Source organism: Zavarzinella sp., from assembly GCA_041399155.1.
Lineage (GTDB): Bacteria > Planctomycetota > Planctomycetia > Gemmatales > Gemmataceae > JAWKTI01.
Genome location: JAWKTI010000002.1, coordinates 576,716 through 807,401 on the forward strand (window position 1 = coordinate 576,716; position 230,686 = coordinate 807,401).

A 230,686-nucleotide genomic window follows, 5' to 3' on the forward strand; every position below is an offset into this window, starting at 1 on the left:
CCAGTATTGGCATGTTTATTATTGAAGTGCTGGAAAAGGCACCAGTTCTCAGTCTCTCACCTGCGATGGCGATTTCTGCAGGGATGGTCTTCGTTTTCAAAGCGGGCATCTTATCTGGTCGGTTTTATGTTACGGCAATCACCATGTTTGCCACAGCTGCTGTCATGCCGCTGTTTCCCAACTTTAACATTCTCCTGTTTGGAATTTCCACTGCACTCTGTTTTCTGATTCCCGGTCTGAAGTATTATCGCATTCAGCGTAACTTACCCAAACTTACCCTGAGGTCCGGCTAAATCGGAATCTCACATGAATGAATAGTAAAATTTTTCCTCATTTTGCCGTCACATCCACAAAACAGCCTTGCGTTATTCCTTGTAATCGGTTAACTAGCCCCCCAGCACATCCCACTGGGGGATTCTGTACGTTCCCGTGCAGGATAAAGTGGCATGTGCCAGGGAAGCGTTAGAGGGATTACCTTTTTTCGCGACCAATCATCGAGGGGGTAAATTCTTATGTTGCGCTGGAAAGTTATGCGCTGGAAAAAACTGGTGCTGGTAGCGTTGGGCGTGGTTGTACCGTCCAGCGGTTGTGTTCGGCCCCTGTTTATGACACCGGAAACACAACACCTGGCACTTTCGACTCCACTGCCGGAAAATTTGGCAACAGATCCCCAGGTAGCCACTGCGCCTGATGTTTCTGGTCACTTACCACCGCCGACGGTGCTGGATGCCAAAGCGACTCCCAGACCAATTACTCTGGCAGAAGCATTCGCAATCGGCGTCGAGCAAGGCAGCACTGGTTCCCAGGGTAGTAGCACACTAGCCGGGCTTGGCACTGGTACCGCACGCTTCGGTCAACTGTTCTCCGACGAACTGGTAACATTCAATGGTCGAGGTGTGGGTGGGGATGATGCTATCCGCGCCTTTGCCCTGGACCCTGCAATCGCTGCGGCAGACATTGAAGGTGCACTGGCGAAGTTTGATACCCAGTTTTTTGCCAGTATGAACTGGCAGAAGCGGGATCAACTGGTTGCGAATATTTTCAATAACTTCAATAACGGTGATCTGGCTCAGTTTACCAGCGGGTTGTACAAACCGTTGCCCACGGGTGGTATGGCAGGGATTACCTTCAATACCAATTACACGCGGATTGCCACGGTACCGCAAGGATTCGCGGTTATTAATCCGTCGTATCAGCCAGAACTGCTGGTTCGATTCGAACAGCCTTTACTGCGCAACTTCGGTGTGGATATTAACCAATTGCTGCCCCAGCATCCAGGCAGTGTTTCTTTCCCACAATCCAGACCTTCGGGTGGGCGGGCAGAAGGGATTCTGATCACCCGGATGCGGACGGATCAGTCGAAAGCTCAGTTCGAGCGTTCGCTGAACTTTATGCTGCTGAATATTGAAAACGCTTACTGGCAGTTGTACTCCGCATATTTCGCCAAATACGCTGCGGAAATTGGTCTGTATCAGGCAGGGATTACACTGGATCTTTTCGGCAAACGGAAGGATGCTGGTTTTGCAGCCCGACAGGATGTGGCACAGACCCAGGCTCAGTTCGAAAATTTCCGTGGGCAGTACGTCAATGCACTGCAACAGGTACTCGCGACCGAACGACAACTGCGAGGTCTTTTGGGTATGCCATTAACTGATGGCACCCGGCTGATTCCTGCGGATAGCCCGAACATCACCCCGTTTAAGCCTGATTGGAGTTCGGCACTCGCAGAAGCGATGAACTTACGACCAGAGTTGGCGATGGCCCGCAATGAGTTAAAGATCCAACAACTCAGTGTGCTGGTTCAGGAAAATGCCACCCGGCCTGACCTGCGGTTCTTTGCCAACTATGGCATCAATGGTAACGGTCCAAGCCTTGACGGTCCTGCATTCCTGAATGTGGCTAATCCGTTACCAGGTGGATCACCGATTGCTCCCAACAACGCATTCGGGAACATGTTTCAGAACCGTTTCCAGAACTGGGAACTGGGTTTGCGATTTGAACAGGCAATTGGAGCACGTGATGCCCACGCTGCTTTGATGGCAACGAAGCTGAATTTAGCCCGCAGTCACATTGTCCTGCGGAACCAGGAACGGAAAGCAGAATTCCAACTTGGCGGGGTGCTGCAGGAACTCACCCAGTCTTATGAACAGATTAAAATCCAACGTGCACGGCGGAAAGCACTGCAGGAACAGTTGCAGGCTCAAACCGAGCGGATTGAAATTGGTCGTGAATCGCTGATTGTACTGTTACAAAACCAAATTGATTTTGTGAATGCGATTCAGCAGGAACACCAGGCGATTGCCAACTACAATATTGCACTGGCGGGGTGGCAATATTCGAAGGGAACCATCCAGCAATTTAACAACATTACGATTGCGGAAGGTGCCCTGCCCAGTGCTGTAGCGGAACGTGCCGCAGACCATTTTGCAGCACAGGCAGCGGGGATCAAATTACGGGAAAGACAAGGTGGCTTACCCAGTCCTGAGTCTTTTGTCGCACCCAGCGTGGCTGGGTTGGCTGACCAACCTGTGTTACCCGATCTGATGAATGGCGGGATGGTACCTCCAGACAAACTGCCGATGGCACCCGGATCCACCGATTTGATTCCGCCCGCACCCGGTGTGCCGAAGGACCCCAAGCCAATGGAGAAGAAAACTTCTCCATTGCTGATGCAGCCACGCGAATCGAACATGAGCGGGACGGTACCTTTGCCACCACCGCCAGCGTACGTGCCAGCGATTCCAAACCAGAACTTTCCTGTGACCACCAATCCCGGACGATAAGTAATGAAAGTGTTCGTTTATGAACACATTACTGCCAGCATTTCTTTCCAGCCAAATCAGGCAGAATCGTCTCTCTATCGTGAAGGCATGATCATGCGGGACACGTTAGTGGGACTTATCCAGCAACTTGGCTACACAGTCCGCATTGCCTACCATTCAGAAGATTTTCTTACTGCCTGTCAGTGGGCAGATCTTACCCTGGTGATTGCACCTGAAACAGATGGTATCCTTGGCAACTTCTGCGAAACAGCCCGCCAGCATTGTCCAATCCTGCTGAATTGTGGTGCAACAGCGATATCGCTTTCTACCGATAAGTGGGCAATGTACCAGCATTGGCTGCACCAGCAGGTGCCCACGCCCCGAACCTGGCTGGGTTCCCAGTGGCAGCCACAGCCTGGTACATTCATCCATAAACCACGTGATGGTGCGGGCTCGCAGGATACTTTTCTTGTGGGGACAGAGCAGGAAAAGCAATTCACTTCTGCGGATCTGATTCAGGAATTCCATCCGGGAGTCCCTGCCAGCGTCACTTTTCTAGCAGGGCCAAGTGGAAAATTTGCACTTTTGGCGGGTAAGCAATTGATTGAACCTGAGACTTTTGCTTACCTGGGTGGCGAGATGCCGCTTGGGGGAAAGCTCGGTGAACGTGCCACAAAGATTGCACAGCGTGCAATTGAAAGTGTCCCTGGTTTGCTTGGACTGATTGGTGTTGACGTGATATTAGGTGAAGATGGTGAGGATGTGGTCATTGAAATCAATCCCCGCCTGACAACATCCATTGTGGGGCTGGCTGCACTTTCGGAAACCAATCTTTTCGCACAAATATTGGCGGTTGCCCGTGGTCAGGATACCCAGTTTTCATGGAAATCTCAAAAATTGCGATTTTCACCTACTGGGAAATGCGAATTCTTTATCTGATTTGCAGTGATCAAGGCTGATCATCTAAGAGATTTGGAAAAGGCATAACGGTCCTGAATTAGATTAGAAACGCCATTCCACACCCACGGAAAAAGTTGCCAGCCAGAGACTGTTCGCAATCAGCTCATCTGGTCGAGCCATCTCGCTGTAGTATTGAAAATTGATTCCCAAGGAGCATCGAACACCATCGCCCAGCCCATAGCTGGTGCGGAAACCAACTTCTGGGATGTAAATCAATCCTGAATCGGTAACCCGAACGCCATTTGTTGTCCAGGACCGGTCGTTATGCCCCACACCCACTTTGAAGAGAAATCCCGCACCATACGGGCCAAAATTCCAATCAGTCAGAATACCCATTTCGCCTGCATAAATGATGTTTAATGCTTTGCGCTGGGTATAACTGGCAGCTGCTGTGGTTTTCGCCGATTCGGTAATCCAGCCAAATCGCCCACCAATCAGACCGTAAACTCGTGTGCGATCCAACGTACCTAACTGAGTCAAATACTGCGGATCTGCTGTAACTACGGTGAGTGGGGAGCTGACAAAACCGATTCCAGGTATCAACGCCTCTTCGATATTGCGAACACCTGTCAATGTCAGTAGCAACCCCTCACTACGATCTGGTCCCAGCCAATACCCAATATCTGTGGTGCCACCCAGCAGTTGATCGCGATCGATCCCGTTTCCAAGCCCTTCCGCGAAACCATAAATAAACCGTAACGATCCCCACAGCCCGGTAGTGGGCTGACAATTTGATTTTTGCCAATGCACAGCATTATCTGCAGGTTCACCCACAACCGGTGCATCCACCCACGTTGGTGTCGGTGGGGCATTCTCCAGCGGCACTACAGGCATGGTGGTACCCGGCTGAAAAATTGGTACCCGAGGTGGGTATTCATTCATCGGCTGTGGCTGGCCGAGTGTAGGCGGGGGTAATTGCCCCGTCCCGATTTGTGCAACTAGTGACTGGCCGGAGAGCACCAGGAACGTTGCAAGGATAGCGAAATTTTGCATAGTTCGTGCCCCACTGAATCGAATAAAAGGATTTTGCTGGTTGCCCACAGAACTTTCTTCGGAAAATTCACAAGAAAACTCTAGCCGATTTCATTGTGATCCGAATTGAAATTGGTTAGTCTGTACGTGAGGTGTGAGTTGCCAAAAACATTAGAAATGCTTCATGTTTTCTGCTAAAATGGCTCTACACAATGGGGTGATTAGATGAAAAGGGCAATCCTGGTTGTTTCTTCCTTATTGGTACTTGGTGCAATCCCACTGTTTCTGGCATATGCCCCATTTCGCCACTTGTTTGTGGGAGATCCTCAGGCGACCGGTGCTGCGGACAAAGACATTCAAAAGATCGACCGCAATAATTTGCCCCCGGAAAATACAGCAGTCGATTTTGAAGATTTGTGCCGCACGAAGCCATTGGCAGCGGTGCAGGAATCGCTGGCGACTTACGAACGGACCGTTCAAACTTTTCGGTGTAACTTTGTAAAACAGGAATTCCTGAATAACACGCTTCGCCCCACCGAGAAAATTCGGTGCGAATTTCGTGAAGAACCATTTTCTGTCACGATGACATGGCTGGAAAATCCCGGACGTGCCGCCCACATGATCTTTGTACATGGCGAAAATGAGGACCAGTTACTTGCAGTGCCAGCCAGCAAAACCCAGCGGTTTCTGACCGGTGGTTTTGTGAAACGCTCTCCTTACGACAAAGAAGTGATGCAGGCTGCCCGGAACCCAGTGACCAAATTTGGTATTCGTGGCATGACCCGCGGTTTGCTGGAACAGTGGGACGCTACAAATGGTAATTATGAACTGAATTACATGGGTTTAGCCGAAATTCCTGAACTTCCAGGTCGAAAAGTACATGCCTTTCACTATCGCCCTGGGGTGCCTGAAGGTGAAGAACAGATTACCGAAAAGAAGATCTATTTTGATTCTGAATGGAAAATTCTCGTGGGGCTGGTGCTGCACTCCAACGAACAGTTGATTGCACGCTACTTCTATCAGGAACTGGAAATCAACCCAATGTTGCCGGAAGATACGTTCCAAATCAAAAGATTCAAATAGATATACGATAGTTAATGCAGGCAATCGTTTGAATCATCTGTGTGGTTGACGTTTTCTCTATCATATCCCAATTCGAAATCTACCAGAGGTGTGCGTGGCAACCCTGTCACGAATATTGTTTGTTTCGTCCAATCCGAGTTCCATGTTGGAGCAGGATCTGGCAGCCAATGGGTTTCAGGTTGATTTGAAATCCCCCACTGGCATCCATCCGGATTCTCTCCCCGCCTATCAGTGTGTGGTGTTTGATGCGGTGCGTGGCAATCTGGCCACAGTGCAGGCGTTATCTCGTCGCTGGCGGATTGAATTGGGCGATCACTATCTGCCGATTATTGTGGTGCTGGATTCCGGTTTGGCCCCCACCACAGTCCTGGAATCCGGTGCAGATGCTGTTGTACCTGCGGGCAGTTCTACGATCGACCTGATTGCCCAGATCAATGCACTCTCTCGCGTGGGCTATCTCTGCCAGCGTTTGGCATTGAAAGCGAACGAGGCTACCCAACTCAATCAGAAACTCCATAACACGTACCAGCGTGTTGAAAGTAACCTGATGTTGGAACGTCGGGTGCACCGAGAAGTGCTGTCGGTTGATGAATGGGAAAACGATGCCGTCAGCTGTGCAAGCTTTCAACGGCTACGCTCGCGTCATGGGGGCGACTTTTTTTCGATTCAACAGGTGGCACCCGACCAGGTTTGCTTCTTAATTGGCGATTCCATGGGCCGCACGAATCCTTCAGGTTACCTGATTAATCTGCTGGTGGTGGCAATATTCCGAAAAATACTGGAAACTAAGAAGTTTCAACAGCCACTGGAACCCACAGATCTGAAAGAGATTCTTCAGGCGATTAATCGGGACATCGTCGGTTTGCAATCACCAGAGCCAGTGATCCTGTCCATGCTTGCCCTGACGCTGGATGTTGCTTCTCGGCGGTTGGTTCTCATTCGTGCTGGTCATCCCCATCCATTTCTGGTAACTGCTTCAGGCACGACAGAATACTGGAATAGTGGTGGCAGTTTTCTAGGGATATTCGAAGCTCGCTTCGATATCAGCGAAAAAAAGGTGGCACCCGGAGATCGGATTTTTTTGTTTACGGACGGATTTCTGAACAAACCAGAAGACGGAAAGCAGGATCGCTTGCCAGTAATTGCCAGCGATACTCAACATGAAACCATTGTGCAATCCGTACAATCGATTGGCAAACAGTTTGTAGAGCATTGTCGACCTTACGAAGATTTCACGTTGGTGGGCATCGAAGTGAAGAGGTAACTTTTCCTGATAGGGTCTTGCGAAACTGGCAACAATAAGCATCAAATCAAAAACCGAAGTTCCGATTTACTTCAACTTTTCTGCCAGTTCCTGCAACTGTTTCACAATGACGGGTGAGGCACCTGTTTCAAGGTAGCTGGACCGGGCACGCCAGGTTTCGTATCCACCCAACTCATGCTGGGCTGGTGTGGGAAGGTAACCGTTGTAGCCATTCGCAAGTTCAATGGTAAAGACCCGCTTTGCAGGCAAAGTGCGTTTCAATTCCAGACCAATTTCCACAAAAACTTCACAAGGGATCGCCGCAATCATTTGATCGCCCAGCTTCAGCACCTGGACTTTGACAGGAACCTGGTTTGGGTATTTGTCCAACAATTGCGACTCACGTGCATAAATCGCATCCATTCCCGCTAATTTTTTGGGATCTTTCTGCAGTGCCAGTACTTCCTTCGCACGTGCAAGGCCGTTGGCATCGGCTTTTCGCACACCTAACTGTAGATCGGCAGTGGCCGCACTTAATCTAATTGAATCAATGAATTCCGCTTTTTTCCATGCCTGCAGAACATTGTTTGTGATATCTTCTGCCACAATCCGGATTTGCTCACCTGGGGCTCTTTTGATCGGTTCGCCGGCGAAATTAATGTTGTTAATATCCCCACTGGTGCCATTGGACATCATGGCCACAAAGCGATCTGATTTGGGTGCCAGTCGAGATTGTACCATTTCAGCAAAAGCACCAAAGTAATCTGCAGAAATTCCTGGATTGCCACCCACATAGTGCAACGAATAATTAGCCAATAACGCCAACGGATTACCTTTTAAGGTTTTTACAGCGACTATGGCGATTTCAGGATCAATTGGCCCCGCTGGTTTAAGCAGGCCTTTGGCCTGGTAGCCCGGGTTCATCTGTACCTTGTCGGTGGTACCACCAAACGGGTCGGTGCGGATGGTGCCCATTTCCTTGAACCACCTCCGGTTGAATACCTGTTTCGAATTACTTGCAGAAATAAAGCCAATCTGGGCAGGTTCTCGTCGCTTCCAGGCAGTTTCAATTGCTGCGGCAATTTTAATTGTTAAAAATTTCACATAATCCATGTCAGGATCGCTTTGAAACACACCTGTACTGGTGGGGGCACTGTGCGTGTGCGTCGCAGAAATGAGAATATTCTCCACTGGGATTTTCGTGGCTTTCGATGCCAGTTGCTTCGCGTTTTCCACTAATTCCCGTGGCAGCATGCAGCTATCGACCACCACAATAGCGATGCCTGAGGTGCCATCATCAAGCACCAAAGCACGGGCATGCAGATGATCGCTGATCTTGTCAATCAACCGGTCGCTCATCCCACCATTCAGTGAAATTGGCAATTTTTCCGGCGTAATTCGCTGGGCGAAAGCCCCCGCCTTCAATTGATCTGCCATTGAAAAAGAAAAGGAAATCAGCAAACAAAGGGCAGTCGTCAGATAACGCATGTGGTGTTCCCATGGTGTGATTGAACTACTATGACCGTTTTGCGAATGAATTGCAATTACGAAGTAGGTTGGTGGGCCAGATTTGACGGACAACCAACGTTTGGAAACCCGCATCAAACAAAGTAGAACTGGTTTGATGATACTCTGAAAACTACCTGCCGCACCACAAGGTGAGGTTTCTGCTACTCTTCAGCACACTTGTATGAATTTTGTACACTATATTTTACCATTCCTACTTCGGAGTGATAGCAATTTTTCAAAAATTCACAAAAAAGTTTCTGTCGTCGCAAATCATTTAATCACATGAACTTATGTCGATTTTTAATTGCAAAATTTGATCCCGACGAGAAAAAAATTGCCAGTTTTGAATACGTTGTGGATATATTAATATAGAGTGGAAATAATTCCATGCTCTGTATGTCCGCGACACAAGAATTCGCCCCAAGCCAGGATTGGAGATGGCGGCAAAAGATTGGATTTGACCAGTGCAGGCAAGTTCCCGTGCCAATCCCTGCAACGTAAAACGTGTCCGTGCGATTGGAGCTGGAAATGAGAATCTGCCCACAGCTACTTGCAAGCGGGGGTATTTTGGCTGTAATGTAACATGAAACTATTTTGGTAGTGTGATATGGCGACATCGTTTTTGATCAGTTGTCCGGAATGCGACAAACAAATGAAGGTGATGGACCAGCACGTGGGCAAAAAAGTCCGCTGTAAGTCATGCGAAAATGTGTTTGTGGTGAAGCAGCCCAAGGCAACGGCCCAACCACCCACACCTCCGAAAAAAGCCAGTCCGCCACCTGCCAAGGCCGTGGAAGTGGAAAAACCGAAAGCCTCTTCGCCGCATCTTGATGATGACGACGATGATTCGAATCCCTATCAGATGATTGTTGAAAAGGAGGAACTTCCACGCTGCCCGTTTTGTGCGGTGGAATTAGTTTCAGCAGATGCCGTGATCTGTCGCGAGTGTGGCTACAACATGAAGACCCGCCAACGCCCTGAAGTGAAGGTGTTGTTGGAGCACACATTTGCAGATAAGCTCAACTGGTATGGCTTGGCTATTTTTTACACATTTATGTTAATTGTGTTTATTGTCTGGGATGCAATATTCTTTGTGAAAATTGAAGGTTGGCTGGTGGACAGCGTCTTTATTGAAGAAGACGGTGGTGGGTATGTTGGTGGTTTGCGTCCCGGTTTCTGGAAACTGTTGATGACCGCCCCACTGGTAGTGCTGGCTGTGCCGATGGTTCGTTACTCTTATCGTCGGTTCTTTGTCCAGACGATTCCAGATAAAAAACTAGAGAATGAAGGCTTTTAACTCGCGGTGCCATACCGCGGGATGTAACATCCGATTTGGTTCAAGCCCTCATTTCGTATAAAATTCAGATCATTACCGCAGAATCTACAACGGGATTGAAAATGCGATTGTTTGGAACGTTATGTCTGTTGGTGGTAGTCGCTGGGTTAATGCCGCATACGCATGCGCAGAACAAAACGATTACGCCCGAATCGATCAACCAGAACATCAGCACATATCAGCAGGAGCGTGCGGAAGCATTACAGAAAAAATTTCCTGAAGCTGCACTTGCAAAATCGGACCAGCTTGTGGAAGCTGCTCAACAGACAATCAAATCCGGAAGTCTGGATAAGGCTGCAAAGCTGGTGCGAGACGCACGCTGGCTGGTGCCATATGTGCCAAAGAACCTGCCAGCAAATGTGGAGCGAGTACTGGGCGTATCCCGTTTTCGCCATGGTGGTGCAGTAAACGCACTGGCATACTCATCAAATGGAGCCAGACTTGCTACAGCATCCAGCGATGGCACGGTAAGAATCTGGGATCTTGGCAATGGGCGCGAGCTACTTTCATATCGTGGTGGTAGTTTGCCCGTCTTATCTCTCTCCTGGACTCGGGATGACAAGTGGATAGCATCCACCGTGGGAAATGAAATCCATATCTGGGAAGCGGAAACGGGCAAAAAAGTGCACACGCTGACCGGACATGAAGGTGAAATCACTTCAGTTGCATTTCAGCCAGATAACAACAATCGTTTAGTTTCTGGCAGTAAAGATACTTCGGTGCGATACTGGGATGTTGAAAATGAAAAATTGATCGCCAATCTGAATGATGACTTCGCCAAACCAGCAAAATCAGAAATTTATTCAGTAACCTTCAGTCCCAACAGTAAACTGATTGCCTCGCTGAACAAAAACGGCCAGATGCACATCTGGAATCCATCACTTCCAGCTGCAAAACGATTTCTGAGTGGCTTTGAGGCCCACGCACGCTATGCAGCAAATCAGGTCGTATTTGGCAAAGATACTTCCACGATCTTTTCGATTGGTGATGACAAAAAGGTGAAGAAATTCATCGGGTTAGGGCCAGATGGCGAACATATTCAAGGACATGGCCGTCCCACGGTGATGGAAGGGCATACCGAAGGTGGGAAGGGGATTGCTATCAGTCCGGATGCCAATCTATTACTGAGTGCCAGTAAAGATTACACAATTCGCCTGTGGAATGTCGGTACTGGGAAACAAATTCGTGTTTACAATGGTCACACCGATGCCGTGAATGCGGTGGCAATTTCCCCCGACGGCAGCCAGTTTGCTTCTGGTTCTGAAGATGGCAGCATTCGTCTCTGGGATCTTCGAGTGGAAGACCCAGCAGATATCTACAAGGAGCATCAGGGGTATGTCTGGTCGGCAGCCATCAGCAACGATGGACTGATTGCTTCTGTGGGTGCAGACAAAGCGGTTTATGTGCGTTCGAAAGAAGGCAAAGTACTGCACCGCTTTACGGATCATACTTCGCCTGTGATGTGCCTTGCCTTTCGGAATGATGGCAAACAACTTGCGACCGCTGGTGGCGATAAAGTCATTCGCCTGTGGGATCTGACAACTGGGAAAGCAGCCAAGGTAATTGCAGCCCACAGTGGGCCGATTACTTCGCTGAGTTACAGCGAAGATGGGCAACTGATGCTCTCTGGGTCCACCGATAAAACTGCTAAATTGTGGGATCTGGCAAAAGATGCCCCACTGGTGGTATTTCCTGCAATGAAGGCACCGATTAGTGCGGTAGCACTGCGTCCCGATGCGAAACAATGTGCAATTTCGACTGCGAATGGTGAGTTGCGCATTTATGCCATCAATGGAACGATGATTCAGGAAACAGATAAGTCGACACCCCACCTGCCGGATGTGGGTGGGATTGCCTATAGCCACAATGGTAAGTTCTTTGCAACGTGCGGTGGGGATGGAGTTGTTAAATACTATGTTGTTAATGCCACCAATTTTTCACTGCTTCAGGAATTTAAAGAACATCAGAAACAGGTTAGCAGTATTGCGTTCAGCAAAGACGACCGCTTTCTGGTTTCTGCCGGAGCCGACCTGGTGATCCGAGTCTGGGATCTGACGAAGCGTATCGAAATCCGTTCGCTGCGTGGGCACACCGATTGGGTCAGCACGGTCGATTTTGGTCCCAACGATCAATCGATTATTTCCGCCAGCGTCGACCGTACGATGCGAGTGTGGGAACTTTCCGGTACCGAAACGGCAAAACCGATTGGCCATTCCAAAGCAATTACCACCGTGGTAATGAGTGCGGATGGACGCTGGGTGGCTAGTGGATCAGAAGATAAATCGATCAAAATCTGGGACGCACTGGCCGGGGTGGAAACAGCTACCTTGCCTGGTGGGCACAGCGACAGTGTTTATACGCTGGGATTCGCACCTGATGGCAAAACCCTGGTATCTGGGGGTGGTGATCAATCGTTGATTATCTGGGATCTGGAAAACAGATCGGTAAAATATCGAATTGCTGTGGGTGACAATTTGAACTTTTTAACCTACGGCACCGGCGGAAAGAAATTCGTGGTCTGGCAAACATTTTCACGTGGTCAGAACGACGACATCAATAACTTACAGTTGTACGATGTGGATGGGAAAAAACTGGAAGTTCTGGTCGAAAAAAATACTCTGGTGCAGTGCGTGGCATTTTCTCCCGATGCAGAACTGGCCGTGATGGGCTTCCCTAATGGCACCGTTCGTGCGTGGAACATTGCAAAAAATGAACGCTTAGGTAGTGATTGGCCCGCGTTCAAAGAAACACTGGTTGATGTGGGGATCAGCCCGGACAAAAATATCATCATGGCAGCAGACCTGAATTGTAATATCAAGGTCTACGATCTGGCGAAAAAGGCAGAATTGCACTCGTTCAAGGGGCACGAAGCACCAATGCGTGCATTGGTTGTGGGACCGGATGGCAATCGCTTTATTACCATTGATTCCACCGGGGAAATCAAATTGTGGGATACCAAGACCGGCAAAGAGTTACGCCAGTGGAAGTTACCCACCCCCGTGAATACCGCAGCATTTTCTGCCAATGGCAAGAAAATCATTACCGCGAACACCGATTCTACCCTGTATGTGCTGACCAATCCGTAATAAAGTTTGCCCTAAGTCCTTTCGCTGATCAATCAATATCTGACGTGTCATCTATTCGCCGATTTCTGGCTGATTGTTGATATGTCAGGTAATTTCGTTCCTAAAATGACTCAATTACTGCTAAATGGAGTCATTTCAATGTACGCACTGTTTTTAACCCTTGCTGTCGGTGCCGATCCTGTCGATTGGGCAAAGCAGGAAAGCACTTACCTGCAGAATATTCGCCAACTGACCTCGGAATACGTCCGTGCTGGCGAAGGTTATTTTTCACCCGATGGTAAACAGATTGTCTTTCAGGCGGAAGAAAAAGATACGGGCAATCCCTTTTACCAAATTTTTGTGCAGGATCTGGCGACTGGCAAGGCACGTCGGGTCAGCCCAGGTGTGGGCCGCACCACGTGTGCGTATTTTTCGCCTGACGGTAAAAAACTGTTGTTTGCTTCCAGCCACCTGGACCCGGACGCCAAAAAGCACCAGGAAGCGGAATACCGCCAACGTGCGGACGATGCTAAAAAAGGGATCCGTAGACGCTATGCGTGGGATTTCGACACTTTTATGGACATTTTTGAATACGATCTGGCGACCCAGAAACTCGTCAATCTGACCAACTCTCCGGGATACGATGCAGAAGGTGCCTACTCCCACGATGGGAAGAAGATTGTCTTCGCATCGAAACGCAGTGGACATATGGAACTGTATGTAATGAATTCCGATGGCAAGAATGTCAAGAAAATCACCAATACCCCAGACTGCTACAATGGGGGCCCGTTCTTATCTCCCAACGGTAAACTGGTGGTTTTTCGCAGCGACCGCAAAGAAAAGGACCGCCTGCAGTTATATGTGATTGACCTGGATGGCAAAAATGAGAAGCCGCTCACTAATGACGACCAATGGGTCTACTGGGCACCGTATTGGTATCAGGATAACCAGCACATTATCTACACCGCAGCAGATCACAGTAACCCGGCGGCCCGTCCCAACTACGATTTGTACTGGATGGACATCACCAAAAAATCACCTGTTCGGATCACATTTGCACCTGGGCAGGATGTGCTGCCCGTTTTCAGCCCGGATTATAAGAAGGTCATGTGGACATCCAGTCGCGATGGGCGTTCGCCCACGCAGTTGTATCTGGCAGATTTCGTAAAACCGGAATAACCGCTTCAAGATCCCCAGCCTTTCATTTTGTGAAGAATTCTTCAAGTAATCAGTTGCCTATTTTCACCAGATTGCCATTTTTGCTGTCAATTCCGCGGGTGGGTCTCAATTTACCCAGAATTTGCGTCGATCTGAAAAGGGAAGTAATTTCGAACAGTCTAGGTAAATTGCAAAAGCCACTACTTCAAAATACCGAAATTAACCATCAGCAACGATTCTGATCGTGGGTAATGGAAGCCCACATGCAGAATGGAACACCAAACGAGGGTAAACATGTTACAAGGAAGTTTGTTAGGGTTAATGATGACCGTTGGTCAGGCAGGAGAAGTGGCACCTCCTCCAGTGACCATCCCTGCCGTGCCAGCCACTCAATTGCGAAGCATGCCGGTTGCACCGCCTTCAGCACGCCCAGGCCGCACTGTAATTGATCTGGAAGCCCCTGTGAATCCCGTTACAGTGACGGGTATTCCCGTTTCGATGCAACAGCCACCCATGATGCCACCTGTTGCCCCAGCTCCCATGATGCCTTCTGTGCCTGCCGCACCGATGGGCACCATGCCAGCAACGCTGCCAGAAGGCACTGCCACCGCGGGCAATTGCGAAACCTGTGAAAAGGAAGAAGAACCAGAAGCCAAAGGCCACTTGATGAGCTTTCTGGAAGGCACCCACATTGGTAACGTGCTGGATGAGAAGCGAATCTCCATCAGCGGCTGGACTCAATTGTCCTACACCCACTCTAATCGGAATGGTACCGCTCTTCCAGTGACCTGGAACGATCGTCCCGATGTATTCCAGATGCAACAGACCTGGTTGTCTCTGGGTCGTGATGTGGACACCGAAAGTGGCTGCAGCGATTGGGGTTTCCACGTTGATGCTATCTTCGGTACCGACTACCGATTTTTGCTGCCACGTGGCTTCTTCAATGGTCAGTTGCAGAACGCCAACGGCAACCAGAACTGGTACGGCTTCGATGCTCCTCAGTTCTACGCCAGCTACTACACTCCCGATCTGTTTGAAGGCACTGAAGTCCGAGTTGGTCGCATGCTGACCCCATTCGGTTATGAAAGCGTCAAAGGTGCAGACAGCCCATTCCTGTCTCGTTCTTACGCCTTCAACTGGGCCCCTCCGTTCAGCCATATGGGGATCATGTTTCTGCCCAAGTTTAACGACCAATGGAGCGGTGTGTTCATGTTGGCCAACGGGAACGATGTGTTCATCGATCCTTCTCAGGAAATCCGCTTTGTCGGTGCCTTGACCTGGGCTGACGAAACCGATTCGGTTACCTTTGGTACCAGCGTCGGTCGTGGTAAGTTCAATGCTGGCCGTCCTTTTGCACCCACCACCCTGGGTCTAATGACTGAACCGGCTGGCCGTAACAACATCAACGTTTTTGATCTGTTGTGGACCCACGCAATCAGCGACAAGATGGGATATGCATTCGAAGTGATCTACGGTTACCAGACCAACGTTCCTGCGAACGTCCCCGGTGGTATCATTGATCCTTCTGTAGTATCCGGTACCGCACACTGGTACTCCTTTGTGAACTACCTGACCTACTCATTCAGCGATTGCCTGGGTGGTATCCTGCGATTGGAAGCATTCAACGACGTGAAAGGTCAGCGTACCGGTTTCGAAGGCTGGTATCTCTCTGCAACTGCTGGTGTGCAGGTTCAGTTGACCGATTCGATCTGGTTGCGTCCTGAACTGCGTTACGACTGCAACGATTACTCGAATCCGTTTGCTGGCGGCCGTAACAACATCTTCCTGGCAGCAGCTGACCTGATTATCCGTTGGTAATCAATTCTAGGCTGACCTGAAAAATCACTTCTTTCTCACTGATCCTGTCAACTCTCCTGCATGATCATCGCCCACAGTTTCTTTGCTCTGTAGCCCACAGTTTTTCTGAAAATGAATCGAAAACGAGTTGGCGTATTGGTGTGCAGATTTCATTTCTTCATTACTGGAAGGGATTACGTCAGAATTTTATTTGCCGATTGACCCAGTAAATCGCACGTGAACAAAATGAATGTGTTATGGGAAAACCCTTGAACTACAGGCACTGAAGCGGAATTGTGCAAAGGTCCATGTTTCTGATCGATTATATTACTTCCCATAAAAAATATGAAAACTATTTTTTAACAGCAGATTTCTCTCGTTTAAAAATGTATAAAGGTGCATCCTTGGTGCCCCGAAAACTCATTGGCCTTTCAGAACTACCAGGTTCACCTAATCGCAGTTTCATCGTATCTCCCTCCACTTCAATAATTCCCAATTGGTGCGAAGTACGTGATGGCACTTTCTTCCCAGTGCTACGCAGTGTTACTAATATGCAAGCATCAAATTGAAAAGGCGTTTTTTTATAGTCGATGGAAAATTCATAATCGCTACTTGGTGAACTGTCAGCACATACGGAGTAGAAAATATTCTTGTCAAATACGAAAAATGTATCAGATCCATGCATTGGCTTTTCAATTCCTTCGATCGTTGTGAGTTTCCATGTGCCATCTAGCTGAAGTTCTTTCGGTTCTTTTTTCTTGGGAATTGGTGCTCCCAGAACAAGTGTTAAACCAATTGTAAGCGATGTGAGCATTAGAAACCCCTGAAGTACATTTTTCAACAGCTGAATTTCATTATCAACAAACTTCTGCCAAAATTTACCTTGTTTGATTCTACAGCGACTTCGTGACAACAGCAAAATTTTTAACTGTTCACGGGCAAGAAAATTGTTCTTAGGAAGTGGTACATTTCCAGATCAGTGCGGATTTCTTCTGGCAGGCGGGCGATTGCTTCCTTCTGATCAATCACTTTCACTACGTGGGGGTGGACTTTTTCCAATATTTTCACTTTTTTCTCATTTTTATACGTCAATACCACGTTCGGCCCATCACGGTGGACATTCCCTAACTGCCAGCGTGCAGCCAGCAGACGGATTTCTGTTACTTTCATCAACCATTCCGTGGGTTCGGGGATCGGGCCGTAACGATCCCGCAATTCCTGGCGGAAATCTTCCAGCTTGTCTGGATCGCGAAGGCGGGTCAGTCGACGATACACTTCCATCCGTAATTTCTGGGCAGGCACGTAATCTTTGGGCAGAAAGGCAGGCCAGGGCAGGTCGATGTTGACTTCCAGTGGGGTCTTCTGGGGCATTTTCTTCATGTCCCGAACCGCATTTTCCAGCAGGTGACAGTACATTTCGTAGCCCACTGCGGCAATGTGGCCACTTTGCTGTGTGCCCAGAATGTTACCTGCACCACGGATTTCCAGATCCCGCATCGCAATGCGAAAACCAGCCCCCAGGTCGGTGAATTCTTCAATTGCTTTCAGGCGTTTGGCGGCGTCTCCGGTGACATTTTTATCCGCATCCAGCAGCAGATAGGCGTAGGCTCGATTGCGTTGCCGCCCCACCCGTCCCCGAAGCTGGTGCAGGTCGGCAAGACCATAACGCTCCGCTTCGTGGATAAATATGGTATTGGCGTTGGGTATATCCACCCCACTTTCAATGATGGTGGTGGCCAGCAGGATTTCGGCTTTTTTCTGAATGAAATCGACCATCGCATGTTCCAGTTCTTCCGGGGTCATCTGGCCGTGGGCCACGCGAATGCGTGCTTCGGGAACAATTGCCTGTATTTTTTCAGCCACCGATTCGATATCGTGCACACGGTTATGCACGAAATAGACCTGGCCATCCCGCTGAAACTCGCGTTTCATCGCGTGGCGAATCAGTTGATCGTCCCACCGGATCACGCGGGTTTCTACTGGGAGCCGTTCTGGAGGTGGGGTTTCCAGGTTACTGATCTCACGAATTCCCAACAATGACAGGTGTAATGTCCGTGGGATTGGTGTTGCGGTCATCGTCAGCACATCCACCAAGGAGCGTAGCTGTTTCAGCCGTTCCTTGTGCTGCACGCCAAAGCGCTGTTCTTCATCAATAATCACCAGACCCAGTTCTTTGAAAACAACATCCTGCGACAGCAAGCGGTGGGTGCCAATCACCACATCAACGGAGCCTTCTTTCACCCCACGTAAGACTTCGCGGGTTTCTGCGGCAGACCGCATCCGGCTAAGCGCACGAATAATAAAAGGATATTCGGCCATCCGCTGGCTGAAGGTGCGGTAATGCTGTTCTGCCAGAATCGTCGTGGGAACCAGGATTGCCACTTGCTTACCGTTATCAATCGCTTTGAAGGCGGCACGCACGGCCATTTCGGTTTTGCCGTAGCCCACATCCCCGCACAGCAGTCGATCCATCGGTCGGGTGCTCATCATATCGGCCTTGATTTCGGCCACGGCGGTCAACTGGTCGGGCGTCTCCTGATAGGGAAAACTCCCTTCAAATTCGTTTTGCCAGGCACTATCTTCCGGAAAAGCGTACCCCACCATCGCTTCCCGCATCGCCTGTACGTGGATCATGTCGCTGGCCAGATCGCGAACGGCCTCTTCCACCTTGCCAATTTTTTTCGCCCAGGCGGAGCCGCCCAGCTTGGAGAGTTGTGGTTCACTTTTAGCCCCACCGACATATTTCTGCACCAGGTCGATCTGGGAAATGGGCACAAATAACTTGCTACCTTCGCGAAATTCGAGCAGCAGATTTTCTTCGTAAATGTCCCGAGTGCCCAGTGCGTGGTCCTGCTTGCGGGTGAGCAGTTCCATCCCCAGAAAGCGGGCAATCCCATGAATCACGTGCACCACATAATCGCCAGGCTGCAAATCGAGAAAACTGTCAATCGCCCGCGATTCAATCCGCCTGCGTGGGAGTTTTGCCTTCTGCCCCACAGGTACCTGTTCCCGATGAAACAGTTCGTGACTGCCCAGCACCACGATTTTTTCATCAATCAGGCGAAAACCGGCGGCAATCGACCCTGGGATCAGCCGTAACCGATCGGTGGTCGCCAGTTTGCCGGCAGCAAGCACTTCCGACAGGCGGGCAATCTCCGATTCGTTGTGGCAGGCGATGATTACCTGTTCTTCCTGGGCAATCCCGTCCAATTCATCGCGAATCCGCTGCACATTACCACTGAACCGTTCCACCGATTCCACACGCAGGTGAAAATGGGCCTCCACTCCGGGACGTGGGAATTCAGACAGTACAACATTAGGAAATCTTAATAATTGGGCAAAGCAGGCATCCACCGGGAACAATTTTTCCACGGTGCGGACGCTTTCCAGAAAATGCCGACCCTGCAATTTCAATTCTTCTGGTTCGGCAAGCACTACCCAGCTACCAGTGGGAAGGTAATCCACCAGGTGTGATTGCCCCACGTGGGCTTCCAACTGGCGCGACTGCACCGTGACCGTTGTAAGAACATCCGCACTTAATTGCGAATCAGCATAAAAGGTTCGTATCGATTCGATTTCATCGCCAAAGAATTCCAGCCGAACTGGTAGCTCCGCATCGATCGAAAACAGATCACAGATCCCACCGCGTTGGGAGAATTCACCCGGAATTTCAACTGCATCGACCCGTTTATAGCCCTGTCCGACAAGCCATTCGGCCAATTCGTGCATGTCCAGTAGTTGGCCCACCTGCAAGGAGCGGGCATGGTCTACCCATAGGTGGGGGTCGATCACGGGTTGCATCAGTGCCGCGAGAAAACTCACCAGCACTTTTTGCTGAGAATTCTTTAATGATTGCAGTAGTTTAATCCGATTTCGAGACGTGGGATCGTGTGGGATCAATTCTCTGGGCCAGCTTTCGAATGCCGGAAACTGCTTCACTTCTTTACCGGTGAACGTTTCCAGATCGGTTGCCCATGGTTCCATATCCTTCTGGTGGGCCAATACCACAAGAATCGACGCAGGTGCCTGTCTTGCCATCGCAGCTACAGCTAATGGTGCAGAGCTTCCCCACGTGCCATCAATGGTGCCGGCATTCCCGAGTTTCAATGATTGTACCAGTTGCTGAAATTCTCGATTTTGAGAAAATAAAGCAACGAAATCATGAAAATTGTTTAATGTTACGTCCTGCGGCATCGGTTCCAACCGGAAGGGATTACCCACCTGTGTGGTGACAAAGATAACAGGTAATTTATATTGCTGGAATTATTGGTACAATAGGGCCAGTTTTACTTTTTTGACGGATTGACCATGTTGCAAGCGATTGTTGGTGGTATCCGAGACCTGATCTTTCCTTCGCTCTGTGCGTGGTGCCGCGAACCATGTGCCGATGATGTTTCATTTTGTCCGAAATGCACCACCGAAATCCTGACTGATGGCCATTATACCTGTCCGAAATGCCTGACGAATGTATCCCCGTTGGCCCACGTGGCAGATGGGTGCAGTATGTGCGAAAAAGACACCTTTCATTACGACCACGCCAGCAGACTGAATTATTACGATGGCACCATCCGCGATATTATCCTGCAGATGAAGCAGCAGCAAGGGTTGGTGCTGGCATATTCCCTGGGTGTGTTGTGGGGAAGGCATTTTCAGGAGCGTTTTGCCCAGTATCAATTCGATGCAATCGTGCCCGTTCCGTTACATTGGACCCGACGTTGGGTGCGGCTCTACAATCAGTCGGCTGAACTGGCAGGTGGAATCGCGCAAGTGCTTAACTTGCCAGTACTTAACAATGCCTTGCTGCGTGTAAAACGAACCCCGCGGCAGACACAGAGCAGTCCCACCGCACGGCGGGAGAATATGAGAGGTGCTTTTCGTGCATCCCGCAGGGTAAATCTGGACGGGAAACGGATTTTGCTGGTAGATGATGTGCTGACCACAGGCAGCACGGCCAGTGAAGCAGCCAAAGCACTGCGTCAGGTGGGGGCATCATTCATTCATGTGGCAGTGGTGGCCCACAGATAACGGGTTGTGTTTATCTTGCTGAAGATACCGATTGTGATTTTTTTAAGGATCGGTTTTCTATAAAGATTTTCCAGTTTGTGCATTTTCTCCCGTTTATTGCAGTTACAATGGAATTGGCTGGTAATCGAATTGCGTCGATTACTTCACCAACGCAGATGACGGATTTTCCTTTGGTGCGGGATCTAAGTTCTCAGATTCCAATCAGCCACATTTATCACCGGTTCAGTCCAAGTTCGGGATCGCCTTTGTACCGATTACTTTTTGGTCAAAGGAATGATAAGGGTCCCAAAGGTAGGGGAGATTATGCTACGATCGTTGTTTGTCTGTTTGAGTGTGGTAACAGTAATTTCACATGCCTCTGCTGGTAGTGCAGACACGTTTTTTGACGAAAAAGTGAAAAACTTTGGCCGCGTTGGATATGGACCAATCCTGGAACATGATTTCCGCCTGACCAACACCACCAACCAAACCATCAGCATTTCTTCAGCAGCGGTGTCCTGTGGGTGCGTCTCTGCAACCATTCCTGTAAACTCTTTGCGGCCTGGCGAATCCACGTATGTGCACGCTACGATGGATACCAAACGGTTTATCGGCTTCAAAGAAGTTTCGATCTACGTTCGATTTGGCAACCCACGTGCAGAAGTAACCTTGAAAGTTCAGGCCACCCGTGATGATACGGTGCTGCTGGAACAAAAAGCAGTTCAGGCGGGAGAAACGTTACAATTTGGTGTGGTACATTATGGCGAAGAAGCGAAAGGCACGCTGGATATTGCGATTCCTGCAAACAATGGTTTGAAAATTCTTGATGTGGACAGCGAAACATCATTCGTTTCCGCAACAGCATCAGTTGCGGGTGTGCGAGATGGTAAAGCAATTATCTCAGTTCAGGCGAAAATGACCCGTGGTTTAGATACTGGTACCTGGGGCACCAAACTGCGTGTGAAAACGAACCACCCGCAATATGCTGAAATTGTGATCCCTGCCCAAGTGGAAATTATCTCAAGCATCACCGCTGTTCCATCCAGTGTGCGATTTCCTGATACCCGTGTGGGACAACAACAGGAACGGCTGATTATTGTGAAAGGCACCGAACCGTTCAAGATTATGGGGGTGCGTAACGGCAATGTCAGTATTGTGGCACAGGCAGATACTACTCAGTCCAAAGAACGACACTTGGTCCGGCTGATTTACAATCCGAAGGAAGCTGGTTCGCTGAATCAGGCAATTGAACTGGTAACGGATCAAAAAGATACCAGCATTACCATTCCAGTTTCCGGCACGGCAACCAAAGAATAATTGCCATGCAAACATGGCCTGTGGGCAAAGCCAATATTCTGTGGCTGGTTCTGGATAGTTTACGATTCGACGTTGCCCAGCATACATTTCAAGCAGGCCAGACACCTCATTTTGCTGAACATTTTCCAGGCGGGTGGGAAAAACGTCATTCCCCTGGAAGTTTTACTTTTGCCGCGCATGCAGCCTTCTTTGCAGGTTTTTTGCCCACGCCAGCAGTGCCGGGTAAGCACGCCCGCCCAATCGCACTGGAGTTTCCAGGTAGCGAAACCTGTACCAGCAGCACGGTGGTGCTGCCCACAGATAACGTGGTGACTGGGTTTCGGGCGATTGGTTACCACACAATATGTGTCGGCGGGGTGGGGTTTTTCAACAAACGTTCTCCGCTTGGCTCGGTTTTCACCACTCACTTTCACGAAAGTTATTGGTCAGAGGAAACCGGCGTGACATCGCCCACTTGTACTGAAAAAAGTGTCCAGGCAGCGTTAGAAATGCTCTCCCGCGTACCAGTGGGGCAATATAAGTACCTGTTCATCAATATTGCGGCAATTCATCAGCCCAATGCCCACTATCTGCCCGGATGCGGTACTGATTGTCTGGAAAGTCATGCCGCTGCACTGGTGCATGTCGATCGTGCCCTGGCCCCACTGTGGGCAGGATTGCAAGCGACTTCCCCATGGCATTGCGTCGTATTTTCCGATCATGGCACCGCTTATGGTGAAGATGGATACAATGGACACCGATTAGCACATTCTGTCGTTTGGGATGTACCCTATGCCGAGTTTGCCATCGACCCAACATCCTGAAATGACCGATCTATTTGTAAATCCTTACGCAGGATATAGTTACGCATATCCACACAAATTGGCTTATCGGGATTTTGCCCTACCTGTTCCGTTAAATGATCTCTGGGCGGAAGAATCGAAAACGAATCTTTTTCTTTATTTGCATATCCCATTTTGCCACTATCGGTGCGGTTTCTGTAACCTCTTTACCGCTGCTCAGCCACAGGAAACGATGGTGGAACATTACCTGGACGCCTGCCAACGACAGTTTCAGGTGGTGCAGCGCGAAATCCAGCCAGAATCGATCAGCCAGTTCGCTGTCGGTGGGGGAACGCCCAGCATTCTCAGCAATGCCCAGTTACGGGATTGCATGCATGCAATTCAGGAAGTGTTTCGATTTTCGATCCCACAGATTGCTGCGTCAATTGAAGTGTCGCCAGACACGATTGATCGCGATAAATGCCTGCTGATCAAGGAGTTAGGGTTTTCGCGTGTCAGCATCGGGGTGCAGTCATTCGACCCCACTGATGCCTCCGCATGTGGGAGACCGCAAAACCAGAAACAGGTGCTTGATTCGCTTTCAATTCTGGCATCAACTGGCTTTCCCACGTTCAATATTGATCTGATTTACGGCATGAACAGCCAGACAGAGGCATCCTGGCTCGCATCACTGAACCAAGCGTTAGAATATTCGCCCAATGAGCTGTTTTTGTACCCACTTTACGTGCGAGAATTAACCGGCTTGGGGAAAACCGGCAAACATGCCAGTGATACCCGCCTGCGGTTGTACGAAATGGGACGCGATTTTTTGCTGGAACAGGGATTTACCCAACAATCGATGCGGCAATTTGTGAAGAAGTACAATACTCAAACGAATGACAGATCTTATTGCTGCCAGGTGGATGGGATGATCGGCCTGGGTTGTGGGGCAAGATCATACACCACGAAGATGCACTATTCGCACGATTTTGCCGTTTCACAAGGGAAGACAAAAGAGATAATCAGACAATTTGTCTTGTCTGCGGATTCCGATTTCGCACAGGTGGGACATGGCTTCCGGTTAAATGCGGATGAGCAGCACCGAAGGTATGTGATTCAGTCAATTTTGAACACCACTGGTTTAGACGTAACTGCATACCAGAGAAGATTTTCCAGCGATTGCTGCGATGATTTGCCGGAACTGTTCCCACTGTTACGTGCAGGATATTTGGAATATCATCAGAATGTGATCAAGCCCACAGCACGTGGGCTCCAGTGGTCGGATGCGATTGGTCCCAGCCTGTATTCTCCTTCCGTACAGCGATTGATGGAGGAAAGCACCATCCAATGACAGCACTTTCGATCCTTTATCGCGGCCCACTTTCCAGTTGCAATTACGGGTGCGAGTATTGCCCCTTTGCCAAACATCGAGAAACGGAGGCGGAACTTGCCCACGATCGGGAGTGCCTGGAACGCTTTGTGCTTTGGTGTGAATCGAATACTGAACGCCCGCTGCGGATTTTTTTTACCCCCTGGGGCGAGGCACTGATTCGCCAATGGTACCGCACGGCAATGGTGTGGCTATCCCAGATGAGGCATGTCCAAAAAGTTGCCTGCCAGACCAACCTCAGTTATTCGTTGGACTGGTTGAAAGCGATAAATCGTGAAACAACTGCGTTGTGGTGTACTTACCACCCTGGGGAAACCAAACGGGAGAAATTTGTAGAAAAGATTAATAAACTTTCATCTTTTGGCATCGCCCATAGTGTTGGCATTGTGGGGTTGAAAGAACATATGCAGGAGGCGACATTGCTTCGAACTGCTTTGCCAACAAGCACTTACGTCTGGGTGAATGCGTACAAGCGTGTGGCCAATTATTATTCCACTGAAGAACGTGCGTTCTGGACTGCGATTGACCCTCATTTTGAAACGAACAACCAATACCACACCAGTTTTGGGGAAGAGTGCACCACCGGATCGGAAGTGATTTCAGTCGATGGTACTGGAAACGTACAACGATGCCACTTTGTGAAAGAAACGTTGGGGAATCTCTACCAGAACAAACTGAGTGAGATACTTCGCATCACTCTCTGCCCCAACGAAAAGTGCGGGTGTTACATCGGATACGTTCATTTGGAAAAGCTGGATTTAGCAGCGGTGTACGGCGAACGAATCCTGGAAAGGATCCCTCTGCAACTGATTCCAGAAAAAGTTCAGATATTGCCAGCTACTGTGGGAAATAATTTCTAACATCCATCATCAGTTTTCGCTGAACGGCTGGTCGTAATTTCCCCGGTTGGGTGTTCGTAGATTATCCATTGTCTGTTGAAAAACTTCCAGAAAGAACCGGATTCGATCTTCCGCACCATCCATTTCCAGCAGAATTTGTTTTGACTGGAATGGCAACGGTAACTGCGAAGCGAGCAGTTCCATCACCAAAGTCAGATTTTCATTCTGAAACAGCTTTTTCAGCTTTGCTTGCGTTTGCGTTTCAGGAAAGTAGGGTAGTATCGTTTGTTGAAACGTATCTCGTAATTGCCTTGCAATTGGTTCAGACAAATCCTCGATCGTGGGCAATATTTCTACTTTCGCAGTGCGGTATAACCGATCGGTGGGGAGTTCTTCAAGAATCCGCACGCGGTGGGTGCCTTCAAAGAGCAGATTATATCGCCCATCATCCAACAATTCACTCCGAACGATGTTGCCCAGACAGCCCACAGGATGAATTGGAGGTGCCAGATCGTAATTTCTATCCCATCCTTCCTGCAGCAACACTAACGTGATCCGCTGATCATCGGCCAGAGCATCAGCCGTCATCTGGCGATAGCGCTGCTCAAAAATGTGCAGACCTTGAAAAATCCCTGGGAATTGCACAAGACCGGGCAACGGAAACAAACGAGTTGTTCCGTCGAATGGTATCGCGGGTTTGTGCGAATCACTATTCATGAAAAAGTTCAGTTGACCCATCATCCTTACGCAAGTTAATGCAGGGCTTACTACCTGTAACCAGCGGCCCGATGGTTGCACCGGTTAACAGTGGTTGGCAGTACTGCGTTAATAAGTCGCATAGCAGATAATGATCGATGCCTCGATACGGATTGCTATACTGGCGTAGATAGGCAATACCACTGTGGTAGAGTTTGTTTGCGCCTGCAGCATTCTCTCTTGTAGCATGATAGATGCAGATGGCACAATGAATCAAACCTTTGTAGAAGTTGCGGTCAAATGCAGAACAAACGTGCCACATCTCTTCCCAACAATCGTGCGCTTCGTGGTATCTGCCAGCGTTAAACAGCTCCACACCTTCATAAAACAGGGTGGGATCTGGTTCATTGTTCTCCATAAAATTCTGTTCCGGAAATAACATTATGGCCACACAATATTCTTATGCCGCACTCGCCGATTGGTGCCGTGTTTTGGGCAAATCGTTACAAGCTGGCCTCAGTTGGGAGAAATCGCTTGCAATGCTGGTGCGTTCTGGCCCACCGGAATTACGACTGGTCAGTGAAGAAATCCAGAACGACCTGAAGATGGGCAAAAGTTTTCACGATTCTCTCATTTTTCGGGCACCAGAGTTACCTCCCATGCTGCATGGCCTGGTGCAGGCGGGAGAACAATCTGGCCGTTTAGATCAAGTGCTTACCCAACTGGCTGACTATTATTCTCGAATCCGGGATATGCGTCGGCGAACTTTGACCCGCCTTGCCAGACCCGGTATTCAGATGGTGGGGGCTATTTTTGTTGTCGTTGTGGCGATGATCGTTTCTGGACTGATGACTCCCCCAGAAAACAATCAGGTCAACGTTTTTGGAGCGTCCGGCATCTTTGGTGCGTTACTGGTTCTGTCTCTGGTCATCAGCGTCATCCTGATTGCAATCGGTGCGTGGTTTATTCTGCGAAAAAACGCCTCCAGTGCCGCACTGACCAAAAAGTTGATGTCCATTCCAATCCTCGGTAGTGTGATCACGAATCGGACGATGTGGAATTTTACCACTGCACTCCATTATTCTGCCGACAGCACCATGAATGTGGAAGAGATGGTGGTTCTCAGCTTTGAAAGCACCGGAAATAGTTACTTTAAGTCCTTTCAGGATAGTTGTTTGCGCTTGGTGAAGCAAGGGAAAACGCTTCAGCAGGCGTTGGGCAAAAACCCGGTGTTCAGCGATCGCTTTTTAGGTATGCTGACGATTGGCGAAACCACGGGTCAGGTGAGTGAATCCATGGGGCGGGAGGCACGCTATTATGAAGAACAGTTCGAAGAAAGTCTGAAACGTCTCAGCAACGCGATCATCTGGGGTGTTTACGGCTTCAGCGGGCTGATTATCATTGTGCTGATTTTCCGCTTCGCGATGATTTACATCAACGCAATTGGTGGGTAGGCTGTCCAAACTGTTTAGCAGTTGTCGCCTTTGTGAAACTGGCATCGTAAACGGCGGGAATTAATGTCCAGCATGCCTAAAATGCGTTTAACTGTTGGCATGTCTCGCTGGAATTGACTCGCCCAGGCAATGATTCCCAGGTTTTCCCCACCCAGTTTGATTTGGTCAATGATATCCTGCAGCAGATCACGTGGGACATCCAGATCGCGGTGAATCAGTCCAAAATCGTTTTTGTCTAACTCCTGCCAGAATCGAATCCCTTCCAGATGTTCGACCCAGCGGGAACGAAGAAATCCCCTCCAGTGATAATGAATCCAGTCTTGAATGGCACGTTCCCCCTGATCAGATTTCGCTTCCTGACTGCGAATCCAACGGTAACTATTGGCCTGATTAAAGGCTTCTTCGTGGATACTCATTTCGACAATGCCTGTCGTTGTAGACGGAAAACCCATGGAGAGGACTCCCTAACAGCTTTTGCCATTAGTGTGGAATACTAGAGGTATAAACATTATACATTTGGAGAAGATGAAACTTGCAAGTAAATTACAGAAAATTTGCAAGTTTTTTACACGAATGTGGATTACAAAATGAGATTTTATTCATCTTCGAGGGTGGGTATCTCCCCACCGGACCGTGTGAAGTATGGGTAAAACTTTTTTCGGATCGTGCATTTTGAAAGGAAAAAATGCACCGATCCATCGCCAAGCAACGATAAAAATCCAGTATCGTATGGCTTTTGCAGGTGCTGCACTGGATTGGCGGGATCGATGACCAGATCACCTGGTTTCGTCCAGATCACTGCTTTTTTGGGGTCTGCTTCCACCAAGATCACTGTATTGGATGTGCCATCGTGAAAGTCTGTAAATTTCTGGCCACGATACTTGAACTTCCCGGTGGGCTTGCGATTTTTGTCCAGTATTTCTTCCTTAATGATCTCCCCTGCCAATCCTTTACCCGTGGGCATCAAATAATTAGTCTGTCGAATTTGATCCCGCCCAAGACTTTTAGGTGAAAATACTTTCACAACTACTTCACTTAAACGAATATTGTGTTCGCTATCCCATGGTTCATTCAGGCGAAATTGCCGATAAAGTACTTCCTGTTCGATGTAAGGCAGGATTGCTACCCGCCAGGAGAGGAGCGGCTTGCCATTTTCATCACAAATGTCGCACGGAAAGTGGCCATGCGTATCTGCATAATTGTGTATCGCCAGCCCGATTTGTTTCATATTATTCGCACTGACGGTGCGGGTTGCAGGCTGGGTTTTCAGAAAATCCACCACTAGAGGGATCGCTGCATCAAACGAAATTATTGCACTGATGCGGGCATCCTTGACTTCGACCTTTGTTTTTGTGACGAACAGTTGAATATATTTGGCCAACCATGCACGCATCGGTTCATCGCCAGCACCCACAAGTTTGCTCACTTCCAGATCGGAAAGCCATTTCAGCATTTCCATAGCGCCTTTGTTATCCTCACACTGAATCTGGCAGGTGGCTGTGGATCGTTTCCCAACGTTTAGGGATAGTCCGATTGATTGCAGATTTTTTGTGAACAATTCGATCTTTCCCCCGCCAATTTCTGTGGGGATTTCTGGCACGGAATCCTGAATGATGTCTCGTGCCACCTGGGGTAGCGAAACCACCACACTCACCTGGCCTTCGGGGAGTGCCTCAAAGGCAGAGGTTAAATCCGAGCGTGCGGCAGATTTGATCGACTTGGTGGCATCTAGTGCTGTTGGATTTCCAATTAAGGCAACGCCATTGTGGATATCAATTTTCTGTGCCCAGTCGCGGAAGGGGTTAGCCCCTTCGGATAGTCTTTCCAGCATTTTGGTATCAAACGGTGTGCCATTCCCTGTGATCAGAATCACCGGATTATTGGGGAAATCGGTGGTGCGGTATAAAAGCCAGACATCTTTGCCACCTGCTTTGGTAAAGGCCGCCTGCATTTCTTTCCAGGACTTGCTGACATCTTTTGCTTCATTGCTGACTGTTTTGTCAGTTTCAATAACCAGATCAATAATCGGTTGCATATCGAGGGATGCGGGCTGAATTCGCCCCACAAGCACCGTATTGGCATCTATAAATTTTGCCACTTCAGGTGGGATCGTAGCGGCATGACCACACCATGCAACGATGAGAAGGTACGCACTGCTGAAGAATGATATTTTTTTCATGTTTTTATTCCTGTTTACTTGCGAATGTTTACTCGATAAGTCCAACCGTTCCAGGCATTTTGGGGCTGGGCATCTGGTGGCGTGACTTTCAGTTGAAATCTGTTCTCGGTGGGCAGATAGTCAAAGTATTTTCCATTAATTGGATCTTTTGGCACAGTCACCACTTTCACTTCATCCAGATTTGCAGGGATCTTGCCAGTTGAATCGATGTGAAGCCGAATCGCTTCGATCGCCCGCAGCGATTCAATATGTCGCACCATTCTTCCGTTCGACGCACTGACTCTTTCCAAAGAGGGAAGCAGTAAGCGAACAAAAATTGCGGAAAGGTCCAAGTCACCAGAAGTATTCCGCACTTCGGCATCAATTTTTCGCAACTGTAGTTGGGCTTCCGATGTTGGTAGTTTTGCTGCTGCAAAGTAACGGTCCAGAATATCTCTCTGGTTCAGCATGGAATGTACCAGCACTACCTGGGCAGGGGGCATTTTCTCCAGAATTTTGGGATCATAACCTTTCTTCAGTAATGAATTCTTCGACTTGTCCAGGTTTACGATGACCATACCAGCCTGCATCAGCCGAGCGGCTGCCGGAGACATTTTCATGTATTCATTGTTGGTACCCATGGTCTGGGAGAACTCTTTCCAATACTGATCCAGTCGATCAGTTGCCTGTTGCTTTGTCAGCAGTACTTCAATGGTATCCTGAAATTTTGGCATTGCTGCATCAATCCACAATCTCTCAGCATCAAAAGCTTGTGAAATAGGGATAAACGGCGAAGGCATGTCTGCTAGAGCCCAATACAAATTAGGACAATCGGGGTGCTGCATCACCACCAGCAGTTCTTCGAGGAACATGGAAGTAACTGCAATGCCCACCAGATGTTGAATCAGAACGCCATGTTTCCCTGTGTGCCTGCCCAAAGCGAATCCGGTACGAATATCTTTTAACGCTCCGGGAATATTGCCTTCGATCACTTGAATACGTGCATGGATGCGAAGCTTGTTTGCCAGATCGCGCATATACTGCACTTCCTGCAATAAGAGATTAATGCCATCTGTTTTGGCACGCTCCATCAGGCCCCAATCTGCATCGGTGCATTCTGCTGCAAACTCTAATTCCCGAAGGATGTTGGAGATATTTCCCAGGTAATCTTTGAGTAATTTCAGATCATCCTTACTGGCAACAGTGGTGCCCATAATATCAAACACCCTATCCTGATCTGCCAGCCATTCCTTTGTGGGATTAAAATGGCGTGGCAAAAAGGCACTGGCACGATGCAGATACAATGCTGCGTTACCCGGATGTTGCTTCAACACGCTGGGGTACAGTTCATACTTTAATGCTGGGTAACTGCTTTTATTGGGAGATAATGTTACCTCCTTGATTCGTTCCGGCGGGCTGTTCGCCTGACCAAATAGCTGTGTGCTGAACCCGATCAGCACCATACTGCAACTCAACCATTTCATCGTTCATTCTCCTGCTCTTGTTTGTCGTTCAATCGTGGGAAAGTAAAGAATCCGGGTGGTGCTTCAGCATCTATGCTAGAAACACCAGAATCAGAAACCCTTGATGATGGGAAGTAATCGATCCCCCACCTCAAAATGGCATCACGTGCCTGCAAGTTAGGTGCAATCCCCGGTGGGAGTCGCCATTCGGACAGATCCAGATTTGCAGCCACCACTTCGGTACCACTCTGCGATGGCGCAGGTTGGTGGGGTTCAGGTACTGTGGGGGGTAATGGAACAGCAGGTCGTTCTATTTCACGCACCACTTCCACGGTGATCACTTGTGGTGACTGCTGCCAGTACAATCCTGCAAAAACAATCGATGCAACGGTTGCCGCAAGCGACCAATACATCCAGAGATTCCGGCCACGTGCACCCACATTCCAGCCCGCCAGGTAGGCAACTTCGGCAGCATCAATTGCAGGTGGTTGTGGCTGAAGCCGTTGCAGTAATTGTTCCACCTTTCGGTCGCCTGGCGATTCTAATCGTTCTGGGTTTTGCATGGCTCACCTAACTGTTCTCTGATTAACTGAATCGCTTCCTGATACCGTCTCCAGCACGTGGGCGCTGAAATACCAATCAACGGGGCGATTCTGTCGAAGGAAAGCCCGCCCCACAGGTGGGCAACGACAACTTCCCGCAATTCCTGTGGCAGCCTCTGTAAGGCAACCTGTACCTGCTGCAACTCTTCATCATGTTCTGCACTGGTTACAAACCATTCTGGCCGAGTCTGCGCTACCTGCAAATGTCGTCGCTGGCGTCTGCCATCAGATCTCGCACATGAAACCGCTTTGTTCCGCACCACGCGAAACAGCCAGGGCAGGGGATCTTCCAGTTCTTTACGCGCTGCCGCCAGTTCAATAAAGGCTTCCTGCACCACATCGTCGGCATGTGGGGTGAATTGCCGTGCGTACAGCACCAGTGCTGCCGCATGTCTTTCGATTAACGTGGATAGCACTTTCCCTGTCATCATCCCAATTTCGCCACCGCGGCAATTTCATTTCAAAATATTTTCGAATTTTTCCAGCCCTACATAATATGTGCATGGAAACAGATCAAACAGTCGTCGAACGCTGGGACTATCTGGGCGATCGGGCAATTATGGCCTATTGTTCCAGCGAAGCAGCATGTGCCAGATTTGCACGAAGCGTCCAGCAGCAAAACTTTCCATGGTTGCTGGATGTTGTTCCATCCTACTTCACTGTGGGTGTTTTCTACGATCTGGCGGCGATTTCACCATTTGAGGCATTGAAATTGCTTCAGCAAATTACTGTGCAATCAGATGATCACCTTTCTGCCACACGGCACACGATCCCTTGTTGTTACGAGATGGCACTGGATGCGGAGCGAGTATGTCAGCACACAAGATTATCATTTCCTGAAGTAGTGCGTTTGCACAGTGGGACAATCTATCAGGTGTATGCGATCGGATTTTGCCCAGGCTTCCCATATCTGGGGTATTTGCCTGCAGAACTAGCTGGCATTCCACGTCTGGAAAGCCCACGTCTGGCGTTACCTGCAGGCAGTGTGGGTCTAACGGGTAGGCAAACAGGAATCTACCCACTTCCCAGGCCAGGTGGTTGGAATATCATTGGCCAGACACCGCTTTGTCTTGTTGATGTGGAAGACAATTATTTCCCACTTTCCGTGGGAGATCAGGTTCAGTTTCAGCCGATTGATCGGGATACTTACGAACAACTTCTCGGGCAGCGGTTGGCAATTCAACAGGTGGTATAAATGTAGATCCTGTTAGAAGCCCACACCCAATTTCAGATCGATTGGAAACTTCTTAGATTCCATCTTGGTGAAGTGGGTGATTTTGATTGTTAATTTTTCTGCTTCCGATTTCACATTGTAGTCCAGTGTGTAAGTGTACTTTTTGTTGAAACCAAAAAAGCCGCGATTCCCACCTTCTGATTTTACTTCTTTGCCATCCGCACCCCAGAAGGTAACTTCTTTAATGTTAGGTGCATCCGATTGAAATGAAATGTATTTACCATCTGGAAAACCCTTGTTAACAAACATTTTCAGTTCGCCCACTTTGATGGGGTCGCGTTGTTTCGGAATGACCATTGATACACCTGCATGTTCATCGGTCTTAGGTTCAGAACCGCAATGTACCGCTAAAGTTCCCTGGATGGTAATCGATTTGGCACCGCTTGCAGGAATATTGTTGGATGACAACGTAAAACTGGCTGCATCACCCGCTTTGTTTGGGCGAAAACTGTAACCTTCCAGCCACTTTCTTGGGAAGGAAGATTTCTTCAGAGGCTTACTGAGGTCGGTTCCCACATCATCCGTGAATGTGGTCAGTTTGCTGTTCTCTTCATCAAAGCCAATCATGATCGTATTCGGTGCCTGTAATACAGCATTCACCGTAATGCCAGGCTCTCCCAGAAACGACAGTTTTGCAATCTCCGGATCTACCTGACGGATTATTTGCAACGACAATGGCGTAATCTTTTCCTGAGCAGTAACACTGCCTATCAATGACAGACTGCATGCAACACAAATCCAAATCGAGTTCATCGAACCACTCCTACTTTTTGTCCTTATCTACAGAAGGCACCCAGATCATCGGCAGTTTTCGCTTACCTGCCATGTCGTTAATTGCCTTCAAATCGGTCTCAATTAATGTCTGATACTCATGGATTAGTGTATCCAACTCTATTTGAAAATCAGCCAGGGAAGACTGCATTGCTTCCGTGGGTGGACCATCGCCATCATCTGCAAGATAGTACAGATATCCCAGTTGTGAATAGAGTTTTGCACCACCTTTCTGTGCCAGAATATCGTAGTTCACTTTGGCATTAGGGTTGTGTAACTTTTCGTCTAATTCCTTTAGTTTTTTATCCAAAGCCTGCTCTAATTTCAGGAAAGGCTGCATTTTGGCATCCTTACCCAGTAGTTTTTCGTGCAGCTCGAATTGCTCGCGAATACTCGATATCTGATTCACGGTTTTCGAGAGCCTTGCGACCTCATCCCGAATCTTTAGACAGAATGCTTCCTGGGATTTGGCTTCTTCTGATAACAGATCGCGTGCGGTGCGGCGTTCCACTTTACCTGCTTTGGCATCAATCTCTTTCGCCTGTTCCAGGGTAATTACCCGTGGGGCAATATCGATGGTTTGATATTTGATCCCACCCAGTGATACTGCCTGAGGCACCTGCAGACGCGGGTCCATCTGGACCACCGCATTCGTGGTCAGTTTTTCTCCATTAATTGTAAAGACGCACTTGTAAACCCCAGGTGCCACACGTGGGCCGGAAGTGGGCCCACCCATATCCAGATAAGATTTTGGAATCAGCTTCGCACCATCGTGGCGGAAGTTCCAGACAAACTCATTCAAGCCTGCATCTAACGGTATTTCCGGTGGGGTATCTTCAAATTCCTCATCCACTTCATCTGCTTCACTATCCACCAGGTAGATCCGTTTTCCAGTGGAATCAAATACTTCAAACTTCGCCGGTTTTGTTGATTTTGATTTTAAGTAGTACCGAAACACTACCCCCACTGGTGGGTTGTCTGCGGAATTCAGTTCCTGATGATTGGTGACAGTATTGCCCAGGTTCCAGCGCACGCCAGGCAGCGTGGGAAACAGGTGGCTGGGCTTATTTTTTATTGCAATAGTCATGTTGCGAACAGCGGTCAGGTCGTCCAGGATCCAAATGGAACGTCCTTGAGTGCCTACAACCAGATCGTCATTTTTTACCACAAGATCACTTACGGGGACGGCAGGCATATTCAGCCGCATTGGTTTCCAACTGGTCCCGCTATTGGTGGAAAAGAAAACTCCATGTTCTGTGCCTAAGTAAAGCAGGCCCTTTTTCTTTGGGTCTTCACGAATCACGCGGGCATAGCTTGTTTTGGGTAAATTGCTACTGATCTTCTTCCACGTTTCTCCCGCATCGGTGGTTTTCCAGACATGAGGCTGGTAATTATCCAGGCGGTGGGCATCCACGACCAGATAAGCCGTGTCTGCATCAAATGGCGAGGCTTCAATACAGGACACAGTTCCCCAATCCGGCAGATCAGGAATATTCTTGGTAACGTTGTACCAGGTGTATGCATTGTCTTTCGATATGTGGACCAGTCCATCATCAGTACCTACCCACAGAATTCGCTTATCCTTGGGCGATTCTGCCAGAGCAAAAATAGTGTTATACACTTCTACTCCGGTGTTATCGCCTGTAATTGGCCCACCTGCCCATTGTTGCTTGAACTTATCGTTGCGGGTGAGATCCAGACTGACTTTCTCCCAGGAATGCCCGCCATTTGTGGTGCGGAACAGCACATTCGCTGCATGGTAAACGACCTTGGGATCGTGCTGGGAAATCATAATCGGCGAAGTCCATTGAAAGCGGAATTTCAACGATTCTGCACCATGGCCAGACTGGCTGTAAGGATAGGCACCCACGTAGCGGGATTGCCCGGTGCGTCGATCGAAGCGGGAAATGTAGCCACTGTATTCCCCAGCATAAATGACGTTCGGATCCTGAGGATCGGGGACTGCAAAGCCCGCTTCACCACCACCAACGTTGAACCAGTCGCCAAGCAGAATACCTCCATTCGACAGAGAGTTACTTGGCCCACTGCAAGAGCCCATGTCCTGCATGCACCCGATAACGCGGTACGGCACCGAACTGTCGCACGCAACGTGGTAGAACTGTCCAATCGGCAGTGGGGGACTGCGCCAGGTATTGCCACCATCCAGGCTGATATCCACACCACCATCATTGGCATCGATCATCCGCATCGGGTTTTTGGGATCAATCCAAAGATCGTGGTGATCCATGTGGGAGAAACCATTGATTTTCTTGAAGGTGCTGCCAGCATCAATGCTTTTCTGCATGTACACCTGCGGGCACCATAGCACATCGGCATTTTTTGGATCAACAGTGATTGTGGAAAAATACCACGCGCGCTGGCGTAGTTTTCGATCGTCCGTGGCTAATTCCCACGATTCACCGGCATCATTGGAAATGAACAAGCCACCTTCTTCAGCCTCGATCAGTGCGTAAACGCGATCATGATTGCTGGGTGCCACGGCCAGGCCAATTTTGCCGTAAGGGCCTTTGGGCAGGCCACTGTCATCGTTTTTCGGGCCAAGTTTTGTCCAGGTATCGCCACCATCCGTCGATTTCCAAAGCCCGCTGCCAGGCCCACCACTGATCAAATCCCACGGCTTCCGGCGTGCCTGCCACATTCCAGCATAAAGTACTCTGGGGTTTTTGGGATCGAAACAGACATCGGAAGCACCAGTGTCTTCATTCACAAACAGCACGCGTTCCCAGGTTTTGCCACCGTCCTTGGTGCGATACACTCCACGTTCGGCATTGGGCCCAAAAGCATGGCCCAGTACTGCGGCAAAAGCAACATCACAGTTGGAGGGATGCACTGCCATTTTGCCAATGTGGCCGATCTGTTTCCAGACATGCTTCCAGGTTTTGCCGGCATCGGTGGAACGAAAAACACCTACTCCAGCAGCGACGTTGCCACGAATGTTCGCTTCGCCTGTACCCACGTAAACTACATTAGGATCGCTATCCGCAACGGCAATCGAGCCGATTGATTGAGTCGGCTGATCATCGAAAATGGGCTGAAAAGTCACCCCACCATCATTGGATTTCCAAACGCCGCCCGAGGCCGCAGCAACATAATAGGTCAGTGGGTCTCCAGGGACACCGCACACTCGCGTGGTGCGTCCTCCCGCAGCAGGCCCAATGTTGCGATACTCCAGGCCTTTCAATTCCACAGGCGAACGAGCCTGTCCTAAAACAATTGTTGTTCCAAGAAACAACATCAAGGTTGTCAATGCGTGGTGCTTCATCATTACCTGCCGGGGTATCAGTTGTATGCACGCTATTTTAAGCGCCATCATCTTATTTTGCCTATTTTTCCTATTTATACACGCACCAAGAAGCGAACGAACGGATCTGTTTCTGCAAGGAAGTACGATTTGTCCGATCGTAACGATTAGTTTGGTGCTATTGTGGCGATGAAACTACCATAATTTCATCCACAATAAACATAAATACACTATAACAACGGTCCAGCAGGAAATTCGTTTGCAAGAAACTGGAGAAATGTTTAACAAAATTGTTGGAGGTTTTCTAAGTTCTGTGAAAATAAGAAGTTAGAACGATTGGAAATGCCGGCTACGTGCCCAGCTTATTTGGGCATTTGAAACGAGGCGGGCATAATTTCGGGTTCTTTGCCACGGTGCCCGGTAATTTGCTGATAGCGATGATCAAAGCACATATCGATAACAAGTTGGTTATTTGATCTTTTGACCACTGCATACCACGAACTGGCTTTTTTATGATCGCCAATCAACGTGTCGTATTGTGCGTCAAATTGAAATACCCAGCTATCTGGCCCCGCCTTTACTCCCGGTGGGGTCTGATTCGTTTCCTGCACATTCTGCAGTGTTACGTTGCTCCAACCTGATTGTTCGAAATGAGAACTGAGACTGGAAGCCACCTGCTCGGTCGTGGGTTTGGCATTAACTGCATCTTCTTTGGAAATAGACACTTCCGGCGAATCACTGCATCCTGCCAGCAGAACGAGACAACCCACCAACATGACGCACTTTTTCATGGCTCCATCCCTGAAAGACGCAATCTGATTTTGCTACCCACCTCTAGTAATCGGGATGCGCCAATCTGTCAAGATGGGTTATTCCGGGTTCAGAAGCTGCAGTGGGAGGTGCACGAGGTCAAGCAACCTGGTAAGGTGCGGTTGGAATATCAGTAGCGACTTCACTGACCAACTGACTGATCAGTTTGCCAGTAGCTGGAGCCATCGACAGCCCCAACATGTTGTGGCCTGCGGCCAGATAGACATTCTCCAGCTTTGGCAGCCTGCAAATCATTGGCCTGCTGGTGGGGGTCATCGGACGCCAGCCATACCACTGTTCGGTTTCTGGAACTGCCACTGGTTCACGCAGGTAATGTGCGGCGGAGTTCTTCAAAAACTGAATGCGTTTCGGTGCGATTGATTCATCATAGCCCACGAATTCCATCATGGAGCCAATACGGTAGCCACTGGCAAATGGTGTCACCGCCACATGATGCTCTTCGAAGATCATCGGAATCGCTGGGCAGATCGAAGGTCGAGCCATCGTTACAGAATAGCCTTTCCCTGGTTGGATCGGAATCTGAGTTCGCAACAACTTCGCCAGTTGTGGGGTCCAGGCGCCGGTCGCAATCACCACCGCATCGGCGGTAATTTCACCCTGCGGAGTATTAATCAGATGTACTTTGCTGCCATGTGTCTGCCATTGTTCCAGTGGGGTATTTTCAACGATCTTAACCCCACGTGCCTGCAGACTGCTTTGCCAGGCGGACAATAGTCGATCTGGCCGCATGTGGGCATCACCTGCATAATGCCAGCCGCCCGCACTGCCAGGTTTTAAGGAAGGCTCTAGCACGGTTAATTGCTCTCCTGCGTAAGGCGTGGCGGACACACCGAACTCGCGAGTCAGCAATTCGTTGGTTTCTGCATAGTGTTCCATCGCCTTCTGGGATGCGAAAACGAACAACAGGCCGCGCGTTTGCCAGTCGCTGGCTTGACCCAGGTCATTCATTAATTCGGTGTAGAGCGTGCGAGACCACTGCAACAACGGATTGATTGCCTTTGCGGATTCCATCATATCCCGCTGGTTGCACCTTCTGGCAAAGCGAAACATCCATTTCCAGAACTGCCAATTGAGCCTGAATTTGATTCGAAAAGCGGAATCGCGTTGCAAAGCCATTTTCATGGTGCGCTGGATGGCACCTGGCATCGCCAGTGGCAACACATGGCTGGGGCAGACATAACCACAGTTGGCATATGAGCAGGCCCGGCCAAACTGGCCTTTTTCCAGAATGGTAACACGGTGACCACTCTCTACCAGATAATGGGCACAAGCGGTGCCGATGATCCCACTGCCAACAACGACAACATTTTTACTCATACAGTGAAGCCATATCCCAGAGGATCATTGGATGAAATCATCAAGTAACTATGGGCAGTGATGTGGGCTCTCCCACGGATGGTGGGGATCAGTTGATTATCACGCAGAGTGACTTCACCTTCAAAAACACTGCCGATGATACTTTCCTGCCGCCAGATCATCCCGGGTTTCAGTTTGCCATCGGCATACAGACATGCCAGTTTGGCACTGGTTCCTGTACCACAAGGAGAACGATCAAATACTTTTCCAGGACACAGCACAAAGTTTTTGCTGTTGTTCTCTGGATACACCGGTGGGCAAAAAAGCTCTACGTGATCGATATAGCCGCCATTTTCTCCAGTAATTTCCTGACTTGCCAGTGCATCCCGAACCGCAATGCAATAGTCAGTCAACTGTTCTGCATCTTGCGGGTGCAATTCCTGGCCATGATTGGCGATCAGGAAAAACCAGTTCCCACCCCAGGCAATATCTCCAGTGACGTTGCCAATTTTGGGCACATCCACCACGACACTTGCTCGATAGCGATATGAGGGCACGTTATCCAGTTGAACCACGCCATCTTCGGTACGTGAAAACGGCACCACTCCCACAGGTGTTTCTAATTGATAGGTGCCAGTGGTAATTCTGCCCAGGTGGTGCAGCGTTTCTGCCACACCAATGGTGCCGTGGCCGCACATATTCAGGTAGCCAACGTTATTGAAGAAGATCACCCCTGCAACGCAATCCGATCGTGTGGGAGGCACCAACAACGCACCGACGATTACTTCGGAACCACGTGGTTCCAGAATGATCGCACTGCGATAGTGGTCGAAATGGGTGGCGAAGTTCTCCTTCATTGCTGCCAGAGATTCCCCCACTAGTGGAGGTCCACCCGCAATCACGGTGCGTGTGGGTTCCCCACCTGTGTGGGAGTCAATAATTTCGATCGTCTGATAGTTTTTGCGTATTGACCCAGGTTCAGTCATCATTTACTTCTTTGCACGATGTGCGGTTGACTGAACTTACGATACTTTCGGACGATTGGCGATTGCGGTATTGATAATATCCATTACCCACTCACGCTCGGTACCTGTAACAGGATAGCGTGGGGCACGGGTGACTTCGCTGCCCATGCCCGTGGCTGCGTTGGCCATTTTGATGTACTGCACCAGCTTCGGCAGAGTGTCCAGGTGAAGCAGGGGGGTATACCAACGGTAAACTTCGACTGCTTCAGCGTATTTGCCAGCCATTGCCAGATCCCACAGCAAACGGTTTTCTGCTGGGAAAGCATTCACCAGACCAGAAACCCAACCCGTTGCCCCCAGCATGACACTTTCGAGTGCAAGATCATCGACACCACAGAACAGTTCGTAGCGATTGCCGCAAGCATTGCGAATATCAGTAATGCGTCGCACGTTTTCGCTGGATTCTTTGATGGCAACAAACTTGGGTTCATCAGCCATCTGCACAAACATCTCCGGTGTGATATCGACAGCGTATGCGATGGGATTGTTGTAAATCATGATCGGCAGGTCGCTGGCTTTGGCAACCGCACGGAAATGTTGGATCGCTTCTTCGCCAGATGCCTTGTAAACCATGCCCGGCAGCACCATCAGTCCGTCGAGGCCTGCTTTTTCGGCAGCCTTGGCAAACTCACATGCCTGACGAGTGGTGGTTTCTGCCACCCCACTGAGTAGCGGGACGCGACCTGCAACCGCATCTTTGCTGGCACGCAGCACATCCAGTTTCTCGGCAGGAGTCAGAGAACAATTTTCACCCACGGTGCCCAGCACGATCATGCCATGCACGCCCGCCTGGATCATCTGGTCAATATGTTTTGCGGTGGCTTCAAAGTTGATTGATTCATCCGCATTAAATTCAGTGGTAGCGGCAGGAAATACTCCATACCATTTGGTAGTCATTGTTGTTCCTATGGTTTCTTTTTCTGGTTTTTCAGATATTCGTTGTATTCCCGTTCCATGGCTTCTGGCCAACGAAAACGGGGAGCTTTTGATTTATCAAACCCTTGCAAATGGGCCAATTCTTTCCTTTTCGAAGGTTTTACATAAAGCCAGTTGTTATCGGGAAAAGCTTCTTCCAGCAATTTCACCACGCGGGGATCGTATTTTTTCAGTTGCTCCCGCGAATTAATGTCGTTGTGCTGGGCATCGTTGGTGCGATTACAATGGAACCACGACTGAACAGCTTCCGCCCAGTATTCAGCGGGGTTGGAGATAGCATAAGTGCCTTTCCATAAACCACCTTCCTTGGCAGCGTCGTAACAAGCCTGAAGTTTCTCCTGAAACTTTCGATCCACTTTTGCCAGCCCCTGCTGGTGTACCACATGGGCAAATTCGTGCACCATGATCGATTCGGTGTGATACGGATCACCGGGATAATCAAGCAGGTTTTCTTCCCCGCAACTTACCGCAGGCCGTACGCGCGTGGCACCCAGGCCGCGGGCACGCCGATTCCAGTATTCTTTGGGCTTCAGGTCAGAATGTTCAGGAATATCCAGCGTAAATTCATTCACGGACATAATTGCCAGTCGCACGCGGGAAGCAACGATCGATTTGCGAACATCATCCCGCCCCTTCAGCATCGAGTCAATCACATAATGAGCTTCCAGCAAGGCAAAGTCAGAGACTTTGTCACTGCTCAGGATTGGTAATCCATCGCTGAGGATGCATTTCTGATAGTAATCAGAAAGTTTCCATTCTTTTTTCAGTGCCTCCGGAACGGGCCCCACCTTGTCTGCGGCATGCACGTGGCTGCCACTCAGGAGAATCAGGATTGGTAATACCAGGTAACAGTAGTGGATCATCAGCAGGTTCTCCATAATTACCCATCCAGGAATGAGCGTAATTTTTCATCGGGTGCTGGGGCATAGGAATCCGGTTCCATCGTGGGGCTGGCTCGTCCCTGGGTCACGCTGCGAATTTCATCCGCATAGGCGAACATTGTTTCCAGTGGCACGCGGGCTTCAATAAAGCTGGTTTTCCCGTTCGATTCCTGATTATCAATTTCCCCACGTCGGGAAATAATGTAGGAGATCACATTACCCATCACTTCATCAGGTACGTTGACGGTCAGCCGCATAATCGGTTCCAGAAGCTGCATGTTTTCTCTACTGAACGCCTTCTGCAGTGCGTCCGATATCGCAGCCTCATAAGCGGCATCGGTGGAGCGTTCGGGATCGAAAGTGGCATCCACAATCGTGGCATGCACATCCAGCACCGGAAAACCCAGCCCGCCTGACTGGATTGCTACCTTGAGTGATTTTGTTAAAGCATCTTTGATGTTGTCTGGAACGATGCCAGGCTTCAGTTTGTTGACCACGCTGGTAGGATGTTCCGCTTTTTTTACTTCGAAATCAATCGTTACGTTTGCGAAGACTGATTTGCCACCCAACATGCGATCGCACTCACCCACAATCCGGCAACTTTCCTTCAGCGTTTCGCGATAGCTCACCTGGGGCTTACCCACGCGGATTTTCAGCCGAAAATCCCGTTCCAGACGATTTCGCTTCACTTCCAGGTGCAACGTGCCCATCCCACTCATCAGCATCTGGCCGGTATCTTTATCGACACGAATATGCAGCGTGGGGTCCTCCCTCTCCAGTTTCGACAGGGCACCAATCAATTTATCTTTATCTGCACTCGATTCTGGCTCGATCCGCTGGCTGACCACCGTTTCAGCAAAAGTAATCTGCTCAAGCAGAATGGGGTGTTGGGTGTCGCATAATGTATCGCCAGTAACGCAGTCTTTCAGCCCAATCACGGCCACAATATCCCCCGCATAGGTGTGGGGCAAATCGTCGCGCTGGGTGGGATCGGCATGAATGTGGTACAGTTTGCCAATGACTTCCTTGCTGTCCCGCCCTGGATTGTAGACGCGTGAGTTGAACTTCAGTGTGCCCGAATAGATGCGAAGAAAAAACAGGTCGCCAGAATCCTGGGCAATCACCTTGAAAACCAGTGCGCAGAAATAATCTTTGGGGTCTGGTTTGCGAACTTCTTCCTTATTATTTTTCTTGGGATTCACACCCACAACCGGTGGGACATCCAACGGACTAGGCATGTAATAGCAGATCGCATCCAGTAATGGCTGAATCCCTGCGTGTTCCCGGCCACTTCCACACAATACGGGGTGAATTTGCCCACGGACTGCCTGTTTACGAATTAACTGCCGCACATCGTCCAGTGGGATCTCTTCACCTTCCAGATACCGCGTAGTAATCATGTCCTCATCATCGTGTTCCGTGATGACATTAAACAGATTCTCGCGATAACTTTGGGCTTCCGCCAGCAATTCTTCTGGAATCGCCTCGGTGCGAATGGTTTTGCCAAAATCAGCACTTTCAAAATAGAGAGCCTCCATTTTCAGCAGATCAACGATGCCAATGAAGGGTGTATTTGTTTCCTTGCTCGATCCCGAACCAATTGGTATGAACAAGGGCAGGGGCCTGCCTTCCAAAACTTCGCGGATTTCTTCCACTGCAGCCGGAAAATTGGCTCCCACGATATCCATTTTGTTAATGAACACCAACCGTGGGACGTTGTACTTGTTGGCTTGGCGCCACACCGTTTCCGACTGTGCTTCCACCCCTTTCTGGGCATCGAAAACACAGATGCAGCCATCCAGCACGCGGAGTGAACGTTCTACTTCTGCGGTGAAGTCCACGTGGCCGGGGGTGTCAATCAAATTGACATCGTGGTTCAGCCATTTCAGCGGAACGCACGCCGAATAAATGGTGATACCACGTTGTTGTTCTTCGGGATCAAAATCGGTTTCGGTGGTGCCATGATCTACCCCACCCAGTTTGTGTTTGGCACCAGCGTAATACAACAGGTGTTCGCTGGTCGTGGTTTTTCCTGCATCGATGTGGGCAATCACCCCCACGTTGCGAATTTTGGAAATTTCTATCTCTGATTCACCACTGTCTTTTGCCATGATCCACCTGTCTGCAACAATTAACTGTTAGAGTATGGGACTGACCTCCGAAATGCCCCACGTGGGCGACTTTTTACCAGTTCCGGAATTGCTCAAATCCATTGCAGCGATCCAAAATCAAAAAAGTAAACTTTAGTTCACTTATATATAATATATCCACGTACATTAATGTTGGGGAGATTTTTTCTCGAAAAAGTTCCGAAAATCTGAAAAAGTGCTGCCCTAACTGCTGACATCACAAGTGTTTACAGAGTTTTCAACTTTCTTCAACTTTTTTGCAAAATAGCGATCACCCTTCTGGCTGACCTGTACACAGAGTGGGACGATTTCCCAATTTTCACCCACCACGAGTTAGCATGGATTTCAACATGTTTAAACGGTTCGTGCAGGTCCGATTGCACCAATTGTGCAAAATTCACCTTTTTTTCTCAAGTTTCCAAAAGAAGTACTTGAACCCCACAGTGGGGTAAAGTATAGTTTCAGTGGTAGCAAATGGGGCAAAGTGGGGCCAAGTGGGAGACAAATGCTTCTAACTGGGACTCACCCCCGGACTTTAGATGATAAAAATCGCCTGACGCTGCCAAAACGGGTACGTGAGGTGATGGGCGAGCCCACGATTTTGTACGTAACTCCCGGCCCTGACAAGAGTTTATGGATATTTACTGAGGCCGAACTGGAGAAGTTGTCGCAGAAATTGGATGAGTTGCCTGCCACCAACGCAGAAGCGAAACTCTTTCGTCGGTTGTACTTTGCCCAGACAGAAACGGTGGACGTGGATAAAACGGGACGCATTCTGGTCCCAGAACGATTGAACAAATTTGCAGATTTGGGCAAGGAAGTTGTCTTGATTGGTGTTCGCGATCACCTGGAACTATGGCATGCCGGTAGATGGCAGGCATTTAACGACGAGAATCTGGATACGTTTGACCAGGCAGCGGAACAGGCGTTTAACGCCCGGAACAGCAGAATTTGAGCCAGAAGGTCGGATAAATCACGTTGCAAGCAGGCACCGTGGTGGTCCTTCCCAGAGGATCTGACCTCCGGTTCAACCTCTCGCCCCATGGATGCACCCATCCATGGGGCTTTTTTACGCCCCTACGAAGGTGAAAAATTATTCAAATATTTTTGTTGATATCAGATTGCTTATCCTGTAACTTTCAGTCAAATTCTCTTTCCATGAGGTTTACAACATGTTTCGTTTCATTTTCTGCCTTGTTTTGGGTTTGAGTGCCAGTGTTGCCTATGCAGAAACTGCTACCATCAGCGTCAGCAACCTGCCTGCAAAAACTTCTGTTAGAATTTACATTGGTGATGGCAAAACGTATTCGATGACGGTCACATCTGACGAAAAAGGAAATGCGTCTGCAACTTTCACTGTGTCCGAAATTCCGGAGAACGGTTCAGCCAAATGGACCGCCCACGCGGAATATGGCAAGACACCCACCAGAAAATCGAACAGTCGCTGGTCTGTTCAAGGCAAAAAGGCTTCCACTTCAATCAAGTTTTAAGCCCACTAATTCAAAGCAGTTTCACTTATTCCATTCCGGTGATAGTGTTTCTGGATCAGCCAAGCTATCAAGGGCTTTTTCAAGATTCTCATTGAGTTTCTGTTTGCCAGGGGATATTCTTGTTGATCAGGAGCTTCCAATGATGTTTCGCATTTTTGTTCTGCTGTGTCTGCCAATGCCTGTCCTGGCGGCTGATTTCCCCAAACCAACTGTGCCAGACGAGCCTGTAAGGAAAGCATATTCCGCTGAACGAGCGGCAAATTACCTGGATGGGGCCAGTTTGGAGTGGACGGAACGATATCAGTGTGCTACTTGTCACACCAATGTGCCTTACATGTTGGCCCGACCACATATTCGTGGTGGTGATGCTCAACCGATGAAAGAAATTCGTTCTTTTCTGGAAGAATCGGTCGATAGCTGGGATACCAAACCACCGCGGGCAGATTACAATGTGCTGGCTACGGCGTTTGCGCTGGCGGGCAATGATGCTGCCACCACAGGAAAATTACACCCCAAAACACGCAAGGCACTGGATCGGATCTGGACATTGCAAAAAGCAGATGGTTCCTGGAAATGGCCCGACTGTGATTGGCCCCCACTGGAGCATGACCAGTTCTATGGAGTAGCATTTGTTGCGGTGGCGGTCGCAATTGCACCGGAAGAATACTGGAAAAGCCCCAAGGCCAAAGAAGGTTTAAAGAAGATCCGTATCTATTTAACGAATAATCCCCCGCCTGACCTGCACCACCAGACCACGCTGTTGTGGGCGAGCACGGTGGTGCCTGATCTGCTTACCAAAGACCAGCAGCTGGCGACGATCAATTCATTAAGAAAACTTCAGAAGGCTGATGGTAGCTGGTGCCTGCCCTCATTGGGAACTTACCACCGTAAAGACGCTGAAAAAACTCTTAATGATCCCACCGGGCCTGGGGACGGTTATGCCACCGGCTTCGTGATGTATGTACTTTTACAGCATGGAGTTAAGCCAGATGATCCTCAGATTGTCAAAGCACTCCAGTGGCTGAAAAGCAACCAGCGTGAATCAGGCAGGTGGTTTACCAGATCGCTCAAAGTGGACAAGCGACATTTCATCACCAACGCAGGAAGTGCTTTTGCTGTGTTGGCTTTGCATGCTGCGGGTGAGAAACTGGATGCGGGCACGCCACAAAAATGAGGACGACCGTCGCGGCCGAAGGAAGAGAAACGACTACTACTAAACTGATCAGTCAACAACGCAATTTTGTATGAATGCCTGTTTCGGGGGAAAATGAATACTTGAATTATATCAATTTATACCCATTTATACACGAAACGAGATATAAATGCCCAAAGTGCTGTATAAGTGGCTATAAATTGCTATAAATCGGAAATATTAATGAATATTTGTTCATTAAATCGGCCCAAAATGCACCTCACGAGCCGTGACTGTGGGAATGGCCCCCACTTCCACCCGCATCTTCAATCTGAGCTGTTGCCACGACTAGGTGGGAAAGGTGAATACCTTTGAGGCCACCCAGCTTCTGTGAAAGGGTGCGCAGTTCATCGGCTGGCCCACGTAAAGCGATTGATTCCATGCACAGATCGTGGGTGATATGCACATGCATTGTGGCCACCACATAATCACCGTGCTGGTGTTGCAGTTCGATCATTTTTTCTGCCAGATGGCTCCGATGATGGTCGTAAACAACCGTTAAATTGGCCGCAACCAGCGAATGATCGTGCTGCCAGGTCTGGGTGGTGAGTTTTTCCCGCAATAAGTGCCGGATGGCTTCGCTTCGGGTGGGGAGTTGATTGTCCTTGCAATACTGATCGAATTCCTGCAGCAAATCCTCTTCCAAAGAAACTGAAAATCGTACTAAATCGGACATCGCTGCCTCAAGTGCAGGGCGTTAATGGTCGGAGTGTTCGTAGCGAAGGTGCAGGTAAATATACAGGTTCGCAACAATATAGTACCCCAATGCTGGTCCAAATGCAAATGCATAGAGGCTGGTATCGAACGCCTGAGTGAAAATCGGGAAGAAAGTACTTAACGCTGATTCGTTTCTGGGCATAGATGGGCCAAACGACATCGTGAGGTAAATCGGAATGATGGTGGGGATCGCTGCCACCAGGGAGGTCATGATTGCACCTGCCTGGTAAATTAACGCCCGTTGGCGATGTACCTTCAGCAGTTGAATCCAATCGCTGATGATCTGCTTAGGGTTCGCCTGTTCTACCACACGAATGGGGATTGCGAACGTACCCAGTAACATGATCAGTACCACGACAATCGAGATGATTTTCAGCACAATCACCAGAAGGGTGGTGACAATACTTGCAAGGTTATCGCTGAGGTTGCTGACCAGCTTGCTGATCTGTTCAGGTGCCAGATTCAGCAGATACAGCACCAGAAAACCACCTCCATAGATAGCCAGCATAATCAGTAGTACTTGGACAAATTCAGGGACAATGCCACGAATTGCCTGCATCGGACTGACTCGTTTTGCCGTTGTCGCCTCTTCATGGGCTTGTTTCGAAATCAGGGTGAATAAACCAGCCGCGGCGGCGAGACTCACTGAGTAAGTTATCAATTTCGTCAGCCAGATTGCTTCCGTAATGCGGAAGGCGAAATAACCCAGAATGACGATTGTAAATGCCACTACCGCACACCAAAGTGCAGAAGTCAGCAATTTGTGGGATTTCAGAGCTGCATCAAATGCGGTTAATAGCTCATCGACCAACCCACGCACCCCCACAGATTGCAGCCGTAGTGGGTCGTGCATTCCCGTCGATGTGGTGGTATTGCTGGATGAAGAACCGCTGCGATGTAATGGTGGTGGGGTGGCATGATGCGGCTTCGCTTCTTCCGAAGTGATCGATTCTTCTTCCGCTTCAAACTCTTTCGGCAACGGGCGGGGTTCCGGAGCAATCAATCGTGGCCCACCGTGGATCAGATCAGCAAATTCGGCAATCCATTCCAGTTCCCGCCATTCATCTTCTGGTGATCGCCTGGCCATGCTGTTTTTTGGGATAACACCATGTTCCATGTGTCGTCTAACAGCAGCGGTACTTTTGGCAGAGATCGTGCGGCCATCAGGCAGCCGGACAAGCCAGGGATCATAATGTTCTTTCATCGAATTTTCATATTTTGGGATTTGCCTTTAGTGGAAGAATAGCAGATTTGTAGTACCACGGCGTTGGATTCAACCAGCCAGTTGGGATTGGTTTGCACTGCAAAGTCGCTATATTCATCCTAACCGATACAACCAGAGGAATTTGGTAATGGTTTCTGCCAGGCAGGCACATCTGTTGTTTTTTTTCGTCTTGATCGGCATCTTTATCTACACTGGTATTCGGTATACCAAGAAAGTGTTGACGCCTCGGCGGGATGGATATACCCAATCGGCAATTCTGCGCTGGTCGAAACAAATTCAAGCGATGGAAGACGGCGAGAATATCCACGAGACTAACAATTACCCCAACCCACCGATTATGGCACAACTTTTGTGGCCTTTCTCGGAAATTGCCACGGGGAATGCGTTTGGCAAATACAGCCCCGCCGTGGCTGCGTTATTATGGTTCTTTTTGAAAATTGGCATGGCCTGGTTGTGCATCGACTGGGCCTTCAAAATGGTGGAAGATCCCGAACATCCCATGCCCGTGTGGGCGAAATTTCTGGCGATCGGGCTGAGTTTGCGCCCAATTATGGGTGACCTGACCCATGGAAACATCAATATCTTCATCCTTTTTCTGGTGATGGCCACTTTAATGGCCTATCGGAAAGGGTGGCACATCACTGCAGGGGTGGTGCTGGGGTTAGCAATTGCAGCCAAGGTTACTCCGGCGTTGTTTGTTGTGTACTTTGCCTGGAAACGGCAGTTATTACTTTTGCTCAGTTGTCTGGTGGGGTTGGTGCTGTTCTTTTTTTCTGATCCCCACGGGGTTGTTTGCAATTCGTGAGAATAGTCTCATTTCTGGCTGGCACGCCAACTGGGACGCACTGACAGGTTGGGTGCGTGGGATGTTGTGCCGTATCTGGTAGAAAATATTGTCACGCCAGAGCACCAGAATCAATCTTTGCCAGGTTTACTGACAAGGTTGCTATCGCACGCACCGTCGTTCAGCACATACGACCAAAATAACGTTTACATTCCATTGGCGTACCACAATTTTGTCACGTGGGACGCATTGACCATTAAACGAATTGTTCAGGTTTGTCAGTTTCTATTTGTGGCATTGTTAATCTGGACCTCACCGTGGGGCTGGCGTCGCCCCATGCCCGTATTGCCAAACTGGCGGATTGCGGCTGAATTTTTCTCTTATTATGCTTGGGATGCTAATTTTCAGTGAACGCACCTGGAAACACCATTGTGTGATTTTGTTGCTGCCCATTACCACGATTTGCTATGGCATAGCACGCACCGATTTTCCGAAATCGACCCGGCGTTGGTTGGGCATTCTCCTCGCTCTTTCATTTTTCTTCATCATGTCCACCAGTACGGGTGTGTGGCCAGAATCTGAAGACATCACAAAGCAAATCGGCAAACTTACCCAAGCGTACGGTGCGTACACCTGGGCATTTTTCTGCCAGCTCGGTGCGATCGTGATCATGCTGCGAACAAACGTTGCAAAGTTAAATGTTTAGCTATATAATAAGATGATTATATAATCTCATTGCAACGTCGATTTTCTTTGGTTCATGGTCAATGTTATCTAAGTCGATAAGCTTAGTAGTGATTGAATTAATCAGGAAATCAAGACCAGTATAGTAAACATGCGAATACTAATTCTAGCAATCGTTGTCGCTTACCTGGCTTTTGCCTGTTGGTGGGTGATCGATGCTGGCATGATTCGCACAGGTGGCGATACCGAGTTGCTGCACGTTTCCTTTGATCCCACCAGAGACATGTGGCGCGATATTAATGCTGAATTCATTCGTGACTATCGACAAAAAACTGGCAAACCACTGCGGATTCGGCAGTCCCATGGTGGGTCGAGCAGCCAGGCACGTTCTGTGATTGATGGCTTGGATGCGGATGTTGTGACACTGGCACTGTTTTCCGATACCGATGCGATTCGCAAAGCGGGCCGTTTGCAGGATGGCTGGCAGGAACGTCTGCCAAATCGCTCGCTGCCCTACACTTCCACAATTGTAATGGTGGTACGGCAGGGAAATCCGAAACAGATTCACGAGTGGAAAGATCTGGAACGCACCGATGTGCAGGTGATCTGCCCCAACCCGAAGACTTCTGGTAACGGCAAGTGGGCATTTCTGGCCATGTGGGGTTCTGTAATCACGAATGGGGGATCGGAAGAGGATGCACGACAGTTTATGCACAAAGTGTATCAGCGGATTCCCGTTTTCGATGCTTCTGCACGTGGTTCAACAATGACTTTTTCGCAAAAGCAGCTTGGCGATGTCCATTTGACATGGGAAAATGAAGCCCACCTGGAAGTACAGGAAGCAAAGGGAAAACTGGAAATTGTTTACCCGCAAGTCAGTATTATTGCCGAACCCCACGTCGCGTTGGTGGATGCTGTCGTGGATGCGAAAGGGACGCGCGAAATCAGCCAGGCCTATCTGGAATTTCTATACACTCCCACGGCACAACAGTTGATTGCAAACCATTATTTCCGCCCCACATCCGCAGAGGTGCTGGCCAAAAATCGCCATCGTTTCCCAGAAATGAGGCTTTTCTCATTTGATCAACTGGCCCCCACGTGGGATGAATTGAACGCACAGTTCTTTGCCGATGGTGGTCTGGTCGATCAACTTGTCCGGAGCCGTCCATGACTCCAGCGACACGTCGCGTGTTGCCCGGTTTCGGCCTCGGGTTGAGCACCACCGTGCTTTACCTGGCAGTTCTGGTGCTGATCCCGCTGTTGGCAGCGTTGTGGCAGGCAACCCGCTTAAGCTGGGGGGAATTTACTGCTGCAGTATGGAGTGAACGGGCTATTGCCGCCTACCGCCTGACCCTGACAGCATCATTTGCCGCTGGGTTGATCAATGTTGTGCTTGGCCTGATCGTCGCCTGGACGTTAGTACGTTACGAATTTCCCGGCAAAAGGATTCTGGATGCATTGGTGGATGTGCCGTTTGCACTTCCTACCGCGGTTGCTGGCCTGGTTTACGCCAGTCTGTATGTTCCGAACGGTTGGTTAGGTCAATGGTTAGTACCGTTAGGGATCGAAGGTGCCTACACCCGGACTGGAATTATTCTGGTGCTGACATTTACTGGTTTTCCGTTTGTAATCCGCACCGTACAACCCGTGCTGGAAGATATCGATCGCGAAACAGAACAGGCTGCTGAAACCCTGGGTGCAAATCGCTGGCAAGTGTTCCGGCACGTTCTTTTACCCGTACTGGTGCCACCTGCAATTACCGGATTTACCCTGGCCTTTGCACGGGCGATTGGGGAATACGGTTCTGTCATTTTCATGAGCAGTAATATGCCATTCATGACGGAAATTGCCCCGGTATTGATAGTTTCTCGGCTGGAAGAATTTGCGTACCGCGAAGCTTCGGCGATTGCGATGGTGTTACTGGCGATGTCTTTCGTGTTACTGATTGTGATCAATTTGCTGGAACGCTGGAGTCAGCCCGGTTCCGCACCACGCTCCGTTCGAAGGGTGGGGCACCTGCTTGTACAAGGAATTAGTTGGCCTTTTGCAAAAATTCTAGCGCAAGTCATTACAGAAAAAGAAGTTAGCAACGAAGTTGTTTTGCGGCCAATCCCCACCCGACCGTGGGTACGTTGGGCATTAATCGGCACGACGGCATTCATTATCATTTGGTTGGTGGCAATCCCACTGGCGAATGTATTTGTGGAAGCATTCCGCACCGGGTTCTGGAAATACTGGACCTATCTGGTTTCGGATAAAGATACCCGACATGCAATTTATTTGACGCTAATCGTTGCGCCACTGGCAGTTGCGCTCAATACGGTCTTTGGAGTGGCTGCCGCTTATACCATCGCCCGCTTTCGCTTTCCTGGCCGCACACTGTTGACATCGCTGATCGATATCCCGTTCAGTGTTTCGCCTGTTGTGGTGGGATTGGCATTTGTCTTATTGTTTGGTCTGCATTCTCCATTAGGATTGTGGCTGAAGACCCATGGTTACCAGATTATTTTTGCCCCACCTGCACTGGTATTGGCCACCGCGTTTGTAACGGTGCCATTTGTTGCCAGAGAACTGCTGCCGATGATGGAGGCCCAGGGTGCTGAAGAGGAAATTGCTGCCCGCAGCCTGGGTGCAAACGCCTGGCAGATGTTCTGGTATGTGACACTCCCCAACATTCGCTGGGGCCTGCTATACGGCATTATTCTTTGCAACGCACGGGCAATGGGGGAATTTGGTGCCATTTACGTCGTCAGTGGGCGAATCAGTGGCAAAACAGACACGATGCCACTTCGCGTTGAGAAACTGTTTCAGGAATACCAGCAACCAGCCGCATTTGCAGTTGCTTCAATTCTGACAATGCTGGCTCTGGCAACATTATTGCTGAAAGTGGTTGTAGAACAACGGTTAAAGCAGGAAAAACATGCCCCACCTGAATGATCAATTACGAGTAAGTCGATGAGTATTCATGTCCAAAATGTTTCGAAACGCTTTGGAAACTTTCAGGCACTCGATCGTGTGTCGCTGAATGTTCCCGAAGGTGCCTTGTTGGCACTGCTGGGCCCGTCTGGCTCTGGGAAAACTACCTTACTGCGGGTGATTGCTGGCCTGGAGCAGGCCGATGAAGGGACCGTCTATCAATCGGAAGTGGATGTCACCCGGAGGTCGGTGCGGCACCGTAACTTTGGCTTTGTTTTCCAGCACTATGCCTTGTTCAAACATATGACTGTGTTTGAAAATGTGGCTTTTGGGTTACGAATCCGCAAATGGAAAGAAGCAGACATTCGCCAACGGGTACAGGAATTACTGCACCTGATTCGTCTCGACAATGTGGGGGAACGCTATCCCGCGCAATTATCTGGCGGACAACGTCAACGGATTGCACTGGCACGTGCACTGGCTGCCCGGCCTGCCGTGATGCTGCTGGATGAACCGTTTGGTGCATTGGATGCGAAAGTGCGAGTGGAATTACGACAATGGCTGCGAAAATTGCACGATGAAGTGCCGGTTACGACGATTTTTGTGACCCACGATCAGGAAGAGGCGTTTGAGGTTGCCGACAAAGTTGTGGTGATGAACAGTGGGCGAATTGAACAACAAGGCACACCACAGGAAGTGTTTGACCACCCCGCTAATGAATTTGTGATGGACTTTCTGGGCCATGTGAACGTCTTCCACGGTCGGGTGCATGAAGGAAAGGCAATTGTAGGCGATCTGGAATTTGACCTTCCCTATTCTCAGGTGAATGGCCCCACGAAAGTGTTCATTCGGCCGCACGATCTGGATCTGGATGTGCAGACAAATGGCACTGCTTGCCTTCAGGCGACCGTACGTCATGTCACGCCTTCGGGTTCTGTCACCCGTGTTACTGTGGTGGTGGTCAGTACCGGCATGGAACTGCATGTCGACCTGCCACCGGCACGCTATGCGGAATTGCAGATCAAAAAGGGCGACACGGTCTATGCGATGCCTAAAAAGATTCGGGTATTTGAACCAGAATATTCGATTTAATGCCATCCTCAGTTACACATATCAGTGCGATTGAGTAATCAAATTCATCTTTAACTTTCGAAAAGACAAACTTACTCGACCAGCGGTTATGTCCGGTTCAGCTTGAATTGCATGCTGCCAGTGCTCCTGTAATTCCGCAGACATATGGAAAAGTGATCCTGGCTGGAGTATCAGTTGGTGCTGTTCTGACCGGTTCACATTATTGCGAAAAACCATTGTTCTGGGAGAGCCAAGCGACATAATAATGATTCCAGTTCCAGGCTCTAACTCTTCGATGGAGTCAGAATGAAATCCCATCGTTGATTCTCCGGTGGGATAAAAATTTGCCAGACAATTGTTTGGTAAGTACTGCACTTTTTCAGCAAGCATCACAAAAAGTTCTTGTAAAAATGAAGGAACTGGTGAAGCGGGCCATACTGTACCAGAATAGTTGTATGGCATGCCGAAACTGGCAACTTTGCGGGCTCGAATACGTTCATCCCACTTAATGCCTGTTGCGAACAATTTGTACAGATTTTCGTGATTCTGAAGGAATTCGGGGGTTAAAACCGCCAATCCCAGCTCAATTGGTGAAGGCAATTAATATTTCCTCAAATTAAGGCTTTTCGACAGGTCTAGATGCCTGTTCGAGTACGTGTAAAACTGCAACAGGATCACAACCATATATTCCCGATCCCCAGGCAGCGTTTAACTCAACTACTGCCCAGCCACGCTCAGCAATCACCCCCACATCAAGGACAATTGCTGGGGGTAATTCAATTCTCGTATCAGCACAAATGGACTGAATAAACGCTTCAGCTTCTGCAATTTCAACGTCTGCTGCAGAATATTCCTGGTCTTTTTGTGATTGCCCATCCCGAAGATAAACAGACAGTGCCTGTGGCTCTCGGTTCAGGAGAAAACAGCGGAATTCTTTTTCCCACGAAACGATTTCAGCTACCAATATCGATTCATTTTCTCCGATGTCGGTGGGTAACGCCGCTCCACTCTGGTAGATTCCTGCAGGAAAACTTTTGTCATTGGGTGGTTTGAAAAAGGCAGCGTGGTTAATCTGGCGAGCAGCTAGTGCAGGGAGCAACTCAATATTTCGCTTTCGGAATTCCGCTGGTAGTGAGGGTAGCCAATTCGCCGGTGGCAGAGGTAAAATACGCCCGAATTGTTCTGCGATGGTGCTGGCAAAAAGTCCTTCCAGATAAAAAACAGGATCTGCTGTATTGGCGATTGATTCTGGGACATGCCAGTTGGTCAATCGTTCCACCTTCCAACCAAGCTTTCCGGCTGCACGCCAGAGTGCTTGCGAATCTTCCGAAAACCGTGGTGACAGAATGAGTGTTGGCATCAAAAAAATCAACTTCAGAATTTTCTCTTCAAGATTGGTATAGAGGTCAAGTGGTGTTATGAGTCTTGCAACAACAGGACGACATCGGGCTCAGATTCAACAGTTATGAGGACCGAATCGCTAGTTGATAGATGCTGAAAAACGGTACCACGTTTGGGTGAGATTCATACATTGACCAGTTGAATGTGTCCTGTTGGTTTTGCACCTGGTGGTAACGGATGATTGGTAAATTTTTCTCCCGACTGAAGAAAGGCCTCAGCAAGACCCGCGATGCCTTTTCCAGCGTCATCGACCTGATTCGTGGGCGGGGCAAGGTCGACAAAGCCTTTCTTGATGAACTGGAACGTCGGCTTTTCCTGGCTGATGTGGGTGTCAAATCTACAGGAATCATCGTCGAGCGGGTACGGCAAGCTTTTCAGGACAAGGAAGTAACCGATGACGTGCAGGCTTTTGTGCAGGCACAGTTGCGGGAAATGCTCAATGATCCATCCCCAGGGATCCATTTTCAACCTACTGGGCCGACGGTGGTGATGATTGTGGGTGTGAACGGTTCCGGTAAGACCACCACCATTGCCAAATTAGCCAACCGCTTAAAAGAAGATGGCAAAAAAGTAGTCGTTGCAGCCTGCGATACCTTTCGGGCGGCTGCAGTCGAACAATTGACCATCTGGTGCGAGCGGATTGGTTGCGACATTGTGAAAAACAATCAGGGGAGCGACCCTGCCAGCGTGGCCCACGATGCCTGCGAAAAAGCCAAAGCACGTGGCTTCGATGTTCTGATTGTCGATACCGCAGGTCGCCTACACACGCAGACCCACCTGATGCGGGAATTAGAAAAAATTCATAAAGTGATCCAGCGACAGATCGGTGGGGCTCCTCATGAAACTTTAATGGTTCTGGATGCCACCACTGGGCAGAATGCGGTCACTCAGGCCCAGATGTTCAGCAAATCGGTGCAGTGTACAGGAATTATTCTCACGAAACTGGATGGCAGTGCGAAAGGTGGCTCCATTTTTGCCATTAAAGAAGCTGTCGGCCTACCAGTAAAGTACGTGGGTGTGGGCGAAGCCCTGGAAGACCTCGATCTGTTCCACCCTGACGATTTTGTGAATGCCCTGTTTCAATAACACTCCAGGTATTTTTCCAGAATGCATCATTCCACGATATCACCGGAACGTCTGCAGATCATGGAAATCCTCTGGTTTCGCTTTTTTGAGCGTCTTGGGGTGCGTGGGACTGACAGTTATCCGGTTTTCGACCAACTGGTTGCGGCTTACACAGGTCCCACCCGTTACTACCACAACTTGCAGCACATTAATGAGATGTTAAAAATAGCTGGAAAGTTGTCTTCCGTGGCGAATAATCTGACCGCCGTTCAACTGGCGATTTGGTTTCATGATTCGGTGTACGACCCCAAGTCGAACGAAAATGAACAAAAGTCCGCGAATCTTGCCTCAGAAGTGTTGCACCGCTTTGGCTTGGATAATGAACTGGTTATGAAGGTGCACCAACTGATTCTGGCAACAGCATCCCCCACAATGCTAGTTATTGATCCGGATGTTGCCGTGCTGCTGGATGCTGACCTGGCCATCCTGGGTGCGGAAGAAGCCCGTTACCGCACCTATGCTGCGGCAATTCGGCAGGAGTATTCGTGGGTGCCAGAGGCCGATTTTGCCCAGGGTCGGCTGAAAATTCTGCAACAATTTTTGGCCTCGCCTCAAATTTATCGCACGGCCATAATGCGGGAGCTGGGTGAAGCACCTGCACGCACGAACCTTATGTGGGAATGCGAACAATTAATTCATTAATGGAAGCAGTAGTCACTTGCTGATGGTGCTGGAAATCACCATTTCACGATCAGGTTGGCACCCACAAAGGCCCCACTGCCTATATCGAGGCGGTCGCGCATGTTTGAAAACAGGTTCTGTCCCTGTCCAAAGTAACGATCAAAGGCATAACCACCGTTGAGATCAAGAACCGCGTGGGGACAGAGATCCCACCGGATGCCAGTAATTAACCTTTTCTCAAATACCAGAAATCGATCTCGACGTTCCGATCGATCCGCTAAAAAATAGGCTTCGTTCAACCATTCAAAGCCACCATAAAGTTCAAAGCCATCTCGCACTCGATAATTGGCTCTGGCATTGATGTTAATGACTGGCAAATAGGAAAAAGTCAGGGTCAGATCTTCAATGGGGGTCCACTTGATGGAAAAAGGAATCCCAATGCTCATATTGAACTGTTCTGATGGTTTCCAGAGATAGGCAATCCCAGGGATCGGAAAAGTCAGGTTGCCCATGGGTGAATAGAAGATCGAAAAAATCCAATAATCGGTATCGTTACTCACCTGAGTCTGCAGAAAGCCGAAGAAATTCAGATTAATTTCATCCATGCTGTCATAGGGCTTATCGCTGGCCGAACCGAGCGAGGCTCGAACGGCACCTGACCAGCCATTGTCAAACTTGTGAATGTACATGATGCCTGTATCGATGGCCCATAATTCATCTGGGAAAGGTTTGCGGGAATCTGGCAGGATTGCTGACGTAGAAAACTGGGTATTCCGGACTCCCGCCATCAGTAAAACAGTGTCATTTTCTTCCCGCCAGATGGGATAACCTGCGGAGATTCCCTGCCGGAAGAGGCTCATTTCGGCTGGCGACTGAGTGATCGGTTGGGATGGATACCACGTGGCACGATAGCCGGGCTTCCCCATTCCTGGCCCATCGAAGCCAGCGCTTTCCAGGGGATTGCCCTGTGACCTGCCTCTGCCTGCAGGTGGGGAATCGGGGCCAGACGCAATGGCCTGTGGTGGTGCCTGACCAGCAGCACTTCCGATCATCAGGAAGGCAGCACAAAACAATCCAAAGAGTGATTGCATGACAGATCGGTGGAAGCTCTCCATTCGCTGGGCGATACCCGATTTCCGCATTTCATGCAACGCCATTTCTTCGCAGAAAATCGGTCAATCAGTGAAAATCAGTCCTTTTCACCCGGCAAGTTGGCGATAATCGCGCTGACGATTTCTTCAGGGGTCATGCCTGAGATATGCAAGTGATCGTTTGCAAGGGACTCATAAATGGGCCGTCTGCGCGCGAGAATTGTTTCGATTTCTTCACGCCCGCCACCTGCCAGGTTGGGCCGGTTTTCGGTGGTCTGGGTATCAGCCTGAATTCGCTGCCACAATTGCACTGGTGGCAGATCCAGAAAGACAACCCACGCATTCTGGCGTAATCTGGCACAGTTTTCTGGCTGAATAATGATCCCGCCCCCGGTAGCAATCACTAATTGCTCGTGCTCCAGAATGTATTCGAGGCACACTTTCTCATATTCTCGAAAAGTCGCTTCACCATCCTCTTCGAAGATCTGGCGAATTGATTTCTGTGCAGTTTCCACGACCATTTCATCCGTGTCAACCGAATCCCAACCGAGGTTGGCTGCCAGCAATTTTGCAACAGTCGATTTCCCAGACCCCCGGTAGCCAATCAAGGCAATGTTATTCATTTTCATGGTCCTCCCCAGTAACCAGCCACCCGGTATTTCCTGGCTGGTGATAGTATTGCGCTCGGCAGGTGGGGCAATCCTGCAGCCGTTGTTCCAATAACTTTTTTTGTCGGGCAGATTTTAATCGACGTGATTGCAGTGCCCTAGGCTCAAATTCCTCAAAATAAAACTGCTGCCAAGCCTGCAGGCGGGCCACGATGCCACTCGGGTCGTTGTCGGTAGTCAGTACCTCATCGCCGATTTTGACATCGTACTGTTTGCGAAAAATAGATACACGGTGCCAGGAAATCTCTTCATCAATGCGGGTAATCAGTGCGTCCCCAAAACGGATTCCTGTTTCACAGAGCAAAATCGGCTGACCTTGAAAGCCATCGACTCCCACCGCATCGTAGAGAAGTAAATCGGGGTGGCGTTCCAACAGTGACTGCGATAATGCCTGATAGCGGGCAAGATCGAACACCGAAGTGGCAGCGGCAACAGCATGCCATAGTCGTTTCGGGCGAAGCTGCCACAACAGCCATAGGCGGGCAAGCCCTTCCCGATGGGTGCTGGCGATTATTTGCCCGAACGTGGGATACAACTTACCCAATTGAAAAAAATCGCCTGGTTCGAGCCCTTCCTGAAATGCCTCGGCAAGCAACAGGATTCGCAGTCGCAGTCGAAGGGCTGGTGAGTGGTAATAGGACAGTGCTTTATCCCAAAGTGGCTGGGCCTGATCGAAGGTTACCTTCCCTGCAAAGCAGTAACCCAGGTGCAGTGCCAGATCCTGCAGTGGGTCACCGCCGGAAAGTTCCTGATCTCGAATATACAACAGTGCCAGTTCTACCCACTCCCTTTCGAGTGGTGGGGTGGTTTCCGATTCTTCCAACAGTTCCAGCAGGTGCTGTTTTCGTGCTCGTGGATTCCCAAGATCGTGGCTGCATCTGGCCAGTGATGCCAGAAATTCCCGATCTGCCAACAGCAGGCGACGCTGCAACAGATTCCCCACCTGATATTTCCATGCCAGGTCGATGATATCTGATGAATTACTCACATTTGTGGTGCCAGTGACCATGCTCAGAAAGCAGAGGATTAATAACCCAGCGGTTATCAAAGTGGGCACTAACACCAGATCAGTTGGTAAAATGGCTGCAAAAAGAAGCAACAGAACAGTGCCAAGACAAACCAACAGGAATAAAGCACCATTCCATTTGGGTGGCTGATCTGCGGGTTCAATGAAAACAGCACGATTTCGAACTGTGACCTGCCAATGTCTGGAAAAGATGCCCCCACGCTGATCAATTTTGTACGCTGAGCTGAAATCGAGGTAATCATTGCCCACCACCGTAATGGGAAGTGGGTTTTCGGGATGCACAATAGTCAAACGACAATTAGGGCATTGGCCTTCATTGACCGGCAGAGGTGGGCGTTGTTCTGCCAGTGCCTGCCAGCGCCGTTCGACTTCGTTCCACCCACCCACTGGGTCCTGCGTGCGGGCGACTTCAAAAATTGCATCCAGGTGAGTAGACTTGCTGGACTCCGTCAAATCGGCCAATTGTTCCTGAATCCACTGCCAGCCGTCCAGGATTTTGCCATCTTCATAAAGCAGTTGGTGCCGTTGCCACAAGTGGACGGAAATCTGAGAGGATTGTAATTTTTCGTCGCACCGTGGGCAGCGGATTTCGTATTGCTTTAATAATTCTTTAATTATTCTGCTGCCATGCACCGACATGTTGATTTTGGGTGCCAATCCCAGCAGGGTAATTGCCCACAGTGAGCGTGGGATTGATTCCAGGTACCGATAAACAATTTCTTCCGTTTGTTCCGCTCTGGTACAGGAATTGATCAAGCGGATGACCAGGCGGGAGCGCATTTTTCGACGTCGGCCACTCCCACGCAGGTAGGGGAGGAGTAAGTCGATCAACTCCTGATTAAGCGGCACCGACCACTGGCCGAACAATTCGTATACAAAGCGACGATCTGCAGCTATTTTTGGTGATAATTTTTTCAGAAATGGTAAAGTCAGCTCGGACTGCTCTAAATGTTCCTGGAATTGCCGTAACCAGCGAGCCCGTTCCTTTTTGGTGGGTGCTGAGGCGATCGCCTGTAATAGTTCGGTGGTTCGTTGGTGAGTGGAGGCATGATCTGCCATGGCAGAGTCTTCAGTCCGGAACAGAAATTCGGATCGTTTCCGGCAATAAACAAACGCCCGCATCCCCACTTTGGCAAGCCTGCACTTCCAGCCGCAGGTTTGCCTCGCTGAGTTTCACTGGAGAACTTATTTCAAGTTCGACTATTTCCTGATAAACCAGTGCTGCTTTCGGATCAAGTGGTTTCAACGGTTTCCCTGCGGGGTATTTAATCTGAACCTTTGATTTATCATCGACTGCCAACACCCGGACCGCAGTGGGTTTGCCAATCGCTTCGCCCGCACCAGAGTCGTTGGCATATAGGTACCAGCCAGGCTGGATCGTCAGTTTGATACGATACTGAAATGAGTCGGCGATCTTCTTCACAGTCACCACTACTGCCACCACCTCGGAGGATTTGGTGGGAGAATTGTTTTTGGGCAGCGGTTGCTTCGGAACTTCTGGTGCTGCGGCACCTTGCGTCAAATAATCATCCAAAGCCAATGCCAGGGTGGGAACACCTGTAGGTCGGATTTTCAGTACCCCCGCAAACTGCTTAATTGTGCCTTCTGCGGCAGTCGTGTATTGCTTTTGCTTGGTCTGCCGACCCATTTTCAACAGTAATTGTGCCAGCACACCGTTTGAAGAGGGAGTTACCCCATCGCTGTAATCTTTCGTGCGTGCAAACAGTTCCTCATGGTCGGATGATGTGTAGTAAAACCCACCCCGTTGTTCTTCACCGAACCATTTCAAAGCGGATTTCGTGATCCCTTCACTTGCTTCAAGCCACTTTGCCTCGTTGGTTACTTGATGGAGCTCGAACAGGGCGTCCGCAAACAAGGCATAATCGTCCAGATAGGCATTGAAGCGCGAAGTGACTTTCTGTTCTGAATCAATACTGGTGGATCGTTTCAGCCGAAAATCTTTCGTGGTGGCGTGTTGCAATAAAAAATCGGCGGCTTTAGCTGCCATGGCGGTATAAGTTGGTTCCTTGAAGGTCACACCAGCCTGCACCAGAGCCCGGATCATCATGCCATTCCAGGCAGTCAGGATCTTGGTATCCAGAAACGGCCGTTCCCGTTTGGCACGTGCCGCAAAGAGCTTTGCTTTCAGGTCAGTCACTTTCGACTGATAAGCGTCCAGGGTGAGTTTTTGCTCTTTGGCAATGTCATCTGCGGAGCGAATCGTTTGCAGCACATATGCCCGGTTTTCGAAGTTGGCATTGCCCGTAATGGAGTAAACAGCCCGGATAAACAGGGCATCATCTTTTGAATTTAATGCCGTTTCGATCTGGGCCGGTGTCCAGATGTAGAATTCACCCTCTTCACCTTCGGAGTCAGCATCCAGTGCGGAATAGAACCCACCTGGAGGTGCGGTCAATTCGCGTGCCACAAAAGCAATCGTTTCCTGCACCACTTGCTTGTAAAGTTGGTTTGGATTGTACTCGTAGGCTTCGGAATACAGTTCGATCAACTGGGCATTGTCGTACAACATTTTTTCAAAGTGGGGCACGGTCCAGGTGCGGTCGGTACTGTAGCGATGGAACCCACCTCCTAGCTGATCGTATATTCCACCTTGGGCCATTTTTGTCAGCGTTTTGTTGACCAGTTTCTGCAAATCGGCATTTTTGGTGCGATAAGCTTCTCGCAAAAGATATCTCAACGTGGGGGGCATCGGAAATTTTGTCCCACGGAAACCATTATTGGGGTTCCCAATCCCACCAAATTCCGGATCGATCGCTTCCTGTAACAGCAAAGCGCCTTCAGCGGCTAATTCGCGGTTTAATTCTACCAGCGGATTCGCACGGTGGGCATTCGTCAGTGTTTCCACCGTCAGTTTGGCCACCTCATCGGCTTGTTCCAGCAATTCTTTTCGTTTTTCAATGTTCAATTTCTGAATTTCTTCCAGTATCCCTTTGAAGCCGCGGATGGTACCCCCATCGACCTTTTTGTCTTCCGGTGGAAAGTACGTTCCGCCCACAATCGGCTTGCCACTATCCGTGATAAACATCGACAACGGCCACCCACCCCGACTGCCGAACACCTGCAACGCAGTCATGTAAAGTTCGTCGATATCAGGCCGTTCTTCTCGGTCGACTTTGATGCATACAAAATGCTTATTCAGAATGTCTGCTATGACCTTGTTGGAAAAGCTCTCTTTTTCCATTACATGGCACCAGTGGCAGGAACTATACCCGATCGACAAAAAGATCAGTTTCCCTTCTTTTTTCGCTTTGGCAAATGCTTCCGGTCCCCATGGATACCAGTCCACGGGATTGTAGGCGTGCTGCAGCAGGTATGGGCTGCTTTCTTTCGCCAGTCGGTTAGGTGGGCCTTTTTTTGCAGGTTCCATGCTACTGACCGTATTCGTAATAACAAGCAGCCCCAGCAGGCGAACAAAATAATTCATGATGAGATTCCTCTGGCAGTGTTGCTATTGTAGAGAATGTGCCTACCTAGCGTGTGGAAGCCCAGTGCAAGACCTTACTTTCTTGAAATGACCGCCGTGGGGGGTTATTGTTGATTGCCGCACGAAAGATGGTAGACTGTTTGCGATGAACTTTTGATGAGACCTCTCTGGAGCAAGATGATGAAATCTGTTTTTCGCTGGGTGGTGCTGTTCGCCAGCGTTATCGGCTGTTCGGCAGGAAGGCCACTGTTTGCTGGTGAACCTGCCAAAAAACCACTGAATATTCTGTTTATTTTCAGTGATGATCATGCCTACCAGGCAATCAGTGCGTACGGCCACCAGGGAAAGCTACTGGACACGCCGAATATTGATCGACTGGCAAAGGAAGGAATGCGGTTTGATCGCTGTCTCACTACCAATTCGATCTGTGGGCCGTCGCGGGCGGTAATTCTGACTGGCAAATACAGCCACCTGAATGGTTTTCATGCAAACCAGCGCACCCCCTTTGATGGTTCGCAACAAACGTTTCCCAAAATCTTTCAGAAACAGGGCTATCAGACCGCAATTGTGGGCAAATGGCACCTGATGAGCAACCCAACGGGATTCGATTACTGGCATATCCTGCCGGGTCAGGGAGCGTATTACAATCCGCCGATGAATGATAACGGCAAACAGGTGAAACACACCGGATATACCACGGACATCATTACTGATCTGTCATTAGACTGGTTGAAAAATCGCGATAAATCGAAGCCATTTATGCTGATGTGCCAGCACAAAGCACCCCACCGGAACTGGCAGCCGGCTCTGCGGCACCTGGGGCACGATAACGACCGCAAATATCCCGAACCGGAAACTCTCTTCGATGATTATTCCGGCCGTGGAATTGCCGAAAAGACCCAGGATATGACCATTGAAAAAACGATGGATCGGAACGATTTGAAATTGAATACCCCAGGTAACCTGACTACAGAACAGCGGGCTGCGTGGGATGCCTATTATCAGCCACGTAACCAAGCCTTTGAAAAAGCGAAACTGGAAGGGAAAGAACTGGTTCGCTGGAAATACAACCGCTATATGCACGATTATCTGGCTTGCATCAAGGCAGTTGATGAGAATGTGGGCCGAATGCTCAAGTGGCTGGACGATGAGGGGCTGGCAGAAAATACCCTGGTGGTATACTCTTCCGATCAAGGTTTTTATCTTGGTGAACATGGCTGGTTCGATAAACGCTGGATTTATGAAGAATCACTGCGTACCCCACTGCTGGTGCGGTGGCCTGGTGTGACCAAACCTGGTTCTACGAACAACAAAATTGTCAGCAATCTTGACTTCCCCGAAACCTTTCTGGATGCGGTGGGGGCACCAATTCCTGCCGATATGCAGGGAAAAAGCCTGATACCACTCCTGAAAGGTGAAACACCTGCCGACTGGCGAAAGAGCTTTTACTATCACTATTACGAATTCCCGGGTGCCCACTCGGTGCGCAGGCACTACGGGGTAGTCACCGACCAGCATAAACTGTTCCATTTTTACGAACCGCAAATTAATTACTGGGAACTGATTGACAACAAGAAAGATCCGCAGGAAATGAAAAGTGTATATGGAGATCCGGCGTATGCGGAAGTTCAGAAAGAACTACATGCGGAATTGGAACGTCTGGAGAAAAGAGTTGAAGGTGCCTGCCGAAGACTGGAAAGACGCACCTCCGAAAAAGAAAAATCCACCCAAAAGAAAACCCCGGCCAAGCAATAGTGGGCCAAAAGATTAGGTTATTCTCATTTTCTTGGTTGCAATTCGATATTTTTGTTACCACCTTTTCTGAATTGTGGTACAATTTCGCAACTTATGGTGGTTTGATACCTCCAAACTTGTGGCAATGGAAACAAACAAAACACCACTACCATCGATTGTGCGTGCGACAGCCCGGTTGCTTGGCAAGTGGTCGGCACGTTTTCATTATGCCCGCACCGTGGAACCGTTCTGGATTGATACCGTCCGGTTGGAAATGCCCGTTGCCAACCTGCCACCCGAGTTGGATGGTACAAAAATCGTACAATTATCAGACTTTCACTGTGGGGAACATTTACCCGATGCCCACCTGAAGTCGGTAATTCAGGCGGTAGAACAGGAATCGCCGCAAGTACTTGTGTTAACAGGTGATTACGTCGATCACTGTGGTAGCCAGGCGAAGTGGATTCGAGATTTTTTTGGAAATTTCAAAGCACCCATGGGTACTTACTGTGTGCTGGGGAACCACGATTTTTCCGTGCATACCGCTGCGGGAAAGCGTCGCGATCCCGATCGACCGCAGATTATTCATGATGCCCTGGTGGATGTGGGGCTAACCGTCTTAAGAAATGAGGTCGCCTGGCTTGGCGAACCAGGAAATGGACTGGCAATTGCTGGTCTGGACGATCTCTGGTCACAGGAGTGCGATGTCGACCTGGCGTTGGGGGGAATCGGACCAGAAGTCCCTCGGCTACTGCTGGCCCACAATCCTCTAACGGTAGAACAACTGTCAAGCCATCGGTGCGATGTGATGTTCAGTGGCCACACCCACGGTGGGCAGGTTCTGCTGGAAAAATGGGGGCGGATTTTTATCGGCAAACGCTCCAGGCACCTTGCAGCTGGATTGTGCTACCACAATGATGTGCCCGTTTACGTGAATCGTGGGATTGGGTTTGGCTGGCAATTCCGTTACCGCGTGCGGCCAGAAATCACTTCCATCGTGCTGAGAACCAAAAATCCCGCCTGACTTTCATTCTGTCCGTAATTCTTCTGTGGCGTATAAATTACCTAACCGACTTGCGCCTCCGTTCCAATATTTCTGGTGATCCTATCCATGGCAACGAACTTTCATCTGCCATTAACGATTTTGCAGCAACACCTGAATAATGGAATGTATCTAACGGAAGCCCTGATGGTGCCGTCATTTACGCGTATTACTGCCACGTCGCGTGCTGGGATTGCCTCCATTGAAAAGATGGTCAGATCGTATGTCCGCGATCTCCCACGTGGGGAGTTACGCACCCTGATGCTGCCAAAATCGACCCACAGTTACTATGTTAAGGTGCGTCAGCAACCACCCAAACGGGACGATAGCTGGCAGGAACCAGTTGACCTCCGATTTTCTATAACTACCTGGGAATATAACGATGAGCTGATATTTGTGCGGGTGCCTGCACTTGAACTGGAATTATCCACCACGAAGGATGGAAAGTGGAAACAGGTGATTCAGAAGGAAATCCAGAATCAGTTACAGCGTTTGCAGCACAGTGCCAACTTGCGCAATTTGTCCCAGATCCAGATCAGCAACAAATACCGAACATTCAAACGTAAGCTTGAATTTCTACTGCCTGATCTGAAATCCATTGCACAGCAAGAGTTTGCGAAAGAAAATCAGGTAGAAAAGAAAACCACTTTGAAGCAGGTGGCCACGGAATTAACGCCCAAATTGCTCGATTCCAGTTACGAACAGGAAAACTACCTGAAGATTCTGGAGGATCTGTTTCGGCAGAAAGCCCCCCAGGGGGTTCTGCTGATTGGCCCCAGTGGCGTGGGGAAAACCGCACTGTTTCGCCAATTGGTCAAACAATCAAAAGAATATCAGTTAGATGAATTCCAGTTTTACTCCACCAGTGGCTCACGAATCGTGGCTGGTCAGACAGGTTTTGGCATGTGGCAGGATCGGTGCACCAAGCTGATCCGGGAACTGGCACAGGAAAAATCGATCATCCACCTGGGCAACCTGGCAGAACTGATTGATGTGGGCAAAAGCGAACATAACCAACTGGGGATTGCTACCTTTCTGCGGCCTGCCATCGCTCGTGGGGAAATTCTGTGCGTCGCAGAATGCACGCCGGAACAAGTGCCGATGATTGAACGTGAAGACCCTCAGTTAATGGAGGCATTTATTGCCGTTCGTCTGGAAGAGCCCGACAACAAACGGTCCATGTCAATCCTCAGTGCGGTGGCAGCAAAACATCCCCAGGTGAAACGGGCAATAGCCCCACCTGCACTGGAAAGATTAGAGCGTCTTCATCGTCGCTATGCCACCTATTCTGCGTCGCCTGGTCGCCCACTGCAATTCTTGTTGCGGTTAAACATCGGCGACAAAATTACCCCTATCGACGAACAGGAAGTGCTGCAGCAATTTGCCCGCGAAACCGGTCTACCAGCAGTGCTGCTCGATCCGGAACAGCGTCTGGATGTCCCTCGGATGAAGCAGTGGTTCTGCGAGCGGGTAATTGGTCAGCAGGAAGCTGTCGACATTGTGGCCGATTTGATTACCACCGTGAAAACCGATTTGATGCGACCAGAACGGCCAATCGCCTCCCTGATCTTCATCGGCCCCACCGGTGTGGGGAAAACCGAAATGGCGAAAGCACTTGCGGAATTTCTCTACGGCTCCCGTGATCGTCTGACGCGTTTCGATATGTCGGAATATTCGGACGTCATCTCTGCTCGTCGGCTGGTGGGTACAGCGTATGGTGTGGAAGGCTTACTGACGGCGAAAGTGCGCGAGCAGCCATTCAGTGTGATTCTGTTCGATGAATTTGAAAAGGCCCACGAATCGTGCTTTGACTTTTTCCTGCAGATGTTTGGCGAAGCCCGCCTGACTGATGCTGGTGGACGTCTGGCCGATTTCCGCAACTGTGTGCTGATTCTGACCTCCAACCTGGGTGCAGAATCTTTTCAGGCGGGCGCGGCAGGTTTCCGACCTGCGGGCGACCGTGCCACCCACGCCCATGAACATTTTACAAGGGCTTTAGAACGCTTTCTACGTCCGGAATTGATGAATCGAATTGATCGCGTAGTGCCATTTGGAACTTTATCACCCGAAATGATTCGCAATATTGCCCGCCGCGAATGGCAGAAAGTGCGGGAAAGGGATGGTTTACAGTTTCGGCAGGTGGAACTGTCATACTCAGACGAAGTGCTGAACCGGATATCGGAACAGGGGTTCGATGCCCGCTATGGTGCCCGTCCGTTGAAACGCAGTATGGAACGGGAAATGCTGGCCCCAATTGCTCATCAGTTGAATATGCACTTGCCCCATGTCCCACTGAAGGCAGAAATCCAATACGGCGATACGGGAATTACAACCAAGGTCTCGATTAATCACGCTCATCAGGTGAATGATGCGGTGTTGCAGAACCGGAAGTCTTTCCTGCGAAGAATGGTGTCGTTACGTCAGCGTTTGCAGCAATTGCAGAAAGGCACCGCTTGTCAGGATCTGCATAACGAGCAGTTTCAACTGGAACGAATTGAAACCCACATCCAGAAAAACTACAGAAAGCAGCCTATTCATTGACACAACAGGAAACAGAAGCATTTAGCCGTTTGGGCAAATTACGTGCCACAATTCAACGGATTGAGCTGTTCTGGAAAGATACTACCGCATTGGAAGACGATCTTCGCCTGCACATTCATGTAGATAAACAGTTGGAATTCGAACTGGATAAGGAAGTCCCGCAGATTGAACAACGCTGGCGTGAATTACTGTTTGAATTGTACGAATATTCCCAGCCAGGGAATATTGATACCGCAACACTGATGATCTTCAGCAGAGACCAACTCTGGCTGCAAACCTTGACAGAGGCGTATCTGCTGGGTTGTCCCGCCGGCGTTCAGGTTCACAACAGTGCGTTACTAGAACTGGTGACTAATCCAATTGATGCTTTTCTGCAAATGCTCAAAACAGGTAGCGGTTTATCGGAAGGTGTGGAACAGGTCTGGGTAGAGAATTATCTGTTAGAAGGGAAAAAACCAGCAAACCTCGATATACCAGTGAAGCGAGTGGAGTATCATCCACAGGAGCTGATGTCGAAAATCACCGACTCCACAGCGGGGGTGATGTTGCAATTTGGTGGTCGGGGCACTTATCCACACTACTACGGTGAGGTTGGGCTGCACAATTGCCGTTTTCTGCAGCAAAGTGGTAGTCAAGTGGCGTTTGTCACTGTCGCAAGGGAAGATCTTGTCAGCGCCATCCCCCCACTGGGTGTGGTGCACCAGCGAAACTGGATTGATCGCACGATCCGTACCTACGATTTCAAAATTTACCAGGCACACGACCACATTCTGGAATCCCGGCTGTCCTTCGCCAATCATCTTGAAAAAGCTCAACAGCAGTTTCTGATGCTGCATGCCGAACAGGTACTGGAGGGAATCGTCCTGCAATGAACTTTCAAATCCCCATTTTTGTGCAGGAAATCCATGGCAAGAATTACCTTGCCCGGCCATTGTTTTCGGAAGCACCTGCACGCACTGGTGGGCAGTTGAATAAACTGTATCAGCGGTTGTCGCTTGATATTGTCCGCTTTCTGGAATCTCAAAGTAAAGAAGCCCGCCATGATCATATTGCCCGCCTGTCATTTGCACCTGTGATACAGCAGCATCGCGTAAAAATGAAGCTGGTACTTCGCACAGGTACAGTCGATTATCAGCAGTTTTTTGTCAGTTTTGAGCATCTGGGACGTAAACTGGTTTTCTCACCTAATTTTCAGGAACGTTGGTACGAAATCCCTCGCCAGCAGACACTGGAAAATGTGGTGACGGAGGCGATGCAGAAATATTGGCAATCGGTGGCACGGGAAGATGAGGATTTTTCTAACCAGGAAGTAACCCAGACGGCCATCATCGGCAAAGCGTGGGTGCATATTCTGGAAATTAATGCCAACATCCGCCAGACAATCCCCAAAGAAAAAACCAGCAACATGTTTATGCTGGGTGATGAAGCGCCCGTTGATGGGAATGAGGAATTACAACGGGTGGGGCATTGCCTGGAAGATTTATACCCGGATGAATTACTGCGTGCGGTGCAGCAGGATAGCCTGGTGGAGGAGCTGGTCGGTCGCCTGCAGGCCAGGCCTTTTTCTCCGGTGTTGCTGGTCGGCCCACGGATGGTGGGGAAAACCACCTTGATTCATGAGGCAGTTTTTCAGCGAAACAAGGGTCTGCAACGGCGAACAAGACAGGGCAATCTGTGGCATATTTCGCCACAGCGATTGATTTCCGGAATGTCCTATCTTGGTCAGTGGGAATCTCGCCTGCACGCGATTATGAAGGTGGCTCAGAAGCGGCAATTAATCTTGTATTTCGACGATCTGGTAGGGCTGTTTCTGGCAGGCCGTACCAGCAATTCCACGTTGAATGTGGCCCAATTGCTGAAACCAGCGATGGAACGCCAGGAAATCCGCGTGCTGGCTGAGATTACGCCAGAGCAACTGCGTGTTTTACGCGAAATGGATCGTTCTTTTGCTGATCTTTTTCAAATATTACCAGTAGCGGAACCCACGGATGAACAGAACTGGCGGATTCTGTTAAGTCTGCAGCGCCACATGGAAGGCAAGTTTTCCTGTACCTTCGATCTGGATGTCCTGCCAACGATTATTGATATCCAGAAACGCTATGAACGCACCGCCAGCTTCCCTGGAAAGGTGGCCCGTGTCATCAATCGTCTGGCTGTGCGAGCAGAATCGTCGCATACAAGTACAACCAATCAGGATAAAGCCCCAACTGGTCGGGTGGTGATCGGTCGCGAACAGGTTCTGGACGATTTTCAGCAACAGTCGGGCTTGTCGCTGAAATTGTTCGATACCACCACCAAATTGCCACGTCAGGCGATCTGGGAAGCACTGAAAAGCCAGATTATTCAACAGGATGAAGCCCTGCTGGCACTGGTAGACACGTTGGGGATAGTGAAAGCCCGGCTGAACGACCCGGATCGCCCTCTGGCATCGATGTTGTTTCTTGGCCCCACTGGCGTGGGGAAAACGGAAACCGCCAAAGCGCTGACCCGCTATCTCTTTGAAGACGAAAAAAAAATGCTTCGTTTCGACATGAACGAATATGTTCATGAGGGTGCAGCCGCCAAACTGGTGGGCACCGTGGATTCACCAGAAGGATTGTTAACAGCAGCAATCCGCCGACAACCCTTTGCAGTGGTGCTGCTGGATGAAATCGAAAAAGCCCATCCTGAGGTGTTTGATCTGCTGCTGCAGGTACTTGGTGAAGGCCGTCTGACCGATTCGTTGGGCCGCACCGCAGATTTCACGAACTGCATCATCATTCTGACCTCAAATCTGGGTGTTACCGAAGCGGAAGCCCAGGTGGGATTCACACGCACCCGCGAACAGGCACGTGGCACCTATTTACGTTCCGCAGAACGGTTCTTCCGTCCGGAATTTTTCAATCGCCTCGACCGAATTATCCCGTTCGAGCGTCTCAGTCGGTCCAGTCTGGCAGAAATTGCCCGCAAATTAATGCTTAACGTCTTCGCCCGTCCGGGGTTACAGCAGCGTCAGTGTGTGATGGATGTTTCTGAAAATGCCCTGAATGTGGTGATTGAAAAAGGCTTCGACCCAGTTCTTGGTGCCCGGGCGATGAAACGTGCGGTCGAAAAACTGCTTACTCAGCCTGCTGCAACCCAGCTTGCTGCACAGCCACTTGAACATGTCTGTCTTGTGGCTGTTGATCAGCGGGTGGACAATACCGCCGAATTAGATGTGAACATCCTGCCCATCCTTCCCGTTGCCCCACTGCCGATGGTGGGAGACCACAGTACCTGGAAACAGGCCACTTGGGAGAATCACCTCGACAATTTGCTGGAACAGGCGGATTTGTACCTGCAAAGTCTCCGCCCACGTGGGGCAATTTCCGCTACGGATGTGGCACCGGAAATCGAAAAGTATTTGCTGCTGAAAGAACTGATTGATGATGTGGAAGGGCGGTTTGGTGAATTGACAGATCACGATGAAATCCTGGACCGTGTAGAAATTTCATCGATGACGATCAAAACCCCAACTGGCAAAAGGATTTCTCGTGATTTTGCGATCCGACTCAGTCAACCGATGAGTGCCTATTTTGCTGCCGAAGATATGCAACGTGCCATCGAAGAAATCCAACAGGAAAAAGAGAAACCGCACGGAAACACCCTTCAATATCAGGAACTGGTGCGGCGACTTTCCTTGTACGAATGGATTCGTGGTGCTGATCTGGAAAATGTTCCCTGTACTCTGATTCTTCAACCTTTCCCACGTGGGATCGATTCGGTTTACATGAATCGATTTGCGAATATTCTGTCTGCCACGCTGCAGGAATTATTGCTGGAGGTGAAAATTCGCGCTGCATCAAATAATTCGCTCGCACTGGTGCTGCAAATTCGTGGCTTTCACGCCACCAAAACTGCCGCACTGGAAGAAGGGATCCACATCTGGAGTGATCGATCGAAGAATATTTTCCCAATTCTGGTTAGATTACTCCCACGTGGGGTGGAATGGAATGCAGAAAATGAGAATATTTTCACAAGGACACTCCCCAAACCACTGCCACCAGTCGTGCGAACCTACACCGATTCTGGCTTGATCTGCGATATCCGTACCGGAATGGTACTTTCGACCAAACTGGATTCGCCCAGCCTAGCCGATTTTCTACTCATTAACATTGAGCGAATGACAAATATAGTCCCCACGTTGCCTGCCGAACCACCACCAGAGAATCTGCAATAACCCACGAGCACCGATCATGCCATCCCGCAAGCACCACGTACTGATGATCGAAGATTCTGCCGGACAGTTTACCGCACTGTCATTGGAAGAAAATCCGCTGGCTGGGTACGGTGCCACTTATCGTGAAGCCCGCAAGGATCTGGAAAAGTATCTCGGCTGGCGACAATCACATTATCCTTGGATGGCGTTGCCAAACTTCCACAACCCAGAGTTGCAACGCTTTAAAATTGAGGTTCGGCCTGAATTTCGTGACCACAGGCGGGTTTATCCATGTCTTGCGGCGCTGCCAATCCACATTTTGTGCGTCACCGGCAAAGATGAATCTGGTCAGCAGATTGGCATTCTGCCCTTGCTGCAAACCTCGTTTACATTCCATAAACCTGGAGAAATCAAGAAGTTAGCAATTCGCTACAGCATGCAAAAACTGGCAGGCTTGCCACCTGCCGACCTGCAGAAATTTCTGTTGCCACAAAAATATGAAATCGACCAGGTTCAGGTGCGGTACAAAGAACTCGATATGCGGCACTTCCTGGCCCCACAACACCCCACACTGGATGCAATTGCCGACCCACTGGGTGAAAAATCCCGCCGTCGCATGCTGGCACGCGCGTGGGAACGCGACTTAGAATTAAAGTCCCTTACCAACAAGATATTAAAGGAAAAAGCCAGCATTCTGTTAGTGGGAGAATCGGGTGTGGGCAAGACCGCCTTGATTGCTCAGGCAGTTCAAGTCTGCGAAAACTTTTTCGCCAGCGAAGCGAAAGCTCAGGGAATGGCAAAATCGGGCCACCGATTCTGGCAGACTTCCGCAGGCCGGATTATTTCCGGGATGCGTTATCTGGGGCAGTGGGAAGCCCGCGTCGAACAATTAATCGCTGAATTGAGTGAAATCCAAGGTGTGCTGTGTGTGGAAAAGTTGCTGGAACTGGTCCGCACTGGTGGTACCGGGCCCACCGACAGCGTTGCAGCTTTTCTGATGCCATATATGGCACGTGGTGAACTACGTTTAATCGGGGAGGCCAGCCCCACCGAACTGGATGCCTGTCGTCGGCTGCTGCCGGGGTTTGCCGACATGATGCAAATCGTCAATCTGGCACCATTTCAGGCTGCCACTGCAGAACGAGTGCTGGATCAGCAGTTCACCACCGCCCAAACCAGCAACCATTTTGAACTGGATTCTGGTGTCAGCAGGCGGATAGTCCAACTGCACCAGCGATTCATGCCTTACCACGTTCTTCCGGGTGCCGCAACCCGCTTTGCCCGCGAACTGATCGACACCACTATTCAGCAATCTCGCACCAACATCAATGTGGCCAACGTGGTGGAGCGTTTTCAACAACGCACAGGATTGCCAGAGATTTTTCTGCGGGAAGACCTCACGTTAAAGGAACAATCGGTGGTGGATTATTTTGAATCGCGGGTACTGGCACAGCCCCAGGCAGTGCGGGAAGCAGCCAAAGTGATCACCACCTTCAAAGCTGGTCTCAATGACCCCCAAAGACCACTGGGGGTACTACTGTTTGTTGGTCCCACGGGTGTGGGCAAAACAGCACTGGCAGAATCGATTTCGCAATATCTGTTTGGGGCAAGGACCGATCAGCCTGCCGACCGCAAACAATCCCGCCTGATCCGACTGGATATGAGTGAATTTGGTGGTTATGATGCTGCTACCCGCCTGCTTGGCTCCCCATATGGTGAACCAGGAACACTGATCCGGCAAATTCGCCAGCAGCCATTTATGGTGGTACTGCTGGATGAAATTGAAAAAGCGTCTTCAGACATTTTTGATATTCTGCTGAGTCTCTTTGATGAAGGCCGGTTAACCGACCGCTTTGGACGGGTGACTGAATTTCGTAGTTCACTGATTATCATGACTTCCAACATTGGCGCAGACCAGTCCCGCGGTTTTGGTTTTGCCGATGTAGACGGTTTGCCGGAATCGCACTTTCGCGATCAGGTCATGCGCTATTTTCGACCAGAGTTTTACAATCGTCTTGATTCCGTGATCAGTTTTCAGCCATTACAGCCCGAAAGTATTGTGAAAATTACCCAGAGGGAACTTGGATTTGTCGAAAAGCGGGAAGGAATTGCCCAGCGGGGGTTGAAGATTAATTGGCACCCAGATGTTGTAGCGATGCTGGCAAAAAATGGGTTTGATATCCGCTATGGTGCCCGCCCCCTGCAACGGGCAATTGAAAGGGAAGTCATTTCGCCATTGGCACAATGGCTCCTGGATCACGAACATGTTTCCCAGCGAACTGTTGAGGCATTGCTGCTGAACAACCGGATTGTATTTCAATAGTGCAGACGATTAATTGAAATCGGCGACCGAATTGGATGTCAATCATAATTCGACGTTGTATTGAAGAAAGAATTCGAACGGTTGCAATTGTTGTCGAGAGAATTGAAAATAATCCTCCACAAGCATCTTACGGTTCGCAGACTATACGAAATCCGACATCAGAACGACCCATGTAGTTTATGAATGCCCGACGATCGTTGTATGTAGTGAACTGAGAGTGGTAACACCCCCCACGATAAACTCGCAGTTTTGCTTGCCGATTTGCCGTACCTGCAGGATCAACATGCACACCAGGCGGATATTCGCCGAAATAATCGGCACACCATTCTGCAACATTTCCCAGGCAATCGAATAAGCCCCACGCATTTGGTTGCAATTGCCCAGTAGGGTGGGGGTGCATGTTTGAATTTTTCGTCAGCCAGGCAATATTCAGCCATCGCTCCGGATGACTTTGGACTTCTGGCGGAAACCTGGACGCCACACCCGCCCGTGCAGCCCATTCCCACTCCGCTTCGGTGGGCAGGCGATAGGTTCGTTGTTCCACTTTCGAAAGCCAATTGCAAAACAACAACGCTTCCGAATGAGTTATGTGGACAACTGGATCATCCAGACTGGCAGGAGTGTAGCCTGGATTATCACAGTGAATCCCAGGCACAACTACCTGCTTCTCAATTGTGCTGTTTCCGGAAGTTTCTGTTCGATACCACACGCCTTTATTGATATTTTCCATGTATGTTGTTCGTTTTTCCGCCTGAATGAACTGTTGAAATTGTCTGCGTGTAATCTCACGTGTACCAATCAAGTATGGTTTTGAAATAACCACTTCCGACATCGTTTCTGGTCCAATCAGATAGCGTCCAGGTGGGATGATCACCATCTCAATACCGAATCTGTTTGTCATAGTCGGTTGAATCTGAACGTATTCTGCCCACTTTGTTTGCAATTGCTTCGCTTCATCACGAGTCATCGGCAGCACACCTGCTCCGGGTGCAGGGTGGTAAATCGAAGGCATCGGCCCACGTTCGATAGGAATAATTTCTGGATCCTGGTTTACTGAGACAACAGGTTCCTGAATTGGCCTCAATTTGCGAAATACAGCTTCTGAAGCCAGCCAGATGATCATTAATGCGACAAAACCACCCACCCAAAGTGAGGTCATTCGCATCCTATTTGGTTTTCTATTCCCAATTCGATCAATCGCTTTGATCACCTGACTGGCATCTGAAAAACGATCTTCTGGACTGTTGGCAAGCAAACTTACCAGTAGACCACGTACTTGTTCAGGAATAGAGTAAGTGCGACAGTGATGATCGAAATTAAATGCGGTATTTCTTGGATATACTTTGCCCGTTAACAGATACCAGCAGGTACAACCCAAACTGAACAGATCGGCACGCGCATCCACCGCATGGGGATTATCGCACTGTTCCGGTGCCATGTATGATTGGGTTCCCAATTGCTGATTCACCCGCGTAATTGAATCTTCCGATGTTGTACAAGGCGCTTCCGTAGCAGTGTGGTCATTAGTTGGGTCTGGTATGCCATGAATCGTTGCCAGCCCTAAATCAAGTATCTTTACCACCCCACTGGAAGTGAGCATGACATTGGATGGCTTAATATCACGATGCACCAAACCCGCTTCATGTGCATCATGCAGGCCACTGGCAATCTGACGAGCGATTTCTAATACTTTGCCTGCAGCAAATGGACCGTGTTTCTGCACCATGTCTTTCAATGTGCTGCCTACAATCAGTTCCATCGCCAGATAATACATGCCATCACATTCACCTGCATCATAAGCAGTGATTAAATTGATGTGGCGACATTTCCCTGCGGCTTGCATCTCCCTTAGAAATCTGATGGCGCATTCCGGGTGATGCATCTGACTGGGGGCAATTACTTTTACGGCACAGTGATTGGCAAGACGCAGGTGGATCGCACGATACACGACTCCCATCCCGCCTGAGCCGATCTTTTCCTGAATTTCATAATCGCGAATACGGGTTCCGCGTGGTAACTCAAATTCCGGCTTTGGGACATTCTGCCACGTAGCGAGAAGCGGGAACATCTGTTGACGCACGCCAGAAACTGTCTGAAAATCGGTTGGTAGCGGAAGCAGGAGTTGTTGAAGCAGGTGATCTTGTTGCCCGTTGAAACTGTGTAACTTCTGCACACTGGAGGCAAGTATCCAAATGACCTTCGATGAACACTATCTCGGCATCGTGCACCAATCCGCAAGAGTACTGCCGAAGAACCTCATCTTCGGGACAGGTGGTTGTCTGCATGGAATTTTTCTCATCTCTGGCAGCAATCTAGCAATGAATCCACAATCTGCATGTGCTGTTCGCTTCAATTCTACAGTATCCAGCCCATCTGAATGTCAGTTTTTATTGAAGAAAAAGAAATAAATTTCGCGTAAGATAGTTTCGTTTAAGTAGGTGTGAATCAGTTTGCACTCTCCGAATAATGCAATGATTCCGCTCAATTCTTTCAATGGAGTTATCAGATGAAAGGTATTTTATTGTTGTCTCGTTCGATGATTGTTATTTTCGCATTTGCATGCTTATTTGCAGGGGAATCCGCTGTACAAGCTCAGCCCAAGGTGCCAGTTGTTGAGCGATTCGCAGGTAAGGTACCAAAATCAACAACAACACACTGACTGTTCAAGTGGATAATGGTACCAAGACAGTCAATCTCAATGAATTTGATGAAATCACATATATTAAGCGTGGTCGTGAAGTTCCGTTTAATATTAATGATGCAGAACTCCGAAAGCTGAAAATTACCATTGAGAGGACGGTAGAAGAAGATAAAAATGGCAAAAAGAAGCGAAAACTCAAGATTACAATTTCAACCTGATCAATGAATTACTGAGATAAGATTGTCGATTTTTTGAATTAAGCAAGTTCTTCACGTAGTCTTCGCAATACCCGTGATTTGGCCTGGTAGACAGCATTGGCATTCATTCCCAGTTCTGCACCTGCATCAGCAGCACTGATCCCATCAATGGTGGTCCGCCAGAATGCTTTCCAGGTTGCCTCATTAAAATCTTCCCGAATCATTTCCAGGGTGCGGTGAATGATACCCTGATCTACTGCCTCGTTCTCCTCTTCGGGTTCTGTTTCCGGCAGCAATTGGTTCAGGTTCAGAACATGTTCTGTCAAGGCAATCTCGTGCTGATTTGCTTTTTTACGACAGTGGTCAATAATCCGGTTGCGAGTGATCGTCCAAAGCCAGGCTCGAAAACTGCCTGATTCCGTGGTGCGTTCAAAAGAGCCGATTTTTTTCCATACCGCTTGCCAAACCTCCTGCACAATGTCCTGTATACTGCTCGATTCGATGCGGGCACGCTGACCCCAATGGAAAAGTAGTGGGCTGTAAATCAGCACGATACGGTGCCACGCATTTTGATCTGCTGCCCTGACTTTTTCGATCAATGTCAATGATGTGGCATTTGATGACTGTTCGAGATTGTTCAATTTACCCCTCCCAAGTCAACCAGCACAGGAAATTTCCCGATATTCAACATACTGAAATGATAGTGCGGATAAATATGAATAATTCATCATCTTATCTTGGAGTGGAAGATTTTTTAGATGAAAATAAACTCGTTTCTGGCTGAAAATGCCAAAAAGGAGATTCCTGGTGGATTATCCCTTCTTATACACTTCTTTGGGATCGAAGATCGGTGTGCCTAGTACAACGAGTTCGTTGTCATTTAGCTGGCGATAGAAGCAACTCTGGAAGCCATCGTGGCAGGCCGCACCACCTACCTGGGTCACTTTCAACAGACTTGTGTCGGCATCGCAATCGATTAAAATCTCATGCACGTGCTGCACATTGCCACTTTCTTCGCCCTTACGCCATAAGCGGTTACGGCTACGACTAAAGTAGCACGCTCTTTGCGTGCGTACAGTTTCATCAAAGGCTTCCTGGTTCATCCAGGCCAGCATCAGCACCACACCCGTGGCCTGATCCTGGGCAATCACCGGCACTAAGCCGCCGGACTTCTGAAAATCGATCATCAGCTACTCAAATCTGTTGTTTCTACCCCACCGTGGGGAGAAAGTGAAATTATTTTAACATTTTCAGCATCGTGGCTGCCACAAACTTGTTCCCTTCGCCATTCAGGTGCACACGGTCGCTGGTCAGCACACCACGTTCTTTGTTGCCCTTATTGTTGGTTTTCAGGTGGTCGAGAAATGCCTGCCGGAGGTCGCACATGCTGGATTTGGTTTCGGTGGCCACTTTTCGGCTGATAGCAGAATATTCGTCTAGTTTGCTGTCCAGATTGTTGGTGCCATCGGTTTTTTCACCAATCACGCTGGGAGTGCAGAGAATCACTTTTGCTCCACCTTGCTGTACTTTGGCAATAATTTCTTTCAGGCCGGCTTCAAAATTCTCTTTCGACGTACCACGTGCGGGGTCTTTTTCTCCGTGCCATACATCGTTAATGCCTATGTAAATGAACACAATCGTGGGCTTTTTGCTCAAAACATCGCGTTCGAGTCGTTTTTGCAGGTCGGGCACTTTGTTGCCACTGATCCCAGCACCGATCACTTCTATTCCCAGATCGGCACGCTTTTCCTTCATTTCGGTGCGGATGATATCCACATAACCATCCTTACGGTTGCCAGCCTGGGTGATGGAATCGCCCAAAAAGACGATCCGGTCGCCTTTTTTCAGTTCCAGTGGCTCATTGCCACCCACAGGTGCCAGATTGGAAAGAGCACCGATCAATGCCAGCACCGATAATGAGAAAACTTTCATGGAGAAGTCCTGAATCTGCCAGGTGGGAACATGGCAACGGGGTTAAGACCAGACATTCAACCGCCTGGTTCGCTGAAAATTCTATGAAATGGATCGGCAAATGGGTAACAATCCCTTTGCCAGATGGGATTCCATTGAATGGCTTAATCTTAACGGATCGCCTGGTTCAATGGGCAGTTGGTGCCTGAGTTTCCCCTACCGAACGGTGTTTCACTAACCAGAACACCAGACCGATCAATCCAGCATTCACCGCGAAAAAGAACAGAAAAATGAACAAACCACCTTTATCGTAAGCTTCCCTGTGCAGCGGGTACAGTTTCTCCATCGTTGCACTGCCCAGTGCGTGCATGCGGATTGCTTCGCGGCAGACGGTCATCCCCACAAGGGTCAATGTCAGGCCAGCAGTTACAAGCGACAGGTTACTGATTCGAAGTTGTTTGCAGTTACTGATCCAGAACCAGCCAGCAAGTTGCAGAATGGTGCCAGCTACCGACAGGCCAAAATAAAGTTTTGCCAGTGGGGAAACAAACGCCATCCGTGTGGCTTCATCGGTCTTCATGTAATACCACGCCGCAGCACATGCCACCAGAAACAGGCTTGCCAATGCCCGCCTTGCCAGCTTTTCTGCGGTACCGCTCGAACGATACCAGTGTTGCCACCCCAGAACCAGAAACATCGTTGGAAAAGCCCCGACACCCCAGATCAGCAAGCGAGGCAGCAATTGAGAATCAGTATAAAGTTGTGATTTGCTGGCATAGAATTCGCCCCAATAAGCCGGGGTACGAATGCTCAACAGGTGATTTTCAGTCCAACTGTAACCGGTGAACGCGATGGTCAACACAGGGATTGACGCTACCAGTGCGGCCAATTTCCAGGATCGCTTCGCAAGCCAGCGTGATTTCAGCAGATACATGCTGTAGAAACCCGCAATTAGAACCGGCAGAATGGCCATCCAGCGATTGAACAACAATAGATTGGCGGTGTAATAATTCTGCTTGTAAAGAATCTGCAGAAACAGCAGTGGTGCCACACCCGCCGTAATCGCACCGGAAAGCATGAAAGGCAGCCATTCCTTCAAAATGGTGCTGCTGGCCCCCTTCCCTCGATCAGTGGGACGCAGATAGCCCACCAGAAGTACGATGGTGCCTGCCAGAACATAATTCATGAAAACCACGTGAATGCCCAAAGTCAACACGTAGAAGATTTCATAAAAAGCGGTGGGCCAGGGGAGGTCAAAAGGAAAGACGTTGTCCATGATTATCGATCCCCCTTGTTACGAATGCTATAAGCAGGCTGGGTGCCAGCTTCTTCTAACCATTTTTTAATTTCTGCCAACGTGGCTGGGTAATCGGCAGCTTGCCGCACCTCCGGCCAGGTTGTGGGCTTTTCTGCCTGCAACCACTCCACATAGTGCACCAGCGATTCCAGTTCTTGTGGCGTGCCCGCAAACGGAGGCATGAACGGTTTCAATTGTTGCAATTTGGCTATGTTTTGCCTTTTCATGTTGCGATCCCACGATTTGGTGAGTTCAGGCAGCGAATTCACGCCGTTTGTGGTGTGGCAGATGCTGCACTGTTGGCGGAAAACCAACGCACCCTGAATCAGATCGGGGTGGGGCTTGCCATTCTGCTGCGGCAACTGATCGGCATTTCGTAATGGAAACGGGTCGATTTCTGTCAAGCCACGTTGCCGTAATTCAGTAATCTGGTCGGGGCGAATTGCGTTGGAATAGAGCAGTTCCCGCATCGTGTACGGCTTGCGGACACCTTCGCGAACAAATTCCCCACCAGCGGTAGCGGCTAGTGCCAGCACGCAGAGGATCGTTGCGGTGGCACCGTTGACGTAGAGTTTTTGCCGAATGAGCCCGACAAGTGCGTAACCTCCGACGAGTGTCGAGGCAGCAATCGCCAGATTGAGCATTAAGGTCATCGCGATCGATCCACCCATAATCCACGATCGACTGTCGGGTGGCATGGCCGCCAGAAACCAGATCCCCAGCAATGGCATCAGCACCATGGGCGACATCAGCCAGGCTGCATGGTGCACCAGTTCTTGCCGCTGTTCGCGGGTGAAACCGGGTGCCAGATTGATCAGTACCATCGCCACCAGGGCAGCAATCACCAGTGCGGCGATGGTGCGATAGAGCAACGACGGCAAAAAGGTGGGATTAAAGAACGCATCCCACATCGAGTGGGTCTGCAGCCAGTCCCCAGGGGTTAGTTGAAACGACAGGATGCCGTTGATCCAGAACAGGCTCATCCAGGCGGCAAAGGAATACAGTACCAGCAGGGTCATGCGGGCAGAATCGGTCATTTTGTGGCCATATTTGAACGCGGCATAGCCAGCGACCACTTCCAGGCAGAAAAAGGTCCACTCAACGGCCCACAACCAGTGAAATTCATCAATCATCAGTCCAATGGTGACCGGGCTGACCTGAATACTGGTAAACCACATTCCCACGCCCGTAAGAGCACCTGCCACAAAGCTGATCAGCACGAGATAGCGGAAGTACCCATCAAGGAACACGCGGGCAGTTTTGGATCTTCCGGTCATGGCCAGCCACTGAAAAAAGCAGAGGAGCATTCCCCCACCGATGGCAAAGTGGGCCATAAAGACGTGAAAAATCCCTAGCCCACCGATGCTCAGGCCTTTCATCAGTGGGCCAAAATCATTAACAGGATACATGACCGCATCCATAGATCACTCCGGTATGTCTTTGTTGATTTTCTTATGTGTTGATGTGCCGAAGTGGCAACAAAGTGATGATTTGATGAATTCTCAGATTTAAGAAATAGATAAAAACATACAAAAATCAACATTTGCAGCAGAGATAACTGCCTACTGCTGTACACAAATGGACAGAATCACCAACAGGAAATACATTAGTTCAGTGTTTCTGTCACCCATTTGCCCCAGTGAGTGATGTCGGTGGCACCTTGCTGTTTGAGGATTGCGCCAACCTGACGCCAGTCGCTCTCGCCACCGTGTGTAAATACAGCAACAACAGTACCACCTGCTTGAAGAACTTCATTAGCTCGTTGAAAAATTGCCATATCGTCGAACAGATATTCTTCCAGCCCACGAACAAAACGAACCCACAGACCATGATGCTTGCCATCCAGGTCCAGAACTTCTGCACCTTCTTTCCCAGAAAAGATTTCAATTCGGTCCTCTGCAAAGCCTGCTTTCTGAAGCTCACTCAACAGGGCTTGCAGGTCAAAGTCAGGTTGAAAGTTACCTGTGACGCTTTTCAATGGAAGGTAAGCATAGCCGCCTTTGTGTGGGTCTTGATTAAACCGGATCATCTTCTGCCTCGCCTGTAAATTTTGCCCAACGCTACAATCAAATGATTGATCTGGGGAATTTTGTTAATTGTTTCTGAAATTACATGCACGTACCACATAGAAGGCACTGAATATCATTTCTGCGTGATTTCGTTGGTTTGTTTAGCTTTGTCTAGCCAAAAATACAAGTTGTGAGTGAAGTAATTAGAAAAATCTAATCGATTAATCAACATTTTTCAACATTAATATACTCGAGATATTTTGTAACTGCCCATTGCTGACCAGAAATGGACAGAAACGCATGAAGGAATGACGGCCATGTTGAAAGAACAGTGTAACATATCCGCGATCGGGTAAAGATTTGCGATCATTTTTCCACTTACCAGCCTTTCTCTCTTTCCAACTCCCGATTGATGCCTGATTCGATAGGCGGTACTATTGAATATTGTTTTCAGAATAGAATTGTTCTGCAGATTTGTCGTTGATAGATCGGAGTTTGTTTTTCATTGCTGACAAGAATTCGCGATCTCTGGGAAGTTCCAAGTCTGCAAAGAGTATCTCGATTGGCGAATCAGTAGCAGGGGAAAAATCTTTCACCATTGACCTGTCGCAGGCAAGTGACTTCAAAGGCATCCCACGGATTACAGAAATATCCTTTATATTCGTGCGCTGAATCATCAGATCTCTCAAAGGCATCCCTTTTAGAGCATTAAGATCTTCTACTTTGCTACAATTCAAACAAAGAAAATCGAGTTTCATTCCTTCAAGTGGGGAAACATCTGAAATCTGAGTTTCTCCCAGATTCAAGTAGGTCAGCGGCATGCCACGCAGCGGTTCCAGGCTGGTTACTGGGGAAGACCATAAGCTGAGAAACTCCAGAGGCATCCCCCGCAACTGTTCCAACGATTGGAGTTTTTGACCGTGCAATGTCAGTTGTTTCAAATTTTTCATCTGCTGAATGGGCTGTAAATCATCGACATTACCACCCTGAAGGATAAGAACTTCCAGCGGGATCTCTTGCAATGGTGACAGATCATGCACTCTGCTTGCCCAGATGGCCAGATGTTTCACATTTAACCCACGGAAACTATCCAGATTGGTAAATCCACAGAAATCATCTTTTGATGGTTCAATGGTCAATCGTTCTAACTCGGGGAATCCCTGGAGTGGGGATGCGTCATATAATTTTGACGACCGGATGTGAACTTCGACTACTTTTGCAAAACGCCCCGTTCCTTTCGTGACGATTTTCATGTGTGCAGGGCTTTTGGGATGCATCCCTGGGTTAAAATCTTCCAGTCGTTTATATACACATTCAATCTGGTCCCAAACATGATATTTGTGCACACGCGATTTCCATGCCTGAAACTCCCTCTTCCAGTAAGTATCGTGTTCTTGAAGTGCTGGAAATGGCTTCACATTACCTGTGTCTGAAATCTTATCTGGAAAATCATTGGGATCGGGAGATTCATCCTGCTTTGGTGTTTCGACAATTTGTGCAGATAATGCTGGTTGTACATCGCCCACTTGAAATGCAATCACAATTGACAACAGAACGATGATGATACAGCATGGAATCAAGTACCATAGCGACGCTTTGCTGCTTAAAGCAAATTTCGTTCGCGATGTCAACTGCAATGATTTCAAGGCATCCAGCACATCATTCGCTGTCTGAAATCTGTTTTGAGGGTCTTTTTCGTGGAGGCGCTCAACAAGTCTGACAATAAAAGTTGGTAAATCAGGATTGACTTCGCCGATACATCGAGGTCGATCTTCTGCAACACGTTTTAATATGGCTAACTGGGTGGATGCCCTGAAGGGCGGTCGACCCGAAAACAACGTGTAGAGCACGCTGCCCAGGCTGAACAGATCTGATCGATGGTCAACAGGATCTCCATTTGCCTGTTCGGGCGACATGTACATCGGTGTGCCTACCACTGCTCCGCTTTGAGTCAAACTGGCATCGTCAACTGTGCGTGCGACACCAAAATCGGTGATTTTGATTCTTTGGGTGCCTTTTTCGATCAGAATGTTTGCCGGTTTGATATCACGATGAATCAGGTCGTACTGGTGAGCCGCGTCCAGACCCGCAGCAATCTGTTGCCCAATTTCTATTCCACTGCAGATATCCAAAGGGCCTTCACGATCCAGTTTATCCTGTAATGTCTCTCCTTCGATGTACTCCATAACCATGTAAGGAGTTGGAGAATCTTCTACCGCAAAAATCTGAACGACGTTCGGATGAGACAATTTTGCTGCGCACCTGGCTTCCCGCAGGAAATATTTACGCGGGGCTGAGGTAACTGCAAGTCTGGGATCGAGCATTTTAATTGCTACCAGACGATCCAGTTTCAAATCTCTGGCCAGAACTACTGTGCCAAAGCCCCCTCTACCAATTACTCTGATGATTTGAAAGTGGGACAACTGTCCCATGCAGCCTGGTGAACCTGGCTGCAAATATCGACGAAATGGTACAAGTTCATCTGATTGTGATTGGTGCGATGAATTATCAACCGCCATCCCTACCAGCTTTGTTCGCTTATCGTCGTTTTCTTCAAACATCGTGCGAATTCCCTGCTTTCTCAGTTATGAACATTGAAACCTAGTTCAGACTTTTGTGCTGCCACAAAGAAAGTTCATGAGAAAAATCAAATTTTGTTGAGGAATGGCAGTGATCTTTCGCTGTGGCCTGAAATTTGGTGGCAAGACCATTGTTGCCATCGAACAAACGGAGTTTTGTACTCGTGTGGATCCGTATGCAATCGTTTATCTTTGCAGATGCGGTCGCGAAAACTGCTGAATGATCATTTCGAATGCGTGGTATCTTTTATCACGTAGTGAATTGATTCGTATCGCAAGATGCTGCCATTCTGGCAGTTTCACACATTTTCCACTGCCATTATCGGTAAATAAGTACACTAATTTCAGTGCAAAGAATCGCTGGTTGATACTGATTGTAACAGTAGCATCGAATAATATAGCAGAAAAACCTGCTTTGAATCGATTGGCACGATGTTTGCTAGTTTGTCATTTGTACGGTGGGTTTTGCCTGTTTCCATGGTAAGCTGCACCGGATGACAAGTTGTTTCTGTGGTACTGCCATGTGACCAGCTTGCCAAATGTCTTGTGAGAGTTTGGCGAAAATTTGCCAGTCGTATAAGATAGTATAAGGTCGATTGTTGTTGAAGCTGCTTTGCAAAGCAGGCTCGGAAGAGTCCGATCGAGCCAGTTCTCATCAACCGGTCCGCCCCACACATGCTTTTGTCGGAGTAGTCAACAATGTATGAACGTTTTACAGATCGTGCACGCAAGGTCATGCAACTGGCTAACCAGGAAGCACAGCGGTTCAATCACGAGTATATTGGAACCGAGCATATCTTGCTGGGATTGGTAAAGGAAGGTTCCGGCGTGGCCGCGAACGTCCTGAAGAACCTGGATGTCGACCTTCGAAAGATTCGCATGGAAGTGGAGAAGATTGTCCAGACTGGCCCCGGTGGGGATCAGTTGGTGCTGGGCAAGCTACCGCACACCCCACGTGCGAAGAAAGTGATCGAGTATTCCGTTGAGGAAGCTCGCACGCTGAATCACAATTACGTGGGCACCGAACATTTATTGCTGGGTTTGTTACGCGAGCAGGAAGGAGTTGCTGCTCAGGTATTGATGAATCTCGGACTCAAACTGGAAGATGTCCGGGAAGAAGTACTTAACTTGCTGGGACACAGTATGCCAGAATCGAGCGAACCAACCGGGGGTGAAGGTGGCGGCACCCGCGAACGTTCTTCACGGAACAAATCGAAAACGCCAGCCCTGGACAGCTTTGGTCGCGATCTGACCGAACTGGCACGCCAGGGGAAACTCGATCCGGTGATCGGCCGAGCCAACGAAATCGAGCGGGTGATCCAGATTCTGTCCCGTCGGCAGAAAAACAATCCTGTGTTGCTGGGCGAAGCGGGCGTGGGCAAAACAGCTATCGTCGAAGGCCTGGCACAGTTAGTGATCGATGGTGATGTGCCCGAATTGCTGCGTGACAAACGCCTGGTAATTCTGGACCTGGCCATGATGGTCGCTGGCACCAAGTACCGTGGACAGTTCGAAGAACGCATCAAAGCGGTAATGAACGAAGTTCGTCGTGCCAAAAACACGATTCTCTTCATTGACGAACTGCACACCCTTGTTGGTGCAGGTGGTGCGGAAGGGGCCATTGATGCCTCGAACGTATTGAAGCCCGCACTGGCACGTGGGGAAATCCAGTGTATTGGTGCCACCACGCTGGATGAATATCGCAAGTACATTGAAAAAGATAAAGCACTGGCACGCCGCTTCCAGGATATCATCGTCAATCCGCCATCGAAGGTTGAAGCGGTGGAAATTCTGAAGGGTCTGCGTGATCGTTACGAATCGCACCACCGCGTCCGGATTACCGATGAGGCACTGGAACATGCGGTTGAGCTTTCCGATCGGTATATCACAGGGCACTGTCTGCCAGACAAAGCGATTGATGTGATCGACGAAGCGGGTGCCCGCGTGCGTCTGAAATCGATGACCCGCCCACCGAACCTGAAAGAGATTGACGAGCAGATCGAAAAGCTCAATCAGGAAAAGGAAGAAGCGGTTTCGCAGCAGGATTTTGAAAAAGCAGCCGCACTGCGCGATCAGGCAGAACGCCACAAGAAGAAAAAAGAACAGATGACCAAGGAATGGCGCGATAAATCGCGTGAGACCGACGGCGTGGTGGATGAAGAGATCATTGCAGAAGTGGTCAGCAAGATGACCGGTGTACCGCTGAAGCGGTTGGGGGATGATGAAATCCAACGACTGTTGAAGATGGAAGACGAACTGCACACCAGCGTGGTCAGCCAGCACGAAGCGATTCAGGCACTGGCCAAGTCGGTGCGGAAGAGCCGGGCAGGGTTGAAAGATCCCAAGCGACCGATGGGGTGCTTCATTTTCGCAGGCCCCACTGGTGTTGGTAAAACCTTGCTTGCCAAAAAACTGGCCCAGTTCATGTTCGGTAACGAAGATGCCCTGGTGCAATTGGATATGAGCGAATACCAGGAGAAGCACAACGTCAGCCGACTGTGGGGTGCACCTCCAGGCTACGTGGGCTACGAAGAAGGCGGCCAGTTGACTGAGAAGATCCGTCGTCGGCCTTACTCTGTGGTGCTGCTGGACGAAATTGAAAAAGCCCACCCCGATGTATGGAACTCACTGCTGCAGATCATGGAAGAAGGTCGGTTGACTGATAGCTTTGGTCGGCACATCGACTTCAAGAACGCCATCATCATCATGACCACCAACGTGGGTGCAGATACGGTGATTGCCCAGAAGAGCCCCGGCTTTGATCGCTATGTGAAGAGCGATGCTGAGGGCGATTACAACGACATGAAGAAGAAACTGAAAGCCGAAATGGAAAAAGTATTCCGGCCAGAGTTTCTGAATCGTCTGGACGATGTGATTGTGTTCCGCAGCCTGAACAAGGAAGACCTGAAACAGATTGTGGATATGGAACTGTCGAAGGTTGCGAAACGGTTGGCAGACAAGGGCCTGACATTGAAAGTGGAAGAATCTGCCCGCGACTACCTGATTGAACGTGGCACCAACACCGAATATGGTGCGAGACCATTACGCCGTTCGATTGAGTACTATCTGGAAGACCCACTGGCAGAAGATTTGCTGCGTGGCAAGTTCCATGGCATGGATACTGTTACGGTTCGTGCTACTGGTGAAGGTGATGATGCCATCATTCTTATTGAAGGTATCAAAACTGCGGAAACCCCACCTGCGGAATCGGAAGCGGTTGCCAGCAGTTCTTCGTGATTTGAACAATTCCACGTGACAGTGGCATCCTGCCGCTGAGTTTTAGCCACCGGCTGGAACCAAGTGCCACCTTGCATCAAGCATTTGTTGTGTCCGAATTTATGACCGTTTGGTCAAAGAATTCTCAAAAGAAAATGTTTTCAAAGATGTTTTTTCAATTCCACCTGGCTCAGAATTTTCTGAAATCATAGCTAATCAGATTAATAACTCAACAATCATTCTCATCATTATAGGACCTTCCTGGTACACTGTTAGAGACGAAAAGGGGTAATTGTTGCTGACAAAACGAAAATGACTACGTTCGAGTTGAGGTTGAGCATGCCTTACATGCTTCAGCAATTGTAATACCGGTATTAACAAGTAATGTTACGATGCCTACAGAAGAGCAACTACCTGTTACACTTCATCCATTGCGGCGAAAGAACAGAGTGTCAGGACCCGGATTTTGGATCGGTTGATTACGGAGTTGCAACCTATAGGTGGCAAACCAATTTTTTGGCATGCTGATCCTCGTCGCACTTGTAGTATTACTTGTAGGCTTTGGTTGCTACCTTATGGTGAAGCTTTTCGATTCTACTGAAACTATCGATAACTTTCTGGCGGGTGAAGTTCGAATATTTTCGATCCACCCGAAGTTGAAGATGAAGTTCTGCTGGATACCGGCGGGGGAGGCGATGTTGGGTTCGCCGGAGAGCGAGAAGGAACGACATGAAAATGAGAAGGAACACCGTTTTACAACGAAAGGTTTCTGGCTTGGTAAGTATGAGGTAATGCAGGGGGAGTGGGAAGGAGTGATGGGGAATAATCCCAGTCGCTTCAGTAAGATTGGTAACGGTAAATCAACGGTTGCCGGTCTGAACACAAGTCGTTTTCCAGTAGAGAACGTGAGTTGGAATGACTGTCAAGAGTTTTTGAAAAAATGCAATTTACAGGGTTACGCGATCCGATTGCCGCATGAGGATGAGTGGGAGTATGCGTATCGTGGCGGGAAAGGTAACAAGCAGGCGTTTTACTGGGGAAACGAATTGAAAGGAGATAAAGCGAACTCTATTGGTGAAATTCCTTACGGAACGGAGGATACTGGGGCCTTTTTGCAACGACCAAGCGATGTGGGGAGTTATGAGACGGTTGCACCGCATCCATGGGGGTTGTGCGATATGAGCGGGAACGTCTGGGAATGGTGCGACAACTTTTACGAAGATGGTGCAGTTCTGGTTATGCGCGGTGGGTGCTGGCGCAACATCGGCGGGGACTGTCGTGGTGCGAGACGGCACAGTCAATCATCCGATAACCGGGGCCACGGCCTGGGCTTTCGTGTTGCCTTAATTCCGTTAAGCAAGTAACGCAACGGAGTGAGGCAAGGAGCAAGCGAAGCCACCGCAAATGTTCGAAATATTTCAAAAATTGCTTCGATCCGCTTTAAAGCCAGTTGTAAAATAGACATTAACATGCTTTCAATGAGTCCATAAATGAGTGAGTTACCCATCTCGATTGAACTTGAACAGGAAGTTGACGGCCGTTGGATTGCCGAAGTTCCATTATTGCCTGGTGTCGTTGTGTATGGAAAGACAATTGTAGAAGCGGAAGCTGCAGTGCGTGCCTTGGCTCTACGGGTACTAGCAGATCGTGTCGAACATGGGGAGCCAGTGCCAGATTCCGTTGCTGAACTGTTTGCCGTTCAGTCATGAGCTGGTCTTCGACAAAGGCTCGTCTGGTTTTAGCCGCACTATTGCGTATTGGCTGGCGTATAAAAAGACAATCAGGCTCACATCGTACATTAGCCCGAGTTGGATGGCCAGATTATGTGTTTGCATTTCACGATAATGAAGAAATCGGGCCCAGAATGTTGTCTAAGATAGGTAAAAAGACTGGCTTAACTCCCGGGGATTTGTGATCCTTGCAACAAGTGGGCGTTGGGTGCAACTGGGTTAATATTAACAAGCCATTCAGGAATATTTCGGGAATCGACCATGAAGACCCGCCTGGCGCCTTCACCAACAGGGGCCCAACATATGGGAAACGCACGCACCTATCTGATCAACTGGTTGTTTGCGCGCCAGCAACACGCAGAAGTGTGCCTGCGGATCGAAGATATCGACTCCCCACGGGTGAAGCAGGGTGCGGCGGCAGGCATTCTGGAAGATTTCCAGTGGTTGGGGCTGGATTGGGATGGCACCCCCACCATCCAATCGCAACGAATAGAGCTTTATCAGGACTATTTTCGGCAATTACAGCAGAAAGAACTGGTTTATCCCTGCACCTGCAGTCGAACCGATATTGCTCAGGCGGCCAGTGCCCCGCACCTGGAAAATGAAGGGCCTGTCTATCCGGGAACCTGTCAGCACCGCACGGTGGCGGATGCCAAAAACCTGCAGCAGCCGTTTGCGTGGCGATTTCGTGTCGCCCACTCTCCCGTGGTGCACGATCGCTTTGTGGGCGATTACCCCTCCAACATCTCCCAGGTGGGGGGCGATTTCGTTGTCTGGAAGGCCGATGGCACCCCTGCCTACCAGCTGGCGGTGGTGGTCGACGACATCACGATGAACATCACTGATGTCGTCCGTGGTGATGACCTACTGATTTCCACGGGCAGGCAACTGCTGCTGTACGAGGCATTTCAATCCCCACCTCCCAGGTGGTATCATGTGCCACTGGTCATCGGGCCGGATGGCAGGCGACTGGCAAAACGGCATGGCGATACCCGACTTTCCGCACTACGTGCTGCCCAAGTATCAGTAGAAAAATTTCTCGGTTACCTCGCCTGGAGCTGTGGCTGGCTACCAGAAATTAATGGGATTTCATTAATTGATTTGCTCCCACGTTTTTCCTGGCACACGATTCCCAGGATGGCATGGATCTGCCAGCCAGATGATCTTGCCAAAATTGGTTATTCCGCGGGAGTATCGTAAAATAAGAAGATGCGAATTCTCTTACTCTCTGATATTCACGCCAACTGGGCGGCGTTACGCACGATCCAGGAACCATACGACATCTGCCTGTTTTTAGGCGATCTGGTGGAGTATGGCCTGAATCCCGTGCCCTGTATCGACTGGGCCATGAAAAACGCCCACTATGCGGTGCGTGGTAACCACGATCATGGCTGTGCCCAGGCGGTGGAATTCACTGCGAATGCAGGTTTTCGCTATTTGACGACGCTCACCCGTCCGTTAAATGCCCAGCAACTTACCGAAAAACACCGCCGTTACCTGGCAACTCTTCCCACCACAAGGTGGGTAACGATTGCGGGCAAAACCTTCCTGCTGGTACATGCGAACCCCCACGATCCGATGGACGAGTACGCACCCGCAGATGTGGATTTCTGGAAAAAACGGCTGGAAGGGATTGATGCCGACTATGTTTGTGTGGGGCACACCCACATGCAGTACACGTTGCGGGTAGGCCGCACCACCATTGTCAATCCGGGCAGTGTCGGCTTGCCACGTGATGGAGACCCACGTGGGGGTTATGCCATCATGACACCCGATGAAATTATCCATCGTCGCTTTGAATATCCCATTGAAGAAGCGATTGCGTGTGTTGAACAGTCCAGCCTGAACCCCACCGCGAAGCAGATGCTTTCAGATGTTTACCGCACTGGCCGGTTGGTGCGGCGGATTGAAAGTGCCAACGGAACGCCCGATTCGCATATCACAGGTGCCGAACATGAGTGAACCACGATTTCTGGAAGAAGTGGAACTGCATGGCCACATTCTGGATTCCCTGATCCTGCCGAAGGTGCTGGATACCATCCTCACCCGTGGTGGCAGTTACATCATCAAAGATATCCGAATCGGCCAGCGTGGGGCCGATCCCAGCCATTGCACGATTGAAGTTTCCGCCCACAGTCAGGCACGGCTGGAAGAAATCCTGGATATGATCCATGATCACGGTGCGATTCCAGTGCATCCGGCCGATTGTGAATACAAGCCCGCCGATCTGGATGGTTGCTTTCCAGAAGATTTTTACTGTACGTCCAACTTCCGCACGCAGGTCCGCATTGCTCGCCAGTGGGTGGAAGTGCAGCAGCAAGAAATGGATTGTGGCCTGGTGCTCGACCCCACGCACCTGACGGCACGGTGCATCGCCATGACTGATGTGAAAAAAGGCGACCTGATTGCTGTGGGCTGGCGTGGGATTCGCGTTTTTCCTGAACAACTGGAAGAACGGAAGGAATTGTTTGAATTCATGTCGTCGGCGGTATCCAGCGAGAAGCCCAAAGGTGCTACCGTCCGTGAAATCGCTGCCACCTTAAAGCGGGCGAAACAGGCAAATGAGAAAATTCTCACTGTTTTGGGCCCCGCAGTGGTGCACACGGGTGGTAGTGAATGGATTAGCTGGCTCATTCGAGAAGGTTACCTGCAGGTGATGTTTGCCGGGAACGCCCTGGCCACCCACGATATGGAACAGGCGTTTTATGGCACCAGCCTGGGGGTATCACTGGAAGAAGGTTTACCCGCGGAAGAAGGGCACGAGCACCACCTGCGGACGATTAATCGCATTCGCCGATATGGTGGAATACGCCAGGTGGTGGAAGCGGGCATCCTGAAAAGTGGCATCATGTACGAATGCATTCAGCACCAGATTCCGTTTGTGCTGGCGGGCAGTATCCGCGACGATGGCCCTCTGCCGGAAGTGATTACCGATGTGCTTGCTGCCCAGCGGGCAATGCGAGAATTACTGCCCGGGGTGGGTGTTTGCTTGATGATTGCCAGCACGCTGCATTCGATTGCAGTGGGCAATCTGCTGCCCGCCTGGGTGAAAGTAGCGTGTGTCGACATTAACCCATCTACCGTTACCAAGTTGATGGATCGGGGCAGTCGCCAGACGATCGGCATTGTCAGCGATGCGGAACCTTTCCTCCGTGGGCTGGTAGATGAATTGAAGAAGTGAAATCACCCGATTTTTGATTCTGTTCCACTGCTGAACCATGGCCAAATTGCAATTATCAGAACCTTTCTCCGTACCACGATATCTAAAAAGTTGTTTCTCAATGTTTTGTAGCGGGAGGACGCTGTGGCTAGCACATTGCGGTTTTCGACCAATCTGAACTGTCAGAAGTGCGTTGCATCGGTAACTCCCCACCTGGATGGTGCACCGGAAATCGAACGTTGGGAAGTGGATACATCGACACCACAGAAAATCCTGACGGTGCATGGCACCCACGTGGGGCAGGGGAAAGTCGAAGAACTGGTCGCTAAAGCTGGCTTTCGTGTGCTGGAACAACTCGATCCGGATCCAACGCAACTGCCTGCAGGTCAGCAGGTTACGACCGAACTCCCCAAAAAATCGCTGAAGGTCTACTACCCACTGATTCTCGTGGCGATCTATCTGATCATTGCCACCGTGGGCTATGAAATTTCTACTGCCACGTGGGACAGCATGCGTGCCATGCGCCACTTTATGGCAGGATTCTTCATAGTATTCTCATTTTTTAAGCTGTTGAATCTTCGTTCGTTCGTAGATTCCTACCAGGGATACGATCTGCTTGCCAAACAAAGCCGTGCCTATGGTTACCTGTATCCGTTTTTGGAACTGGGATTGGGAATCGCCTATCTGACGAATGTGGCACCAATCGCTACTAATGTGATCACTTTAGTAGTGATGTTGTTAGGCATGGTGGGTATTGTTCAGGTTCTGCGCCACCGGCAAACGATCCAGTGTGCCTGCCTGGGCACCGTTTTTCAACTGCCCATGTCCACAGTAACGCTGGTAGAAAACGGCCTGATGGTGCTGATGGCCGCCGGGATGTTGCTGAGTTTCGTGAGTTTCTCTCAATTTTGATTCGATTCGAATAATTAGAAGGCATCGTTCACAAACTTCTTGAACGTTAAACCAAAATCAGATTGAAAATCGGTGTTTACAGATTTGGTGAGTTATGTTAAGCTGGTCAGAATGTTCAACCTAGGCAAGTCGACCAACCTTTGGAGATCAAGGATGATCCGACCGAACATTACTAAATGGAATCAAACCACCGATGATTTGCGTCGCCTGGCTCTGGAATCCGAGCATCCTCGTACTCGGGAGCGGTTTATGGCTTTGTACCAAATTGCTCTTGGTCACACTAACGCGACTGCTTATGCCGCAGAAATTGGACGTTGCGACGATATGTTGTTGAACTGGGTTCATAAATATAACAACCATGGACCTGACGCCTTGATTTATCGGGTACTGGCGGCCGTGTCCCCCTTTTGTCCAGTCGCAGATAGAGCAGATCGTTGATGCCGTTCTGAAAAGCGATCCGGTAGATCACCAATTGCCAGGCCACGGATGGACGATCAGGAAGTTGTGCAATTGGATCGGTTGTCAATTCCAGCGGTATGTATCTCGGAATACCGTGCGGCGGATCCTGCACTTAGCGGGATTGAGCTGGAAGAAATGCAAGAAACTGTTCGGCAAAGGGGACCCTGAAAAGCGGGCCGAATACCTGAAACAGTTCGCGGACATGTACCAGCAAATGTGTCGCGGTGATATCGTGATCATTTATATTGATGAATCCCATTTTCATCGTGATATGGACTTGGGCTATACTTGGTGGCGCAAGGGAGAATCGGCTTGGCAAGTGAGTGATTGCCCTCCGCTGTCCGATCGCATCAACTGGTATGGTGCTTACAATTTCAGTGCCGGTGCATGTTTGATCTGGAACGAAGGCAAATGCAACAAGGAAAACACGGCTGAATTTTTGCACCGAGTGAACGATTGGGTAGAAAGACAAGGTCGACGTGTTGTGGTAATTTGGGATGGAGCACCTTGGCACAAGGCGAAGTTCGTTCGAACCAAAGCCAGCGAGTTGGACATCGAAATAGTAGTTTTGCCCAGTTATAGTCCCGATTTCAATCCCATTGAAGGGTTATGGAAATGGATGCGTGAAGAGGTCACGCAACATTGTTGTTTTGCAACCTTGCGTGACTTGTTCGACGCTTGCAAAGGATTCATCGATACATTGAATGAAACTCCGGATGAAATAATTAAAAGACTGTGGCCAAGATTTGAAGTCGATCCTCAAGCGGAAAAACTCCGATTTTCAATCTGATTTTGGTTTAGTTACTCCATTTTGATGATTTCTTGATATCCATTCCAGATAACGTGGAGAATTTCGAGTTCGACGATCACAACAGATTTGGGATCTACATTCTTGAGCATTATGACTCCTTCCTTATTACCAAGTTGTACGATGATTTTTTCAGTCGGGTCTGGTAATAGGTCGCCTGAAGCGTTGAGATATCGAAGCTCTGCATACAAAGCTTGCAGGGTATGATTCTGCAGATTGACTTTATGTTTAAGTAAACGGACAAGAATTTCTTCGAGGTCTTCATGAAGTTCGTCTATTTTCCAGCTAAGGTTCAACGCAATTGCACCTTTCTTGGTAGTTGATTTTGTAAGATCAAAACTGATCGGCATCGGGTGCCCACCGATGAATGTAGTTTGATCATCACCTTGATACACGGTTCCCATTGGTGGAGTTTCTTTCAATGGTGCAATCAATTTCGGCTTTTGCCAGATGATTGATTCAAGCTTCACCTTACCAGCAATTGGCATGCCTTTACCTGCAAATGCAGCGATTTGCTGTTTATCCTCGAAGATAATTTTTCCAGACACACTTTCTTTTGATACGTTCACAGTCGTGTAGTACCAGACTTCACCCTTGTCCGTGGTATATTCCAGTAAAAGATTGATCGATTGAATATGTTCTTCATCGAGTTCGGGCCTTTTCATTTGAAGCTGTTGCCAAATCGCTTCATTAAATTCTTCTTCCGTGCCTGTTTTTATCCACTCAACCGAAACAACGTAAAAGTCACCATCCAATTCGCCATGAACATCCTCTATTTGGATGGGGCCGAATTTCATCGGAAGAAAATCCGGAGTTACTGCGACTATTTTTGTATTCGAATCACGAAATGCTTTGATCCTTAAGCCTGCAGGTGATTTTGCTGGAACCGCTCCACACTGGAATCCACCACACCCAAGCATTCCAGCTGTCAAAACAAGAAACAGCAAAGAATTGAACTTTTGGAGCTGATTTCGCTTTTCTGTAGTTTCACTTTTGTTACGACGCATGGGAAACTCTTCTGCAGAATGATCCTGCAATTGTTACATGCCACGAACGGTCTCAGTAGCTTCAAGATTCTGTGATCTATCATCCACTGGAACAATAACAGAAATTTATTTTAGCCATAAAGCTGGATTGATACTACTTCAAAGTTTCTATTCTCAAATTGCAAACAACAACTGACTAATCACCCAGGTGCTGGATTTTGCCCAAGCCACCTTCAATCAGGTGATGCAGCGGACTGGTGGGGCTGATGGTACGTTCCGACTGGCAGAACACGATGAGAATGAAGGTTTTGCCCACCAGTTTGCGGATCTGGATGACCTCATTCAGCGAGAAGTCGTCGCCGTCTGTTAACAGGACCAGCAAATCGGGGCGAAAGATGAACCCTGCCTGCACACCCGCCAGGTGGTTGCTGCTCCCTTCTGGTTCTTTCTGTGCTAATTCAAGACACAAGTTATGGATCTGCAAGTGGTTAGGGGAAATCAGGCTATTGCCCCAGCGGGTTGCCGTTTTACCGTAGGTAACCACTTGAAAACGACTTTCCCCACCCAACTGGTTCAGTGAAGTGCGCATCGAAGCAATCGCACGTGGGTAGGCACGGTTCAATGCCATACTAGATGATGAGTCTAATATATATACAACTGTTTTTCCGTTTTTCAGCTTGGGATGCACCGCAGGTGCGTCTGTTGGTGCACCTGGACTGGGGTTTTCTTTGGGTGCGGGCTCCACTTCATTAGGAATGTTTGGGATTTCGACCCCAGGAAGTTGGTTAAGCGGCACCATTTGTGAGGGAATTTTCACAATTTCCTGGTGGTGCACAGGTTTGATTTGTGTCTTGGGTTCAACCTGAACCGTATTCTGTACCTGGTAAACATCAACTTCCAGCACATTTGGGTTGTTTTCTGTGAAATTGCTGCCGAACGACTCTGTGGATTTCCCCCAGGGAAGCAACCAGCCTGAAAATGTGAAGATTGCATGAAGGAAAAGTGAGCCGAAAATCGCCAGTAGCAGATGTTTTCGCCGCACTGGACACCACTGGTACATGAGTTTGTCTCCCACGATGGGTGCAATACTCGATACCAGCAATTTTGACAAGTGCGGTTCGAAAAGCCTGAAAACTAATTTCGAAAGGTTGAATTCCCTGTTTTTCGCAGATATCGCAAGCCCTGGTAGAACTCCATCCGGGTATTCCAGTAAATTTCCTGTGCCCACGCGGGCCGTTTTTCATTCTGAAACCAAGCCAGATGGGCTAATGCATAGCCATACATCGATTCGGTCATGTATTCTGGCTTTTTCGCATTGGTGTCCGGCCAGTATGTGGCAATGCTTTCCACACTTCTGGGGACATTTGCCAGAAAAATACCCAATCCCAGAAATACCACTGTCAGATCGGTCAGAAGTTCATTGTCGTAAGCATCACCATCATAGCGGCCTTCACCCAACAACCGCACGTGGGCTAATTCGTGGGCAATGGTGCCCACCATAACCATGGGATTTTCCAGTTGTTGCACATCAAGCCGAATTTGGAACTGATCATCCCCTTCTGAATAACTACCAACCATCGCTGGGAGATAATCACCTGAATCATTCACGAGATAAACGTGGTTGGTAGTATCAAAAAAATCCAGTTCGATCAGTTCAGGCTGCACATCCATGTAGCCGCACACCTGAAGAAATAGTTTTTCTGCACCACGTTTGGTCTTTTCAATCGGTACAGGAAAAAACTCTTTTGTAGGTAATATCAACTTGCGACCGTTGAAGATATTGTCATCAAATTCACCCCACAGCCAGTGCAGCCGATCTTCCAGCCAGTCTTTTTCGTGTGGCGTGCACGGACATCTTGGTGGGAACAACCAATCAAACATGAAAAACCTCTTTGATCACTCAGCTAATATTGGAAGCTCGAATCGCCATAATTTCTCAAGAATCGTACGCCATTAAACAGTTCGATACGCGCATTCCAATAAAGTGTCTGTGCCCACGTGGGCTGCGTTTCATTTTGAAACCAGGCAAGATGGGCCAATGCATAGCCAAACATGGAATCAGTCATGTGTTCGGTTTTTAAGACCCTGGTACCAGGCCAGCAGGTAGGTGTCCCGGCCCAGGGTCTGGTGACATTTGCCAGCGGAATACCCACACCCAGAAAGACTACCGTCAGGTCGGCCAGCATTTCATAGTCGAACCTATCAGCATCACAGCGGCCATCTCCCAGTAACCGCACATTGGCTAATTCGCGAGCCATTGAGCCCACCATTTCCATCGGATTATCCAGTTGTTTCAGATCAAGGCGGATTTGATATCTTCCATTCACATCTGAAAAACTGCCTGTCACCGCGGGGAGATCTTGGCCATTGTCATTTACAAAGTAAACGTAATTGCTGGTATCAACAAAATCCAGATCAATTAATTCAGGTTGAACATCCATGTAACCGCACACCTGTTGAAAGAGCTTTTCCGCACCACGTTCCGTTCGTTCAATCGGGTCTGGAAAAAACTCCATTGTGGGTAGAATCAACGTCCGGCCGTTGAAAATATTATCATCAAACTCATCGCACAGCCAATTCAGACGGTCTTCCACCCACATTTTCTGGAACGGATTGCACGGGCATTTTGATGGGAGTAGCCAATTAAACAGTGGCAACATCGGTGATCTCTGGGCAAGGAATCATTTTCTGTATTCTACTCCCGACATCGGTAACGGCTATTGATGAATCCAGATCAAAAATTCGTGATATCACTGCATTTGGTTTATCCACGCTGACGGGTGATTCCAGCCAGTTTCTGAATCGAACAGATATTCACGGTGCCTTCATCCTAAACTGGGCAAAATTTCTACAATAACGCACGATAGGTACAAGTGCGTTGACCTGCACGTGGTGTTGATGTCGGAAGAAAGCACATTATCAGAATCGGCCCCCACAGAAATGGTGCAGCTCGCTCGCACTGTGGGGCAGGTGCTTGTCGGTCAGACCCACCTGGTGCAGCGATTGCTGGTGGCACTGTTAACGCAGGGGCACTTACTTCTGGAAGGTGTCCCAGGTCTGGCAAAAACCCTTGCTGTTCGCACGCTTGCACAGGCGTTAGATCTTCGGTTCCAACGGATTCAGTTTACGCCCGACCTGCTACCCGCCGATATTGTGGGCACGAATATCTATCAGCCGAAAACGGGCGAATTCACCATTAAACGGGGGCCTGTTTTTGCCAATATTATTCTGGCAGATGAAATTAATCGTGCTCCCGCAAAAGTCCAAAGTGCATTGCTGGAAGCAATGCAGGAACGCCAGGTGACGATCGGCGACCAGACTTTTCCGCTGCCAGACCCCTTTCTTGTACTTGCCACGCAGAATCCGATTGAACAGGAAGGGACCTACCCACTGCCGGAAGCCCAGATCGATCGATTTATGATGAAAATTCATCTGGATTACCCCAGCCGTGCCGAAGAAATGCAGATTGTGCAGCGATTGGGCAGCATTCAATCCCCACCTCGGGTGGCAGCGGTACTGAATGCAACGCAGATCCTTGAAAACCAGAATAAGGTCGATGGCATTTTCGTTGATCCCAAAATTGAGCAGTACATCGTGGATATTGTTCAGCACACGAGACCGCACCAGTCAGAGATGGTGCGTAACCTGATTCAATTTGGTGCTTCCCCACGTGCGTCGCTTGCATTGGTGCGTGCCAGTAAAGCGATGGCTTTTCTGCAAGGCAGGAAATATGTCATTCCCCAGGATGTAAAAGATTGTGCTGCCGATGTGCTCCGCCATCGTCTGGTTCTTACGTACGAAGCCCAGGCGGAAGAGCAGACTGCGGACCAGTTGCTGCAAAAAATATTAGATTTTCTGCCGATTCCCTGACGAGTAACCCATGCAACAAGTACTGTTTTATATACCCATTTTCAAAGATTCGTTCCCACCAAATGGAATCCCGATTAACGGCTACGGCTTTATGATGCTGATGGCCTTTCTGGGCACCATCTGGTTGCTTGGCAAATGGTCGAAAGTGACCAAAGATGGCCTCCCCAGCTCTTTTGTCCAGAACCTGATCATCATCATGATGATTTCCGGCTTTGTGGGTGGTCGGATTACCTATTGCCTGCAGTTTGGGGTGCCACTGACTGATATCTACAAGGTCTGGAATGGTGGTCTGGTGCTGTTAGGAGGGGTACTGCTTTCCATTCTTGTCTTTATTGCCCTGTACCAGCTTTACCTGCGGCGACTGGGAGTAAAATTCTGGCGTTTAGCGGATACCGCCGGACCTGTGCTTGCTCTGGGTATTGCCCTGGGAAGGTTGGGCTGCCTGCTGAACGGGTGCTGTTACGGACATGTCGCACCAGACACCTGTCCTGCTATTCAATTTCCGATGTTAAATGCCCCCGCCCGCGATACACTGGTAGAAAAACTGGGCTATCAGACGGTGCTTGGCTTTACGGTCTATCCAGAAGCCCCCAACGAGCCACGATTGATTGTAAAGCACGTGGAACCACTTTCTGAAGCAGGCAAAGCTGGCCTGCAGCCCCGCGACCGGATTGTGAAGATTAATGATGAGGATTTGTCGTTAACAGAGTTTTCTCCCGTGGGCAGACTGGATCAGATTGTGCTGAACTGGCCACGTGGCAAGAAAGAAATGACGCTCGTTGTGGAACGGGATCAGAAAGAGACCACACTGCCGACGTTTATCCCACGGTCGATCCGATTGCATCCCACCCAGTTGTACGAAACGATCAGCATGTTGTTGTTGATGACTTTTTTAATGCTATTTGATCGGTATCGCCGTCACGACGGCCAGGTGTTTACGCTGTTTTTGCTGGGTTACGGTATCCATCGCTTTTTGAATGAAATCCTGCGAAACGATACCCCTGTGGAAGGTTTTTCGATGACTCTTTCACAGAATATTTCTGTGGGGCTGATTCTGCTGGCGATTTCTTTTGAAATTGGCCTGCGAATCATCCACGGGCGAGGTCAGGCAGTGTCTGCTGCAATCCCACCCAATCCCGCGACCAATGCACCCAGTTAATGCGGATTCAGGTACGTTCGTAAAAATTGCCAGGTCGGCGACGCACCAGCCGTAACATTTCCATCGAAAACAGGAGTCTGGTGAGATCTCCCGCAGAGAGTGACAATTCTCTGGAAAGCAGATCGACATGTTTCGGCTCTGTCAAAGTGTCCCAGATCGTTCGATGTTCTGCAGACATTTCCGGAGGTGCTGTACAGACTGGCGTGGGGTTTTCTGAAAACAGTTCCTGCTGTGTGGGGGAGGGGGAATGTTCTGGGAGCGACGCTTTCAGCCCTTGTAAATCCTCAAGCAGATCATCAATTCCGCGGATTAAGCGAGCCCCATCCCGAATCAGTTGCAAAGAACCTTCGTTCTGTGGAATATCCACATTTCCCGGAATTACAAAAACATCTTTGTTCTGTTCCAGTGCGTGGCGTGCGGTAATCAACGCCCCACTGCGTGCGTTACATTCCACGACAACCGTGGCCAGCGATAATCCAGAAATAATGCGGTTACGGGCGTGAAACATCCCCCGCTGTGGGGCAATTGCCATGGGGGTTTCGGAAACCAACGCCCCACTTTGGGCAACTTTTTCTGCCAGATCTTTATGTTCAGGTGGATAGATGCTGGATAAGCCACCTGCCAATACCGCCAGGGTACGTCCATTGGCTTCCAGTGCCCCACGGTGGGCGGCACCATCAATGCCCAAAGCCAGGCCACTCACGACTGTAAATCCCGCTCGAACGAGGCCACTGGCTAATCGGGTGGCCATTCGCACGCCGTATCCCGTGCAGTTACGCGATCCGACAATTGCAATCGCTTTAGAGTCAGTTTCAAGCAATTGCCCACGGTGATACAGGATGCGTGTCGGATCAGGAATCACCCGCAGGGGACTGGGAAAGCCCGCATCGTGCCACCCCACCACGGCAATACCATGTTTGGCCACCAGTGCCAGCTCATCTTCTACTTTCTTTAGCGTGGTATCGCTGCGAATTGCCTTGGCGACCTTCGTTCCCACAAGGGGCACCTGGCACAATTCCGCTTCGGAAGCGTTGAAAATATCTGCGGCGGTACCGAAATGAGCCAGTAAGTTCTCAGTCAACTTCGGCCCCACCCCGGAAACCAGATGGAGACGAAGTTCTGCAACAAATCGTGGGTCAGAGATGTTCAATGTAACAAAATTTATTGAAGAAAGTTAAGTTGTAATGATAGTGGAAAGTTGCGATTCAAGTACCAAGAAGTTGGATTGCGGCCACTTCTATCTTCTGTTTGTCTCTGGTAATTGTTGTTGTCGCCAGAAACTGCTTCGTTCTTTCCGAGTTTGAATCATCGCTGAGTTTTTCTCGTTTAACTGTAATCATTTCATTTTCAGCAGTTTTGCATTCTTCTTCTGATCGAAAATACGTGATGAACAGAATATTTACCTGGCTTTCCAGAATTTTCGAATCGCGGATGCAATAGACTGGCTTGGCCTTCGTCAAAGGTTCTCCAAAACAATTGTCGGCAGCATTGCTACCCAGATCAATCTCATACGCATCGCCGTATTTAACATTTCGAATTGCTTCTGTTAATTCCTCGCTGATTGGATTTTTTTTGTTACCATCCAGTAATTCTTTCATTAGTGCTTCGTCATTGGTCGCAATAGCCAGTCCATTTTTCGGGCAAAAGATAAACGCATCTTTGGAATCAATTTTGTAGTAGACATGTTGCTGATAAGTTATTTTCTGTGCCTGGAGTTGCTCGTATAGAGCACTACTGATTTTGGAACTGCCAAGGATGATGTAGATTTGCCTGGCCGACTTTGTATATATTTCTACTGTTCATACATTTCTTCAACGGGAATCAACAGGTGTGCCGGTGGTCTTGTACCAGTGGGTGGTTTCTTGGAAAGAAAAGAGTTTTCGCGTATTTTGCGGAGATCAGCATATTTGAACTCCACAGTATCCCCGGGTATCCAGTCGAACAGCTGTTCTATTGTGGTAACTGTTGGCTGGGTAGCTACAGGCTGATCTGTTTTCCTATTGTAAATGATGGCTGTTGCAACCACGGCAGCAACCACGACAAGGCCAGTAACAGAAATTAATATTCTTCGAGGGTTCATACTTTAAAAATCCTGCTCTTCATTCATAGAGTTTGATTTGGCAAATCGCTTTTATGGAAGTCGGTAACAACTCACGGATAAAGCAATGCTTTCACAGGCATGAACATCCTGGTGGTAATTGTCTTGTTGCTACTTGTAACATTCGCAGCTTCCAAAAATTGTTGAATCTGCTTTCGTTCCAACTCAGAGATCTTTGAATCAGCCAACATCTCTTTAGCTGGCTGTAATACTTGTTCGAGTCCCTTTTCTGCAGCGGAGAGCATCTCTTTGGCATCATCTTCAGAATCAAAAGTGCTGATTCGTACCATCATGCAAATCTTATCTCCAATGAGAGTACCTTTTAAGGAAGTAGTCAGAGAAAATTCGTTCGCTTTTGGGTCAAGAAATCTCTTTGCACTCAGACCTGTGGACAGCTCAAAAATATCAAACGGCAGTGCGTGAGCAAGTCCAGCCTTCACAACATCAGAAATGGTGGATTTGTTGGGGTTATCGAGTAATTGTTGCATTGTATTCTCGTTTACAGCAAGCACGACTGTACCGTCCGCAGGAAAATGTGCAAATCCAGCATCATTTTTCAACTGGTAGTACATAAAAAAGCCATACTTCACTTCTTTTGGTTGCTGTTTCTTGCAGGATTCTGCATTGATGGCTTTATCGCCCTGAATAATCGTAACATGCCCCACATCACCAGACGATTTTGCTTTCAGCAAACTGTGGGCATTTTCGATGGAAATACCCAACTCCATAGGGATCAGTGCTTGATATTTCTCTAGGAGGACTTTCAGATCCTTGTTTTCGGCGATTCTTTTCAGGCTTGTGTAAAATACTTCACATGTTTCCGTTGGCATCCAGTGGGTAACATCAATCTCGCCCGGGAGTAGTTTTTTTTCTTCGCTGTAAGCAGGAATGTTTGAGCAGATTACAAAAAATATTGTGGCAGAAACGATTTTCAAAGTAGTAGTAAGAAATCCTTTCACTGGAAACTCCGCTCCGCTGGAATTCTTGTAATGTTCTTAACTCACTGTTGGTAAGTCAAGTCAGGTAAATGCTCCACCACAAATGACAGCCCTATCGGAATATACCCAATGCTGGGCTATCGTACGGGATGCTTACTGAGAAAGTAACTGTGGTGCCACTCCTGGAAATCGAGGCACTCTCCGCCATTTCACGTTTTTGTTTGTCGGGCTCGCCTGCTCCAAGTCCTTTCTTTTCTTTTTCCATATTTTCTTCACCTTCTTTTACAGCAGCAGAAGCTTCTTCGGTTGTTGTAAAATTCGTGATAAACTTGAGTTTTGCCGAACTGCTCGAAAATTCGATTGCCATAATGTTAAACGTAGTGTTTCTTGTCCCTTTCATAGGACTTAATACCTTTGCATAATGGCCAACTGCTATTTGATAACTGTCACAGCCACTAATCTCATCAAATGCTTCTTTTAAGTCTTCCGGGATTGTCACTTCGGATCCTTTATCCATTAATTGTTTCAGTGTGCCTTCATTAGAAGCAACTACGCCAAATCCAGTTTTCGGGAAGTAAGCATAACCACCACCTGCATTTAATCGAAAGTATGTAAGGTCATTGTGCTTTATTTCAGTAGCCTTATCTTTTTTGCAAGCTTCCCCACTGAGATTACTGCTTCCCTTTAGAATCACTAACTTGCCAACACTATTCCTACAACCTACTTCATAAACTTCATCAATATCTTCTTCTTTCACGCCAAGACCTGGCGGCAAATCTTCAAACTTCTCCTTGTTTTTTATTGCATCAATGCCGCGGATTTTCTTTAAGTTCGTGTAGTTAACGCTTTCTGTTTCCAATGGCATCCAGCGGGTGATTTCGCTGCCGGGGCCGCCACCGGAGAAGAACAGATAATAGGCCAGAAAAGCCATTCCGCCCAGTAGCAGTACTCCACCCACTGCACCACCAATCAGGACGAGCGGGTTCAGGCCGCCTTTTTTTCTTGTTTTGGATTTATTCTTTGATTTTCCACGTGGGCGGTCATCATCTTCAAAGTCGTCGTCATCGTCGTACGCTGCCCGCCCTTTTTTTCCACGTGGGCGGTCATCATCTTCAAAGTCGTCGTCATCGTCGTACGCTGCCCGCCCTTTTTTCTTTCGTGGGCGATCATCCTCATCATCTTCATCTGCTGCCGCGCGACTTGATTTCTTCCGCCGTGGGCGGTCGTCTTCATCATCTTCGTCTTCATCCCGCGAACGCTTTTTGCTGGGCCGATCATCATCCGACTTGCTGCCGAAATTGAACTGCGATGCTGCCTCAGAAGGTTTTTTCTTCTTTTTGGGTGCAGGCTCATCGTCGTCGATTAATTCAGGCTCCATGATCTCGTCGTCGTCCACCATTTCCGGTTCGAAAACATCTTCTTCCACGGGTTTTCGTGGCTTCGGTGCTGGTGCTGGTTTTGTTTGTGCAGCCAATTCCTCTTCCGAGGGAGAATCGTGTTCCGTCACAATAATCGTTTTGCAGGCTGGGCAGGTAATTCGCCTGCCTGCGGGCACAACCGCGTTCGATTTTAACTTTGCGGAACAATTTGGACAAACGACAACGTATGGCATGATTTCTCCCCCAAGGCAGTTGCGAGAACAAGCGGTTATTATGAGGTGTTTCGCTCGAAAATGCAAATCATTCCAGTACTCGTCAAATTCTCATTTAATTTTCATACTTATCATCGCAACACTTTTCGTGGGTGGCACTTCGTATCTTAAATTGCACTGGATTCAGGAGTGCTGGGCAATGTTACATTTTGCGGAAGGATCGTCGGAAACCGTTATTGATCAGGAACTTACAGAAAATTTACTCCAACAGATGCTGGGGAATCTGCAACGCAGCAAACCCTTGAAGCGTGTGCTGTTGATCCCACCTGATATTACCCGGTGGCATTCCGGTGCCGGCCCACTGACGGTGCGGTTATTTGAATTATTGCACGGTAGTGCAGATGTTTTTGTGTTGCCAGCACTCGGCACTCATGAAGAAATGAACGAGGAAGAGCGGCACCGCATGTTCCCTGGGATTCCCGACGATCGATTCCGTGTGCACCACTGGCGGAACAATGTGGATCCACTCGGTGAAATCCCACCGGAGCGGGTGCGGGAACTTTCGGAAAACAAACTGCATTTTTCTGCGCAAGTCCTTCTCAGTAAAGTAATTACGCAAGAACCGTGGGATGCCATTATTTCCATTGGACAACTGGTGCCCCACGAAGTGATCGGCATCGCCAACCACAATAAGAACATTTTTGTGGGATGTGGTGGAAAAGACCTGATCAACAAATCCCACTGGTTGGGTGCGGTCTATGGCATGGAACGGATCATGGGGCGAGCACGCACGCCGGTGCGGGATATGCTGAACGATGCTTCCCGCCGATTTGCGACCAATCTGCCTATCCATTATCTGCTGACGGTGCGAGGACGTGATGTACTGGGCAAGATTGTTACTCGCGGGTTATTCGCTGGCGACGATGAAGAATGCTACCTCCGCGGTGCGGAATTGGCACGCGAAGTGAACATCAATTATCTGGAGCGAGAGCCCCACAAAGTGGTGGTTTATCTGGAACCGGAAGAGTTTAAATCGACCTGGCTGGGGAATAAGGCTGTCTATCGCACGCGGATGGCAATTGCAGATGAGGGAGAGCTCATTATTCTGGCACCCGGTGTGCGGATGTTTGGTGAAGATGCGGAAATTGATCGTCTGATTCGGCAGTTTGGCTACCGTGGCACCTCCACCACATTGGAAGCAGTGGAATCGCATCCGGAATTGGCAGAAAATTTGTCTGCCGCCGCCCACCTGATTCATGGTTCCAGCGAAGGGCGATTCCGTGTTACCTACTGTCCTGGATATCTAACAGAAGATGAAATACGTGGCGTGGGGTTCAATTATCTGGATCTGGCCACAGCGATGGCACAATATCCCCCCACGGAGTTGAAGGATGGTTGGAACAGCTGGCGGGGAGAGGAAATTTTCTTTGTTTCTAACCCAGGCCTCGGTTTGTGGGGCACCAAAGCCCGTTTTGGTGCCTAACAATCTGTTTTATATCACATTATTTATATTTTAAATAGATTATATTACAATTTGATTGTGTCGTTCGGCACAATCCGTTCGATTGTATCGCCCCACTGACTAGAAAAATCCAAAGTTCTTTCCTTTTTTGCCTTAATTACCCAGCTTCGCCAATGTAAACTAGGAAAATCACTCTCATTAGAACTGTAACATCATGAGTCGTAACCAAAATACCAGCGTGCGGTTTCGCCTGCTGATGCTGCTGATCACTGCACTGACTGCCAATATTCTGATCCTGATCTTTTCGTGGTATTTTTCACTGCGTTTTCGTGTCAGCGGTCCCATTTCACAGGACAGTGAAGCAGCCCGAAAATTACTGGCAGATTCACAGCCAACTTCTCTGTACATTTCAGAAGCGTACATTCTGATCAGTGAAATGGAATTAGCCACCGACCAAAGCTTTGTGCGTAAGGAAATCGAAAAATTAAAAGATTATGAGGCAGCGTACACGGAAGCACGCAATTACTGGCTGCAGGCTATCCCAGACAGCCCCAAGCGGGAAATCATCAAGAAAGAACTGCACGAACCTGCAAAAGAATTTTTCAGGTTGGCACGTGAAGAATATGTCCCACTGGTATTGAAAGGTGGGGAGGATCGAGCCAAGGCCACGACATTGTTTCGTGAAAAGATGCGGCCCGAATTTGTTGCACATCGCGTTGCAGTAGATGAGATGGTGCGTCAAGCAACTGCAACTGCTGAAGAACTAAAGGAAAACGCTGCTGATAATAGCACCAACTGGCTGATTGCAATGGCGATTGTAAATGCTGCTGTGATTATTGCCATTCTATATGCAGGTATGGTGACAACTCGTCGCATTGTTCAACCGATTACACAACTGATCAATGCTGTCAACACAATGGCCCGAGGTGATGCCGATCTGACGGCACGCGTCGAAGTCAAATCGAATGATGAAATCGGCCAGTTGGGCACTGCGATCAATGACTTGATTATGAAAATACAGGGGATCGTTGTCAGCATTCGTGAATCGTGCGTGAAATTGTTGTCGACTTCGTCCCAGATCAATTCCACTGCTAAAAAGCAGGAATCAACGGTCCATCAACTGGGCAGTTCCACCACCCAGATCGCCGCAGCGGTGCGGGAAATTTCCGCCACCTCAATAGATCTGTCTGGCACGATGGATGATGTTTCAGACCGAGCGAATCATGCTGCGATGCTGGCAAATACCGGCAGAAATCAGTTGGGCACTATGGAGCGAACGATGCACCAACTAGTGGACTCGACTTCCACAATTTCTTCCAAATTGTCATTGATTCGGGAAAAAGCCGACAACATTAATGTGGTAGTCACCACCATCACCAAAGTGGCAGACCAGACGAACCTGCTGTCGATTAACGCTGCAATTGAAGCGGAAAAAGCGGGGGATTACGGACGAGGTTTTCTGGTAGTGGCACGTGAAATCCGTCGCCTGGCAGATCAGACAGCCGTGGCTACCTTGGATATCGAAAATATAGTCCGCCACATGCAGGATGCCGTATCTGCTGGTGTGATGCAGATGGATCAGTTCAGCGACGAAGTTCAAAGTGGCGTCGGTAAGGTGGGCCAGATTAACCAGCAAACCACCGAAATTATTGATGAAGTTCGCGTGCTGTCCGAACGGTTCAAAACGATTACCGAGGGGATGAAAAACCAGACGATCGGTGCTCAGCAGATCAGTGAGGCAATGGTCACCGTCTCTGGTGGGGCGAAAGATACCTCCCACTCACTGGTTCAGTTTCAGCAATCGACGGAAGAATTGCGACACGCCATTGAGATGCTTAATCAGGAAATTGGCCAATTCAAGGTCTAAGTAGGATCAGCCATGCTGGTGGTAACTTTTCAAATCGGCGAGCATCGAATTGCCATGGACATTCGTCAGATTGTTCAGGTAATCCCGTGTATTCCCGTACGACCGGTCGCTTTTTCCGCCACGTGGCAGACAGGTGTGATTATTTTTCGAGGCAATGTCATTCCCATTGTCGATCTGGCACTGGTTTTTGGCGTGGAAAGTTGCCCTTCACGACTGTCGACTCGAATTATTCTCGTGGAAACAGACCACCTGGGCCGTTCTATGATCGTGGGCCTGTTGGCGGCACAGGTTTCTGATGTCACATCGATGGAAGAAAGCCATGCGAAGCATTTTAAGGAGTTGCCAACCGATGCTGGTACGCAGCCCAGTCTTGGGAAGGTCATTCTGGATGATGTGGGGATTCTCAATCTTGCCCATGTGAACCAACTGCTGTCCACCGCAATGCGGGATCAACTGTCTCGCTTTCAGGAGGTCGCATGAGCAGCACCAACAACAGCATTCATGAATTATTAATCAATCGACTGGGACTGAATCCCGAAGCACTTGGTGAGCACGCCATCACCCAACGGGTGGGGGAATTGCTGCAGCAATATCAGGTTGAAGACGAGCCCCAGTTGGTGCGTCACTTTCGTGAGCATCCCAACGAATTCATGAGATTTGTGGATAGCATTCTGGTCCCTGAATCGTGGTTTTTTCGGCAGAAAGCTGTTTTCGACCATTTTGCCCAATTTGTCACCAAAAAGATACACGAATTACATCCTGCCCGCCCGTATCGAATTCTTTCCGCAGGTTGCAGCAGTGGGGAAGAACCCTACTCCATTGCCATCAGTCTCTTGCGTGCAGGGATCACGGGAGATCACTTCCAGGTCTTAGGCATCGATCTGAGTGCGTCCAGTATCCTTACTGCTCAGCGTGCCACCTACGGTGATTTTGCTTTTCGGGAAACCACCCCTGATGTCAAGGACATGTATTTTACGCAATTGGATAGCCACCATTGGCAATTGCGACCTGCCGTGCAGAAATTGGTGCATTTCCGCCAGACCAGCCTACTCGACCCGTTGTTTCTGGGCGATGAATCTCATTTTGATGCGATTTTCTGTCGAAATGTGCTTATCTATCTTACTCAGAAAGCACGTCGTGAAGCAGCAAAACACCTGTATGACCATTTGAAAGACGGTGGCCTCCTGATCGTTGGTCAGGCGGAATCGAATGAACTGAAGACCTTTTCGTGGGCACCCAGCGATGGCAATCGATTAGGAATTTTTCAGAAATCGGGTTCAAGCACTTCATCATCCACAGTCAAACCTGTGGAATCAGCGCAAGTGCCTGCTGAAGAGGCATTTCGGTCAACAAAGCCCTCATCCTACGGTAGTAGTCAGGCAGTGCGACGTTCGGCAATCCAGCGCAGGCTGAGTTCCAGATCTTTGGAAGTGCTGGAGAACCACGATCCCACGGATGCACCCAGTGATTGCTGGAACTCGATTGGCGTGTGGGGAAATCAGCAATGCCCCCGCCTGGTGCAGGAAATTCACTGCCAGAATTGTTCCGTATATGTGAAGGCGGGCCGCACCTTTCTGTCTGGCAGACCACCTGCAGGCTATTTGCAGGAATGGTCGGAACGACTTTCCCAACCAGCCACTGAAGAAACTGAAGCACTGGAAAGCATTCTCATTTTTCGGCTGAGAAGCGAATGGTTGGGCTGGCCGGTACGCAGTCTGGTGGAAATTACTACGCCGAAGCCATTCCACCGCATTCCACACCGTGGGGGGATTTTAGAAGGCTTGCTGAATATTCGCGGGGAATTGCACCTGACCGTGCGTATGGAAGAATTACTGGGATTGGCTGGTAACTCGAGAGAAACCCACATTACAGGCAGTAGTCGATTGATTGTTACTGGCCGAAAACCGGAAGAATACTGGGCTTTTCTGGCTGATGAAATTGATCGGGTGTGGCGATTTCCAAAATCAGTCCTGAGTTCCCTTCCACTGACTGTTGGTCAGCGTGGAGCCAGATTTACCAAAGGTGTCTTGCATTGGGATCAACGAAGTGCCGGGCTACTCGATGAGGACAGAGTTTTTGAAGCTCTGAGTACAGCAATCCAATGAGTGCAGAAAATCCATTGCTGGAGTTATTTCGCGAAGAGTTGCAGGCAGCATCACAGGTGCTGCTCGACGGAATTGATACGCCACCCGAGCGGCAGGATACCACTTTTCAGAATCAGGTTGATCAAGCACTTGCCACGATTATTGGTGGGTCAAAGATTGTCGGTTTCCATGCAATTGCTGATAGTTGCCGACTGATCCAGTCTCACGTGGGAAACTGGCAGCAATTATTCCGCATGCCAGAACAACAATCACTTCTGTATGAAGTGCTGAATACCCTGCGTGGGCTTGCAGATCGCGACGATGATGGCCTCCAGATCTGGCACGATCAGGCGGGGGATTGGTTGCGTGAAATAGAAAATCGTTTCCAGGTGCTGAAAAGCACGCCTGTAGAACCAATACCACCCATTAGCGAAACACAAACCAGTAAACCAGTACCCGAAATAGTAGCCGAAGTTTCACCCGCGGTGCAGATTCCAACTCATGCACCCAGCGATTTTGTACCGGATACAATCGACTGCCAGTCCAACCTGTTTCACATTTTTCAGGATGAAGTGGCTCTCCACACTAATCAGTTGGCTGATGGTATTTTGCTGCTGGAAAATGAACCAGACAATGGAAAACTGATCGAACCGCTGATGCGGGCTGCCCACTCTTTAAAGGGTGCGGCTCGAATCGTGAATCTCAGTCTGGCTGTTGACCTGTCCCACCATATGGAAGATTTGCTGGTGGCTGCTGGTGCCCGCAAGGTGCGACTGGATTCCAATGCCATTGATTCGTTGTTGGAAGCGACCGATCTATTGTCCAGCATGGCAACGATCACGCCCACATCTGCGGTTGGCTGGCAAATGGAATCTGTTGCGAAAGTTCGCCAACTGGAAGCGGATTTTGCCGCCAGGATCGCTGGAAAACCTCTCCCAGTTCCCACAGCCCCTGAATCTTCTGCTCCAAATTCTGCGGAAATTATTCCCCAGCAGGAAGTTGCGCTCAGCCCACCGGTGGTTGCGCCATCATCAGTTTCCCCACCGCATGTGGGAGAGATTCGACCCACAGAAAATGAAAAACAGGCACCAAAAGTGCACATTCCGGAAGCAGCAATTCGCATTTCTTCTGCCAGTTTGAGCCGGCTGATGTCCCTGGCAGGGGAATCATTGGTGCATGCACGCTGGCTGCAGCCGTTTTCTTCAGCACTAAACAAACTTCGCTTGCAGCAGGAAATTCTTTCGAACCAGCTGGACGAATTTTTCCACCGGTTTTCCAGTGGGGAACAAAGCTTGCAGTTGCAGGTTCTGGGGCAGGAATGTCGGAACGAACTGGCAAGAAATCGCATGAATCTGGGTTTGAGGATCAGGGAGTTCGAAGATCATGCATCTGCTGCAGATGATCTCAATAGTCGCCTGTATCGGGAAGTAATTTCGAGCCGGATGCGACCATTTGGTGATGGTGTCCACGCTTTCCCACGTCTGGTGCGGGACATGTGCAAAAAGCTGGGTAAACTGGTCGATCTGGAAATCCGTGGGCATGCAACGCCGGTGGATCGTGATATTCTGGAACAACTGGAAGCCCCACTGACGCACATGTTGCGGAATGCGATGGATCACGGGATGGAAACGCCCGATGTGCGGGAAGAAAAAGGGAAATCGCCCCGAGGCCGGATCCTGCTTGATGCCCACCACCGTGCAGGTTTGCTGCAAATTACCCTTGCAGATGATGGGCCAGGAATCGATACCCGCAAAGTTTCTGAGAAAATTGTCCGGCAGGGGATGGTAACTCAGCAGATGGCAGCGGAGATGACTGAACAGGAACTACTGGAGTTCCTGTTTCTGCCAGGTTTTTCCACCGCCAGTGCCGTTTCCGAATATTCCGGACGTGGTGTGGGGCTGGATGTTGTCCGCGATATGGTGCGGAAAGTGGGCGGCACCCTGCGACTATCCAGCAATGTGGGCCGTGGGACTACTTTTCACCTGCAACTGCCAATTACCTTGTCCGTGGTTCGAGCGGTGCTGGTGATTATTGCCGGTGAGCCGTACGCATTCCCGCACAATCGGATTGATCGTTTGGTCAGATTGCCGATCAGCGAAGTGCGGGTTGTAGAGGGGGCACAATATGCAGTCATTGATGGTAAAAATATCGGGTTGATACCTGCGGCACAAATTCTGGCCCTTTCAACACCCCCACGTTACCCGGAATTGTTGTCTGTGGTCTTGATCAGCGACTTATCAGGTCAATACGGCCTGGTGGTGGACGCCTTTACCGGCGAACAGGACTTAGTGGTGCGTCCACTCGACTCCCGACTGGGCAGGGTCCCCAACATCAATTCCGCAGCGATTCTGGACGATGGTTCCCCTATTTTAATCGCAGACATAGAAGATATGATTCGTTCCGCGCAAGAAGCCCTGAACTCTGCAACAACTGCGTCCGTCAACATACCCATTAACTCTCACAGGTCCAATGTGGGCAGAACGCGGGTTCTGGTGATTGAAGATTCCGTGACCGTGCGTGAAGTGGAAAAACAAATGCTGCAGGAACTGGACCTGGATGTCAGTCTGGCGGTGGATGGGCAGGACGGCTGGAATCGATTGCAATCCAGCGACTATGATTTAGTAATCTCTGACGTGGATATGCCACGAATGAACGGCTTCGAAGTGGTTCAGTTAATGCGTAATGACCCACGCCTGAAAAAAATGCCGGTAATTATGGTTTCCTACAAAGACCGCCCGGAAGATCGCCAGCGTGGGGCCGATCTCGACGTAGATTATTACCTCACCAAAAGTAGTTTTCATGATAAATCGTTCATTAATGCAGTTCGAGACATTTTGCGTCGATAAATCTGTAAACTTTTTAGACCAGCACTTCCTGTAGCAGCTGCTTCCCTCTCGCATATGCTTCTGGTGTAAAATGAATGGATCGCCTGTGTTTGGAAGAGTAGTATTTCTGTATGCGTGTTGCGATTGTTGACGATTTATCGCTCGGCCGCGATGTCCTGAAGCGGGCCGTTTCCAGTATGAATGGGTGCTCGCTTGCATGGATGGCAAGCGATGGAAACACCGCTATGCGCATGCTCCAAACCGATCCGCCTGATGTTATTCTGCTGGAACTGATGCTGGCGGGTGTCGATGGCATCGAGTTAGTGAAAAAAATCAAGCTTCAATCCCACGCGATTGTGCTGATCGTCACGTCCAGTTTATCCAGTAATTTCCAGAAAGTGACCGAAGCACTTGCGGCAGGTGCTCAGGATGCCGTCAACCGCCCTCGTTTGTCGCCCACCGGCGAACTTGTTGATACCGATGGCTTGAAACAACGATTGCAGAAGATAGCAATTACTGGAAAGCCTGCTGAAACGGTGCTGTTGACCAACACGCCACCTTTCGGAAATGCATTCGGAAAGCGGTTTCCAGGGCATCCACCCTTGTTGGCAATCGGTGCATCGACGGGTGGGCCACAGGCTCTGCAGACAATTCTGCGAAATCTTCCCCCACTGCTGGGGATGCCGGTGGTAGTGGCACTGCATATTGCTCCCGATTTTGTGCACAGCCTTGTGGAAACCCTGCGATCTGTTTCTGTACTGCCGGTAACTCTTGCAGAAAGTGGAAAACCCGTAGAACCTAATGTAGTGTATGTTGCTCATTCAGATGAACACCTGAATGTTGATGCCAACGGGCGATTTTATTATTCCCCACAGCCCAAAGATTACGCCTATCGGCCGTCGATCAACGAGTTATTTACCAGTCTGGCAACCAATTGGACCGGGCTGGGGATTGGTGTGCTGCTGACAGGTATGGGGCGAGATGGTGCAGATGGCTTGTTGAAACTCCGTAAAGCGGGCTGGCATACGATCACGCAGGATAAAACGTCCAGTGTGGTATATGGAATGCCCCAGGCGGCAGCAGAAATTCAGGCAGCACGTGAAATTTTGGCCTTGAACGATATTCCACTGGCAATCCAATCGGCACGCACCCGGCTTATTCCGGCTTCCAACTCTTCACAAGGGTAATTTCATTACCTTTGCTGTTGTAGCGTGCATCATCCATGAAGGCCCGCATCAGCAGAATCCCACGTCCACTGCATTTTTCCAGATTACTTGGATCGGTGGGGTCGGGCAGTTTGCTGACATCAAAACCTGGCCCTTCATCCCGAATGATGAACGTGGCTGATTTTCGCGATACGCGTGCAGTAATAAAAATCCTTCTATCTTTGTACGGGGCGGTTCGCATCCGCCTGGCACCTTCTTCCCGCCATGCAGTACCGTCACCTTCCCGCAATTCCGATTTGAGCTCTAAGTTCCCATGGTGTAAGGCGTTATCGAGACATTCTGTTAACGCAATTCCCATTCGTGTAATCGTTTTATCATCGGTGAAACGTAAACCAGCAAGTAAATCACCAACATAACTTATAAATGCAGGGATCAAGTGGGTTTCGTTGCCAATGACAAAAAGGTTTTCGTACTGCTGGCAGCACGCCATTAGTTGCTGGTGGCGTCGATCGAGTCGACTGGAACCCACAATCGACTGAATAGTGGGGGGTAAATCGATATCCAGCCGGCGTTTGGGAATATAGCTGACTGCACCCTTCCGCAGGGCATCGACGGCAATATCTTCATTCCCCTGACTTGTCATTAGAATGGGTGGTAATTTGGGATATTGCCGCGAAACTTCCTCAATCAGATCCATCCCACTGATACCGGGAAGGTTCATGTCGGTAAGCAACAGATCAGGCAGCTCTTTCGCAAGCAGTTCCAGGCCGATTTCTGCAGTTTCTGCAAGTCTGACCGTGTGGCCCAATGTTTCTAACTGCTGCTGTATGCTGGCTGCCTGCGTGGGGCTGTCTTCCACAACGAGAATGTTGGCCATCCGATTCACCGTTCCCAAATAGATGATATATCGACAGTTGATCAATCAAAATATTATACGTGAGTTTTTCACCAGGCGTTCATTTATTTGCCAGGAATCTGCCATTGTTCATTCATCAGGCCGTTCAACAAAACTTCCCCACCAGTGGCATCATTTGCAGTGGGTTTTGGAAAAAATACGGCATAATCACCCAACCTTGGGTAAAGCAGGGCGTTCGTGCCTTTAAAATCAGCCTCGTGGAATGTATGCCCACTGTTGAGAACAATGTAACTGCTTTTCGTTTCCGGATTAGGATAGATCATCATTGGTAAGTGACTACTATCGAAGGACTTACCAGCAATTTTGATGCCTTTTTCATCCCACTGGAGCTGGGGGTTGGCAAATTTTCTAATCCAGCTGTTGGAACCCGGATCGCCAAACAAAATCAAGTTCGGTTGCTGTTCTAATAATTTCTCCGTCAGTTCGTTATCCTTGACTACCGGAAGTTCGCCCCGCATCCATTTTTTCCATTCTTTCTGGAATCGATCCAATTGCGCCATCGCCGCACGGTGGGCCGTTTCGTTGAGTGGTTTGCCGGTACCAATCACGCACAGAAACTTGCTGGTGAAGGCATCGTCAATCGGGCCCTGCAATCCTGCCCTTTTACCAGTGGGTAATTTCTGCACCTGTTGCCACTTCTCACCAGTTTTCTGGAAACAAAGTAACCCCGGTTCGATTTGCAGTTTCTGACCATTAATTGCAAGGTTTACCACCCCCACCTTGGTGGGGAAATTCAGCATAAATGCGGCGACATTCTGCACTTGTACGTTGATCTGGTTTTCTGTCAATTCAGCATCCACTTGAGCTTTCTGGTAATGTTTTTCCAACCGCATCAGCGTGATCCACTCGGCGTGGGGATATTTCAGCGTGTAGGTAACAAACTGGACCTTCTTAGGCAGTAGTTCGCGTCCTTTAGAGATAAATGGTGCCATTTCCGTGCGTGCTTTTGCCACCCATTCCGGTGGAAACTTATGCTCTAACCCAGGCCCAATAAGGTGCGTCATGCCCGGGATCTTCTTTTTCGTCAGAATTTCTTCAATATTCACTGCCGCCTGACGCTGCTTGTCGATTTCCCCACTGTAGGCAACGATTGGGATCAGCCGCACATTTTCGGCGTAGTTTACCGCATCATAGATTCGCAGCGTTTCTTCCTGTGGATATGGCAACTCGGCGGGCAAATTGCCAATGTAGCCGTGCGTCGAAGTAAAGCCCGCGCCCGGCTGCATCACACAGAATTTGCTGGGGTGATGCAAGCCAAGGTGCCACGTTCCTGCACCGCCCATTGAAAACCCTTTGATGACGGTTTTCTTGCGATTGATCACCCTGCGTTGCGATAACGCTTCCGTGGCTAGAAAATGCTCAAATGCTTCAAAAACATCGGTTTCACCAGCCCACCGAAAGGCATTGTTGCCACGTCCATGGATGTGCAGCTCGATATAGTCTTGATTCGCAGGTGCGGGTTTGTTCCCGATATGATTGAACAACGTTTTCGTTTCGGTGATACTGCCATCGCGGCCATGCAGAAAAATTTCTACATGCCACTCTTTTTTGGCAGTGGGGTAACCTTTCGGATAGGTCACTCCATATGGCTGCACCGATTTATCGATCTGCGACGTGTACCCACGGGCAACTTTCTCACCTTTGGGAATCAGCCACGCTGCCGAAGATGTCTTTCCGTATTCCTCACAACGCTGAATTCCCGCATCCAGCACGGCCAGAAGTTGTTTACCCGCATCTTTGACCAAAAATTCTTTGTAAGTAGTTTGCCATTCACTGGCTTTGGCAAAAATTTCCAGATCAGCCAGTAAAACTTCAGGCACGGTGGGGCGAAGTTTGTCGATCTGATCACGCAGAATTTTGGTTTTTTGGGCAATCTGAGCAAGTTGGGCAGCATCAGGTGGGGCAATCGGCCCTTTTTTCGCCTGTGCGAATAACGAAATTTGAACCAGGAACAGGGTTACCAACGCCAGGATTCGCATAAGAAGAGGTTCCTTCACTCCACTGGTAGTGTGAGTAGTTGTTTCATTCCCTACAATATGCCAAATATGAAAACCTTCCAAGGAGAGAAGAATGAACTTTCAATTGAAGTTGGCTACCTTCCTGTTATTCATCGGAGTTTCAATGGCTGAAGCAGCAAATCCCGTGGTGGTTCTGGAAACCAACAAAGGGACGATCAAAGTAGAATTGTTTGAGGATAAAGCACCGGTTTCGGTGAAGAACTTCCTCGCTTATGTGGATAGCAAGCACTACGACGGCCTGATTTTCCACCGCGTGGTGCCTGATTTCGTGATTCAGGCTGGCGGCTTTGATGATGCAGGGAAAGAAAAGAAAACCGAAAAGCCGATCAAAAACGAAGCCTCAAATGGTCTTTCCAACGTGCGTGGCACCCTGGCAATGGCTCGCACCAGCGACCCCGATAGTGCCACTTCGCAGTTTTACATCAATCTGAAGGACAACAAAGGCCTGGATAAAGCCAATGAACCTTCCGGCCACGGGTACTGCGTTTTTGGACGTGTAATCGAAGGCATGGATGTGGTGGATGCGATTGCCAAAGTGAAACTGCAAAACAAGGGTGGTGCACTTGCACAATGCCCCGCAGACAATGTTGTCATCAAGACTGCTAAAGTACACAAGTAATCGCACTTCGTTGCATCAGTTTCATTTTCAGGCCAATAATGTTTTATAGCTATTGTGCTATATAACCGTTTTGATTTGTAATTTTTGCATTTATTTCAGGCTTTAACTTTCTTCTTGGTCATTCGGCCCAAAACAAGACGTCTTTAAAGTGCTTATCGTTCCCACCATTTCCAGCTTTTTTCCACCATTTTTTCATTTTGTTCAAAATAATTGAGCAACTGATACTGTAAAAAGATATATTAATTGTAGTGGATAGAACGTACGTGGGGGCAGCGAAATTCCCAATTCCAGGTGGGATTGGGTTCAACTAAAGATTATTTCCGCTCCCACGATACAATGGGCATTAAATTCTCTCCGGTGGGTATTCCATGGACTTGCTTGCAAACATTTTCTTCGACATCGATCCCAAAAGCGAACGAGTGCTGTTGAAGGCAATGCCCGTGATGGTTGGTGTGCTGTGCATTCTGGCTATTGCGTATCGCTATTACAGTGCTTTTCTTGCTGCCCGCGTGGCCGTGCTGGACGATACCAGAACAACGCCTGCCGAACGATTGAACGATGGTAAGAATTATCACCCCACCAGCAAGTGGGTGCTGTTTGGTCACCACTTTGCAGCCATCTCGGGTGCCGGCCCACTGATTGGTCCGGTGCTGGCGATGCAATATGGTTATGCACCCGGTCTGATCTGGTTGCTTATTGGTGTGTGCCTGGCAGGTGCCGTGCAGGATATGCTGGTAATGGCTGCTTCCGTGCGGCACAACGGCAAATCGCTGGCGGAAATTGCCAAACGTCAACTTGGTGATTCTGCCTCACTGGTTGCCTCGATGGCCATCCTCTTAATTGTTATTGTGGCATTGGCAGGTCTGGCGATTGTCGTCGTGAAAGCACTTGGTGGCGAAACTGCCAAGTTACCGGCAGGTATGACGATTCAACCACCGTCACTCGAGGCTGTTGAATACGAAACAACGAAAGACGGTGCCACACTGATGAAACTTCCTAAGGAATGTGTGGTGAAATATGCCCCCACCAGTGAACCGAGCGTGCGTCCCGAAACGTTTGTGGTGCAGTTTCCTGCGAAGGTTGATCCCAAAACAACCATCGTCGATCAGAAATTTGTGCTGCCCGAAAAATGCCAACAGATTATCCCAGGAAGTAGCTGGGGCACATTTACCATTCTGTGCACCATACCGATTGCACTCTTCGTTGGGCTCTGGATGTATCGCATTCGCCCAGGCAGAATGACAGAAGCCTCCATTATCGGTGGCGTGCTGACCCTGGGGGCAGTATTTTTAGGTGGCTACATCCCCGGTTCTTCGATGGAGCAATATTTCAGCTTTACCAAGCACCAGACAATTCTGGGCTTGTGTATCTACGGCTTTATTGCAGCAGTGCTGCCTGTGTGGCTGCTGCTGACACCAAGAGATTATCTTTCCAGCTTTATGAAAATTGGTACGTTGGCCTTACTGGTTGTGGGCGTGATTGTAGCCAATCCCGTGCTAAGTCACCCACCGATCAACCATACATTCAAAGATGGCGGCCCCACCTTTGCAGGTGGGATCTTTCCTTTCGTGTTCATCTGCATTATGTGTGGGGCAATTTCCGGCTTCCATTCGCTGGTCTCTTCTGGAACCACTCCCAAGATGATCAGCAAAGAAAGCCACATCCGCACCATTGGTTACGGTGCCATGTTGACCGAAGGGTTAGTGGGCCTGGTTGCTCTGATTGCTGCTGCTGCCTTACCACTCAACCTGTATTACTCCATTAACGTTGATGTGGAAAAGGTGCCGCAGTACCAGGAAAGGCTGGATAAGATGTATGCGGAACTGGAAGGCAGCAAATCCGCCACTGATCCCATGCAGAAAGTAGGGGTGCGTGATGTGCACTCGCTCGACTTAGGCGAAGTAGAAGCCAGCGTGGGAGGTGAATCGCTGCGTGGGCGAACAGGTGGAGCCGTGACACTTGCAGTCAGTATGGCAATGATACTGACCGATGCCTTTTCCTGGGTGGATGATCGTTTATCGTCGCTGATGAAATACTGGTATCACTTTGCCATTATGTTCGAAGCATTGTTCATTTTAACCACCATTGATGCCGGGACACGGATCGCACGGTATCTGTTTCAGGAATTTGCGGGGAAAGTTTACAAGCCGTTAGGTTCTGTTGACTCCACTATCGGTGCCATCGTGGCTTCCGCACTGGTGACCTTCTGTTGGGGTGCCCTGATCTGGGAAGGAGGGATTTCAACAATCTGGCCAATGTTTGGTATTGCCAACCAATTACTCGCGGTGCTGGCGTTGTCTCTGGTTACCACCTGGATTGTCAGGTCGGGCAGATCCCGCTATGCACTGGTAACGATTCTGCCAATGTTGTTCGTGATCAGCACCACCTTGTCTGCGGGCAGTTTAATGATTTACGACAAGCGATTAAACACGCTTACTTTGTTATTAGTGCTGTTTATTATGATCACCGTCTTTACCGTTGCCGTGATGGCTGTCATCACCTGGGTGCGATTCTGGAAAACTGGCGACGGGAGTTCATCCCAGACACCTTCAATCAATGGGGGTGAAAATCAGTAGCCCAGTTCGTTTGTGTGCCCGTTCCAATCGACTGTTTGCAGATTCATTGATTGGCAATTTGTAACAACTTTGCGACTTGCACTTGACAGCCTCCTACATTTTGTAGTACTATCTACTACATCTTGTAGGAGACGGCATGCCTGTTTTACCACCGATCAGTGAATCGGAACGCCTGTTACTGAAAGCCCTGTGGGAACTGGGGCCAGTGACCGTGCGTGAAGTTTTGGACCACGTTGCCAAGCAGGGGGTCGACTGGGCCTATACCACTGTGCAGACGATGTTAAACCGTCTGGTGACCAAGGAATACGTTGCCATTTCCCGTGGTACGGCACATCTGTATCAGGCAACCTATTCGCGTGATCAATTATTGCAGCAGCAACTAACCGATCTGGCGGATACCTACTGTGAAGGCACAACCTCGCCATTGATGCTGGCACTGGTGGAAGGCAAACAGTTTTCTGCGGAAGAAATCGCGAGCTTTCGAGAATTACTGGATCGCCTGGAAGGTCAACAGCACCCGGAGGAGAACAATTCATGATCGAATGGTTCACTTCCAATCTGCTTACTGCGGCAGCACTGGCGTTATTGGTGTGGGTACTCACGAAGATTTTCAAGCCAGCACCATCGATTGTGCATCTGTTCTGGCTGATTGTCATGTTGAAGCTGATCGCCCCACCGTTAGTGGCGTTCAACATCTTCCAGGTGGAAACGCCATTGCCCGAGCCACCAGAAACAGTTGAAATCGCAGCAACAGCCACAGTCAATACAGAGCAGTTCAGCGAGCCTGCGATCATCTGGCTGGAAGATGAGGCTGCGATCTTTGAAGGTCAGATGGTAGTTGAGGATTTAGTGACTGAGAATGTGGCAGTGGAACATACAGAACCCCTGCCAGCTTCATCGCCACCCATCGTTGAATCCAGACTGCAGAAAGATCTGCTTCTTTGGGTGGGTGCCATCTGGGTGATCGGCAGCATTGTCGTCGTATGGAAGCTGGGGCGTGGGGTCCGTCAGTTTGCCCGCATTGCTGCGAAAGGTACCCCACCTGGGGATGATCTGATCCGGGAAGTAGCTGTGGTAGCAAATCGCATGAAGATTCGCATGCCACTGGTAAAGGAATTAACGTGCATTACATCGCCCCTCGTGTGGTGCTGCTGGCGGCCCACGCTATTGTGGCCAGCAGGATTGGAGAAAACATTACCCCGTGATGGTTTGCATGCAGTGATAGTGCACGAACTGGCCCACTTAAAACGTCGCGATCATTGGGTGCGTGTTCTGGAAATGATTGCCACCGTTGTGCATTGGTGGAATCCACTGTTTTGGATGGTGCGACAGCGTGTTCGCCTGGCAGCAGAGTTTGCCTGCGATCATCTGGCAGCCAAATTGACTAACAGGCGGAGTTTTGCAGAAGCTCTGCTACAAGTATGTTCTTTTCAACCCCAGAAGCGACCAGCGCCCGCTGTGGGGATTGCAAGTAACCAACGGCGCGAATTTGAGGAGCGATTATCCATGATTATGTCAACACCGTTTCAGTCTCGTCTGGCATTTGGTTTGAAGTTGTTTACCGTGGGTGCCTTCATGGCAGCCATCCCCACCTGGACCGTGGGTCAGGTGAAGCCATCTACAAAAGATGTCAAAGTTGCAGTCGTAGAACAGGCACCTTCGAAAGAAGAACTAGAACTTGCAAAGCAGATTGCCGAAATGCAGGCAAAATTGAAAGCAATCCAGGCAGCAAAACAGAAGAAAGCGCTTTCCGATAAGCCCACCAAATCGGACACAGTCAAAGTCCCTGCTGTGCAAACTGGTAAGGAAATCCAACTCAGTGTAATCGTAATGCCGGATGGCACATACAAAATTGCTGGTTTGAATACTGGCACAGACAAACCTGCAACTGCGGACAGCAAACAAACAGAAGCATTGAAACTCGCTTGGCTGGCACAGAATTCCGGCAAAGTAGTGCCTGGTGGTGCAGAAAAGAAAGAAATTCGGATGCGAATGATGGTGATGCCAGATGGTTCCTACAAAGTGGTCGGGGATGATGCACCACCTGCTGGTACCAAAGTGGAAGAGAAGAGAATTGTGATTGCTGTTGATGCGTCTGGCGCGGGCAAAGAAGGCCAACCGAAAGTTGTGCAGGTCAAACCGATCGTGATTCAAGGTGAGAAAGTTGTTAAACCGGAAGCAGGTGCCCCACAAGCACTATCGCGAGCCACTTACAAACTGACGAAAGAACAATTGGCTAGCCTGGATGCTTTGTTGAAATCGTCCAAAGGGATCACGATGGAAGTAAAAGCGGAGAAAGATGGCATTACCGTGACCACCACACCCGCAGCACAAGCAACCATCAATTCGTTTATCAAAATGCTGAACGGTGAAGCGAACCATGCAATCTACTTTTTTGATAGCTCGAAAACGACTGAATTGAAAGGTGCATTACCTGCGGTATCTGGTAGTTGGTTACCAGCGAATTCAACTCCCGCCAAAACCATTACGATTATCCCCAAACCTGAGAAGTAATCGCTGGAATATTTGGGAACTTATCCAAAGTAGAGCTTGTCGAACCGTTTCTCGTTGGCAATCTGATCCAGCTCTTTCCGAACGCGGTTCAGCCCGTACGCACACATTTCAAACGATTCACTGAGATGGTGCAGTAGTTCCGCATCGCCCTGATCTTCCTGTTCACTCAGACTGGCCAGATGGTAACTTTGTTTGCCTTGCAGCGTCATGCTGATGAAACTATCGCCCAGACGTTTTCTTTCCTGTTCAACCGATTCAGGAAATACCCCTGTGCGGAATAATGCATAATCGCCAATGTGCCGCAGATATTCCCGCTTGGTGCGGCCTTCAGCAGGCAAAGAAGCGGCCTGCAGGAACATCATGGCAACATCGGTAATCGGTGTGCCATCCGCACCTCGTAGGCGGTGCAGTTCATCACTGTGGATAAAACGTGCTAATAACTCAGACAAATAATCAACAATCGAGGGCTCTGCAACACCCAATTCAGAAATAAATGCCTGTTCGGTAACACCCGAAAACAATTTTCGCAGCGGGTGTTGGGGAGGAATGGACCAGATCATAACTGTCCTCCTTTCAAATCATGGTTAGGAACCTGTGAGGAGAATCGGATTCATCTCCTCAAAAAGTAATTCGTTGTGAACCATAAACACTTGCGCCAGAATGGTCAAATATTTTTTCGGGGAAAGTAACCTTCGAAGTAAAATTTCTTACCGGTTAAAAGTTAGATGCCTAAACAGTGGGCAATGGATGCAAGAATTATTGGCATTTTTCCTGATTTTGGCGGCCATTAGTACACCATGTGTGGTTTCAGGAAGCAGGCCGGAGAATATCATGAACCCATCGTTTCGAGACAAACAGAATGAAAATCCATTTGCTTTCTGGTGGGAATGGCTGGCATGTTCAGGATTTGCAGCGAGCCGCACACTACCTGGGTCTGGAATTGGAAACGGTGCTGTTTCAGGAACTGCAGGCACAGTTACCTGATGTTGGTTCCCACAGAGATTCCCGCTGGCTGGTGCGAACGATGCCTATCGGTTCGCTGGAGCAGGTTATTTTTCGCATGAATGCATTGCACCATGTGGCAGAGCAAGGTGGGTATGTCTGGAACAGTCCTCGGTCTCTGGAGATTTGCATTGATAAATACCTGTGCCTGGAAAAACTGGCTCAGGCTGGGTTGCCTGTCCCACCCACGGTGGTGTGCCAGGATCTCGATACCGCGATGACAACTTTCCAGCAGTGGCAAGGCGATGTCGTGGTGAAACCAATTTTTGGTTCGGAAGGCCGTGGCTTGATTCGCTTACAGGATTCAGAAATCGCCTGGCGTGTATTTCAGGCAATATTGCGCGTGGAGGGGGTGATTTATCTGCAACAATTTCTTGATGCAGGTGGCAGCGATTTGCGGATCTTTGTGTTGAACAATCGCGTCCTGGGCGGGATGAAACGCACCCACAATTCTGATTGGCGGGCCAATGTTGCCCAGGGTGGTGTGCCGGCGAAAGCGGAGGTAACCCAAGAACAGGCCCAGTTGGCAGTTGCAGCAGCCCGCACGGTAGGGATTTCGTATGGCGGCATTGATCTGATTCAGGATCGATCTGGCAATTCCTATCTTCTGGAAGTCAACGGCGTGCCTGGCTGGAAGGCGTTTTCCCAGGTGCATCAATGCGATGTTGCTGCACAGGTGCTGCAGGCACTTGCAGACAATACACCACACAATCAACAGGATATTCAAGCGGATCTTCTGTTGGCGTGTCAGTGGGATGTTCTTTGCCACAAACTTGGAAATGTATCGATTCAACGTTCGTTTGCCGATTTACATGCGGGACATTTTCTTGCTAGTGCTGCAGCTTGCTGTGGGGTATTGGCAAATGCCCCACGCCTGACGTTGGGCCAAACCATTCTGCAGGCGATCCAGGCAACGCAGTCTGTCGCAGGCACCAACACCAATCTTGGCATTGTCCTGTTGCTGGCACCACTGGCGAAAGCAACCATCTACGATGACTGGCAGTGGGGCCTTCAGCAAGTTCTGCTGCGGGCTACGGTAGCGGATACCCAGGCCGTGTTTGAAGCAATCCGACTGGCAAACCCCGGTGGTATGGGGGAAAGCCAGGAGCAGGATATCCGCGAGATTCCCACGTTGCCTTTGGTCGAAGTGATGCGATTTGCAGAAGAAAAGGATCTGATTGCCAGACAATACACAACCCACTTCGAGGAGTTGTTTTCGTGGGCTGTACCATGCCTGTTGCGGTGGGTTGAAAAATTGGGCAGGTTAGAACCAGCAATTCAACAAACGCAACTGGAACTGCTGGCAAAGTACCCCGATAGCCTGATTTCCAGAAAGTATGGGCTGCAAACGGCAACTCAGGTTTCTGAACGTGGTGGGCAGATTCTACAATCTGGTGGAATTAACACGATCGTTGGTAAAACCGCTTGGGAGCAATTCGATTCTGACTTGCGACAGCCCGACAGGCGGTTGAATCCTGGAACCACTGCGGATCTGCTGGTCGCTTGCCTGTTCATCGCCCTGAGAACAAATAAACTAAGCAAATTGATTGAATTGCGCTAACATTCCACCCTAGACGACTTTTCCATGTCAGAACGCTTTACAGTGCGGGTTACAAAAGATTACCTGGTCTTCTGTTCGGGGCATTTTATTACCTACGAAGGATCAGAATGTGAACGACTGCACGGCCATAACTACCGCGTTGCTGTGGAAGTAACTGGTCCGCTGGATACCAACCGCTATGTCTTTGATTTCATCGCGTTAAAGAACATTATGCGGCAGTTAACGGATGAACTGGACCACAGGATGCTCATTGCCACAGAAAGCAAACTAATTCGTTTTGAACAGCGAGATCAGGAAGTTCACCTGCAATTCAAGAATAAACGCTGGATGTTTCCGTTGGAAGACTGCTGTCTGTTGCCCATTGAAAATACCACTGCGGAACTGTTAGCGAGATATCTGGCACAGCGGTTGCTCGATGTGTTTCGTGAAAAAGGCTGGCCATTACCCCACCATGTGCGGATGGATGTGGAAGAGAGTTTCGGCCAGGTGGCACAGTACGATTTGAATCTGATGTAACTCCGGCCAAATTCAACGGCTATAGTTCCACGATACCGCCTGGCCATTTTCATAGGGCATCACCCCATGGAATGGGCGTGGGTCTTCATCAAAGACCAGAGGCAGAAAATAGCGATCTCCCGGCCACATTGGCAGTTCCGGCAAACATTCCACGGGAATCCAATGCAGAGTCCCTTCATGGGTGGCCTCCAGCAACTGGCCACGGAACCTGGTAATCAGAAAGATAAATCCCAGCCAGTCTTCGCCGTTTTTTCCAAATCCGGGCCAACTGATGGTACCGCGTAATTGCAGTTCTTCGGCAATCAGGCCACTTTCTTCCTGAATTTCGCGTATCATGCCACCCATCACATCTTCGGTGGGTTCCAGTTTCCCGCCCAGGCCGTTGTATTTTCCCTGGTGGAAATCGTCTGGTCGCTGGTTGCGGTGAAGCATCAACACGTGGGTTCGATCGCTGGAAAGTACATAACCAAGAGTGCCGACAATAGGTGTGTAAGGCATGAGATTTTTTTTCACGAATCAGAAATGTGAAAAACAATTAATGAATATTATTTTAGTTCTTTGATGCGGATATTCTTGTATCGCACAAAGTTTTTGGTCCAGTCACCCCCACCGTGGACCTGTAAGGCCACGTGGCCTGCGTCCGGGCGGCGTTTTTCGGTATCCTGATATTCCATAAACTTCACCCCGTTAATCCAAGTGGTAATTTTTGGTGGGTTGTTTTCGATGCGGGCGTGCAGTTCATTCCATTGACCATGTTTCCACAATTCTGGCCACTTCTTGGGATCAATCGGCAACTTAAATGGTGCATCCTGGGGTTTGATTTCTGTCACTTCTTTGCCAAAGTTGAAATTGCGGATGTGCGGTTTTCCACCCATCCCTTCACCGTAAATGCCCATCAAATTTCCATTGGCATGGTAGTCGATCATGCACTGATAGCACTTACCATCGTCGCTGCTCCGCAGAAACAGGCCACTATCCGGTCCGAAATCGTTGTTCATTTCCAGCTTGATTTCAAAGTTGCTATATAACTTATTGGTAATGATGATGCCGCCATTTCCAGGAACATCCTGGGAGCCTACGATGGCACCATTTTCAACGACCCATTTGCCGCCTGATTTATTCTTGGAGGTGCGGCTGTGGCCAGTTTTCGCACTGATTGTCCAACCTTCGAGGGTTTTCCCATCGAAAATGGTCACAAAACCATCATCGGCACCCAATGTTACGGTGGTGCCCACGCACAGTGCGACAAAACTCGAAAATAATTTCTTCAACATCGAACATTACTCCTGGAAGAGGATTAGGATTCCTTCATCTTTCTCGGCCCACCTGCGGGGCTGACAAAGGGATGATTCTCAAAAAGAGTTAATTTTTTTGAATTTTCTTTGATCGTTTTCTGGTATTTCTTTGTGCCATTCCGCTGATCAAACTGTGCAGCAATTTCCTGCAACTGGCTGATGCACCAATCGGTCAATTCTTTTGTGGAAACTTTTCCTTTGACGGATGGCACTGGTAACGAATCTGGCAGGCGAATTGACAACTGCTGGTGGTTTTCCTGTGTCTGTACCAGCAGATAAACATGCACTCCGCAGAGAAAATAGAATCGGGATTCCAGTGCGAACGCATCCATCGCGGTGGGCAGGTGTTTTTCGATGATGCGGGTTGCAGCGACCAGATTATTTGTCAGAGCTAAAAACCGAATGTGGTGCCCCAGGGTCACCAGCAGATTTCCACGCCCACGAACCAGCGGGTAGCCGCGTCGATGGCAGATGATTGCTTCTTCAATGTTGCCCAATTGAAAATGGCTCATCATCGCCCACCCCAGCGTGGTATGTGGGACAGTGGAGCAGGACATATGATCCTCCAGAATCGGTTTCACCTGTTCAAGAGCACTGTCGTATTTCGATTTGTTGTACAGTGTGGCACCCACGGAGTTGATTTCACAGGCATTACAATTACTGAGTATATCTCTTGGCAATTCGGCCATTTTTTTTGATGCTGTATCGGCTTCTTTTGTGCGATCAAGCGAACGCATCACCGATGCATAACTGGACCAGTAACCGTGCATGCCTGCGCCGTACGATTCATAGCGTGTTTTCATATCCGCAAGCAGCTCCAGAATTTTTTCAGCCGATATCGTGGGAAAGTCGCAAATATCGGTGACCACCCATTTGTATTTCCAAAGCAGGCTGTAGTAGTTGTAGGATTCCGGATCGGCATCGTAGGTTGCCAGGCACCACGGAAAATGAACCACCATTAGTTCGGGCTTGCCAGCCAATACTGCCGAATCGATCAGATACATTCGCACATCATATGCCAGGGGGACATCTCCCAGTTCATCAGCAAGCTGCACTGCCTGTTCGAGCAATGCCACCTTGGTTTCCCCATCGGGCATCATGTAGGATAGATCCATTAACTTGTCGATCGTTGCCCGTTTATCAAGTCCGGATGATTCCATGGGATTACTCAGTTGATGTGGTATAACCTGAACATCAAAGTAGTTGCAGATGCTTTTTCAACAATTCTTCAAAGTAATTGTTTCCATTCCGTTTGTCAAACAGTTCCGTAAGTTGGTGGGACTGATTCAGTAGGTAAGTACTCAACTCTGCAGAGGTATTGCCTGACAGTCCTAATTGTTCAGCTACTTTGTGTGGGATTTCTGCAATTCCTGCGTTGATGAGGGCTGGACCAAGGATACAGGCTCTCAGAAAGTAGATCAGCTTGGCATAAAATCGCACTGACTGGCTGGCAATGGATGTCCAGTGTGCGCCAATTTCAAGTGCCTCATCAAACTGTTTCGTTAACGCCAGATAGGCGATATGTTCGCCAATGCGGTCTACCTGGCGTTCTTCCTGACGGTTGCATTCATAGCCAATGATGTGCATTTCCTGTGCAAGTTCCAAATTACCTGCCTGCCATGTCTGGATCAACAATTGGCTGCATACCTCGCCACGAGAGTGGGCGGTGCCTCGACGGCCTTTCAGGATCGGCTGGGCTTTTTTCAAGGCCGCTTCGTACTGACCCATGCGGGAGAGGTGGTTGATTGTAAAATCGAGTTCAGAATCCTTGCCATCGGAAAACTCATCATTGGGCAAGGTGGGCCAGATCTGATAGGCACTATCTGCCGCAGCCAAATCCCCCAGGACCGGGAAAACATTCATTTCCAGCACATAACAGGGGCGTAATGACAGCCCTGCATTTTCGTAGCGAACTTTCATATCGGATAACAACTGGGTTACCTGGGCAACAGGAATATCCTGAAAGCCACCCAATTCATTGATTACCCAGCGGTACGCCCAGAGAAAGTGGTGGGAATACTGTTCGGGATTGCGGTCGTATCGTTCAATGCACCAGGCAAACGCCAGTGAAAGGAGGTCGCCACGGCCCGCTTCAAGTCCCACTTCCATGAGCGTGGAATGCAGGGCAAATTGAAATTGTTCCGATTCGTCGATGGCGGCGATTCGAATCGCTTTCTGAAGGAGTTCTAATTTTTCTTCCCCAATTGGTAGTGAAAGTGATTGTTCGTAAAGGTCTACGGCTCTGTCCATGGGGAACAACCTTTTGCAAGAAGGATGTTATATTAACAGTCGATTATATAAATGATCGATTAATATCCGCCACGTGGGGCACGATCGGCACGCACATGCACCTTTCTGCCTTTAATGCGGGCACCATCCATTACTTCAATCACATAACCAGCCAGTTCCTGGGGTACTTCGACCAGAGCAAAGCGATCGGTCAGATCGATTGTGCCCAGATCTTTCCCAGCGATGCCAGTTTCGTTGGCAATGGCACCGACCAGATCACCAGGGCCAACGCGTGCGTCACGGCCAATGCCAAAATAGAGCTTGGACATACCCTTGGCACTGGGACGACCACCTGCTTTTTTCCGTTCGTAAGTTCCCCCACCTGCACTGGGGCTGCCACCTCGCATTGGTCGGTCGTTTACCGGGCCACTGCGATAGGCATTTGGGATATCAGCGGTTTCTTCTTTCACCACAGGTTCTGCCAGCAAAGTCAACGCCGCATGCAGCAATTGCTGTGCGGTGTATTCATTTGCCAAATCACCCAACAGGCGGGCTAATTCCCCACTTTCGGCAGGTGATTTCAGCGCTTCCTGTAGTTTTTCGCGGGTGCGTTGCTGGCGGGCTTCCTGCAACTGCTTGTTCGTGGGAACAGATTCGATGGTCAGGTTGGTTTTCAGCAGTCGTTCGATCTGCTTCAACAACCCCTGTTCCCGTGGAGTGGCTAGGGTAATCGCAACACCTGCACGTCCGGCTCGACCCACCCGACCGGTGCGGTGGACGTAGGCTTCCGCCTGTTGTGGCACATCAAAATTAATCACGTGCGATAAATGAGAAATATCTAATCCGCGAGCGGCAATATCGGTGGCAATCAACAGGTCGGCATTTTCGCTACGAAAACGCTTCATCACGCGGTCACGTTGTTCCTGCGACATCCCACCGTGCAGTGCAAGGGGTTGGAAATTGCGTTGATGCAGCATTTCAGTCAATTCATCTGCTGCAGAGCGGGTCTGGCAGAAAATAATTGCCGAAGTGGGGCGTTCCACATCTAAAACGCGTGCCAAAGCGGCCAACTTGTGTTCACGCTTCACCATGTAAACAACCTGGCGGACGCGGGCTTCTTCACCAGGGGCAGTTTGCTCACGGGCCACCTGCACGCGGATCGGATTTTTGAGGTGGCGTTGGGCCATCTGTTCGATCCGTGGGGGCATGGTTGCCGAAAAGAGCATTGTCTGGCGTTCAGCGGGTGTTTCAGCCAGAATGGCGTCAATATCTTCTGCGAAGCCCATGTCGAGCATTTCGTCAGCTTCATCCAGCACCACAGCACGCACAGTGTTCAGGGCCAGTTTTCCTTGACGCACCAGGTCGAGTGCACGGCCGGGGGTGGCAACAATAATTTGTGCCCCACGTCGGATCGCTTTGATCTGGTCTGCGTAGCTGGAACCGCCGTAGACAGCCAGCACTTCCAGATTGGCTTTCGAGCTGTACTTGGCGAAAGATTTTGCTACCTGGATTGCTAATTCCCGAGTGGGGATCAGCACCAGAACAGAGACACTTTTGCGGGCAGTGCTGTCATTGAGCAGGCGATGAATAATGGGCAGTGCAAAGGCGGCTGTTTTGCCGGTTCCTGTACCTGCTAATCCTACTAAGTCCTTGCCCAGCAAGAGGCTGGGGATTGCTTCGCGTTGGATTGGGCTGGGGATCGTGTAGTCGAGCGCAGCCAGGACGCGTGCATCCAGCGCCATTTCTGCGAAACCGTTTTGTGGTTGTTCTGAGTTGTTGCTGATCTGATCGTTCAAGCCTAGGTCCGCGCTGTTTTCAATAGTCGTTTCGATGGGTAACATTCCGTATTGTTAAGTCAAACAAGATTACTGCCAAACTGTTGGCGCAATCGCTTCGAGATCGTCTATACATTGATGGGTTGTCACACCAAGTGGCCACATCTCTGTTCCCACCAATCAAACGAATCATTTATCCTATAGGACAACCACCTGTTTACGAGGGTGATCGATATTTTTCCAATTTTTGTTATTTTCCCTTTCCGTGGGAAAGATCAACTCAGCCAGAAATTGGTGCAATTTCACCTAAGTAACATATCTGGAAGGGGTTACGGTGCAAGAATACCCGCACGTGCAACTCCCTTCCATTGTGGTATTGGATGGATACCCTACAATAATGGATTCACTAATTTGGACCAGGAGTGATCATCCAGGATGGCAACCAGTCGCGTCTCACCCACTTTTGATCCGTTGAATCCGCTTGTCGTCCAGCCAGATCGTACCATTCTGGTGGAAACATACAGCCCCAAGTATGATGATGCCCGCGATGCAATTGCTCCGTTTGCGGAATTGCAGAAAAGTCCGGAACATATCCATACTTATGCAATCAGCAATCTTTCATTATGGAATGCTGCCGCTGCGGGGATGACCGCCCAGGAAATGATCCTGGTGCTGGAAAAGTTCACGAAATTCCCACTACCGGCGAATATTCCCAGTGATATTATTGAGACCGTGTCTCGATATGGCCGGATTCGCCTCGAACGATTGGATGATCAATCTCTGTCGATGATCTGCGAAGATTTAGCACTTCTGGAAGAAATTTCGCGCCAGCCCAAGGTAAAAGAGTATCTGGCAGAAAAATTGAGTGCCACCAGTTACCGGATCCATGCTGGCCACCGTGGGGTGTTGAAACTGGCACTGATTCTGGTGGGGTATCCCGCAGAAGATCTGGCTGGTTACGTTGATGGTGCCCCACTGCCATGTGCGTTGCGACAACACACGCGCGCTGGGCTGCCATTCCATGTGCGGGATTATCAGTTAGAATCTGCCAACATCTTTCATGCATCTGGCAACGTCCGTGGTGGCAGTGGCGTCATTGTGCTGCCGTGCGGAGCGGGCAAAACGGTTGTGGGCATCGTCGCGATGACGATGGTCCAGCGTTCGACGCTGGTTCTTACCACCAGTGTGACTGCGGTTAAGCAATGGCGACGTGAAATTCTGGATAAAACCGATCTGCGTGATGAAGACGTCGCAGAGTATACAGGTGAATCGAAAGAGATTGCCCAGGTAACGGTTGCCACCTACCAGATTATCACCTATCGACCGGATAAAAATGAGAATTTCCCCCACTTCAAGCTGTTTGAAGAACGGGACTGGGGCCTGATCATTTATGACGAAGTCCACTTGTTGCCCGCACCGGTTTTTCGGGTGACTGCTCAGATTCAAGCCCGCCGACGATTGGGTCTGACTGCCACTCTGGTGCGGGAAGATGGTCGCGAAGGGGATGTTTTTAGTCTGATCGGTCCAAAAAAGTACGATGTACCATGGCGGGATCTGGAATCGCAGGGGTGGATCGCTTCCGCCGTCTGTGCTGAAATTCGCGTCAGTTTGCCCCACGAACTGCGAATGGAATACGCACTGGCCGAGTTACGCAATAAATATCGGATTGCCAGTGACAATGAAAGCAAAGACGAGGTCATTGCCCGGCTGCTCGAAAAACACGCCCACGAACGGGTGCTGATTATCGGGCAGTATCTCAGTCAGCTTCGTAGAGTCGCAAAGCGTTTTGATGTGCCGTTGATTACCGGATCTACCCCAAACTCGGAACGCGAAATACTTTATGGCGATTTTCGTCTGGGGAAAGTCAAGCACCTGGTCCTGTCCAAGGTGGGCAATTTCGCTATCGATCTGCCCGATGCCAATGTGCTGATCCAGATTTCGGGCACATTTGGTTCCAGACAGGAAGAAGCCCAGCGATTAGGTCGGGTGCTGCGTCCCAAAACAGGTGGGGAAGGTGCCTACTTCTATACTTTGGTCACACGCGACTCCCGCGAGCAGGAGTTTGCACAACACCGTCAGATGTTTTTGACGGAACAGGGCTATAGCTACCGAATTATGGATGAACTGGATGCCGCCCAGCAGGAATCATTAAAGAAAAATGAGAAGCTGAGTTGATGTTTTACTCCACGTGAGAACGATTTTCATTTTCATCCCAGAAGCGATCCGCATTTCTCATAGCCTGCTCCATATTTTTGGCACCAACTGAATTTTTGGAATGAACTGCCCAGACAATTCTTGGCATTGCCCCATGAAAAGCTTGTTCTTCGATCCACCTGGCAACATCCATTCCAGTGCCCGCAGATGGTGGTCCCAGATCATGATCCAAAGAAATGGATTCGATGTTTCCCTGTTGTAGGTAATGGATTGCCATTGTGGCCGTTTTCACCCAGATTTCATCGCCTTCTGCCCCAAACCAATCCTGGATGCTGGGGTCTTTTGGGTCCCGCTCATCGTCCAACCAGAGTTTCATCTTCAAATTTCCTGGAAATAAAGATTCACAGCGAGTGCAGATCGACTTTTACAACTATATCCAGAATAGTATTGGAAGATCGGATTCTACTTAAAAACCTTTCTAAAAACATGCCTTTGCAATTTTTCCCCGATCGGGTATCCCCAAGTTTCGATTGAATTGAACTACGGCGATGTTAAATCTGTTGGATTTATTGGGAATTGGCCTGTTCGGAGTCAGCGGGTGCATCAGTGCGGCCCGCAAAAACTTCGATCTGGTGGGTGTTTGCGTCGTCGCATTGGTCACCGCGGTCGGTGGCGGTACCCTTCGCGATCTGTTATTAGATCGCCATCCAATCCTCTGGATCCGCAACCCAGTTTATCTGTATGTCATCTTTTCTGCCATCCCACTGACCTGGATTTATACCCGATACCGGAGTACCCCGAATCAGTTGTTACTGGTCGCGGATGCTATTGGGCTTTCTGTTTACAGCATCCTTGGTGTGCAGGCAGCCCAATCAATGGGGCATGCGGGGCTGGTAGCCATTATTATGGGTGTGATGACAGGCACGGCTGGTGGGGTCATTCGGGATGTTATCTGCAATGATGTGCCGATTCTGTTTCAAGGTGGGTACCTGTATGCCACCGCTTCATTTGCCGGCTGCCTGGTATACATCATCAGCGTTCACCTGGAATTGCCTAAACAGGTTTCCGTTGCCAGTGGGATGCTGTTAATTCTGATGCTAAGAACAATTTCGATTGTTTATCGCTGGAATCTGCCCGCCTTTCAGATCATTATTCCAACCAAAACCAACAACAAGGGGATCTAATGAATACTTCGTTTCGCATCAGTTTATTGGCGGTTTGCCTGGCGTACGTGCCAGCGTTACCTGCAACCGAACCAGACCTGTCTACGCCCACTGCCACCGTACAATCGTTTTTTGCAGCCACCAAAGCCAATGATCTGGAACAGGCAAAAGCTTGCTGGATGATCAATGATCATAACGAATCAGGCATTCTGGAAGTGGCAATCGGGATGTCGATTACCTCCAGAAAATTAACGGAAATTGTGGGGAAACAGTTTGGTGCGGAAGGTGGAAAGTTGCTTGGCCGTTGGCGCAGAGCGCATTGCAGCGATTTGGCCATCAACTACTCTCTGGAACGACTGGCATTGGCAAAAACCGATATTACCAGTGAAAATGCCCGCGTGATTATCCCATGGCAGGATGGCGATGGGGAAAAAAATCCCGCATTCTTCATGGTGCGTGCACCACTGTTTCTGCGACAGGTGGAAGGAAAATGGAAGCTCGATGCCAATATTTTTCTCGGCACAGAAAAGCCAGAATCATTATTTCAGGGTGATGCAACGCCCTGGAAAGTCTGGCGAGATGAACGAATGGTGATGGAATCTCTGATCAGCCAGCTCGAGGCAGGTTCACTGCGAACTGTGACAGATTTTGAGAAGGAATTACAAGCAAAGGTAACTGCGTTAAAAGCAAAATACGCCAGCAAATAAGTTGCTATCGTGTAATGCGCTTGAAAATTGAAGCATTTCTACTGCAATTCCCGTGGTTTGGCACGTTTCTCCCGATATTAAGGCTGTTGTCAGGTTTTTGGGATCGAAGTTGCTCATCTTGGATGATTTTCGCAATTGGCCCACCTGAAAGTGGGTCGCCGCCTGCCATTTTCTGTGGTGCACGTAAAATAGCTTTTTGTCCAGAGCTCTGTTCACCCGGAAGGTTTTTTCATGAATTCACCACTGCGTGTTGCAATTATTGGTGGCGGGACCGTTGGTGGTGGAGTTGTCAAAATCCTGCAACAACACCCCGAACGTTTGCAGCAGCGGTGCGGCAAAGCAATTCAACTTCAACAGGTGGTTGTCCGCGATCTGGAAAAAGAACGGCCCGATATTCCACGTGAATTCCTGACCGATCAGATATCCCCCACGATTCAACGATCTGATGTTGATTTGATTGTTGAATTAATTGGTGGTACCACCATTGCGAAACAGGTGGTGCTGCAGGCTTTGCAGGCTGGAAAAGATGTGGTGACAGCCAATAAGGCCTTGCTTGCTGAACATGGGCCGGAATTATTTGAAACCGCACGTCGCATGGGCCGCACCATCGCTTTTGAAGCCAGCGTTGCCGGTGGGGTGCCAATTATTGCCACGTTAGGCCAGTCGTTGGGCGCCAATCAGATTACCGCGATTCAGGGAATCCTGAACGGTACCAGCAACTTTATTCTCAGCAATATGTCGGAATGTGGCAGTTCCTACGCAGACACTTTGAAACTTGCCCAACAGTTAGGATATGCGGAAGCAGACCCCACCCTGGATGTGGATGGGTCCGATGCTGCCCATAAACTGGCGATTCTGGTACAACTGGCCTTTGGCGTTACCGTACGGCTGGGCGATATCGAGCGGCAGGGAATTTCCGATCTGAACGCGATGGATTTACGTTTTGCCGCCGAACTGGGCTACACCATCAAATTGCTGGCAGAAGCCTGGTCGGACGGCAATCAGGTGGCTGTACATGTCGCACCCGTGTTGTTGCGTCGCACCGACATGCTGGCTCAGGTGCGTGGTGCCCAGAATGCCATTCAACTGGTGGGTGATGCAGTCGGTGAAGTGATGTTGCAGGGGCAGGGTGCGGGAGCCATGCCCACCGCAAGTGCCGTAGTGGCAGATATTCTCGATCTGGCAATCGGAAGAGCTCAGGCCACTTTTCAGGCACAGAATCTGTGGTCGAAGCAGGACCGGGGTTATTTTCTTTGCCCATCGGATAATGTGCGAAGCCGCTTTTATCTGCGGGTGCTGGTACACGATCAGCCTGGCCGACTTGCTGATGTTGCGAGAGCCCTGGCCGATCACCAGATCAGCATTGCATCGCTCATTCAGCATGAGGCACTGGAAGAGCATCAGGGTAGTGTGGTGCCATTGGTGATTATGACCCACTACGCAGAAACGAAAAGATTCCTGAAAGCATTAGCAAAAATTAATACTTTGCCTGGTGTGGTACCGCCTGGGGTCTACTTTTCCGTAGATGATTGATTTTGGCCAAATTCTGGCCACACTTGGTCATTAATTGGCCAAGTTTGCCCCACTTATTGTTGGGAATTCACCTTTTTGTGCGTGGTATCATATTTGCACTACCACCAGTAGTGAGCAACTTTGTTGGAACAACGGGAGAAAATGTGAAAAAATTCATTCTTGTAAAGCTGACCTGCCTGTTACTGGCGTTGGGGGCAAGTGCCGCACCGAAACCGGAAGAGATCAAGGCGTCCGTGACGAAAGCTTACGACTTTTTTAAATCGGTCCAGAAGGAAAATGGCTCTTTTGAGCCCCAACGGGCCGGACCTGGCGTTACTGCGATTATTGTCGCAGGGTTAATTCGCAATGGCTATCCGGTTGACGATCCGGTCGTAGCCAAAGGAATGAAATACCTGGAAAGCCAGATTCAGGAAGATGGTGGAATTTACAACCGGTTTCTGGCCAATTACACCACCTGTATTGCACTGGTTACTTTTCAGGAAGCCAACAAAAATGGAAAGTACGATAAAGTGATTGCCAGCGCCAACAAGTTCATCAAAACCCTACAGCAGGGTGGGCCGGAAGAAAACCTCCCCTTCGGTGGATTTGGGTATGATGCAAAAAGCCGACCAGATGTGTCAAATACTCACTTCGCGGTGGAAGCTCTGATTGCTGCAGGTGTGCCAAAAGATGATCCCGCCATTCAAAATGCGATTCGTTTTTTAAGCAAGTGCCAGAATCTGCCCAGCGAAGCCAATAAAGAAGCTTATGCCAAGAAAGCCAGCGAACAGGATAAAGGCGGTTTTGTTTACAACCCCAGCGAAGCTGGCAACGCCAAAAGCCCCAAAGTGACGCCGGAAGGTGGTTTGCGGTCGGAAGGTGCCATGACCTACGCTGGCCTGAAAAGCTTCCTGTATGCCGGCGTGGGAAAAACCGATCCCCGCGTAGTGGCTGCGCTCGGCTGGATCAGGAAAAACTACACATTGGAAGAAAACCCGGGCCAGGGCGAAGCCGGTCTGTATTACTATTACACCACTTTTGCCAAAGCGATGTCGGTGCTGGGTGAAGACAATTTTGAAGATGCAGCAGGCAAAAAGCACGACTGGAAGATGGAATTGTTTACCACATTAAAGACAAAACAGTCCGAGAAAGGCAGTTGGACAAACAAGAATGGTGCCTTTCTGGAAAGTTCGCCAGAACTAGCCACCGCTTTCGCAGTGTTGGCGTTAAGCTACTGCAAATAATGACGTAAACTTATGTAAATGATCGAGTTCAGGTCAATTTTTCTCGGCTCCCAGCTATATCATTCGCCCTGATTCACTGCAATGCCATCCTGGTAATACTCTTTCTGCGATGCACTTGTTTTCAAGCGAAAAATGTCCGAACCTGGAGCCGTTGCCTGACCAACACCAGTTCCTTCGTTGTACCGTGGGTGCAATCGCATAAAATAAACGAAAGATCACTTACGGGAGCAACTCATGCCAGGGAAATTCTGTGTTTCATTGACCCATGCCAAAGACAATGCTGACAAAGCCACAGTGGCATTTGCCGTCGCCAATGCCGCAGTCTCCTCAAAGCGGGAAACAGTGGTCTTTCTTAGCGTGGAAGGTGTTCGGCTGGCCCAGGCAGGCTATAGTGAGGGTATTCATGAAGAGGGCTTTCCCACGCTGAAAGAGTTAATTGAAACTTTCACAGCGGCAGGTGGGAAGATCCTGGTCTGTACACCCTGTCTGAAAAAGCGTGGGTTGGACGACAGTAACCTGATTGCGGGTGCCAGATTAGCAAGCGGGATAGAACTGGTGGAGTTTATGGCAGAAGGTTGTGCCACCGTCTCGTACTAAAGAGAAGTTTCAGCGTACTGGTGCCAGTCGGAGTAACAGAAAGCGAATCGCGTTATCGCTCAGGGTTTTGACAGTTTCTATACGAATTACGGGGCTGGTGACCGTGCCAGAAACTTCCAGGTGGACCGCAAAGTTAGCCAGCACCCCAAAGACATTGGAAAGACCTTCCGCAGTGAAAGGTTCGTTAACTGTTCTGGTGGAAAGTCGTTGGATGCGGGCTGATTGCAACAGATTCAACCGGGCCTGACCTGTGCTGCCAGCGATTTCTGCACGAATATTACCATTCAGCGATACTTCTCCAGTGGCGTAAATATCCAGCGATGAACCGGTCAGGGTTACCTCGTCGAACTTCCAGACGCTTTTATGAAGACGTGCGGAAACCTCCCCACCTTCCACCAGGGTGGTGGTATCGCGTCCAAAGCCAAGAAACGGCACCAGCGACGATAACAAGGGCAACCCAAATGGTCGCGAGCGGCCGATCGTCCCATCAAATTTTGCGTCCAGATCATTCACGGTATCCAATGATCTGCTTGTCAATTCCAGTTTCCCGCTGACGACCGCTGAATATTGCTGTGCGGAAGCAAACGCTTTGCCGATATCGATATTTTTTCCTTCCAGATTCAGCTTCAAGGTGGGATGCAGATTGGGTGGGAAACGCAGCTCGCCTTTGCCAGAAATTCTTCCACCGGAAGTACTTCCGTTTGCATCGCGAAAATGTAATTCCCCACGGTTGCTGACGAGAGAGTAGGTAAAATCAAGTGGCAACCGCAAATCGGTTACCGGAACGCCATAAATCGTGCCACCACGGGCAAAAAGTACCCCATTGCCACGAATTTCGCTGCCCACGCTGAGGTTGATTCGCCCATCAACGGTGGTGCGAATGTTCTTCTCCAGGCTGGGCACCATCACCAGTGCTTTTTCCGTGGAGCATTTGGTCAGGTTCAACGTCATCCGACTGGCATCAAATCGATCCAGATTAATAACACCAGATGCACGGATCGAACCACGACCGACAGGTAAGTTGATTTTATCAATGAATATTTCATCTTCCGTCAGTTTCACTAACGCCGTACCTGAGCTGGAAATCGTCTGGTTCTGCCAATGTAGGCGGTCAATCCGTAATGCAGCTTCGCCAACATAACGTTCTTCGGTTTTCTTGACAACCGTTCCATCCTTCTGAGGGATCTCAATTTCCAATTTGACAATTTCCCGTATCGTCAATTCGCCAGAAATCTCGGCATCGAGCTTGGTGACGCCGCCAATTTTATTAGAGATTTTTAATAATTCTGACAGGTTGATACCACGCAACTTCAGGCGAAGTGGGTCTTTCAGCTTCGTATTTTGCGAATTTGTTTGCACCTGCTGAATTGGAAGAGCATAGGGAAAGCCCGGCACAGCCATCAGTTGAGGTGGGGCCTGTTGCGGTTGCTGTGGTTCGGAATTGGGATCCAGCCGACCGTTCAGCTCAACTTCCCCACCGAATGCCTTCAGAATCACTTTGTAATCTGCCACACCGTTCGCAATCACCGCATTGGCACGCACTTTATCGGCAGGCAGGCCCTGAATGGTCAATTTCGGTCCATCAAATTGCAGATCAACCTGATATCCACGCACCTGGGGTGGGACAACTTTGGGTACCCGAATGGTGATTGTGCCATCAGAAACGCCCGCCATGGTGATTTTTGCCAGTGTGTTCGTTACCAGCGATAATTTGCCCAAATCCATCTGCTTGATCTGCAGCACCCCTTTCCCTTCTGCAGCGGGAGATAATGGAATCGTTGTTTCGCCGGAAACTGTTCCACCAAAAGCTTTTAGGGCGATTTCCTGCAGGTTGATCTGCTCGAGATCACTTTTCCATTTCAAGCGGATATCATCGATCGGAACCACCAGCTTCACCCGGACCTTCGAACAGGTTGCCTCTCCTTCAGTGAAGAAAGTACCTGCCGCCATACTCCCATGGAGGCGGGCGGAAATATCCCATTCGCCACTGAGGCTGATCGGTAGCTCACCCACCATGGACAGTTTTTCCAACTGCGAGATCGACAGTCGATTGACCTGCAATTTCACTTCGAAAAGTTGCTCATCCACCAGTTGTATCTGGCCATTACCTGTAATGGTGGCAGTTTTTCCAAACAGCCCCACTTTGGGAACCGTGGCAACCAGATCGCTGATAAACAGCGTTCCGCGGTCCACTTTGATATTGCACGACACGTTAATCAGTTTAAAACCTTCCCACTCCAGGGTGGGGGAGGTCAATTTGCCTTCGACGCGGTAGTTGCGAAATTCGGTCACATCATCAGATGGGATTTCCAGCTTCACTTCCGCATCCACTTTCCCACGCAACGGCACCTGAACATTCACTTTCAGGGCTTGCAGCAGTTCATCAAGGTTAATATTGCGGAAGGCGGTATTCACCTGAAGGTACTTCCGTTGAACGCCCACAGGCAATGGTTGGCCATCGCTGGCGGAAACCTGCCTCAGTACGCGTGTCAACAGGCCTTTTTTGCCCACTGGAGTTGCTGGTTTGGTCAGGTCGTTTGGCAGTGGATTTGGCTGTCCCGGTTGGCCAATGACCTGCACAAACTGAAATTCCCCACCGTTGGCGGGCTGCATCTGCAAATGAATTGGCTGGGTGGGCACCCCGTTCAGATTGGCCTGATGAATCGTGGCCTGCCCGCGGCCATCCGTCTGCACCCCACCCTGTCGCAAGATCGTAACGGTAAAATCGGTCTGGGCATCCACTTTGCCGGTTACTTCTTTAGGAAAACGCCATTCTTTCGGCAATTCGGTCAGGGCAGCCTGTTGAATCTGGGTGGTGAACCGCAAAGTATCGTGCCAGCCAGAAAAATCCATTTCCGCATTCAGTTTCACTTTTCCACCAGCGGCTTCGCCCGAAATATCGGTTAAACGCAGTTGCTGGCCATAGGCCTGAACCAGCCCACTGGCACCGGAAAAGTTCAGGTGAATCGCAGGCACGTGCACCTGAACCTCTTTCGGCCGCATCGTCATCAGATAGCTGGCACGGTTTTGGTTTCCATCGTATTGCACTTCCAGTTTTGCGGTGGTAGATCCGGAAAGATCAATCGCCTGCCAGGCATTCTGGTTCACAAATGGCGTTTTGCGTAATAACTCCGGCGTCACCGCGTGCTCACCTTGCAGGGTAGCCAGTAGTTTTGCGGAGTGTGTGGCTAATTCATAATCGCCCTGCACCGTCCAATGGCCCCAGCGTGGGTCGCGAATCGCCCCACTTAAAGTCAAGTGGCCATCGGTCGGCACGAGCTCTAAGTTAATATTTTCAAAGGAGTTAGGAGATCTTCCTTCTTCTTCCACGGTCACTCGGGCATCGCGCAATTGCAGGTTCGGCATGGCACGTGGGGTATTTTCACCAGCGGGATCAGGAAATCTGGTCAACAAGTCGCCCGCTTTGTTAAACCGCAGGTGGACATCTGCATTTTCCACCACCACCTTCTTCGCGGTGCGGCCGATCAGCATATCCCACACAGGATAGTGCACCACCATGCGGGGTGCCTGCAGCCATTTTCCTTGTCCATCGATTTCATGCAGGGTCAGATTACGGAATTCAATGCTGGAAATGCCAATTGAAACCTGGTCGGCTGCCACCGGCATGCGGATTTGTTGTTGGAAGTTCCGCAGCACCATTTTTTTTGCGTGCGGCGTTTGCAGGTAGCCCCACCCGGCAACTGCTGACAGAAAGACGCCTATCAGAATATACCGTGCGGTGCGTCGCCGAAAAATTCTCATTTTGTTCTCATTAACCGCATTCAATTGCGAACTTTGATTGGTAAACGCTTTCCAGACAAGACTTTGCGCTGTTTTTGTGACTGCGATGGCCTGTCGCATGAACAAGTTGTTGTCGGGACCTTTCCCTTATTTCGCGAAAAAAAGGAAAAACTTTTACCAAACCTCCTGATTTCTTACCATTTTACACGAATTCAGACGTCCACTGGCAAAAAGTGGATATTTAGTCTGAGGAAAGAATATTTGAGTCTGACAATTGAAACGATGGGGTAATTCCAGTCGATTATATCTGTCTTAACGATGCGAACTGTTCACGTGGCAGCGGGCATCCTGCCGCTGAGGTACTGTTCACCAATGCCACCTTGCGCGGGAATGCTGTTGATCCAACTTTGTATTCATCTGAACGACTAATTCCTTCATCTGAAATATCATATCAGCACTCGAGCGGTGGAAATCTCATTCAAAAGAAGGAACAATACGTCAATGAACCGTGTTCAACAGCGAATATTTCGCACAACCCTGGTGGCTGGTGGGTTGATTGCCGCCTTTCTGGTGGGGAACTGGGTTTCGGCACAGGCACCAGTTCCGGCAGCACCTGCTGCATTCAAGCCGGAAAAACCTGCCAACCGTGGCCTGGATGCTAATCTATACATGCAGACCTCGGCTGAATACCGTGCCTGTTGCTATCAGGCGTACAACCTTGCCACCCTGCGATTGAAAGACGCTGTCAGGCAACATGCTGATAAGAAGCTTGCCGTGGTTCTCGACCTGGACGAAACCGTGGTGGATAATGCGGGCTTTCAGGCGATGCAACTGAGGAGCAATCTTGCCTATGATCAACGACTTTGGGATCACTGGGAAAAGGACCATGCGGAACATGTCGGCCTGATCCCCGGTGCAAAAGAGTTTATCCTGGAGGCAGGAAAACTCGGTGTCACAGTCGCTTACATTAGTAATCGAAACGACAAGTTCCGTGATCAGACCAAAAAATTGCTGGCAAAACATGGCATCTCTGCTGCAGAAGACAGCCTGCTGAAACTGAGCACGGACACAAGTGACAAAACCAAGCGACGAAAGGAAGTGGAGAAAGAGTACACAGTGGTCCTGTATGTTGGTGATAACCTGCGTGACTTTGACGACAGTTTCCGTTGCAGAAAATTCGAGAAAAAGACACCTGAGGAAATCAGCCAGGCGATCAAAGAACGCAAGGAAACCACTGATAAGCACCAAAGCGAGTGGGGGAATAAGTGGATTGTACTGCCATGCCCGGCATACGGGGAATGGCTGAAGCCCCTGGGCGAAGGCGAGAACGATCTGGATCAACTCGCCCCACCCATTGGGAAGTAATAATTGTGTACAATCAAGTTATTGCTTTGGTGAATCGAGGGCGAGTTTTGATGTTGAATGCAAAACTACTGATTTTCATTGGCTTGATATTTGGAATTTCAGCCTCTTGCAGTCCTGAACAAGGCAACCAGTCTGATTTGATACCTGTTGAACAGGTGTGGCCAAAATCTGTGGAGCCAATGCTGCCAACTTACTGTAGTTCTGTTGAGCCAATTCCAAAAGATGATTCTCGGGATATCGGCCCATATCGAGACCACAAAGTTTCTGTCGATCTATTTACTAGCGCATCAGGTTTTGGGCCAGAAAGAATGATTGTTTTCAAAGACGAGAGAAAACCGTTCACACGAATCGAATTGGTTGGGATTCTGAAAACCAAAATCCCAGCGGTTTATGTACTAGACCAGCAACCGTCTCTGAAGAGTATTCGAAGTGCAAAACGTCGCCCACTGGACGAATTTGAGCAACGTAGTCTTGTTGCGATCAGGACGGGACATGATTTGGTTTGGACCAGGGAATCGCCAAAAAGGATGTTTGGCGCAATCAGAGCTGAAGCCAACTGTCTAAAATGTCACACAACAGCAAAAGAAGGAGATTTGCTAGGTGCATTTACTTACTACCTAAACATTCCCGTTGATCAATTGAGTACACGTAACTTAACGCGGGATTAAAATTCAGATTGGAACAGTGATGAAATGAAGTTACTGGAAAGTTTTTTAACAGACAGTTACCGGAAAATGAATTAAAGGCAAGGTAGTTAAATTTGGATCCTCACGTGTCATCTTTGGATCTGGCTCGACTTATCTTCATCTTATATATGCGATAGCCAAGTTTAGATCAGTCTCCGACAGATTTCGCGAATGCTTCACGAATTCGTTTTGACTTGATATCACCCTTTGTGCAAAAATCGCAACCACATGGTTTTTTGCCTTTAGCTTCAGGATAATACCGCCAACCTAAGATCTGCGGTAATGCACTGATTTTGTGGATTTCGTCCTCATTTATCTTGCGTGGTATGATCACCTCAAATCCTTCCGCTTGGTCTGCATTGAAGACAAGCCCAATGGCTTCTACAGCTGTAAACAATTCATGATGATGACGGTAATGTCCAACCAGGACCATCTCATCATCGGGGATACGAAAATATACACCAACAATTGTGCGTTGTCCCTTTCGTTTGAGTTCACGTAGCCATTGATGGGACACATAAAAGTTGTCTGTGACCGGCATCGCGAAGACGATCCGATCGTATCCTTCCTCTAAAGGGTGTTTCAAACGACGAGGCTTTATACCACTTCGACGTATTGCATCGGATTTATTTTCTGGTGCTAGATGTACGAATATTGCCATAGTTTCGCATGTTTCTCCGTGAAGAATAGTTCGGTGAATCAGTTACTCTTAGACCAGATCATCTTTGCCTCGATCTTCGTATGCTGGCCATCCGTAACTTCCATCAATCGCTTCCACACCCAAATGGCACTGAATTGCTTTGGGAAGAGATTCAAAGACCCCGTCTGTTCTGGCTTTTAAAAGCAAGTTCTTAAGCATTTCACCGATTTTCTCCGTGAATGATTCATATTCAGTTGCCCCGATTTCGCATTGGGTTCCATCTGGAAGACTGATTTGGACTGGCCCGTCCTGGATTGCCTGATAGGCCTCGTGCCAATGACGACGTTCAAAAAGGTTTTCTCCGATAGAGGCAGTCCATTCACCGTCCGGAGCAGCATCGGGCCGCGTGTCAAATATAAGTGCAACCCAACCAGCCTGGTCACACTGATATCCGAGCTCAATCATGTGAACCAGAGAGGACTCATCACCAGTCCCTACATTCATTCTAGGATTGTACTTTTGGACTCGCTTTACCACAAGCTTGTAAATTTGGTCATAGTCTTTGCGAAGATCCAGTTTCAGAACTTTCTTCCGAGTGAACGCAGAGCGACCTTTCTCTGGTGCATCCACCTCACGTAATAGGTTTTCTGCTGTTTTTCGCTTGAGTTTGATGGCCCATGCAAGTGGAGTGTATCCTTTATCCTCGCCATTCATGAGAAAAAGATCGGTCCCTGCCTCGAGCAATGCATGAATCTGGTCCATGTTCGCTCCTTGAGGACAGCGTTGGCGTGATGGCTCAACTGCCAATGAAATTGCGTTGTGCAGTGGTGTCCCAAAGATTCTCGCACACGCATTTACAGATGCGCCCTGTGATAGTAGGAAGCGGGTCATTGCGGCATCTTTGGCAAGGTGCAGAGGTGTGTAAAGTCCATCCTTCTTCGGTGATGAGCCGCGAACATTGCGATTTACATTGTGGCCTTGATCGAGCCAGAATTTCGCGAGCGATATATGACCCATTTGTGCGGCAAAGTGCAGCCAAGTATGCGTATTATCTTCTGGTCCCCTTTCTTCAAGTTCTGGGTGGGACTTTAATAGATTTTGCACAGCATCCAGATCGCCGCGCTCATGGGCATCATACATCGCCAAAAAACCATCTGAAGTACTCAAAAGAGTTGTCCTGCTTATTTGCCAATTCTGTTGAGAATCAAATAATTACCACAATTATTCCGCATGTATCGTTGTGTATACAGTTCCCTGGCACTCACCCGATGATGCGAATTTCAACTTGTAAGCCAGTTTCACCTGCATTGCCGGCTTCCAGGTGGTGGGTGTTATCTTGACAGTCTTATTGTCATTTAGCAATTCGACCTTTGCAAGTCCTACCGTGTCCCGGGCTTCCTTTTCGGGATTTTCTACCGACCAGTCTTTGGAGCCATACGCACTGCTGTAGCGATAGTTCCAGCGTTCAAAAGTAAACGATTCCGGCTTTATCGATGCGGGATCGATTGCACGATCAAACGATAGTTCAATTGTATTGCCTGACGTGCTATATCGTACTGGCAGCTCATAAATTCCTTCGGGCTGATAGCGAATGCGTTGCAGGCTGCCATCGGCCTTCGCTGCGGTCTGCCAGCCATTCAGGCCCACAATATAGGCACTGTTTTCTTTGGGGTGAACCCGGCCACGTGCGGAACCTGCCAGAAACTGCAAGCCAAGATCGGCAATGGCCGCTTGCGGGTGCCTGATCGAACGGTTCGTATCGGGCAGCACGGCGTATGCCCGGCACCTGCCATAGGAAAGGTGGATCATCTTGCCACCAAGGCTGCCAAACTGGTCTTTGGGAAGCCAGAATTGCCCACCTGCGGAGTTGTCAGCTTCCTTGGGGATCCAAAGATAGGGCAGATCGTACGTGGTGGGTGGCACCGCACGGTGGTGCGTTCGCATATCGCCATAAAAGCCGCCATCGCGGTATAAATCCAGTCGCGTGGCAGGCATCCAGTTTCCTTCCTGATCCGCCCCACTGACAACACCGTCTGGCGACATTCCCAGCCCAATGGGATGCCGAAAACCGGTGCTGTAGATACTGGCTTCGCTGCCATCGTATTTCACTTTCAACAGACACCCACCGGTGGGGGTGTGGTCGTCACCAGTTTTGAAGAAAAAGAAGTTTCCTTCAGGGTCTGTTTCCAGGCAGGTATCGTAGGAATGTTCCCCACCTCCGGTGTGCCAGTCGCTGTTGAAGTTCTCGTACCAGTCGGCTTCGCCATCATTATTGTGGTCGACCAGTTTGGTCAGTTGCCCACGTTCCAGCACGAAGATATCACCATTGCGAACGCGGATACCCAGCGACTGATACAGTCCGGTGGCAAACCGCTGCCATTGCAGCACATTGGGGCGAACTTTTAATGTGTTGACAATCCACACATCGCCATGGGCGGTGCAGATAATTGGCCGACCGTCTGGCAAAAAGTCGATGCCCGTAACGAAGAACAGTGCGTTGTACGGATTTTTGTAAGGAAGTGTGAAGGTATCCAGCACCAACGGTCCACTGGTACTGGTGGCTAATTTCAGTTCTGTTTCCGGTCGCTCACGCCAGCGGACAGATTTTTCCGCAGCGATCGTGCGGGACAGGTTCACCCAATGGGAAGGAGGCTGTGGTTGAACCTTGGCATATTCTGCACTTACCGCAGCAGCATTTTCTTTGGTACCCACCCAGTGGGCGATGGTGCTGTGCTGCGTGGCACCTTTTGCAGCAAACTTGCAGAACAATTTCCCTTTGTCGTCTGCGAGTAACTCCCCTGCACCATGAACAGCTACAAAAAGGAAGTTTTTTTCATCTTTTTGAAAGGCCCATACGGTTTTTTCACCTATCGTCATTTTTTGTGGTGCTTTGGCCTCTTCTGCAACCAAAGTGATGAGATCTTTTTCACTTTTCCCTAATTCCAGCGTGCGGGTAAACACCACGTGCTGAGCAATTACGTCCTGCCAGGGGACTTCCAGAACAGATGTTTCACCCACCTGCATGTGTAGCACGGTGCGGTCGAGAATTTTGGTAAGTCCTCTGAAACGTGCCCACGTCTTTGGCAGCGGGCCTGTCGGTGCGGCGTTCGTTTGCCAAAGCCCATCGGGATTTGCCCACCCTGGGCCGGATGTGGTGCTCAGTTGAATCGTTCCTGCTGGCTGCGGGGTGTTCAACAAGCCAAATCGGCGGGAACTATGATTGAGATCGCCCAGCCACATCGCACCGTAGCGTAGCTGGTTGCGGTCGAACAGCACGCTGGCACTTAGTTTGTCGCCCACGCGGATGCTGGTGCCCTTGAAGATGCGTTGCTTGCCACGACTGCTGGTGTAGTCAAACGTCGCCTGGAAGGCGTTGCCAGTATCTGTTTTGGCAAAGCGGGCATCAATCCAATCTTTATCAGTCATTTTCTGCCAGTCTTCCACCTTTCCGGTTGTGGGGGCAGGTGGTGTCCAGTTGGTATCGGCAGACAAGCCTTCCTGCCCATCCAGATTCCACAGACTGACGGTGAATTCATCGCGAACCAGGGCGGCTTTGGGCAGCACAACTTCACGCACGCGGTTGGAAATACGCACATCATCTACCAGACCGACACACCCCACTTGATGGGTACTCGATTTTGCCCCACCGAAGAATAGCGGTCCTTCAATCGCCTTCATGTCGGTGCGTTTCTTAACGGCCACTTTGGCCACTGATTTCCCATCGACAAACAGTTCCACTTCCGTCCCACGGTGCGTCATTGCCAGGTGATGCCACAGCTTATCACAAATGTTCACTTTCGACTGCACGTGCGGCGGATCGTAACCAGGAAGGTAGGCTGCAAAGTGGCCATTATTGACGTAACTGTAGATTTCCCAATGGTTTACGGATTCTTTGGGATCGCTGGACACTACCACGTTGAATTGCTGAGAATTTTCTAATTTTGCCCACGCTTCCACTGTCAGTGGGGGATTTCGCCAACGATCGTCCCCCTCCACCTGACCTGGAAGCGATCTGGGGTTCAGTGCCTTGCCAAACTTCCCCTCCGCGAACTGCAACTCTGTCTTCACTTTCACCGGTGGGGCAGGTTCTTTCAACGGTTTCAGCGTTTGACCAGCAGCCCACGCACAACCACGGGAAATCAGTTGCGTGGGGCCATCACCACGGATCGATTCTGTGGCATGACCCAGCACGGTTTGAAAGACCCGCGATTTGCCGTAACTGCTTACCCAGGCGATTGGTTCGTCGCGTTTCGAAACATTCGAACGTGCCGTCGCCAGCACGGTAATCGGCTGGTCGCCCTGCTGGCGATAGTACAATTCATCGGTGGTGCTGAAATCGCTCAGACCTTCGGTAATCGGATGTTTCTCTTTCGTAATATTCACCACGAATTTACCAAACGAATCGTGGCCACTTTTGCCATGTTCCCACACCCGTGGGACAATGTTGCGATATTCCGGCCAATCGGTGGTTTTGCCGTTCGGCAGCGAAAAGTGGTACGCGCCGTTGGCGAAGTGAATGATCGCAAGTCCTTTCGGTTGTTGCAGATACGCCAGCAGGTTCGCCTTGGCTTTGTCGGACAGGCCGGGTTGTTTCCAGTTGCAATAGTTCAGCACAATCAGATCAAAGCGGTCGAGGTTTCCTTCCGCAAAAATCTCCGGATTGGCGACGGTGCAATTGGCCTTTACCCCACGTTCCAGGGTTAGTTTCAGCATCTGGCTTACTTCCCGCCAGTTGTGGGCAGGGTGGTCGTCGCCAGTTATCAACAGCACTTCCGATCGCTTACCCAGTGGCACCATCGCAATTTCTCGTTCACCAGGGAAAACAGAAGTAATTCCCTCAGCAGGTACGGTGCCACCTGCCGACCAGAAGATGCTGTTCAGGATGAACTTACGGAAATCGGCCTGCTGCCAGTTACTGAAGAAATGCCCGCCAGTGAAGCCAAAACCCCGCCCACCATCGGTGCGTTGTTTGCCCCAACAGACAACCTCTTCTTCTTTGGCAATCGGCACCACGAGCAGTGGTTGCAGTTGGGGGTCTTTTTCACGAAAACGGATATGGTGGTACCATTCTTCTTTCACAGAAAACGGCTTCACGCCATTGCCCACTGCATGTTTGGTGGGGTGTGCTTCGGCAGTCAGGGTGGTAATTTGCGAATACCAGCCACGTGGCTTCTGGCCACTTTCGTAATCGAAATAGCCACCAATCCAATCCAGTGCCTGACGACCTGCGCGCTCTTTGGGCAGAAAAGTCGACCAATGGATCAGCCCCAGCCCACACCCACGTTTCATCTGCTTTTCGATAATTTCCAGGTGTTTGCCCACCAACAACGGGTGGGCCTGTTCATCGCGATCCGACCCACTGGAAACCAGAATAATAGTATCCGCATCATCCAGCGTGCTTTCCGGTGATGGCCAGCCATTGATGTGTGCTTCTACACGCACCTGACTGGCAATAGGGCTGTTTTCCATGCAGAATTTCAGTGCTCGCACCGTTTTCTCATATTCGTGCGTGCCCACAGGGTGCTGTGCATCCTTGGGACCGGCAATCAGCACAATTTTCCGCACCGGCTCCGCACAGGCCCCACCAACAGATAAAAACAGTGCTGCAAGTACCTTCCACATTGGCAATCTCTCTGGTTGAACAGGAATCGATGGTAAAGCGCAGGTACTGAAAAGTCAAAGGAAAGGTGAAGAAGCGAACTTTTGGAAGCATGTGTTGAAATGGAACTTATTAAGGAGAAAATTCAGGCAACAAATGAAATCGCAGCAAAACTACTCACAAGCCTTATCAGAAAGGTGAGCTTTTTTCTGGCACAATTCATGACCGCCACGACGCCAAGTCGCCAAGAAGAAATGAATAATGGTCGTAGTGGTTTGGCGATGAAACCAAAAAATTGGCAATAATGATGCCTTTGGCTTTCTTGGCGTCGTGGCGTCTTGGCGGTCAATAAAATCGGTAGTCCCTTTGAAATTCATGCCAGGTGATAAAGTTCAGAAAATATCAAAACGTTCCACGTGGAACACTGACAGGAGTTTGAATATTCTCTGCTCTGTTTGGTATTCTGGTTATAATGGAAATGTTGTGAAACAGAGCAATTCTGAAATTCAATGACGCAGCTTTTCCACTATGTGGGTCCTTACGAAATTCGCAGTCGTGTGCTGGGCCGCCCTGAAGGGTTAAGGATAGCTACAGAAGAAGATCTTATCGCATGGGTAAACACTTCAGAAGCAAAAGCTGAAAATGGCTAGGCAACTTATGTGATATCCAATCAGGGAGACATCCTTATTGCATCCAGAAGATCAGAACATGTTGCATGTGCAGGTGGCAATGCGGTGCGGTGTGCTGGTGAATTGTGTGTTACATCTGAAGGGGAAGTGATTGAAGTTTCCAACCACTCCACAGGATATTGCCCACGCGAAGATACGTGGGAAGTAGTTAAAGAGTCGTTTGATCGTGCTGGGATTAAGCATCCTGCATCGTTCACATTTACAGCTGTTTTCCGTCGATGCAATTCATGTGGACAAAGGAACGTTGTCAAATGTGGTTGGTTTGAATGTGGAGTCTGTGGAAACGAACTTCCAAAGGTTTGGAACTTTGATGTTTCCGGCAGCAGTAATCAACAAGAATGCTAAAATTGCAATCGTGATAGCACATCTTCCATTACAGCAATTCATGGATTGGGGTGGGGTCGTCCAGAATGTTGGTGGGGCGGCCCGAGGGGTCCATAATCTGCAGTTTGGGATCGATCCCCAGTACCTCATAAATCGTCGCGTGGATATTACAAGGCGTCACTGCTCGGTCTTTCGGTCGTTCTCCTAAACGATCGGTAGACCCAACAATGGTGCCACCTTTCACACCACCTCCACCCATCAGGCAGAACATGGCATTGCCCCAATGGTCGCGACCAGGCGTTCCCATCGACATGGGTGCGCCACCATTACCACCATCGTTCATCCGTGGTGTGCGGCCAAACTCACCACACAGCACCACCAGCGTTGATTCCAGCATCCCACGTTCATCAAGATCTGAGAACAGGCCTGCGACCATACTGTCGACAATGGGTAACAGCCGTTCGTAACTTTTCTGCAGATCCCAGTGATGATCCCACCCACCCAGGTGGCAGGTGACAAACGTGCTGCCCGCTTCTACCAGTCGACGGGCCAGCAATGCACTTTGGCCCCACGAATGCCGACCATAACGATCTCGCAACCGTGGGTCTTCCTTGTTGATATCAAACGCCTTGCGTGCGGTTGAACTGACGATGAACTCGTAGGCTTCCCGTTGAAAACGGTCCATCGCCTGGATATCCTGCCGTTCCTCAATACTTCGCTGCACCTGATCGAAGTGCTTTAACAGACTGCGGCGGTCGTCGATTTTCTGCATATCCAGGCCGCTCGCCAGATTCAGGTTGGGCACCGAAAAACGTGGGGAATTGGCATCGGCAATTGTTTCAAACGGACTGTTCTGCAGGCCGAGCATGTGCCCGCCAAAATAACCAGGACGCAGGCCAACGCTCATGCCATACGGCACCGCAACGTAACCTGGCACCCCCGGCTGACGTGGGCCTAATTCCCGTTGTACCACCGCACCAATACCGGGGAATTTCTGTTGGTTATTGGCACCGCTGACACCCATGTTTTTGGTCGTCAACATTCGGTGGGCACCGGCAAAATGGTCCCCAGTATCGTGGTGCAACGAGCGCACCACCGAGAACTTATCGGTTAATTTTGCCTGCTTTGGGTATAACTCGGTAATATCAAATCCGGGCACCTTGGTGCGGATCGGTTTCCATAGCCCACGATACTCGACAGGTGCTTCGGGCTTCATGTCGTACATGTCCATGTGACCTGGCCCACCATCCAGCCAGATCAGGATGCATGAAGTCTGTTTGCTGGCCAGCGAGCCCGTCTGGCGTGCCTGCAGCAAGCTGGGCAAGCCCAAAGATGCCATTCCAGCCACACCAAGCGTCAAAAATGACCGCCGCGTCTGGCCATCACAGTAGCGGTGGGGGTGTTTCCCCAGATCGAGTTGGAACATGCGGATGATTCCGTGAGGGATACTGGCAGGTAGTCTGATAGTTGTCTGGCTATCGAGTAATGTGCAGTTTACCACATCATGTGGTGGAATACAAGAAAAATGCGACGGTTCGATGAAGATCAGATGAACGAACTGAATTAGCCAGCTTTTGTGTTAATGTAACAACTGTGTATCGTCTTTTTAGTGTAGGACGTGTCGAAAAGCGGCCTCGGGTGGTAAGTTAAGTGGATGAAGTCGATGCCTCCCACAGCCGCACAGCGTCAGCAGGAATTCGATGAACTCTATTCCAGATTTCATCGGGAAGTCTGGGCAGTGGCGTATTCGCGCTGGTCAGATTCCGATCTTGCTCTGGATATTGTTCAGGAAGCCTACATGCGCCTCTGGAAACAGTGGGAAGCGGGCGAAGAAATCCAGAATGCACGTGCCTGGTTGGTGCGGGTTGCCAGAAATCTGGCTGAAGATTATGCGAAAAGTGCTTTTCGGCGTAATGGAACCTCCGCCCCACAGACGATGACAGGCATTCGCTCCGGCGAAATGCAGCCACCGGATGTTCTTGAAAAAAATGAAGCACTTGCCCAGGTGCGGTGCCTGCTTGGGCAATTGACCCCCACGGATCGAGATATTCTGACGCTTAGATATTCGTTGGACTATGATGCCGCCCAGATTGCTGAAGTGCTGGGGATTCAGGCATCAGCAGTGCATATGCGATTGAGCCGAGCCAGAGCCCGGCTAGCAGAAATCCTGGAAGAAGGTGGAATGACTTCCATTGATTGAGTGACAGCAATAATTGACAGATGAATCAAATAGTGTCTAAACAGTAATTGATTGGTAAGTAATTTACATGTCGACTGTTTGGATGGTGAAATACCTGGTTTTGTAACAATATTACCTGAATTGTGCGTAGCAAAATGACCTCCTCTCCCTCTCATCACGATCTTCCGCAAAAGGAAATCCTTGCAGAACGCCTGCTGCAACGGCATTTCAAGGAAGTGGTACCGAAAAACTGGCCAAAGGCACCCGTTGTCAATGTGGTGCCAGAAGTTGCTTCGGCGCCTGTCAGCAATCCTAGTCGCTGGTCGTTGGCAGCCTCAGTCGCACTGATTTTCGGTGGGCTTTGGCTGATTTCCAACTTTGCAGCACCCGGAAGTGCACCGGTGAACCGTCTCAGCATCGATGGTGGCACCGCATCCACGAAAATAATCAAAGACCTCGCCGCACCAGAGCCAGTTCAGCCGGAGTAGTACCTCCGCCCACATTCGTTGTGGAATTTCCCGCAGATATTTCACTTGATTTGGTAACAATTGAGAAAAAACTTCTCAATTCGACCCATTATTAATAAATTCATTAAAAATTGCTCTCCCCACATTGTGGATGCTGGCCTTCGAGGTTTTTCCCATGTTGCTATGGCTGTTACGCGGACTGTTCGTCATCATGGTAATCGGGATGTCTGTGGCTGCATTCAGCGTCTTCGACGATACCGCCCTCACTTACCGCCGATTGATTTCTACGCTGGGTGCCGTTGCCATGCTGGGGATCGGCGGAATCGTCATGTTTACCGACATGTACGAACGCAATAAACAGATCACCACCTTGTCTGCACTTTACTTCGGTCTGTTGCTTGGCTTGCTACTGGGTTGGTTGCTGTCACTGGTCATGGAGCGTTACATTGTCAGTTGGCTGGGGGTAGAAAATAGTGAGCCTGCGTCCAATCTGGTGCGGTTGTTCACCACTGTGGTCTGTTGCTACATAACGATTTCAACGCTTGTGCAGACTAAGGACGAATTTAGGTTTATTATCCCTTATGTCGAATTTTCCAAACAGTTGAAGGGCACCAAGCCATTAATTCTGGATACCAGTGTCATCATTGACGGTCGCATCGCTGATTTGTGCGATACTAATATTGTCGACGCCAAGTTAATTGTTCCCAAGTTCGTTCTGGTGGAATTGCAGGCGGTTGCGGATAGTTCCGATCGGTTGAAGCGCAACCGCGGTCGACGTGGGTTGGACATGCTGAAAAAAATGCAGACCAACGCCAACATCGACTTGACTGTGGATGATGCCGAACGAGTAATGGAAGGCGTGAAAGGGAAAGTGGATGAGCGACTGGTGCTTTACGCCAAGGAAGTGGGCGGGCGAGTAGTGACCAACGATTATAACCTGAACAAAATTGCTCAATTGCAAGGCGTGCAGGTCATTAATCTTAACGACATCGCAAATTCACTGAAAACAGTCACCATCCCTGGGGAAATCCTGCACATTAAAGTCGTGAAGGTGGGGGAGCAGCCAGGGCAGGGTGTCGGCTATCTCGATGATGGAACGATGGTCGTTGTTGAGCAGGGACGCAACCAAGTGGGTAATGATGTCACGGTAACAGTGACAAGTGTCCTTCAGACTTCTGCTGGTCGGATGATTTTCGGCAAAGTCGGAATTCACACCGGATCGGCGGAAATGAAGGCACTGGACCCGAATCAAACTGGCTGAGCCTGCCTTACAGGTTCAGCTCCGTAGGAGTGCACCTGTGAGTATCAACTGGTATTTTGTAGCGTTGGTGATGGCAGCAGCGGGCGGCGTGGGCCTGGTAACCACCCAACTGACAGGTCAACCAGCAAAAAATTCCACCGATGAAGAACCGAAGGCTGGCGAAGGTAACGAGGTGGAGTACGTAGAGAATCTGATCACTGCCCGCAAATCGTATCTTGATTCATTAAATCAATTGCGCAAACATTACATCGCCACCAACGACATCGAAAAAACTCGCTGGGTGGAAGAAGAAATTCGTTCTTTCCACCGGATGATGAAATATTCCTACCGTTTGGATGTGCGGGATGTGCCCCCACCCACCCTGGTGCCCAAAAAGAACATTCCGGAAGCGAATAATCTTTTTCGGCAGGCAATGGATTACAAGGGGAAAGGAACTGGCTGGGAGTATCTGGATAATCAACGCCGGTCTGAAATTCTGCTGCAGGCCATTCTGGAACGTTACAACGAATCGGACAAAATTGCCGACGTTGCCTACCACTTGGGGGAAATTTATGAGAAATACACCCCCTACCCACAGTTATTGCGGGCTGCAGCCTATTACGAACGCTCTTTTGAGTGGAATCCCGCATCAACTACGGACGCACGCTATCGGGCAGCGATCATTTACGACACTCAACTGAAAATGACGGAACAGGCAAAAAAAATGTACAAAGAAGTGCTGAACCACGATACCAACCCACAACGGGTAACTGCTGCGGAAAAGCGTCTGTACGAGCTGAGCAGTTTCCGCCGATAAAAGCATCGATTATACAAAAATGCCACTTTCCAAAGATTCTCTGGAAAATAAATCTCTGGAAAATAAACTGAATTTAGTTTAGATTAAGCGTGATTGTTGGTGGGGTGTGTTGAGGCGACTCGTCGATCCGGTTTAGCCATTGGGTAAATCAATTTTTCGAGACAAAACAGAATCCCATTAAAGTAAGCGTTGTAACTTCTTTGAAAGACTGGACTTGCATTGATTTCACCTAGTTTACCCCTTCCCACAGTAGCCGATCTGGTTCCACCACCTGCACCGATCAAGCGAAAGTGGGTCCCTCTACCACAACGATTGCTGATTTCAGCAGTTGTGGCGATTCCTTTCCTGGCACTGATCGCCGCCATCATCCTCATGTGGGGTTGGGGCATTGGCTGGCTGGAACTTTCCCTGTTTGCCGGAATGTATCTGGTGACAGCAATTGGCATTACCGTCGGTTACCATCGACTGTTAACCCACCGCAGCTTTGAAACTACATCCACCGTCCGGTTTATTCTGGCGGCACTGGGTTCTGCAGCTGTAGAAGGCAATATTGCCAACTGGGTGGCCATGCACCGCAAACACCACCAATACAGCGATGAAGCGGACGATCCCCATACCCCGCACCACAGTGGCAAGGGATTGTTTGGCTTTCTGCGCGGCTTCCTGCATGCCCACATCGGCTGGGCGTTCTACGACGGCAACAATGAAATTGAAAAATACGCACCTGACATTAATAAAAGTCGCTCGCTGAAGCTGGTGAACAAGCTTTTTGTGTTCTGGGTAGCACTTGGCCTGATAATCCCCACCGTGATTGGTGGGCTGGTCACTGGCACCTGGACCGGAGCTCTGCTGGGCTTCCTGTGGGGTGGTTTGATTCGTATTTTCTTTGTGCACCACGTTACCTGGAGCGTCAATTCCGTTTGCCATATCTGGGGCAGCCGGCCTTATCCGGTAGATCGCAGCACCAACAACGTGCTGTTTGGCATTCTAGCCATGGGCGAAGGCTGGCATAATAACCACCACGCATTCCCCACCTCGGCCCGTCACGGCCTGCGTTGGTGGCAGTTTGATGCGAGTTACATTTTCATCCGCGGGTTGCAGTTGGTTGGCTTAGCCTGGAAAATCCGAGTGCCTTCGGAAAGTACACTGGCCAAACACGAGGCTTGATTGCATATCGTTCATGGTCACACCCACCCCCACAAATCTGAGAATAATTTCACAAACTGGCCGCAAGATTGTCGATGCCCGCTTCTTCAGTCGTGAAGGGGTGCTCTGGTTACTCGCTGCCTTCGGATTTCTCGTTGTCGGTGTGGTAAAAAGCATTAATCTGGTCATTTTGCTCAGTTATGTCATGCTGGGAATCTGGCTGCTGAATCTGGTTCAGGCTGGCAGGTCACTGCATGGAATTCGAGCCATTCGGCGGGCAATCCCACCACTATTTGCTGGTGAAGTGGGGGAATGGGAAATCCTCCTCACCCGCCAAGGCACCACACGGGGCGATTTTCTGGTGGTAGAGAGCTACGGTGGAGTCTCTAGTGCCTGGTGGATCAGTGGCCTCTCACCTGGAATGAACTACACATTAGCAGTGCGTGCTCGCTTTTCGCGTCGTGGGCGATATCTGATTGTGCCGATGCTTGCGATGGATGGCTCGCCGTTTGGACTGGTTCGTCGAAGTAATGTCGTTGCCGAAGGTGATGAAATTATTGTGTTCCCCAGACCAGCAACCGTCGATCTGGATCGATTGCGGGGCCTTCTTCGCTGGACCTGGGCCAGAACTGATGATGAACGGCACCAGGTACGCCGGATGATGGAAACCGGCCTGGAAATTCATGGTTTGCGGGAATATCGCACCGGCGATGGTTACCGCAAAATCGACTGGAAAGCTACCGCACGCACCAACAAACTGATTGTTCGTGAGTTTGAAGAATCCACACCGTCACGGATTCTGCTGATCATTGAACCGTATCTGCAATTGCCCGCAGAACAGCCCGCACTCGAGCAGTTGGAATCCCTGTTTTCTGTGGCTGCGGGACTGACTTACGAGTGGCGTCGGCCTGTTGGTGGGGCACTTTCGTTGATCATTGCAGGAGAAAAACCTGTAACGATTGATGGCCCTCCTGGGCCCGGGATGATCCCACATATGTTGCGGGCTATGGCCCTTGAAAAAGGTGGGCCTGCAGGCGATATCACATCGGCATTGATGGAACTCTCACGCGGTGCATTGAAATCACCCGTGTTGGTGCTGACCACGCATCCTCAAAGCCCCACTGCAGCTGCGGCACAGGCATTGCTTGGCCGAACCGTCACCGTATTGACGATCGATGCCCAATCGGATTGGTTTGAGCTTTCGAAAGAATAGCAGAAACACTTATCCCTGGCTTGTTGAATTTGAGTGCTCCTTCATCTTTTAGTGCGTATTCTGGTGAAAACACTTCAGTCTTTTGTTGCAATTTCAAATGAACTCGAAAGAAAATCATGGCTGCGTATAACAGCAGAGCGATTCCTCACCCAGTTCGGGTGTGACTCCATGGAAATAATGAAATGAAAGCGGAACGATATTTTTATCTCGGTGCGGGCATTCTAATGTTCGTACTGATGTTGATTGGCTTTCAATCCTTTTATCTGGATGGTAAAGCATACCCAGGTAGGGAAATACCACCGCCAATCCGAACGCTGGTTTACATCCATGGGATATCCATGACTGCCTGGATGATTCTGTACTGCCTTCAATCTACGTTGATTATCACTCGTTACCACCGCACCCACATGTTCATTGGGCGGTTGGCTGCTCTCTCCGCAACCGCAATTACCATTACTGGTTTGATGTTAGCGGTCCGGTCAACCAGCATAATGCCACCTGGTTTCGCACTGTGGGGACTTTCTGGCAAAGAGTTCATGGCTGTTCCTTTTTTGGGCATTCTGTTGTTCGCAGCAATGGTGGGTGCAGGTATCTGGTTTCGTCGAAAACCCAAAATTCACCGTCCGATGATGCTGTTTGCTACCTTAAATGCACTCAGTGCAGCATTGGCACGGATTGATGCGTTTAGCCGCACTTACCAGGGTACAACTTGGGAGCGAATTTTTGGGCCATTTCTGCTGACCATCCTCATCGGTGCGGCATTGGTACTGCTCCGCATGCTGGTGACGAGAAAGTTCGATAAGTGGTTCACCATCTCATTTGCAATTATGGCGCTGGCACTTCTACTGACCATTGTGGTCGCACGCACAGCTCTGTGGGTTAAGTTTGTTGATCTGCTGATATCCTAAGCAAGTATTCTTAAGGATGGCTTGTTTAATATACAAAGGTATACTATTTTAACCGTTTGACCTTGATCTCTTCTGCAGATCGGGTATTTCCGCCACCAATTATCGACAAATATGTACCCACCCTGGGTGACATGGAGGCGGCACAACGTGGGAAATCTACGATCTACTCGACTGCATTTAGAAAATCTGGAAAGTCGCGAAACACCCGCTGATTTGCGGTACGCACTGGCAATTCCAGACATTGGGATTGTGGGAACACCCCGCGTGGCTGCTGATCCATTGGGCAATCTGTATGTATCCGGCACTTTTCAGGGTTCGGTAAACCTTAACCCCGCTGGTGGGCGCTATGTTCTGCTCAGCAATGGTGGCACCGATGCTTTTGCAGCAAAATATAGCCCTCAGGGCCAACTGATCTGGGCCAGATCCTTTGGTGGGGCAGGTGATGATACGGGTGTTGATATCGCCTTCGATGGAGCCGCGAACGCCTACATTACCGGAACTTTCCAGGGCACTGCAGACTTCGATTTTTCACCTGCAGGTGTGGCAAACCGCACCGCCGCAACAGGTGGATCTGCGTTTGTTGCGAAAATTGGCTACTACGGTACCTTCCAGTGGGCGGAAGCCGTTGGTGGCACTTCGGAAGCCGGCAGCGTGGCCGTAGATCAACTAGGAAGCGTTTTTGTCGGCGGAACATACAATGGTACGGCTGACTTCAATCCTGCATTTAGTGTAGCCAATTACACGTCTGCAGCAGAATCCGGTTTCGTCTGGAAATTAAGCACCAATGGTATTTATCAGTGGGTCAATACCATTGAATCTACTGGCACCGTTGCGGTGCGTGGTCTGGCAACGGATGTGTTGGGCAACGTGATTGCCGTGGGCCGATATGAAGGCCAGACCGATTTCGACCCCACTGCCGGAACCACCGTGTTTAATGGTGGCAGTGGCAATGCCTTTGTCAGCAAATTCAGCCCCAACGGCCTCTGGAACTGGGTGCTGGCACCCAACCAAAGTGGCACCACTGCAGGGGCATTTTCGGAAGCCACTGCTGTGATGACCGATGCCGTCGGTAACATTTACGTCGGTGGGAATGCGAAAGGTAGTTACAATTTTCAGGTGCCCGGGGTTGATTTTAGTAGCAACTCTGGCAGCGTAGATGCATTCGTGCTGAAAACCAGCTTCAATGGCTATCCTTATTGGGTGCGTGGATTTGGTGGTGCCGGTGATGAAAATCTCACCGATCTGGCAGTCGATGATATTGGCAATACTCACTCTGCCATCAGTTTCACGGGAATTGCAGATTTCGATCCAGGGCAATACTACGTTCCTCTGAATGCAGGGACTGGCACCGATACAGCCGTGGTGCGGTTGAACACTTCCGGCAACCTGACCGGATTACGGCAAATCGGCTCGCTGGGTGGGGCGACAATCGCTACCGGATTGGCTTCGGATATTGCCGGGAATGTCTCGCTGATTGGGCAATTCACTGGCACCAGCGATTTTGACCCTGGGGTAGATAGTTTTGTGCTGAATGGTGGCACTGGCAGTGCCTTCATCAGTCGCTTGTTCTCGGCACCATTTTTGCCGCCTTCGACAACGTTGCCACCCGATGTCACGCCTGTCCCCACGCCGACACCGACGCCCACTCCAACACCCACACCCGTGCCAATCCCCACCAATCAGCCACCAGTTGTTACCAATATTGGTGGGCCTTACGTTCTGAATCAGGGCAACTCCCTGACCTTACGTGCGACCGCCAGTGACGTGGATAACCAGTTCCTGACTTACCAGTGGGATCTCAATGGTGATGGCGTTGCGGAGGCCACCGGTGCTCAGGTAACCTTCACAAATGCCGATCTGAATCGCCTCGGCCTGGGGCGGGCAGGGATCTACCTGATTACACTGCGGGTTTCTGACGGTACGAACGTCACCACCGCAACAACGACCGTACAGATCAACGCGGTAGCACCCACTGCCACCATTTTTGCCCCCAACCGCGTGGTGCGACGTGGGGTCCCCACGTTGTTCTGGTTCCGCACCGTGTCCGATCCTTCCAGCACCGATACTGCTGCCGGCTTCACCTACTCATACGATTTTAATGGTGATGGCACCTTCGATACGGTGGGAAGCTCTCCTTTTGCCTACTATGCCTATCAACTTAGTGGACAATACCGCGCGACGATGCGGATCACCGACCAAAGCGGTGCCTCCCGCGACTACCAGGTCACCGTCGTTGTTCGGTAAGGTGTATTACAGGTTCCATCAAGCACGCGAAACTTGTTTCATAGGTTAGCGATCGATTGTAAACTATTTGGCTGTAACCAGTTCACTTAACTAACAGATAGGAGGTACAGATGAATCCTGAATTCTTATCAGAAGCATTCTGGCAGCCATATTTTACATGTGAACCAAAGAATATCTCGAAAGACCAATTAAGTGCTCAGTTGGATAATCTTTCAAAAGATATCCCAGTGCGCGAAGAAACAGTTTCTTTCAAACACAACAACGAAGAAGTCTCCGTTACCTATCGTGTCGCAGAGTTTTCATTTTCCTGTGGACCAGTGTTTTCAATTAAGATCAATTATCAACCAGATGTGGATGGGTGTGACATCAGCATCTTTTTAGAAGATCGACGATCTTCAACAAAGCATACGATGGGTTGGTGGGATCTTGCGAGATGGCATCCTTACTGTTTGAAGTTTGAAGAGTTAGACGCACTCCTGGAGTACTGGGTTAGAAATGATCCACGCTGGGAAAACCGACACCTTCCGCTACTGTTGTTGTGCCATTTTGTTGGGCTTCCGGATGAAGATGCACGCCAGCAATTGCAAATCCAAACGGAAGAAGCAAAATTGGCACTCGGGTTACCAATTGCACTCAAAATACCCCTCAATGTGGCTGACGGAAACTACCGCTGGGAAAATGATGAAGAACTGGGATGGGTATTTACAAGCGATGAGTACTGCTGTTATTCGATCCGAAATCGGGCACATGCTGATTCTGATGAAGGCCAATTCCCATTCCTTGCCTTCCAGGAAATGATGTCCGAAATCAAAAAATAGGTGTTATTGGTTTGCGATTGTTTGCAACCAACGTGCATTTGTGGTAGCCTTACAACGATTGAAACAGTCGTCACTTCGGAAAGACTGCCTTGGCAGCCTTTTCCCGTTGGGGAATATTTCATGATCAATAACAAACTTTCTGCGTTTCTCAACGAAGGCTTTGGTGGCTTGCTTACCGCAGTCATTTCTGACATCAAGCAGCACATTGTCTCTCTGCGAGAGTCGGGCGTGAGCTTCTATGGATATGCTGCGATGCCACCAGACTACGCCACAGAATTTGATCCTACTTCATTTGCGGTGGCTTTTAACTGCGAATCAGACATCGACGAAGAGAATAAGAAAAAACCTTACTACCGTTACTCGGTCGATGAATGGCAAAATTACGTTCATGATGGGTTTGAAGCGACAAATGCTGAACTCAAGTCAATTCTGTCCGAATTTAAGACACTAACCAAACAGCAAGATGACGATGGAGCTGTTGAGTATTTAGCGCCATCAATTAATAAAACGCTACTCAACGCATTGATGTCGCTTCGAAATGACGGCACATTTGAGGGCATTGCCTATGTCGTAATTTGGATATCAGATTCCAGCGACGAAATCATCAATCAATCTGCAAAATCCTTGAATTCTGCAGAAGTTTATGATGAATACGCTTCAGAATTCTGTTAGAGTTGGGTTTTCGTGCGAACATATCACGTTTTTTGATGTTGTGAGTCGTTTGACATGGTCACTCTTCAGGTGGAATTTTCAAGCTAATGCGTGCACGTTCTGAAATGGCTACTACTGCCGGGTGCTTCAACTTCCTCTCGACAGATACCGCGTAGAATTGCTCCTTCAGCCCGGTGGGACCGCCAATCCGCTTTACCTCATAGTGCTGACATACGTCTGACTCGACCGCTGTAGGCACAGCAAATATCCCTTCACCTGCTCTGCCAAACACTTTCAATAGCGCACTGTCCTCAAACTCTCCCCTGATTTCCGGCCGTATGCCCACTTTGTCGAACCACTGGTCGAGATTCCGTCGTAATGCTGTCCCGACAACAGGCAACAGAAACGGAGCCCCATCCAGGGAACCTGGAAAACCGTCCGCGAGCGAGTCAGCAAGTTCCGTTTTGCCAACGATGACCACGCCACACTCACCCAACTGGTGGGTGTATACCTTTGCTTTCAGATTCTGGGGCAACGGTGTGTCCGAGAGTACTAAATCGAGATTGTGGATAGTTAAATCTGCAGTAAGTCGTTCGAGCTTTCCTTCTAAGCACTCTACCCGTACCGGGTTTGGTAAACGCAATGCTGGCTCTAAAAGCAGGTGGGCGATCAATTTGGGCATTACATCCACGATGCCTACTCTCAACCTTGCTGGGCGACCGATGGGCCTTCCATTGATCATGTCCATCAGTTCGCCACCCAGCGCGAATATCTCCTCGGCATACCGGAACACCGCCTGGCCGGTGTCTGTCAAGATCAGCCCTCGGCCGCTCTTCTCAAACAGTTCTGCTTTCATCGACTTCTCAAGTTCCTTGATCTGGCTACTGATCGTTGGCTGCGACACGTCGAGGACTTCCGATGCCGCTGTCACGCTCCCTTCCCTTGCGACGATCCAAAAGTAATGTAGGTGGTTGTAGTTCATCCAGTGCATGGACTCTACCTATCGTTTTTTTCTTGGTATTTCAGGCGTATTATCTATTTGTCCTCATTGTACACAGCGTGTAATAATTCATTGTGTTTCACAGAACAAGTAACTCAAACCGAGGAGAAGACCATGAGAATCGAGATTCATGTACGTGGTTTAAAAGTGGATGATTCTGCCCGGATGCTGTTCGAACGTCGTTTCAAATTCTCTCTGACAAGGCTGAATAACCGAGTAGGGCGGGTAGACGTGTACCTGTCGGACATGAATGGCCCGCGTGGGGGAGTTGACAAGAGGTGCCAGATCGTAGCAGAGGTCCTGGGGCTAGGCCAGATAGTAGTCGAGGACAAAGATAGTGATCTCACCAACCTGATTGATCGTGCAGCTGGCCGGTTGGGACAGACAGTACGCAGGCGAATTGCCCGTGACCGACTTCGCCAGCGGCAACGCACCCATGGAATTGCAGTTGTGAACTAAGTGAGTCTTTCAAAACGAACCCAGTTATTAGAGAATTATCATGAGATTAACCCGTGAACTGAAAGAGAAATTACTGGCCGACGGACGCATCAACAGTGCGGAACTAGCGCTGCTTGCAGACCTGCTGTATGCTGACAGTCGGATTGATCGTGAGGAGGCCGAATTCCTCATCGAACTGCACAAAAGGGTGGAAAGGGTTTCACCCGGCTTCGAGAAGTTTTTCTTCAAGGCAATTAAAGACCATGTGCTTGAAGACGGTGCAATCAGTGCGGAGGAGACCGATTGGCTGAGAAAGATGATCTTTGCCGACGGTCGCGTGGATGAGCGTGAGAAGAAACTATTGCGTGAGCTGCGAGGTGAAGCCACCCAAAAGTCTCCAGAGTTTGAGGCTCTCTATGCGGAGTGCCTGAATTAGTATTATTTCCCCGGTCAGAAACAGATTACCCTTCCTTCCCGCGGATGGTGGCCTGGAATTGTTTTTTCACATGGTCTTCGATCTTGCGGTGGGCCTTATCAATCTCTTTATCCGTCAACGGCTTTTCCCAAGATTGGTAGCGCAGGGCGAATGCCATGCTTTTCTTCCCTTCCGGAATTGAACTGCCAGTGTATACATCAAAAAGATGAATATCTGTTAATAATTCCCCGCCTGCGGTGCGGATCTGCTGCACCATCTGTTCATGGCTGACCTGGGCATCCACCACAATCGCAATATCGCGCAAACCAGCCTGGAATAAGGGGATAGGACGATATGCAAACCGTTCTGGCACAGCCTGCAGCAGCAGATCGAGATCCCATTCTCCTGCCAACACCGTGCGGTCGGTTACTTTGTAAGCCAAACCCACCTTGGGGTGGATTTCGCCAAATGTGCCCACAACCGAATTGTTGATCACCAATTCCGCACTGCGGGCTGGGTGAAGCCACGCACAGGGTGGTGCGAGACGATATTCTGCCCCAGAAATATGAAGGCTTTCTAATAATCGTTCGCAGATTCCTTTTAAATCATAGAAACCAAACTGATCAGTGGGGTTTTCCGGCTGATTCCAGCCCGATTGCTGCCGCACCCCAGTGAGCAGGATAGCTAGTTTCTTCGGTTCTGCAGGCAAACCACCACCCGTTGTGGGATAAAAAACCGTACCGGTTTCGAACAACTTCACGGTGTTGCAGTGTTTCAGGTTCACTTCCAGGTTTTCCATCAACCCAGCCAGTAACGTGCGTCGCATGGTGCTGCGTTCTGAACTTGCCGGATTCAGCAACGAAACCGCCTCACCCATCCAGCCAAAGCGAGATTCCACTTCCGGATTGGTCAGCGAATAATTGATGACCTGTTGCAGGCCCAGGCGGGCAAGACTATCCTGAAGAGAGGCTTCCAGATCCAGTGCCCGATTGCCACTTTGCTGCGGCAATTCCCCCGAAAGCAGGCGGGAAGGCAGGCGATCGTAGCCGAAAATGCGGGCGATATCTTCAATGAGATCGGCCGCACCGGACTGGATATCGAGGCGGTTGCTGGGTGCGGTAACTTGCCAACCACCGGGTGTGCGGGTGCAGGAATATTGCAGGGCCTGTAAAATCCGCTCCACTTCAGCAGGTGGGATCACAATGCCCAGCAGGCGGGCAATTTCGGTTTCCTGCAGATCAATGGTTCTGGCAATCATCGGTGCAGGATAAACATCCACAGCAGGCCCACTGACAGTGCCGTCTGCGAGTTCGGTAAATAATTGACAGGCACTTGCAGTGGCAACGGGAACCAGTTCGGAATGCACCCCACGGGTAAAGCGGGTGCTGGCATCGGTGAACTGGTTGAATTTGCGGGCAGTTTTCCGCACGGACACCGGATCGAACGAGGCTGCCTCCAGCAAAATCCGCTTCGTGGTGGCAGTGATGCCGGAATTCAAGCCCCCTTTCACCCCAGCCAGTGCCAGTGGACCTGCACCATCGGCGATCACCAGATTATCGGTAGTCAGTTCGCATTCCTGCTCATCCAGTGTGGTCATTTTTTCGCCCACAGTGGCTGGCCGCACAGTAATGGTGGGCGATTTCCCGCCTGCGCGCTGTTGCAGAACATCCAGATCGAAGGCGTGCAAAGGTTGCCCCACATCGAGCATTACGTAGTTGGTGATATCCACAATATTGTTGATGGGCCGCATTCCCGCATACTTTAATCGTTGTTTCAGCCACCCTGGAGAATCCTGAACGGTGATATTTTCAACCACCGTGGCCATGTAACGCCCCGAAAGGCTGGAATCGGCAATCTGTACCGCAATCTTCTCGCTGTGCGACGTGGTGGGCAGGGCAGGCAGTGGTTTTTTCAGCAATGGCCTGCCAAAAATCGCAGCCACTTCCAGAGCAATGCCCGAAATCGCCAGACAGCGAGCCATGTTGGGCAGAATGTCGATTTCCAGCACCGCATCGCCCAGATATTCCTGTGCCGAAGCCCCCACTGGTGCATCATCATCAAGTATGATAATTCCTTCATGTTCCTCGGTGATGCCCAGTTCGTATTCAGACATCACCATCGCATCTGAAGTAATACCACGTAATACGCCAGGTTTGAGGGTTTTCAGCACCTTTGGGGTGGCGTGGCCATCAAAATAGGTGCAATCTGTAAGGCCAAGTATTACTTTTTGGCCGGAACTGCCCACAGAAATGTTGGGGGCACCCGTAACCACCTGATGTGGGGCTTCTTTGCCGTAGTCCAGTTGGACTAATTTCAGTTTGTCGGCGTTGGGGTGCTTTTCGATTGACAGCACCTTCGCCACCACAATTTTGTCGGTTTCCCACACGGGGCCGGGTTCATCCACCTTGACACGAAAGCCTGCAGGAACTGGCAAGCCGTAAAACCGCACCGATGCCACTTCCAGGCCAGCAATGGTGAGCCGTTCGCACAGTTCCCCCACGCCAATTCCGGTGAGATCCACATGTTCTGCAAGCCATTTCAAAGGAACCTTCATGCCCAAAACCCCATCAATTACGATAATCTTGCGAAAGAAGCATTTTACAGCGCCCGCCCGGTGGGCAACAGCATTCGCCAAAATCTGCCACTTGTATGTGGGGGAATGGGGAATTGTTCAGAGGCAGAACTGCTGGCAGAGACGAAACACCACGACCGTCACTTCACTCTTCCACGCCATTTTCGGTGGATAGCTCGGCCTGTTTCAGCACCAACTGAGTGGCATCTTCGGAAAGATCCGGTGGGTAACCATACATTGCCAGCAAGCGCCGAACTTTGCGACGCAGATCCGCACGCACGTTTTCGCGTTTGGTCCAGTCCAGTTTGGGCATTTTTTTCACAATTTCTGCCAGTTCGCGTGCCATCAGCCGAAGTTGATCCGACTTCATAATTTCTTTGGCGGAACCGTTCTCTGCCAGTGCATCGTAAAAGGCCACTTCGTCTGCATTCAGGCCTAAATCCTGGCCGTGGTTCTTCACCTCTCGCACCCACTTGGCCAACTCCAGCAACTGCGAAATCATCTCTGCCGTGGTAATCTGCTTGTTGGTGTAGCCCAACATTGCCTTTTCCAGTGCCTCGCGGAATTTCTGGGACTGCACCAGGTTGGTGCGTTCGCTGATCTTAATCTGATCATTTAACAACTTTCGAAGTGTTTCCAAGGCCAGGTTCTTTTGTTCCAACGCACGGACACGTTCCAAAAATTCATCAGACAAAATATCTAATCTGGATTTCTGAGGAAAACCGCTGGCAGCAAACAGGTCAATCACATCACCTGCTTCCACGGTACCACCCAATACCTGGCGAACGGCAAGGTCAACATCGCTGGTACCATGACTGCTGTCCGTGGGGCCACGTTCCTCTGCAAGAAACTTGCGAGCCATCACCTCCACACGCTGAAAAAATGCCAGGTGGGGAGTAATTTCCACTGTTTCCTGCCGTGGAACTGCTAAGGCATACGCCCGGGAGAGGCGTTTCACCATCCCACGAAACCGTTTCCAGCCTGTTTCTTCTCCGATTGTTTGGTCAGGGCTAAACACATGGTCAACTGCCCACCGATACACTTGCAGAATCTGCCGAAAGTCCTTTTCCAGTGCTTCCAGGTAATTAAACCCGTGGAAAAAATTCTGCAACTGCTCGTAAGCGGTCATCATCGCGGGAATCGCTTCATCCTGCAGTTCTTTAATTGGCTTATCTGTGGCACCAGTGGCATTTGCATACGTATTCAGCGCATCGGCCAGGGGATCAGCAATGCCAATCAGGTCAACAATCAGCCCGCCTGGTTTATCGCCATAAACACGGTTAACGCGGGCAATTGCCTGCATTAAATTGTGTCCACCTAGTGGTTTATCAAGATACATCGTGTGGGCACAAGGCACATCAAACCCGGTCAGCCACATATCGACCACAATTGCCAACCGAAAAGCGTCTGCGGGATCTTTGAAGCGGTCTGCCAGGGCCGCGCGTTGGGATTTTGTGTACTGGTGCTGCAAGAGGGGGCCAGTATCGTTTGACCCACTGGTCATAATTACTTTCAAAACACCTTTATCTGCAGCAGCATCGTGCCACGCAGGCCGAATTTTAATAATTTCCTCATAAAGTCGGGCAGCGATATCACGGCTCATCGTCACAATCATCGCTTTCCCTTCCATTGCGGTGCGGCGTTGTTCCCAATGTTCCACAATGAACTTCGCCACCCGCACCAGCCGTTCCGGTGCACCTACCAGTGCTTCCACAGGTATCCGCACATCTTCCGTGCTTTCGCCGTTTTCATCTACTTCGGCAACTTTGGCAATCTGGCGTTCTGCTTCCTCCAATCCTTTGCGGTCAATCGTCAGTTTCACAATTCGCGGTTCGTAATAGATCGGTACCGTGGCACCATCTTCCACCGCCTGACGAATATCGTATTTATCGGCATAGTCACCAAATACTTGCCTCGTGGTGGTATCGGTGTGCACTAACGGAGTGCCCGTAAAACCAACAAAGGTCGCATTCGGCAGGGCATCACGCATCCAGCGAGCACCACCTTCCACAAAACCATACTGGCTGCGGTGGGCTTCATCGGCCATCACCACAATATTCGCGCGTTCGCTGATCTTGCCGTGCGATTCAGTAAACTTGTGCATCGTGGTGAAAATGACTCCGCCACTGGCTCGGTCGAGCAGGTCCCGTAAATGGTCGCGGCTATTTGCCTGAATGGGATCTTGCCGTAACAGTCCGCGGCCCATTGCAAAGGTATCAAACAGTTGATCATCCAGATCGTTGCGGTCGGTGACAATCAGCACCGTAGGGTTGGCCATTTCGGCAGCCCGCACCAGAGTGCCTGCCAGCATCAACATGGTCAGGCTTTTGCCGGAACCCTGGGTATGCCAGATTACCCCACCGCATTTTCCCGTCATTGCAGCATTATTCTGCTGACGTTTTGTCAACACCGGCTGGAAGCCGGTGCCACTATTCACACCCGTGCTGTTTACCGTGGCAGCGGCATCTTGCCGCTGATTGACTGCCAACACCGGCTGGAAGCCGGTGCCACTATTCACACCCGTGCTGTTTACCGTGGCAGCGGCATCTTGCCGCTGATTGTCTGCCAACACCGGCTGGAAGCCGGTGCCACTTTCAGTCACAATCGCCATGATATCAGGCGCAGACCCTACCCACCTCCAATCAGTCAGCCCTGCCTTTCTTGGATTATCCAACACATAACAGATTGCGTGTTCCAGATCATCGACATCACGAATAATGTGGTCATAAGACTCTTTCTGCCAGAAAACACCTTTCCTCGCAAGTTGACGATTTGCTTCAGTACCCGTGAACGATTTCCATGAATGGGTAATTTCCGAAAGTGAGTTGCCTGGGTTTGGTTTCACAACGACATGTACATGGTTAGGCATGACACACCATGCGAGTAGTCGATAACGGACTCCATCAAAATGTTTCAGTGATCGTTCAACTAGTTCAGCGATTTCTGGCTGTTGCATCCAGCACTTGCCATTACCAACGTCAAGATGGCTTTCAATTTTCTCAGAGTATAACTGGTCGATTCTGCGCTCTTCTTCTTGCGTTAGCTGCCTGTTCATCTCAATAGAACGATTGACGATTGCATCACGTTCTTTTTTCCAGGCTAACAGGACGGACTGCGGGAGAGAATCTCCAAGCCGGAATGTAACAGCGTAAACAGCGCCCTCGCGTGTCCAGTGCGGAAGATATGCGCCTTGTCGAATTTGAATACCCGTGGCATCTTGCCGCTGAACTACTGCCAACACCGGCTGGAAGCCGGTGCCACTTTTTATACCTGTGGCAGCGGCATCTTGCCGCTGATTGTCTGCCAAAACAGCTGCAATAATCTGCTTTCGGGCATTTCGCACGGCCCGGAACTGGTGATAGCCTGCAATTTTCTTCACAATGTTACCGCGGGCGTCTTCTTCAAACGCCACACAGGACACCAGATAATCCAGCAACGCTGTGGGATGAAGCAATTCTTTAATCAATGCTTCCAGTGTGGGTTCACCACCGGCGGCAGGTCGCCAGGGGGTAAAGCGTTGCTTGCCACTGGTAATACTGCCCACGCGGGTCAGCAGGCCATCACTCACTACCAGCAGCAAATTAGGGATAAACAGTTCGGGCACGGCTGTCTTGTAGCGTTCCAACTGATCAATCGCACTGTTCAGGTCGGCGGTGGCGTTTGCGGGGTCTTTTAATTCAATAATCACCAGCGGCAGGCCATTCACAAACAGAATCAGGTCGGGGCGAATCGTTTTGCCGTTGGCCGATTGAATACTAAGCTGCTGCACAACCAATAGTTCATTATTTTCTGGCTGATCGTGGTCAAGCAAACGTGCCAGACCGCCGCGCAGTTCCCCGGTGCGGCTGTCTTTGTATTCCACTGGTGCCCCAGCAGTCAGCAGTTGGTACAACCAGCGATTATTTTCAACCAACGTGGGGTGCGGTGGGCGGGAAAGCGAATTGACCACTGCCGTAACAATTTCATCTGGCAAATGGGGGTTCAGTTGTTGGATGGCTGCTTTTGCACGTGCCACCAGAATCGTGCTGGTGGGGCTGGCCCGTTCCTGGCGATCATCCAGCGCGGTGCCAGTGCTGATCTGGTTGGCAAATGCCTGAAAATGGTCGAGTGCCAGGGCTTCTACGGCGGCTTCGGCATGGGCTTTCATGGTGCTCTCCGCTGGTGGCACGCCTCATTGTGTGACACCGTGACTGTCCATTTTATCAAGTGCGGCCTTCACCCGCACCTTGCCTGAGAGTAATCGGGGCAGCAGATAATCGCGAAGTTCGGCAAGTTTGCGGGATTCTTGATGTTGTTGTTCTCGAAGCAGGAAGAGCGGAATTACTATTTCCGAAAACGCATGACGAATGCTTGGAGCTGCAATTACTACTGGTGCGTTGATAAAATCTTGAGGGCGAATTCTTTGGTGGCTATTCGATGTACCCGATGCGCCTTGCGTCAAAATATCCCGGAAGGCATCCTGTGAAAGCTGGCACCAAACTAACTCACGAGTCCAGCCAGTATTCGGAACAAGAACAAGAAATTCAGTGGAAGAAATCTGACGAACTTCGCCCGGAAGTGGCGGCAGCCAAATTCGCGGTATACGTGGATTCAACTTAGAAAAAAGAACACATCCGGGCACGACACTAAACTTATTGCTCATGATGGTGCCGCCCAGTTCACTAACAGGATTAGCACTAGCGTCATAAGCAGGAATACTGAAATGTTCGAACGTTTCATCAGCGTGTGCCTGTGGCTTAACCTGCTGTTTGGACAAAGTAACAGCATCGCCCAACGTACCCACCTCCCAGCCCTCCGGGATGGGGCCGAGGGGGGAATCGACAAACTGCGTGGGCAGGGTGGCGAAGGTTTCAGCAGGCATCCCCGGAAAGCTGGTCGCACCGGCGGCTTTGGCCTTGACTGGTTCGAAGTCCACAAACCACGCCTTGAATACCGCCCGCGCCAACTCCTCCAACTTCTTCCCAGTCTTGCGATTCTGCTCAATCTTGTCGTCGAGGTGCTTAACCACCCGCGTGATCTCCGATCGATTTGGCTCGGGAGCAAGGAGAATTGGCAAACGGCGAACGTCTCGGAGATTCAGCGTTGCTTGCACGGTAGTCGTTGCCCAGCCACGCATGAGCGATTGGAGCTCCGACGAGCCAAGGCACATTGCTACCCAGTTGGGATCGATGCCGTCGCGCAGCGGGATCACTGCGACTGCCCTCGCCACATTCCATCCTGCGAGCGACGGCGGCACTACTGCGTATTCCCCTAGAGTTCCAACCAACGATAGAAGAAGTTCACCGCCGCGTAGTCGAGTGCGCCGATATTCAGCTTCGATTTTAGCAGACACGCGCATTGCGTCATCTGTCAACAGTCTGCCACCGCGGATGTTGTTAACGCGAACAATCGGAACACCACCAACTTCGTGATTACCAGGTTGTACGATTCCGTACGAGATGCCGCGCTCTTCGTCCAACAATTCATCTAGACGAGCGCACTCCCATCCAGACGGCACGACTATCTCAAGAGCTTCCGATTTCTCATTCGACATGGTTAAGGGACCTCAGCGTTGCGCGGATTGTCTGAGCCAATCGCTCCCCCTCGGTCAAACACTCCTCCAACTCCTCTACCAGGCGTGGATATTTTTCGGCAAATGGTTCTGCATCTTCTTCCAACTCTTCCGCACCGACATAGCGGCCTGGAGTCAGCACGTGCCCATGTTTGGCGATCTCTTCAATCGTGGCAGGTTTGGCAAAGCCAGGAATTGGTTCAAACTTCCACGTGGCAGCGGCATCCTGCCGCTGTTTTTTCTTGCTCTTGTTCACCGGCTGGAAGCCGGTGCCACGGTAATCATCCCACCATTCCGGTGCTGCTTCACCACGCCATTGGCGATAGGCATAGATAATCCGGCCCACGTCCGAATCGGGCAGCGGATCACTGGTTCCGGGCACACATTCCGTATCCTCAATCCCGGTTAAAACTCTTAAAACGCGAGTTTGCAGGGTTCCCAGTTTGCGGGCATCAATAAAGAGCGTTTCCCCTTTGCGGCCTTGCTTGCGGTTGGGTGTGCCCTTGCGGACATTCTTGCCCGTTTTATCACGCGTTACAAACCAGAGGCAGGCTGGTATACCAGTGGTTAAAAACAATTGAGGAGGCAAAGCCACAATACAATCCACCAGATCGGCTTCCACAATCTTGCGGCGAATCTCACCTTCCCCACCCGTATTGGAAGATAACGAGCCATTGGCCATCACAAAGCCAGCAGTTCCGCCACCACGACCATTGGGATAAGCCAGATGATAGATAAAGTGTTGAATCCAGGCATAGTTCGCGTTACCAACAGGTGGATCGCCAAAAACCCAGCGTTTATCCCCACGTAACAGTTCGCCGGACCAGTCCGATACGTTAAAGGGAGGATTGGCAATCACGAAATCTGCTTTTAAGTCAACATGTTGATTGCGCAACATGGTATCGGCAGGTTGTTCACCCAGTTTCGCTTCTATACCATTGATCGCCAGGTTCATATGGGCCAGACGCCAGGTGTTAGGGTTCGATTCCTGCCCAAAAATCGAAATATCGGTCTGTTGTCCGTTGTGTGCTTTCACAAACTTTTCACTTTGCACAAACATGCCACCAGAACCACAACAGGGGTCGTAGACACGGCCATCGAATGGTTCGAGCATTTCCACCAGCACCCTCACGACGGAACGCGGCGTGTAAAACTCACCCCCTAACCTACCTTCCGCAAGTGCAAACTTGCCCAAAAAGTATTCATAAACACGCCCCAGCGTATCGCGGGCAATGTTACTATTCTGCTTGAAGCCAATATTCGCAATGATTTCATTGATCAGCTTCGTCATTTTCTGTGGTTCGATGCCACGACGGGCATAATCACGAGGCAGTTTCCCTTTCAATTTGGGATTGTCGCGTTCTACTGCCAGAATCGCATCGTCAATCAGCGTGGCAATTTCTGGACGGGTCGCCTGGCTCAGTAAGTGCTGCCAGCGGGCTTCGGGTGGCACCCAAAAGACATTTTCGGCGGCGTATTCATCGCGAGATTCCAACAGTCGTTCTAACTGCACCCCTTTGATGCCATCTTTTTCCAGTTCTTGTTTGAGAGTTTCGCGGCGATAGTCAAAACTGTCGGAAATGTATTTCAGGAAGAGCAAACCCAGCACCACGTGCTTATATTCGGCAGCGTCAATCTGCCCACGCAGGGTATCTGCGGCCTTCCATAGCGATTCTGCAAAGGCAAGGTCGCTGTTGTTGGTCTCTTTCTCTGCCATTTGGGCTCCTGAGTGTGCTTAAACATGTGGCAGCGGCATCCTGCCGCTGATTAATTATTCACACCGGCTGGAAGCCAGTGCCACTTTTCACATCTCCCGTGGCAGCGGCATCCTGCCGCTGATCTTCTTCCAACACCGGCTGGAAGCCGGTGCCACGTTTCCCACGCACCGGAATATTTCTTACCGGTCTGCTTTTGTACACTTTCGGCAGTTTGCTGTCAAACAATTCGCCCATTATGTCTCCAACAGCATTACTAATCATTAATTTCTTATCGGTAAATGATATGTAGTTCATTTGATGCCCCCGCATTACCCATCTGGCACTGGTCTTTGCAGTTTTCATGAAATCGGCTAAACTGTTTACTGGTCGGTATTTAGGGGTATCAAATGTCACGTTGGTCGCTGAGTTGGTTGCTTGCCATTCCTTTTGCGGTGCTCTGTTTTGCTACCCTGACGCTGACCGCACCTCGAAATCGCGATAAAGACTATCAACTGGTACGCACCTTCGTTGATGTGCTGAACGAAGTCGACCAGCATTACGTGCGGCCACTGAACGACGAGCAAAAACGTGCGTTAGTCGAAGACATGATCAACGAGGGGCTGGGCAAACTGGACCCCTATTCCGGGTACATGAACGATAAAGAATTGAAGCGATTTGAGACCCAGACAGAAGGAAATTTTGGTGGAGTCGGAATTCAGATCACGCAGGACCTGAAAACGGGCCTGTTGATGGTGACCAGTCCGATGCCAGGCACGCCAGCATTCGATGCAGGAATCCAGGCGGGAGATTTTATATTAAAAATTGATGATAAATCTGCTGAAGGGATTACGATTGATGAAGCACTACCCTTGATTACCGGCGAACCGGGCACCAAGGTGAATCTGACCGTGGTCAGCGAAGGCGATAAAAAGGAACGCACCGTCACCCTGACGCGGGCAAAAATATCGGTGAAAACTGTTTATGGATACGAAAGACTGCCCAACGATCTGGCGAAATGGAACTGGTTCGTCGATCGTCAGAACGGAATTGGGTATATTCGCGTACTGCAGTTTACCGATCCCACATTGGATGATTTGAAACAGGCGATTGAGGAACTGGAAAAAGCGGGTGCAAAAGCCCTGATTCTCGATTTGCGTGGGAATCCCGGTGGGCTGTTGACCAGTGCCATTGATGTGAGCGATCTGTTTTTGACCAAAGGCAAAATTGTCAGCACCAAAGACCGCAACGGCCGTGGTCGGTCGTGGGATGCCAAAGAAAGTGATACCATGTTCGAACCCGCCAATGAACGCCCCATGGTGGTGCTGGTTGATCGCATGAGTGCCAGTGCCAGTGAAATTGTTTCTGCCGCACTGCAGGACAATAACCGTGCCATCGTGGTGGGGGAACGTTCTTATGGGAAAGGATCGGTGCAGAAGATTATTCGGCTGAACAGCGAACCACCCACTGCAGTAAAATTGACCACTGATACTTATTGGCGTCCCAGTGAAAAAAATATCCACCGCTACCCCGATATGAAAGAAACCGATGAGTGGGGTGTAAGTCCAAATGAAGGTTTTCTCATCGAAATGGATTCGGAGGAACGTCTGGGTTACCTTCGCTATCAGCGTGCCAAAGATATCGTGCAGAAAAATAACAAGGTGGATGTGCCCCACTTTACCGATCGCGTGCTTGAACTGGCCCAGAAGCACCTGCGGGAAAAACTGGGTGTGAAGTAGTTCAATGTGATCATGAGAAATAATTCATTTGTTGCGGCGACGGTTAATTAGGAAATCTTCATGGATCTGGAATCAACGGCTCCCACAACGGTGTTGTTAGTGGACGATCAGGCGATCGTGGGGGAGACGATTCGTTCCATGCTGGCAGATATTCCGCAGATCGATTTTCATTTTTGTGCCGATCCGGCTCAGGCAATCCCCACTGCCAACCAGGTGCGGCCACAAGTAATCCTGCAGGACCTGGTGATGCCCGACATTGATGGGTTGCAACTGGTGAAATATTACCGCGTCAACCCCACCACGCGGGACACTCCCATGATCGTGCTGTCCAGTAAAGAGGATGCCACGGTGAAAGCCAAGGCGTTTTCACTGGGTGCCAACGACTATCTGGTAAAAATCCCTGACCGTCTGGAACTGGTCGCACGTGTCAAATATCATGCGGCGGCTTTTCGCAGCAAACAGGAACGCGATCTGGCTTTTCAGCAACTGGCCGTTGCGGAAAAGAAGATGGCCGACGAACTGGCCCAGGCAGCACGCTACGTGCGGTCGTTGTTGCCCCCACCACAGAACGAACCGATCCCCGTTCGTTGGAAATTTGTGCCTTCCAGTCAGCTAGCTGGTGATATGTTTGGCTATTTCTGGCTAAACGAAGACCAGTTTGCGATTTACCTGCTCGATGTCAGTGGGCACGGGGTTGGGTCCGCACTGCTGGCGGTTTCGGCAGGAAATGTGATATCGAATCACTCGCTGCAGGATACCGATTTCTCCCAGCCCGGCGAAGTGCTTCGGCGCTTGAATGATGTTTTCCAGATGGAAAAGCAAAATGAGAAATACTTCACCATTTGGTATGGCGTGTACACGGTTTCGACACGAGTATTAAAGTTTTCTAATGGCGGACACCCACTGCCATTGGTGCTGCAAGGCCCCACGATGGGGGAAGCAAAGATGGCACCCTTTGGCAAAACCAGTTTCGCTGTGGGGATGATCCCTGATTGGGATTTTCCCACCGAAGAAATGGTGCTGGATCCTTATGCAAAAATCTGGGTCTTCAGTGATGGGGTATTTGAAATCGAACGGCCTGATGGCAGTATGTGGAACTACAATGAGTTCGCCGATTATTTGACAAACGGCTCCAGCGAACTGCAAGCTGATCTGATGGAAAAATTGTTTCTCCATGTCAAGGAAATGTCCCACGCACCCACATTGAACGACGATTTTTCAATTTTGGAAGTTACTTTTCCAGGCAATTGACATCTGTTTGAAAGCCAGACAACTGTTTCGGCGTTAATTCCTGTAATGCCAAGAGTTTTTTCGGCTATTTTCTGAATTGTTTAAGCATGGCAATTGAATCTGCAGGAAACACGCAAACTTGAACGTATTTCGCGAATTTTTGTTGAAATCCGGCGGCTGAATAAGTTAAAAGATACTTGCCCATCTGAGAAACAATGATTGTACAGGTACTCATCCATGATTTACTCTCTCAAGTTGTTGGTTAGTTTTTTGAAGAAGGAAGATGGCCCCACTGCTGTAGAATTTGCCATTATGCTGGCATTAATCGCGGCAGTGTGCGTTGGGGTGGTCAGCACGCTCGGGACTGGTCAGCAGGTGATTCACCCATAACTGGGCGAATGCTTCTTGTCTGGACTTGACAGGATTTGCGATCAAGGGTACAATACCCTACATGTGGTTGAAACTGCTAGCACCGTTCCTGATTGTGGGGGTTATCGCCCTGCCTCTGCGGTGCTGCTGCATTCAGGCCATGTTATTTGCAGAAAACCATGCAGTTTCGCACCCGCAGTGCTGTGTGGTGCCTACACCAGCACCGGTTCTCCCGGAGTGCTGTGCCTGCTGCAAATCGGAATTGTCAACAACCGTTGCAACTGATGTTGCACCGTCTCATCCAGCACCTGCCACCCCGCATCAGTGTCCACTGTGTATTAATCCTGCTCACGATGTTGTTGTTCTGACAGATCATTCCAATTTGGAACTTTCTGTCGCAGCTATTTCGTTCCAGAATTATCTCCAGCTAACTGATCTAAAAGGTCCCGGACCTCGAAACCAATTCTCGAAAACCATTTCCACCAAAGACCGGATGCTGAAACAGCACCACCGGTTAACCTGTTAGCAGCTCATTTGTTAGTGGTTCTGATTGTTATTTGATTGTTGATTTTTAACTAACAAATGAGGAAAATCTCATGAAAGCGATTGCGTTTATTGTTTCTACGTTCATTCTGGCTTCTTTGGGCACCACTGTCCGTGCTGCTGAAAAACCCACTTGTGTGGAAACTTGTTTGAAATGTTCGGAAATGTGTGCGGATTGTGCAATTTGTTGTAAAGACAATCCAAAGTGCGTTTGTTCCAAGACTTGCGTTGCCTGCTCTGCCATGTGCAAGCTCTGTGCGGAATCGGTGAAAGCGAAGGCACCCAATTCCAAAGAAATCTGTGCAGTGTGCGAAAAAGTATGTATTGCCTGTGCAGCTGATTGTGAACGATGCACTGGGGCTTGCTGCAAGGAATGTGCAGCGATGTGCCTGAAATGTGCTGAAGCGTGCAAAGCATACCACACCAGCAAGTAAAGGATTGACTCCCTGAAATTAGGTTGCTTCGTTCGAACTGACAGTGCCTGATGAAATTCACCACAAAATTGTCAGTTCATTCAACGTGGGTGCCGCAACAACCGTTTGCAGGCACCTTTTTTATTCAACTGAACATTATGAACTGGCCCAGGGAATATCAACGCGGGCATTCAGTGGGTTGGCTTGCACGTATTGTTCAATCAGTTCGCGGCTGGCCGGATCGGGTTCCGTTTTCGGCACCAGCACTTTAAACAGCAAATATTGATCCCCACCTGCGATGCCAAAGCCGGGAATCCGCAGTCGGCTGCCACCAGAGGTGCCTGGTTTGATTTTCACATCAATCCGTTTACCGCTGATGGTGGGCACCTCCACCTTGCCACCAAGAATCGCCTCTCCCACTGAAATGGGCACTTCCAGCAGAATATCTTTCCCTTCCCGTTTGAAATATGGGTGGGGATCGATCAGAATGCGAACCAGAATATCCTCACCATTACCACCCTGACCGGCGAGACGAAGTTTTTTGCCATGTTCAAAGCCTGCCGGCACTTTCAGATCGATTTTCCGAGTTCCCACAGCTAAGGCCAGGGTGCCACCCGTAGCTGCCGTCAGAAACGGCACGTGGGCCTCTACTTCGATCGCACTGGGTGCGGCTCGTCGCTGGCGACCTTTGGTACGAGATTTGCCTCCACCAAATGCCGAAAAAAGGTCTTCCGGAGCAGCAGTTCCGCCCCCACCTCCACCGAACATGCGAAAAAGCTCTTCAGCCATTTCCGGTGGGATCTGGCCATCCCCACCACCTCCTTGAGTGAAAAACGGGTGGCTGCCTGCACTTCCACCAGCACCCGGCATGAAACCGGGGCCAACTTCCCCATATTGATCGTAAATGGCCCGCTTCTGCGGGTCACTGAGTGTGGTGTGGGCCTTCTGTATATCCTTAAACTTGCTTTCCGCTGCGGCATCCCCGGGATTTCGATCCGGGTGAAACTTCCGCGAAAGTTTACGAAATGCCTTATCAATCTCTTCTTGAGAGGCTGTTTTGCTAATCCCGAGAATATCGTAATAATCTTGTGCCATAGCAATATTTTAGAGAAACCCACGCAACAAAAGTTTCGCAATTTTAATCCTGTTAATATACGCACCGTTAACTTTGCCCGACATATGGAATTGTGGCTTAAGATGAAAAGAATTTCAGAAACTGGCGTGCTGAAAAATTGCCTGGCACATATGATATGAAGAAGTTTCTAGCAAATATTCTGGCATGGAACCACTCGATAAATCAGGTTCGCTGGCCGAGGTGGCTGCAAAACTGGGTATTGGTCATTACCAACGCCACGTTTTTCTGTGCACCGGCGAAGCGTGCTGCCCCGCAGAAACGGGACTTGCTGCCTGGGAAGTTCTGAAAAAAGAATTAAAAGATCGCAACCTTTCGCTCAGCACTGGGCCGAATGCCTGTTATCGCACGAAGGCGGGCTGTCTGCGGGTTTGCCAGCAAGGTCCGATTGCGGTGGTGTATCCGGAAGGTGTCTGGTACCACAGCATGACAGCGGAACGTATCCCACTGCTGGTGCAAAAGCATCTGGTGGAAGGGGAAGTGCTGGAAGAATTCCAATTTGCTACTAACCCACTCAATTCCGACTCGATTTCACACGAAGGAGAATTTCGCAATGGCGAAAAAGATGTATGACGATGACGTAGAGTTTCCGGGAATCGTCAAAATTGCCTGCTATATCTGGATTGTCTTCGGCCTGATTGCGATTGCCCAGGGGATTATGTTTCTGGCAATGCCCTCGGACAATTTGAAAAAAGACGAACTGAACTACAACTATCCTGGATTAGTCGGTGCGTTGTTGATTGGCATCTGCTTTGCCGTAACGGGTTTGCAGTTACTGACTGGAAAAGTCCTTGAAATTGTGGGTGCTGCTGTCGGTTCTTTGTTTATTGGACTGTTGATGTTGGGCCTCAGTGGGCTGGTGGCAAATTATGATGCACTGACGCTGGCAATTCCTGGCTTTATCGCTGGCCTGGGCCTGATTGTTGCTGGTGTCATGGTTATCATGGGTCGTTCGCAGTTCATGGCCTGGAAACGAGCGAAGAAAAAACGAAAACAACGAGCTGTTGATGAGGATGATGACGATGATCGCCCACGTCGACGTAAGCCACCGCGTCGTAGAGATGACGATGATGAGGAAGAGGAACGCCCGCGACGCCGCAAACCACGTCGCGATGAAGACGATGATTGATGCGGGTGCAATAACCGCTTAAGCTCGCCGAAAAGTCCATTCTTGTTGGGAATATTTTTCGTTGAGTAACTTTTCAGCTTCTGATTCCACTTCCGGTGGGATCGCCTCTGCTCTGCAGTCCCACCATAATCGCAGCTTTTCTGCAAAATCGGTGGGCTCAATCGGATGATTAATGAGAAAACTTTCATGAGGGCGATTCCCACGGTACGTGGGTTGTCGCTCTGGTGCGTTTAAGTATCTGGAAATAGCCTCGAGAGGAAAGCGATACAAAATTGTCCCATGGTGCAGCACGTGGTGCCGTTTCCGCTGTTGGGCATTGCCAGAAATTTTGACTTTTCGTGCTACAGCACGATCCGAAACGGCCAGATCAGAGATTCCTTGCAGTTCAATCGTTTGCGTATCTCCCAACAGGGCAGCTACTTGCGTCAAAATCCAGTCGTAGGAACTCTTCACTTCACGCAGAGCTGGATGGCGTTCATATGCCAGAATAAGGCTGAATTGCAGGCAACCTGGGCCAATCAGTACCGTCCCGCCTCCACTGGCACGACGAAAAATCGGCACATTGTCAGTGGTGCAAACCTCCTGATTCACATCAATGGCTACAGACCCACCTGCACCCAATACAACCGCCAGGTACGGTGCCTCCCAGATTCGGATTGATTCGCCAAGAAGGCCGTTTTCAGCACCCCAGAGCAGGGCTTCGTCCATGGCCAATTGCCACCCCACATCTGGTGCGGGGAAATCAATCCAACCTGGCCTGTTTAACTGCTGCATCGACTTCCTTCTGAAAAACTATCAATAATACACTTGGGTCACCAAGCTGGCTCGTTGCGTGTTGCCGCAATTTTATTTTGTCCAGCACATTATGGACTACTTCAATCTCTCCAGCAGTCCCTTTCGCTTGACTAAATTCTTGTAATCCCACTGAATCTCAATCGCTTTTTTCAGCCAGCGTCGAAGATCTTCGATGTTAATTTCCGAAACATCTTTAAAGAAGGCTGATGCATCTTTAAACTTTTTCCCCAGGATATTCAGGCCATTTTCATAAAAATCGGCACCGCTCCAGAACATCAGGCGGATGCCTGGTTTCTGGCTGCTGTAACCTACAGTTGGATTTCCATCCAGGAACCAGACGGGGTGTGCGTGCCAGATTTTGCTTTCCGAACCAGGCAGGTTGTTCTCGATTTCCGAAGCCAGCATGTCACATACTTCTTTGTGCTTTGCTTGCTGTCTCGCGTTGTAGTTCCGTATCTCTGGGATCATTTTCCGCCCAACCTCCAAATCATCGGATCTTTTTCTGCTACTATACAGGCAGAATTGGTCTCAATCGACTTTCGGTGCCACTACTGCGGGGCCAAAAGTTGCATCAAACTGAAAAACAATGACATTCGTGCAATCGTCAGTGTTCCACGTGGAAAATTTTCGATATTCGTATGAATGTTAAACTGTTGAAAATTCCATTGTTATTGGGCTGCTATGTTGACCGCTGGTATATAATAAAACACCTACCTACGTTCGCGTTTTGACGTAAATCCGTTGAAGTGAATCACTTCCGGAAAAAATGTCTTAGATTCTCCCTGGAGGAACAGAATGAAGTTCATGCTTACTTCGGTGCTGTTGGCTACCATCGCCATTGCATCACCCGCAGCAGAAATTACGGTGAAAGGTCGTGTTATTTGGGATACCAAATTGAATGGACCGATTCCGAAACGTGCGAAGCTGGTGGCAAACAAAGATGCTGACGTGGCTGCCAAAGACGACGATTTCTATGACGAAGATTGGGTGATTGCCCCAATTGGGAATGGTACCACAGGCAGTATGCGGGACTGCGTAGTCATTCTCACCCCCACACCAGCGAAGGGTGCTCGAATTTCGCCAAAATTCAAGCCAGAAGACATTTCTGCAGTGGCTATGAAAGCCAAGCAGAAAGATGTGGTGATTGATCAGCCGTGTTGCCGATTCATTCCCCACTGTTCCGGAACAATCGAAGGTCAGAAACTGATCATTAAGAACAGTTCGACCGTGCCACACAACGCCAAATACGTCAGCAGTGAATTAGAAGGTAACCCACTGATCCCACCGGGTGGTGAATTTACGGTTCCCACCCCACTGCCAGCAATGCGAAGCCCGATTTCGCTTAGTTGCAGCATCCACGGCTGGATGAAAGCTTACATTTACGTGTTTGACCATCCCTATTTCTATGTGACCCTTAAAGATGGCAAATTTGAAATCCCCAATGTGCCTGCACTGGAAGGCAAACTGAATCTTGTGCTGCGCAAGCCCGATGGCCTGTTTTCCGGTGGCGTTGCGGGTCGACTGGGGATTACGATTGATCCCGCAATGGCCAAAGATGGCGTTCTCGACCTTGGTGATGTACCTTTCCTTGCTGAAATCAAGAAGTAATAACAATTTGTTCAGCTGTCGATGCTGATTATAATTCCTTCCAGAAATCGAAGTCAATTCTTTCAGGTTGGAAGCAATTGAATGGAAAATCTTTAACGATTCCAGCGCAGCCACCAGCGGAACAATTTTGCGACCAGTGGGGTGAATCGCGTCCGATTGAATTGATCCCCCACCTTACGAAGCACTTCCATATAGGTTGGGTAGGGTAACATTGTTGCCGCAAATTGCTTCAGACCGATTTTCGCCTGCATTGCAATAGCAATCGCACCAGCAATTTCGCCTGCACCGTGACCTACGATCGTGGCACCCAGAATACGATCCTTGTTCGCTTGTGCAACTATTCGAATAAAGCCAGTCGTTTTCCCGTCAGTCTGTGCCCGATCCAGTGCGGCAAATGGCACCTCGTAGAGATCGGTTTTGATCTGCTGACTGGTTGCAACTTCTTGCGTAAGGCCGATTTGCGCTAATTCTGGATCTGTGTATGTGCACCACGGGATCTGGTGGCGCAGAAAACGGGCACGACCGCGAAATAGGGCATTCCGCACCACTGTGCGTGCCATCATATCGGCAGTGTGGGTAAAGCGATATGGCGAACAGACGTCACCTGCTGCAAAAATATGTTTATTCGATGTTTGTAAGCGTTCATTTACCACAATGCCGGTGCTTGCGTCATACTCGACACCAACCTGTTCGAGGCCCAATCCAGTGACATTCGGCACCCGTCCCGTTGCCACCAGCACGTGGGACGCGGGCACAATCTGTGGTGCAGGATCGCCATCAATGTGCAGCAGGCTTTCATTTTCCAGGTGCTGAATCGACGTAACTTCCTTTTGCAACAGGATATGCACCCCACTTCTTAACAGGGCGTCCTGGACAATTCGGGCTGCATCAGGGTCGTCGCGAGGCAAAATCCGCTCCCCACGAACAATCAGGGTAACAGGTATCCCCAAGTGGGCAGTAGCCTGGGCAATTTCACACCCAATTGGTCCCCCACCAATGATAGCGAGGTGCTTCGGTCGTTCCGTCAGTGAGAAAAATGAAAAATTGGTGAGAGTCTTTTCCGGTATAAGGCCAGGAATCGCAGGCATCGCAGCATGGGTGCCTGTGGCAATCACTGCTTTCCGATAGTTCAATTTTTGGTCGCCCACCTGGATGGTGCCTGGTTGCAAAAATCTGCCGGCACCTAGAAAAACATCCACACCCAGTTCCGTGAAGCGTGCCACTGAATCGTGGTGGCTGAGGTGCGATCTGGTTTCCCGCAAACGAGCCATGACGCTTGCAAAGGCATGATCTTTGGACTGTTCGCTGGCATCCATCGCGACCTGCAACGATTTGCACGCAGAGATGTATGTTTTAGAAGGTACACAGCCCACATTCAGGCAATCTCCGCCCATGGCGGTCTTTTCGATCAGGGCAACTTTTGCCCCGAGACCGGCTGCAGCGGCAGCACAGATCAGCCCAGCTGGACCCGCACCAAGCACCACCTGGTTGTAGCGTCGGGTAGGGGTGGGATTCTGGTAATTCTCAGGAAAAACGTGTGCTTTCCATGCAAGATTTGCTGTATTTTCAGGCGAAAACAGCCCATGTACGGGGGTCATGCCACGCCAGCCAGTGTCAGTTCCGAAGGTTGCTCATCGATATATTCGTAAAACACATTCCGTTGACGTGGGATATAGCCAGCCTCTCGAATGCAGCTCTTAATCTGTTCCAGTGTAAGGTAATGGACCGTGCCTGCCGATGCCACCACGTTTTCTTCGATCATCAGCGAACCCATATCGTTGGCACCGTAAAACAATGCCACCTGACCAATTTTGGCCCCCTGCGTGACCCACGAAGACTGGATGTTGGGAATATTATCAAGATAAAGGCGGGCAATCGCCTGCGTCTTCAGATACTCAAACGAGCCGTAGGCGGGATAATCAGCCATCAGGTGGCCTGGTTGCATCGTCCAGCAGATAAAAGCGGTGAATCCATTCGTTTCATCCTGTAATTTTCGCAGGCGATCGAGATGTTCCACTCGTTCTTCGATGGTTTCGATATGGCCAAACATCATTGTGCAGGTCGATTTACCACCAAGCTGGTGCCAGACCCGGTTCACTTCCAGCCATTCATCGGCAAGTGCCTTGCCCTTGGTGAGCTGTTTGCGGACACGATCCACCAGAATTTCTGCCCCACCACCGGGCAGACTGCCCAGGCCCGCTTCTTTGAGTCTGCTCAGCACTTCCACCAGTGGGATCTTGTTGATCCGGTGAAAATGCCACAGCTCCGGTGGGCTGAAGGCGTGAAGATTTACTTGTGGGAAATGCAGTTTCAGATCCCTCAACATTTCTTCGTACCATTCCAACTTCAACTGGGGGTGCATCCCACCTTGCAGCAGAATCTGATCCCCACCCAAGGCGATTGTTTCTTCAATTTTCTGGTGCAGTTCTTCCCGCGACAACACATAAGCATCCGCATCGGCCGATTTGCGGTAGAAAGCGCAGAAATCGCACACTGCCGCACAGACGTTGGTGTAGTTGACATTGCGGTCGATATTGTACGTGCGAAACGGTTCCGGGTGTAAGCGAGTGGTAACCGCGTGGGCAGCTTTGCCCAGTGCGGTCAGATCGTGCGTGGAAAATAGTTCCACACCCTCTGCAAAGGTGATCCGTTCACCGTTGGCCGCTTTCGACAGAATCTGTTGAATGGTAGAATTCAATGGTGGCTCCTGTTGGAGACAATCCCAACTCTTGGGTATATTGCTGGAATAATAGTAATCCGGCCAGTTCCTGGCTGGATAAATCAAAACATAAAATATTACTGAGATATCGACGGCACAAGCCAGGATCCAGATGCAGACGAGGTCCTTCCCGTTGAGCAATGAAACCAGCCTGGCGTAGGCCATCGTCACGTGCTTTGGCGAATGCAGTTTCGATTCCACGCAGATCCACATCGGCACGCACCGCCCACACTGCAAACACAAAGGGCAGTTTCGTCCATTCGTACCACTCCTGGCCCAGATCGTAGGCATAGGTGAAACCAGGCAGGCAGGACTGCATCGCCCGATCACCGATCAGCAGTACAGCGTCAGTCGACATATCATCGGCTGCCACATCCATGGGCAGTTGGGTAATCTGTGGGCGTATCCCAAATCGTTTCGCGAGCAGTACTTGTGTGAGGGCCGCACTGGTGCGGGAACCCACATCCATTGCAACGGAGCGAATTTCTGCCCACGGCACCCTGCTGAATAGTGTCACACTTAGCACCGGACCATGGGAGGCGATCGATACATCGGGAATGATGCGGTAATGATCGCCCCGAAAATATTCCACCACGGGAATCAGGGCAACATCGAGATCCCCCACCCGAAGCTGGTCGGCCAGTTTGCTGGGCAATTCCAGCCGCAAATCGATATTCGGTGCCAGTTGAAGCAGATTTTCGATCAGGGGCTTGGTGTTGAGATATTCAACAGCCCCCACCCGAATTGGCTGGCCTGCGTGCGTCCGATCGCGTTGTCGCTGGTTGAGTTGCATCAGCATCAGTTTAGGACTCCGAACGAAACTTACCCACTGTAGTAACCGCAAAAACATGCGTCCGGTAACAACGTTCCAGGCCAGTTGGGGCTAATTTTTCTCGAAATGCCCCACAAGAATGTAGCTCAATTACAACTGAAAGCACACTGATGAATTTATATTCATTAATCGACGATTCCATTATTGAAACGCAGACGTGGACATTGAGCTGTTCAGTTGGCCACGGATGGCACGTTCCAGTAATTCTGGAATGCGGTTGGGATTGCAGGCAAAACAGGGGATACCGATCGACGCAAGTTTTTTTGCCAGCGATTCATCGTAAAATGGCTTGCCATGATCTGCCAGTGCCAGAAGGCAAATGCACTTCACACCATTCCCAACCATTTCTTCCAGCCTGCGTACCAACTGGGCCTGATTACCACCTTCAAAAAGATCTGTAATCATAATAAACAGCGTTTTCGGTGGGTCTTCAATAAACTTCGAACAATAGGCCACGGATTTGTTAATGTCCGTGCCACCGCCGAGCTGTACACCAAAGATCATATTCACTGGATCATCCCCACATTGTTCTGTGAGATCGATCACCTCCGTATCAAATGCAACAACATGGGTCTTGAGCGCGGGCAGTGATGCAAAAATGGAACCCATAATGGCACCGTAAACCACGGAATCTGCCATGGAACCACTCTGATCCATATCCACAATCACCGTCCAGCTATTGGTGCGTTGTGCCCGCGAATAAAAATACACCCGCTCGGGCACAATCGTGTTCAAGCTTGGCTGGAAGTTCTTTAGATTGCGGCCAATCGTCCACTTCCAATCGATGCTGCTGGCATGTGGGATGGGGGTGTGTTCCTTACGATTGATTGCCCCCATTACTGCCTGGCGAACCTGCTGTTCCAGTTGCAGTTTGATTTGATCCACCACTGCCCGAACCACCATCCTCGCGGTTTCTTTCGTGCGTTCCGGAATCTGCCCACTTAACGACATTAAGGTGCCCACCAATTGCACATTCGGTTGAACAGTCTTCAGTGTTTCTGGCTCGAACAGCAGTTGCGTTAAACCTTTTTTCTCGATGGCATCCTGCTGGATAATACATACCACATCTTCCTTGAAATAGGTGCGGATATCGCCTAGCCATTTTGCCAGGCGAGGTGCAGAACCACCCAGGCCAGCACTTCGTCTGCCACTGGTGCCAGAGTCTTCTGATTCATCGTAGATCGCTGCCAGAGCCTGATCCATCTCCAGTTGTTCGCTGGACAATTCCATCCCCTGGCAGCAACTGCCAAGTTTATCCTGTGCGGATGCACCCAGGATCAATCGCCAACGTTTCACTTGCTCCACGTCGATGCTCATGATCTGACCTCCACACAAATTGCATATTCAGGTGGCTCAACGCTAATTATCGTGATACTCATTTAAATATCTCCGAAGTCAAAATCGTTGAGATCTTCAAGTGCCTCTTCCTCTTTTTGCGACAGTGGGCCATCAAGTGCCTCACTGGCAGCATCAGAATTGACACCCCACACTTCGGCAAGATTCTCTGCAATACTGCGTCGTTCATTGTGGCTGAAATCACCAAATGCCCGCCTGAGGAAAACAAGTGAACGGCGGAATTGGTCTTCATCGAGTGAACCAACATAGCTATCCAATGCTTCCCACAGAATTTGCCTTGCAATTAACGCATAGCGGTTTCGTTGTGCCAACCCTTCAAACCAGCCCGCACCAAGATCGGCGGAGATGCCTGGGGACAAACGACGCGAAACTTCCCGCACCAGGGCTTCGTTGGTCATCCAGCCACGTTCCAGCATGATGGCACAGGCAAACCCGGATAACACTGGATTGCGATCATCAGCGTCTGAAAGATCCTGTAATTTCCGCTTCCACAACTCTTCATCAATTCGATCATGAAATTCCAGCGATACCCGATTGATCTGATCAATTGATACGAGAAGTTGCCGTGCGGCGTCAGCATCACAATTCGCCGCTTCATGCAACGCCAGGCACGCCTGGATAAACAAACCTTCAATCAACGGAACTAATGGCTTGGTATCGAATCGTCGAACATCACCATATCGCACTACCTGCATCAGTTCGAATGCAGCGGCACCAATCTGATTCAGTGCGGAGCTTTCACTGGCCAGGTGCTGTAACTTCTGCTGGGCAAAATCCATCGCCGTCAACAAATTCGATTGACAGGCATCCCCCACAAGCTGTGCAGCAATATCAATCGAAGCCGCATCATCAATCAACTGCCTGAATCGATAACCACAAGCCAGTTCAATCGTTTCTCCCAGCAAGACAGATTCCACGAGCGTAATTTCGCTTTCAGGTGTCCACTGCACAGTCCAGCGTTCCGCCCACGTGGCAGAATCCTGTCGCACCTTCACCTGTTCTGCAAACTTCACTCCCAGTATCCGCAAGCGGTGCAGAAAACTGGATCGTTCCAGATCGATGTATGCGGCAGCTTGCGTCTTCGCCTGTCGATTTTCCCGCAGGTCGAGACCAAGATCCTGCTTGACGGCGGTGCGATATTTCTCCAATTTCAACCGCTGGATTTCTCGATCGAAATCTTCCTGAATTGATGTGCGACTGACACCCTGGGGTAATTCACCAATGGCCGTTCCCACATCGACTCGGGCAAGTGCTTCAGCAATATTGCTCCGTTCGCCATGCCCCAGTAACGCAATTGCTGCATCGTGCAGATCATCCAGCGTGGGGAAATAACCATCTTTCATTGCAGAAAGTGTTTTGGCTAATCGCACCGCTTCAATAATTTCTGCAGTGGAGCGGTGGGTGCCCTGCTCGCGATAGTGGCGTGCCACCATACTGAGGTAACGCGTCGGCAAAGCTTCCAATTGTTCTTCCTGCAATGTTTCCCAAAGTAATTCGAAATACGCCGGTGCAGCGTTACCCGCACCATAGCCTGATTGTGAAGAGAGCCGAAAGTAAGAATAAGGCATCAGTGTCAGCTTACTTGCGCGGCGTCGTAGGCTGGCAAATTCTTCATCGCTCATCGCTGGGTGATTGCCGTTGAGTACGGGTGCATGGTAAGCACCTACGACCGCAACTATCTTTTCCGGTTTGACACCGCGATCGATTGCTTTCTTTATCTGTCGCCGCATGAATGCTTCACGCACCAGATTTTCAGCATGTCTGCGGACAGGATCTACTTCCAGTTCTCGCAGCGATTCCCCTAACTGGTTGGCAGCCAGGCGGTAAGCATCATCATTAAGATTATGCTCAAAACGGCGTTCCCAGTATGCATCATAATTCAGTTCGCCAGAAATCTGAGCCCAGCGATCGTAAATCGAAACCTGATCAGGAACTTCCTGAATTGGTGCCTCTTCCGCACTGGTGCTGTCAGCATCGTTGTCAGTAACTTCCTGATCGTCTTCTGTTTGGTCTTGAGTAACAGTGCCTGCTGTTAACTCTTTTGCCAGCAATTCCAATTCAATGTCTTGTAACGCAAGGAATGCATCTGATGGCAAGTCGATAAATTCCACAGGCTTTTTGTGTTCGTGGGCCCACAGGATTGCCTGGAACTCCGGGCTGTAACGTGCCAAGGGATAAACCAGCGTGCGGACAGGCAACGAATCGGTATATGCCAGAATGGCAATCGGTGGCTTGGTGCCTTTCTTCACCAGATGACGAGTCAACTCCCCAGCATCATGCAGCCCTTCAATCAAGACGACATCCGGCTGAATGCGGTCCAGATACCGACGCAGGTGCCAGGCACCGCTGGGAGAAAGGTGCCGCACACCAAAAACGTTGATCTGCCAGGGATTACTCATGACAGTTGATCCGAGCAAGCGGTGAAGAGTGGTCGCCATTCGGCCCCACGTTTTTTCAGGACGTTGGAAAGATATTCCTGCCAGACCAGCTTATCCTTCTCTTCATCTTTCACCACGGCCCCCTGAATAGCAGAAGCAAGATCCTCTGCGGATACCTTGCCATTGCCAAAGTTTCCCGCAAGTGCCATACTTCCGGCAAGCACCGAAATTGCTTCGGCAGTGGAGAGCACGCCAGATGGTGTTTTGACTTTGTTTTTGCCATCCAGCGTCTGTCCTGTGCGTAGTTCTCGAAAGATGGTGACCACTTTTTCGATGGCTTCGTCTGCAGGTACAGGTGCTTTCAGATCCAGGTTGGTTGCCAGTTCATTGACACGCTTGCGAACAATATCAACTTCTGTTTCCAATGTTGCTGGGGATGGCAGCACCACAATATTGAAGCGTCGTTTCAGTGCAGCCGACATATCGTTGACCCCACGGTCTCGTGTGTTGGCGGTAGCAATAATGGAAAAGCCTTTTTGTGCCGGCACTTCCAGTTGTAATTCCGGAATGGAAACGCGTTTTTCCGACAGCAATGAAATCATGGCATCCTGTACTTCAGAAGCACACCGTGTGATTTCTTCAAAGCGGGCAATTGAACCACTTTCCATCGCACGCATAATCGGGCTGCGAATCAGTGAGGTATTGGTGGGGCCCTGGGCAATCAGCATCGCATAGTTCCAGGTATACCGGATCTGTTCTTCCGTGGTGCCGGCAGTACCCTGAACTACTTTTGTGGAATCACGATTGATCGCTGCTGCCAGATGTTCTGACAGCCACGATTTAGCAGTACCAGGTTCACCAATCAATAACAGAGAACGATCGGTAACAAGTGTTGAAATCGCGATTTCAACAAGTCGCTGGTGGCCGATATACTTGGGGGTGATTTTTGTACTACCAGCAGTCCCGCCTGTGATATACGTCAGCACGGCACGTGGGGAAAGCTGCCACCCTGGGGGGCGTTCGTATTTATCTGCTTGCGCCAGTGCGTCCAGCTCGCTGGCATACAGTTCTTCTGCCGGCGCCCGCAATACATTACCACTGTTACTTACAGGTGCAGCAGCTTCGTCTGTTTTTTTCTTCGCCATGTTGGTTTCCTTATTTGGGATAATTCAAACTAAGAAGCTTTCTCTTCCGAACTGGTTTTGGTTCGTTCCCGAATTTCGGCAATTGCATCAACGATTCGGTTGGCAACAGTCTCACCAATTTTGGAATCACCCGCCATTGCTTCCAACTCTGGCAATGCATCAGCGCCTAGGCGGTTCGCCAGATACAACCAGCGATACACTTCGTAACCTGCTTTCTTTTTGCTGTGTGTTTTAATGTTTTCAATCACAAAAGCAGTAGATTCGGGATGTTCAATTCTTAACATGGCAGAAGCAAAATCGTATGGATCTTTGCCAAGACTTTTTCTGTCTGCCAACTTTGCGGTGAAATACTTTATTGCGGCTGCGTGGTCTGAGTTTGCCAAGGAGCAAGCCAAAGGCAGATCATCTGCTGCGATCGCATCATACAACCATGCGGTATCCACGGGATGATCCTGAACGTTGTAGTGCCAGTGCCAATAATAATTTCTACCAGACAATTGGTTCCAGACAATTTGACGTCTTCCTTGGTCTGCTGAATTTTTCTTGGTGGACTGTTTGAGGTAAGGTGAAAAGATTTTGTAGAAATCTCCCGGAGACATTGTTCGTAAAGCAGCGAAAACAACATCATCGAAACAATCCATCGGGACTGTTTCCCGCTGATCAACCAGGAACATCACACTTGCCTGGTCGCCTTTTGCCAGAATGGCCACCATTCTTTCGATGATATCTGTTCCACCTGGGGTGGATTTGACTTTCTGCAATTGGGCAGATGCCTGCACGCATTCCCGCAAAAATTTCTGTGCATCTGTAGAAAGGACTGTCTCAACAATCCCAAGCAAAGCAAGAAACCGCACTACTTCTTCGCCTTGCTTTTTCTTGTCTTTATTTGCCTGTAAGTCAACCAACAGTTTTTTGGCACGATCCAGTGCCACTGCAGCTAGCTGAGTGGGCTTGCAGGAATGTACGGCATGTGCAACCACTGCTAAGTCTTTCCCATCCATTGCTTTTACCAGCACCTCCAGTGCTTCTGGGTGGGGTAATTTACACAACGCATGGTAGGCTGCCTGGCGAATTTCCTTTGATTTGGCTTTCGCCTGTTCAATCAGGTAAGACAAATCATCCGCAGAATCTCCCAGGCATTCGATTGCTGCTACTTTGACATCTGGAGATCCCTCGGAGAGTGCTTCTTTGATGATTTCCCGGGAATATTCTGCATCAATGCGGTGCATCAATTTCAAGCGACGTGCGTGCCCACTTTTTCCTTTCAGATCAAAAGTTGCTTTCAAATCGGCCAGGATTGCTTTGCCATACATGGGCAATACCCGTTCTGCCACCAGGTCGCCAATTTCTCCGTATACATCATCAATCGCTTTCAGTGCAGGCCGCACCAGGCGAAGATCGGCAAAAAGACCCAACTCAATGGCACTGCGGATCTGTTCTAATCTGCCAGAGCCAGTGCTGGTCAATGCTTCGATCAGTGGTTTCAACATTCGTGCACTGATCTGGGTGCGTTTTGCTTCCACCGCTGACGATTGAATGGTTTCCAGTTTCCCTTCTAAACCTGTACTTCCCTGAGTGAACAAAATGGAACAGACCAGAGAACCAAGATTCAGCAGACTGTTTGCTGCGGTTTTATCGGTAGAGTTTACCACATCTTCAACGCACTCTGCTACTTTAGCAAAGACAGGTGCCTTTGCACCAGCTTTCTTCAGTGGGTCTACCAGCTTTTTCAGCCGAAAATCACCAGGTGCTACGACGCTGCCTGCAATCGCCAGTCGTCGCACCTCTTTGTATACTTCATTGAGAACGGCAATACTCATGATGTGCTCCTAAAGTGTGAGACGAATGACTTCTGTATTTGTGACGATGCTTAACGGTTTTACTTCGAGTTTGCAACTGTCGAGATCGTGGCGAAATCGCCCCACCAACACCTGATTCATCAATGCATCTGGTGGGACAAGTCTTAACAGTTCCACACTGGATGGCTCTTCGGACATCCCACGATCAGTAAGGGTTAATCTATTCCCCGCCTGATCTTCGATCACAAAAACATCATTAATCAGGCCGATCTGCTTGAACCGCAACAGGCACACAGGCTGCTTTTCTGAAAGTGGGCCTTTCAGATTATTTTTGACAGTTTTCGTCAGTGCTGAAAAATCAACTGCAGCAAGTGATTGTACTTTCTGATAATCTTCAGGTGTTGTGGGCCGTGGCAGCATTTCATCCCAGCGACAGCGTGGATTCATATCCCCAGGATAGATGCACAATAATGGCACCTGAGCTACCTGAAAAAAGCTATCTTCGGACTTGATAAACTTGACTGCTTTGTAGGGCCGATATGTTTTGGTGGTTAGTACTTTGCCAGATGACAATTCTACCCAGATGCCAGTATCGACAAATTCCCGGCGTGCCACATCATCGTTGGAATTGAATGCCAGTTGCAGCAGTTCTGCGTTTTCCAGTGTCAAACCTGCCTCACGCAGTTCGCTGAGATGCCAGGCGTGTCCCAGCCAGGCTGCAATGGGCGACTCTGTTTCAGGTTTTAAATCAGGATCGTTCAGTCGCTTTTCCAGATATGCCCGCCCTTGTTTGACCAAAGCATGCAGGCGGGCCAACTGGTCCAGAGCATCACTATACATCGCTTCCCGCACCGCAGTAGGGATTTTATCGTCAAATTTCCCAGTGCTGTCCGAGAAGTTTGTTGTGTATGCCAACAACGCACTTTGTGCTCCCGGCAAATAGGCATCGCCCAGTTGTTTGGCCCGCTGCTCAATGGTATCAGCAAGCTTTGCATTCATGTTGCCAATACCAATGCTGGCTAATTCAATGGTTAGCTGTTCCAGCAGGTTAATCCCATCCAGTTGTGCTTTGATCTTTTTCGCCAACGCAGTTTTATTGACCTGCTTTGGTGTCGCTTGTTCTTCTTTTTTCTTCTCTACGCGGGCAACAACTTTATCCCGTTTGGCCTGCAAATCGTCAGGTACATCTGCAACTTGAAAAGTATCTGATTTTTGCACATACGCGTACATCAGCCCAAGGGAATGCTTACAAGGAAACTGTCGGCTGGGACAGTTGCAGCGATACGTGGGTGCCCCCGGGCGGATGAAATCGCAGGAACATTGATAAGGTGTTTTCCCACTTCCCTGACATTCGCCGAAGAGAATTGTTTTGTCATCGGAAATGTTCATCGTGAGGAATTTTTTCTTCAGGACCAGGCTCCGCCCGTTTTTTGCCGCATCGGCATTTGGTGCTGCTGAATCGACAAAAGACTCATCTATCGAAAACACAATGCTTCCCTCCTGACTTTGATTTCAGCGAAAGATTCAATTTTCTGTAATGTAGCTCGCAATCCTGGTGAAAAAGATCATTGAAATAACTTTATGGAACCACAAAATACCCAAGAACTGGAACTCAAATCGACGACGGCGATAAATATTCGCCCGTACACATATTAATATATCCACGCACATGATTCATGGTGACATTTTTCTTTGATTTACAGCACCATTTTGGAGGAATTCAACTACGCAACTGTTTTCAAATTAGGTAGTTATGGAAAATCCAGAAAACTGGCTAAAAATTGCAAAATAATAATCAGACGAATGTTCGACTGTTTTGGAGATGGTTCTGAGAAATCACTTTCAAAGTGCCATAGATGATCTTGAGAATGTTACTTCAGGGTGCGAAGCACCAGCATCAGTGGTTTGGTATTTCGCTTGGAATGAGTTGCACGTGAGGATAGATATTGCTGCACCGCATTGGATGGCAGTACGTGAATACCTGCGTAACTTACAACCACACCAATGGTGTTGCCATTGGGTTCTGACTTAGCATTGCTGTACTTTGCCAGGTTCTTGGCAAGCAGGTCGGCAGTACCCTGGGGTAGTGGTCGTCGAATATCTGTTTTCGGTGTTGTTTGCGGGGCAGGGCGTTGGATCAATGGATTCGGAATCCCCAATAACCGTGTCAGGCGTTGTAGATCCTGCGGCATGAATGGTGCCACTACCAGAGTATCGTAAGGCATCGACGAAGTCGAACCTTTTTTTGTATTCGGTTGGGACAACGCCACAATAAAGTCACAGACCTGTTGTGGGTTTAATGCCTCAGTAAACAGCATCAGTTCCACATCGTTCGGTTGTGCTTTCAAGCGGTTCGCTGTCACATCGTCAATTGCCAGTTTCCATTTCAACTTTTGGGCAACTTGCTGCATACGCTCCAGCCCATCCTGCGTGGATTCACAGAATAGATCCAGACGAATCAATTCATCATCCAGGAGGTCTTTCGCCAGTTGTTGTTGCTTATCAGTATCTGCTGCAAGTTCCACCATACCGTAGAACTTGGAAACGCGAATCTTATCCAGATCGACTGGGCGGATTTCAGGAATGTCCCGCACTGGTGGGGCCAGAATAGGATCGGGCTGAACTCTTGGTTCAGGTCCCAGTTCTGGCACGGTTGTTCGCACAGCAACCTGCGGAATTGTGGGTAGTTCTCGATCGTTGATTCCTGAATTCACAGGAATCAGGTCAGGAGAGTGATCGTCGTCCCGTTCGCGGGGAGGGTTTTGCACATTGGCACTAGGGATGGACACCGCTTCGATCGATGGTGAAAACTGTGCTAGTTCACTGTCGTTGCGATTCGCAAAAAACAGGTAAAACCCCAGTGACATAAACACCATCACAGAGGTGGCAATAGAAAATTGCCCCAACCGACGTGCCGCCGATTTATCCACCCACCGGTTAGACACTTTGACTGGTGGCAGTGGGGTAGGTTGCAAGCCACGAGCGGCAATTGCTTCCATCACCCCTTCCGTGAAGTGGAAAGGTGAAGGTTTGGCAGGCAATTGACGCATTCGTTGAGCAGTTTTTTGATACGAAAGGTACAGGGCACGCACACGCGGCGACGATTTCAGCAATCGCCTCAACAATTTGTGCTGCGAAGGTGTTAATTCACCGTCAATCGCAGCACTAATCAGTTCGTGTAACGCTTCTTCAGACATTTCCGTTTACCAACGCTCAGATAAATGAGTGTTCCTTAATTATTTACGTTCAAATAAATCTATTCCGTGAGTCCTTCCAGTTCCATAATGATCGACCTAAGTTCCGCACGGGCTCGATGTACTCTGCTTCGCACGGTGCCTATCGGAATACCCAGTATTTCGGCAATGTCCTCATACTTTTCGTCCTGAATGTCATTCAGGATGATGATCATCCGATGTTCATTGGTCAGTCGATCCAACGCTTTCTGAAGAAGTTCTTCTTCTTCACTACGTTCTAAGTTCTTATCAGGGTGGATGTTCGGGTTATCTTCCACCGGTTCCGGGAACTGTCGTTCGCCAGAATCCCAATCCAGGCTGGCAGCAATTCTACGCTTTCGTTTCAGCGAAATTGCCACATTGAAAGCAATCCGGTAAAGCCAGGTAAAAAAGCCCGACTCTCCCTTGAAACTGTGCAAAGACTGGTAGGCACCGATAAACGCTTCCTGCACCACATCTGCAGCATCTTCCGCACTGTTCAGCATGCGAAATACGGCATTGTACAGACGATCCTGATACCGCAGAACCAACGGTTCGTATGCGGAACTGTCGCCCTGTAAGCATCTCGCGATTAGTTGCCGATCGTCGTTTGTCACAGCTAGTCACTTATTGAGACGTGGGATAATTGATTTTAGTTCCCAAAGATTGAGATATTTGAAAAAATAACTACCATCTGAATGAGAATTCATTCATTTTTCGGTTGGGCGACACGGATTTCCAGAAAAATATCCCCTAGTAAAGTGGTAGCACCGAGTGGAGCTTCTTGCCACACAATTTTTAGTTGATTTCTTGCCACCAATCGGTGGGTGATTTCCATCATTATTGGTGTATCACAATATTGCGTAACAATCATTTCATTATTCAGCAATATTTGTGGCTGTCCCGTATTGATTGCGATTGAAATGAACACATTTTCATTTTCTATCCCCGTGGGCTTGCCAAACTCCCGCGTGAGAACCATTGGGGCAATCAATGGTATCGACCGGCAATCGACAGGGTGGGCAATTCTTGCGAGCCCTCCCACGTTCCATGGACCGTGCAGGCGAATACGATGGATGTTAGACATATCGTCAAACTACGAAAATGAGATCACTTTCACCAGTCGCTCAATACTTCGGCCAGGATTCTGAGTGCTGTTTCAATTTGCTGTTCAGTAATGCAAAGCGGTGGGCAAAACCGGATACCTGCTGTGCCGCACCCCAGAAGCAAAAGACCATGCTCGAAACACTTGCGCACCAACAAGTTACGACGATCGCTATCCAGTCCACCAGTTTCGTTGGTTGCATCAAAAGCGACCATCAAGCCCAACCCACGGACGTTGCTTATCGTTGGGAGGTTTTCTGCCAGCTTCCGCAAACCCATCTGCAGTTGTTCCCCACGTGCACGGCAATTTTCCAGGTATTCACGCTGCAACAATTCTATCGTTTTCAGTGCGGCAACACAGGCCACTGGATTGCCACCGAACGTGCTGGCGTGGCTGCCACTGGGCCAGTTCATCACTGGCGCTTTGGCAATAATTGCGCCCAACGGCAACCCACTGGCAATGCCTTTGGCACAACAGATAATATCTGGCTCTACGTGGGAATATTCGCTGGCAAACCAGGTTCCTGTGCGGCCAAAACCGGTCTGTACCTCATCAACTACCAGTAAGATCCCGTGTTCGCGACAAAGTTGTTCCAAAGCGGGCAGGCAACCAGGTGGCAATGGCTGATAGCCTCCCTCCCCAAGTACCGGTTCGATAACAATTGCTGCCACTTCTTTGGGACTGACCACACGATGAAACAGGTCATGCTCGATCGCACCCACGATATCGCAGGTGAGGGTAGCAGAATCGCCACAACCACCTGCAGGGCAGGAAGTTGGGTAATCTACGTGATAAATTCCCGGCAGCACCGGTGCAAAACCTGTGCGGTGAATCGGCTTTGAAGCTGATAGCGACATCGCACCGAAGGTGCGGCCATGAAAACCTCGGCGAAATGCAATAAAATTCCCACGTCCAGTGTGGTAGCGGGCCAGTTTCATCGCCGCTTCGATCGATTCTGCCCCACTGTTGGTGAAAAAAACTTTTTTGGGTGTGGTACCAGGGGCAATGCTGGCTAATTTTTCCGCCAGTTCAATCTGTGCCGGGTAGTAGAAATCAGTCCCACTCATGTGGATGAGTTGGCTGGCTTGTTGCTGAATTGCCGCCACCACATCGGGGTGGCAGTGGCCTGTTGCTGTGACTGCAATGCCCGCAGTGCAGTCTAAAAAGGTGTTGCCATCGACATCCTGCACCACGCACCCACTCGCCTGTTCGACCACCAGGGGATAAACACGGGTGTACGACTGCGAAACAACTTCCAGATCACGTGCTAAATACGCTGTTGCCCTCGGTCCGGGCAGGTTGGTCACCAGTTTCGGTGCGGCATGTTGGTCTAACTTCCACATGATCGACCTCCTTGGTAGTTGAAAAGAAATTCTGAAATGAATATGAGAATATTATACCATACCCGGGCAAATACCGGTGCTTGTAGTTTCCCTGACTGTTATCCATTGTCATCGCATCGAAATGCAGTTCCAGCAGGTTTAATCAACTTCCAGATTTGTGGCTTGTAATCCTTTCCGTCCAGCATTGCAAACATGATGCTTGGGTATGGACATTGCTGGAAATAGGAGGCCAATTCCCGGCGAGTCCCATCAATCCTCATTGCATTACGGGCAATTGCTTCTATGCGTGAAAATTCTGCTTTGAGATTAGATTCAATGTTCCGCACCCAATTAAAAAACTCGTCAGGCACCTGTTCCAGGATATCAGCAAGCACCCCACCGTTGGCTAAGACATCCCAGATCGCACGTGGGCTGACACCTGTCAGCAGTCGATGCAGGCGTTTGTATTCTTCAAACTTAATTTTTACACGTTGACCCGATTGAAATCGGACAACGAAACCTTCTGATGAATCGTTTTGCATTGCCAGGATTTCGTCAAAGTGGCCAAATCCATCGTAACGTTTTACTACTGGAAACCCAATTTGCTGCAAAGGTTCTTCTGTCCCGGTTCTTGTATCCATTATTGCCAGTAGAATCAGATCCTCTTGATCTCCGTAATCAACCACAATTCTGTTTTCAGGGTAAATTACTTCGAACAAGTAAGTTTTGGAAATATCCAATTGCAGATGGGCATATTTTTTCTGGATGATTCGTGTTGCCCGCTTTGCCTGCTCGCTGGTAAAACTTCCCCGTGAAGCAATATGCGGTTCGCCTTCGACAAAATACAGAATCCCAAGCGAGCCATCCAGTTTTTCATAAACCTCAAAAGGTTCTGCAGGAACAACCCCTTTCAGTTGTTCGACGCTGAAAAATTTCGGAAATGGTCGAGCAATAATGTTCCAATTCCGATCCAGGATCAAGCCACGGCACTGCATTGTTTCGTTATTCCAACGCCATTCGAACTGTGTTTTCTGGCTATAATTCAAGATTCTCAGGGGTAGCTTTGGGTGGTGCTGCTCGTTAATGTACCCCGCTTCGATTTCCCGTTGAATCGCATCCACATTTATTGATTCTGCAGTAAATACCCGCTGCGGTTCTGGTCCAAACAGATCGATATTCTGATTCATCACTGAGTCCTCCACTGATTCTCAGAGAGTAACTGCTCAAAATGGTTCAGTGAAACCTTGTCAGATTGATTCACTTGAATTGCGAGATTTCAAGTCGGAATCCATCAAAAATGTGAAAGGTTTAATTTTCTGCACCTACTCGGTGGGTGTCAGGATTTCCAGAACTGCAATGGCGGGTCGATTGTCGCAGAAGATGACGCCTGTTCGTCCGTAGAGAGTTGTTGGTGCGGGCAATTGCAGCGACTGAACTAACGTGGGGCCGGGTGTCACCTTCAGAAAGCCGGTCGGTTCAATGGTTCGCAGCACCTGATTTTCAATTAAAATTCTGCCCAAAGGTGTCTGTTCGGCAACAATAGCATCCCGCACTGTGGGGGTGCAGCAATCCAGATCAATACGAACAATACCGTATTGCACTACGCGATCGGTGCCTGCCAGGGTCAGAATGATGTGCCGATGGTAAATATCGCCCTGTCTGCCAGATTCCAGAACGCGAACTTCGACTGGTTTGCCGTAATGTTCTTCCACAACCACCGTCATGTGATAATGGTGGGCAAGCATCCGGCGATAAATATCTGGCATCTGATTGGGTGTGGATAGCACCGCAACAGAATCGACTGGCCACAATTCATCATCCACGGTTACTAAAGGAAATCCGGTTTGATGAGAAATTTTTAAGTTCATGAGAATTTCAGCCTTCTTCGAACCAGCAAAAATATAGGCAAATTTTACCTCTTTTCAACTTCGACACCCTCGCCCATGGTGAGAGTGGAAAAGAAATTGGGGACAAGTGCCCCCAACCATTGGTGAGCCGCCAACTTCAGATTCAAAGTGAGATGCAATTAGGAGGTATCGGTGCTACTCAGTCCGCAGCCATCAACTCCCGCAGTTCGGCGATCATCGCATCCAGCTCAGCGAGTGATTTTTTCTGCAATCGGGTAGCTGGTGTTATTTTTTTGTGGAGCAATTCCTGCAGAAGATGAATTTTGCCAATGCGTTCTCCCACCGCTTTGCCTTCTAGTAGACCCTCCTCTCGCCCTTGTTCAAGACCTTGTTCACGCCCTTGTTCAAGACCCTCTTTGTGTCCGCGTTCTATGGCTCGAATTTCCGTGGGTGACAAAAATGGCATGCGTAACTCCTCTTCAAGAAGTTGTATCTCTTCCTTAAACTTCTCTTCATCTTCTAAAGGTAATTGTATCATCCAATCCAACAGGCGAAAGATGTTGACGATTTCTTCTCTTTCGATCCCTCGCTGAATCAGGTTGCGGGTCAGGTTGATTTTGGCTTGGCGTTGCAAAATCGGGCTGCCACTGAAGATCAGATTTTGCACGCATCCTGCCAGTACGAGTCCCACGGGGCTGCTTTGGGATTCCAATTCTGATAACTTCTCGTGGAAATCCAGAATCTTGAACGATTGGAAGCGAAAAATGAGTGAGTTTTCATTGCTGATCAGCGCATACTCCCCTGGGTACCACCTGGGGTTGGGGTCGGCCAGAATTGCCACACTTCGAACATTCGCTCCGTATTTGTCTATCAGACGGATAAAGTATCGAAGCATTCGCTCTTCGAAAGCGGTGTCGTGCTGAGACTGCACCTCAACATGCAGATAAAGCGTGATCGGCAATGGACTGGATATTGGAATAACTTCATAAAGACAGTCGACGTGCTGGTTGCTGGAGGTGGCTTCCTGATCCCGCTTTCGTAATTGCGTGTTCAGTGGCTTGTAATTTTCTTTCCAGTTGATTTCTTGATGTAAGTTGGGAAAGAGAATTTCACACACTGGCTCTAAATAATGATCCAGCAACTCCTTCCACGGAGAGTCAAAATCCTTTCTCTTGTTCTTTTTCTTGGCCACTTTGTGTCCTGTGGTCGAATCGTTCACCGTGTTGCGGGATCAGTAACATCATCTATCACGATGAAACAGTGAATATCCCTCCTCTTCTCTTTTGGCTCAGTGAAAAATACCTCCAAGGTAGCAAATAATCGATAATCAGCCTGCCTGGGCTGGCACACCTAATTGCACCACGAATTGGCGGGGTTCTTCGGCGGGGGTTTCAACTGGTTCAAGCACACTGTCGACCAGATAGTACAACAGTTCTCGGAATGGCAGTGGTTCCACTTCATCAGCCAGGGCCTCTGCTTTCGCACGGAACTTGTCGACCATTGCCTGCGCTTTGCTGAACACTTTCGCTTTGATGTACAATTCGCGTACGTGGTCCACTGTGTCCCGAACTGCCGTATCATCGGGGGCGGCATGTTCCCGGGCAGCACTGATCAAGCTGAGTAATTCCCCACGCTCGTTGGGTGGGAGAGACTCTAAGGCCAGTGCCAACAATAAAGTGGGGCGGGCAGCCAGTACATCCTGGCCTGCAAGCAATTTATTGTGGTCGTCTTCTGACCAGTCTTTCAAATCATTCAGAATCTGGAAAGCGACACCCAGGTTTCTGCTGAAATCAGTGATTAATTTCTCGTAATTGTTGGTGTCGCCAGCCAGTCGCACGCCAGAATAAAGTGCTGCTTCAAACGCTGGCGATGTCTTCAGAGCGTAAATCTTCAAGGCTTCGATTGGTGTCAATGCTTTGTTCGCCGCGTCCCGCCAGAGCAATTCCGCGCCTTGACCCTCCGACAGCTTAATGTGAGCATCGGCCATTTTGTCCAGAATGTCAGCAGCAGCTTCTGCACCCAGCTCTTTGCGTTCCTTACTGACCAACCGATAACCCAAACCAATCAGGTAGTCGCCAATGTTAATGGCAGTGCCAATCCCATATTGACGGTGAAGGGTAGGGGCTCCATAACGGTAGGCATCATCATCTTCAATATCATCGTGCACCAGCGATGCCTTGTGAAATGCCTCAATTGCCAAAGCGGTGCGTTTTACACTGTCCGAAAGTTGCAGCTCATCAGCATTAAAGGTGCCTTTACCGCCGGTCAGTGCATCGTATGCAGCCAGTGTGATCAGTGGGCGAGATCGCTTCCCACCGCGGGCCAGAAAATCGTATGCAATTACCTCGTTCTGAACCAGCGGGTCCTGGGCCGATGCTTTGGGCATCCCCTGCCGGGCAGGTGGGGCCAATCGATGCAGTTCGGCAGGTTCGAACATTGCATTCGCTGCACGCATCAGGTGCATGTACGTCTTGGTGGCTTGTTGCACTGGTGCGGTCTGCAGTTCAATCATATCGAACACCCAGTCGTCATCGACCGAGGTGCTTTTGCAGTTGCTGGAAAGCAGTGGTGTGGCAACGCAGGGAATTCCCGCCATTAAAATCTTATCGAAAGCTTTTTCCAGCACATTCAGACACGCCACACCCACGATGGCATCCACGTGTCCAGAAACAATAATTTTCAACACAATGGGGGTGCCTTCTGAAACCAGCACCTTGTAACCCATCTTTTCGGCGGTTGTTTTGTAATCTGCCACAGAGCAGGCGCCACATTTTTCACAGTCGAGGCCGAATTCATCGTACTCGGCGGGGCAGCCTTCTGCATTTTTCAAGCAGTGCGGCAATAACATCAGGCGACGGTGAAACGGAACAGCAGCCACCTGTTCCCGCCAGAATTCATTGGCTACACAAACTAATGTGAAGCCAAGATATTTTTCTTCCAGGTTGAGCTTTCGCAGCACCGCTTCCGCATGGGCCTGACCTTCTTCTTTGGTCATTGGCGAAGAGCGATCGACGGTGCGTAGAATTTCGCGAGCGGTTTCTTTAATCTGATCACGTAAAGCGCGAGTTTCCGGCACCACCTTGAGGTGGGCAGTGCTGGCCTTTTTTGCTTTCGTTTCTGGGAGCATTTCGTTGACTAAGGTCGACACGGCGGGTGGTTCCTTTCTAACTGTTCAATAATTTCCGATGAACTGGTTACCGGCACCAAACTTCCAACAATTATAGCGAGCAAACCGTGACATTCACATGAGAAAAGAGTGGCCCAGGCGAATTTTCTTCAATTCATCTGGGATCTCTTGCGAAGGGGCACCATTTCGGTTAGGCTGTTCATCTTACCAGACGACAACAACTTGAAGATGATTCAGATGCAAAAAAACCCTTTCCTGCAAATAAGTGGTTGGTTATATGTGCTATTGATGAGTTTTTTCTCATCAAATCTCTTTGCTCAAGACGCACCCAAACTCCCATCAAAAGACAAGTTTCATCTTTATTTGCTCATTGGACAATCCAACATGGCTGGTCGTGGTGTGGTGGCCAAAAATCCCGCCCCACCCCATGCTCGGGTGCTGAAACTGGACAAAACTGGCAAGTGGGTTCCAGCAACGGATCCATTACACTTTGATAAACCGATTGCCGGCGTGGGGCTGGGAAGCAGCTTTGCCCGCACCATGGCCGATGCAGATCCCGAAGTAACGATTGGTTTAATTCCGTCTGCAGTTGGCGGTACCCCACTGTCGCGGTGGGTAAAAGGTGGCGATTTGTACCAGCAGGCCGTCAAACGCACGCAACCAGCATTAAAGGTGGGTGTGCTGAAAGGGATTCTCTGGCACCAGGGTGAATCAGATTCCAATAACGAAATGAATGCAACTACTTATGCCAAAAGACTTTCCGGTATGATCAGCGATTTGCGGGCCGATCTGAAGTCCGACGATGCACCATTTGTTGCTGGAAAGTTGGGGCTTTTTCTGCCGGAAGGTAAAGGAAAGCCTGCACTTTGGAAAACAGTGAATGAGCAGTTGGATGAAGTGGCACGCACCACGTCAAAGGTGATGGTGGTATCTTCGGAAGGACTGAAGCACAAAGGAGACCAGGTCCATTTCGATACCGCATCGCTGGAAATCTTTGGTAGACGCTATGCGGAAGCGATGCAGAAACTTCAAAAAAAGTGACCCATGCTGCAGAAATGTCGTTTCATTCCGATTTTTGATCGCTTACCATAAATATATGGTAATTCTTCACACCTTAATCAGAATTCAGTTATATGATCTATCGAATATATATCACATTTTTTCCCCTTGCTCTGTTGGTGCTGTCCCAGTCGGGAGATCAGAAAAATGAAAATATTCTGAGAGCAGAGCCTGATAGCACGGTGGAGTGTCGCTGGACTGATCGGCCAATTGTCATCGACGGTAAAGCGGATGAAGAGGCGTGGAAATTCGCCCAGAAAATTACAAATTTTGCCCGCCCGTGGCAGAAAGATGCCCCACCATTACGTGGGAAGACCACGGCCAAATTATTGTGGGATCGGGAGTATCTGTACTTTACTGCCGAAATGACAGATCAGGACATTTTTGCCGACATCACCACCCACGATGGGGAGTTGTGGCGAAACGACAACTTCGAGCTGTTCTTTCAGCCGGATCCCACCAAGCCAGGGTATTTTGAGTTTGAAGTGAATGCAGCCAACACAGTACTGGATGCTTTTTTCCCCAAGCGGGATATTGATGGCATCAACAAACAGCTGAGCGTGGGTGAATTTCGGCTGGAAAGCAAAGTCACCATCGATGGCACCCTGAATAAACGCGACGACCGAGACACTAAATGGGTGGTAGAAGGCCGCATTCCCTGGATTGATTTTCTGCGGGCTGGCGGTCGACCCGAAATGAACGAAACCTGGCGGATGGGTCTCTTTCGCTGCAATTACGATCAGGGGAAACCAGATGAGCTTTCTGGCACAGCGAACATCGCTCAGAAAAAACTTTCTGCCTATTTTCACCAGACAGAAGATTACGGTTTGGTGAAATTCGTGGGGCCGACAAAAGCAACCCGCCTGCCACGTGGGATCGAAGAATACCAGCCGATCACCACGAATAAGGTTGTGGGTTCGCCAGAACCACCGTTACCTTACCAGGTGAAACGGGTTTATCCTGAGTTTGCGCCAAAGTTTCCCATTATGGTGAAGGCGATACCGGGAACCGAGCAACTAATTATTATTTCTGAAGATCGCCCCTACACCGTCAGTGCGGTGCACGTGGCACCCGATCGACCTGATTTGAAAACTGCAGACATGCGTAAGCTTTTTGATACGCCCAGTCGCGGAACGATGTACGATGTCTGTTTTCACCCACAATTTGCCAAAAATGGTTACGTTTACTTCGGTTGGAATGGCGACCATCCCACTGGTAAAGTGAAGAAAAAGGCTTCTCGGGTTACTCGCTACACAATGAAACTGCAGCCGGAAGTGCAGATCGACCCCGCATCAGCCACCACGATCATTGAATGGGAATCCGATGGACACAACGGTGCGGCAATTTGTTTCGGCAATGATGGCATGCTTTACATCACCAGCGGCGATGGCACTTCCGATTCCGATGTGGATGAGAAAGGCCAAAGCACCGATACTTTGCTGAGTAAATTGTTGCGCATTGATGTCGATCAGCCAGATCTGGCCCAAAAACGTCCGTACAGCATTCCGAAAGATAATCCGTTTGTTATGGATGCTCGATTCACACCGGAAACCTACGCCTACGGACTGCGAAACCCATGGCGGATTGCCAGCGATGCCAAAACTGGCCACATTTGGGTGGGGAATAATGGTCAGGATTTGTGGGAGCAGGCATATCTGGTGCGGCCTGGTGATAATTATGGCTGGAGTGTGATGGAAGGTGGTCACCCGTTTTACTTGAATCGCCAGCGGGGACCAACGCCTATTATCTCACCCACGATTGAGCACCACCATGCCGAGTTTCGCTCCTTGACAGGTGGGGAAGTGCACCACGGGAAAGGATTGCCAGATCTTCAGGGTGCCTACATCTATGGTGATTATTCCACCGGTGCCATCTGGGCCATGAAACACGATGGCCAGAAACCCGTTTGGCACAAACAGTTAGCGTCATCAATTCTGCAAATTACCGCCTTTGGCCACAATACCCGTGGTGAACTGATTATTTGCGACCATTCACCCGAAAGTGGGCTCTACACACTGGTGCCCACCCCGAAAGTGGTGGAGAAAAACAGTTTTCCAAGAAAACTATCTGAAACAGGTCTCTATGCGGTTGTCAGCAAAAACCAAGTGCAGCCGGGTGCCATTCCCTATTCGGTGAACGCACCGTTCTGGTCGGATGGTATGTACAAAGACCGGTTTTTAATTCTCCCGCCGGAAACGAAGATCGATTACAAAGCACAAGGAAGCTGGAATTTTCCTGAAAAAACGGTGATTGTGAAAAATTTTGCGATGGAACTGCCAAATGGCCATCGGAAATGGCTGGAAACCCGTTTCATGACCAAACAGCAAGGTCAATGGGTGGGTTATAGTTATCGTTGGAACGAAGCGGGTACGGATGCAGACCTGGTGGATGCTGCTGGATTAGATGTTAACTACGATCTGGTTGGTGAAAAAGAGAAAAAATCGGTGGTCTGGCACTATCCAAGCCGCACGGAGTGCCTGGTATGCCACAGTCGGGCCGCAAACTTTGTTTTGGGATTGTCGACGGCACAACTGAACCGCACCCACGATTATGGCACGTGCACTGACAATCAATTACAGGTTTTTGAACATTTGCAACTGCTGAACGGTTTGGAATGGACGAATAGTGCCAGGGAGCAGATCAAGGCACGTGGCAGTGCGAAGGCTTATCTGGTAAGGACTTAGACGCCTATGTGCAGACGCACAGTCAGCAATCGGGTCAACGCACCACCAAAAAGGTTGAACAGTGGGCACACACACCTGAGAACATCGAAAAATTGCCGAATCCTTACGAAGCCAAATCGGCAGACCTGACCACCCGTGCTAAAGCATGGCTTCATACAAACTGTGCATCGTGCCACGTGGAAGCAGGTGGGGGAAATGCCAAAATGCAGTTGCGGTTCGATACGCCACTGGAAAAAATGAAAATTATTAATGAGAAACCGGTTCACACCAACTTTCAGGACCCACAGGCGATGCTGGTGGCACCCGGTTCTCCTGAACATTCGGTGTTGTTAAAGCGGATCAGCATTCGTGGGAAAGATCAAATGCCCCCATTGTCGACGCACGTGGTGGATGAAGCTGGCGTGAAATTAATTCGGGAATGGATTGAATCGCTACCTGTGAAGTAGTGATTGCCAGCTTTCACCAATTACGTGGGTGGCACAGGAGGTGGGGGAGGTGAAGGTGGATTGGTCACCACTGGCCCAGTATTGCCGCCGGGTGGGATGACATTACCACCGCTGTCTACAAGTAGTTCCAGTGGATTGGGTAGATTTCCTGAAGGTGGCGATTGAACAAGATTCTGAACGCCATTTTTTAGAAAATTCGAAACTCCCGGCTTGCCCACTTTCACCACCGCAGTGGTGAGGCCAGTAAAGCCAGAAAAACTAACACTCGAAGGTAAGGCACGTTCCTCAAATGCCTCAACCTGCAAACGAATGAATCCAGGTGACATAGATACTCCTGTCTGAATAATTTCTACACCACAGAATCCACTTCACGGGGAGATTCCTCAAAACCTAGACCGTCTTTTTGTTCTGTGCAGAAAAAATTGTTATAACTCGTACAAATTCACATCATTTTTCGAAAATTTTTCTGATTTTTTTGCGGCTTCGCAATTTTTTGTGCTAGCGATGTTAAGCAATTTCACATCCACCAGAATTTGTCAAATCTCTGCAAACGTGCTTTCCATTTGGGCTGAAAAGAAATCCCCATGCCGTAAAATATCCCAATGAAGTTTCTTGCATATGCCAGGTTAGTTCGCTTACCCAATGTCTTTACGGCTTTCGCCGATATTGCCGTGGGCTTTGCGGTGTTTTACGGTCTGCGCGAACCAGATCAGTCGCTACCACTCTGGTGGCATTTTGCTGCCTTGTTTCTGGCTTCGGGGTGCATTTACACTGCTGGAATGGTCTGGAATGATTTCTTCGATCTGGCAGAAGACCGGAAAACGCGTCCCAATCGACCACTGGTGCAGGGAATTATTAAAGTCCGCTCAGCTTTCATTCTGGGTAGTATTCTCTTATTGGGTGGCTGTGCCGTGGCGTTTGTCGCCAGCAACACCAGTGGATATTTTGCCATGGCCATCGCCATCGCGGTAATGGCTTACAACTACCACTTTAAACACACAAAATTTGGCCCACTCAGCATGGCCAGTTGTCGCTTTCTGAATGTGCTGTTGGGGGTATCGCTGGTGCCCACCAGTCTTGCTGATTGGCCATTGAAACTTTTTCTGGCAAGCATTGTTGGCGTTTATATCGTGGGCGTTACCTGGTTTGCACGCACGGAAGAGAAACGAAGTAATCCGAAAGTATTAAAATTAGCCAGTGGGGTAATCCTGGCTGCACTGCTGCTGGCAGTTGCCCTGCCCAGTATGATTCCGGGAAATACCTGCTCTTGGCTTTATCCATATAGTCTGGTGGCATTCGGTGGCTATTTGTGGCCGGCGATCTACCGTGCTGTAAAGTACCCCACACCCACAAATGTGCAGGGAGCGGTGAAAAGATTGATTCTGGGGCTTGTGTTCCTGGATGCAATTCTTGCCAGTGCTTTTGCAGGCACACTTGCGTTGGTTCTGGTAGTATTGCTGATACCAGCAAAACTGCTTGGCAAATGGATTTATTCCACTTAACTGCTTATTTGAAAAGAGTTTACGTATGAAAATCTGCCGATTGCCCTTTGTCATTCTCTGGTTACTGGGGGTCTTATTGATGTCTGAATCGACAACGAATGCCAGTCCTGAGGCAACGGAACGTGCGAAAAAGTTCATCCGTGACCATGAAGCACGTATGCGCCCACTGGATCAGGTAGCCAATCTGGCGTGGTGGGAAGCCAACATTACTGGCAAGGATGAAGATTTTGCCAAAAAGGAAAAAGCCCAGAATAAGATTGATGAGGCACTTTCCGATAAGAAAATTTATGCCGAACTCCTTGTAATTAAAGGACTTCGGGACAAAGGCCAGATTGATGATCCCCTGATTTCGCGGTGCATCGATGTCCTGTATCTACTGTACCTGGAAAAACAGGTTGACCCCGCACTGTTGAAGAAAATTGCTGCCAAAGCCAATGCCGTGGAGCAGAAATTTAACGTCTACCGTCCCAAAGTGGATGGCCAGGAAGTGACCGACAGCGAAATCCGCCGCGTGCTGAAAGAATCCACCAATTCAGATCGCAGGCAGGCATACTGGTCAGCCAGCAAAGAAGTGGGTGCTGCTGTAGAAACTGACCTGAAAGAATTGGTGCAGCTTCGGAACGAAATGGCCAAAAAATTAGGATTCTCTAATTTTCATACCCTTTACCTGTATCTGAATGAGCAAAATGGCGAAGATCTGATCCGATTGTTCGACGAACTGGACCAACTGACCAAAGGGCCGTTTGAAAAAGCGAAGGCAGAATTTGATGAAAAACTCGCAAGTGCTTGTGGAATCAAGACTTCCGAATTAATGCCGTGGCACTACCATGATCCTTTTTTTCAGGAAAGTCCCGCAGTTTTTGATGCGGATTTGGACGCACCATTTCGGAAAGCAGATATTCTGAAAATCTGCAAAGCGTTCTACCAGGGGGTGGGGCTTCCAATCGATACCGTGCTGGCAAAAAGCAGTCTCTACGAACAGAAAGGGAAATCTCCCCACGCATTCTGTACTGATATCGACCGGGCAGGTGATGTGCGGGTGCTGGCCAATATCGTTGCCAACGAATATTGGATGGGTACCATGCTGCATGAATTGGGGCACGCCGTCTACAGCAGTAAAAATATCCCGGCTGATCTGCCTTATGTCGTGCGTAGTGAAGCGCATATCCTTACCACGGAAGGAGTTGCGATGCAGTTTGAGCGATTTTCCAAATCCCGCCTCTGGTTGGAAAAGATGGGTGTCGTGGTCGAAGATGGTGAAAAATTTGATCGTGCTGCAGAAAAGGTGCGGCGCAACCAGTTGCTGATTTTCTCCCGCTGGTGTCAGGTGATGCTGCGATTCGAAAAATCGATGTATGAAAACCCCCAGCAGGACCTGAACAAACTGTGGTGGGATCTGGTCGAGAAATATCAAATGGTCAAACGGCCGTCTGGGCGTAGTCTCCCGGATTACGCGGCGAAAATCCATATTTGCAGTGCACCAGTTTACTACCACAACTACATGATGGGACAGTTATTTGCTTCTCAGGTGCACCACACCTTGTGCAAAGAGTTGTATCCGGAGAAGGCGATTCGCGAAGTTACCTACATCAACGACCCCCGCGTGGGCGAATTTATGAAGAAAAAAGTCTTCGCACCGGGCCGTTCGCTCAGTTGGCGAGATCTGACCAAATTTGCCACCGGTTCGGAACTGTCAGCGAAATCGTTTGCCGCAGATTTTCAGGATTAGTGCCCATTCGGGGAATAGTCGTTTGTAAAAAATCACGTCAAGTGATAAAATCAGCTTACATTACTTGCTTTGGATTCTACGCACCCATGCCAAAGAAAAACGACGACGATCTTCCCTACGGCTTTCGCGGTGGGTCAGAAGACGACAATAAGAAGTACGATTCTTACATCCACGATGATGATTTCGACAAGCCGCCGCAGGAACTTGCTGAAAAACTGAAGGCAGAAAAGCAGAGCACTCGCCCCAAAAGTTATAGCAATAACACGTCAACAAACACCACAAAAAGCAGCAATAGCAGTGGTGGTGGGTGTATAGCTGTCATTGCAATTATTGTGATTAAAGTCGTGATTCTTGGCGTAGCGAAAAACGGCTGCAACAATAACAATAATAACAACCCAAATATCCAGTTTCAGCAGCCACAGTTCCAGTTTCAGCAGCCCAATTTTCAACCGCCCAAGTTCGAATTTAATCGAAATCCGTTTGAGGTGAACCGCAATCCATTTATTGGCCAGACCTTTGCTCAGGCTCGTGGCGGTTTTAAAACCACGTTGATCGATGAAATTTCAGATAATTTTCCGACACCTGTGCCACCAAAAGGGATTCTGGAAATTGTGCAATATCCCACCGAGTTGGGAAATATGGATGCCTATATTACACCCAAACCAGCCAAGCCAGGAAAGTATCCCGCCATCATCTGGTTGTCCGATGGTTTTTCGAACAGCATCGATACCAAACTTTGGGCTGCCGATCGATCACACGTCAGTGGGAAAGTATTCCGAGATGCAGGATTTGTGGTCATGTACCCATCGTTGCGTGGTGGGAACAAAAATCCTGGCTCGATGGAATGTGGTTATGGCGAAGTGGACGATGTATTAGCTGCCCACAATTTCCTGCAGAATCGGGATGATGTTGACCCCACCAAAATCTTCCTGGTAGGCCACGGCAATGGTGGCACACTTGCCTTGCTGACTGCAGCATATCGTTCCAGTGCATTCCGTGGCGTACTGGCATTCGGCCCAGTTTCAAAAATGGATCATTACGACGAAGATGATCTTACTTACGACACGGACAATCCAAAAGAAACAGTTCTCCGCAGCCCCATCAACTGGCTGAAAGAGATCAAGTGCAGTACTTGGGTTGTGGAAGGCCGTAAAGAACCGTCCAACGTTAAAGATGTTACTGAAATGAGTTTTCAAAACCTATTATCAGAACATCTCAAATTCAGCATGATTGTCAACTTCGATCACGATACGATTGTGGAACCTGCCGCAAAACTCTACATCAACAAAATCTCCGATCTCAAAGATAATGTCAGTAAAATCACTTTTAACATGGCTGATGATTTTAAAATCATCCGGCAAGGGTTCAAAAATCCGAAACTCCCCTAATAATGATCGAAGAATTTTCTGACCCTACCTCATTTTCTGCAGATGATTTCCCAGGTGCTGAGAAAATGCCGCTGGAGTATCCTGGCAGGCGGCCTGATGCATCGTTCTGCTGCGTGGATGGCATGGTTTCCCTGCTGGAATGGCGGGAGAATGATCTGTACCTGGAGTATTCTCATGGAAAATTAACAATTCATCAGTTTTTGGCTCGATTGGGTGCGGCACCACTTTCTGAACGCTATCTCGTTCTGGCAATCGGCTCCAATGCCTGCCCAGGTCGGTTGAAGGAGAAGTTTCCACCAGAAACCAGTTACGAGGTCATCCCCGTTCTGCGTGGGGAAGTACCTGATCTGGATACCGTTTACTGTGCCATGTTGACCGATTACGCTGCTTTGCCTGCCACCAGTATTGCATTGCCTGGCAACACGGTGACGTTATGGGCAACACTGTTGAGTGCTCCACAGTTGGCACGGATGAATGAATCAGAATCGGTGGGCAACGATTACGAACTGGTGCAGTTAGATACAGAATATCGGATTGGAACGTGGCAACTGGCACCTGTTTATGCTTACTATTGCAAAAGAATTCTGCTCTGGCATGAAAAGCCTGCCCGCGTGGGGCTTTTTTCAGCCACCAATTCTCCGTTTCCGGCATTAAATCAGCGTGAAATCCTGACTGGGGTCCTGGATCAACTTCAATTCCATCCTCTTAAATCGCTGGAACAACGACACCACGAATTAAGGGAAAACAGCAACCTGCGTAATGAACTGAACCTTCGGCTGCAGGCGGAAATGAGCTTTGAAAGTAATGCAAACCAACCGGGTAGGGTGGTTGACGTGGCTGAGATGAAATTGCTGAAACTGGATAAGTAATAATTTGCTCAGGATCAAAAACTGGCTGTTACTCGTGTCGCAATGCTTCAATGGGATCCAGGCGGGCAGCACGGACCGCCGGGTAAAGCCCGAACAGCACTCCCACGGCAATAGAAACGCCCAGCGAGAGATAGATCGGACCAGTGCTTAGTTGGGCCGGCAACTTAATATCGTGCGTGTTGCTTACAATCCATGGCAGGCCATAAACAATTCCCAGGCCCAGCAGGACACCACAAAGCCCACCTAATGCTGTTTGTACCACTGCCTCCACGAGAAACTGTAGTACGATGTCGCGTCTTTTCGCGCCCAATGCACGTCGAATCCCAATTTCCCGCGTTCGCTCGGTTACGGTGGCTAACATGATGTTCATAATACCGATCCCACCCACCAGAAGAGAGATCGAAGCAATCAGCACCAGCAGGCGGGTGAAGTTTTCCTGGGTTGCCTCCGCCTGTTCCAACTGATCAAGAGGCACAGTAACCGCCCAATCCGTTGTACGGTGGTTTTTGGTCAGGATATCACGAATTAATTCGCCAGTGGATTTCACTTTAGCCCGTCCTTCGGGGGTATCCACGTTGGAGTCAACAGTCATCGTGATCTGGTTGTATTCAATTTTTTCCCCACCTCGGGAACCGCTGGAGCGGGTAATGATCACCTGTCCAATCCATTTGTTGCAGGTTTCCAGAGGGATGTAAACATCGCTGTCGTATTCTTCGGCTGCCTGACTGCCACCAGTACCACCTGTGGGAGTACGGGGTGCCATCACTCCGATAACGCGGTAATCATATCCCTTAAAGCGAACCGTTTTTCCAAGTGGATCGCTGAACGGGTAGAGTTCGTTGGCAACTTTATTGCCCAGAACACATACATTTCGCACTGTAGTGCTGTCTTCTTCGATCAGAAATCGCCCACTGGCCATTTTGAAACGGTGAACCTGTGCATAACCAGCAGTGGTGGCAACTAAACGGCACTGCGACATGAATTTTTCGTCTTCACGCACTTCAATGGAAAAAACCCGCATCGGAACAAAGCGGGAAATATCACCAATCGTTTTGAATTGCTGCAAATCGGAATCTGTCAGCCCATAATTCGCAACAAAAGACCGTCTGCCGGTGCCTGATTCTTCCGGCGGCTTCACACTCCTGGCCACAATATTCGTTGCACCCTGGCTTTTGATTGCATCCAGTGCCTCTTTCATCGAACCGTTTCCGAATGCCATCAGTGCAATGACAGCAGCAGTGCCTATGATGATCCCCAGCACAGATAGAAATGCCCGCATTTTCTGCAACAGCAGGCCACGTACTGCAAGGATGGCATTTCGTTTTAGTTTATTCAGTTCAGCGATCATCAGGTTAATCTCGGTTGCGAATATCGCTTTCAATAAGACCATCACGCAGGCGAATGACGCGTCTGGCCCATTCCGCAATATCGTTTTCGTGAGTGACCATGATGATCGTTTTCCCTTCTTCATTGAGTTGGGTCAGCATCTGCATGATCTCAACACTGGTTTTGGTATCCAGATTGCCGGTGGGTTCATCTCCCAGAATAACCTGGGGGTTGTTCACCAGCGAACGGGCGATAGCGACCCGTTGCTGTTGCCCACCAGAAAGCTGCAATGGGCGGTGGTCCAGTCGATCAGCCAGCCCCACCATTTTTGCCAGGGCGACGCACCGGGCTTTGGAGGTATCGTTCAGGTTGATGCCCTGATAGAGTAGCGGGAGTTCGATATTTTCCACTACAGTGTATTGTGGTAACAAATTGTACGACTGAAAAATGAATCCCAGGTACTTGCAGCGTACATCGGAAAGGCGATCATCGCTCATTTTGGAAACATTGACGTTTCCAAGAAAATATTTCCCCGATGTGGGGCGGTCGAGACAGCCCAGGATGTTCATTAATGTCGATTTGCCAGACCCGGATGGACCCATCAGGGCAACAAAATCTCCTTCTTCAATCTCCAGATCGATCCCCTTAAGTACCCGGACTGGTCCTGCACCCAGGTAATAATCCTTGTAAAGGTCATGCACCCGGACAATAGCACTCATGGATACTCCGGTGGGAATAGAGAAGGTTTGACATCACTTCAGTTGGGTGAACGGTCTGCAAACAACTTGAGAAACTATTGCTTTGCCTTGGGATTCTGACCACCTTTAGGTGGACCTTTCTTCTTGGCTGCGGCAGCGCCACCAGCCTGGGGATCATCGCGTGTCAGTTCGCTGTCCCCCACGATTGCTTTCGGGTTGATGACAACCTGTTCCCCTTCATCCAGGCCAGACTTCACTTCCGCATAGCGTTCGTTACTGACACCCAGTACTACTTCGCGCTCCATTGCACCTGTGGGGGTCATTACGTAAACCTTTCGGGTTTTTCCTTTGCCTGCGCCACCCACCACTGCCTGAACAGGAACAGAAACAACATTTTCAACCGTATTCGCAATTTCGATCGTTACCTCAGCTGACATGCCAGGTCGCAAGCCAGCTACTTCATCATCAATGGCAATGACTGCGTTGTACACTTTCACATCGGAAGAAAAATAATCTGCTGCGGATGCGACAGAAGCCACTGATTTGACGTGGCCATTAAATACTTTGTTAGGGAACGCATCAATTCGAATTTTAGCTGCCTGCCCTTGTGAGGTGACTTCATATTCGTAACTCTGGAAGTCATCACGGAGGCGATTCAACAGATCCTCTTCCTGAGAAATCAAGGAGGCCAACGGATTCAGAGACAAAAGGTTTCCTGCACGGATCGAATTTACCACGCCAGTGGATTGTTTTTCATCGGCTCGGATTTTGGAAATCATGGCTTCATGGATCCGCGTGGTAACCTGCATCTTCTTTAAGTCTGGGAAGCGGAATAACTTCTGACCTTCCGACACAGTAGCACCCTGTTGTATCAATCCACGTTCCGAAGAACTCCAGCGGCTGGTCTCAGGTGTGTAATAAATCACCATTCCATCAACAGGGGCCACGATGGTACATCGGGCCAACTGGTCTTCAATTTCCAGTAGTTTATCAGTCTCCTGAATAAAAACCGAAGTAGCTGTTTTGGAATCTGCGTCAGCCTGAACTCTTTTCGCTTCCGACTGACTGACGGTTCGATCATATGCCCGCCAGGCCTCAAGCACTTTAGCTGACAAATCCTTGACAGAAATCTGGGCATTAAATTTCTTTAATAATTCTTCTTCGCTGCGGATCTTCTTCAATGTTTCCCGTGCACTGGACAAGCGGGATTCTTCTGCCAGCACCTGACTGGGGGAAAGAAAACCTTTTAGCTGCATCCGCTGTGAATAGGCCAGGCGATCTTTAAGTAATTCCACATCCGATTCTGCCAGTTCAATCCGGCCGGACACATCATCAAGTAACTGTTGATATTCACCGGAAATACTGGCGTATTCAGGATGCTTGGTAAAAAATCCTTCCAGGTCGGTGTCCATTTCCACAAGGGTGGCACGGGCATCTTCTTTCGTCATCATGTTGAGTGTGCCACGCGGTAAACCGACATATTTCTCCAGATTCAATTCAGCCAGTTGAATTGCAATACCAGCAGTGGCAATATCGCTTTCGTTCTGGTTAATAACAATCTGCAGATTTTGTTCCGCAGCGATTTTCGCAGCCTTGGCTTTTTCCAGGGTAATCCGCTGGGTACGTAACATATCTTCCAATTGTGAAGAATCCAGCGTCATAATCGTTTGACCTTTCTGGGCATTGGTACCATCATCAATCACCCATTTGATCGTACTGGCGAAGTTGCCACGGCTGCCTGCTTTCACGCGGCAAATCACATCCTGATTCATTGCTGATTCCAGGGTGCCGGTGGTGACAATCGTCAGGTCGATATTTTCCCGTTTGACTGTATGAAGCAGCAGATCAGGGCGGGAAACATCCCCACCACGGAAAAAGGTGAAATAGACAATTGCGGTTACTAGTGTCACTGAAAGTACAATTCCACCAACCAGGTACTTAGGGAAACCTTTGGTGGGTTCTTCTTCTGAGAAATTAACGCCCTGAGGGCTGTCCGTCAGCGTCGGGATTGAGTTCAGGTCGGCCGAGGGTAGCTGCGGAATTTCGGGTTGGTGTGTCATCTAACCATACTCCTCGAGGATCCAGCGGTAGCCGCTCGATATCTCTGTAAAATTGCATGCGAGTGCTCAGGTAGGAGACCCACGTGCCATAAAGTTCGTTCTGGGCATTCAGCAGGGAGCGCTGGGCCGTCAACAACTGTTGAGTCAGTGCTGCAGCATTGGCAGCTGCAACTTGTGCAACCGCCCGCCCTGGTTGTGCTGGGCCACCTTCAGGCACAGGTGGGGCCTGCAAAACATCCAGAGCATTCTCTACTTGATTATAAGCCAACTCGACCGCCCGCTGTTGGATCTTATAATTTTCTTGTAACAATCGGGGTGATCGCAACGTCACTCGGAGATTGTTGAGTACCTGGTCTTCACTGAACTGCAACCTTCGCCGTTGTCTTTGATACGCCATCAGCGAAGTTCGATAGTCGTTTCGTTCTAACCGCCGAACTAGTGGCAGTTCCCCATTAATAATCAGTTGGTGACTACCCCGGCTGCCTGCGAACAGAAAAGGGTTGTCCGGATCACCAGTAGAGGGCGAGCCATATCGATAACCAACATCAAGCACACCAAGCAGCGCATTGGAGGCTACTGCTATTTTACGCCAACTGTCTACCAGTTGTCCACGCGCGTTCATTAAATCAAAACGTTCGCGCAGTGCGGTCTGAGCGGTCACTGCCTGAGCCTGTTCTACATCAATGGTGAGTAGATTTTCCCCATCAATTTCTACTTTTGGAAGTTCCGGCCACTGACTGCGCACAATTGTAATCCGTTCCTGACGAGCTTCTCCAAGAACGCGGATGGCGGCGTTTGCAATCGTATTATAGTATTCCGTCAGCTCTTTCGTCGTGGTCTCTGGCTTGGAACGGTACGCATCATATGCTCGGAGTGCCGTTTCAAACTGCCCAATCGTTATTTCCTTGGGAAGCAGTTCAAGCCGTTCCAGTTCTACATCCGACAGCTCATCATTCGCTGCCTGCAGTCGGGCCTGCTTTAACTGAATATCACGCAGCTCCTGACTTAATAGACGAATCTCGTTCTTTAATTGTTCATCAGTGAGTTTTTCCCATCGATTCAGCCGATCTGGGATGATTTGACGAAATTTCCTGGTATCCCTCACCAGCATGGAGTCTGTTAATACTTTTTTAATCTCTTCCCGCACTGGCTGGTTAAATGGCTGCGTATAAGTAAGTCCGCCTGCAAGAAGACCAGCGGGATCTTTCACCCGTTTCGGCAGTTCCTCCACCGCCGAGCGTGCGTCCCCGAACTCATCGCGAGCCAGGGCATACTGCCGAAACAGCTCCGAAATAGGCTGAATTGGTTCTTCATCCAATTCAATCGGTGTCGTTACTTCCAGACCGAGCTGCTGTTTGAAATTATCCAGCCCACTCTGCAGGTTTTGCCGACGCAGCAACAAACTTGACCGACCCTGCAGCAATTGTTGTTCCACCTGACCTACCTGCAGTTCCGAATAATCTCCTCGACCCTGGTATTCGCGGTAGAGCAGCAAGAACTCCGAAAGATTAATAATGTTGGCTCGTTCGTTCCGTTCCTGTGCCACGTTCAGCAATGTGGGCAGATATCCTTGTGCGGGTGCTCCACCACTGCTGGGCAATCCGCCACCTAATCCCTGATAACCAAGTGGGGAATTCCCCAGATCATCCCCTGCAGCCAGGTAAACGTAATAATTTTTGCGAAAGCGGGCGTATGAACGGATCGCATACACCATATTCCTTTCAGCCTGGGTCAGTGGTTCCATGGTTGCGGCCCAGCCACCCCCACGGAGCAGTGGCTGGGTCACTTCCAATGTTAAATTGGATAAACCCACGGTGGTGCGATTCGATGCCAGATCGATTACCAGGCGATTGGCCACCGAAGCCAACAGAGTGGCACCCGTGGGTAACAACAGATCGACACCTGCATCTGCATTATTCAGCCAGCGACCCCCTGGGGTAACGCTACGACTGTTCCCCCACTGGCGGACGGCATTGTTTGTAGCAAAAAACTGTCCCACAAAGGAAAACCGTTGTAAACTGACTGGCAGTGCAGAAATGTACAAATCTTCCCGCCGATCCTGAAATTCGCGGCTGTTAAACAAGGCCAGCTCGCTGGCTTGTCCCAAATTAATGAGAAAAGGATTTGATTCCCGCCGCAATGCTTTGTCGATCTGGGCCAGCGTTTCACGGGTGGCGGGATTATCCGATTGATATTCTGAGTTCATTCCGCTCGGATTGTCGCGTTCCATCTCGGCCAGCATTGCACGATTAAGTTGGTCGCACTCTCGAAGATATTCCAGATAGCCAGTGCCATACGATTCACCCGTATGATGGCTTCGCAGTGGCTGTGAATTGGGTGACATCTCCTCCGCGAACGGGTCATCATACGGTTTGCGGGGTTTATCCGGGTTGTCAGGATCAAAAAATCTTGCCCGACTGTCCGGGTATGCATGCCAGTTCTCGATTTCCCAGCGTGGATCGACATTTTTTTCATTGAGCAGATGCTCCACTTCGCGATCAGACCGCTCGCGGAAGAACTTGCGAGTGCAACCACTGACGAGCACGAGGAAGAGGAATGCCCATGTAATTGGTAACCACCATCGATTTTTCATCTACGCTCAGTCCAACTAGTACGATCGTACTAATCGGTATCGGCAGAATAGTTTGCCCCACTTGAAGTGATCATGTGTTGACGCTGCTTATTGTGGTAAAAATTACCCCCAGATATATGAAATTAATTTCATTTTTTGAGATGAAAAGCTAGAATAAGTGTAAATATTTACAAAAATAATCGATTTTTAGTGAACTTTATTGCACAATGATCGTCTAATCTCATATGTGACAATTTGTACAAATTGGAAAAGGAGATTTCGATGACCGATAGTTCTTAACAAAAAGATACTTGGCAAAAGTGTGTGGTGGGGTTATGCCGATAAAAGTCGTTGGCAGGACTAACCCCTCTGTGGGATCAGCATTCGTATGCGCGGGCTTCTGGTATATTTTGGTTTGCTTGTTTCAGGTGTTTACCACCTGCAAGCTACCGATCTGCCAGAATCTGGGCAAATTATTATGTCCAGCGAACAAGCGTTGGTGCCAGTTGCTTCCCAGATTCCCACGGAAAATGTCGATGAGCCACGTGGATGGTATCACCTGCCACTGCTCGACGATCTTTTTCCTGTGAAACATGGTAAACACAATATTTCTCGCTCGTTGTCTGCTGAAACGGCTTATTCTTCTGTTTCGACAGGGAAACGCGAACTTGATGCCAGCTTGCGCGAACCCATGGCAATTTTTTCTGGTGCGGACAATCCAACGCGGTCTAATGTGGTGCGAGGCTATTTCAGCGATCCCGATCGAATTCGCTATCGCACCACCCAGCAGTGGGAAGTTGCCAGGATTACCACGCGAATGGAATTGCCAGGACAGGATGTCTTTGAACATTCCTATGCGGCACGCGACTGGCGGGCTGATGAGCGTTTGCAGGTTCCGTTACCATGGCAAACCCCACTAATTGACCAGCTGTATCTGTATGGCCAATTGGTGGGTAATGGGGACACGCTAAACAATCAGGGTACAGCACTGCAGGGAAAGACGATGCTGGGCATGCGATGGGCTCCACTGCAGAAGACATCGCTGCACGTGCGAACTGGTACCCGCTTCGATTATCAGGATATTTATTCGGAACAACCAGCGAACAGCCCACGCCCTGCCGTAGAGTTGCTGGCGATCTACAGCCTTACCAGCAAAATCGACCTCGAGTATTTTACTTCAGCAATGCCAGGGCTGGATGAACGCAGCCCGGGGCGAATTTTTCAGGAATGGCGTGTAGCCATGCCTATTGGCAACCATTTCGACAACGAACTGGAATTTGGTGCCCGCTACAGTTGGGATGCCGCCACGGTAGCACCAGCCTGGCACCATCGGATGCAGCTTTTTGTGGGGATTCGCTTGCGACACTAACCTGTTTCGCAATCGCATTCATCTCCTCTGTCCGTACAATACCACCTAGAGAATAACGCAATGAATGTCATGGCAGAAAAACCGTATCAGATCATCGTGGGCCTCGAAGTTCACGTACAATTATTAACTCAGACCAAACTGTTCTGTGGCTGTAAAACCACGTTCGGAATGCCACCGAATAGTCAGGTGTGCCCCGTGTGCCTGGGAATGCCCGGCACCCTACCGGTGATGAACCGCAAAGCATTCGAACTGGCAATGCGAGCCGCTCTGGCACTGAACTGCCAGATTGCCTCGTTCACCAAGTGGGATCGCAAAAACTATTACTACCCCGACCTGCCCAAGAATTATCAGATCAGCCAGTACGATCTACCATTCAGCCACGATGGCTGGCTGGAAATCAATGCTGCTGCCGATCCTAAAAAAGAATATGTACCAAAACGGATCGGCATCATCCGTGCCCACCTGGAAGAAGATGCGGGTAAATCGATTCATGATGAATCAGGGCGGGGTGGGGATACCAAAGTGGATCTGAACCGCACCGGTACGCCACTGGTAGAAATTGTCAGCCAGCCTGATATCCGCAGCCCGGAAGAAGCGAAAGCATATCTGGAAGAACTGCGTTTGATGCTGCGGGAGTTGGGCGTTTCCGATTGTGAAATGCAGGAAGGCAGCCTGCGGTGCGACGCCAACGTCAATATTCATATACATCAGGCTGATGGTACGCACCACGCCACCCCACTGGTGGAAGTTAAGAACTTGAACAGCTTTGGTTCCGTCGCACGTGCGATTGCTTATGAAGCGGAACGTCAGTACGCTGAATACCAAAAAGACCCAATTAACTTTCGCTTTGGCAGGATTCTCAAAACCACAGCAGGCTGGAATGATGCGAAGGGAGAAACTATCGTCCAGCGTCATAAAGAATCGGCGGCTGACTATCGCTATTTTCCAGAGCCCGATCTGGTTCCTGTGACCGTCGAGCAACAGCAGGTGGCGGAAGCGATCACCGCAATGGGTGAATTGCCTTCTGCCCAACGCACTCGACTGCAACAGGATCCTTATTCACTATCGGCATACGATGCCCAGGTGCTGACTTCGTGGGGAAGAAAACTTGTGGCGTATTACGAAGATGTCGCCAACATTTCCAACGATCCCAAAGCAACGTGTAACTGGATTTGCAACGAGGTGGTTGCCACATTAAAGGAAAAAGAACTGGCAATCGACCAGTTTCCGATTGAGGCACCTCGTCTGGCGGGGCTTGTTTCCGAAGTAAAAGCCAGTGGATTGAAGCGGGAAAAAGCCCGGGATGTCTACCAGCGCATGTTAAGCACCACAACTGAAGCACCTGAGATCATGAAGGAACTTGGTTACGTGGTGATTGCTGACCCGGAACAACTTCGCCCACTGATCCGTGCGGCAATTGATGCTAATCCCAAAGCAGCAGAAGATTTCAAAGCGGGCAAAGAGAAAGCTGCCGACCGCATTAAAGGGCTGGTAATGAAAGAAACCAAAGGGATGGCGAATGCTGAAGTGTTGTCACAAATCCTGCTGGAAGAACTGGCCAAATAAGGCACCTAGCACTGTAGGTTGCCTTGCTGATTGGAGCATGATGATGCAACGTGGTATTGGGGCACTTCTGTTACTGGCATTTTTGGGTTCCCCCGCCTTCGCCAGAACACTTCAAGTGGGTAATGCGAACGAATTCAACCAGGCGGTACGCATGGCTAAACCAGGCGATACCATTCTGTTGGCACCTGGAGAATATGCACAGAACTTTTACTTTCAGAATGTGCATGGCACCGCCAAAGATCCAATTGTGATTGCGGGTAGTGATCCGAAAAATCCACCAAATCTTACAGGAAACACCGCCCCACTACATTTCAGCAAGGCAAGTTATCTGGAGCTGCGCCACCTGGTGATCCGTGGGGCCAGTGGCAATGGCTTGAATATCGATGATGGCGGGGATGCCGATCGACCATCGCACCACATTCAGTTGAAGAACCTTCTAGTGCGTGATATTGGCCCGAGGGGGAATCGGGATGGTATGAAACTCTCTGGTTTGGATGATTTTCACGTTGAAGACTGCATCCTGGAACGCTGGGGCAGTGGTGGTTCCGGAATTGACATGGTTGGCTGCCACCGTGGGGAAATCCTGAAATGCACCTTCCGCAATGGTGGTTCCAATGCAGTACAGGCCAAAGGTGGTTCTGCGAACATCTCAATTCGTAAATGCTTGTTTTACAACGCTGGGGAGCGTGCGATTAATCTGGGGGCTCGACAGGAGATTCTTCATTTCGCCCACGGCTGACTGCATTTCCCAAAGACGGACGATATGAAGCAAAAGAGTTACTTGTGGAAGGCTGCACGATTGTGGGGAGCAGTGCACCAATTGTGTTTGTCGGGGTAGATGGTGCCACCGTGCGTTACAATACAATCTATCGCCCAGGCCGCTATGCCATAAGAATCTTGCAGGAAAAGAACGAAGCAGGCTTTCTGCCGTGTCGCAAGGGTGTTTTCGAACGGAATATTGTGGTGTTCCATTCCAGTGAATGGGTAACAGGTGGGGTGAATGTTGGCGGGAATACGGCACCTGACACGTTTACGTTTGCCAATAACCTGTGGTACTGCGAAGACCGTCCAAATCGCAGTGCACCCCAATTACCAACGGTAGAGAAGGGCGGGTTGACTGGGAAAAATCCGTTGTTTATCAATCCGGCAAAAGGGAATTTTCAATTGGAACCTGGAAGTCCAGCTATCGATTACGGTGCCCACGCATTGCGGTAATGGTTTGGCATATCAGCCAATGCAACTGGCGAAGTTCAGATAATTTCCTTGATCACTTCGCCATGGTCAATCTCGAGTCGTTTGCGGCCAGGAATCTCCAGTTTCCGCGAATCAAGACCCAGTTGGTGCAGGATGGTGGCATGCACATCGGTGACATAATGCCGATTTTCCACTGCATGAAAGCCGATTTCATCGGTCGCACCATGTGCAATGCCGCCTTTAATCCCACCTCCCGCCATCCAGACACTGAATCCATAAATGTGGTGGTCGCGACCATCAGAGCCCTGGGATCCCGGAGTTCGGCCAAATTCCGTGGCAAAGACCACCAGAGTTTCATCAAGCATCCCACGTCGCTGCAAATCTTCCAATAATGCACCCACAGGCTGATCAATGGCGAGTGCATTTCTCTGGTGGTTTGCTTTCAGCCCACCGTGGGCATCCCATACTCCTGCACCGCCCGCACCGTGCTGGACCTGGATAAACCGCACCCCACGTTCAACCAGTCGGCGTGCTGCCAGCATCTGCATGCCAAAATCGCGACAGTGTGGAAGATCCAGCCCATACATTTTCTTGGTTTCTGCTGTTTCCTTACTGAAATCAACTGCTTCCGGCACCGATTTCTGCATGCGAAAGGCTAACTCATAAGAAGCAATGCGTGCCCTTAAAGCAGCATCTTCTGGCGTTTCTGCCAGTCGCTGGCCATTGAGTCTGGTTAACAGATCAATCCCCACTGAGCGTGCCTTTGGCGACATGGATCGCTCTGGTTTCCCGAAGTCCAGGGGATTGTTCGGATCGACACGCATCGGCACCGCATCATGCATTGGACCGAGATAATGTCCATCCTTCTTATTCCAATATTCGCGATTGCCGAACGAAATGTATTGTGGTAAGTCATCATTCAATGATGCCAGGCCATAATGCACCCACGCACCCAGATTGGGAAACGCACCATCGTTCTGGTGACGACCGGAATGAAACTGCGATTGAGCACCGTGATTGCTATCGGTCGTCCACATTGACCTCACCACGGCAATTCGATCGATCTGACTGGCAATGTGCGGGAACCAGTCACTTACTTCAATCCCACTGGCTCCATGCTTCTTGAAGCCCACCTGAAGTGGATAGAGTTTGTTCCGCTGATTGCCATTGCCATCGGGCACCACCAGCCGTTCTATGGCAAGGCGCTTCGGATCCTGCACACTTGCAAATGGTGTTTCTTTTATTGTTTTGCCGGCATATTTCGTCAGCATTGGTTTGGGGTCAAAACTTTCCATATGGCTGACCCCACCATTCATAAATAGCCAGATTACACTTTTGGCTTTTGCAGGAAAATGAGGTTTTCCATTCGGAGGTGTCCATTTGCCATCGCTGCTATAACCATCACGGTGCATGATGGCACCGGCAGCAATGGCAGCAAAACCCGAAACAAACTGTCGACGGGTAGTAAACAAAGAATCGATCATGATGATGCCCCCTTCAGCGGATCGATATGAAGTCATTGTGATTGATTAATACCCATACCAGGTTGGTTCGGGCCGTTGCTGTTGAATCAGGCTCCTTGCCAGCTTCCGGCAGTTTACGCCATTCCGCCAGTGCCTGAATGCAGTCTGACAGCTCGTTGTTATTGGGTGGGCTGGCTAATAAATACATATATGCCGCCCGAGCAAATTCCTGATCATTCACTGGCTGATTCAGCGCTTTGAGGTGGTGGGTAATCCGATCTGCGATCAAGCGGGATTGATCCAGAACCAGCCTGCTATTGGTTAGTGCCAGTGCCTGTTGCGGAACAATACTTTGTTCTCGACGGTAACAATCGCTGACCAGGGCTTCATCAAACATCGTCAAAAACAAATTTCGCTCGTTGTTGGAATGAAAAAAGTAAATACTGCGGCGATTCGATGCTGCTTGCTGCGGTTGTGGTATTGATGGCCCACCCATCGCAGTATCCACATTGTCTGCAAGTGAAAGAATCGAATCCCGCACTAATTGGGATTCGATGCGAATCGGCACCCAGCGCCACAAAAAACGATTTTCTGGATCGGTAGTGTTGTTCTTTTCCATCGTGCTGGAAGTCGAAGCTAGTCGGTACGTAGCAGATTGTACGATCAGTCTATGCAGGTGTTTCATGTCCCACCCACTGTCGATCAGTTCGCTCGCCAGCCAATCCAGCAGTTCTGGGTGGGTTGGTGGTTGGCCATTGCGACCAAAATCAAAGATAGTTGGAACAAGCGGTGCACCAAAATGTCTTGTCCAGAGATGGTTGACAGCCACACGAGCAGTTAACGGGTTGCGACGATCAGTAATCCACTGTGCTAATGCGGTCCGACGGCCTGTACTTTGCGGTAAAAACTTTGGGGTAGGGTCGTCTGCACCGGAACTGCGAAACCGCGTTGCAGTCCAGCGTGCACCCACAAACTCTGGCAAACGATCCGTTGGCTTCACATCCATTGTGAGTGCCGCTTCTGCTTTCTTCAGTGCCTCGTGCATCGATTGGACGGCTTTTGTGGCAACAGCCTGCTTATCTGGCGTTGCAACCCGCATATCGCTTTGGGCAATTACGAGAGCGTGTTTCGCTTTGGCAAATGATAGTTCGCGATCTGCAAGTATTGCAGTGTTATGTGAGGACTGTCTTTGGGCAGGATCGGCGTTGGCCCAGATTGACTGCCATGCCTGCACACGTTTTTCTACCGCTTTCATTTCTGCACGTGCAACTGCTAAACCCGTTTCAGCAATCTGCTGTTCAGCCTCCAACACTTCCACACCAGCGGAAGTGGCGACAGTGGCACCCTACAAATGCTGTAATTTGATCGATGGATCGAGTGGTGCCAATCGGAACTCGTGAATGGCAACCAGTGCATCAAAAGTCGAAATCTGCATGGCACCATTTTGCCGTGCTGCTGGTGTGGTGCAGGTGAGAACTACTTCTCCATTCAGAGTGACATTGAGCAATCGGTCTCGAATTCGAACATTCAACGTATATTCTCGATTTAATGAAATCGGTAGTCGGCGCATTGCTGGTGCGGGTGGGTAGCTCCATTTACCAGCTACATTGGCGGCAGCCTGAATTTTCGCTTCACCCTGTGCCCCACTGACGTAAAGAAATTGTTCGTGGTAAGTGCTGTTCGTGTCTTTGTCAGGGTGGGCAGCAGCATCAAATCCTAAACCGATACTTCGCCATTTACTGCCCCCCATTATGGTGAACCGAATTGTGGCTTCAAAATCCTGTGGTACATCCGCCTGCAGGCGAATGACTGCACGGGTGGGGCCATCTAGTTTTTGCTCCAGCCGTTTGGCTGAATGCTGCCATTTTCCTCCGAAAAATTGCCAACGTTTCTCATCAAGTTTGTCAAAAGTATCAACCACAATTGGTTCTGGGACTTTTCCCGCTGGTGGGGATTGAGCAGTTTTTGCAGCGGGCTTTTTACTGGCTGCTTT

190 protein-coding genes (2 of these 190 cut by a window edge) are annotated in these 230,686 nt (G+C 49.5%); 97 read left to right on the forward strand and 93 right to left on the reverse strand.

Going from position 1 to position 230,686, the window contains the following annotated elements:
- The 3 genes from R3B84_12385 to R3B84_12395 all read left to right on the forward strand — a co-directional run.
- Positions 1-293, forward strand: the 3' end of a protein-coding gene (locus R3B84_12385; protein MEZ6141360.1) for a serine/threonine-protein kinase. It extends 1,423 nt beyond the left edge of the window; only the last 293 of its 1,716 coding nucleotides appear in the window; its start codon lies off the left edge, out of view; it ends in the stop codon at positions 291-293.
- A gap of 219 nt (positions 294-512) precedes the next feature.
- A complete protein-coding gene (locus tag R3B84_12390) occupies positions 513-2,783 on the forward strand; it encodes a TolC family protein (GenBank protein MEZ6141361.1) in 2,271 nt (756 codons plus the stop codon).
- 3 nt (positions 2,784-2,786) lie between these two features.
- Positions 2,787-3,701 carry an ATP-grasp domain-containing protein gene (locus R3B84_12395; GenBank protein MEZ6141362.1) on the forward strand — a complete coding sequence of 305 codons (915 nt, stop codon included), beginning with the start codon at positions 2,787-2,789 and terminating at the stop codon, positions 3,699-3,701.
- A 63-nt stretch (positions 3,702-3,764) separates the two neighbouring features.
- Here the strand turns inward: R3B84_12395 and R3B84_12400 are convergent, their stop codons facing one another.
- Positions 3,765-4,715 carry a hypothetical protein gene (locus tag R3B84_12400; protein ID MEZ6141363.1) on the reverse strand — a complete coding sequence of 317 codons (951 nt, stop codon included), beginning with the start codon at positions 4,713-4,715 and terminating at the stop codon, positions 3,765-3,767.
- 204 nt (positions 4,716-4,919) lie between these two features.
- Here R3B84_12400 and R3B84_12405 point away from each other — a divergent pair, with 204 nt between their 5' ends.
- Positions 4,920-5,777: a DUF1571 domain-containing protein gene (locus R3B84_12405; GenBank protein ID MEZ6141364.1), complete on the forward strand. Its 858-nt coding sequence runs from the start codon at positions 4,920-4,922 to the stop codon at positions 5,775-5,777.
- Positions 5,778-5,919: 142 nt separating this feature from the next.
- Positions 5,920-7,041, forward strand: a complete 1,122-nt coding sequence (locus R3B84_12410; GenBank protein MEZ6141365.1) for a PP2C family protein-serine/threonine phosphatase — start codon at positions 5,920-5,922, stop codon at positions 7,039-7,041.
- A 66-nt stretch (positions 7,042-7,107) separates the two neighbouring features.
- Here R3B84_12410 and R3B84_12415 read toward each other — a convergent pair whose 3' ends face one another.
- Positions 7,108-8,508: a hypothetical protein gene (locus R3B84_12415; GenBank protein MEZ6141366.1), complete on the reverse strand. Its 1,401-nt coding sequence runs from the start codon at positions 8,506-8,508 to the stop codon at positions 7,108-7,110.
- A 628-nt stretch (positions 8,509-9,136) separates the two neighbouring features.
- Between R3B84_12415 and R3B84_12420 the strand changes: the two genes are divergently transcribed.
- From R3B84_12420 to R3B84_12435, 4 genes are all read left to right on the forward strand, one after another.
- Positions 9,137-9,826 (forward strand): hypothetical protein, encoded by a 690-nt coding sequence (locus R3B84_12420; GenBank protein MEZ6141367.1) that lies wholly within the window; start codon positions 9,137-9,139, stop codon positions 9,824-9,826.
- 101 nt (positions 9,827-9,927) lie between these two features.
- Positions 9,928-12,951 carry a hypothetical protein gene (locus R3B84_12425; GenBank protein ID MEZ6141368.1) on the forward strand — a complete coding sequence of 1,008 codons (3,024 nt, stop codon included), beginning with the start codon at positions 9,928-9,930 and terminating at the stop codon, positions 12,949-12,951.
- 138 nt (positions 12,952-13,089) lie between these two features.
- On the forward strand, positions 13,090-14,109 hold the full coding sequence (locus R3B84_12430; GenBank protein MEZ6141369.1) for a DPP IV N-terminal domain-containing protein: 1,020 nt from the start codon (positions 13,090-13,092) through the stop codon (positions 14,107-14,109).
- Positions 14,110-14,382: 273 nt separating this feature from the next.
- Entirely contained in the window at positions 14,383-15,906 is a 1,524-nt protein-coding gene (locus R3B84_12435; protein MEZ6141370.1) for an outer membrane beta-barrel protein, read from the forward strand.
- A 331-nt stretch (positions 15,907-16,237) separates the two neighbouring features.
- Here the strand turns inward: R3B84_12435 and R3B84_12440 are convergent, their stop codons facing one another.
- Positions 16,238-16,726, reverse strand: a complete 489-nt coding sequence (locus tag R3B84_12440) for a hypothetical protein (protein MEZ6141371.1) — start codon at positions 16,724-16,726, stop codon at positions 16,238-16,240.
- Between the two features lie 83 nt (positions 16,727-16,809).
- Positions 16,810-19,992, reverse strand: a complete 3,183-nt coding sequence (gene mfd / locus R3B84_12445; protein ID MEZ6141372.1) for a transcription-repair coupling factor — start codon at positions 19,990-19,992, stop codon at positions 16,810-16,812.
- Between the two features lie 201 nt (positions 19,993-20,193).
- Between mfd and R3B84_12450 the strand changes: the two genes are divergently transcribed.
- From R3B84_12450 to R3B84_12470, 5 genes are all read left to right on the forward strand, one after another.
- Positions 20,194-20,910, forward strand: a complete 717-nt coding sequence (locus tag R3B84_12450; GenBank protein MEZ6141373.1) for a ComF family protein — start codon at positions 20,194-20,196, stop codon at positions 20,908-20,910.
- A gap of 303 nt (positions 20,911-21,213) precedes the next feature.
- A complete protein-coding gene (locus R3B84_12455) occupies positions 21,214-22,206 on the forward strand; it encodes a DUF1573 domain-containing protein (GenBank protein MEZ6141374.1) in 993 nt (330 codons plus the stop codon).
- A gap of 5 nt (positions 22,207-22,211) precedes the next feature.
- Entirely contained in the window at positions 22,212-23,009 is a 798-nt protein-coding gene (locus R3B84_12460; GenBank protein ID MEZ6141375.1) for an STM4013/SEN3800 family hydrolase, read from the forward strand.
- The gene (locus tag R3B84_12465; protein MEZ6141376.1) at positions 22,978-24,318 is read left to right on the forward strand and encodes an STM4012 family radical SAM protein; all 1,341 of its coding nucleotides are present in this window, start codon (positions 22,978-22,980) and stop codon (positions 24,316-24,318) included. Before R3B84_12460 ends, R3B84_12465 begins: the two co-directional genes overlap by 32 nt.
- Positions 24,315-25,217, forward strand: coding sequence for an STM4011 family radical SAM protein (locus R3B84_12470; protein MEZ6141377.1), 903 nt, complete (start codon positions 24,315-24,317; stop codon positions 25,215-25,217). Before R3B84_12465 ends, R3B84_12470 begins: the two co-directional genes overlap by 4 nt.
- A gap of 9 nt (positions 25,218-25,226) precedes the next feature.
- Here R3B84_12470 and R3B84_12475 read toward each other — a convergent pair whose 3' ends face one another.
- Positions 25,227-25,913 carry an LON peptidase substrate-binding domain-containing protein gene (locus R3B84_12475; protein MEZ6141378.1) on the reverse strand — a complete coding sequence of 229 codons (687 nt, stop codon included), beginning with the start codon at positions 25,911-25,913 and terminating at the stop codon, positions 25,227-25,229.
- Complete coding sequence (locus R3B84_12480; GenBank protein ID MEZ6141379.1) at positions 25,906-26,334, reverse strand: DUF309 domain-containing protein; 429 nt, start codon at positions 26,332-26,334, stop codon at positions 25,906-25,908. The genes R3B84_12475 and R3B84_12480 overlap by 8 nt, the downstream gene beginning before the upstream one ends.
- 1 nt (position 26,335) lies before the next feature.
- On the opposite strand from R3B84_12480, the gene R3B84_12485 reads away from it, so the two are divergent.
- Complete coding sequence (locus R3B84_12485) at positions 26,336-27,346, forward strand: type II secretion system F family protein (protein MEZ6141380.1); 1,011 nt, start codon at positions 26,336-26,338, stop codon at positions 27,344-27,346.
- A 14-nt stretch (positions 27,347-27,360) separates the two neighbouring features.
- Here the strand turns inward: R3B84_12485 and R3B84_12490 are convergent, their stop codons facing one another.
- From R3B84_12490 to R3B84_12510, 5 genes are all read right to left on the reverse strand, one after another.
- The gene (locus R3B84_12490) at positions 27,361-27,798 is read right to left on the reverse strand and encodes a hypothetical protein (GenBank protein ID MEZ6141381.1); all 438 of its coding nucleotides are present in this window, start codon (positions 27,796-27,798) and stop codon (positions 27,361-27,363) included.
- Positions 27,799-27,941: 143 nt separating this feature from the next.
- Complete coding sequence (locus R3B84_12495) at positions 27,942-29,525, reverse strand: DUF1559 domain-containing protein (GenBank protein ID MEZ6141382.1); 1,584 nt, start codon at positions 29,523-29,525, stop codon at positions 27,942-27,944.
- Between the two features lie 14 nt (positions 29,526-29,539).
- Entirely contained in the window at positions 29,540-30,988 is a 1,449-nt protein-coding gene (locus tag R3B84_12500; protein ID MEZ6141383.1) for a hypothetical protein, read from the reverse strand.
- Positions 30,985-31,530, reverse strand: a complete 546-nt coding sequence (locus R3B84_12505) for a hypothetical protein (protein MEZ6141384.1) — start codon at positions 31,528-31,530, stop codon at positions 30,985-30,987. The genes R3B84_12500 and R3B84_12505 overlap by 4 nt, the downstream gene beginning before the upstream one ends.
- Positions 31,509-32,000: an RNA polymerase sigma factor gene (locus R3B84_12510; GenBank protein MEZ6141385.1), complete on the reverse strand. Its 492-nt coding sequence runs from the start codon at positions 31,998-32,000 to the stop codon at positions 31,509-31,511. Before R3B84_12510 ends, R3B84_12505 begins: the two co-directional genes overlap by 22 nt.
- Before the next feature lie 71 nt (positions 32,001-32,071).
- Between R3B84_12510 and R3B84_12515 the strand changes: the two genes are divergently transcribed.
- The gene (locus tag R3B84_12515) at positions 32,072-32,764 is read left to right on the forward strand and encodes an allophanate hydrolase subunit 1 (protein ID MEZ6141386.1); all 693 of its coding nucleotides are present in this window, start codon (positions 32,072-32,074) and stop codon (positions 32,762-32,764) included.
- A gap of 12 nt (positions 32,765-32,776) precedes the next feature.
- Here R3B84_12515 and R3B84_12520 read toward each other — a convergent pair whose 3' ends face one another.
- The 8 genes from R3B84_12520 to fusA form a co-directional block, all read right to left on the reverse strand.
- Entirely contained in the window at positions 32,777-33,556 is a 780-nt protein-coding gene (locus R3B84_12520; GenBank protein MEZ6141387.1) for a hypothetical protein, read from the reverse strand.
- Positions 33,557-33,566: 10 nt separating this feature from the next.
- Positions 33,567-36,908: a hypothetical protein gene (locus R3B84_12525; protein ID MEZ6141388.1), complete on the reverse strand. Its 3,342-nt coding sequence runs from the start codon at positions 36,906-36,908 to the stop codon at positions 33,567-33,569.
- Positions 36,909-37,198: 290 nt separating this feature from the next.
- Complete coding sequence (locus tag R3B84_12530; GenBank protein ID MEZ6141389.1) at positions 37,199-37,627, reverse strand: hypothetical protein; 429 nt, start codon at positions 37,625-37,627, stop codon at positions 37,199-37,201.
- Between the two features lie 118 nt (positions 37,628-37,745).
- The gene (locus R3B84_12535; GenBank protein MEZ6141390.1) at positions 37,746-38,984 is read right to left on the reverse strand and encodes an FAD-dependent oxidoreductase; all 1,239 of its coding nucleotides are present in this window, start codon (positions 38,982-38,984) and stop codon (positions 37,746-37,748) included.
- Positions 38,981-39,952, reverse strand: a complete 972-nt coding sequence (locus R3B84_12540) for a proline racemase family protein (GenBank protein ID MEZ6141391.1) — start codon at positions 39,950-39,952, stop codon at positions 38,981-38,983. Before R3B84_12540 ends, R3B84_12535 begins: the two co-directional genes overlap by 4 nt.
- Positions 39,953-39,985: 33 nt before the next feature.
- Positions 39,986-40,885, reverse strand: coding sequence for a dihydrodipicolinate synthase family protein (locus R3B84_12545; GenBank protein MEZ6141392.1), 900 nt, complete (start codon positions 40,883-40,885; stop codon positions 39,986-39,988).
- 8 nt (positions 40,886-40,893) lie between these two features.
- The gene (locus R3B84_12550; GenBank protein ID MEZ6141393.1) at positions 40,894-41,787 is read right to left on the reverse strand and encodes a hypothetical protein; all 894 of its coding nucleotides are present in this window, start codon (positions 41,785-41,787) and stop codon (positions 40,894-40,896) included.
- 17 nt (positions 41,788-41,804) lie between these two features.
- The gene (fusA, locus tag R3B84_12555) at positions 41,805-43,916 is read right to left on the reverse strand and encodes an elongation factor G (GenBank protein MEZ6141394.1); all 2,112 of its coding nucleotides are present in this window, start codon (positions 43,914-43,916) and stop codon (positions 41,805-41,807) included.
- Between the two features lie 523 nt (positions 43,917-44,439).
- Between fusA and mraZ the strand changes: the two genes are divergently transcribed.
- The 3 genes from mraZ (at position 44,440) to R3B84_12570 (ending at position 46,598) form a co-directional block, all read left to right on the forward strand.
- Positions 44,440-44,889, forward strand: coding sequence for a division/cell wall cluster transcriptional repressor MraZ (gene mraZ / locus R3B84_12560; protein ID MEZ6141395.1), 450 nt, complete (start codon positions 44,440-44,442; stop codon positions 44,887-44,889).
- A 217-nt stretch (positions 44,890-45,106) separates the two neighbouring features.
- Positions 45,107-45,424, forward strand: coding sequence for a hypothetical protein (locus R3B84_12565; GenBank protein MEZ6141396.1), 318 nt, complete (start codon positions 45,107-45,109; stop codon positions 45,422-45,424).
- Positions 45,425-45,563: 139 nt separating this feature from the next.
- Positions 45,564-46,598: a prenyltransferase/squalene oxidase repeat-containing protein gene (locus tag R3B84_12570; protein ID MEZ6141397.1), complete on the forward strand. Its 1,035-nt coding sequence runs from the start codon at positions 45,564-45,566 to the stop codon at positions 46,596-46,598.
- 238 nt (positions 46,599-46,836) lie between these two features.
- Here the strand turns inward: R3B84_12570 and nikR are convergent, their stop codons facing one another.
- Both nikR and R3B84_12580 read right to left on the reverse strand, forming a co-directional pair.
- Positions 46,837-47,292 carry a nickel-responsive transcriptional regulator NikR gene (gene nikR / locus R3B84_12575; GenBank protein ID MEZ6141398.1) on the reverse strand — a complete coding sequence of 152 codons (456 nt, stop codon included), beginning with the start codon at positions 47,290-47,292 and terminating at the stop codon, positions 46,837-46,839.
- A 21-nt stretch (positions 47,293-47,313) separates the two neighbouring features.
- The gene (locus R3B84_12580; protein MEZ6141399.1) at positions 47,314-48,537 is read right to left on the reverse strand and encodes a hypothetical protein; all 1,224 of its coding nucleotides are present in this window, start codon (positions 48,535-48,537) and stop codon (positions 47,314-47,316) included.
- 148 nt (positions 48,538-48,685) lie between these two features.
- Between R3B84_12580 and R3B84_12585 the strand changes: the two genes are divergently transcribed.
- The 6 genes from R3B84_12585 to R3B84_12610 all read left to right on the forward strand — a co-directional run bounded on the left by R3B84_12585 (position 48,686) and on the right by R3B84_12610 (position 54,034).
- The gene (locus R3B84_12585; protein ID MEZ6141400.1) at positions 48,686-49,363 is read left to right on the forward strand and encodes a glycosyltransferase family 87 protein; all 678 of its coding nucleotides are present in this window, start codon (positions 48,686-48,688) and stop codon (positions 49,361-49,363) included.
- A 66-nt stretch (positions 49,364-49,429) separates the two neighbouring features.
- Complete coding sequence (locus R3B84_12590; GenBank protein ID MEZ6141401.1) at positions 49,430-49,753, forward strand: hypothetical protein; 324 nt, start codon at positions 49,430-49,432, stop codon at positions 49,751-49,753.
- Between the two features lie 22 nt (positions 49,754-49,775).
- Entirely contained in the window at positions 49,776-50,048 is a 273-nt protein-coding gene (locus tag R3B84_12595; GenBank protein ID MEZ6141402.1) for a hypothetical protein, read from the forward strand.
- 129 nt (positions 50,049-50,177) lie between these two features.
- Positions 50,178-51,197, forward strand: coding sequence for a sulfate ABC transporter substrate-binding protein (locus R3B84_12600; GenBank protein ID MEZ6141403.1), 1,020 nt, complete (start codon positions 50,178-50,180; stop codon positions 51,195-51,197).
- Positions 51,194-52,963, forward strand: a complete 1,770-nt coding sequence (cysW, locus tag R3B84_12605; GenBank protein MEZ6141404.1) for a sulfate ABC transporter permease subunit CysW — start codon at positions 51,194-51,196, stop codon at positions 52,961-52,963. Before R3B84_12600 ends, cysW begins: the two co-directional genes overlap by 4 nt.
- Before the next feature lie 18 nt (positions 52,964-52,981).
- Positions 52,982-54,034 carry a sulfate/molybdate ABC transporter ATP-binding protein gene (locus tag R3B84_12610; GenBank protein MEZ6141405.1) on the forward strand — a complete coding sequence of 351 codons (1,053 nt, stop codon included), beginning with the start codon at positions 52,982-52,984 and terminating at the stop codon, positions 54,032-54,034.
- A gap of 21 nt (positions 54,035-54,055) precedes the next feature.
- Here R3B84_12610 and R3B84_12615 read toward each other — a convergent pair whose 3' ends face one another.
- Both R3B84_12615 and R3B84_12620 read right to left on the reverse strand, forming a co-directional pair.
- Positions 54,056-54,613, reverse strand: coding sequence for an alpha-ketoglutarate-dependent dioxygenase AlkB (locus tag R3B84_12615; protein ID MEZ6141406.1), 558 nt, complete (start codon positions 54,611-54,613; stop codon positions 54,056-54,058).
- 16 nt (positions 54,614-54,629) lie between these two features.
- Positions 54,630-55,373, reverse strand: coding sequence for an ATP-grasp domain-containing protein (locus tag R3B84_12620; protein ID MEZ6141407.1), 744 nt, complete (start codon positions 55,371-55,373; stop codon positions 54,630-54,632).
- 218 nt (positions 55,374-55,591) lie between these two features.
- Here R3B84_12620 and ftsY point away from each other — a divergent pair, with 218 nt between their 5' ends.
- On the forward strand, positions 55,592-56,500 hold the full coding sequence (gene ftsY / locus R3B84_12625) for a signal recognition particle-docking protein FtsY (protein ID MEZ6141408.1): 909 nt from the start codon (positions 55,592-55,594) through the stop codon (positions 56,498-56,500).
- A 21-nt stretch (positions 56,501-56,521) separates the two neighbouring features.
- Positions 56,522-57,181: a hypothetical protein gene (locus tag R3B84_12630; GenBank protein MEZ6141409.1), complete on the forward strand. Its 660-nt coding sequence runs from the start codon at positions 56,522-56,524 to the stop codon at positions 57,179-57,181.
- Between the two features lie 35 nt (positions 57,182-57,216).
- Here the strand turns inward: R3B84_12630 and R3B84_12635 are convergent, their stop codons facing one another.
- From R3B84_12635 to R3B84_12650, 4 genes are read right to left on the reverse strand one after another with little or no spacing between them, the layout of a single operon-like run.
- Positions 57,217-58,317 (reverse strand): DUF6268 family outer membrane beta-barrel protein, encoded by a 1,101-nt coding sequence (locus tag R3B84_12635; protein MEZ6141410.1) that lies wholly within the window; start codon positions 58,315-58,317, stop codon positions 57,217-57,219.
- A 32-nt stretch (positions 58,318-58,349) separates the two neighbouring features.
- The gene (locus R3B84_12640) at positions 58,350-58,880 is read right to left on the reverse strand and encodes a shikimate kinase (protein MEZ6141411.1); all 531 of its coding nucleotides are present in this window, start codon (positions 58,878-58,880) and stop codon (positions 58,350-58,352) included.
- Positions 58,867-61,005, reverse strand: a complete 2,139-nt coding sequence (locus R3B84_12645; GenBank protein ID MEZ6141412.1) for a hypothetical protein — start codon at positions 61,003-61,005, stop codon at positions 58,867-58,869. Before R3B84_12645 ends, R3B84_12640 begins: the two co-directional genes overlap by 14 nt.
- A 10-nt stretch (positions 61,006-61,015) precedes the next feature.
- Positions 61,016-63,391, reverse strand: coding sequence for a DUF255 domain-containing protein (locus tag R3B84_12650; protein ID MEZ6141413.1), 2,376 nt, complete (start codon positions 63,389-63,391; stop codon positions 61,016-61,018).
- Positions 63,392-63,568: 177 nt separating this feature from the next.
- Between R3B84_12650 and R3B84_12655 the strand changes: the two genes are divergently transcribed.
- The 6 genes from R3B84_12655 to R3B84_12680 all read left to right on the forward strand — a co-directional run bounded on the left by R3B84_12655 (position 63,569) and on the right by R3B84_12680 (position 75,208).
- Entirely contained in the window at positions 63,569-65,146 is a 1,578-nt protein-coding gene (locus R3B84_12655; GenBank protein ID MEZ6141414.1) for a sulfatase, read from the forward strand.
- A 124-nt stretch (positions 65,147-65,270) separates the two neighbouring features.
- Positions 65,271-66,149, forward strand: coding sequence for a metallophosphoesterase (locus R3B84_12660; GenBank protein MEZ6141415.1), 879 nt, complete (start codon positions 65,271-65,273; stop codon positions 66,147-66,149).
- 87 nt (positions 66,150-66,236) lie between these two features.
- Positions 66,237-68,708 carry an AAA family ATPase gene (locus R3B84_12665; GenBank protein MEZ6141416.1) on the forward strand — a complete coding sequence of 824 codons (2,472 nt, stop codon included), beginning with the start codon at positions 66,237-66,239 and terminating at the stop codon, positions 68,706-68,708.
- Positions 68,705-69,580: a hypothetical protein gene (locus R3B84_12670; GenBank protein MEZ6141417.1), complete on the forward strand. Its 876-nt coding sequence runs from the start codon at positions 68,705-68,707 to the stop codon at positions 69,578-69,580. The genes R3B84_12665 and R3B84_12670 overlap by 4 nt, the downstream gene beginning before the upstream one ends.
- On the forward strand, positions 69,577-72,906 hold the full coding sequence (locus R3B84_12675; GenBank protein ID MEZ6141418.1) for an AAA family ATPase: 3,330 nt from the start codon (positions 69,577-69,579) through the stop codon (positions 72,904-72,906). Before R3B84_12670 ends, R3B84_12675 begins: the two co-directional genes overlap by 4 nt.
- A gap of 16 nt (positions 72,907-72,922) precedes the next feature.
- Entirely contained in the window at positions 72,923-75,208 is a 2,286-nt protein-coding gene (locus R3B84_12680; GenBank protein MEZ6141419.1) for an AAA family ATPase, read from the forward strand.
- 127 nt (positions 75,209-75,335) lie between these two features.
- Here R3B84_12680 and R3B84_12685 read toward each other — a convergent pair whose 3' ends face one another.
- Positions 75,336-77,381 (reverse strand): bifunctional serine/threonine-protein kinase/formylglycine-generating enzyme family protein, encoded by a 2,046-nt coding sequence (locus R3B84_12685; protein ID MEZ6141420.1) that lies wholly within the window; start codon positions 77,379-77,381, stop codon positions 75,336-75,338.
- 333 nt (positions 77,382-77,714) lie between these two features.
- Here R3B84_12685 and R3B84_12690 point away from each other — a divergent pair, with 333 nt between their 5' ends.
- Together R3B84_12690 and R3B84_12695 are read left to right on the forward strand one after the other, a co-directional pair.
- Positions 77,715-77,867 carry a hypothetical protein gene (locus tag R3B84_12690; protein MEZ6141421.1) on the forward strand — a complete coding sequence of 51 codons (153 nt, stop codon included), beginning with the start codon at positions 77,715-77,717 and terminating at the stop codon, positions 77,865-77,867.
- A gap of 8 nt (positions 77,868-77,875) precedes the next feature.
- Positions 77,876-78,067: a hypothetical protein gene (locus R3B84_12695; protein ID MEZ6141422.1), complete on the forward strand. Its 192-nt coding sequence runs from the start codon at positions 77,876-77,878 to the stop codon at positions 78,065-78,067.
- 38 nt (positions 78,068-78,105) lie between these two features.
- Here R3B84_12695 and R3B84_12700 read toward each other — a convergent pair whose 3' ends face one another.
- The 7 genes from R3B84_12700 to R3B84_12730 form a co-directional block, all read right to left on the reverse strand.
- A complete protein-coding gene (locus tag R3B84_12700; protein MEZ6141423.1) occupies positions 78,106-78,687 on the reverse strand; it encodes a sigma-70 family RNA polymerase sigma factor in 582 nt (193 codons plus the stop codon).
- Between the two features lie 171 nt (positions 78,688-78,858).
- Positions 78,859-79,233 (reverse strand): phosphoribosyl-AMP cyclohydrolase, encoded by a 375-nt coding sequence (hisI, locus tag R3B84_12705; protein MEZ6141424.1) that lies wholly within the window; start codon positions 79,231-79,233, stop codon positions 78,859-78,861.
- 49 nt (positions 79,234-79,282) lie between these two features.
- A complete protein-coding gene (locus R3B84_12710; GenBank protein MEZ6141425.1) occupies positions 79,283-79,978 on the reverse strand; it encodes an SGNH/GDSL hydrolase family protein in 696 nt (231 codons plus the stop codon).
- A 166-nt stretch (positions 79,979-80,144) separates the two neighbouring features.
- Positions 80,145-81,233, reverse strand: coding sequence for a hypothetical protein (locus tag R3B84_12715; GenBank protein ID MEZ6141426.1), 1,089 nt, complete (start codon positions 81,231-81,233; stop codon positions 80,145-80,147).
- A gap of 2 nt (positions 81,234-81,235) precedes the next feature.
- Positions 81,236-82,675 (reverse strand): cytochrome c, encoded by a 1,440-nt coding sequence (locus R3B84_12720; protein ID MEZ6141427.1) that lies wholly within the window; start codon positions 82,673-82,675, stop codon positions 81,236-81,238.
- A 185-nt stretch (positions 82,676-82,860) separates the two neighbouring features.
- Complete coding sequence (locus tag R3B84_12725) at positions 82,861-83,283, reverse strand: hypothetical protein (protein ID MEZ6141428.1); 423 nt, start codon at positions 83,281-83,283, stop codon at positions 82,861-82,863.
- A gap of 414 nt (positions 83,284-83,697) precedes the next feature.
- A complete protein-coding gene (locus tag R3B84_12730; GenBank protein ID MEZ6141429.1) occupies positions 83,698-85,824 on the reverse strand; it encodes a protein kinase in 2,127 nt (708 codons plus the stop codon).
- A gap of 717 nt (positions 85,825-86,541) precedes the next feature.
- Here R3B84_12730 and R3B84_12735 point away from each other — a divergent pair.
- The 10 genes from R3B84_12735 (at position 86,542) to R3B84_12780 (ending at position 96,109) form a co-directional block, all read left to right on the forward strand.
- Entirely contained in the window at positions 86,542-89,079 is a 2,538-nt protein-coding gene (locus tag R3B84_12735; GenBank protein MEZ6141430.1) for an ATP-dependent Clp protease ATP-binding subunit, read from the forward strand.
- A 554-nt stretch (positions 89,080-89,633) separates the two neighbouring features.
- Positions 89,634-90,422 carry a formylglycine-generating enzyme family protein gene (locus R3B84_12740; GenBank protein MEZ6141431.1) on the forward strand — a complete coding sequence of 263 codons (789 nt, stop codon included), beginning with the start codon at positions 89,634-89,636 and terminating at the stop codon, positions 90,420-90,422.
- A gap of 126 nt (positions 90,423-90,548) precedes the next feature.
- Positions 90,549-90,767, forward strand: a complete 219-nt coding sequence (locus tag R3B84_12745) for a type II toxin-antitoxin system HicB family antitoxin (protein ID MEZ6141432.1) — start codon at positions 90,549-90,551, stop codon at positions 90,765-90,767.
- Positions 90,764-90,973: a type II toxin-antitoxin system HicA family toxin gene (locus R3B84_12750; protein ID MEZ6141433.1), complete on the forward strand. Its 210-nt coding sequence runs from the start codon at positions 90,764-90,766 to the stop codon at positions 90,971-90,973. Before R3B84_12745 ends, R3B84_12750 begins: the two co-directional genes overlap by 4 nt.
- A 76-nt stretch (positions 90,974-91,049) precedes the next feature.
- Positions 91,050-91,988 (forward strand): tRNA glutamyl-Q(34) synthetase GluQRS, encoded by a 939-nt coding sequence (gene gluQRS, locus R3B84_12755; protein ID MEZ6141434.1) that lies wholly within the window; start codon positions 91,050-91,052, stop codon positions 91,986-91,988.
- Positions 91,989-91,997: 9 nt separating this feature from the next.
- A complete protein-coding gene (locus R3B84_12760) occupies positions 91,998-92,750 on the forward strand; it encodes a metallophosphoesterase family protein (GenBank protein ID MEZ6141435.1) in 753 nt (250 codons plus the stop codon).
- Entirely contained in the window at positions 92,743-93,969 is a 1,227-nt protein-coding gene (locus tag R3B84_12765) for a TIGR00300 family protein (protein ID MEZ6141436.1), read from the forward strand. Before R3B84_12760 ends, R3B84_12765 begins: the two co-directional genes overlap by 8 nt.
- 123 nt (positions 93,970-94,092) lie before the next feature.
- Positions 94,093-94,860: a copper chaperone gene (locus R3B84_12770; protein ID MEZ6141437.1), complete on the forward strand. Its 768-nt coding sequence runs from the start codon at positions 94,093-94,095 to the stop codon at positions 94,858-94,860.
- 153 nt (positions 94,861-95,013) lie between these two features.
- Complete coding sequence (locus tag R3B84_12775; protein MEZ6141438.1) at positions 95,014-95,298, forward strand: helix-turn-helix domain-containing protein; 285 nt, start codon at positions 95,014-95,016, stop codon at positions 95,296-95,298.
- Between the two features lie 34 nt (positions 95,299-95,332).
- The gene (locus tag R3B84_12780) at positions 95,333-96,109 is read left to right on the forward strand and encodes an IS630 family transposase (protein ID MEZ6141439.1); all 777 of its coding nucleotides are present in this window, start codon (positions 95,333-95,335) and stop codon (positions 96,107-96,109) included.
- 11 nt (positions 96,110-96,120) lie between these two features.
- On the opposite strand, the gene R3B84_12785 is transcribed toward R3B84_12780, so the two are convergent.
- The 4 genes from R3B84_12785 to R3B84_12800 form a co-directional block, all read right to left on the reverse strand.
- Positions 96,121-97,134 carry a hypothetical protein gene (locus R3B84_12785; protein MEZ6141440.1) on the reverse strand — a complete coding sequence of 338 codons (1,014 nt, stop codon included), beginning with the start codon at positions 97,132-97,134 and terminating at the stop codon, positions 96,121-96,123.
- Positions 97,135-97,309: 175 nt separating this feature from the next.
- Positions 97,310-98,173 (reverse strand): vWA domain-containing protein, encoded by an 864-nt coding sequence (locus R3B84_12790; GenBank protein ID MEZ6141441.1) that lies wholly within the window; start codon positions 98,171-98,173, stop codon positions 97,310-97,312.
- A gap of 74 nt (positions 98,174-98,247) precedes the next feature.
- A complete protein-coding gene (locus tag R3B84_12795) occupies positions 98,248-98,994 on the reverse strand; it encodes a hypothetical protein (GenBank protein MEZ6141442.1) in 747 nt (248 codons plus the stop codon).
- Between the two features lie 23 nt (positions 98,995-99,017).
- The gene (locus R3B84_12800; protein MEZ6141443.1) at positions 99,018-99,773 is read right to left on the reverse strand and encodes a hypothetical protein; all 756 of its coding nucleotides are present in this window, start codon (positions 99,771-99,773) and stop codon (positions 99,018-99,020) included.
- A 238-nt stretch (positions 99,774-100,011) separates the two neighbouring features.
- On the opposite strand from R3B84_12800, the gene R3B84_12805 reads away from it, so the two are divergent.
- Together R3B84_12805 and R3B84_12810 are read left to right on the forward strand one after the other, a co-directional pair.
- Positions 100,012-100,983, forward strand: a complete 972-nt coding sequence (locus tag R3B84_12805; GenBank protein ID MEZ6141444.1) for a MoxR family ATPase — start codon at positions 100,012-100,014, stop codon at positions 100,981-100,983.
- Positions 100,984-100,993: 10 nt separating this feature from the next.
- Positions 100,994-102,142: a prolipoprotein diacylglyceryl transferase gene (locus R3B84_12810; protein ID MEZ6141445.1), complete on the forward strand. Its 1,149-nt coding sequence runs from the start codon at positions 100,994-100,996 to the stop codon at positions 102,140-102,142.
- A 7-nt stretch (positions 102,143-102,149) separates the two neighbouring features.
- Here R3B84_12810 and dprA read toward each other — a convergent pair whose 3' ends face one another.
- From dprA to R3B84_12835, 5 genes are all read right to left on the reverse strand, one after another.
- Positions 102,150-103,235: a DNA-processing protein DprA gene (dprA, locus tag R3B84_12815; GenBank protein ID MEZ6141446.1), complete on the reverse strand. Its 1,086-nt coding sequence runs from the start codon at positions 103,233-103,235 to the stop codon at positions 102,150-102,152.
- A gap of 112 nt (positions 103,236-103,347) precedes the next feature.
- Positions 103,348-103,740 carry a hypothetical protein gene (locus tag R3B84_12820; GenBank protein ID MEZ6141447.1) on the reverse strand — a complete coding sequence of 131 codons (393 nt, stop codon included), beginning with the start codon at positions 103,738-103,740 and terminating at the stop codon, positions 103,348-103,350.
- A 194-nt stretch (positions 103,741-103,934) separates the two neighbouring features.
- A complete protein-coding gene (locus R3B84_12825) occupies positions 103,935-104,222 on the reverse strand; it encodes a hypothetical protein (protein MEZ6141448.1) in 288 nt (95 codons plus the stop codon).
- Positions 104,223-104,293: 71 nt separating this feature from the next.
- Positions 104,294-105,175 carry a hypothetical protein gene (locus tag R3B84_12830; GenBank protein MEZ6141449.1) on the reverse strand — a complete coding sequence of 294 codons (882 nt, stop codon included), beginning with the start codon at positions 105,173-105,175 and terminating at the stop codon, positions 104,294-104,296.
- Positions 105,176-105,290: 115 nt separating this feature from the next.
- A complete protein-coding gene (locus tag R3B84_12835) occupies positions 105,291-106,790 on the reverse strand; it encodes a hypothetical protein (GenBank protein MEZ6141450.1) in 1,500 nt (499 codons plus the stop codon).
- 178 nt (positions 106,791-106,968) lie between these two features.
- Between R3B84_12835 and R3B84_12840 the strand changes: the two genes are divergently transcribed.
- The 6 genes from R3B84_12840 (at position 106,969) to R3B84_12865 (ending at position 116,194) form a co-directional block, all read left to right on the forward strand.
- On the forward strand, positions 106,969-108,252 hold the full coding sequence (locus tag R3B84_12840) for a lactate racemase domain-containing protein (GenBank protein MEZ6141451.1): 1,284 nt from the start codon (positions 106,969-106,971) through the stop codon (positions 108,250-108,252).
- A 193-nt stretch (positions 108,253-108,445) separates the two neighbouring features.
- Positions 108,446-110,098, forward strand: coding sequence for a methyl-accepting chemotaxis protein (locus R3B84_12845; protein ID MEZ6141452.1), 1,653 nt, complete (start codon positions 108,446-108,448; stop codon positions 110,096-110,098).
- Positions 110,099-110,110: 12 nt separating this feature from the next.
- Positions 110,111-110,578, forward strand: a complete 468-nt coding sequence (locus R3B84_12850; protein MEZ6141453.1) for a chemotaxis protein CheW — start codon at positions 110,111-110,113, stop codon at positions 110,576-110,578.
- A complete protein-coding gene (locus R3B84_12855; protein MEZ6141454.1) occupies positions 110,575-112,203 on the forward strand; it encodes a CheR family methyltransferase in 1,629 nt (542 codons plus the stop codon). The genes R3B84_12850 and R3B84_12855 overlap by 4 nt, the downstream gene beginning before the upstream one ends.
- A complete protein-coding gene (locus R3B84_12860) occupies positions 112,200-115,028 on the forward strand; it encodes a hybrid sensor histidine kinase/response regulator (protein MEZ6141455.1) in 2,829 nt (942 codons plus the stop codon). The genes R3B84_12855 and R3B84_12860 overlap by 4 nt, the downstream gene beginning before the upstream one ends.
- Before the next feature lie 110 nt (positions 115,029-115,138).
- Positions 115,139-116,194 (forward strand): chemotaxis protein CheB, encoded by a 1,056-nt coding sequence (locus R3B84_12865; GenBank protein ID MEZ6141456.1) that lies wholly within the window; start codon positions 115,139-115,141, stop codon positions 116,192-116,194.
- Here R3B84_12865 and R3B84_12870 read toward each other — a convergent pair.
- Entirely contained in the window at positions 116,163-117,050 is an 888-nt protein-coding gene (locus tag R3B84_12870; GenBank protein ID MEZ6141457.1) for a response regulator, read from the reverse strand. The two genes, R3B84_12865 and R3B84_12870, sit on opposite strands and share 32 nt — an antisense overlap.
- An 83-nt stretch (positions 117,051-117,133) precedes the next feature.
- The gene (locus R3B84_12875; GenBank protein MEZ6141458.1) at positions 117,134-119,068 is read right to left on the reverse strand and encodes an alpha/beta hydrolase-fold protein; all 1,935 of its coding nucleotides are present in this window, start codon (positions 119,066-119,068) and stop codon (positions 117,134-117,136) included.
- Between the two features lie 91 nt (positions 119,069-119,159).
- On the opposite strand from R3B84_12875, the gene R3B84_12880 reads away from it, so the two are divergent.
- From R3B84_12880 to R3B84_12895, 4 genes are all read left to right on the forward strand, one after another.
- Positions 119,160-119,726, forward strand: a complete 567-nt coding sequence (locus R3B84_12880; protein MEZ6141459.1) for a peptidylprolyl isomerase — start codon at positions 119,160-119,162, stop codon at positions 119,724-119,726.
- Positions 119,727-120,094: 368 nt separating this feature from the next.
- Positions 120,095-122,302: a carbon starvation protein A gene (locus R3B84_12885; protein MEZ6141460.1), complete on the forward strand. Its 2,208-nt coding sequence runs from the start codon at positions 120,095-120,097 to the stop codon at positions 122,300-122,302.
- A 136-nt stretch (positions 122,303-122,438) separates the two neighbouring features.
- Positions 122,439-122,840: a BlaI/MecI/CopY family transcriptional regulator gene (locus tag R3B84_12890; GenBank protein MEZ6141461.1), complete on the forward strand. Its 402-nt coding sequence runs from the start codon at positions 122,439-122,441 to the stop codon at positions 122,838-122,840.
- Positions 122,837-124,816: a M56 family metallopeptidase gene (locus tag R3B84_12895; GenBank protein MEZ6141462.1), complete on the forward strand. Its 1,980-nt coding sequence runs from the start codon at positions 122,837-122,839 to the stop codon at positions 124,814-124,816. The genes R3B84_12890 and R3B84_12895 overlap by 4 nt, the downstream gene beginning before the upstream one ends.
- Positions 124,817-124,836: 20 nt before the next feature.
- Here the strand turns inward: R3B84_12895 and R3B84_12900 are convergent, their stop codons facing one another.
- On the reverse strand, positions 124,837-125,376 hold the full coding sequence (locus R3B84_12900; GenBank protein ID MEZ6141463.1) for a hypothetical protein: 540 nt from the start codon (positions 125,374-125,376) through the stop codon (positions 124,837-124,839).
- A 299-nt stretch (positions 125,377-125,675) separates the two neighbouring features.
- Here R3B84_12900 and R3B84_12905 point away from each other — a divergent pair, with 299 nt between their 5' ends.
- Positions 125,676-127,379: a RimK family alpha-L-glutamate ligase gene (locus tag R3B84_12905; protein MEZ6141464.1), complete on the forward strand. Its 1,704-nt coding sequence runs from the start codon at positions 125,676-125,678 to the stop codon at positions 127,377-127,379.
- 24 nt (positions 127,380-127,403) lie between these two features.
- Positions 127,404-127,895 (forward strand): 6-pyruvoyl tetrahydropterin synthase family protein, encoded by a 492-nt coding sequence (locus R3B84_12910; GenBank protein ID MEZ6141465.1) that lies wholly within the window; start codon positions 127,404-127,406, stop codon positions 127,893-127,895.
- Positions 127,896-127,907: 12 nt separating this feature from the next.
- Here R3B84_12910 and R3B84_12915 read toward each other — a convergent pair whose 3' ends face one another.
- Genes R3B84_12915 through R3B84_12935 form a run of 5 tightly spaced genes read right to left on the reverse strand, consistent with a single transcriptional unit; the run spans position 127,908 to position 133,260 of the window.
- On the reverse strand, positions 127,908-128,393 hold the full coding sequence (locus R3B84_12915) for an 8-oxo-dGTP diphosphatase (GenBank protein ID MEZ6141466.1): 486 nt from the start codon (positions 128,391-128,393) through the stop codon (positions 127,908-127,910).
- Between the two features lie 47 nt (positions 128,394-128,440).
- Positions 128,441-129,169: a DUF1080 domain-containing protein gene (locus tag R3B84_12920; protein MEZ6141467.1), complete on the reverse strand. Its 729-nt coding sequence runs from the start codon at positions 129,167-129,169 to the stop codon at positions 128,441-128,443.
- 23 nt (positions 129,170-129,192) lie between these two features.
- Positions 129,193-130,350 carry a hypothetical protein gene (locus tag R3B84_12925; protein ID MEZ6141468.1) on the reverse strand — a complete coding sequence of 386 codons (1,158 nt, stop codon included), beginning with the start codon at positions 130,348-130,350 and terminating at the stop codon, positions 129,193-129,195.
- Between the two features lie 34 nt (positions 130,351-130,384).
- Positions 130,385-131,440, reverse strand: a complete 1,056-nt coding sequence (locus R3B84_12930; GenBank protein ID MEZ6141469.1) for a hypothetical protein — start codon at positions 131,438-131,440, stop codon at positions 130,385-130,387.
- Between the two features lie 59 nt (positions 131,441-131,499).
- Complete coding sequence (locus tag R3B84_12935) at positions 131,500-133,260, reverse strand: DEAD/DEAH box helicase (protein MEZ6141470.1); 1,761 nt, start codon at positions 133,258-133,260, stop codon at positions 131,500-131,502.
- A gap of 369 nt (positions 133,261-133,629) precedes the next feature.
- On the opposite strand from R3B84_12935, the gene R3B84_12940 reads away from it, so the two are divergent.
- On the forward strand, positions 133,630-135,369 hold the full coding sequence (locus R3B84_12940; GenBank protein ID MEZ6141471.1) for a helicase-associated domain-containing protein: 1,740 nt from the start codon (positions 133,630-133,632) through the stop codon (positions 135,367-135,369).
- A 4-nt stretch (positions 135,370-135,373) separates the two neighbouring features.
- On the opposite strand, the gene R3B84_12945 is transcribed toward R3B84_12940, so the two are convergent.
- Entirely contained in the window at positions 135,374-135,724 is a 351-nt protein-coding gene (locus tag R3B84_12945) for a cyclic-phosphate processing receiver domain-containing protein (GenBank protein ID MEZ6141472.1), read from the reverse strand.
- A 172-nt stretch (positions 135,725-135,896) separates the two neighbouring features.
- Between R3B84_12945 and R3B84_12950 the strand changes: the two genes are divergently transcribed.
- The 4 genes from R3B84_12950 to R3B84_12965 all read left to right on the forward strand — a co-directional run bounded on the left by R3B84_12950 (position 135,897) and on the right by R3B84_12965 (position 139,974).
- Complete coding sequence (locus R3B84_12950; protein ID MEZ6141473.1) at positions 135,897-136,532, forward strand: trimeric intracellular cation channel family protein; 636 nt, start codon at positions 135,897-135,899, stop codon at positions 136,530-136,532.
- Positions 136,532-137,218 carry a hypothetical protein gene (locus tag R3B84_12955; protein MEZ6141474.1) on the forward strand — a complete coding sequence of 229 codons (687 nt, stop codon included), beginning with the start codon at positions 136,532-136,534 and terminating at the stop codon, positions 137,216-137,218. The genes R3B84_12950 and R3B84_12955 overlap by 1 nt, the downstream gene beginning before the upstream one ends.
- 231 nt (positions 137,219-137,449) lie before the next feature.
- Positions 137,450-138,751, forward strand: coding sequence for a homoserine dehydrogenase (locus R3B84_12960; GenBank protein MEZ6141475.1), 1,302 nt, complete (start codon positions 137,450-137,452; stop codon positions 138,749-138,751).
- Between the two features lie 143 nt (positions 138,752-138,894).
- The gene (locus R3B84_12965; protein MEZ6141476.1) at positions 138,895-139,974 is read left to right on the forward strand and encodes a prenyltransferase/squalene oxidase repeat-containing protein; all 1,080 of its coding nucleotides are present in this window, start codon (positions 138,895-138,897) and stop codon (positions 139,972-139,974) included.
- 59 nt (positions 139,975-140,033) lie between these two features.
- On the opposite strand, the gene R3B84_12970 is transcribed toward R3B84_12965, so the two are convergent.
- A complete protein-coding gene (locus R3B84_12970; protein MEZ6141477.1) occupies positions 140,034-140,174 on the reverse strand; it encodes a hypothetical protein in 141 nt (46 codons plus the stop codon).
- 34 nt (positions 140,175-140,208) lie between these two features.
- On the opposite strand from R3B84_12970, the gene R3B84_12975 reads away from it, so the two are divergent.
- Entirely contained in the window at positions 140,209-140,571 is a 363-nt protein-coding gene (locus tag R3B84_12975; GenBank protein MEZ6141478.1) for a DsrE family protein, read from the forward strand.
- Between the two features lie 9 nt (positions 140,572-140,580).
- On the opposite strand, the gene R3B84_12980 is transcribed toward R3B84_12975, so the two are convergent.
- Positions 140,581-144,333: a hypothetical protein gene (locus R3B84_12980; protein ID MEZ6141479.1), complete on the reverse strand. Its 3,753-nt coding sequence runs from the start codon at positions 144,331-144,333 to the stop codon at positions 140,581-140,583.
- Positions 144,334-144,813: 480 nt separating this feature from the next.
- Here R3B84_12980 and R3B84_12985 point away from each other — a divergent pair, with 480 nt between their 5' ends.
- Positions 144,814-145,677, forward strand: a complete 864-nt coding sequence (locus R3B84_12985; protein ID MEZ6141480.1) for an HAD family acid phosphatase — start codon at positions 144,814-144,816, stop codon at positions 145,675-145,677.
- Positions 145,678-145,727: 50 nt separating this feature from the next.
- Positions 145,728-146,345 (forward strand): hypothetical protein, encoded by a 618-nt coding sequence (locus tag R3B84_12990; GenBank protein ID MEZ6141481.1) that lies wholly within the window; start codon positions 145,728-145,730, stop codon positions 146,343-146,345.
- 166 nt (positions 146,346-146,511) lie between these two features.
- Here R3B84_12990 and R3B84_12995 read toward each other — a convergent pair whose 3' ends face one another.
- The 3 genes from R3B84_12995 to R3B84_13005 are packed head-to-tail and all read right to left on the reverse strand — an operon-like array spanning position 146,512 to position 152,625.
- A complete protein-coding gene (locus R3B84_12995) occupies positions 146,512-147,024 on the reverse strand; it encodes a hypothetical protein (protein MEZ6141482.1) in 513 nt (170 codons plus the stop codon).
- 48 nt (positions 147,025-147,072) lie between these two features.
- A complete protein-coding gene (locus tag R3B84_13000; GenBank protein ID MEZ6141483.1) occupies positions 147,073-148,170 on the reverse strand; it encodes an ankyrin repeat domain-containing protein in 1,098 nt (365 codons plus the stop codon).
- Between the two features lie 54 nt (positions 148,171-148,224).
- Positions 148,225-152,625, reverse strand: a complete 4,401-nt coding sequence (locus R3B84_13005) for a ThuA domain-containing protein (protein MEZ6141484.1) — start codon at positions 152,623-152,625, stop codon at positions 148,225-148,227.
- Between the two features lie 99 nt (positions 152,626-152,724).
- On the opposite strand from R3B84_13005, the gene R3B84_13010 reads away from it, so the two are divergent.
- Positions 152,725-152,907 (forward strand): hypothetical protein, encoded by a 183-nt coding sequence (locus tag R3B84_13010; GenBank protein ID MEZ6141485.1) that lies wholly within the window; start codon positions 152,725-152,727, stop codon positions 152,905-152,907.
- Between the two features lie 757 nt (positions 152,908-153,664).
- On the opposite strand, the gene R3B84_13015 is transcribed toward R3B84_13010, so the two are convergent.
- Positions 153,665-155,041 (reverse strand): DUF1501 domain-containing protein, encoded by a 1,377-nt coding sequence (locus R3B84_13015; GenBank protein MEZ6141486.1) that lies wholly within the window; start codon positions 155,039-155,041, stop codon positions 153,665-153,667.
- 228 nt (positions 155,042-155,269) lie between these two features.
- Here R3B84_13015 and R3B84_13020 point away from each other — a divergent pair, with 228 nt between their 5' ends.
- The 10 genes from R3B84_13020 (at position 155,270) to R3B84_13065 (ending at position 165,319) form a co-directional block, all read left to right on the forward strand.
- On the forward strand, positions 155,270-155,815 hold the full coding sequence (locus R3B84_13020; protein MEZ6141487.1) for a sigma-70 family RNA polymerase sigma factor: 546 nt from the start codon (positions 155,270-155,272) through the stop codon (positions 155,813-155,815).
- Positions 155,816-155,949: 134 nt separating this feature from the next.
- Positions 155,950-156,282: a hypothetical protein gene (locus tag R3B84_13025; protein ID MEZ6141488.1), complete on the forward strand. Its 333-nt coding sequence runs from the start codon at positions 155,950-155,952 to the stop codon at positions 156,280-156,282.
- Between the two features lie 154 nt (positions 156,283-156,436).
- Positions 156,437-157,522, forward strand: coding sequence for a PIN/TRAM domain-containing protein (locus R3B84_13030; GenBank protein MEZ6141489.1), 1,086 nt, complete (start codon positions 156,437-156,439; stop codon positions 157,520-157,522).
- A 37-nt stretch (positions 157,523-157,559) separates the two neighbouring features.
- The gene (locus R3B84_13035) at positions 157,560-158,318 is read left to right on the forward strand and encodes a hypothetical protein (GenBank protein MEZ6141490.1); all 759 of its coding nucleotides are present in this window, start codon (positions 157,560-157,562) and stop codon (positions 158,316-158,318) included.
- 219 nt (positions 158,319-158,537) lie between these two features.
- Entirely contained in the window at positions 158,538-159,485 is a 948-nt protein-coding gene (locus tag R3B84_13040; protein ID MEZ6141491.1) for an acyl-CoA desaturase, read from the forward strand.
- Between the two features lie 13 nt (positions 159,486-159,498).
- On the forward strand, positions 159,499-160,677 hold the full coding sequence (locus R3B84_13045) for a DUF58 domain-containing protein (GenBank protein MEZ6141492.1): 1,179 nt from the start codon (positions 159,499-159,501) through the stop codon (positions 160,675-160,677).
- A 182-nt stretch (positions 160,678-160,859) separates the two neighbouring features.
- The gene (locus R3B84_13050; GenBank protein MEZ6141493.1) at positions 160,860-161,585 is read left to right on the forward strand and encodes a hypothetical protein; all 726 of its coding nucleotides are present in this window, start codon (positions 160,860-160,862) and stop codon (positions 161,583-161,585) included.
- Between the two features lie 147 nt (positions 161,586-161,732).
- Complete coding sequence (locus tag R3B84_13055) at positions 161,733-163,829, forward strand: PKD domain-containing protein (protein MEZ6141494.1); 2,097 nt, start codon at positions 161,733-161,735, stop codon at positions 163,827-163,829.
- A 110-nt stretch (positions 163,830-163,939) separates the two neighbouring features.
- Positions 163,940-164,647 (forward strand): hypothetical protein, encoded by a 708-nt coding sequence (locus tag R3B84_13060; protein ID MEZ6141495.1) that lies wholly within the window; start codon positions 163,940-163,942, stop codon positions 164,645-164,647.
- Between the two features lie 120 nt (positions 164,648-164,767).
- Positions 164,768-165,319: a DUF4303 domain-containing protein gene (locus R3B84_13065; protein ID MEZ6141496.1), complete on the forward strand. Its 552-nt coding sequence runs from the start codon at positions 164,768-164,770 to the stop codon at positions 165,317-165,319.
- A gap of 58 nt (positions 165,320-165,377) precedes the next feature.
- Here R3B84_13065 and nhaR read toward each other — a convergent pair whose 3' ends face one another.
- Positions 165,378-166,289: a transcriptional activator NhaR gene (gene nhaR, locus R3B84_13070; GenBank protein MEZ6141497.1), complete on the reverse strand. Its 912-nt coding sequence runs from the start codon at positions 166,287-166,289 to the stop codon at positions 165,378-165,380.
- Positions 166,290-166,412: 123 nt separating this feature from the next.
- On the opposite strand from nhaR, the gene R3B84_13075 reads away from it, so the two are divergent.
- Both R3B84_13075 and R3B84_13080 read left to right on the forward strand, forming a co-directional pair.
- Positions 166,413-166,757, forward strand: coding sequence for an HPF/RaiA family ribosome-associated protein (locus R3B84_13075; protein ID MEZ6141498.1), 345 nt, complete (start codon positions 166,413-166,415; stop codon positions 166,755-166,757).
- A 40-nt stretch (positions 166,758-166,797) separates the two neighbouring features.
- The gene (locus tag R3B84_13080; protein ID MEZ6141499.1) at positions 166,798-167,172 is read left to right on the forward strand and encodes a TerB family tellurite resistance protein; all 375 of its coding nucleotides are present in this window, start codon (positions 166,798-166,800) and stop codon (positions 167,170-167,172) included.
- Between the two features lie 25 nt (positions 167,173-167,197).
- On the opposite strand, the gene pheT is transcribed toward R3B84_13080, so the two are convergent.
- From pheT to R3B84_13105, 5 genes are all read right to left on the reverse strand, one after another.
- Positions 167,198-169,705, reverse strand: coding sequence for a phenylalanine--tRNA ligase subunit beta (pheT, locus tag R3B84_13085; protein MEZ6141500.1), 2,508 nt, complete (start codon positions 169,703-169,705; stop codon positions 167,198-167,200).
- A 163-nt stretch (positions 169,706-169,868) separates the two neighbouring features.
- Positions 169,869-173,870 (reverse strand): HsdR family type I site-specific deoxyribonuclease, encoded by a 4,002-nt coding sequence (locus R3B84_13090; GenBank protein MEZ6141501.1) that lies wholly within the window; start codon positions 173,868-173,870, stop codon positions 169,869-169,871.
- 24 nt (positions 173,871-173,894) lie between these two features.
- Positions 173,895-175,256 (reverse strand): hypothetical protein, encoded by a 1,362-nt coding sequence (locus R3B84_13095; protein ID MEZ6141502.1) that lies wholly within the window; start codon positions 175,254-175,256, stop codon positions 173,895-173,897.
- A complete protein-coding gene (locus R3B84_13100) occupies positions 175,246-176,991 on the reverse strand; it encodes a class I SAM-dependent DNA methyltransferase (protein ID MEZ6141503.1) in 1,746 nt (581 codons plus the stop codon). Before R3B84_13100 ends, R3B84_13095 begins: the two co-directional genes overlap by 11 nt.
- A 58-nt stretch (positions 176,992-177,049) precedes the next feature.
- On the reverse strand, positions 177,050-177,226 hold the full coding sequence (locus R3B84_13105) for a hypothetical protein (GenBank protein MEZ6141504.1): 177 nt from the start codon (positions 177,224-177,226) through the stop codon (positions 177,050-177,052).
- Positions 177,227-177,378: 152 nt separating this feature from the next.
- On the opposite strand from R3B84_13105, the gene R3B84_13110 reads away from it, so the two are divergent.
- From R3B84_13110 to R3B84_13120, 3 genes are all read left to right on the forward strand, one after another.
- Positions 177,379-178,707 (forward strand): S41 family peptidase, encoded by a 1,329-nt coding sequence (locus R3B84_13110; protein MEZ6141505.1) that lies wholly within the window; start codon positions 177,379-177,381, stop codon positions 178,705-178,707.
- Positions 178,708-178,767: 60 nt separating this feature from the next.
- The gene (locus R3B84_13115; GenBank protein ID MEZ6141506.1) at positions 178,768-179,958 is read left to right on the forward strand and encodes a SpoIIE family protein phosphatase; all 1,191 of its coding nucleotides are present in this window, start codon (positions 178,768-178,770) and stop codon (positions 179,956-179,958) included.
- 216 nt (positions 179,959-180,174) lie between these two features.
- Complete coding sequence (locus tag R3B84_13120) at positions 180,175-180,327, forward strand: Flp family type IVb pilin (protein ID MEZ6141507.1); 153 nt, start codon at positions 180,175-180,177, stop codon at positions 180,325-180,327.
- A 550-nt stretch (positions 180,328-180,877) separates the two neighbouring features.
- Here the strand turns inward: R3B84_13120 and R3B84_13125 are convergent.
- Both R3B84_13125 and R3B84_13130 read right to left on the reverse strand, forming a co-directional pair.
- Complete coding sequence (locus R3B84_13125) at positions 180,878-181,093, reverse strand: hypothetical protein (GenBank protein ID MEZ6141508.1); 216 nt, start codon at positions 181,091-181,093, stop codon at positions 180,878-180,880.
- Positions 181,094-181,418: 325 nt separating this feature from the next.
- Entirely contained in the window at positions 181,419-182,357 is a 939-nt protein-coding gene (locus tag R3B84_13130; GenBank protein MEZ6141509.1) for a J domain-containing protein, read from the reverse strand.
- A gap of 184 nt (positions 182,358-182,541) precedes the next feature.
- Between R3B84_13130 and R3B84_13135 the strand changes: the two genes are divergently transcribed.
- Both R3B84_13135 and R3B84_13140 read left to right on the forward strand, forming a co-directional pair.
- A complete protein-coding gene (locus R3B84_13135; protein MEZ6141510.1) occupies positions 182,542-182,967 on the forward strand; it encodes a hypothetical protein in 426 nt (141 codons plus the stop codon).
- Positions 182,948-183,523 carry a hypothetical protein gene (locus R3B84_13140; protein MEZ6141511.1) on the forward strand — a complete coding sequence of 192 codons (576 nt, stop codon included), beginning with the start codon at positions 182,948-182,950 and terminating at the stop codon, positions 183,521-183,523. The genes R3B84_13135 and R3B84_13140 overlap by 20 nt, the downstream gene beginning before the upstream one ends.
- 18 nt (positions 183,524-183,541) lie before the next feature.
- Here R3B84_13140 and R3B84_13145 read toward each other — a convergent pair whose 3' ends face one another.
- Together R3B84_13145 and R3B84_13150 are read right to left on the reverse strand one after the other, a co-directional pair.
- Entirely contained in the window at positions 183,542-184,297 is a 756-nt protein-coding gene (locus R3B84_13145) for a lipoate--protein ligase family protein (protein MEZ6141512.1), read from the reverse strand.
- Between the two features lie 96 nt (positions 184,298-184,393).
- Positions 184,394-184,786, reverse strand: a complete 393-nt coding sequence (locus tag R3B84_13150) for a DUF1801 domain-containing protein (GenBank protein MEZ6141513.1) — start codon at positions 184,784-184,786, stop codon at positions 184,394-184,396.
- 327 nt (positions 184,787-185,113) lie between these two features.
- On the opposite strand from R3B84_13150, the gene R3B84_13155 reads away from it, so the two are divergent.
- Positions 185,114-185,926 (forward strand): hypothetical protein, encoded by an 813-nt coding sequence (locus tag R3B84_13155; protein ID MEZ6141514.1) that lies wholly within the window; start codon positions 185,114-185,116, stop codon positions 185,924-185,926.
- 92 nt (positions 185,927-186,018) lie between these two features.
- On the opposite strand, the gene R3B84_13160 is transcribed toward R3B84_13155, so the two are convergent.
- The 16 genes from R3B84_13160 to R3B84_13235 form a co-directional block, all read right to left on the reverse strand.
- Positions 186,019-187,524: a mercuric reductase gene (locus R3B84_13160; GenBank protein MEZ6141515.1), complete on the reverse strand. Its 1,506-nt coding sequence runs from the start codon at positions 187,522-187,524 to the stop codon at positions 186,019-186,021.
- Positions 187,521-188,624, reverse strand: a complete 1,104-nt coding sequence (gene mqnC / locus R3B84_13165; protein MEZ6141516.1) for a cyclic dehypoxanthinyl futalosine synthase — start codon at positions 188,622-188,624, stop codon at positions 187,521-187,523. The genes R3B84_13160 and mqnC overlap by 4 nt, the downstream gene beginning before the upstream one ends.
- On the reverse strand, positions 188,578-189,444 hold the full coding sequence (locus R3B84_13170) for a menaquinone biosynthesis protein (GenBank protein MEZ6141517.1): 867 nt from the start codon (positions 189,442-189,444) through the stop codon (positions 188,578-188,580). Before R3B84_13170 ends, mqnC begins: the two co-directional genes overlap by 47 nt.
- Before the next feature lie 174 nt (positions 189,445-189,618).
- Positions 189,619-190,794, reverse strand: a complete 1,176-nt coding sequence (locus R3B84_13175; GenBank protein MEZ6141518.1) for a VWA domain-containing protein — start codon at positions 190,792-190,794, stop codon at positions 189,619-189,621.
- 62 nt (positions 190,795-190,856) lie between these two features.
- A complete protein-coding gene (locus tag R3B84_13180) occupies positions 190,857-193,271 on the reverse strand; it encodes a DUF5682 family protein (protein ID MEZ6141519.1) in 2,415 nt (804 codons plus the stop codon).
- Positions 193,229-194,356 carry an AAA family ATPase gene (locus R3B84_13185; GenBank protein ID MEZ6141520.1) on the reverse strand — a complete coding sequence of 376 codons (1,128 nt, stop codon included), beginning with the start codon at positions 194,354-194,356 and terminating at the stop codon, positions 193,229-193,231. Before R3B84_13185 ends, R3B84_13180 begins: the two co-directional genes overlap by 43 nt.
- A gap of 29 nt (positions 194,357-194,385) precedes the next feature.
- Positions 194,386-196,176, reverse strand: a complete 1,791-nt coding sequence (locus tag R3B84_13190; GenBank protein ID MEZ6141521.1) for a HEAT repeat domain-containing protein — start codon at positions 196,174-196,176, stop codon at positions 194,386-194,388.
- A 9-nt stretch (positions 196,177-196,185) separates the two neighbouring features.
- Complete coding sequence (locus tag R3B84_13195; protein ID MEZ6141522.1) at positions 196,186-197,643, reverse strand: hypothetical protein; 1,458 nt, start codon at positions 197,641-197,643, stop codon at positions 196,186-196,188.
- A 383-nt stretch (positions 197,644-198,026) separates the two neighbouring features.
- Complete coding sequence (locus R3B84_13200) at positions 198,027-199,352, reverse strand: hypothetical protein (protein MEZ6141523.1); 1,326 nt, start codon at positions 199,350-199,352, stop codon at positions 198,027-198,029.
- 59 nt (positions 199,353-199,411) lie between these two features.
- The gene (locus tag R3B84_13205; GenBank protein MEZ6141524.1) at positions 199,412-199,984 is read right to left on the reverse strand and encodes a sigma-70 family RNA polymerase sigma factor; all 573 of its coding nucleotides are present in this window, start codon (positions 199,982-199,984) and stop codon (positions 199,412-199,414) included.
- A gap of 89 nt (positions 199,985-200,073) precedes the next feature.
- A complete protein-coding gene (locus R3B84_13210) occupies positions 200,074-200,454 on the reverse strand; it encodes a hypothetical protein (GenBank protein MEZ6141525.1) in 381 nt (126 codons plus the stop codon).
- A 29-nt stretch (positions 200,455-200,483) separates the two neighbouring features.
- On the reverse strand, positions 200,484-201,815 hold the full coding sequence (locus tag R3B84_13215; protein ID MEZ6141526.1) for an acetyl ornithine aminotransferase family protein: 1,332 nt from the start codon (positions 201,813-201,815) through the stop codon (positions 200,484-200,486).
- Positions 201,816-201,913: 98 nt separating this feature from the next.
- Positions 201,914-202,981 carry a T4 RnlA family RNA ligase gene (locus R3B84_13220; protein ID MEZ6141527.1) on the reverse strand — a complete coding sequence of 356 codons (1,068 nt, stop codon included), beginning with the start codon at positions 202,979-202,981 and terminating at the stop codon, positions 201,914-201,916.
- 135 nt (positions 202,982-203,116) lie between these two features.
- Positions 203,117-203,662, reverse strand: coding sequence for a hypothetical protein (locus tag R3B84_13225; GenBank protein ID MEZ6141528.1), 546 nt, complete (start codon positions 203,660-203,662; stop codon positions 203,117-203,119).
- A 178-nt stretch (positions 203,663-203,840) separates the two neighbouring features.
- On the reverse strand, positions 203,841-204,833 hold the full coding sequence (locus tag R3B84_13230) for a Yae1 family protein (protein MEZ6141529.1): 993 nt from the start codon (positions 204,831-204,833) through the stop codon (positions 203,841-203,843).
- Positions 204,834-204,968: 135 nt separating this feature from the next.
- Complete coding sequence (locus tag R3B84_13235; GenBank protein MEZ6141530.1) at positions 204,969-206,789, reverse strand: polyprenyl synthetase family protein; 1,821 nt, start codon at positions 206,787-206,789, stop codon at positions 204,969-204,971.
- A 267-nt stretch (positions 206,790-207,056) separates the two neighbouring features.
- On the opposite strand from R3B84_13235, the gene R3B84_13240 reads away from it, so the two are divergent.
- From R3B84_13240 to R3B84_13250, 3 genes are all read left to right on the forward strand, one after another.
- Positions 207,057-207,809 (forward strand): sialate O-acetylesterase, encoded by a 753-nt coding sequence (locus R3B84_13240; protein MEZ6141531.1) that lies wholly within the window; start codon positions 207,057-207,059, stop codon positions 207,807-207,809.
- Between the two features lie 92 nt (positions 207,810-207,901).
- Positions 207,902-210,511 (forward strand): PQQ-dependent sugar dehydrogenase, encoded by a 2,610-nt coding sequence (locus R3B84_13245; protein MEZ6141532.1) that lies wholly within the window; start codon positions 207,902-207,904, stop codon positions 210,509-210,511.
- 8 nt (positions 210,512-210,519) lie between these two features.
- A complete protein-coding gene (locus R3B84_13250) occupies positions 210,520-210,957 on the forward strand; it encodes a hypothetical protein (protein ID MEZ6141533.1) in 438 nt (145 codons plus the stop codon).
- A gap of 20 nt (positions 210,958-210,977) precedes the next feature.
- Here R3B84_13250 and R3B84_13255 read toward each other — a convergent pair whose 3' ends face one another.
- Positions 210,978-211,283, reverse strand: coding sequence for a hypothetical protein (locus R3B84_13255; protein ID MEZ6141534.1), 306 nt, complete (start codon positions 211,281-211,283; stop codon positions 210,978-210,980).
- 276 nt (positions 211,284-211,559) lie between these two features.
- On the opposite strand from R3B84_13255, the gene R3B84_13260 reads away from it, so the two are divergent.
- From R3B84_13260 to R3B84_13275, 4 genes are all read left to right on the forward strand, one after another.
- Positions 211,560-212,459, forward strand: coding sequence for a UbiA family prenyltransferase (locus R3B84_13260; protein ID MEZ6141535.1), 900 nt, complete (start codon positions 211,560-211,562; stop codon positions 212,457-212,459).
- Between the two features lie 25 nt (positions 212,460-212,484).
- Positions 212,485-214,188 (forward strand): M2 family metallopeptidase, encoded by a 1,704-nt coding sequence (locus R3B84_13265; GenBank protein ID MEZ6141536.1) that lies wholly within the window; start codon positions 212,485-212,487, stop codon positions 214,186-214,188.
- A gap of 86 nt (positions 214,189-214,274) precedes the next feature.
- Positions 214,275-215,576: a prolyl oligopeptidase family serine peptidase gene (locus R3B84_13270; GenBank protein ID MEZ6141537.1), complete on the forward strand. Its 1,302-nt coding sequence runs from the start codon at positions 214,275-214,277 to the stop codon at positions 215,574-215,576.
- Positions 215,577-215,578: 2 nt separating this feature from the next.
- Complete coding sequence (locus tag R3B84_13275; protein MEZ6141538.1) at positions 215,579-216,445, forward strand: hypothetical protein; 867 nt, start codon at positions 215,579-215,581, stop codon at positions 216,443-216,445.
- A 28-nt stretch (positions 216,446-216,473) separates the two neighbouring features.
- Here the strand turns inward: R3B84_13275 and R3B84_13280 are convergent, their stop codons facing one another.
- The 4 genes from R3B84_13280 to R3B84_13295 form a co-directional block, all read right to left on the reverse strand.
- Positions 216,474-217,793, reverse strand: a complete 1,320-nt coding sequence (locus tag R3B84_13280; protein MEZ6141539.1) for an ABC transporter permease — start codon at positions 217,791-217,793, stop codon at positions 216,474-216,476.
- Between the two features lie 4 nt (positions 217,794-217,797).
- Entirely contained in the window at positions 217,798-218,490 is a 693-nt protein-coding gene (locus R3B84_13285) for an ABC transporter ATP-binding protein (protein ID MEZ6141540.1), read from the reverse strand.
- 74 nt (positions 218,491-218,564) lie between these two features.
- Positions 218,565-220,529 carry a hypothetical protein gene (locus R3B84_13290; protein ID MEZ6141541.1) on the reverse strand — a complete coding sequence of 655 codons (1,965 nt, stop codon included), beginning with the start codon at positions 220,527-220,529 and terminating at the stop codon, positions 218,565-218,567.
- Entirely contained in the window at positions 220,444-223,122 is a 2,679-nt protein-coding gene (locus tag R3B84_13295) for a hypothetical protein (protein MEZ6141542.1), read from the reverse strand. The genes R3B84_13290 and R3B84_13295 overlap by 86 nt, the downstream gene beginning before the upstream one ends.
- A gap of 367 nt (positions 223,123-223,489) precedes the next feature.
- On the opposite strand from R3B84_13295, the gene R3B84_13300 reads away from it, so the two are divergent.
- The 4 genes from R3B84_13300 (at position 223,490) to R3B84_13315 (ending at position 227,251) form a co-directional block, all read left to right on the forward strand.
- Complete coding sequence (locus R3B84_13300) at positions 223,490-224,470, forward strand: hypothetical protein (protein ID MEZ6141543.1); 981 nt, start codon at positions 223,490-223,492, stop codon at positions 224,468-224,470.
- A 69-nt stretch (positions 224,471-224,539) separates the two neighbouring features.
- Positions 224,540-226,036, forward strand: a complete 1,497-nt coding sequence (gatB, locus tag R3B84_13305; protein ID MEZ6141544.1) for an Asp-tRNA(Asn)/Glu-tRNA(Gln) amidotransferase subunit GatB — start codon at positions 224,540-224,542, stop codon at positions 226,034-226,036.
- 37 nt (positions 226,037-226,073) lie between these two features.
- Positions 226,074-226,775 (forward strand): right-handed parallel beta-helix repeat-containing protein, encoded by a 702-nt coding sequence (locus R3B84_13310; protein ID MEZ6141545.1) that lies wholly within the window; start codon positions 226,074-226,076, stop codon positions 226,773-226,775.
- Between the two features lie 44 nt (positions 226,776-226,819).
- A complete protein-coding gene (locus tag R3B84_13315) occupies positions 226,820-227,251 on the forward strand; it encodes a hypothetical protein (protein ID MEZ6141546.1) in 432 nt (143 codons plus the stop codon).
- Between the two features lie 35 nt (positions 227,252-227,286).
- Here R3B84_13315 and R3B84_13320 read toward each other — a convergent pair whose 3' ends face one another.
- The 3 genes in view from R3B84_13320 to R3B84_13330 are tightly spaced (at most 33 nt apart) and all read right to left on the reverse strand, a layout consistent with a single transcriptional unit that may run on beyond the window.
- Positions 227,287-228,714, reverse strand: a complete 1,428-nt coding sequence (locus R3B84_13320) for a DUF1501 domain-containing protein (GenBank protein ID MEZ6141547.1) — start codon at positions 228,712-228,714, stop codon at positions 227,287-227,289.
- A 13-nt stretch (positions 228,715-228,727) separates the two neighbouring features.
- The gene (locus R3B84_13325) at positions 228,728-230,005 is read right to left on the reverse strand and encodes a DUF1553 domain-containing protein (protein MEZ6141548.1); all 1,278 of its coding nucleotides are present in this window, start codon (positions 230,003-230,005) and stop codon (positions 228,728-228,730) included.
- Positions 230,006-230,038: 33 nt separating this feature from the next.
- On the reverse strand, positions 230,039-230,686 hold the final stretch of the coding sequence (locus R3B84_13330; GenBank protein MEZ6141549.1) for a DUF1549 domain-containing protein. It continues 1,119 nt past the right edge of the window; the window shows 648 of its 1,767 coding nt (coding positions 1,120-1,767); the start codon falls outside the window, past its right edge; the stop codon is at positions 230,039-230,041.

What these genes read in the sequence shown, in the direction of transcription:
- R3B84_12390 (MEZ6141361.1), top strand. Translation starts at nt 513, where the DNA reads ATGTTGCGCTGGAAAGTTATGCGCTGGAAAAAACTGGTGCTGGTAGCG.
- R3B84_12395 (MEZ6141362.1), top strand. Translation starts at nt 2,787, where the DNA reads ATGAAAGTGTTCGTTTATGAACACATTACTGCCAGCATTTCTTTCCAG.
- R3B84_12400 (MEZ6141363.1), bottom strand. Translation starts at nt 4,715, where the DNA reads ATGCAAAATTTCGCTATCCTTGCAACGTTCCTGGTGCTCTCCGGCCAG.
- R3B84_12405 (MEZ6141364.1), top strand. Translation starts at nt 4,920, where the DNA reads ATGAAAAGGGCAATCCTGGTTGTTTCTTCCTTATTGGTACTTGGTGCA.
- R3B84_12410 (MEZ6141365.1), top strand. Translation starts at nt 5,920, where the DNA reads ATGTTGGAGCAGGATCTGGCAGCCAATGGGTTTCAGGTTGATTTGAAA.
- R3B84_12415 (MEZ6141366.1), bottom strand. Translation starts at nt 8,508, where the DNA reads ATGCGTTATCTGACGACTGCCCTTTGTTTGCTGATTTCCTTTTCTTTT.
- R3B84_12420 (MEZ6141367.1), top strand. Translation starts at nt 9,137, where the DNA reads ATGGCGACATCGTTTTTGATCAGTTGTCCGGAATGCGACAAACAAATG.
- R3B84_12425 (MEZ6141368.1), top strand. Translation starts at nt 9,928, where the DNA reads ATGCGATTGTTTGGAACGTTATGTCTGTTGGTGGTAGTCGCTGGGTTA.
- R3B84_12430 (MEZ6141369.1), top strand. Translation starts at nt 13,090, where the DNA reads ATGTACGCACTGTTTTTAACCCTTGCTGTCGGTGCCGATCCTGTCGAT.
- R3B84_12435 (MEZ6141370.1), top strand. Translation starts at nt 14,383, where the DNA reads ATGTTACAAGGAAGTTTGTTAGGGTTAATGATGACCGTTGGTCAGGCA.
- R3B84_12450 (MEZ6141373.1), top strand. Translation starts at nt 20,194, where the DNA reads ATGTTGCAAGCGATTGTTGGTGGTATCCGAGACCTGATCTTTCCTTCG.
- R3B84_12455 (MEZ6141374.1), top strand. Translation starts at nt 21,214, where the DNA reads ATGCTACGATCGTTGTTTGTCTGTTTGAGTGTGGTAACAGTAATTTCA.
- R3B84_12460 (MEZ6141375.1), top strand. Translation starts at nt 22,212, where the DNA reads ATGCAAACATGGCCTGTGGGCAAAGCCAATATTCTGTGGCTGGTTCTG.
- R3B84_12465 (MEZ6141376.1), top strand. Translation starts at nt 22,978, where the DNA reads ATGCCGAGTTTGCCATCGACCCAACATCCTGAAATGACCGATCTATTT.
- R3B84_12470 (MEZ6141377.1), top strand. Translation starts at nt 24,315, where the DNA reads ATGACAGCACTTTCGATCCTTTATCGCGGCCCACTTTCCAGTTGCAAT.
- R3B84_12475 (MEZ6141378.1), bottom strand. Translation starts at nt 25,913, where the DNA reads ATGAATAGTGATTCGCACAAACCCGCGATACCATTCGACGGAACAACT.
- R3B84_12480 (MEZ6141379.1), bottom strand. Translation starts at nt 26,334, where the DNA reads ATGTTATTTCCGGAACAGAATTTTATGGAGAACAATGAACCAGATCCC.
- R3B84_12485 (MEZ6141380.1), top strand. Translation starts at nt 26,336, where the DNA reads ATGGCCACACAATATTCTTATGCCGCACTCGCCGATTGGTGCCGTGTT.
- R3B84_12490 (MEZ6141381.1), bottom strand. Translation starts at nt 27,798, where the DNA reads ATGGGTTTTCCGTCTACAACGACAGGCATTGTCGAAATGAGTATCCAC.
- R3B84_12495 (MEZ6141382.1), bottom strand. Translation starts at nt 29,525, where the DNA reads ATGAAAAAAATATCATTCTTCAGCAGTGCGTACCTTCTCATCGTTGCA.
- R3B84_12500 (MEZ6141383.1), bottom strand. Translation starts at nt 30,988, where the DNA reads ATGAAATGGTTGAGTTGCAGTATGGTGCTGATCGGGTTCAGCACACAG.
- R3B84_12505 (MEZ6141384.1), bottom strand. Translation starts at nt 31,530, where the DNA reads ATGCAAAACCCAGAACGATTAGAATCGCCAGGCGACCGAAAGGTGGAA.
- R3B84_12510 (MEZ6141385.1), bottom strand. Translation starts at nt 32,000, where the DNA reads ATGATGACAGGGAAAGTGCTATCCACGTTAATCGAAAGACATGCGGCA.
- R3B84_12515 (MEZ6141386.1), top strand. Translation starts at nt 32,072, where the DNA reads ATGGAAACAGATCAAACAGTCGTCGAACGCTGGGACTATCTGGGCGAT.
- R3B84_12520 (MEZ6141387.1), bottom strand. Translation starts at nt 33,556, where the DNA reads ATGAACTCGATTTGGATTTGTGTTGCATGCAGTCTGTCATTGATAGGC.
- R3B84_12525 (MEZ6141388.1), bottom strand. Translation starts at nt 36,908, where the DNA reads ATGATGGCGCTTAAAATAGCGTGCATACAACTGATACCCCGGCAGGTA.
- R3B84_12530 (MEZ6141389.1), bottom strand. Translation starts at nt 37,627, where the DNA reads ATGAAAAAGTGCGTCATGTTGGTGGGTTGTCTCGTTCTGCTGGCAGGA.
- R3B84_12535 (MEZ6141390.1), bottom strand. Translation starts at nt 38,984, where the DNA reads ATGAGTAAAAATGTTGTCGTTGTTGGCAGTGGGATCATCGGCACCGCT.
- R3B84_12540 (MEZ6141391.1), bottom strand. Translation starts at nt 39,952, where the DNA reads ATGATGACTGAACCTGGGTCAATACGCAAAAACTATCAGACGATCGAA.
- R3B84_12545 (MEZ6141392.1), bottom strand. Translation starts at nt 40,885, where the DNA reads ATGACTACCAAATGGTATGGAGTATTTCCTGCCGCTACCACTGAATTT.
- R3B84_12550 (MEZ6141393.1), bottom strand. Translation starts at nt 41,787, where the DNA reads ATGATCCACTACTGTTACCTGGTATTACCAATCCTGATTCTCCTGAGT.
- fusA (MEZ6141394.1), bottom strand. Translation starts at nt 43,916, where the DNA reads ATGGCAAAAGACAGTGGTGAATCAGAGATAGAAATTTCCAAAATTCGC.
- mraZ (MEZ6141395.1), top strand. Translation starts at nt 44,440, where the DNA reads ATGCTTCTAACTGGGACTCACCCCCGGACTTTAGATGATAAAAATCGC.
- R3B84_12565 (MEZ6141396.1), top strand. Translation starts at nt 45,107, where the DNA reads ATGTTTCGTTTCATTTTCTGCCTTGTTTTGGGTTTGAGTGCCAGTGTT.
- R3B84_12570 (MEZ6141397.1), top strand. Translation starts at nt 45,564, where the DNA reads ATGATGTTTCGCATTTTTGTTCTGCTGTGTCTGCCAATGCCTGTCCTG.
- nikR (MEZ6141398.1), bottom strand. Translation starts at nt 47,292, where the DNA reads ATGTCCGATTTAGTACGATTTTCAGTTTCTTTGGAAGAGGATTTGCTG.
- R3B84_12580 (MEZ6141399.1), bottom strand. Translation starts at nt 48,537, where the DNA reads ATGAAAGAACATTATGATCCCTGGCTTGTCCGGCTGCCTGATGGCCGC.
- R3B84_12585 (MEZ6141400.1), top strand. Translation starts at nt 48,686, where the DNA reads ATGGTTTCTGCCAGGCAGGCACATCTGTTGTTTTTTTTCGTCTTGATC.
- R3B84_12600 (MEZ6141403.1), top strand. Translation starts at nt 50,178, where the DNA reads ATGCGAATACTAATTCTAGCAATCGTTGTCGCTTACCTGGCTTTTGCC.
- cysW (MEZ6141404.1), top strand. Translation starts at nt 51,194, where the DNA reads ATGACTCCAGCGACACGTCGCGTGTTGCCCGGTTTCGGCCTCGGGTTG.
- R3B84_12610 (MEZ6141405.1), top strand. Translation starts at nt 52,982, where the DNA reads ATGAGTATTCATGTCCAAAATGTTTCGAAACGCTTTGGAAACTTTCAG.
- R3B84_12620 (MEZ6141407.1), bottom strand. Translation starts at nt 55,373, where the DNA reads ATGCCAACACTCATTCTGTCACCACGGTTTTCGGAAGATTCGCAAGCA.
- ftsY (MEZ6141408.1), top strand. Translation starts at nt 55,592, where the DNA reads ATGATTGGTAAATTTTTCTCCCGACTGAAGAAAGGCCTCAGCAAGACC.
- R3B84_12630 (MEZ6141409.1), top strand. Translation starts at nt 56,522, where the DNA reads ATGCATCATTCCACGATATCACCGGAACGTCTGCAGATCATGGAAATC.
- R3B84_12635 (MEZ6141410.1), bottom strand. Translation starts at nt 58,317, where the DNA reads ATGGCGTTGCATGAAATGCGGAAATCGGGTATCGCCCAGCGAATGGAG.
- R3B84_12640 (MEZ6141411.1), bottom strand. Translation starts at nt 58,880, where the DNA reads ATGAAAATGAATAACATTGCCTTGATTGGCTACCGGGGGTCTGGGAAA.
- R3B84_12645 (MEZ6141412.1), bottom strand. Translation starts at nt 61,005, where the DNA reads ATGGCAGATCATGCCTCCACTCACCAACGAACCACCGAACTATTACAG.
- R3B84_12650 (MEZ6141413.1), bottom strand. Translation starts at nt 63,391, where the DNA reads ATGAATTATTTTGTTCGCCTGCTGGGGCTGCTTGTTATTACGAATACG.
- R3B84_12655 (MEZ6141414.1), top strand. Translation starts at nt 63,569, where the DNA reads ATGATGAAATCTGTTTTTCGCTGGGTGGTGCTGTTCGCCAGCGTTATC.
- R3B84_12660 (MEZ6141415.1), top strand. Translation starts at nt 65,271, where the DNA reads ATGGAAACAAACAAAACACCACTACCATCGATTGTGCGTGCGACAGCC.
- R3B84_12665 (MEZ6141416.1), top strand. Translation starts at nt 66,237, where the DNA reads ATGGCAACGAACTTTCATCTGCCATTAACGATTTTGCAGCAACACCTG.
- R3B84_12675 (MEZ6141418.1), top strand. Translation starts at nt 69,577, where the DNA reads ATGAACTTTCAAATCCCCATTTTTGTGCAGGAAATCCATGGCAAGAAT.
- R3B84_12680 (MEZ6141419.1), top strand. Translation starts at nt 72,923, where the DNA reads ATGCCATCCCGCAAGCACCACGTACTGATGATCGAAGATTCTGCCGGA.
- R3B84_12690 (MEZ6141421.1), top strand. Translation starts at nt 77,715, where the DNA reads ATGAAAGGTATTTTATTGTTGTCTCGTTCGATGATTGTTATTTTCGCA.
- hisI (MEZ6141424.1), bottom strand. Translation starts at nt 79,233, where the DNA reads ATGATCGATTTTCAGAAGTCCGGCGGCTTAGTGCCGGTGATTGCCCAG.
- R3B84_12710 (MEZ6141425.1), bottom strand. Translation starts at nt 79,978, where the DNA reads ATGAAAGTTTTCTCATTATCGGTGCTGGCATTGATCGGTGCTCTTTCC.
- R3B84_12715 (MEZ6141426.1), bottom strand. Translation starts at nt 81,233, where the DNA reads ATGGACAACGTCTTTCCTTTTGACCTCCCCTGGCCCACCGCTTTTTAT.
- R3B84_12720 (MEZ6141427.1), bottom strand. Translation starts at nt 82,675, where the DNA reads ATGGATGCGGTCATGTATCCTGTTAATGATTTTGGCCCACTGATGAAA.
- R3B84_12725 (MEZ6141428.1), bottom strand. Translation starts at nt 83,283, where the DNA reads ATGATCCGGTTTAATCAAGACCCACACAAAGGCGGCTATGCTTACCTT.
- R3B84_12730 (MEZ6141429.1), bottom strand. Translation starts at nt 85,824, where the DNA reads ATGTTTGAAGAAAACGACGATAAGCGAACAAAGCTGGTAGGGATGGCG.
- R3B84_12735 (MEZ6141430.1), top strand. Translation starts at nt 86,542, where the DNA reads ATGTATGAACGTTTTACAGATCGTGCACGCAAGGTCATGCAACTGGCT.
- R3B84_12740 (MEZ6141431.1), top strand. Translation starts at nt 89,634, where the DNA reads ATGGTGAAGCTTTTCGATTCTACTGAAACTATCGATAACTTTCTGGCG.
- R3B84_12745 (MEZ6141432.1), top strand. Translation starts at nt 90,549, where the DNA reads ATGAGTGAGTTACCCATCTCGATTGAACTTGAACAGGAAGTTGACGGC.
- R3B84_12750 (MEZ6141433.1), top strand. Translation starts at nt 90,764, where the DNA reads ATGAGCTGGTCTTCGACAAAGGCTCGTCTGGTTTTAGCCGCACTATTG.
- gluQRS (MEZ6141434.1), top strand. Translation starts at nt 91,050, where the DNA reads ATGAAGACCCGCCTGGCGCCTTCACCAACAGGGGCCCAACATATGGGA.
- R3B84_12760 (MEZ6141435.1), top strand. Translation starts at nt 91,998, where the DNA reads ATGCGAATTCTCTTACTCTCTGATATTCACGCCAACTGGGCGGCGTTA.
- R3B84_12765 (MEZ6141436.1), top strand. Translation starts at nt 92,743, where the DNA reads ATGAGTGAACCACGATTTCTGGAAGAAGTGGAACTGCATGGCCACATT.
- R3B84_12775 (MEZ6141438.1), top strand. Translation starts at nt 95,014, where the DNA reads ATGATCCGACCGAACATTACTAAATGGAATCAAACCACCGATGATTTG.
- R3B84_12785 (MEZ6141440.1), bottom strand. Translation starts at nt 97,134, where the DNA reads ATGCGTCGTAACAAAAGTGAAACTACAGAAAAGCGAAATCAGCTCCAA.
- R3B84_12790 (MEZ6141441.1), bottom strand. Translation starts at nt 98,173, where the DNA reads ATGTACCAGTGGTGTCCAGTGCGGCGAAAACATCTGCTACTGGCGATT.
- R3B84_12795 (MEZ6141442.1), bottom strand. Translation starts at nt 98,994, where the DNA reads ATGTTTGATTGGTTGTTCCCACCAAGATGTCCGTGCACGCCACACGAA.
- R3B84_12800 (MEZ6141443.1), bottom strand. Translation starts at nt 99,773, where the DNA reads ATGTTGCCACTGTTTAATTGGCTACTCCCATCAAAATGCCCGTGCAAT.
- R3B84_12805 (MEZ6141444.1), top strand. Translation starts at nt 100,012, where the DNA reads ATGTCGGAAGAAAGCACATTATCAGAATCGGCCCCCACAGAAATGGTG.
- R3B84_12810 (MEZ6141445.1), top strand. Translation starts at nt 100,994, where the DNA reads ATGCAACAAGTACTGTTTTATATACCCATTTTCAAAGATTCGTTCCCA.
- R3B84_12820 (MEZ6141447.1), bottom strand. Translation starts at nt 103,740, where the DNA reads ATGAAAGAATTACTGGATGGTAACAAAAAAAATCCAATCAGCGAGGAA.
- R3B84_12825 (MEZ6141448.1), bottom strand. Translation starts at nt 104,222, where the DNA reads ATGAACCCTCGAAGAATATTAATTTCTGTTACTGGCCTTGTCGTGGTT.
- R3B84_12835 (MEZ6141450.1), bottom strand. Translation starts at nt 106,790, where the DNA reads ATGCCATACGTTGTCGTTTGTCCAAATTGTTCCGCAAAGTTAAAATCG.
- R3B84_12840 (MEZ6141451.1), top strand. Translation starts at nt 106,969, where the DNA reads ATGTTACATTTTGCGGAAGGATCGTCGGAAACCGTTATTGATCAGGAA.
- R3B84_12845 (MEZ6141452.1), top strand. Translation starts at nt 108,446, where the DNA reads ATGAGTCGTAACCAAAATACCAGCGTGCGGTTTCGCCTGCTGATGCTG.
- R3B84_12850 (MEZ6141453.1), top strand. Translation starts at nt 110,111, where the DNA reads ATGCTGGTGGTAACTTTTCAAATCGGCGAGCATCGAATTGCCATGGAC.
- R3B84_12855 (MEZ6141454.1), top strand. Translation starts at nt 110,575, where the DNA reads ATGAGCAGCACCAACAACAGCATTCATGAATTATTAATCAATCGACTG.
- R3B84_12860 (MEZ6141455.1), top strand. Translation starts at nt 112,200, where the DNA reads ATGAGTGCAGAAAATCCATTGCTGGAGTTATTTCGCGAAGAGTTGCAG.
- R3B84_12865 (MEZ6141456.1), top strand. Translation starts at nt 115,139, where the DNA reads ATGCGTGTTGCGATTGTTGACGATTTATCGCTCGGCCGCGATGTCCTG.
- R3B84_12870 (MEZ6141457.1), bottom strand. Translation starts at nt 117,050, where the DNA reads ATGGCCAACATTCTCGTTGTGGAAGACAGCCCCACGCAGGCAGCCAGC.
- R3B84_12875 (MEZ6141458.1), bottom strand. Translation starts at nt 119,068, where the DNA reads ATGCGAATCCTGGCGTTGGTAACCCTGTTCCTGGTTCAAATTTCGTTA.
- R3B84_12880 (MEZ6141459.1), top strand. Translation starts at nt 119,160, where the DNA reads ATGAACTTTCAATTGAAGTTGGCTACCTTCCTGTTATTCATCGGAGTT.
- R3B84_12885 (MEZ6141460.1), top strand. Translation starts at nt 120,095, where the DNA reads ATGGACTTGCTTGCAAACATTTTCTTCGACATCGATCCCAAAAGCGAA.
- R3B84_12890 (MEZ6141461.1), top strand. Translation starts at nt 122,439, where the DNA reads ATGCCTGTTTTACCACCGATCAGTGAATCGGAACGCCTGTTACTGAAA.
- R3B84_12895 (MEZ6141462.1), top strand. Translation starts at nt 122,837, where the DNA reads ATGATCGAATGGTTCACTTCCAATCTGCTTACTGCGGCAGCACTGGCG.
- R3B84_12900 (MEZ6141463.1), bottom strand. Translation starts at nt 125,376, where the DNA reads ATGATCTGGTCCATTCCTCCCCAACACCCGCTGCGAAAATTGTTTTCG.
- R3B84_12905 (MEZ6141464.1), top strand. Translation starts at nt 125,676, where the DNA reads ATGAAAATCCATTTGCTTTCTGGTGGGAATGGCTGGCATGTTCAGGAT.
- R3B84_12910 (MEZ6141465.1), top strand. Translation starts at nt 127,404, where the DNA reads ATGTCAGAACGCTTTACAGTGCGGGTTACAAAAGATTACCTGGTCTTC.
- R3B84_12915 (MEZ6141466.1), bottom strand. Translation starts at nt 128,393, where the DNA reads ATGCCTTACACACCTATTGTCGGCACTCTTGGTTATGTACTTTCCAGC.
- R3B84_12920 (MEZ6141467.1), bottom strand. Translation starts at nt 129,169, where the DNA reads ATGTTGAAGAAATTATTTTCGAGTTTTGTCGCACTGTGCGTGGGCACC.
- R3B84_12925 (MEZ6141468.1), bottom strand. Translation starts at nt 130,350, where the DNA reads ATGGAATCATCCGGACTTGATAAACGGGCAACGATCGACAAGTTAATG.
- R3B84_12930 (MEZ6141469.1), bottom strand. Translation starts at nt 131,440, where the DNA reads ATGGACAGAGCCGTAGACCTTTACGAACAATCACTTTCACTACCAATT.
- R3B84_12935 (MEZ6141470.1), bottom strand. Translation starts at nt 133,260, where the DNA reads ATGTTACCCATCGAAACGACTATTGAAAACAGCGCGGACCTAGGCTTG.
- R3B84_12940 (MEZ6141471.1), top strand. Translation starts at nt 133,630, where the DNA reads ATGGCAACCAGTCGCGTCTCACCCACTTTTGATCCGTTGAATCCGCTT.
- R3B84_12945 (MEZ6141472.1), bottom strand. Translation starts at nt 135,724, where the DNA reads ATGAAACTCTGGTTGGACGATGAGCGGGACCCAAAAGACCCCAGCATC.
- R3B84_12950 (MEZ6141473.1), top strand. Translation starts at nt 135,897, where the DNA reads ATGTTAAATCTGTTGGATTTATTGGGAATTGGCCTGTTCGGAGTCAGC.
- R3B84_12955 (MEZ6141474.1), top strand. Translation starts at nt 136,532, where the DNA reads ATGAATACTTCGTTTCGCATCAGTTTATTGGCGGTTTGCCTGGCGTAC.
- R3B84_12960 (MEZ6141475.1), top strand. Translation starts at nt 137,450, where the DNA reads ATGAATTCACCACTGCGTGTTGCAATTATTGGTGGCGGGACCGTTGGT.
- R3B84_12970 (MEZ6141477.1), bottom strand. Translation starts at nt 140,174, where the DNA reads ATGCGATTGCACCCACGGTACAACGAAGGAACTGGTGTTGGTCAGGCA.
- R3B84_12975 (MEZ6141478.1), top strand. Translation starts at nt 140,209, where the DNA reads ATGCCAGGGAAATTCTGTGTTTCATTGACCCATGCCAAAGACAATGCT.
- R3B84_12980 (MEZ6141479.1), bottom strand. Translation starts at nt 144,333, where the DNA reads ATGAGAATTTTTCGGCGACGCACCGCACGGTATATTCTGATAGGCGTC.
- R3B84_12985 (MEZ6141480.1), top strand. Translation starts at nt 144,814, where the DNA reads ATGAACCGTGTTCAACAGCGAATATTTCGCACAACCCTGGTGGCTGGT.
- R3B84_12990 (MEZ6141481.1), top strand. Translation starts at nt 145,728, where the DNA reads ATGTTGAATGCAAAACTACTGATTTTCATTGGCTTGATATTTGGAATT.
- R3B84_12995 (MEZ6141482.1), bottom strand. Translation starts at nt 147,024, where the DNA reads ATGGCAATATTCGTACATCTAGCACCAGAAAATAAATCCGATGCAATA.
- R3B84_13005 (MEZ6141484.1), bottom strand. Translation starts at nt 152,625, where the DNA reads ATGTGGAAGGTACTTGCAGCACTGTTTTTATCTGTTGGTGGGGCCTGT.
- R3B84_13010 (MEZ6141485.1), top strand. Translation starts at nt 152,725, where the DNA reads ATGGAACTTATTAAGGAGAAAATTCAGGCAACAAATGAAATCGCAGCA.
- R3B84_13015 (MEZ6141486.1), bottom strand. Translation starts at nt 155,041, where the DNA reads ATGTTCCAACTCGATCTGGGGAAACACCCCCACCGCTACTGTGATGGC.
- R3B84_13020 (MEZ6141487.1), top strand. Translation starts at nt 155,270, where the DNA reads ATGAAGTCGATGCCTCCCACAGCCGCACAGCGTCAGCAGGAATTCGAT.
- R3B84_13025 (MEZ6141488.1), top strand. Translation starts at nt 155,950, where the DNA reads ATGACCTCCTCTCCCTCTCATCACGATCTTCCGCAAAAGGAAATCCTT.
- R3B84_13030 (MEZ6141489.1), top strand. Translation starts at nt 156,437, where the DNA reads ATGTTGCTATGGCTGTTACGCGGACTGTTCGTCATCATGGTAATCGGG.
- R3B84_13045 (MEZ6141492.1), top strand. Translation starts at nt 159,499, where the DNA reads ATGGTCACACCCACCCCCACAAATCTGAGAATAATTTCACAAACTGGC.
- R3B84_13050 (MEZ6141493.1), top strand. Translation starts at nt 160,860, where the DNA reads ATGAAAGCGGAACGATATTTTTATCTCGGTGCGGGCATTCTAATGTTC.
- R3B84_13060 (MEZ6141495.1), top strand. Translation starts at nt 163,940, where the DNA reads ATGAATCCTGAATTCTTATCAGAAGCATTCTGGCAGCCATATTTTACA.
- R3B84_13065 (MEZ6141496.1), top strand. Translation starts at nt 164,768, where the DNA reads ATGATCAATAACAAACTTTCTGCGTTTCTCAACGAAGGCTTTGGTGGC.
- nhaR (MEZ6141497.1), bottom strand. Translation starts at nt 166,289, where the DNA reads ATGCACTGGATGAACTACAACCACCTACATTACTTTTGGATCGTCGCA.
- R3B84_13075 (MEZ6141498.1), top strand. Translation starts at nt 166,413, where the DNA reads ATGAGAATCGAGATTCATGTACGTGGTTTAAAAGTGGATGATTCTGCC.
- R3B84_13080 (MEZ6141499.1), top strand. Translation starts at nt 166,798, where the DNA reads ATGAGATTAACCCGTGAACTGAAAGAGAAATTACTGGCCGACGGACGC.
- pheT (MEZ6141500.1), bottom strand. Translation starts at nt 169,705, where the DNA reads ATGAAGGTTCCTTTGAAATGGCTTGCAGAACATGTGGATCTCACCGGA.
- R3B84_13090 (MEZ6141501.1), bottom strand. Translation starts at nt 173,870, where the DNA reads ATGAAAGCCCATGCCGAAGCCGCCGTAGAAGCCCTGGCACTCGACCAT.
- R3B84_13095 (MEZ6141502.1), bottom strand. Translation starts at nt 175,256, where the DNA reads ATGTCGAATGAGAAATCGGAAGCTCTTGAGATAGTCGTGCCGTCTGGA.
- R3B84_13100 (MEZ6141503.1), bottom strand. Translation starts at nt 176,991, where the DNA reads ATGGCAGAGAAAGAGACCAACAACAGCGACCTTGCCTTTGCAGAATCG.
- R3B84_13105 (MEZ6141504.1), bottom strand. Translation starts at nt 177,226, where the DNA reads ATGGGCGAATTGTTTGACAGCAAACTGCCGAAAGTGTACAAAAGCAGA.
- R3B84_13110 (MEZ6141505.1), top strand. Translation starts at nt 177,379, where the DNA reads ATGTCACGTTGGTCGCTGAGTTGGTTGCTTGCCATTCCTTTTGCGGTG.
- R3B84_13115 (MEZ6141506.1), top strand. Translation starts at nt 178,768, where the DNA reads ATGGATCTGGAATCAACGGCTCCCACAACGGTGTTGTTAGTGGACGAT.
- R3B84_13120 (MEZ6141507.1), top strand. Translation starts at nt 180,175, where the DNA reads ATGATTTACTCTCTCAAGTTGTTGGTTAGTTTTTTGAAGAAGGAAGAT.
- R3B84_13125 (MEZ6141508.1), bottom strand. Translation starts at nt 181,093, where the DNA reads ATGGCAGAGCAGGCAACGCAAGTCTTGGAACAAACGCACTTTGGATTG.
- R3B84_13130 (MEZ6141509.1), bottom strand. Translation starts at nt 182,357, where the DNA reads ATGGCACAAGATTATTACGATATTCTCGGGATTAGCAAAACAGCCTCT.
- R3B84_13135 (MEZ6141510.1), top strand. Translation starts at nt 182,542, where the DNA reads ATGGAACCACTCGATAAATCAGGTTCGCTGGCCGAGGTGGCTGCAAAA.
- R3B84_13140 (MEZ6141511.1), top strand. Translation starts at nt 182,948, where the DNA reads ATGGCGAAAAAGATGTATGACGATGACGTAGAGTTTCCGGGAATCGTC.
- R3B84_13145 (MEZ6141512.1), bottom strand. Translation starts at nt 184,297, where the DNA reads ATGCAGCAGTTAAACAGGCCAGGTTGGATTGATTTCCCCGCACCAGAT.
- R3B84_13150 (MEZ6141513.1), bottom strand. Translation starts at nt 184,786, where the DNA reads ATGATCCCAGAGATACGGAACTACAACGCGAGACAGCAAGCAAAGCAC.
- R3B84_13155 (MEZ6141514.1), top strand. Translation starts at nt 185,114, where the DNA reads ATGAAGTTCATGCTTACTTCGGTGCTGTTGGCTACCATCGCCATTGCA.
- R3B84_13160 (MEZ6141515.1), bottom strand. Translation starts at nt 187,524, where the DNA reads ATGACCCCCGTACATGGGCTGTTTTCGCCTGAAAATACAGCAAATCTT.
- R3B84_13170 (MEZ6141517.1), bottom strand. Translation starts at nt 189,444, where the DNA reads ATGCTGATGCAACTCAACCAGCGACAACGCGATCGGACGCACGCAGGC.
- R3B84_13175 (MEZ6141518.1), bottom strand. Translation starts at nt 190,794, where the DNA reads ATGAGCATCGACGTGGAGCAAGTGAAACGTTGGCGATTGATCCTGGGT.
- R3B84_13180 (MEZ6141519.1), bottom strand. Translation starts at nt 193,271, where the DNA reads ATGGCGACCACTCTTCACCGCTTGCTCGGATCAACTGTCATGAGTAAT.
- R3B84_13185 (MEZ6141520.1), bottom strand. Translation starts at nt 194,356, where the DNA reads ATGGCGAAGAAAAAAACAGACGAAGCTGCTGCACCTGTAAGTAACAGT.
- R3B84_13190 (MEZ6141521.1), bottom strand. Translation starts at nt 196,176, where the DNA reads ATGAGTATTGCCGTTCTCAATGAAGTATACAAAGAGGTGCGACGACTG.
- R3B84_13200 (MEZ6141523.1), bottom strand. Translation starts at nt 199,352, where the DNA reads ATGTCTGAAGAAGCGTTACACGAACTGATTAGTGCTGCGATTGACGGT.
- R3B84_13210 (MEZ6141525.1), bottom strand. Translation starts at nt 200,454, where the DNA reads ATGTCTAACATCCATCGTATTCGCCTGCACGGTCCATGGAACGTGGGA.
- R3B84_13215 (MEZ6141526.1), bottom strand. Translation starts at nt 201,815, where the DNA reads ATGTGGAAGTTAGACCAACATGCCGCACCGAAACTGGTGACCAACCTG.
- R3B84_13220 (MEZ6141527.1), bottom strand. Translation starts at nt 202,981, where the DNA reads ATGAATCAGAATATCGATCTGTTTGGACCAGAACCGCAGCGGGTATTT.
- R3B84_13225 (MEZ6141528.1), bottom strand. Translation starts at nt 203,662, where the DNA reads ATGAACTTAAAAATTTCTCATCAAACCGGATTTCCTTTAGTAACCGTG.
- R3B84_13240 (MEZ6141531.1), top strand. Translation starts at nt 207,057, where the DNA reads ATGAGTTTTTTCTCATCAAATCTCTTTGCTCAAGACGCACCCAAACTC.
- R3B84_13245 (MEZ6141532.1), top strand. Translation starts at nt 207,902, where the DNA reads ATGATCTATCGAATATATATCACATTTTTTCCCCTTGCTCTGTTGGTG.
- R3B84_13255 (MEZ6141534.1), bottom strand. Translation starts at nt 211,283, where the DNA reads ATGTCACCTGGATTCATTCGTTTGCAGGTTGAGGCATTTGAGGAACGT.
- R3B84_13260 (MEZ6141535.1), top strand. Translation starts at nt 211,560, where the DNA reads ATGAAGTTTCTTGCATATGCCAGGTTAGTTCGCTTACCCAATGTCTTT.
- R3B84_13265 (MEZ6141536.1), top strand. Translation starts at nt 212,485, where the DNA reads ATGAAAATCTGCCGATTGCCCTTTGTCATTCTCTGGTTACTGGGGGTC.
- R3B84_13270 (MEZ6141537.1), top strand. Translation starts at nt 214,275, where the DNA reads ATGCCAAAGAAAAACGACGACGATCTTCCCTACGGCTTTCGCGGTGGG.
- R3B84_13275 (MEZ6141538.1), top strand. Translation starts at nt 215,579, where the DNA reads ATGATCGAAGAATTTTCTGACCCTACCTCATTTTCTGCAGATGATTTC.
- R3B84_13280 (MEZ6141539.1), bottom strand. Translation starts at nt 217,793, where the DNA reads ATGATCGCTGAACTGAATAAACTAAAACGAAATGCCATCCTTGCAGTA.
- R3B84_13285 (MEZ6141540.1), bottom strand. Translation starts at nt 218,490, where the DNA reads ATGAGTGCTATTGTCCGGGTGCATGACCTTTACAAGGATTATTACCTG.
- R3B84_13290 (MEZ6141541.1), bottom strand. Translation starts at nt 220,529, where the DNA reads ATGACACACCAACCCGAAATTCCGCAGCTACCCTCGGCCGACCTGAAC.
- R3B84_13295 (MEZ6141542.1), bottom strand. Translation starts at nt 223,122, where the DNA reads ATGAAAAATCGATGGTGGTTACCAATTACATGGGCATTCCTCTTCCTC.
- R3B84_13300 (MEZ6141543.1), top strand. Translation starts at nt 223,490, where the DNA reads ATGCGCGGGCTTCTGGTATATTTTGGTTTGCTTGTTTCAGGTGTTTAC.
- gatB (MEZ6141544.1), top strand. Translation starts at nt 224,540, where the DNA reads ATGGCAGAAAAACCGTATCAGATCATCGTGGGCCTCGAAGTTCACGTA.
- R3B84_13310 (MEZ6141545.1), top strand. Translation starts at nt 226,074, where the DNA reads ATGATGATGCAACGTGGTATTGGGGCACTTCTGTTACTGGCATTTTTG.
- R3B84_13320 (MEZ6141547.1), bottom strand. Translation starts at nt 228,714, where the DNA reads ATGATCGATTCTTTGTTTACTACCCGTCGACAGTTTGTTTCGGGTTTT.